A 230,686-nucleotide genomic window follows, 5' to 3' on the forward strand; every position below is an offset into this window, starting at 1 on the left:
ACGCTCAAGTCCCACCAGCGGTGGTGGAACCCTGCGGCACCGTCGCGATACATGCTTGCCGACGTAGACGTGCTCATCCATGCCGAAGGCGAAGACCGCTTCGCAAGCCCGTCAACCATCGCCAAGACCAAACAGGATTCAAAGGCTTCCGAGAAAATTCAATCCCAGGCCAAAGCCCTGATCGATTGCACAAAGGTCCTTTCGCAGGCAGTTGCCGATTCCCCTCGTTGTCGTACCGTCATCGCATCCAGCGCCATCGCCGCCTACGGGCATGACCGGGAGGAGCTCCTGACGGAATCCGCTGCTGCTGGCGCCGGGCGCGCCGCCGCCATCGTGGCGGAATGGGAGAAGAGCTTTAGCACTGCCGAAGCAGCCGGCGCTCGCGTCGTCTTCCTGCGCACCGGCGAAGTACTCAACGGGGCGGGCGGAATTTTGCCCGTTGTTCGAACACTTGTCTCGGCGGGGTTGGGATCATCGATCGCCCAATCGGATTCGTGGCTGTCTTGGATTTCGCAGGACGATCTCACCGATGTCTTCGTCACCGCGGTTTTCCATCCCGCAATGAGCGGTCCCATTAATGCCGTCTCCCCGCACCATATTCGAACCGGGGAGCTTGCCAAGTCCCTGCGCACGCAGCTGCGGCGCGCAGTGCGATTGCCTTTGCCCAACCTGCGACCACGGGCGCTTCCTGGTACCCGCGGTCAGCAGCCGTTGGCGTTGGGCTCGCCTCGCGTGATGCCCGAGGTGCTCGATACCCTCGGGTTTAGCTTCCGCTACCCCGACCTCACCTCTGCGTTGTCCCACGAGTTGGGCACGGAGAAGCTCTTCGACGCATAGGGATGACTTGGCAGAGCCGCCTGGGCACGGGGCTTGAAAAAATCACGGCAAGAAAGGGCGGATACCGGAATCAAACGCAATGCCGAGCGTCAATCGTTCGTTTTTCAATGGTCGTGAAGCAAGCCCCGTGCCACGCCGCGAGAGGGAAACTCGACTAACGCACAGGCAGTGCTCTTAAGGAGAGCAAAACGCGAGGCTTCTATTACATCCAGTAGGCTTTGTACAAGCACAGAAGAATGCACGCGACCCCAAGGAGCCATTGATGACTAACTCCTCCCCCAATCCCGAGTTCGACCAAGACTTTGCAGTCGTCACCGCCGAAAGAATCGGAGAGATTCTTCACGGCGAAGGCCTGGAATTCCTCGTTGAGGAAAAGGAAGCCGATATCACCGTGGCTCGCACCGGGTTTATCAATCAGTCCATCGTCTTTGTTCCGGGCAGTGCAGGCACAACCGCACAGGCAACCTGGCGCGGGCGGTTGAGCGCCGAGGATGCCGCCCGGGGTCTGGCAATGGTCAACGAGTGGAACCTGCACCAAATCAACCCTGTTGCCTTCATGCTTGAATCCGAATCGGGGGAGATCGCCTTCGGCGCGCGCCGAAGCCTGCATTCAGTAGGCGAGGTGAGCACGAATCAACTGGGGGCCTTCGTCGTGTCCAGCATCGACTCATTCGTAGGCCTGTGGAACTATTTCGAATCCGCCCTGCCCGAATCCGTGACCTGGGAGTAAATGCAATGGCGCAACAATTGGCACCATTCTTGGGGCTTCGCTGCAGCCGCTAGAGCGCTTCACTTCTTTCGCGTGATCGAGCCCAAGGCAGCATGGCTTCTCGTCGTCTTGCCATTCTTGTGTCTGGTGCGCCTTCCCACACAATCTGTACATACACTTCCCCATCTATGTTGAGGAGTTCCACATCCCATGACTAGCCCCACCGATCATTCTTCAGAAAACGTCTCTCCCCGAAAGAATTCAGCCGAAGCCGCCTCTTCCGCGGAGCAGCCGCAGCAGTTTAATAAGGTCACATTGGACCGAGTGGTCAAAGCCATGAAAGACCTCGGCATTGAGTTGGATACCAGCAACTCCGATCAGCGCCCGGTGGGTTTTGCCAATATCAATGGCATCGCCATGCTCTTCGCCGCTATGCCCTCAGTTCTCCTCGTACGCGGAGATGTCGCTACTTCTTCGCCGTCACTGGACTTGGAACCTAGCTATTTCTTGGCCGCAAACCAACTCAATGCGCAGTCGGAGTTTGCAAAGGTATGCATCATGGACAAGACCCAAACGCTGACGATCCGCGCTGAGGCCGAGACCATGAGTGCAGCAGGGCTTAGTGATATCCAGCTCACCAACGTCCTCAAGCACAGCGTCGATACCGTGCTGGGGCTGCAAGAAGCCTTCGGCAAGATTCACGCGACGATCAAGGCCGACTGATAAGAGGAAACGGCCCAACCCCAAGGCATAAGGTGAACCTCTGGGAATATTCACACCATGGGACAGGGCCTTTCGACCATTTTTAACAAGGCTAGTCTAATTTCTTGGTATACAAACTCGGATGATATATCCGACCCGGGCTTCGATCTTTCTCTAGCTCGGGTTACCCCTCATCCATCGCTTTGAGCTTTGCTTTTTGTTCCTCCACGTCGAAGTCGGCGGAGGGCCAGCTCAGATTCATGTCCTCTAGGGCACCCAGCAAGAGGTACTTGACCACCATGCGCGCATAAGGCTTGTTCTCGCTGGGGATGCAATACCAAGGGGCATCGGCAGTGGAGGTTTCCCTCAGCGCGATATCGTAGGCGTTTTGATACAGATCCCACTTTGCGCGCGCATCAAGATCCTTGGGGTTGTACTTCCAGTGCTTCGTCGGATCGTCAAGGCGTTCAAGCAGATTCTGCTTTTGGAAGTCCTTCGAGATGTGCAGCATGACCTTGATGATCGTGGTTCCGGCTGCCACCAATTGCTGCTCAAACTCGCGAATGTCTTCCATTCTCTGGCTCAAGGTGGCCTCATCGGCCCAGCCTTCTACCCGGTGGATGAGCACGTCCTCGTAGTGGGATCGGTCAAACACCCCCACGATGCCTGGACCTGGCAATTGCTTGTGAATGCGCCACAGGAAATGGTGCGCTTTTTCCTCATCGGTGGGAGGTCCGAAGGAGGCAAGCTTGACACCCTGCGGATCCAAGACTGCCACGGTGTGTTTAATGATGCCGCCCTTGCCGGAGGTATCCATCCCCTGCAGCCCGAGCAGGATATTGCCAACCTCTTTTCCGGCACGCCGCTGAGCGTAGAGCATTTCCTGCAGCTCAAGAAGGCGGTCATCGATCTCGTTGAACTCCTCGACGAGCTTCTTCTTGCCACCTTTCAGCCCAGGGGTGGCCGTTGGGTCAACTTTGGAAAGCGAAAAACCTGGGCCGACAGCAAGCGCGCGAGCGTCGGCAACATCAAAATCAGCCATACCTTAAAAGCCTAGTGCAGCGGTGTGAGCGACGATGTCATAGACAGAAATTACCTATGACTCTCTTTCGCGAAGAGTGCGCAATATTCTAGAAAGCCTCTGAGACTTTCCCGGCTGCGCATCAATGCACGCGGACACCTATACATGAAAAAGGTAACCGACAAGCAAGCTTGAAGGTTACCTTTCCCAGTGAGTACCAAAATAGGCCCAGGTAGTTAGTGAGGTCTATTGAATGTCGTCATCCTCATCATCTGATTCAGCAGAATCATCGAGGTCGTCTGGGGTGATCAGATCCGATGGAGCGGTGGCCTCGTCATCAGCAGAAGCGTCGGAAGTGACATCATCCTCCAACGGTGTGACCACGGAATCCTCGCGCAAGGAATCGATGCCCTTGGCCATGGAATCGAGCACACCGTGAATGTAAGCAGGTGCAGCATCCCCTGAGTATTGCGACGCAATCTCGACAGCCTCGACCACTGCGGTGGCAACGGGAACCTCCTCGTTGTACAACAGCTCCCATACCGCCACTCGCAAGATTGCGCGATCGACGGCGGCAATGCGGTCGAGCTCCCAGTCCTCGCTGAGGTAAGCGGCGATGATGGAGTCGATGCGGTCGAGCTCTTGTGCCACGCCCTCAACAACGACCTTGGTGTAAGGATTGACGGGCGCCACCGCATTGGCGATATCGCGGGACAAGGTGATGCGATCGCTCAAGATCGCAACCGGGTCGATGTCTCTGATCTCAGCCTCGAAAAGGATGTCCGCCGCACGGCGCCGTGCCTTGTACCGGGTACCGTGACGCTTGAAATCGCGCGCAGAACTGCCCGACTTCTTACCTTCGCTCACGTTAGTTGTTCACTCGGGACAGGTAAGAACCGTCGCGGGTGTCGACCTTCACCACGTTGCCGGTCTCAATGAACAGTGGAACTTGGATCTCAGCGCCAGTCTCCAGGGTGGCCGGCTTGGTGCCACCAGTGGAACGGTCACCCTGCAGACCCGGATCGGTGTGCTCGACCTTGAGGTCGAGGGAGATCGGAAGCTCGGCAAACAAAGGCTCGCCCTCATAGAAGGAAACCTGGACAGTGGTGTTCTCCAGCAGGAAACGTGCGGCATCACCGATGATCTGCGGGGCCAGCTCGATCTGCTCGAAAGTCTTCTCATCCATGACGACGTAAGAAGTTCCGTCGTTGTACAAGTAGGTCATGTCGCGGCGATCGACGGTGGCGGTCTCCACCTTCACACCAGCGTTGAAGGTCTTATCAGTGACCTTTCCGCTGACAACGTCCTTGAGCTTGGTGCGCACGAAGGCCGGGCCCTTGCCTGGCTTAACGTGCTGGAATTCGATGATCTGCTGCAGCTTGTTGTCGATCTTGAGCACAAGACCGTTCTTGAAATCAGCGGTAGTTGCCACGCGCGAAACTTCCTTTTAGGTTGTCAAATTACTTCAATGCCAATCAAGGCCACTTGTGGCCAACACAGGACACGGGCTCCACTTGTACCTCGGCCTCATATGACCTGCGTAGTTTAGCCTACTCATGCTAGCAAACTCCCCTCCCTCATGCACGCAACCTACACGCAGATTGGCACCGAGGAGTCAAAGCTCACCCTCAAACACGTAGTGTACTCAACACCACGCCGTGTACAAAGGGCACAGGCAGCGCGTCCGACTTACAACGTTGTACGGGAGTCCCCGCACTGCACCGTGTCCATGCCCTCCAGGCTCAAGGACGAGCCTGAATCTGCTTTGTTGTATTTAATCTAGGATAAGGAGGTCTTTGTCCAGCTTGGTGAGGTTTTCTGGCGTACCCGACGTGATGATCAAAGAATCCTCGATGCGCACTCCGCCCTTGCCGGGCACGTAGATGCCAGGTTCGATGGTCAGCGTCATATTTTCGGCCAATTGGTTCGAACCGGTGACCGCTGCATAGGGCGCTTCGTGGACGTCAAGGCCTAGACCATGACCGGTGGAATGGACGAAGTATTCCCCGTATCCCGCCTTTTCAATGATGTCGCGGCAAGCACAGTCAACATCGACAAGGTTGGCGCCGGGCACGGCGGCCTCGCATCCCGCGAGTTGTGCTTCAAGGACAATGCCGTAAATTTCCTTGGCGAAATCGCTGGCTTGGCCGACAACAACGGTGCGCGTGGTATCCGAATTAAACCCGGCAAGGTGCGCACCGAAATCGATGGTGACTAAGTCGCCGTCTTCGATGACTCGATTGCCTGCACCATGGTGCGGCTTCGCGGAGTTTGGACCTGAGGCCACGATCGTGTCGAAGCTCGGACGCTCTGCACCTTTCATTCGCATGCGGTACTCCAAGTCGGCAGCCACCTCGAACTCCCTGCGTCCGGGGGCAATGCCACCGTCGGCAAGCAATTCGGCAAAGGAAGAATTGGCAAGGTCGGCGACTTCGCGCAGGCGCTGCAGCTCGAGAGGATCCTTGTATAAGCGAATGCCTTCAATCACACCACTGACCGGCACGAGGGTTACGTCTTCGCCGGCGGCTGCCTTCAGCTTCTCCAGTTGGCTGTGGGAGACGTAGTCCGCCTCAAAGCCCACCCGTCGTGGTCCCTGAACTTCCTTCAGAAGCGCCACGGCGGTATCTCGGGCCTCCACGCATTCAAGGTCGCGAACTTCCTCCGCAATTTGAGTTCGATAACGGCCATCAGTCGAAACCTTTGCAGTCAAGTCCTTGGACAGGATTACCGAGCCATTCGAACCGGAAAAGCCCGAAAGATAACGTACGTGGGTCAGGTGAGTCACCAACATTTGATCAACTCGTTGCCCTGCCAACTTCGATGCCAGTGCGCGACGTCGCTTTGCGAAACGAGTATCAGACAGTGCCATTAATCAAGCCCTTTCGTACGATCTTCTTGCACACCTCAACCATCCCCGCGCGATGAGCGTGAAAAACCTCGCAGAGATGCGAGGCAGCCTCATTCTTACTGGCCCGCACATGCGAGTCCATTCCTTATGCCAAGGTAGAAGGCAAAGGGTGCCTTTTGTTTCAACCTTACTCACTACACCTGCAAAAGTGGGTCACAATCTCATTCAGACCCTTCATGAGGCTGCCAGCCTAGCCTCCGCCGAGGCACTGACAGCCGCGATGTGCCCTGGCCGTTCGGTACCACGTGCGTCTGCTCGTCGCGACAGGTGTCCTGCCTGCTGCCCCTTATCGAGCGCGCCGGCTCGTCGTACACTTCCCTTGTGTATCGACGGCCAGGGCTGCAGGCAAGGACGGTTTCCCGTGTCTGGCTAGGATTCAACGAAGTAACGAAGCGCAAGCTCATAGCCTTTGACGCCGAGGCCGGCGATAACACCCTTCGCGATGGGTGACAGGTAGCTGTGATGGCGAAACGTCTCGCGTGCATGCACGTTGGAGATGTGTACTTCCACAAAGCCACGACCATCGGAAACTTCCGCCAGCGCATCGCGCAGGGCAACCGAGGTGTGTGTGAACCCTCCTGGGTTGATGATGACAGCCCAATCGTTATCAGCGGCCTCGTGGGCCCAGTCGATGAGATCCCCCTCATGGTTGGATTGGCGGAACTCAATGTCCACGCCGAGGTCGCGGGCTAGGTCACGCACGGAGGCTTCCACGTCGGCTAGAGTGGTGTGCCCGTACACCTCCGGCTGGCGCTTGCCCAAACGATTGAGGTTGGGGCCATTGAGAACTAGCACGGTAGAGGGTGCTGAGCGGGATGCAGAATCAGTCACTTTTTCAGTCCTTTCACTAGGGGTTTTCACCGGGAATGAAGCCGCTGTGCACGAGCTCGAAAATCCAGGGGATAAACACGAGTTCTCACTAGGCCTGCGCTAGTGCAACGAGGTGGAAGCGTCGTTGTCGCTCGTGATCTGCGCGTAGGTCGCACGGATTTCGGCATCCGTCACATCTTCGAGGCGCAAGGTAGAAGCAATTCCATCAAGTGCCACAAAGCGGATGTGCCCGCCCTTATTCTTCTTATCGCGACGCATACCGGCGATCAGTTCTTCGTCATGACCAGACTCATAGGAGGTAGGCAAACCCACGGCATCAAGGATCTGACGGTGACGCTCAAGCAGCGACTGATCGATTAGACCACGAGCATGGGCCAGGGTTGCGATAAACATCATGCCTACCGCTACCGCATGTCCGTGGCGCCAGGTGAAATTCTCCCGCAGCTCTACCGCGTGACCGAAGGTGTGACCGTAGTTGAGGATCTCTCGAAGGCTCGACTCCTTCAAGTCCTTGCTCACGACGCCAGCCTTGACGGCCACCGAGCGCGCAATAAGCTCGGGCAGGTGGCCGTCGGCACGCACGCATGCCTGCGGGTCGGACTCATAACGATCAATGATCACAGGATCGGCAATAAACCCGGTCTTAATTATCTCTGCGCTACCGGCAACGATCTCTTGCTGCGGGAGAGTGTCCAGGAAATCGAGGTCGATGAAAACCGCGGCTGGTTCGTGGAAGGCACCAACCAGGTTTTTCCCGGCGGCGGTATTAATGCCCGTCTTTCCGCCGACGGCTGCGTCGACCATCGCCAACAAGGTGGTCGGTGCCTGGATGACGGCGATGCCTCGCATCCAGCCTGCTGCGACGAAACCCGCTAGATCCGTTGCCGCTCCTCCGCCGAGGCCAATGACCGCATCGCCGCGGCTGAAATTTGCCTCCCCCAACGCATCCCACAACTGCCCGCACACCGAAAGCGTCTTACCGGACTCCGCATCGGGGATGACGTGGACCAATGGGCGAATCCCGGCGGCGCTCAGCGCTTGGGCGAGCGCATCGGCGTATTCGCGCACCGTCGGTTGGGTGATAATCGCAACATTGCGAAAGCCTCGCTCACGGGCGAAATCGACGATTCCTTGCTGCAACGAATGGTCGATCGTTACCTCATAGGGCGAGGCGCCGGTAACCGCAACGACTCGGGCAGTGCCACGCTCCTCGATAGGATGAGCAAGAACTACATTCGGTGCAGTAGCTGAATTGGTCATGGCGTCTCCTTATTCAATCATCGATTTCTTCAAGCTGCTTACCGGCAACCCTCATATTGGCTTGCGGGCGCCCGAATGGCCGAGCGTTAGTCCGAGCTTTCCAAAAAACCCAAGATATCTGCAACGACCTTCTGCGGGCTTCGCCTATCGGTGCGGGCACGGAAGCGAGACACCTCCCGATACAACGGCCGGCGTGTCTCAATCAGGCGGCGGTAATGCTCGGCTGGGTCGTCAGCAGCGAGCACCGGTCGCGTCGACTCGTTGGCCGTGCGACGCGCACCTTCTTCAGGTGAGACATCAATCCAGACCACATTGTGATGCTTGAGCAGATCCCTCGTGGATCCGGTCAACACGGCCCCTCCACCAAGGCTTACCACCCCGGAGGTCTGCAGTGCCTGGGCAACATACTCGGCCTCGACCTCACGGAAGCGAGGCTCCCCGAGTTCTGTAAACACCTCGCCGCAGGACTTCCCCATTGCCTCCTCGATGAGGACATCGGAGTCGGTGACCTCGGTATGCAACGCGCGAGCAAGCCTGCGTCCGATGGTGGACTTTCCCGCACCCGGCGGGCCAACGAGCACCACAACGGGGGTCGCGGCGGCCGTAACCTGGCCGAGCTCTGGGTCATGATCGAGGTATTCGCTGGCTACCTGCTGTGTGATCCCGCTGGATTCTGGCATGTCATTAGGGGTTGCGGATTGCTCCGGAATCGTCATGATCCCCTAGCTCTCCTCTCCGAAAGCAAGCCGTTCATCCACGTAGGCCTTGTAGCTTGCAATGTTGCGCTTGGTCTCTTCTAGGCTATCTCCACCGAATTTCGCCAGCACTGCGCGCGCAAGCACGAGCGCAACCATTGCCTCGGCCACAACGCCAGCGGCGGGTACGGCGCAGACATCAGAGCGTTGATGAATTCCGGTAGCAGGCTTTCCGCTGGACATATCGATGGTCTTCAACGCACGCGGAACCGTAGAGATTGGCTTCATCGCAGCACGAACCCGCAGTTCTTCGCCATTGGTCATGCCGCCTTCGAGGCCACCTGCGCGATTCGAGCGACGAATGATGACGCCATCCACACGCTCGATCTCATCATGCGCTTCGGAGCCGCGGCGGCGCGCCTCCTCGAAACCATCGCCGATCTCGACGCCCTTGATCGCCTGTATTCCCATCAAAGCTGCGGCCAACTGTGCATCCAGGCGGTCATCACCTGATACATGGGAGCCCAAACCAATGGGCAGCCCCTTGACGCTAACCTCAACGATCCCCCCTAGGGTATCGCCTTGCTTTTTCGCAGCCTCGATTTCGGCGATCATGGACTCCTCAGCCGACTTCGAGAATGCGCGCACCGGTGAAGCATCGATTGCCTCGAGGTCGGCAAACTCCGGAGCCGGTCCCTCATAGACCTCGGAACGACCGATGGAGATTACGTGCGAGACAACCTCCACGCCCACAGTCTCCCGGAGGAAGTTGCGGGCAACGGTCGCCGCCGCGACGCGTGCCGCGGTCTCACGTGCGGAGGAACGTTCGAGAACCGGCCGGGCCTCATCGAAATCGTACTTCAGCATTCCGGAGAAGTCCGCGTGCCCTGGGCGCGGACGCGTCAGCTTTGCGCCACGACCCGAGCTCATAGCCGACTCCACCTCAGGATCAGTGAGATCGATGGGGTCAGCCGACATAATGGTGGTCCACTTCGGCCACTCAGTGTTGCCGATCATGATGGCAATGGGGCTGCCCAAAGTGCGACCATGGCGCACGCCTGCGAGCAAGGTGACCTCATCAGCTTCAAACTTCATTCGAGCCCCTCGGCCATACCCGAGGCGACGCCGTGCCAATTGATAGGAGATCTCCTCACGGGTGATTGGAACACCAGCTGGCATGTGCTCAATCATGCTCACCAGTGCTTGTCCGTGCGATTCTCCAGCAGTAGTCCAACGAAGCATAACGGTCATTATGTCATGGCCTCGCCCTTCATTAGGCTTTGCCCCGACCAAGCGCGTGCCCCCTCATACACCCCATGCCCCACACCTGCTCATTGTCTGCTCTCTCGTTCCCCCAAGACGACTAGAGCCCGCCGCCAAGGCAAAGAAACATTCCTACAACTGTGGCAATTATCATGTGGGGACCGTGGGCGAAAGCAACCCTCGGTGAATCCGCCTGCGACCACGACTCTTGCTTGGCATATGCACGATCTACATCATCCGCTCTCGCATCGGCCCGACTCGTGGTTGCATTCAGGGCCACCTCCAGCCTTGGGGGTACTCCCGTGTGTCTCCCAGTTCCCCAACCTTTGTTGCGCAGGCGAACAAATGCCACTGCTGCCCGGAATGCAAACTCTGCAAGTACTAGGCAATTAGCCCCCACGACGGCAATGAGCACCGCTGGAAAACCTGCCATCCCTGCCAAGGTTCCCAACCCTGCCGCCAGCTTGATGTCCCCGCCGCCAATCCCGCCGCACCAGATACCGACGCCGAGGTAAAGCAAGGCCCACCCAGCCCCGAAAACCAGCGAAATGGGACTGCCGGCAAGCAGGCAAAGCCCCAACGATTGCAGGAACAAAAAGACGGTCAGCTTGTTGGGCAGCCGCCGTGAGGTGACATCACAATAGATCAATGCCACCAGGGTAGAAACCAAGCACCCGATCAGGCACACTGTCAGGACAGCTGCAATAGATATGCCACCGCGAAGCACGTGTTCAGTCATGCCACGAGGCTACTGGCGCCACGCAACAGGGGCTGTCAAGCAAAATTGACAGCTCACAGCTTTGCGTATGGCCGTGCCCACAGGAGTATTGCATGTGTCGAAGAAACAGACTTTGCTAAGTGACAGGTCGCGTGGACCTAGGCATCAATCGCGATGTGGGAATAGAGTGCCTTACGCATTGCCTTTTCCGGAGCGTGCTGGCCAGTGAACTGTTCAAATTGCGAAAGTGCCTGATGCAGCAACATAGCGTGCCCTCCGATTGCCGCATACCCCTTCGCCTGCGCCGCGGCTACCAACGGGGTTGGCCAAGGGTCATAGATCACGTCAAGGAGCGGAGTCTGGGCGAGCCCGTCTTCCAGGCCGGCAATCGCAGCAGACGGCACCGTCGAAATCACCACCGCCGCGTTTTCGGCGGCACGAACCCCCGCTGCGTCCAAGGTCCGGTATTCGAAGCGAGCCTCGTTGCGTGTCGCCAGAGGGCGAAGGTCTGCTGTCTTGTCGGTGCGGTTGATCAAGACAATATGACCCGCGCCGAGCTCGCCAAGCGCCCACAACGCTGGCCGTGCCGTGCCCCCGCCGCCAACGACCACGGCTGTATCCCCGTTTTTCAATGTATCGATGCCGAGCTCATGCAAGGCCCCCACAACACCGAGGCTGTCCGTGTTGTCCGCACGCCACCCGTCGGAGGTGCGAACCAATGTGTTCGCCGAGCCAATCAGACGGGCTCTATCACTGACCTCATCCGCGAATTCCAAAGCGGCGAATTTGGCGGGCATGGTCACAGAAAATCCGTGGTAACTATCGTCTGCGCTACCGACGATGCCGGCGAGGTCATCCGCCTGACAGTCGATGCGACCGTATTCCCAATCGTCCAACCCGAGGGCTGCATAGCCGGCATTATGGATAAGCGGTGACAGGGAGTGCTCAATCGGATGGCCGAGCACCGCCGCGCGATGGGAAACCTGCATGTTGTACTCCTGAGTGGGGGAAACAGTCATGAATGCAACCGCCCCATTCCACGTTGCCAGGCTCGAATAATTGGCGCTGAGCTAAACACATGGATGCCGATGCACGAGACGATCGGGGCGTACTGCACCTGCTTCTAAAGATAGGTGCTGGGCTTCGCGCCCAGCGTCAAAGGGTGCCGTTGGGTCGCACCAGCCCGCAGGGTGTGCGTTTTATGCGAAAACCCAGACCATGTCGATCTGGGTTTTAACTTCCTCGCGCCCTCAACTGCGACGTTAAGCCTGCACAACAGAATTTATTGAACAGGTGCAGCTTCTCCGGCCGGCGCTGCTTCGTCGACAGGGGCTACAGGCGCCACGGTTTCACGGTTTGAATCGAGCACGCCGTTGTCAATGGACAGCTGGGTGGCTGCCTGATGCTCATCGAAGGTGTTACTAAACACGGTGGTGCCCTGCTGATCAATGGTGACAAAGTACAGCCACTCACCCACGGCGGGATTCTCGATGGCATCGATTGCTTCCAAGGATGCGCTAGCAATTGGAGTTTGCGGCAGCCCCTCCATCGCATACGTGTTCCAGGCCGTCACCCGCGCGCGGTCTTCGTCGGTGGTGGCCACTTCCTGTTCGGAAAGGTCATAATTCACTGTGGAGTCAAACTCCAGGCGCTGCGGAACCGCTAGTCGGTTCAAAATAACGCGAGCAACCTTATCAAAGTCCCCGGCTGGTGCCTCGCGCTCGACAAGGGAGGCTGCGGTCACGAGCTGATAAGGCGTGAGGTTTTGGGCTTGGGCCTTGGCTTCGATGCCCGTTTCTTCAAACTTCGTTGCCGAACGGGTCAGCAGATCCTTGAGAATAGCCTTGGCGTCAGCGTTGGGGTCAACCACATAGCTACCCGGGACGATGAGTCCCTCCAGGCGACGCGGGTCCGCGCCACGCGCCGCTACCGCCTCCTGCGCCCATTCCGGGACGCCGAGCTCCGCGGGGTTGGTGTTTGCAGCGACCTCCTGAAGTTGCTCTGGAGTAACACAGTTGTCATTGGATTCTTGGCAACTGACTGCTGAGATTTGAGAGTAAATTCCGTCCCGGGTACTGCCGCCGACGACACTGACGTCCATGAGCGTTGAACCGCCTTGAATGTCGAGCAGATCGACCAAGTTATTTGGGTCGAGCAAGGCCGCGACCGCAGCGTCTGCGCTCATGCGCTCCTGAAGGCGGTAGAAGCCGGGCTTTACCGCGGCGGCATTTTCGTTGGCAAAGGCTGCCGTTTGGAAGGCGTTATTCGATGCGACGATGCCTCGCTCCGCGAGCTCAGGTCCTAGCTCTGAAAGGCTGGAACCTTCGGGAATTTCAACGAGTTGAACCACGCCGTTACCGGAACCTTTGTAGTCCTCATTGCCCTTGTTGACGACGGAGACGCCAATGTAGACAATCGCGCCGACAAGCAAGATGAGCGTTGCGACTAACACCGCAAGCGCGCGCTGGCGACGCTTGACATACTTCGGTTCCATTCTCATCGAGGGTTTGCCTTTCCGTTTTCGCCGTCTCTTACACCGGCGCCTACTATGCACACGATCGCGCTGCTGGCAGCCATGTGGACACAGCTCACACGGCTTATTCCACGAGCGTACCTTAAGCGCTACCTTTTACTTGCTTTTACGAACCATGTCTAAAGGAGAAGGTGAGGTTTTTCTCATTGCCTTCCGCGCCGGTTCGGCTGCTTCCGCGTGCATATCATCCGACGTCTTGTTCAAAGCCTCAGCAGGCTCATGGAATTCCATGCGATTGTCGCCTGGGGTACTAGTCCTATTCAACTCAGCACGCCGCGAATCCTCGCCTGCTACCACCGTTTCTTCCACAGCCTCCGCGCCGCCCATCAGTGCAGTTGTCTTGTTTTCCGCATCGCAGGAGGTCTCCGCATCATTAGGGTTATCAGTGGCATTGCTTCCTTGTTCCCCCACCGTGGACTCGTCACTAGGTGATATTGCTTGCCGACGTTTAAGGTACGAGGTTCGCCCATCGAGCCAAGACTGCAGAATCTCCACGGCAGCCACCTGGTCGACGATTGAGCGGGAATGCTTCTCTTTTCTTCCTGACATATGCAACGCCTGGTGGGCGATGACTGTGCTCAGACGCTCATCCGCCATCCTCACGGGGATGGGCCGCCCTAGCTTGCTCAGCCGACGGTTGATGCGAAATGCGATGTCCTTGGCATGCTTGACACTTGAGGACCCACTGCCGTCCAGGTTACGTGGCAAGCCGACGACCACCTCCACGACATCGTAGGTATCGATAATCTCTAGGAGCCGATCGATATCTTGGCTGTCGCGGTCTTTGAGACCCGTCGTACGCTTAACCGTTTCCACGGGGCTGGCCAGCATCGCATCACGATCACTGACTGCGACACCGATTCGCACAGTACCGACATCGACGCCAAGGCGCCGACCTGCGCCGGGATCATCGACTCCTGGGGAGTCTGGAGTTATGCGAGCCACACATCGATCCTTTCAACGTCTTTGGGCAAGTCACCAAGGGCTTTCCACCGCATGAATAGCGGGTCAGGATGCCGCTTCTCAAATTATCAATTTATATGCCGCCTGCGCCACAAATGGCAAGGGTCAAGACTTGAATTTGCTTGCCACTAGCTTGAGACCTTTGACCCGAAGGCCCCACTTGTGGCACGGCTCGTCGGTGGTTCTTGGCTTCGCTTTCTCATCAGTGGTAGCTTGTGACGCCGGCAAGCACAAAACCCGGGTACCGTGGGCAAGCACCCAATCGAAGGGTTCTTGTCCACGGCACCCGGGCTACGTGATGAAATTCAGCAATCTAAACTAGGCCAGCTTGCCGAGCTCATCGCGAACGGCTGCGAAACCGGCCTGCAGGCCAGCGGCATTGGCACCAGAGCCCTGCGCCATATCGGGCTTGCCGCCACCGCGGCCGTCGATATATCCACCGAGGGTCTTAACCAAATCACCAGCCTTGACCCCGCGTGCGACAGCAGCCTTGGTTGCAGCGGCAACGAACGGAACCTTTCCGGAAGCATCCTCGGCGGCCAAAACCACGACACCAGCCTTATCGCCGAAAGCGTTTTTGACATCTTGAGCGATGGTACGCAAATCGCCGGCCTCGGTGCCCTTGGAAAGGCCTAAGGTAATTACCTCAAAACCGTTGAGCTGCTCGGCCTTGTTGGCCAGTCCTGCGGACTCCGCCAGCAGCTGTGCCTTGCGCATATCCTCAATGACCTTCTCTGCTTCCTTTAGCTTGTGTGCCAAGGCAGCGATGCGATCCGGAACGTCGGCCGAAGGCGCCTTCAATGAGGAGGCAACACCTTCCATGAGCGCGCGCTCTTTGGACAGGTAGCGGAAAGAGTCCAAGCCGGAGTAAGCCTCGATGCGGCGGACACCAGAACCAACAGAAGACTCACCCAGGATGGCTACGGGGCCGATCTGGCTGGAGTGGGCAACGTGAGTACCACCGCACAGCTCCATGGAGAAGGGGCCGCCGATCTCCACGACGCGGACAACATTGCCATAGTTTTCTCCGAAAAGGGCCATCGCGCCCATTGCCTTGGCCTCATCGAGGGAGGTCTCGATCGTATTGACCGCCCAGTCGGTGTCCACGGCCTCGTTGGTGATGGCCTCGATCTGTGCGAGCTGGCCGGGGGTCAAAGACTCGGTGTAGTTGAAGTCGAAGCGTAGGTAGCCGGGCTTGTTCATCGAACCGGCCTGCACTGCCGTCGGGCCGAGCACCTGGCGCAGGGCTGCGTGAATGAGGTGGGTCGCAGAATGAGCCTGGCGTGCGGCATGGCGCCATGCATCATCGACGGTGGCACGCACCTCGTCACCGATGGCGAGCCCACCCTTGGCAACGGTAGCCTTGTGTACCCACAACTTCTTGCCAATCTTCTGAACGTCGTCGACCTTGAGCAGGGTATCGCCCACGGTGATGACACCGCGATCGCCGAGCTGGCCGCCGGCCTCTGCGTATAGCGGAGTGACGTCGAGGACGACCTCGACCTGCTGGCCTTCCGAGACCTCCTCGACCTTGGCACCGTCGGCAAGCAAACCGATGACCTTCGAGGTGGTCTCCAGCTCCTCATAACCCGCGAACTCGGTCGGGTTATTATCCACCCACTCACGGTAGATCGACAGGTCCGCATGGCCGTGCTTCTTGGCACGGTTGTCGGCCTTGGCGCGGGCACGCTGCTCCGCCATGAGGGTGTCGAAGCCCTCGGTGTCCACCTCGAGTCCGGCCTCGGCAGCCATTTCGAGCGTGAGGTCGATGGGGAAACCGTAGGTGTCGTGGAGGGCGAAAGCATCGGCGCCCTCGATGGTGGTCTTGCCGGACGCCTTGACGGCCTGGGCAGCCTCCTCAAACAGGGTCGTGCCCGACTCCAACGTCTTCAGGAAGGCATTTTCCTCGGTGACTGCCACGCGCAGGATGCGCTCGCGGTTGTCCTCAATCTCCGGGTAGGACGGGGTCATGGTGTCCATGATGGTGTTCATGAACTGCTCCATGGTGTGGCCGGTCGCGCCCAAAAGACGTGCGGAGCGAATGATCCGACGAAGCAGGCGGCGCAGGATGTAGCCACGGCCCTCATTGCCCGGGGTGACACCGTCGAGGATGAGCATCATGCCGGTGCGGGAGTGGTCGGCGATGACACGGAAGCGAATGTCGTCCTCGTGCTTGGTGCCATAGGTCGTGCCGGTCAACTGCTGCGCAACGTCGATGACGGGGCGCAAAAGGTCGGTCTCATAGACGTTGTCTACACCCTGGAGGATGCAGGCCACGCGCTCGACGCCGAGGCCGGTGTCGATGTTCTTCTTCGGCAGGGGGCCGAGGATCTCGAAATTATCCTTGCCAATTCCCTCGCCACGCTCGTTTTGCATGAAGACTAGGTTCCAGATCTCCATGTAACGATTATCGTCGGCGATCGGGCCGCCCTCAGCACCGTATTCCGGGCCGCGGTCGTAATAAATCTCGGAGCAGGGACCGCATGGTCCAGGGATGCCCATGGACCAGTAGTTATCCGCCATGCCCAGGCGTTGGATACGCTCGGTGGGGATCCCGATCTCCTTGTGCCAGATGTCGGCGGCCTCATCATCGTCGAGGTAGACGGTCACCCACAAGCGCTCGGGATCGAGACCATAGCCACCTTCTTCGAGCGACCCCGTCAGCAAAGACCAGGCATGCTTAATCGCGCCTTCCTTGAAGTACTGGCCGAAAGAGAAGTTGCCGGCCATCTGGAAGAAGGTGTTGTGGCGGGTGGTAATACCCACCTCCTCGATGTCGAGGGTGCGCACACACTTCTGAATGGAGGTGGCGGTGCCGTTCGGGAAAGGAGGATTCTGCTGACCCAAGAAGTACGGCTTGAAGGGAACCATGCCCGCGTTGACGAACAGGAGGTTCGGGTCATCCAGGATGAGTGATGCGCTTGGGACCGGTGTGTGGCCAGCCTTGACGAAATGGTTGGTGAAGCGCTCCCGGATCTCATGGGTCTGCACGGCGGTATGTCCTCGTTTCTCGACGATCATAGGTCTAACGAGCGTTAACCTTACCTCATACGGTCCATTCCAAGCGCAACACTTCCACCTATCAGGAGCAACAACCCAATTAGACCACCTCAACAACTCGGTCGGAGAAAGATAATCGCAGGTCATTGCCGTTGCGTCTCATTGGCCGCGGACGATGCGCCTTAAGCGTCCGATGAATTCGCTAATTCGCTTCTCCCCGCCATGCTCGGAAGGTTGATAATATACAGCCTGCTCGAGCCCTTCGGGAATGTACCGCTGCGTTACTACCCCTCGTAGGTCATCATGCGGATAGACATACCCCACGGCGTTGCCTAAGTCCTTTGCGCCCTGGTAGTGGCCGTCGCGAAGATGCGGTGGCACCGGCGGGGTTTTCCCCTGGCGCACATCCTGCAGCGCGGCATCAATGGCCATGATCACCGAATTGGATTTCGGTGCAAGTGCAAGATAGATCGCCGCCTCAGCCAACGGGATACGCGCCTCGGGCATCCCGATGAGCTGGGCCGACTCGGCCGCAGCAACCGCAACCTGAAGTGCCTGTGGGTCAGCGAGGCCAATGTCCTCGGCTGCATGAACGATCAGTCTGCGGGCAATGAACCGCGGGTCCTCCCCCGCGTCGATCATGCGGGCAAGGTAGTGCAAGGTGGCATCAACGTCTGAGCCGCGAATGGATTTAATAAAAGCAGAGGTAACGTCGTAGTGCTGATCACCGTCCCTGTCGTAGCGCACCACAGCCCGATCAATGCTGTGGGCGACAGTCTCTAACGTGATCTCGCTGCCCGGTTCAAGCCCCTCGGCTACTGCCTCAAGATAAGTCAACGAGCGCCGCGCGTCGCCACCGGCTAGTTGCACAAGTTGTTCCAGAGCCTCCGGTGCGATGCGCAGGGATCCTGCGAAACCGCGTTCATCGGCAAGCGCTCTTAGTATGACTGTCTTGATGTCCTCCGGGCCAAGTGATTCCAATTGGAGGATGAGCGAACGCGAAAGCAGGGGAGCAACCACAGAAAATGAGGGATTCTCGGTGGTAGCTGCGACAAGGAGCACTGTCCGGTTTTCCACCGCCGCCAAAAGCGCGTCTTGTTGGGTCTTGGAAAAACGGTGGACCTCGTCGATAAATAAGACCGTGCGCTCGCCGTCGATAAGATCTTGCCGGGCTGCTTCAATCACAGCTCGTACTTCTTTGACCCCAGAATCTAGTGCCGACAAACCCACGAAACGATGCCCCGTTGCCGAGCTAATGAGCGAAGCGATGGTTGTCTTGCCCGTACCCGGCGGCCCATACAAGATGACAGATGCCTCGCCCGAGCCTTCGATCAACCGGCGCAGCGGTTTTCCAGGGCCTAGCAGATGCTCTTGCCCCACGATCTCATCGAGGTTGCGCGGGCGCATGCGAGCCGCCAATGGGGCATGAGCACCGGCTTCAAAAACTGACGAACGGCTCGCGCTGGCCTGTCGTACCTGGCTCGGGACTGCGAATAGTCCCGCATCGGGATCGCTGGTCATCCTCGTTCCTTCCAGTAACAAGCCTTCTTTATATTGATGTCGCCTACTGCGCCTAATGCAGTGCCCTCTGCCCTGCTTAACGCTACATCTTTCACCACAGCATCGACTGTCACCAAAGAGTTCTTCTCCCTGTTTTCATGCGCGCAGGGCACCCTAGCTTATCAATCGCAGGCTTGAGCCACCGGGCATCCCGACGACTGCGCCCGGACAACGAAATGGGTCGCCGAGGAGTCAGGTTATCTCAAGGGCTTATCGACTTCTCATACCTGCCCCGATGCCCTACTAGGTGAGAAAGAGGCAGTTGTATTGGGAGCCTCCAGCAATTCCACTACCGAACGAGCGAATGCTGCCACCTCGGGGAATCGGGGGTCACGGCCACGTTCGGCGTAGCGGTACATAGCCTCGAATGTCTCGCGGAGATCTTGGCGAATCATCTGAGCTTCATCGGTGAGGTTCGCTGGGTTCTTCGCAAGCACCTGATCGGCGATCGGCGCCATGCGGTCAACCACCATCGCAAGGTCGAGGTCATTGAGATCAAAATCTCCGTGGAAAAACTCAGCGCTCATCTCCGCTTCGGCACTCAGCAGCATCATCATCAAGCTGGTCAACGCCCAGCCAACCATCGCGGTGACGATGCGCGCAGAAAGCCGGGTGGAATTATTGACGTTGGGCCAAATCTTGCCAACTTCATGCACCCACGATTCGATGAATACGTCGGCCTCATCATCGGTAACGGGGCGGGCGAACAAGAATTGTGGGAAACCGGCTATGACACAAGCTACGTCGAAGGTGGCATCGCGAAACCCCGCCCATTCGTAGTCAAGGAAATGCGTGCGCTCAGAAACGATGATGTTGTCGGGAGAAAGGTCAAAAGGAGTAAAAGCGCGATGTTGGCCGCTCATGAGTCGGCGACCTGCGTCGTTGGCAAAGTCTTTGACTACATCGGAGATTTCGATACCCGCGCGAACCAGCAACTCCTGCCCCACGGCAAGCGAAGCCCACAGCAGACGTTCGCGGTATCCGAACATCGCCTGCACATCCGGGTATTTGGCGAACATTCGCTTTTGCAAGATGAGGAAGTCTTGCTCTTTGTTGGCGGTGTCGGCGTGCATCTTGCCAATGGCTTCACCCAGATTGCGAAGAATGGACACCCTTAGCTGCTCATCATTGGTGTCAAGCAATTCCGCGAAGGTATCGCCATCACCTGAGTCACTTAACACAATAAGGCGCTCGTCCACGTCGTAGGCAAGCAAAACGGGACCAGGTCGCACCTCTTCACTGAGCGAGGTGGTGAACTGATAGGCCACGATCTCCCGGAGCAGGGTCGTCTTATCGTAGAGCAGATCAGTGGCAGGCATGTACTTCAACACGACGGAGCGCTGTTGCAGAAATGGCGACGGAGCCACTCGGGCGCGCAGGACTACTGCAATTCCGGAGCCACCGAGATCTTTAATGTCGCTGAGCTTCTGGGTGCCGCCATATCGCTGGCTCAGCAGTTTTTCTGCTGTTTCCACGACAGAATTAACCAGTTTGGGGTCTGTTTCGCCGTATTCCTTGAGATCGTCGAAGGACAAGCCGACCTGCGGAAGCTGGTCGAACTCCGCAACTTTATCTTCTGGGTGAAGGCTCACTCAATTACTCCTTGTGGACGTAACACGTCCTGAAACGGGCAGGCTCGCCCGGGGTTGCCTGAAGTGGATTTCTTTGCAGTTGCAACAGAATTCACGTATCGGCTACCTATTCAACATGTCGAGGTTCATTCTAGGTGCGAATTGGAGGTATGGGGGAAGTCTTTGCCAATTCCTATAACTCATTGAGGTTTTACTTCGACAGATACCTCAGGACACACGCGCGAGGCGGAGTTTCCACCCCGCAAGAAAGGGGTGCCACGACGATGTGACACCCCTTTTTGTCTCATTACTGTGAGGATACAAGTCCATCATGAGATGGCTTCATCCCCTGGGCTAAGCAACTCCCAAAAATACAGGGCGCATTGTCCCCGTCTTAGGCCTTGTCCGTTGCCTTTGCATTTTCCTTCTTAGGCTTGAAGTCCACGCCAGTCTCCTTGCGCTGGGAATCCGGGATCGGCGCCGGAGCATCGGTCAGCGGGTCAACGCCGCCACCGGACTTCGGGAAGGCGATGACGTCGCGGATGGAGTCAAAACCACCCAACAGGGAGACAATGCGGTCCCAACCGAAGGCGATGCCGCCGTGTGGAGGTGCGCCGAAAGCAAAGGCGTCGAGCAAGAAGCCGAACTTCTCGCGCGCTTCTTCCTCGGTGATGCCCATGACCTTGAAGACACGCTCCTGGACGTCACGACGGTGGATACGAATGGATCCGCCGCCGATCTCGTTGCCGTTGCAGACGATGTCATAGGCGTATGCGGTTGCCTCGCCCGGGTTCTCGTCGAAAGAGTCGATCCACTCCGGCTTCGGGGAGGTAAAGGCATGGTGCACAGCTGTCCACTTGGAGTGTCCCAGGGCCACGTCGCCGGATGCGGTTGCGTCGGCAGACGGCTCGAACAGCGGTGCATCGACGACCCAGGTAAAGGCCCAATCACCTTCCTTGATCAAATCGAGCTTGTTTGCGATCTCGCCACGGGCTGCACCCAGCAGCGCGCGCGAGCTCTTGGTATCGCCCGCGGCGAAGAAGATGCAGTCGCCCGGCTTCGCGCCGACGTGGGCGGCAATACCGGCGCGCTCGGCCTCGGTGATGTTCTTGGCCACCGGACCAGACAACTCGCCGTCCTCACCCACGAGGATGTAGGCCAGGCCCTTCGCGCCGCGCTGCTTCGCCCATTCCTGCCACGCATCAAGCTGGCGGCGCGGCTGGGAGGCGCCACCGTCCATAACCACGGCACCGACGTACTCATTCTGGAATACGCGGAAGGTGGTGTCCTTGAAGAACTCGGTGCATTCGACGATCTTGATGTCGAAGCGCAGGTCCGGCTTGTCGGAGCCGTAGTACTTCATGGCATGGGCATAGGTCATGCGCGGGATCGGAGTGGCGATCTCATAGCCGATCAGCTTCCACAACTCGACCAAAATCTCCTCGGCCAAAGCGATGATGTCGTCCTGATCAACGAAGCTCATCTCGACGTCGAGCTGCGTGAACTCCGGCTGGCGGTCGGCGCGGAAGTCCTCGTCACGGTAGCAGCGTGCAATCTGGTAGTAACGCTCCATACCGGCCACCATGAGCAGCTGCTTGAAAAGCTGCGGCGACTGCGGCAGCGCATACCAGCTTCCTGGCTTCAGACGTGCCGGCACGAGGAAGTCGCGGGCACCTTCTGGGGTCGAACGAGTCAACGTTGGAGTTTCGATCTCCACGAAGTCATGGCGATCGAGCACCCGGCGGGCTGCCTGGTTCGCTTTGGAGCGCAGGCGCAAGGCACCACCTTGGGTTGGGCGACGCAGATCCAGGTAGCGGTATTTCAGGCGGGCTTCCTCGCCTACCTCGCCGGACTGGGAGGCGTCGTCGATTTGGAAAGGAAGCGGTGCAGCCTCGTTGAGCACCTCGAGCGCGGCGACGTTGACTTCAATCTCACCGGAGGCCAAGTTAGGGTTCTCGGAGCCTTCCGGGCGGGGCTCCACGATACCGGTGACCTTGATGCAGAACTCACTGCGGAGGTGGTGTGCTTGTTCGGCGACTTCGTTTTCGCGGAAAACAACCTGCGCAAGACCAGAGGAATCACGCATGTCGATGAAAATAACGCCACCGTGATCACGACGACGAGCAACCCAACCGGTCAGGGTCACCTCTTGTCCCGCGAGGTCCTTGCGAAGCTCGCCAGCTAGATGAGTGCGCAGCACGTGCACCAATTCCTTTCGCTGTGCTTTAACGTTAATGGCCGCCCTTCAAGGCGCGGCCAAGATTATCCTCAACTGCCCCATACTACCCCGACAACGCAAGAGCGCGAGTCTTAGCCCTCTCAAAGTCGCCTCATGTCAATCGCCCTTGCCCAAGGAACGATTATTTCGCTTCAGTACGTCGACCGCTTCTTCCCCCACCCCGCCGCTTCATTCTGAGCTGCCACGACAGACGTCCGAAGCAGCACCTAGTCCCTTTGCATAAACGGTAGGCACCGGCCACGTTTCATCAGTTTGAGGGGTAGTAAGTGTTGTCGGCTCCATGATTGCCAGTTTTCGTCGTGTTCCTTTTCACGTGTCCACATGGTGGGAGGTTTGTGCTTTAATTCCCTTCGTGTCAGCCCTAAGCTGCGCTGGGTCGGTTATGTGTTTCATGCGTGCTGAATGCGTGTAGGCTCCGCTTCTGCTCGAGACGAACAATTTCCTCCCGCTAGGCACCATCCGATACGGGCTTTTCACTCCCCTTGCGCTTTGCATGGAATGGTTTCTTGCTTTCCGACGCCAAGGTGCGCGCGCCCTACGTTTTGTTCATCGGCCACGAGAAACATCTTTGGTGACTTTCATTAAGCCCTATCGGTGGACGCTTGGCAGTGACGTTTGGCTCGTTGTTGGCCTGCCCAAGCCTTCGACGAACTTCCCATTACGCATTGCCGAGGCGAACTTGGGTTATGAGCCATGACTGAATATCTTCCCTAGCAGCCTTTTATCCGCACCGAGGGCGGTTTTTATGGCATTATCAGCTCATGACATTTCGTGGCGACATTCAAAAGACCTCCAATCGCGCCCGAACCGGCGGCGGTGGGCGCCGGGTGGCAGCCGGCGGTGGCATCGGCACGCTAGTACTGGTCGGACTGTTCCTGCTTATGGGAGGCAACCCCGCTGATATCGGCCAGTTCCTTGGCAGCGACCAGGTCACGCAAGGCGATTCCGCAAATGGCACCGATTCCGGCGGACTCGACCACTGCAAGACCGGCGAGGACGCCAATACATATGACGATTGCCGAGTTGAGTTCACGGCCATGAGCGTGGATCAGATGTGGGAAGAACAGCTCAAGGCACAGGCTGGCATTGACTACATCCAGCCGGGCTTAGTCGTATTCACCGACACCACTTCTTCAGGTTGCGGCATGGCAACATCGGCCACCGGCCCCTTCTACTGCCCCGGCGATGAGTCAGCATATTTTGATATCTCCTTCTTCGACCAGCTGCCGCGATACGGCGGCGCCAATACGCCGTTCGCTGTCGAATACATCGTCGCCCACGAGTTCGGTCACCACATTCAACAACTCGAGGGCACGCTGAGCTTGTCCAATTACAACGATCCCGGCGCCGATTCCAACGCGGTGAAGATTGAGCTGCAAGCCGACTGCTACGCAGGAATGTGGGCCCATTACGCCGATAAAGGCGCCAACGCTTACCTTGAGCCCATTACTGAGGAACAGGTCAACGACGCGATCACCGCCGCCCGCGCAGTCGGCGATGACAACATCCAAGCCCGTTCTGGCGGCGAGGTTCGCCCGGATCTGTTTACCCACGGAACCTCGGAGCAACGCCAGGAGGCGTTTCTGGCTGGATACTACAGCGGCAAGATGAGCGCCTGCGACACCTTAGGCCGCGGCGTATATTCCAGCTAAAAACCGTGCCGGTCATGGGAATGAAGCCTTTGATGAGAACCCTGGAGAGCTTTCATACCGCAGTGATGTAGTAGATGTAGTGCTCGCATGTGGCGTTGAATGTTTCCATTCCTGAACCTTTTGCCCTGGTCACACTGGGTCTGGCACCCTTTTTCGTGGCCAGGGCTTTGTGCATTTTATTTCGCTACACGCCGTGACGATGCTCTCGTGTTCGCCGGGCATGCCTTGCCCGCAAGGGCTGCTGTCTATTACTCCGCCTCCTGCACCTGTGTCTTAGTCCTGTTTCTCCGTTAGGTGTGCCGTGAGGTGTTCGGCAGTCTGGTCAAGCGGTGCCGGGGTTTGTTGCTGTGCCTGGCTAGGGCGTGCATCTGGATCTTCGTCCAGTACGACATCGCCGCCGCCTTCGGGCTGGGTATCGTCGGCAAGCCCCAAGCGGGCACGTTCGGCCGCGATGATTTCGCGAGCCAAAGCGGTCTCGGAAACGTCGACGGCATCGGCCACATCGGCGGCATCGGATTCTCTTGCGAACGCATCGAAGGCCTTGCGTTTGTGGGCAAGTATTTCCAACAAGCGCTCGTCGACTGTTTCATCGCCGACGATTCGGTGAACGTGGACTACCTGGGTCTGCCCCATTCGATGCGCGCGGGCAATCGCCTGGTCTTCAATCGTAGGCTTGACCTGAACTTCGGCGATAATAACCACCGACGCCTTTTGGATATTAAGCCCCACGCCACCGGCACCGATCTGCGCCAGTAACACGGGACCGTCCGTTCCAAGGGCATCCACCAACTGCTGGCGACGAACCGGCGGAACGTCGCCGCTGATAATACCGACGCACTGAGGGCCGAATTCTTGTGCGAGGCGGTCCAACACCCGCCGGAAATAGGAAAAGATCAGCACGTTTCGGCCATCTGCGATCGCTTCGGCCACCAGCTCGCGCATACGTTCAACCTTCGCCGAACCTGTACCCGGCGCGAGATTGAGCGCTTGGCGTAGCTGCATCCAATTACCCGAGGCCACGGCCTCTTGGTAGAGCTGTTGGTCCTGGGCACTGGGTTCAACCCATTCGATGGTTTCTACTTTCTCCGGCAATTCGTCAAGTACGTCGACCTGGTTGCGCCGTAGATAGTACGGCGCAACGGTGGTGCGAAAGCTGGCTGCGGTGCCGGGGTTAGCCGGATCCACGAATCCTGGGTGGAGGTAGTTGATGAGGTTGGCAAATTCCGACACCCTGTTTTCCATCGGCGTGCCCGACATCAAGATGGCGCCTTTTGACTCCTGAATAATTTTCATGGCCGCTTGGGATCGCAGTGCGGCTGGGTTTTTGATCATGTGTGCTTCGTCGATAACCACCAGGTTTACAGGAGCAAGTGGCTGTTGCCGGATGCCTTCATAGGTCATAATGAGCACGCCACCACTGGAAGTCCAAGCGTCGATGCTGGCTTGGCGGATGTCACCATGACCTATGAAAATCTCAAGATCGCTCAACGTTGTAAGCTCGCGTCGCCAATTGACAATGAGGCTTGCGGGGACGACGACGAGGATGCGGGCTCGTTTCGGCACCACCGCCAGGCGCTGTAGCTCATCTGCATTGTCATGATGATGAGCTTCGTTATCGTGACTATCCGGGACTTCTCGATTTGGCTGGTTTGCTTCCGTGCCCGCCGCTTGTCGAGGCTTGGCGGGGTCCTCCAGGCGGGAGGTCTCTTGCTTTGACTGATTGGTATTCCCAGCTTGTTGCTTGCGCAGTTGTTCGAGGTGCTCGGCGAAGGCTTCTGGGTCATAGTTCGCTGCGGTATGCGCGGCCACCGCGATAGCTTGAACCGTTTTGCCAAGACCCATCTCGTCGCCAAGGATGACCTTTTGTTGCACGACCGCGAACTTCGCACCGAAGGATTGATAACCACGAAGGTAGAGGTCTTTCAAGTGGCTGTCGTCAAGATGGAGGGAGCGGATCGCCTCGATGGTGTGTTCGCTTAATCCCTCCAGTGTCGTACCTACTTCATTACCCGAGTCAAGCAAGACGTTGAGCAGCGTTTGATAATGCGCGGGCCGCGACAAATAGTCCTGCCACGCATCAGGCGTGGAAGTTGGCATGGGACCGGGCAGGAAGGATTGTGGGGAGGCTTGCGCCCAGGAAATATCCTCGATGAACTGATCGAACATCGCCGAACCTTCCTTGACCAAGACAAAGGGCTGGCCGATGGTAGCGAGAGTAGGCGGGAATCCGGTGAAGTACTCAAGCAGCCGATCCCGGCGCGCGGCTTGTTCCTCGCTGAGCGTATTTGTCTTTTCAAAAGTCTGGAGGACCTCGGTCGCCGCCTGAGCGGCCGGTAATTTTTCTTGGCCAAGGTTGCGATCGGGCTGCGCTTGGGCCTCGGTGAGTAGCGTCTGGGCGGCGGCTTTCATGCGACGAGCCGTTTGTTCGCCGATACCGGGAATGCGCATCAATGTGGCCTCGGGGCGGTCCAGGATGTCCGCGACTGTGCGGATGCCGTGTTCGTCGAGCCCTTTGAATCGGAGGCGCTCGTTAGTGACGTCTTTGAGCGCTTCGAGGTCCATTCCTTCTAGGAGCCTGCGCGCGCGTACCGCAGCCAGCTGGGATAGATAGGAGCGCAGTTGTCTTTGGAGGTTGTGAGGCGAGTGGGGGTCGGCGTCGATGATGCGGGCAGTTTCACGCGTGGGCAGAATGTAGGCGCGGTCAAGCGTCTCAAGCTGCGCCCCCGGCATATCCAGCGTTGCGGTGAGCTCGTTGCGGGCGGCGTTGATGTAAGCATCGGGCAAACCGTGGATTCCTGGGGTAAGGAAAACCCCACGGGATTGGGCAGTATTGGCTTTAGTTGCGCGTTCTATGATGCCGCGGGTGGTCGTGGTTAGGTGATCGAAGTCTGCTCCGGTGATAATCCCGAGCATTTCCTCAGCTGCTTTTTCGCCTAGGCGTACGCTGCTGTTGCCCGATAGTGACCATCCAAAGCGCGTGAGCAAGCCTACATCGGCCTTTTTGGCGAGTGCTAAGAGATCCGGAATAGGTTGCGTGGATTGGATGAACTTGTCTAATACATCGCAGGTATCTCGTACCGTGTCCGCAAATTCGGCACGAACATAAAGACCGCTTGGCCAGGAAACCAGCGCAGGATCGGTGAGCACGAATCGATCGCCTGGCTTGCCGAATTGCACGGTAGGGCCCGTCCTTACCGCTTGTGGCTCCGCGGTAAGAAGGGTCTTGAGGTCGAATGCCTGACCGCGCATCTCCACCATACGGGTGCCCGTCGCGCACGCTTCGCGCAGCAACACTTTGTCCATAGCCTCCATTATGAAGCGGATGAGAAAAAGGGCGCTATCTGCCCCACCGTGCAGGCGAAGGTTCTTGTAAACCGCGAATGCTTGGGGTGGTCTGTCCCCATGTTGTCTTTTTGTTTTCGTTCGTGGCAATGCACGCAGTTGGTCAGTTCGTTGCTTTTCGACGTCCACGGTGGGCAAACAGAATTTCGTTGGTCCAGCATCATCGACCAACTGAGCCTGCCGCAGGTCGACTTTCAGGCGTTTGGTAGTTTTCCCGGTCGGCTTGATGAGTGAAGAAAGAACTGGCTCCCTCATCGACTCCAGTCGGGGTTTTGTAGTCGGTGTTTTCTTTCTTTTCCCATCATGATTTCCGACACAAAGTATCGGGATGTGAGCACAGCGCCAAGCCTTCAAGTTAGAAGCCACGCAGCAATTATCCTTGCCGCCTTATCCCTAAACTTGGAATTAATGCCTACACAAAACTCCATATAAACTTCTAAGATTAATGGCCTTATTTATTCCTTTTAATGAAACTACGTGAGATGATGGGCACCGTAGCCTTGTACATTTCTCAGGAAATGCATTGCCCTCTCCAGTTCCCTAGCTTTCGGTGCCAGTGATCTTCTCTCATCGGCAATCCACCGGCTTTACTAGGTGCAAAGTTGAAAGCACGAAGAGTCAAGAAAAGAAGGTTCCCCGTTGCGATCCGATGCCGTTAGAAGGCGACAACTTATTATTGACGCTGGCTGCGAGCTGCTCATCCGTTGTGGCCAGCACATGACCCTTGAGGCCGTCGCAGAGCGCGCTGGAGTGGGCATTGCGACACTGTATCGCAATTTCTCCACTCGCAATGACCTCATCTATCACTGCATTATTCAGATCACCCGGCGCCAAATGGAGATCTTTGCAGAAACGAAGTATTCGTTTAGCGCGCCGGGGATTGACCGCGAAGCTCTCTTGCGCGAAGTCATCCCCAAGACGATTCCTTCGGGTGTCAATGTCCTCGTGCCAGCCCTACTGACTGCCCCCACGGAAACTATGGATTCCACTCTTTTGGAGGTTCGTCAGCAATTCTTGGATGGCGTACAAGAAATGGTCACGGCTCTTCGCGAAGCAAAGCTGCTTCACCCTGAGGTCAGCGGACTTGAATTCCTCCAGGGACTCATAGCCTTGTATACCACGCCACAGTTCGACGTGGGGTTGGATTATGACTATCCATACGACGTCCGTCGCGCTGTGGACTTGTTCCTTACAGGCTGCAAATATGGCCCCTACATCCCCGGTCGGCCACCCCAGGTTCCCGAGCCCTCTGAGTAATGACAACGCAGCGACATATGGGGCGAACTTTTGTCACCTACCTTCGCGACGCATAAATCATTGAAGACGGTTCGCCGTCCTCATCCACCTGACATCCTCCCGTCCCGGCCACCAACGCATTTATTGTTGGTGGTTTTTGTTTCTCCCACATACAGACGGATCTCCAAGTTTTTGAGCTTTCCCGGTAGCTCCAACCCCAAGAATGGAGGGATTTCTCTACCCCCTTCGGGTGTTAGGCTAAAAATTCTATACCGCAATAGGTATCAATGGTTCTCGGAGACTCTATGATGGTGACTCATACACAGTTCCCGTGTTTCACAGGAGTACCTCCCTTGACGATTAGCACCCTTGATCTGTTCAGTATCGGTGTGGGCCCATCCTCATCCCACACGGTAGGTCCCATGCGCGCCGCTTACGATTTCGCCGAGACGCATCATGTGGAAAGCGGCAATCACGTCCATATCCTGCTTCGAGGCTCGCTGGCAGCCACGGGTATCGGTCACGGCACCGACCGTGCGGCAATTCTCGGATTGGCTGGCTTTGAACCGGAAAGCACAACAGCCAATGACGGGATAGCCTTCGGCCACACCGTGCCGGTACGAGGCACCATTAAGGGACCGCGCCGAAGTATTAGCTATTCGATCGAGTTTGATACGGATCCGCATCCCTTTCATCCAAACAGCTTGAGCTTCCAGTGCTTCCAATCCGAGCTATGGTTCGATTTCGGTGCACCGCGCAAATCATTGGCTGCCGGGCAATCACAATCCGACCCTGCAGAGTCCGATCCGAGCAGTCAAACGTCGGAAAGCATGCTTGGGCAACCCAATCCACACGCAACGGTGAAGGAAACGGTGCCAACGACGATTCCGGGTCCGCAATCCTTAGCAGTGCCTATTCCACAGCAATCGGAGCTTTCCGACGCTGCCAAAGCCGACTCCCACACCGACCCTTCGCCCGCCCAGCATCGCGCCGGAAAAGGTTTCGTTGACAAAGAGAATGGAAATGGCGCGGTCACTGACGTCTGCACGTATTTCTCCGTCGGCGGAGGATTCGTCTTAAGCGAAGACGAGCTTCTCACCCGTGCGGCCGATGGCAAGCAATTGGGCTCCGGCGCCTCCACCCGAGGGCGTGAAGGCGAGCTGCCCTACCCTTTTAGCACCGCCGACGAGCTGTTAGCCCAATGCACCCAGCATTCGCTGAGTATTGCCGAAATCATGGCAGCCAACGAGCTGAGCCTACACGGCGATATGGACAAGGTTAATAATCATCTCGACCGAGTGTGGGAAGTCATGCAGGCCTGCATCGACCGCGGTCTGCGCACCCCCGGAGTACTACCCGGTGGTCTGGAGGTTCACCGCCGCGCGCCGCAGCTGTACGCACACCTTAAAGACACAGTCGGCGCACAACGGTCAGATCCCCTTTCAGCGATGGAGTGGATCAACCTCTACGCACTGGCGGTCAACGAGGAAAACGCTGCTGGCGGACAGGTTGTAACCGCACCGACCAACGGCGCCGCCGGTATCGTTCCCGCCGTCCTCGCCTACGCGCATTCCTTCCTTTACGGTCTAGGCCCGCACGCCCACCGGGAATTCCTCCTCACAGCTGGAGCTGTAGGCATCATTATTAAGGAAAATGCCTCGATTTCCGGTGCCGAAGTTGGCTGTCAGGGAGAGGTGGGATCCGCTTCAGCCATGGCCGCTGCCGGTTTGTGCCACCTACTTGGCGGGCTTCCCACTCAAGTCGAGCATGCTGCCGAAGTTGCGCTGGAACACAATTTGGGCCTCACCTGCGACCCCGTCGGTGGGCTAGTGCAAATTCCCTGCATCGAACGCAACGCTATCGGCGCGGTCAAGTCCATTAACGCCGCCCGCCTGGCACTGCTGAGCACCGGAAACCATCGCGTGACTCTCGATGATGCGGTCAAGACGATGGCATCGACAGGACGAGATATGCTCTCCAAATACAAGGAAACCGCAACCGGAGGACTCGCGGTGCAGCTTGGCACCCCACGCGTTGGGCTCCCGGTAAACATCACCGAATGCTAAAAGTCGCACGCCGAAGGCGTGAGGCTTCCGTGGTAACGAAGAGCTTCTTCGGCAAGGCGCTTCATAACCATGATGTTCGCCGGTTCAACCCACGATGGAACTCGTAGTTATTTTGGAGGCAAATGTAATAAAGCAAGGTTGGAAGCGAATACAATTACGGAAACTCAATCTATAAGGTTTCAACCTTGAATACCGAACCCGTGGAGCACCTTGATTCCAACCTCACCCACCATGAATAAGCGTGCCATCATCGCAGCGGTTGCCTTGCTGATAGCTGCATCATCAACGACCGCTACGGCACACGCCACTTCCCACGCCGGCACTCACGCAGCAGTAGCCGAAATCATAAGCGAAAACGCACCCGTTGAGGAGGTCGAAGGACCGGTTCATATTCTGGCTGGCCCTGCAACCAAATTAGACACGCTGGGAACAGCCATCATCAACGGCTCCGCCGCCCATGCGCAAGGCCCACTGGACGTCATCACCACGGTTTTTAGTTTGCCCATGTGGATAATCCTTACCCTCGCCTTTACCATCCAGTCCTTTTTCACCCAAGGGTGCAACTGGATTGATTCTCGAGGCTGCGCGCCAAGCTGGGAGTGGAAGCAGTAGCTACGACCGTATTGTGGTATCCCTTTCATAGACGAATCCCCCTTTCCCACGTCCTTGATGACGTGGGAAAGGGGGATAAAATGCCAAAACCCACTCTCACCTTGAGGCAGGATTCTCAGGGCTTTTGTCTTATAGTCGTCCTGCAAGGTAGGTAACAACCTCGTTGAGGGCGATCTCAGTTTGCTCGTGAGCTCCAAGATCCTTCACCGCTACGGTGCCGTCTTCAAGCTCTCGATCGCCAAGCACGAGGGCGAAGCGCGCGCCAGCCTTGTCGGCGCCCTTCATCGCGCCTTTGAGGCCACGGTCTCCGAAGGCCATGTCTGCCTTGATACCGGCGGCACGCAAGGAGTCAACGATCTTGACCATTTCACGCTTGGCATCGCCGCCAATCGGAACGCCGTAGACGTGGACGCGGGCACCGTCGGTAACCGCCTTCTTCTCCGCCTCCAGCGCCAAGAGGCAGCGATCCACGCCTAGGGCGTAGCCGATGCCAGAAAGGTCTTGTCCACCCAATTGTGCCATCAGCCCGTCGTAGCGCCCGCCACCACCGATGCCGGACTGAGCGCCGAGCCCGTCGTGGACGAACTCAAATGTGGTCTTGGTGTAGTAGTCCAAGCCACGCACCATACGCGGATTTACCTCGTAGGCCACGCCCAAATCATCCAAAAGGCCGAGGACCGTGTCAAAGTGTTCGCGTGAGGCATCATTGAGGTGATCCATCATCAATGGCGCATCAGCGGTCATTTCTTTGACCTCTGGCCGTTTGTCATCAAGCACACGCAAGGGATTAATCTCGGCGCGGTGACGAGTTTCCTCATCCAGGGGAAGCTTGAACAAAAACTCCTGCAGCTTTTCGCGGTAGGCCGGGCGGCACTCATTGTCGCCCAGACTGGTCAGCTCCAATCGGTAACCAGTCAAGCCGATGGCCTTGAGGCTGCGATCTGCAAGTGCAATGACCTCGGCGTCTAGCGCAGGATCATCAACGCCGATGGCTTCCACGCCAACTTGCTGAAGCTGGCGATAGCGGCCTGCCTGAGGGCGTTCGTATCGGAAGAATGGTCCATAGTAATTGAGCTTGACCGGAAGTTGGCCGCGGTCGAGGTTGTGCTCGATCACTGCACGCATCACGCCCGCTGTTCCCTCTGGACGAAGAGTCACCGAACGGCCACCGCGGTCGGCAAAGGTGTACATCTCCTTGGTCACCACGTCGGTGGACTCACCGACGCCACGGGCGAATAAGCTGGTGTCCTCGAAAATCGGAAGCTCAATGTGCTCGTACCCAGCAAGGTGAGCCTGGTGGGCAAACATGTCGCGTACAGCGAGGAATTCTGGCGATGCTGGTGGCAGGTACTCCGGCACGCCCTTGGGTGCCGTAATCGTTGAAAGCTTCTTCTTCTCAGTCACGGTCATATAGCTTAGCTCTTTAAGTTGAGCAGAAACGGATTAGTCATGCGTTCAGCACGAATCGTGGTGATTTCTCCGTGTCCGGGCAGAACCTGAAGGCTGTCATCGAGCTGAAGGATTACCTCACGCAAGGATCGCACCATATCCGATGGATTAGATTGGGGCAGGTCCGTGCGCCCAATGGACCCTTTGAAGAGTACGTCGCCGCTGAAGCAGATTCCCTCGCCGTAGAAGACGACCGAACCTGGCGAATGCCCTGGCGTGTGTCGAACCAGGAATTCACTGCCGGCGATAGCGATGCTTTCCCCATCGTTGAGATAGCGCACATCCTTGATCGGGGTCATATGGGCTGCGTCGAAAAGACGCTTCGCTTCCTCTGAGACCCCATCGCCGTTGTCCAACATGAATTCGTCCGCAGTGTGGATGTAGACCGGTACACGGAAACGCGCGGCAAGCGTTCCTGCATCACGGGTGTGGTCGATGTGACCATGGGTGAGAATGATCTGTTCAAGCACCTGGCCATGTTCTTCCAGATACGCCACCAATTTATCGGCCGTATGCATTCCTGGGTCGATGACTGTGACCTGCGTAGCCTCCACAGCATCGTAGGCGATATAGCAATTTGTTTGATAAGGGCCGCTAGCGAAGCCACGTACTTCCATATTTAGTCTTTCTTCCAGACATTTCTGCTAGGTCAATTCACGTGCACGAAATAAGGCGGGCGCCACGTCGTGTTCGGAGTCGCACCTTTGCGGGCAAGCAATGAAAGCGCCGGACTCCACGACGAACGCTACCCCGTTATCACCTGTCATCATGAACGGAACTTGGAGACAATGGTGCGCTGTAGACGTCGGCAAGCGCAAAGAAGGCACAGTTGTGAATTTTTTTGGGATCTACGATCTGGCACGAAGCGTGACATTGACGGCTCCCGTCACGACCGACCCCAGATCCACCCGACATCAAACTCAACACCCGAGCGGCACATGAGCATACTCTGCCATCCACCAAGCTGTGGTCATTCCGAGCTACAAGCAGCGGCATTTACACCCGCCCCACCGACAGCCGGCAATGTTGTACAAGCGGGCAATCGGCCATCTCATGCGCCAAGTATATGGAATGACTTTTTTAAAGCGCAGCTAATGCGGATGCGTAATCAGGTTCAGTGGTAATTTCGTCGACCAGCTGGACGTGGGTAATAACGCCATTTTCATCAGCAACGATCACTGCTCGGGCCAACAGCCCCTTCAACGGAGAACCTTCCAAAGTCAGTCCACAATCCGCCCCGAAGGAGGAACGGAAGGCCGAAGCGGTGACCACGTTCTCTAGCCCCTCAGCACCGCAGAATCGCGCCTGCGCGAAGGGAAGATCGTTGGACACGCACAAAACTGTGGTGTTCTCGAGACCGGCGGCATCCTCATTGAAATGGCGCACCGAGGCAGCACAAACGCCAGTGTCGATGGACGGGAAAATATTGATCACCAGCTTCTTGCCCGCGAAAGAGGCATTGTTTAACACGCCAAGATCTGCACCGACGAGATCGAACTCCGGCAGCCTATCGCCGACTGCGGGCAACGTGCCAGAAGTAGAAACGGATTCACCTTTGAAATGAGTTGTAGCCATGCCTCACAGCATAAAGACATTGACGTCTCCGCGCTAGGATTTTTCCGCTCAGTGCTCTAATCGTAAATTTCCTCGCCCCATTGCAAGACCTCATATTGATGCTCGAACCGTCGAAAATTTCCGTTGCGGAAGCACCTCACACCAGCCCTCAGCGGTCAGAAAAGTATCCTCTGTTGCCTTGGCCGAGAGAAACAAGCCCACACATTTGCCAACGTCCACAGCGGTACCGCTTTTCCCTTACCCTAACCCCACTCGATTCATCAAATTCCTACAAAGCTGAGGTGCGCGGGTAAACTCTTGGAACGAGTCTGCCAAGGAAGCAGAATTCGACTTCTGGGTATCGAACGCAAACTACGAGCTATGAGGAATAAATCAAGGTGAGCACCAACAAGGAACGGCGTCAACAGTCCATGCGCGCGCTGGAAAAGGAAATCAAGGCCCGCGACCGTGCGGAAAAGACGAAGCCGCTCGGCGTCGCCGCCTCCGCTGCACTGGTCATAGCATTGATCGTCGGTGGCATCTTCTACCTCAATAAGCAAGATGACTCGGCAGTAGAGAACACCGCCTCCTCCTCCACTACAGCTGCAGCGGACTACCAACCGCTGAGCAAGACCCGAGCCACGGCGCTGGCAGACACCGTGACCTGTGAATACACTGCAACCGGCGAGGCCTCCAAGCAGGTCGATACACCGCCGACTGAAAATATCTCCACCAAGGGCACCGTGAAGGTCACTCTTGAGACCAACAAGGGTGACATCGCCATGGACCTTGACCGCTCCGTAGCGCCTTGCACGGTTAACGCAATCGAATCGATGGCCAAGGCTGGCTACTACGACGACACTGTATGCCATCGCCTGACCACCCAGGGTATTTACGTCCTTCAGTGTGGCGATCCTTCCGGAACCGGTTCTGGTGGCCCTGGCTTCCAATTCGCAAACGAATACCCAACCGATGAGGCAACTGATACCTCCACCCCTGTGATCTATGAGCGCGGCACGATTGCCATGGCAAATGCCGGCGCCGACACCAACGGTTCTCAGTTCTTCCTCAACTACGAAGACTCGCCACTGCCCCCTTCCTACACCTACTTCGGCACCATTGAAGACTCCGGTCTGGAAGTTCTCGACGCAATTGCAGCCACCGGCGTCGAGGGCGGCGCAAGCGATGGCACACCGGCGGAAGAGGTACGCATCACCAAGGCGGTCGTTGCCTAGGTCAAGTTAGCCACATCGACGGCTGGGTCTCCACGGAAACTCACGTGGGGACCCAGTTTTTATTCGCAACGGTATTCCTATCGCATTTCTTGATCTGCGTGTCAAACTCCAAGAAAAGCATTGAGCACGACGACATCCACCTGGCCCCCGCGACCACAATGCTGTTCCGTTCTCCGTGGCTAGAGAGTCGATGAACTGCACGAAGCGAGCACCGCTTGGCAATCACGGCCACGATACCTCATAACAGGTCCCCGGATTGGGGCGAAGGTCAACCACTTGCATCACTCTAGTAAACATCCGTTCCTAAGAATTGGCTTTATTTTTAATATGCTTGCCCGAGTGTGGACGGTAGGTTAGTATGACGGAAGACCTCACATCCTTTTATTTCCGAAGGGCTAATTTCATGAAGATGTTTTCTCGTAAGTCTCTCGTCGCTGTCGCTACCGCTGTGGCCGTAGCCACCGGCTCCATGGCTGCTCCGGCGATGGCAGAAGACACCGCCTCGGCTATCACCACCCATGATGACACCGACCAGAATGACACCGACCAGAATTCGGGCTCCGAGGATCCCGCAAAGTCCAACTCTATCGTCTCCAAGATTTTTTCCGGTTCCTCCGATGAAAATGGCAAGCTCGACACCGAGCAAATCACCGCTTGGATCGGAGTGATCACCACCGTTGTAACCACCCTGTCTGCACTTATTACTCTGGTGACCAAGTTCCAGAACCTCGCCAAGTAAGTAATTTTTCAATAAGTCAATCATCAGGCCCGCGAGCGTTGACGCTTGCGGGCCTGATGATTTTTGGGAGTGAGGATTCAGGAGTCAAGGTGGCGGTCTCAGCAGACCCCGTGGAAAGGCCGCATCCACTACTAAGCTGTGCCGGCTATTGACACTACGTAGGCCCCTTTCGCCTGCGATGCACATAGGCAACCAGCTAGAAACTGGTCTCCAACCCACCCGGTGGGCTCGAGACGCAGCCATTTCTTAACCGCCAGCCGTTACTCGGTAGACATCGAACACGCCCTCGGTGTTTCGAAGCTGGGTCATCAACGAACCAAGCTGCTTTGTATCGGAGACGCTAAAGGTAAATCGGACGATGGCCACATGATCCTCAGCCGCATGGGAGCTCATCGATACAACGGAAACCTTTTGCTCATTGATCACACGGGTAAGCTCCATGAGCAAACCATTGCGATCAAGGGCCTCAAGCTGCAAGGTGGCAGCGAATACCGAGCCACCCTCGGCGGCCCACGAGACCTGGATCAATCGCTCCGGTTCGTCGCGTAGTTTTTCGGCGTTGGTGCAGTCAGTGCGGTGCACCGAAACGCCACCGCCACGGGTGACAAAGCCAAAGATCTCATCCCCGGGCACTGGCATGCAGCATTTGGCCAGCTTCGCCATGACATCGGGGCTACCTTCGACGAGGATGCCATTTTCGTCAGACACCGCCTGCTTGGAGCTGACCAGCTCGGAAAATGGCGTGCGAGAGACTAGGGTATCTTCGGCTTCGTCGGCATCACCGAAGCGGGCCATGAGCCTGTTGGCCACGTGCGCGGCAGAGACGTTGCCCGATCCGATGGCCGTGTACAGCGCGTCCACGTCAGGGTAATGCAGCTCGGTCGCTACCTGTTTCATGGACTGTGCGGTAAACAGCCGGTGCATGGGAAGGCCACCGCGTTGAACTTCAGCGGCCAAAGCGTCACGCCCAGCTTCAAGGTATTCTTCGCGACGCTCTTTCGCGAACCACTGGCGAATCTTCGCCTTGGCGCGAGGAGAGACTACGAACTCTTGCCAGTCTCTACTGGGACCTGAGTTCGGGTCCTTGCTGGTGAAAATCTCAACGCGATCACCGGACTTCAGCTTGGATTCCAACGCGACCAATTTGCCGTTGATTTTCGCACCGATGCATCGGTGACCGACTTCCGTGTGCACCGCGTAGGCAAAATCGACAGGGGTCGAATCTACCGGCAGGTTGACCACGTCGCCCTTGGGAGTGAAGACGAAGATTTGCTTGCTGGTGAGGTCATATCGCAGGCTGTCGAGGAATTCGTTGGGGTCGGCTGCTTCCTTTTGCCAGTCGAGCAATTGCCGCATCCACGCCATCTGGTCAATCTCGGCCTGCTCACCGGAATGACTACCCTTGGACTCCTTGTAGCGCCAGTGTGCAGCGATACCAAACTCGGCGTTGTAATGCATCTCGTGGGTGCGGACCTGCACTTCCAGCGGTTTTCCACCGTCGGCCATGACGGTGGTGTGTAGGGATTGGTACACACCAAACTTTGGACTAGAAATATAGTCTTTAAATCGGCCAGGCATGGCGGCGAACAAAGAGTGTACGACACCGATTGCCGCGTAGCAATTGTTCACCGAGTCGACGAGAACGCGGATGCCCACGAGATCAAAGATCTCTTCGAAGTCTTTGCCCCGCACGATCATCTTCTGATAGATCGACCAATAGTGCTTCGGCCGCCCCATGACTTCTGCCTCGATATGGTTTTCCTTCAGCGCGGCCTGAAGCTGACCGATGATCTCTTTAAGGTAGCGGTCGCGGGATGGGGCTCGATCGGCGACCAGGCGAACGACCTCCTGGTACTTTTTGGGATAAAGAATGGCAAATGAGAGGTCCTCCAGCTCCCATTTGATGCTCGCCATTCCAAGGCGGTGAGCCAATGGCGCAATGACTTCCAAAGTTTGGCGCGCCTTCTTCGCTTGCTTTTCCGGGGGAAGGAATCGCATGGTGCGCATGTTGTGCAGGCGGTCGGCCACCTTGATAACTAGCACGCGGGGATCCTGGCTCATCGCCACGATCATCTTGCGGATGGTTTCGGCTTCCGCTGCGGCACCCAAGGCAACCTTGTCCAGCTTGGTCACGCCGTCGACGAGCCTGGCAACCTCCTCGCCGAAATCACGGCTGAGGTCTTCTAGGGAGTAGTCGGTGTCTTCGACGGTGTCATGAAGGAGAGCCGCTACGAGAGTGGTGGTATCCATACCAATCTCAGCGGCAATCGTGGCCACGGCGAGCGGATGGGTGATGTAAGGGTCGCCGGACTTGCGATAGACCCCTTCGTGGAGTCGTTCGGCCGTACTATAAGCACGTTCCAAAAGTGCCGCGTCGGCCTTCGGGTGGAATTCTTTGTGGATACTCAGCAGCGGCTCAAGGACGGGGTTGACCTTGACTCGATTTCCCGTCAGACTGCGAGCGAGGCGGGCGGACATACTGCGCATTGAGCTTTGTTGCTTGACGGGTTTGTTTGTCGTCATCATGTGCTCCCTCGGTGGCAGAAGTTGCCTGCGTAATTAAAGCAATTGTGGTGGCTTTGCTCCCCCAGCTTTCACCTCCGCGGCTGGGAAAGTCACGGCACGGGCTTAGGCTAAACGGGTCGGTTGCAGCGCCACCACACATTGGTTGAAATCTGTATTCTCATTTTAGCCATGGCACCACGTTCATTTGCGTATTCGGCCTAAAGGTCTGTGGGTAGCACTCTACTTGCGCTTTTGTGCTAGCCGACGTCCACGGTCGCCACAGCGCTCACGCTATGTGCTTATCCAGAATCCATTTCTTGGACGTTGGAGGGAAATGACTACTGGTCGTTGACAACAAATACCGGCTTGTCCGAAAGGGCTTGGCGTCCACCCAGCCCGTCGACCTCTAAAACCACACCGAATCCGGCAATCTCCCCACCGCAGTGTTCGATGAGTTTGCGGGCGGCCACGAGGGTGCCACCGGTGGCGAGAACGTCATCAATAAGCGCGACCCGCTGCCCCGCTAAGTCGAGGGAATCGGCCGGAAGCTCGAGAGCTGCAGTGCCGTATTCCAGCGAGTACTCCTGAGAAACGACCGGTGGGGGCAGCTTCCCTTTCTTCCGGATAGCGAGGATTCCGGTGCCCGTTGAGTAGGCGACGGCTGACCCCAACAAGAATCCTCGTGCATCGAGTCCACCGATGAGCGTAGCATCGATGCTGCGTGCCCAATCGGCTAATTCGTCGACGATCAAAGCAAAAGCTTTCGGATTAGCCAGCACAGGTGTCAGGTCCTCGAATAGCACACCCTCAACAGGGAAATCTTTAACGAACCGGGTCTTAGCCGCGAGTGCTTCGCGGGCGGTGGAAAATCCCGTTTCGGCGAAATGGACGATGGCGTTTTCAGCATCTGCTGTTTTGTTCACTGGTGTTAGGCTCATAGGAACTAGTCCTCAAGTTATTCGGTGGGATTGTCTGTCTTTAAAGTTTAATGGTCGTTCGGCAGGCGATCGCATTGACCCTCACGCTGAATTAGCTCCGCAGTGAACTGCTCGGTGATTCTCTGTGGTTGTGGATTTCACTGTAAATCCTTGAGGAGAAAACGCCGGGTTCGGCGTTTATGGAGGAGTCGCGAACTCCGACGTGGAGCCTCCCAAACCTTCACGGATTGTATTACTGCTTTCTAGCCGAACAACGAGTTTAGGAATCTTGATCCGTAGTGGGTGGAGTGAATTTCCACTTGTTCATATTCCAACCAATTCCTGAAGCGTCGGTGTTGGACACCTCGTTTTCAACTCCACGGTGAGTAATGAATACTCTTGGCTGCGAAGCCAGCGGGATGGTGGATACCTCATCCCAAGAGGCAGCTTCGGCCGCGCGTATCGCCTGAAGATCTGTGCTTGTCTGGGCAATTGAAGCGAACTCCGACATCGGATCAACTGCTTGGATAAATGCGTCGGCGGTACCCGCCGTGTAGATCACTTCGCCCCACTGTCCGTAGCTGAGCTTCGAAAGATTGCCCAAGGAACCGGCTTCGGACGAGACGTCCACGACGGTAATTCCCGCAGGTTGACATGACTCATTCATCGCCTGAACCATTGCGGCCAAGCGATCATTGGGACCTGCATAGCCAACCCGGATAGTAGAGCCAGTAATCAATTGAGCAGCCTCGATGTTCACAGCCAAATGAGGGTCGGTGATGTCACGCATTTGGCTGGCTGCCGGGTCACTTGCCCGAACTGTCCGCGAAGCTACGGGATCGACCGGAACGCCCGAGTACTCCGAGGAAACCGATGCGATCTTGGCTTGGTCGACGCATGCTGCGAAGGCCGCACGGGCGGATTTATCGGCGAATACGTCAGCGTTGCTGAGGAACAACTGCTCTGTTAACACACCCGCCTGTGAACTAATTTCGAACTGATTGTCGGTGGCGTTGCGGTCAAACCAGTCATTTCCATTCACGCTCGTGGCTTCCACCACTTGGATCGAGTTCCCGGCCGCCAAGGCAGCAAGATCCGCACCTTTCGGCCATACGACGATCTTTTCCAGCTCAGCGGGTTCACCAACATAATTCTCATTTCGGGCCAGCACTACTTCGCCGGAATCGCCCACCTTTTCAATCTTGTAGGGCCCAGTCGACACTTGTAGCAGAGGGTCAAAATTGTCGAGGCTAAAGCCGTTCTTCCACAGGTCTGCAATGGGGGCGATCGCCTCAGCGTCGCGCGATTGGAGCGCCGCGTTGAAGTCTTCCAGTGTCATTCCTAGCTTGTCGGCGATTGCATGCGCCGGCATTAAGACACCAGGGCCGAAAAGCTGACGCCAGCGCGCACCGAAACCTTCCTTGAAGACGACGGTTGCCTGCTTGGAGCCCGGGGAGCACTCGACACGATCCACTTGCTCCATCAAAGGAAGATGCGAATCGAAGAGATCCGGCATCGCTCCGGCTGTAAACGCTAGCAGGTAAGAATCACAAGTTACTTGTTTTCCATCTGAGTATTTCGCATCGTTGGAAATGTTATAAATGACGCGCTGACTCGTGCCCGGGAGCACTTGGGTGTTCACGAAGTCCGAGTTGGGAATGAGCTGGCCCTTTGGTCCAGGCACGTGCGCCGATGGATACAAACGTCCAGCGAGCGCCTGGGCATTCACGCTCACGCCCAGGTTTGTACCCGCGTTCGTCGTCAGCAGGGGTTCATCAAGTGCATAACCGAAATAGATTTCCTTTACTTCTTCGGTGTTGCTATCCGCACCGCAGGCACTGAGCCCCAGCGCGATAGCACAAATGGTAGCCACTACACTTCTTCGTGACGCGGTAGCAAGGGAAGAGAACATTTTCACCGATACTTTTCTAGGCACTTGAGAAACACGCACGCTCCTCAACGGGTACACTGCGCTCCTTGGAACATGCATGGGTTGCTCTCAGTTTTTGTGCTTTAGGGCCTCATTCGCGATACTCACAGCCGCCATTCCACTTGAACGTGACCAAGCGCTACCCAGGCAGAATGAAATCTCCTAAGTTTTACTTTAGGATTGCGGCAGCACTGAAGGCTGTGAGCATCCTAGTTAAAGTTAGCCGAAACTGCCGGTAGAAACTAATAGTTCCACCCATCGGCCGAAATGGCTGATGCAATCGGCAGCCTCAAACACGCTTTCAACCTGAATAATTATGACCGGAGCGAAGTAAAATAGGTGACTTGAATGGGCTACCTTATGCAAGAGTCTTCAACACGAACGAGCATGCCTTTCGGCGTCGGAAAGCGAAATAACGCCTAACAAGGTTGCAGACCTACGCGACGTATTTGGCAGTTGCAAACTTCTTTGCACATGTTTGCCAAAGACCTAGCGTGTTTTCGCTTGATGCCCCAAGACACGTTCACCCCGCAAGGTGTACACACCGTATCTCTTCGAAAAAAGTAGAAATACAGGTGCGATCACTTGCGGGGTGAAGGCGAAATTGTCTTCGTAGCTAGTCCACTACAAAGGAATGCAACCCAAGGATGGGTGCTAGGCGTAAGCGCAAACCTTTTGCCTGCATCAGCGGTTGGGACGCCACGAGGCGCCTGTCGACTTCAGTGCGGTGGTATCAACCTTGCGAGTACGTTCGTCAGAGATCTCTTCGAGTGCTTCTTCGAGATCCTCCTCGGCCTCGACCTTCGCCTCACCGGCGCGGCGACGTTCGACCGCAGCATTATGCGCCTTGGTTTCTTTCGTTCGGTTTTTCAGGCTTACCAGGAATGGGGTGGCCAGGAATACCGAGGAGAATGTGCCCTCGATAACGCCAATGAGCTGGACGAGCGCGAGGTCTTTCAGCGTACCGACGCCCATCAGCCAAACGGCAACAACCATCAGTGACACAATCGGCAACGCGGAGATCACGGTGGTGGAAATCGAACGCATGACCGTCTGATTGATAGCTAGGTTGGCATGTTCGCCGTACGTCCGCGATGTGCTTCCCAAGTAACCGGCGGTATTTTCACGAACCTTATCAAACACGATGACGGTGTCATACAAGGAGAAGGCAAGCACAGTCAGCAGACCAATGACGGTGGCCGGGGTGACTTCAAAGCCAACCAAGGCGTAAAAGCCGGCGATGACAATGAGGTCAACGAGCAACGCCGCGATCGCAGCGATGGCCATTTCGCGCTGGAAGCGGATGGTGATGTAAACGAAAACGGCACCGAGGAATACTAGCATGGAGATCAACATGCGGGAGGTGATGGTCGACCCCCAGGATTCAGACACCGTTGAATCGCCGATCGCGTCCGGGGTTTCTTGGCCAGCGCCATCTTTCGGCTTGTACTCCGCGTATAAAGCCGAGCGTGCGCTGTCAATTTGCTCCTGGCTAAGGCGCTCAGAATTGATCTCCAGCACACGAGAGTCTCCCGAGCCGACAATTTGCACTGTCTCAGGGGTGACACCGGTTGCTTCGGTGAAGGTTTGTTCCACCTGCGAAGTCTCAAGATTCGCAGCTGGCATATTCATTTTGGTGCCACCGACAAAGTCAATGCCCAAGCTAAAGCCGCGAATCACGATAGCCAGAAGACAAACAACGATGATCCCGCCGGCAATCATGTACCACTTGCGGCGATGATTGACGAAGTCGAGGCCACCTTCACCTGTGTAGAGCTTGTTTAGCACTCCATTTGAGCTCATGGTGTTTTAAGCCCCCTTCCCTTTTTCGTCAGCGTTACCGGTAGGTGCGCCGATACTCTGTGAGCTTTCTTCGGGGCTAATCGTAGCCACGGCGGCGTCAGCTTCGCTTTGGTGAGATTGTGCCTTGTGCTCCTTGCCGATCTCCATCATCTTGCCAAGTCCGTTGAAGGCAGGCTTCGACGTGAACGGCTTTCGCGAGGCGAGAACAACGAGCGGTGCGGTTACCAAGAAGGTCACGACAATATCGAAAATCGTCGTGAGGCCTAGGGTAAAGGCGAAGCCCTTCACCTCACCCACGGCGAGGATGTAGATGACCACTGCAGCTATCAAGGTCACGGCATTACCCGTGACAATGGTTTGCTTGGCACGATCCCAACCACGTGGCACCGCCGATCGGAAGGTACGACCGTCGCGAACCTCGTCCTTGATGCGCTCATACAAGACCACGAAAGAGTCCGCCGTGGTGCCGATGCCGATGATCAGACCCGCGACACCGGCTAGGTCGAGAGAGTACCCGATCCAACGACCCAGCAATACAAGCGACCCATACACCAGGGTGAAGGAAGCCACCAATGAGAACATCGAGATGATTCCGAAGAATCGGTAGAAGTACAAGGAGAACAATGTAACTGCGGCAAGCCCGACAAGGCCAGCAATCAGGCCAGCCTTCAACGAAGCGATACCCAAGGAAGCTGGCACAGTGATCGCCGTACCGCCGGACTCGCCATTCTCGCCAGCGAAGCTCAGGGGCAATGCACCATACTTCAGGTTATTGGCCAGTTCTTGGGCTTCGGCCTGGGTGAAGTCACCGGTAATCGAGGTAGCCGACCCCACCGGGGTAGCGGACTGAATCACCGGTGCGGAAATGATCTGGGAGTCCAGTGTGATCGCCACCTGCTGCTGCAAGTAATCAGTGGTCAGCTTTGCCCACGTAGCTGAGCCTTGATCACCGTTGGCAGACTTGAAGGAGAAGGAGATCTCCATCTGCCCGGTTTGAGTATTCAAACCACCTGTGATGGGCGCGCTGGTGTCGATTTCATTGCCTGTCAGGCGCTTGCCGTTTTCTTCATCAGTTTCACCAACGAGCAATGGAGCCGGCGCAAGGATGTACGGGGTAGACGTCGATGGATCACATGTCACCAACGGCAGCTTCGGGTCATCGGTACCCTGGAGCGGATCTTGACGATCCGGGGAGCACTGAAGCAAGGCGGCCGCGGCGATCTGCGTGTTTGCATCGGTGGACTGACGATCGGCCTTTAGAACCTCCAGTTCTTTCGTACGCGCCTGCTCCGCTTCAATGGAGTTCTTCGGCTCCTCGGGTGCATTCGTCTCAACCGTCGGAGCAGTGATATCTGTAGCATTCGGATCAGTTTGCTTATTGGAAGCATTCACCGAGTCGGTAAAAGAGGAAATGGCCGCATTGGCATCGTCCACGCTAATTGCACCGACTTCGACCCAGCGATCGGCGACGGTCTTTACCGAATCGACCATCGTCGTCATGTCAGGATTTGAAGGGGTGGTCACCGGGCGGAAAAGAAGTTGGGAAGTCTGCCCGAGAGCGCGTGCCTGAGAACTATCCTCGCCGGGCACGGTGATAACGAGCGTATTGCCGTCAACCACGACGCTGGCGCCGGAAACGCCCATACCGTTGACGCGGTTTTCCAAAATCGTGCGTGCCTGGTTGAGCTGGTCCTGCGTTGGCTGTTCGCCTTGTGGGACCAGCGTGACGCGGGTACCACCCTGGAGATCTATTCCCAACTTCGGTGTCGAAGACTTATCCCCTGTGAAGAAGATCAAAGCGTAGATGCCGATGATGACCAAGCAGAAAAGCGCCAATGCTTTCTTCGGCCAGGTCTGCCACCGGGAAGTCGCTCTTCGTGGTTGCGAAGACAATTCGAATAACTCCTTGTTAATTACAAGACAAAACGGCACGCCCAATCTCCGACTGCCAGTGGCTGCAGAGATTGTGTGCACCGTTCAAAAGTGCCCCTACTCTGAGGGAACCATAAGTGCTTTAGGCTCGAAAGCTCAGCGGAATCTGTAGCTATTTCGTTCGGTAGTGGATTCTACGCCATCAAAATGGGTAAACGTAGACCAGCTACACTTTTGACAATTGTTTGCCCTTCGCCTGCTGTCCTTTTCGGGGCCACGCCAACGGCTAAAAACAAAAATGATAGATAAGCGGTTGATCGACATGTCACCCGATTGCACATCAATTACCTCGAGGAATACCGACCACAACGCGGTTCGGGTCTGCCTTGGCGCAAAGACTTAGTGTTCAGAATCTGGATGCGATTCGTCTACGTCTGTCCCGTCGCGATCGTCGGTTTCTGAGAGCTTTTTGAGAATGGCAGATTTCTCATATGTGATTTCCACACTTGGCGCAACGAGAAGTACCACTGTGGTGTCACCTATGGCCACTACCTCGCCATGCATGCCAGCCGTAGTTACTACTTTGTCACCAACGACAAGGCTTCCTTGCATGGCATGAATTTTGTCCAAGTGTTGCTTTTGCTTGCGCTGCATGGACAACATCGGAACGACCATCACCAAAAGAATGAGGATTAGCAAAATGACGTTACTCATAACCTTGAAGTTTGCCAGATTATTAAGCCACGGTGTCCCTCTAACCCTAACCTTCTGGGGAAATGCCACCCCCATTATTGCCACCTGGAGGACGGTGAGCCTGAAAAAACTCGCGCAACCATGCGAGCTGCCGGATGCCTAGCCCCTACCGATCCGTCTTTCTCACCGTCGAGAATCGATGCATGCGCATACTCGACGCAGGTGCGCCGCGTATGCAGTCGATGACCTTAGTACAGTGTTCCCATCGTTCCCTCGGGAGGCTCCAGTCCGAGATGATGCCATGCAGCCGCGGTTGCTACGCGCCCCCGGCCAGTGCGAGTGATCATGCCCGCGCGGACGAGGTAAGGTTCACAGACTTCCTCCACAGTGGAAGGCTCCTCCCCGACCGCCACTGCCAGCGTGTTGAGCCCCACTGGGCCTCCGCCGTGGCCCTTGATAAGGGCTTCTAAAACCGCACGGTCAAGGCGATCAAGCCCCATCTCGTCGACGTCGAACACTAAGAGAGCCGCCCTAGCACTCGCGAGGTCAACGTGCCCGTTCGAATGAACCTCAGCGAAATCTCGCACACGCCGCAGCAAGCGGTTGGCAATGCGTGGTGTCCCCCGGGAGCGAGAGGCAATCTCCTTCGCCGCATCAGGATCGATGGGAACCCCCAGGATTTTTGCCGCACGTGTGACCACCTTCGTCAAATCTTCGACCCCATAAAACTCCATTTGTGCAGTAAAGCCGAAGCGGTCACGCAAAGGACCTGTCAGCATACCAGAACGGGTCGTTGCCCCGACCAGAGTAAAAGGTGCCAGCTCAAGTGGGATTGAGGTGGCGCCGGGTCCTTTGCCCACGATTACATCGATGCGGAAGTCTTCCATCGCCATGTAGAGCATTTCTTCCGCCGGGCGCGCCATGCGGTGAATTTCGTCGATGAAGAGAACATCACCCTCCATCAGATTAGACAACATCGCAGCAAGATCACCGGCGCGTTCCAACGCTGGGCCGGACGTCATGCGTAGGCTCGTTCCTAGTTCATAAGCGATAATCATCGCCATCGTCGTTTTGCCCAAGCCAGGGGGACCCGAAAGCAACACATGATCCGGGGTCACGCCGCGGTTTTTTGCACCCGTAAGCACGAGATCGAGCTGGTCGCGAACCTTGGGCTGGCCGATGAACTCGCTGAGGGAACGCGGGCGCAGCGAAACCTCGGAATCGGCCTCGTCTACTTGCAAGTTCGCGTCCACATCTGACGAGCGAGGACGTTGCTGTTGATTCGACTGAGTCGACTGCGCAGCGGGATATCCCGCTGGCAAGCGAAACTCCGTCTTCTCGACGTTGCTCATGTGCGCTCCTTTAATTCAGACATTCACCATCGTATCTTTATCGAGTGCGTTAGCCTCGTCTATACAGACTCTTAACGCGATCCCATTAAGTTCAATGCCTTGCGCAATACCGCACCTGTGGAAAGCGACGGATCCTCTGCGACAACCGCAGCCACCGTGGCCGCGGCTTCTTTTTCCCGGAAGCCCAGGCCGACGAGCGCTTCGATGACTTGTGCTTCATTGGCAGAAGTTGCCACCGGCGTTACTCCCCGCGCCGGCGTTGCTGTTTCTGGGACCGCGTCGACTTTATCTTTGAGATCCACAATGAGGCGTTCGGCCATTCGCTTGCCCACACCCGGAATCTTTTGAAGTGCCTGTGCATCACCATTATGGATAAATGTCGATAAGTCTTGTGAGGAATACACCGCCTGCGCGGCCATGGCCAAGCGGGGACCGAGCCCAGAGACTGTCTGCAACAACATGAACATAGCCCGCGCCTCAACTGAATCAAACCCGTATAACGTGTTCGAATCTTCGCGAATGACCTGTTGCGTCAGCATGAACGCTTCTTCACCGCGATGCAGCTGGGCAAGCGTTGCCGGGGTTGCAAGAACCTCATAGCCGACGCCATTGCATTCGATGACAGCGCTTCCAAGTCCAATTTCAATGACGACTCCGCGAAGAGAAACGATCATGGGCATTCCTTATGAATTCTAGTGATGGAAATCTACACATCGAGTGTTCTCGAATTGTGCGAAAACAAATGTAGGGCGGTGACAATAGCATTAGTGAAATTATCGATCACTACTAGGGTGTGAACTTTCCTTGCCATTCTGCCGAAGTATGCAATGCACTGGACGGCTGCCCCACGCGCCGCTGCTGTTCCGCACGGATGGACTGGGCTTTTGCCTGACCAAGCAAACCTTGCTGACGTCTTCGGGCGGTCTCAGTCTCTTTCTCAATCGCCCCTTGGCGTTCGATGAGGGGTGCCCGCCAGCAATGGCATACCGCAAGCGCCAGTGCGTCGGCCGCATCGGCAGGCTTGGGAGGTTCAGCCAAGCCAAGGATACGGGTAATCATCGACGTCATTTGTTTCTTGTCTGCGCGCCCATTGCCGGAGATAGCCTTTTTTACCTCACTCGGTGTGTACATAAACACCTCAAGTTCACGCTGCGCGGCCGCGAGCATGAGTACGCCCACGCCATGCGCGGTTTGCATCACTGTGGAGACATTTCCGCGCTCAAAAACTCTTTCGATGGCAACGACATCGGGTTGATATTGATCCATCCACTCATTGACAGCGTCCGACAGTTCAAGTAAACGTCGGGGAAGATCCGCGTTGACAGGCGTGCGCACCACTCCCACAGCTATGGGCAGGACCTGCCGACCTCGACCAGCTTGAACCACGGAAAGGCCACATCGGGTCAATCCTGGATCAATTCCCATGACCCGCAAGCCTGCGATCGACATCAGCCGGATCTCCTTTCCTTAAGAGGTTTATCTCAAGCAACATCAGCAATTCCGAAAAACCCCGGTGAGATTCTCCCAAAAAAACAATCTGGACTTCATTAAACGCTGAGCCAGGTCAATCGACTGGCATCGTTTGCGCCGTTAACCACTGCGCATTCAGGGTTTTACTCGCACATTGCCGCCAACACCGCAAATTTAGCACATTTTTTCGAAATGGCTAGAAAAGCAAAAGGCACACCATCCGATGTGATCGGTGTGTGCCTTGCTGCATTGGTGGCAGCATTGGTGCAGCCCGCGGCGAGTTTTTTACTCAGCCTCGAGTTCAGCAAGTACCTCGTCGCTGAGATCCATGTTGGTGTAAACGTTTTGAACGTCATCCGATTCCTCGAGTGCATCGACCAGACGGAGGATGCGCTTGGCCTCGGCAGCACCGAGCGGAACCTCGACGGATGCGCGGAAGTCGGTCTCAGAGTCATCCACCTCGATGCCTGCTTCCTCCAGCGCGTCACGTACGGCCGGAGTATCTCCCGGCGCGCAGACGATCTCAAAACGATCGCCTAGGTCATTGACTTCCTCAGCGCCTGCATCCAGCACTGCCATCAAGACGTCATCTTCGGTCAATTCGCCCTTGGCAACAAACACGAGACCCGTGCGGGAGAACAGGTAGGACACGGCACCAGACTCTGCCATGTTACCGCCGTTCTTGGACATAGCAGTACGTACTTCGGAAGCCGCGCGGTTACGGTTGTCAGTCAAACACTCAATGAGCACTGCCACACCGTTTGGGCCATATCCCTCATACATAATGGTCTGCCAGTCAGCGCCACCCGCCTCTTCACCGGAACCGCGCTTGCGAGCGCGCTCGATGTTGTCGTTAGGTACGGAGGCCTTTTTGGCCTTCTTGATCATGTCATCGAGGGTAGGGTTCGCCGCCGGATCGCCACCACCGGTGCGCGCCGCAACTTCGATGTTCTTAATCAGCTTTGCAAATTCCTTGCCACGCTTGGCATCATTTGCAGCCTTCTTGTGCTTGGTTGTTGCCCATTTAGAGTGCCCGGACATCCTAAACCTTTCTATCAAACTTCGTGAAAACCCAACGTGGCTGGCTAAAGCCTTGCTGTGCAAAAGCACGTGCCTTTCGCCACGTGTCCTCGTTGCGCGAGCAGAAGTGGCGTGCCCACATCACGTTGCCTTAACGCCTCTGTGATCCATGCCCGACCTAGTGAGGTTTTCTTTTCTCACGATCGACGTAGGCTGCATCCGCGTGTTGCCTACCGGTTCATATTCGCCTACAGACTCATGCCCCTCATGCACGCATCAAGGTCCAAAATCGGTAGCGGTTTGCGGCGGCAACTGCCCATTTCTACCAATCGTTACATCGACAGAAATGCGACGCTGCAGTACAACGTGGCCATTATACTGCATTGTTCCCGGAAACCTCCGAACGACCACCGCTGCTCTACTCGCGGATTTCATTCCTACCGATTCCTTCCGAGCCACCAGCGTCCACCGCACTAACTGCGCCTTGAATGCCTACCCGGCAAAGTGCGCAGGTGGCGGGGACAGCTAAAGCGATGCTGTGGCGAGGATAGCAACTGAAGCTTCCCTGCTTCCGTCACACAGAAGCTGCGGACGCTGCCAGCGTCGCCAAGCATGCGAAATAAACGGAAATTTCTTTGACAACGCGGAGACTGTGATTGCGACAAACGGCTTTCCTACCGATGTTCGCCACCCCATGTTCGCCAGCCCAGGTGGCTTTTGACATCGTCGCCTTCTTAGCCCCTACAAGGTGGGTGGTACCCCAGCGCGTTGAGCGTGCCGACGGGCGAAGCTCGTCGTTGTTCCGGTCACAGAGCCAGTGAGGACAGATCACGCACGAGGCGTAGCATGGATCACCACCATTTCGGACGGGATGCCGAAAAATCGCTGATGGTGCTCCACATTCCTAGTGCTTCGGATTCTCGATCGGAATGGATTTGACTCCTTTTCGAAGGGTTCGCGTCAAACCTTCCTGCGTGACCACGGCAACCAAGTCGCCCTGCTGGTTGAAGATGCGGCCTTGAGTTAGTGCGCGCCCGGCATGCGCAGATGGCGAGATTTGATCATAAAGCAGCCATTCATCAGCACGGAATGGACGCAGGAACCACATGGCGTGATCGAGCGAAGCCATCTGCACCTTATGGTTAGGATGCGGCACGAGGGAAGAATGCAGCAGCGTCATGTCGGACATGTAGGCCAGGGTGCAGATGTGGAAAGTCTCATCGTCGGGCAGCTGCCGCTTGGATTTGATCCACACCACCTGCTGGCTTGCGGTGTACTTATTGTGTTCAAAATCCTCCGAGGGTACGACTCTGATGTCCCAGTCACCCCATTCCTCCAACAGGGCCCGTCGGCTGGCATCGAGCGGGGTGTTGAGCTCAATTTCATCGGGCATGGGAACGGCCCTCATCGCATCGGAGTGCTCGGGTCCCTCATCGTCGCGTCGATGAAAGCTTGCCTGCATGATAAAAAGCGGGTGCCCATCTTGGACCGCCGTGACCTGCCTGGAGACGAAGCTGCGACCGTCGCGAATGCGGTCGACAAGGAAGGCGGTTGGCTTGTGCGAATTGCCAGGACCGACGAAATAACCGTGGAGGGAGTGAACCCGGAATATAGGATCGACCGTCTTCGTCGCCGCGACGAGGGTTTGCGCGGCGACCTGGCCGCCGAAGGTGCGGCTGAGCATCGACTCAATAGCAGCACCGCGGTAGATGTCGGTGTCGATATATTCAAGATTGAGGATATCTTCGATAACTGGCACTTGTCATTCACTCCGCGCTGATTGGAAAGTCCCCTTTTGCTTACGTCACCGCAGTGCTGCCTCGATCCCCTTGTTTTGAGCATAAGACTCTCACGAGGACACGAGACTCTTGCATGTCAGCGCTGGGGCCGCGACCGCGTGGCCCAACGAAGACAGGGGGCAAAAGAGACACTCTGAAACTAATTCATTAACCGTGCTTCTCAACCTTACCGCCGGTTATAGGTTTTCGCTGCAACCTGCCCATAAAATCTTCGGCCTACGTAAATAATGCCCGCATCCCCAGCTTCACCGGCACGCATTCAAGTGGCAGGTAGCATCGCTTTTCTTGCTTTCCGACGACCATAGGACCCGACTCTTCCAGCCGATGCAACAACGACTGGCACGAAAAAGATATTGCACAGACACCGTTGCATTGCAGTGCTTGACCCAATTGAAAAACCAACGTGAAACCCCACTAAAGCGAACACTTCGGTGTGACTATGCCAAGCACCAGCCGCCGGGGAATGCCGAGAGCAGCAGATAGCGAATTAATAGGGGTCACGGATCACCTTCGGACTCATTGCCGCACACCCTTGGCCTGTCGTGATAGCGTCTTTTTAAACCCGCCCCCTCAGTGGGTAAAAAAAGAATTTCGACGAAAAAGATCCCTGCATTGAATACTCCCCCGCCCCAAGGCTCTTCCAGCAATGCCGCCGCCGCTCCTTCGGATTTCGACGAACCGGATGTGGCGATCCACGCATTGACTTCACAACCATCGGCATCAGTTTCGAGTAGGACGATCACGCACAAGGACTGGTGGATCTGGGCATTCTGGGCACTCACACACTGCGTGGCGCTGAAAATCATGCAGCTCAACACCATCCCCGAGGGTGATGTTCAATACTATTTCAAGGCAGCATCCGGTATCGACCCGCAGGCGATGCAGGAATACCCAGCTGTCGGAGTGTGGCCAGTTAAGGCTCTCCACTGGCTCATCGGGCACGGCATGTGGGAATTCGTAATCGCGTTCGTATTCCTGACCTTCCTTGTGGACGCCGCATTCCTGGGCGTGATCATGGCTTCGAAGACCCCCCTTAGAATTCCCGCCGCTTATGTCTGGTCTTTGTTTGCAGTATTGGCCCCACACACGCAATTCTTACGCTTAGATATTTTCACCGGCGTCCTCGTCGGCATCGCCGGTTTCGCTCTGTTTACCCGCACCACTGTTGCAGCACAGCTTCTTGCGTGGGCAACTGCCATGAAGCTTTGGCCGGGGGTATTGGCGGTTGTATTGGTCAACCGCAAGCGCATGCAGGCCGTGTGGGTTTTTATAGGTACGCTCATCGGATTGTGTGTGCTAGTCGCCCTTTTTTCTGGTTTTGACAGGCTCATCTCTCCCCTGACCTACCAAGGCGAGCGTGGACTTCAAATCGAGTCGGTTGCTGCCACCCCGTTCATGTGGCTGGCTTTCACAAAGCCGGAAGACTACCACGTCTCCTATGCCGCGTCGAAAAGTTTCGAAGTAACCGGACCCGGCGTTGCTACCGCAGCGCAGGTTTCCTCCATCGCGCTGTTGGCGGCGGTGGCCCTGTGCGCGGCGTGGGGCATTGTTTACTTGGTCTCTCACCGCCGGTGGTCACCAAAGTCCTCCTTGGCTGCAAGCATCCTGATCGTGTGCCTGATGCTCGTAACCAACAAGGTGTTTTCCCCGCAGTATGTCCTGTGGTTGGCACCGTTATGCATCGTTGCTGTGGCATATTACGGCCGCGAACGTATAGTTCAAGCAATTATGGCTCTGACAGCCGCGATGTCGTTGGTGACCTCGCAGCTTTATCCTTTCCATTACGATCCCATCATCGCCCAGCCGATTAGCGACCCGACCGGAATCTACCTGCTGATAATCCGCAACACCTTGCTGCTCATCATCACGGGGCTTTCCCTAGCCTGGCTGGTTGGCATCTGGAAACAAGAAACCGCACGTGGAAACTAACCTGTGGACGTCGGAAAGCAATGAATACCAACGCGGTCCCAGGCAATCAAGTGTCAGAAATTGGCACCGGTGCCGGCAAAAATTCCACGGTCGAGCAACCACCATGTTTGCCAACACTGCGAAACTAGTGCATGAATCTCGCTAGCAAAAACGAACCGCCCTAGAAATCGTTAAATTCGAAATACTCCGGAAGTTTGGCCGTGCCGCCGAGGCGGCATACGCGCACTCCGGTTCGGGTGCGCAATGCTCGGGTGTCAGATACGGCGTCGTTATAAAAGCGGTGCGCCAGCTGCAGGCGCGCCTGCGCATCGACAATTCGAGCCGGAGTGTTTTCTCCCATGTCAGCGATGACCCGAGACACTTCTCGCTCAGCATTCGCTCGGGCTTCAAAGGTGTCATAAGCTAGCTTTATCGACTCCGCAGCCTCAGCGATTGGCTGCGACGACGGCTCCAGAGCCGCCACCAAGGCGGCACGCTTGTCCAGTGCGGCCTGAAGAGCTTGAAGCGCGGAATCGGTACGAATATGCAACCGATTAAGCCTTTGAGCCGTGGAGAATGCCCAATAAACAATTACCGTGAGGATGACGGCAAGCAGGACAAACCACAAGGTAGACACGTCTAGCATTCCACCTTCGTCCCATCGGCTACCGTCTCATACACCCGCATGATATCGGAAACCACCACGTCCCAATCATAGATCTGCGCGCGCTGCACTCCTCTCTGAGCAAGCTCGACGCGGGCTCCGGGGTTATCAATCAGCGTGCGCAGCTTCGATGCTAAATCCGAGACGTCGCCGTTGCGGAACAACAGCCCGGCCGGATGCGGCGAGTCGGCCGCACACACAGCGGAAAAGGCCTCCAAATCGGAAGCAACCACGGCACATCCAGCGGCCATCGCTTCAACGAGAACGATGCCGAAACTTTCCCCACCGGTGTTCGGGGCGACATAAATGTCCGAAGAGCCAAGGATCTCCGCCTTTTCTTCATCGCTGACGCGGCCCGCGAAGGTAACGCCTGCCACCTCGCGAGGCTTTCCGCCACCCATCACCACAAACTCGGCAGGACGATCTAGCTGTTCCTTTGCCCGTAGCAAGATATCCAGCCCCTTGCGCGGTTCATCCAACCGTCCCAAAAAAGCGATGCGAACCGTGTCCGGATCCGACCTAATCTGCTGAAACTTCGATAGCGCTGCGACCTCCACACCGTTGGGGATAAGCACTGGATCGCCACCAAGTTGCTCGACCTGCCAGCGACGTGCCATCTCACTGACCGCGATGCCCCCGCGGATCTTCTCCAAAGAACCGCGCAGGATGGGAAGCGCCAGCTTAAGCAGTAGCGAACCAGAGCTGGAGGCGTGGTACGTGGCAACAATCGGTCCATGAGCCAGCCGAAGGCTGGCGAATGAGAAGCTAGGCGAATTCGGCTCGTGAATGTGCAAAACGTCGAACTGCCCTTCGCGGATAAATTCGCGGGCCACAGCAAAGGTGTGCGGGCTAAAGGACAAATTGGCAACCGAACCGTTGTAGGGAATTGGGATGCTTCCCCCGCCGTGTACCACAAATTCAGGAAGGTCCGTGGAGTCTGCCGCCGGGCCGAGAACTTTGACCTCGTGTCCCAAAGCTATAAGTTTCGTTGCCAGATCAAGGATGTGAGATTGTACTCCACCTGGTTGGTCGAAGGAATACGGGCACACGATTCCAATTTTCACCCTTCACATCCTCCACTTTCTACAGTTTCCCTTTCGACACGCTCGCAGCTGACCGCAGCCATGTGTGCGCAAACGCCCTTGCCGTCTGATTACCGGCATAGCCGACACATTGGCTAAGGATTATACCGAAGCCATCCCGCATGCCGTTTTTTTACAAGTACCACCTCCGGCAAGATTCGGAGCTTGACCAACTCGCGCTGAGCTGGGAGTGCCTGATTCAAACCGATAATTTTGTTAGGAAATGCCTTTTTCATAGCGTTTTTGATCGAGATCCGCCAGCCACAGTGGCTGCAGCATGTGCCAGTCCACCGGGTGCTGGCGAATGTTTTCTTCGAAATGACCCGCCATCTCCTGGATGAGACCACTTAAGGTTGTCGACTCTAAAGGCTTCGAAATAGAAGTGCCCCAGCCATCGCCTTCAAACCACGTGTGGACCACGTGCAGCGGAGCTCCTGTATCGAGGGCTAGGCGTGCCGCACCAGCGGGCATGCGGGTGGTTTCGCCAAAAAACTCCACCTCCACGCCGGATTTCTTCAGATCCCGCTCCCCTAGCAAGCATACGATGCCGCCTGCTGAGACGTCCATGCGAAGTTCCTCATAAGGACCCGTGGCACCTTCATGTGCAAGCACCTTAAAGCCCAGAGACTGCCGGTATTCCACGAATGCATCAAATAAACGCTCCGGCTTCAGGCGTTCAGCAACCGTAGTAAATTTCGAGTATCGCGAGGTCAGGAACATCCCCGCCATATCCCAGTTCCCGGTATGAGGAAGTACAAGCACCACGCCTTTACCAGAATTGATGGAGGCTTCGAGTTGATCCTTTCCGATAATGGCATCACCAAACCGTTGCACGGTCGTTGGATCGCCCGCCAGGCTGGGCAAGCGGAAAGCCTCCAGCCAATAGCGGGTATAGGAACGCATGGAGTCTCGGATCAATGCGTCGGTGACGTTGTTCTCACCTACCACGCGAGCCAAATTCTTACGCAGCTGGGGCATACCCTTGCCCTTTTTGGAGGCAATATCTGCTCCCACTCTAAATAGGGGCGCGGTGATGCCCAATGGCAAATGCGCTATCAGTTTCCACCCGGCGATGTATCCGTTAGCCGCAAGTTCTTCGCCCCAGCGCTCGGGATGTGCCAGCACCGATGCACGAAGGCCCCGGGTAACCGATGTGAAAAGGCGGGATGCCGTCTCTTGAAGTTTTTTTGCGGCGTTCATTTATTCACTAAAGTCCTTCGCCCCGGCCGGCGCCGCAATCTTTTGTTGCCCCTCAGGGGCCTGGGAGGCCATGTAGAGTCGCTGCCCCACGGTAAACACGCTGCCCACCGCGAGGACCCAGAGGCATACCTCGAGCGCATAGGGGACTCCGACGCCAGCAAGTCCGATGCCGCCAAGACCTAAGATGAGCCGCTCCGGGCGCTCGATAAGGCCACCGACCATCTTGAATCCGCTGGCCTCACCGCGAGCCTTGACATAAGAAATGATCTGCGAGGACACGATCACACTCAAGGAGGCAGCGACGAGCGCCTGGCTTGCGTTCATGGAGTAGACCAACCACCAGGTAATCGCGGCAAAGAGTGCGCCGTCTGTGATTCGGTCGCAGGTGGCATCAAGGGTGGCACCGAATTTTGTTCCGCCCCCGCGCATGCGCGCCATCGTTCCATCGACCATGTCGAAAGCCGCGAAAACACCCGACAACACCGCGGCAGCAAACAGATGACCGGTGGGAATCAAGACAACAGCCACCGCGATGGTGGCAACGGTTCCGATCAGGGTAACCGCATTCGGGCTAAACCCCACCTTTATCAATCCACGTGCAACGGGCTCAACAACCACAGCTGCGGGCTTTCTTCCGTGAACACTAAGCATGGCATTCTCCTGGGGCGTCCGGCATGTTCATCCACGTTTCCGCGAGCAGACGGCGCGTGTCGCGCAGCAGCTGCGGCAAGACCTTGGTGCCGTCGACGATTGTCATGAAGTTGGAGTCACCATTCCACCGTGGCACGATGTGCATGTGTAAATGGTCACTGACCGACCCGCCGGAGGACTTACCTAGGTTAAATCCAGCGTTAACCGCGTCAGGGTTGGAGGCAGACTTTAAAACCTTGATGGCCGTTTGCGCATAGAGCATCAATTCACTTGACTCCTCAAGGGTCAGGTCCTCAAGGTTGGCGACTTGACGGTAGGGAACAACCATCATGTGCCCGGAGTTATAGGGGAAGAGATTCAGCAGCACGTATACCAATTCACCACGTGCGACGACGAGACCCTCCTCATCGCTTAACTTCGGGATCGCGGTAAAGGGATTTTCCTTCTTTTTTGGCTTCGAGGCGTCACCGTCCTGACTCCCAACCCTGTTGGTGATGTAGCTCATTCGATATGGCGCCCACAAGCGTTCAAGGCGATCCGGAATTCCTACTCCGGTATCGATGTATTGATCACTCAACTGCTTTACCCCTTGCTGAAGAATAAGAAATTTTACGGTCAACCCCAGGTTCAATTCGCCTCGTGCGGCGAAGAATCGGAATACCCGAATACTCACTTCTTCTGGTCATCGCTTACTTCTTCGCATCTGGATCCTTTCCACGCAGCAATGCTTCCAATCTCGGGCCAGCAGCAACTCGACAACTGCGAACTCGCACGCCACGCCGTGGAACTCTTGCTCGTGCATGAGGAATCAATGTGCCACATGAAAAAGGGCGGGAAGAAACGTGGGTCCTTGCTTCTTCCCGCCCTCATAGCTTCAAGCAGCCTTTAAAGTCCTAGTCCAGCTTAGCGGAAACGTTGGCTTCTGTCGGCTGATCATTGACTCGGTTGCTAATCCAATCAGCGATTATTTCGACCGCCTTATCAACGTCAACTCCATTGATCTGCGTTCCGTCAAGGAAACGGAAACTCACCGCGTTGGCCTCCACATCGCGTGCACCGGCAAGCAGCATGAAGGGCACCTTTGCGGTGGTGTGGTTGCGGATCTTCTTCTGCATACGATCATCGGAGGTATCCACATCGGCACGAATGCCACGAGTCCGTAGCTTCGCGGCCACCTGCTCTAGGTGCTCGGAGAAGGTCTCCGCAACCGGGATGCCGATGACCTGGTGCGGTGCCAACCACGCGGGGAAGGCGCCGGCATAGTGTTCTAGAAGCACGCCAAAGAAACGCTCGATGGATCCGAACAATGCGCGGTGAATCATGATAGGACGCTTCTTTGTTCCATCAGAAGCGGTGTACTCCAACTCGAAGAGCTCAGGCAGGTTGAAGTCCAACTGGACAGTAGACATCTGCCACGTACGACCAATCGCATCGCGGGCCTGGACGGAAATCTTCGGACCATAGAATGCAGCACCTGCCGGGTCTGGAACCAGTTCCAGACCGGACTTCTCGGCCACAGACTCCAAGATGCCAGTCGCCTTCTCCCAGATCTCATCTGATCCGACGTATTTGTTCGGATCCTTGGTGGAAAGCTCAAGGTAGAAATCATCAAGACCATAATCTTTCAGCAAGGAGATGATGAATTCCAGAACCGAGGTCAACTCAGCTTCAAGCTGATCCTCCGTGCAATAGATGTGGGAATCGTCCTGTGTGAAGCCGCGAGCTCGGGTCAGGCCATGCACCACGCCGGATTTCTCGTAGCGATACACGGTGCCAAACTCAAACAAGCGAAGTGGCAGTTCGCGGTAGGAGCGACCGCGGGAGGCGAAGATGAGGTTGTGCATCGGGCAGTTCATCGGCTTGGCATAGTAATCCTGAGGCTGCTTGATGCAGTGGCCATCCTCGTCGTACTCGCCGTCGAGCTGCATGGCCGGGAACATTCCATCCTTGTACCAGTCCAGGTGACCGGATTTCTTGAACAAATCACCTTTTGTGATATGTGGGGTGTTCACGAAGGAATAGCCAGCCTCCAAGTGGCGGCGACGGGAGTGCTGCTCCATCTCCATGCGCACGATTCCGCCGTTGGGGTGGAACACGGGGAAGCCGGATCCAATCTCGTCGGGGAAGCTGAAAAGGTCGAGTTCGTTGCCGAGACGACGGTGGTCACGCTTCTCGGCCTCCTCCAGCATGTGCTGGTATTCCTCGAGCGCTTCCTTGGACTCCCATGCAGTGCCGTAGATGCGCTGCAGCCCTGCTTTGGACTGATCCCCTCGCCAATACGCAGCGGATGAACGCATGAGTGCAAAGGCTGGGATGTACTTGGTGGTCGGTACATGCGGTCCGCGACACAAGTCATACCACTCGACTTCACCGGTGCGCGGGTTGACGTTGTAGTAGCCGGTCAGCTCGCCAGCGCCAACTTCGGTCGCCTCATCGGAGTCTGGATCGACCGAACCCTTGTCCTGGATGAGCTCCAACTTGTATGGCTCATTCGCCAGCGCCTCGGCAGCCTCTTCCTGGCTGGCGTAGACGCGTCGCTCGAACTTCTGTCCCGACTTGATGATCTTCTTCATTCGCTTCTCCAGCGTCTGAAGATCCTCAGGCGTAAAAGGCTGTGCCGCGTCGAAGTCGTAATAGAAGCCGTTCTCAATGGCTGGACCGATACCGAGCTTTGTGCCTGGGAATTCCGCCTGCACAGCTTGCGCAAGCACATGTGTACAGGAGTGACGAATGACGCTGCGGCCTTCCTCGGTGTTGGCCGGGACAGGCTGGAACGAAGCCTCGGTGTCCGGGACGAAGGACAGATCCTTGAGCTCACCGTTCGTGTCCTTAACACAAACAATGGCCTCCGGGCCCTTGTTGGGAAGTTCCAAATCCCGCATCGCCTCGCCGACCGCAGTTCCGGCAGGAACCGAGAAGAAGGCGTGCGGGTTGGCCTGCGCCTGAGCAACATGTGCCATGAATTCGTGCTCCTTTATGCACTTTGTGCCCGCGTCATACCTGGACGCAAGGCAGCTCAACGTAAATGAGGGCTGTTTGGCCTTAAGTGATGCGACCGACATTCGAAACCTGAGCACGCATATCCGCGCACTCAAGCCTTGGGCAAGCCCCGCGACGGCTTTGTTCGAGGCCGGCGTATTGTACGAAAGACGTAAACGCTGACCAGTCTACAGGCTCTTACTCAGCCTTCAGTAGTGAGCCACCCCAATATCCTTCGGATGAATGAGTGCCTGGCATGATGGCGTAGATCGCAGAACCGATGTGCGTGATCCATTCGTTGAGGCGGTCGGAGGCATCCAGCCGCTGTTGGATAGGGATGAACTGCTTGCGCGGATCTTTTTGATAGCAACAAAATACCAATCCCGCGTTGCTAAGCTGCTCGCTTCCCGGCTCCGGGGGCAGGTTGTAGTTATAGGAACGCCGTAGAATTCGATCTTCCTTATTCTCATCGTGAGCCGTGGCCAGAGCCATGTGGGAATTGACATCAATGACGGGAATACCGTAACTATCAAGCGCGTCGTAGTCCGGATCATCAAACTCATCACTGCCAGTCAAGGGGGCACCATTGTCTAGCTTGCGGCCCATGACGTTTTCGCGTGAGGTTCGATCGAGCATTTCCCAGGTATCGAGGTTCATGTTTATACGGCGTACGACGAGACAAGAGCCTCCCCGCAACCATTCTGGAGAGTCATCCTTGTCATCAATCCACACCTGGGCAGAAAACTGCTCATCGTTTCGAGGGTTGACGGTGCCATCGATTTGGCCGAAGAGGTTACGCGGAGTTGCCCCTTCCTCACGCACGCCAGGCGCATTAAGGAAACCTTGCTGGAACCATTTCGTAGACACATACGTCGCGGCCGACCGTGTCATATGCCGAGCAACGAACGCATTTTGCAAGGGGTCGTCGCTGCATATCTGCAGGACTATATCGCTTTGCCCCCATTGTTCCTCTAGCTTGTCCTTGCTAAAAACCGGGAGTGGTTCCAGCCAGCTTGGTCTTTGATCTTGCTTTCCGACGATGTCGAAAAAGCGCGGCCCTACTCCGAGTGTGACGGTGAGGTTAGCTGGAAGTACGCTCAGCTCTGGCTCTAGGGAACCTGGTGGATTCTTCCCCTGGGTGAGACTGCGTGCATCTTCCGTCCACAACCTCATGAGACGCTCGACCGCCGCGAGATCAGCACCCGCCCGCAGATCGAACCCGATCAATGTAAGAAAACCCGGAGCCGGGGTAGCAATACCAGCCTGGTGCTCCCCATCAAATTCGACCGTCTTCAACCCTGCCGCCACAGCAGTATCTGTTGCTGCGCCGCTTGCTTCGGTTGCAGCATCATCTTCTGAGGCACACGCGCCAAGCGCGCCAGCGCCGAGGAAGGCTGCCCCGCCGAGCACAAAGTTGCGCCGAGAAAGCTTCCATTTGTTGCCAAGGCCATTCACCGAACTCGGCTTCAATTCGCCTGGATCTGCCGGTGGTTGAAACTGATCACCCGTCACGAAAATCATCTCCATCCTTGCCCTTTATTCGGGCCTTTTATCACCATGTGACAGCACCGTTGTGTCAATGTTGCTGCCATTGACGTCTAACCGAGAAGTTCGGACCACACCCGCATCAAGAGGACAACCTTGGCGTCGGAAAGCACGACGCTAAACAACTATGAATACAGTGACCACCATGACCACCATGACCACAGGCAGCCACTGTAAGTCTTTGTTACCTACGGCATCAATGTGTTAGATCATAGGAAAAAGGAAGCGAGGCAATCTTAAACTTTTTAATACTTCTCGAAGCACCTTGTATGTCTAGGCTCTACATAAGGATGAGGCTCGGCCACAGTGTATGAACAACCGAAAGAATAACGTTCTTCGGCTATGTCTACCTCACACCATCGCAAGACACCCTCGCCTGCCGTCCCTAGAGCCCAGACTATCGCTTTTACCCGGCAGGTTTGAACCAAACACCTGCCGGGCTGGCATCGCAGCGGCATATTCTGCTGGATACCCCACCAAGTGGGCTCTTAGTGAGCCATCTCCGACATTTCAGCCATGCCGGACTCGGTGGTAGACATGTCCATACCACCGCCATAGTTTTCCTCACCGGCTGCGAGGTCTCTCACTGGAAGGTCAGCTACCTCAATCGTTTCACCATTCGACAGGGTCACAGTGATGTCCACGGTGTCGCCGGCCAAAATCGGGGTGGGAACATCGAGAAGCATCATGTGCTCGTGACCCGGCTGCAAAACCATCGACTGCCCTGGCGGGATGTCAAAGCCGCCTTCTTTCATCTGCATGACACCGTCAACGACCTCATGCAGCTCATATGCACCGGCATCAACAGAAGCCGTGAAAGAAGCGACGTTGACGTTTTCATCCGTATTATTAGTGAACACACCGAAAATACCCGTCATGGTCTTGCCTTCCGGCATTGCCTTGACGTAGCCGTCCGTGAAGGTCACACCTTCCTCAGCATTCGAAGCAGATGCAGTAGTGGTTGCAGGAGCCTTCGTGGTCACTGCGGCGGAAGTTGCGGTTTCCACCTTGGCGTCTGAGTCATTCTGAGAGTTGGAACAACCAGCCAGAAGCAAGGAAGCGACAGCGATGGTGCCTAGAGCGTACTTAGTGCGACGGGACGTGAACAAAACAAACTCCTTGATATGAAATACGATTGAATACGTTGGGAAGAAAATGAAATGCGACTTCCATGGAAGTGGCGTAGCTTTTCAGCATCCGCTTCGGTTTTAGCTCATACTGCTGTGCGAATCAGCCATTCCGAGAAAAGGTGCGCATACAACGGGGCAAAGTCTCGACCTGGTGGGCATTCCCAAAGCCACGCAGCATGTAAGCGTAACGCCAGCTGAAGGCCTGGGCAGAAACATGTGAATTCACTGGAATCAGCCCTGCTTCTTACGGCTGACAGCCACCACGATGGCACCGATGACTACCACCGCTGCAATCACTCCACCCCACAAGCCGATCTTTGAGCTCGACTCCTCTGCATCCGCTTGCACAACAGATGCGGCAGATTCCGTGCTCGATTGTTCCGCAGACACCGAGGACGATCCTTCCGAGGCAGTGCCTGACGTGGCACCACCACTTCCTTCGACGGTAAACGAAATCTTGCCGCGCGTGGCGTGACCGTCGGACGAAGTGATTTGGAAACCAACGTTGTATTGGCCATCCCCAGCATGAACACCACTGGGCACCGCCAACGACAGCTGCGTACCGCTGAGGGTTGGTTCCCCAGAGAACAGCACCTCACCATCTTGGTTAGTCACCGCCATGGTGTTGAAACCCTCCTTGGGATAAGAGGAAAAGTCGAGGGTGATCGTCTCTGGAAAAACAGCCAGCACCTCACCGTCGGTGGGCGAGCCGCCAACAACAGCGTCGTGAGCGAATGCCTGCGGCTCGGCGCCAAGCCCCACACATCCAAGACCGAGCGTGCCCGCTGCCACAGTGGCTGCGGCTAGGACGCGTGCTGGGCGCAGGTTGTGTGGGCGCATCTGGTGATCCATCGTTCTCCTCGTGTTCTTTGAAACCATACTTTACAGCGAGATGTTATAACCAACTTTCGTTGACCATGACATCGCACCAAAAGTTGCTTCGCCAAACAACATGGGCAGCGGTTGCCGCTCTCCCGGTTTGCATTTCTTCCCCATCACGCGGGGACCGACAGTTGAATATAACCCCTGTGAAAGGGTCAAGGATTAGTCGCAGCGGCAACGGAGAAAGTTCCCTCCATTTCGTTTGCACTACCCCCGCCACCGTGCCTGCTCACTCGTCCCGAAGCCACAATCTGAAGTCATTGGTGTCGAATGTTGCCAAAACAGCTAAATGGAAATTTAACGCAACAACCACCCGAAAGCTTTCATCACATCCAGCCACCACACCACCGAGCGCCGACATTCGTACCGCTTTGCTTGAGCAAAAACCCAGCCAATAAATGAACAAGTTCCAATACCCCCGAAGGCAGGGAAATACCCGGTACCGGTGACACTTTTTAGGCAATGCTACCCACAATCGGCACAAGGATTCATGCACGAAATTTGTCGAGATTCTCGTCCCATTTGGCTTCTTATTCACCGCGCCGTACCGGGCACCCAGTGCGAGGTCACCAGCTTCCCCCACTTCTTATGGCGGGGTTGTCGAAGCCAGCTCTCACTTCAATGACAACCACCGTCTCAGCCCGCGAGAAACCCGATCCTTCTACCCAAGGACCTCATGCCCCATCATTGCTTCCCGACGTTTCCTCGCACGTACCCGGCTCCCGTTTTTGCCACCGTACTTTGGTGACGTCAACGTGGGACGTTTCCCTACATACCCGGCTCCCATCCTTGGAAGCCCCACCCCACAACAAGCCCTGTCGACACAAAAAGGCGCCGGTTTCCCGGCGCCTTTTTACCTTGAGCGGATGACGAGACTCGAACTCGCGACCCTCACCTTGGCAAGGTGATGCGCTACCAACTGCGCTACATCCGCATAATCCATTTTTCGAAGAGTCCGGATTAGAAGACTCTGTGCGCGATACTGGGATTGAACCAGTGACCTCTTCCGTGTCAGGGAAGCGCTCTCCCGCTGAGCTAAACGCGCTTGCTGCGAGGTGGAAACGGGAATCGAACCCGTGTGCACGGTTTTGCAGACCGTTGCCTCACCACTCGGCCATTCCACCGCGGCGTTACCGCCTCCAGTATGAAAACATACCTGAGCGGATGACGAGACTCGAACTCGCGACCCTCACCTTGGCAAGGTGATGCGCTACCAACTGCGCTACATCCGCATAATCCATTTTTCGAAGAGTCCGGATTAGAAGACTCTGTGCGCGATACTGGGATTGAACCAGTGACCTCTTCCGTGTCAGGGAAGCGCTCTCCCGCTGAGCTAAACGCGCAAAACGCTTTCGCGTTGAGCGGATGACGAGACTCGAACTCGCGACCCTCACCTTGGCAAGGTGATGCGCTACCAACTGCGCTACATCCGCACGCACACTAACTGGTGCGAGACAAAACATTAGCCGGTTGCCACCATGTTGCACAAATCCCCAGTTCACACATGTATTAAACAGAGATAATCACATTGCTGTCATTGCCAGGTTTGCTGATGCCCTGCCGCAGCACCCAACTCAAGGGTTTGCAATATTCCAACCCTGACATACGCAGCCAGTGAAGGTTTCGGAGCCCAGCTCCTTTCGTTTCCGCTATTTCCAAAGAAATGGGCAGCCCTTAGAGTTAGTCCTACATCAAAATGGCATGCAGACTGAGGTTTGGTTTGCAGCCAATCCCGTTGGATCTGATCACCCTCGTTTCTTTTCGGGACGTGGCGTAGTCGACTCACCTCTGCGCCCCTTCGACGGCTTCGTGCACGAAAAATTGCACCAGAGGGCTCCATTTCGCCTCCACCGCCCCACCCGGAACGGCCTTCGCTCAGCTTGTTGAAAAGTAATGGATTCCATCACGAAAAGGCACTTCCTACTCCCCCCGCTTCTTGCAGCTGCGTCGATCTTCCATCCCAGCATTCGCTGAACCCTGTTCCTTAATCCCTTCAAAATGCGCTCCAAGCTGCGGATTGCTAGTTTTACACAGATTCGTGCTAGATTCATTCGTGCTGAGAGGATGACTGATTCTTTCCTTTGGTTCTATGGCTCAGTGGAAGAGCGTTCCGTTCACACCGGAAAGGTCGCTGGTTCGATCCCAGCTAGAACCACAACCAGGCCCCGCCACCACCCCCGGTGAGCGGGGTTTTCGCATGTCAAAGCCCAGATTGCCTAAACTTGCGGCTTAAGTAGCAAAATGTGTGTCCGGTCGGCGTGTCGTCGGCCGGACACTTTTGCGTTTATCTGATGGTGCCCTTTTGTATGCCGATGTTGTGTTGGTAGTCGGTTGGGATAGCGTTGTCGTAGAGAGCTGGTCGGCCTGTTTCCTGGTTTGCTTGGTTCTCGTTTGGTTGGGTCAAGACTGTGACTTTGGCGAGTGCGTCTTGGCCGAAGCGTTGCTGCCTGGCGATTTCTAGTGGATCGTCGGTGACGTCTGTTAGCGTGGTGTATCTGTAACTGCCGGTGACGACCCCCATGAACACATGAGGCGACCACCGCAGTACCTTTCGACTCAACTCCTACATATCCTCGAAAGGACAACCCACGATGGCCGCTGGACCCTATTCTATCGACCCGACAACCTACCTTGACGAATTGCTCGCCCAAGCATCCCCGGATCTGATGCGCGAGATGCTTCAAGGCTTCATCAACCAGATCCTGTCCACCCAGGCTGACCAGGTGTGCGGCGCCGACTACGCCACCGTGTCTCAGGACCGGGTTAACACCCGCAACGGATACCGCCACCGCGACTTCGACACACGCGTGGGCACCATCGACGTTGCCGTGCCCAAACTCAGAACCGGGTCGTTTTTCCCCGACTGGCTGTTGGAACGTCGCACCCGGGCCGAAGGAGCCTTGACCACCGTGATCGCCACCTGCTACCTCAAAGGCGTGTCGACCCGCAGGATGAACGACCTGGTTGCCACCTTAGGGATCAACAATCTCTCAAAGTCCCAGGTATCAGAGATGGCCAAGGATCTTGATGTCATGGTCGAAGACTTCCGCACCAGACCCCTTGATACCGGCCCCTACCTCTACGTTTCCTGTGATGCACTCACGATGAAGGTCCGCGAAGGCGGGCGAGTGGTCAAGACTTCTGTCCTGTTGGCCACCGGTGTCAACGCCGAAGGCTACCGGGAATTACTCGGCATGCAGGTCGCCACGAGTGAGTCTGTGGCGTCGTGGACGGGTTTCTTCCGGGATTTGAAGGCCCGAGGGCTCAACGAGGTCTATTTGGTGACCAGTGATGCTCACTTAGGCATCCAGCACGCGATTGGTGAGGTGTTGCCGAATGCCTCCTGGCAACGGTGTCGCACGCACTTTTCCAACAACCTGTACGGGATGGTGTCGAAAACGCAATGGCCAACATCGTCGGCGATGTTCCACACGATTTTCCAGCAGCCGGATGCGGAATCTGTGTGGGCTCAGGCCAAGGATGTGGTGGAGTTCTGTCAACAGAAGTTCCCGGATGTGGCTGATTACCTGGAAGAAGCCCTGGATAAGCTGCTGGCGTTCACGCAGTGCCCGAAGGCGGTGTGGACCAAGGTCTGGTCGAATAACCCGACCGAGAGGCTCAATCGTGAGATCCGCCGGCGCACTGATGTTGTTGGGATCTTCCCGAACCGGGATGCGGTGATCCGTCTGGTCGGGGCTGTCCTGGCGGAGCAGCATGATGATTGGATCCAGCAGAAGCGGTACATGTCGTTGACGAGCTTGGAGCAGACCAGGGTGATGATGACTGCGAACATCATCGATTCGGACGATATTAATTCTGAGATCATCCGGAAAGATGTGGCATGAGCCAGAGTCAGTATTTAGCTCGTGATAGTCCGTGAGGGCGTTACGCTACTTGTTTTATCGAAAGAGCAGATACACCACTCCCGCGGACTTGACCCAAAACAAGGGTCTGACTCCGATGTTAAATCAGAGTCAGACCCTTGAGTTGTCTTTACCTAGAAGCTACCAAAGTAGCTTGCAGGTTTAGATTGGCTTTGGGATGTCAATTCCACCAGCTGGATCGCTACTGCCGAAAGTTGCGCTTCCGACTGGACCCAGTGCTTCGTAAAGCCAGATAGCGAGGTCTACCCCCCAGTCGACGACCGAAGAGCCGACGTACTGGATGTCTTCGATGTTAATTCCGATTGGAATCATACTTAACATAGTTTCCCTCCTTTCCTACTTAATAGTTGTTTCTTAATTGTTGGGGCCTGGTTTAGGCTTCTTTGTTTCCGCGACCGCGAAGTGCCAACCATGCACCACCGACTAGCAGCAGCAGACCTGCGCCTGCAACGCCGAGTACGGATGCACCGGTGTTAGCCAAGCCGCCGCCCTTTGAACCGGAAGGTCCGTCAGATGGCTGGCTTGGGCCAGAACCTGGAGACTTCGGAGTGTCACCTGGCTCACCTGGCTTGGAAGGCTCACCTGGAGTTGGCGTATCTGGGGTTGGAGGTGTTGGGGTGTGGTCACCTGGGAAGATAGGAATTGGGATGATGATCAGACCGTTAGCGCTGGTCTTGTTTTCCAAGGACAGCTTAACTGGGTCGTTTGCTTCACCGGTCAATTCAACAACTACGCCGGTCTCAGAGCCTTCCAGCTCAGAGATGTTGGCGGAGCCGCCCACAACCGTCCAGAGAACCTCTGCCCACTTGACGTTGGAAACGTCGGTGGTTGCACCGGTTTCTTCGAAGGTGATCTCCGTGTTCAGTGGGAACGAAGGCTTACCGTCGATAATAGATGCATCGCAGTTTGCTGGTTCTGGGTGTACTTCTGCCTGCTGGCCAGGAACTACATTCAGGATGCAGTGGCGGTCATTGCCGTCTACATCGGTCCACGAAGCAGTGACCTGAAACAGTGCGTTCTCATCCTTGGTTACAGCGTTGCCCTTTGTACCGGTGACAATCTTGTCAACGTCAACGGTCGTGGTTGGGATAACGCGGTTGTGGATTTCAACCTCGGTGACTTCATTAGCTTCGATGTCAGCTGCTGGTGCGTCGGCGGATTCACCATTGACGATGTAGTCAATCTGGGTGCTCCAGTCGATACCTGGCAGTGGCTTCGGGGTCAATTCGCTGAAGGTGACCGTGGTGCCCTTAGGCAGAACCTTGTCAGATTCCCACTTGAAACCGTTAGCAGCGTTTAAGGTGATGATGTCACCAACAGCGATGCCTGCATCTGCTGAAAGTTCCTTGCCGGCTGGCAGTTCGATGTTCTTGATGGAGACCTCAAACTCAGCGCCTTCTGGCAGGTTAGCTTCTGCAGCTGGGATACCGGCACCAGATTCATCAGTGATGATGTACTTCTCGTAAGAGATAGCACCTGGTGCCCACAGGGCTTCGTTGCTTACTGTAACGAGGCGACCCTCTTCTGGGTTATCGGAAATGATTCCGGTGTAGCTTCCATCCGGGTTCGCCTTCAACCAGGACTCACCAGTTGGGTCAGTGCCCCAGGTGATGTTGCCCCACTCGACGCCTTCAACTTCTGGCAGTTCGAGTTCGGTAAAGGTGATTTCAGTGCCTACTGGCAGCTTCTCCGAGAGCGCGGTTGCCTCGTTCTGATTAATAGTCAGGGTCTCTGACTTGTACTCAGTACCAGACTTCCAGGTTGCCTTGACGGTGAACTCAACGTCTTCTGGCACAGCTTCAGCAGCTTCGCCTTCGACAGACTTGATAACACGCATGGTGCCATCGTTCTTATCGACGTAGTTCTTCAGCTTAACGTTCTTCACGTCCTTGCCGATGGTTACTTCGCCAAGGTTGTTTTCGCCGACAGTGACGTCACCAGACCAAGCTGGAACGCCCCATGCCAGACCGTTACCGTTTTCCGGAAGGATTTCTTCCAAGGTTACAACGGTGCCGTTCTTCAGGTCTTCGCCGAAGTCGACGGAGCCGTTCTTTGGAACCTGAAGTTCCTTGCTCTGGGACGCACCGTTTTCATCAGTCCACGTTGCGCGGACAAGGAAGGTGTCAGGAACATTGCTGTTGTACTGCTCAGGCCCCTCTAGCTTCTTCTCAATCTTGAAGGTGCCGTAGGTGTCGTTAGCCTTGTTCATCAGCTGAACCGTAACATTCGGGCTTTCCTGGGTGATAGTGATTTCATCACCTGGTACAAACTCTGGGTCGCCCCAGGTTACCTGGTCGTTGTCAGCAGGACGAGCCTCGCTGAACTTAACGATGGTTCCGACCTTGAGGTTAGGGATGGTAGCTTTTTCGCTATTTCCAAGCACAAGAGTCTGCTGAGTCTTGGTGCCGTCTGGGTTGGTGATGCGAGCTAGAACCTCGAAGGATTGGTTACCAACTGCATCAGCTGCCTTGCCTACTACTTCCTTAGAGATGGTTGCGCTGCCCAGGTTAGCCCGGTTGCGCAGTTCCACCTCAATGTTTTCACGTGGCTTAATAGCGATGATAGCTTCAGAGCCATCTTCACTAACGGTCACGCCGTCCTTCTTGGAGTCAACGAAACGGCCTGGTTCGAAAATGAAGCCAGAGTCCTCTGGGAATCCAACCTCGGTCAGACGGATCTGCCAGTTGTTACCACGAGCGTAGTGTCCGGAGACTGGAGTGCCGTCTGCCTTCACCTTGATTTCGTAGCGCTGAACCGGAGTTACCGATGCATCGGTCAGATCAGCTGGAACCAGCTTGCCGTCTTCATCACGGACAGGTGCGAATTCCTCAACGAGAACGGTGAATTCAGCGTCTTCACCGAAGTCTGCGGAGCCACCTGCTTGAGCCTTGAGCAAGCTGAAGGAACCGCGGGATACGCCGTTTCCATCAGCGCCGCCGTTCCAGTCTTGCTTAACGCTATGGCTCAGGGTCTCACTAGTTGCGCGTGCAGAGTTAGAGTACTCAGTGCCCTGCGCATCCAGCCCTCCACTGGAAGTACACAGCGTGTAGCTGATGTAGTAGGAGAAGTCGCGGCTGAAGTGTGCTTCGCCGAACGCGTCTGCATCCAAGGTAAAGGTCAGCTGGTTGCCATCAAGTTCAACGGCAGTTGCACCAGTGAGGTCTTGCGTAGCGATGCCACCGCCGCTGACGAAGTCACGTGCTTCCAGCTTGAAGTTCAGACGCTCTTTCAGGTCCTTGCCGTCTGCTTCGCAGACCGCCTGGGTATCGGAGAACTCGTCGGTGACTTCGAGGGTTTTTGCATCCTCAAACTTCTGTCCATCAACGCGGATGGTCCAATCAATGGTGGTACCAGCTGGCTGGGTCTCTCCGCCTACTTCCTTAGCTTCCTTGTTCAAGTGACCAGACTTGTTTTCGGTCACTCCTGGGGACTTGGTAGTAGCGGACAGGTCTGCACCATTAAATTTTGCCGAGTTACTAAACTCTGTATCTGGATCTGGGATGCCACCAGTGGTCAGGCAGTTGGAGTAGGTGAAACGGTAGTTCTTTTCCGGATTGAATTCGAAGCCGTTCCACGTAATCGTGGTATCGAATCCTTCCGCACCTACAGCAGCAACGTCCTTAACACCGGTAAAGTTGCTCGTGATCTGAGACCAGCCCTGCTCAAAGCGATTTTCATCTTCGTTCCATACTGGACGCTGACTCTGCTCCCACACAGTGATGTTCAGGCCGCCTTCGCAGACTTCCTGGTTAGCGCCAAAAACATCCTTCAAGGTGATTTTATCAATGTTTTGCAGCTTCGCACCGTGCTGGAAGATATTCCAGGTTGCCTTCTGGAAACGCTCAGTTCCGCCAAGGAGGCTTCCCTGCTTGCGCAGTTCAATAGGCTTCCAGTCGGTGTACCCACCGATGATGCCGTTGTAGTGCTGGCCGTCAATAATGATGGAGTTAGAGAAATCGCCGCCTTCAAGGCCGTCTTTGGTGATCAAGAGATCATTAACGGTACAGGTGACGTACTCCAAGGTGTATAGGTAATCCGAACGGAATTCCTCACCCGGGTTAAGCGTCACGGTCAGCGCGTTGCCACTTATGGTCAGCTTACCGATTTCGCTCTGGCTTCCTGGACGACCGCCAAGAAGCTTGTTCTGGCCAGGACGGCAGAATTCCAGGTACTCCGAAAGTTCATCATTCAAAACTACGGTTCCGGTTTCGTCCTCATCGAGGGCGACCAGCAGTGGACCTGCGATATCAACAGACCACTTAATCGAGGTGCGGTCTTCAAGAACCGAGCCGGACTTCCCGGTCTCCAGCGGTCCAGAGCCGTCATCGATGCCGCCGCCATCACCAGGAAGTTGGACCTTTACGGTATCTCCGGGGATCGAAAATTCTAAGGACTCAGCATCGGTGTATGTAGTAGCAGTTGCTTCAATCCACCAGGTACCGCCAACGTTTTCCTTACCGGCAACAGAATCATCGAGAGTACACGTAAAGGTGTTGTCATTATTGACTACGCAATTACCGATAACTTCGCCCTCTTCGACATCACCAGAGCCATCGGCTACAACGTCAAAGGAAAAACCCGCTGGGATCGAAAGCTCTTGTGGGAAACCAACGCTAAAGGTTTCCCCACCCGCAAGAGTCGAGGTAGCTTTCCACGAACCCTCGACGCGAGCTTTCTGGCCGACCTGCAACTGCGTTTCTGGATCAGTGATCGGGCTATTGGTAATTCGGTCTACGAAAACCTCAATTGGGCTATCCGCAGCAGCCTGAAGGTTCATACGCATAGCCTTCGGTGCCGACTTTGCAGGAGTCAAAGCTTCTGGCACGTCTACAGCAACGTCTGCGTCTCCGTCCTCGGAGGTACGGAAATTAACAGTCTTGGTGTTAATTTCTTCAGCCAGTTCAGCTTCTACTTCCCACTCGCCGGTCGGCTGATCCGTGGTGTCGTAGGAGAAACCATTGACATCGCCATCAAGTGCTTCAAAGTCAGGCTCCAGAGAACTTTCGTCCAGCTGCAATGCCTGTGGCAAGGTTACCCAAAAAGAGGCGCCCTCAGATGCATCGCTTGTCGATGCATTCCAAGTACCACTAATGGTCACCTTCTCGCCGACCTCAACTTTTTTAGCATCCCCAGAAGCTTGAATCTCTTCGATCTCAACTACAATATCGGAGTTGTAACCCTTGTTGACTTCTAAGGGTTCTGGAGCTGCTGAAGTACCGTCACCAGTGTTTCCTGTGTCCGCAGCCGGAGCTTCAGGCTGCTCTACATCAATTTTCTCGACGGAGGTATCTGCGGTCTCCGAAGCGCCAGGTGCGTCCTCCTCCTGCGCTGTCGCCTGTGAAGGAGTGAACGTCAGCATGCTGAGGACCAGGGCAATAATGCCAAGGATCGTCGCCAATGCAACCCACGGAGCCACCTCCTCTCTTCGTCGGAATTGATTAATCCTACTCAACACTCCCGCCCTCTCTCGACGTAAATTGACTAAACAACCAGATGCCAGTGTTGATAACTGTCATCAATCTAAGACAGATTCGACAACCAGGTGTTTGAAAATAAGAACCCTTGCCAAATCCTGCAATTACTATAACAGCTCCATAGGAATATGGACACAAATTAATGAATCATGAAGCGTCCTGGGTTTAGTTCCTACCTCAGCTAAGGAAGGATTGAACTATGCCTAGAAAGTATTCCGTCGAGTTCAAGGAGAAGGCGGTCCATCAGATCATCGAAATGGTCCGCCTGGAGTCTTGCTCACTGCAACGCGCCTATACGGAGGTCGGTGAGCTGCTTGGAGTATCTCACCACACGTTGCGGGTTTGGTACCGTGACAGCGCTTCAGTACGCGATAATTCTGACGCTTCAGGCGGCGAAACAATGGAAGAAGAACTCAGGCGTCTGCGTCGAGAAAACCGCGAACTGAAACGAGCAAACGGGATTCTTAAGACAGCTTCGGCTTTTTCGCAGCGGAACTCGACCGACCCACGACCAAATGATCTCCTACATCGACGCGTACAAAGATCAATTTGGATTCGAGGCCATCTGCAGAGTTCTAAAACAGGCAGATCGTGGATTCATCACCTCTCGTGGCTACCGCAAGGCGACCACTCGTGTTCCCAGCGCAAGGGCCTTAAGCGATAGCCTGCTCATCCCAGAGATACAGCGTGTGCATGCACAGAATTTCTCGGTCTACGGTATCCGCAAAATGTGGCACGCGATGAACCGTGAAGGCTTTCATATTGGTCGCGACAAGACCGCACGTCTGATGAAACTCGCAGGCGTTTCTGGCCGCAGACGTGGGCGAACCCCAGTGACAACGGTAAGCCAGAAGACACCGGATCATCGCCGAGACCTTGTACAGCGAGACTTTCGTGCGCAGGCACCAGGCAGGCTTTGGGTTGCCGACATTACCTACGTTCGCACCCTGTCAGGATTCACCTATACCGCGTTTGTCGTGGATGTATTCAGCCGAAAAATTGTTGGTGTTGCTACACGCTCGACGATGCGTACCGATGCGCTGCCGATGGAGGCTTTGGAGCATGCGTTAACGACTGCAGGGCGAATCCATGGAAGCCAGCTAGAACCACCAATTCACCCGCAGGTTTTCCTGCGGGTTTTTGCATTCACCCCTGTCATTGAGTCTTGGGGGGTTAACTAGCACTACGTGTGTCTGCGCCGGTTAGGCGAGCGACGTGCGAAGGTCGCAGGACCACCGCGGCTATCGATATCGGGCACGAGCGCTTTCGGCCATGAGTAAAGTAGCTCCTAAAAGCATTCCTTCCAGTATTGCTGCAGCAATGAACGTTTCACGATTGTCTCGATCATGCTTGGAGGAGTCACCACCTTTCCGACTCCGAGTCTCGGTGGTTGTCGGCTACATGCCTGAAGGCAGGAATAGAATATGGTTCGGCCAATGAATAGTCCACTAGCCACAGAAGCACCGTTTTCACTTCTATCCTCGGAGATACAGGCGATCCTCGGCGACCCCGGCGCATCACGCACGCTTGTTCGGCTCATTTTCGCCTCAACAATCAACGCATCGTCCAGCATTGACGGAGTATCTGGGCCACTGGGTAATGAGCTGGATTACCAAGTATTACTGGCCGCTCGTGCGCTTGCCGACGTCGTTCTGGTCGGCGCAAACACCGTCCGTGAAGAGAATTACGGTGGCGTGGTGCTCAGTAACGACCTGCAACAGGCCAGAGCATCCGTTGGGCAGGCAGCCATCCCGCCGATCGCTATCCTCTCGCGCAAAGGAAACTTCTCACCGGAGTCCACAGTGGTCGCGGCCAGCGCCGTGCCACCTATTCTGATTCGCTCACACGCTGACGCGCAGAAATATCCTTCGCCAGCGGTAGAGGCCGGGGTGTGCCGTGAATTATTGCTGCCGGATATCAGCGGCGCCGCCGTCATCCACGCGCTCCAAGCGGAGGGATTCTTACACATCGTATGCGAGGGTGGCCCCAGCCTTTACGCGCGTCTTCTCAAGGATGATTGCGCCGACGTGTTGAATTGGACGATAGATCCCAGCATCGTCTTTGCCTCCGGCTCCCCTATCTTGGGACTGCCGCCTGATACGGCGGCCACCGGCGAGGGCTCACGGGTTGTTTCGCGCCTCCCTTTTGACCTTCGTTCCCACGTTGCCTGCCCCAACGGGGTGTTGTTTCTGCGGTATGAGCGCCGACGCTCCTCGGCCGAGGCGGCAAGCGAAAGCCACCAGTAAGGGGGCACGGGGCGCGCAATGCCCGTCAACACTGGCGACGTCGATTAGCATTAGCTTTCGTGACCGCGCCTTTGCCTACGCCAATGAAGACCCGACTCGACCAGATCTGGACCACCGGCATTCCCGCCCCAGATGACTCCTCACCGAGCACAACCGGTGACGGAAACTCTCTGAATCGTCGTGATCCCGGCGTGAGCCAACTCTTTTCTCATCGTGCAGACACCAACAGGATTGGAAATGCGTTGCTGTGGCCGTTGGCTGCGATGATCATCTTCCACTGCGTATTTTTCCTCGCTGTCAACGGCTCACCCACCGATGACTTCGGCACGGTGTACAACGCCTTGCGGCGGTTCCTCGACGGCAGCGCCGTATACGTTGAGAACTATTCTTTCGTTGATCCGCACTACCTTTACAACCCTGGCGCCACGGTTGTGCTGTCACCACTGGCCTTAAGCTCGCATTTTGCCGCTTCACGCTTTGGTTTCATCCTGCTGAACGCGGCCGCAATCATCGCGGCTTTGGCGATACTCACCCGCATGTTTGACTATCGGCTCAGCTCCTTTGTATACCCACTTTCCCTGTGCATCGCTTTTTCCACCGAAGCCGTAAGAAATACGCTCATCTTCGCCAATATCAACGGTGTCATGCTGCTAATCTTTGCAGGCTTCTTGTGGGCGCTGCTGCGCAATCGGTCGCTGCTAGCTGGCGTACTCATTGGCTTTGCCATTCTTATCAAGCCACTGTTTGCGCCGCTGCTTTTGCTGCCATTGGTGCGCGCGCAGTGGTCGATCATCGCCGGAGGCATTGTGATTCCGGTGGTGGCTAATCTCGCGGCAAGCTTTGTTGTCGCGGACTTCAGTTCCTATTGGTCGACGACGGCACCATATCTAAGGCTTGCCCGCGATTATGCTAATTCGAGCCTTCCCGGCGCGGCTGCGTACTTCGGCTTGCCGCCAGCCGAAGAAACTGCCCTTTTCGTTGTCTTTGCCCTCGTGGTTGCTGTGGGCGTGATCTTCGTTCTTCGCGTGCGAGTGCAAGATCCACCCTTATTCTTGGCTTTGTGCTCAGGGCTGTTGCTCAGCGGGGTGTTCTTCCTTTCCGCACTGGGTCAGATGTATTACTCCATGCTTTTATTCCCGCTTGCGTTCGCGTTTGTGCGGGAGGTTTCGCTAGGAGCGAACCCTCTTGCATGGTTGGGTTTGGTGTTTTCGCTCTTCCCCGGCGACTGGGCTTCCGAACGCTTTTATAGCTTCGGTTCCTACATTGGCACCTTTGGCGCCACCGTGGGATGGTGCCTGCTAATAGTGGTCATATCCACCACTGCGGTTGCGTGGTACTTTAGTAAACCACGCACACATGCTTCCTTGCTTTCCGACGCCTAACGGCCGCATGTCCGTCACGTCGGTTCGTGTCGAGGAAGTACTGCTGCGTGCCGCTCGCGCAACCCCGCGAGCTCACCGATCGAGGAGAATACTCATGACGGACTTCACGCTGATCAGCGACGCCGAATGGCGCAAGCGCCTCAACCCCGAGGAATACCGAGTCTTGCGACAAGCAGGTACGGAGGCGCCACACATCGGCGAGTACACCAATACCACCACCGAGGGAGTGTATTCCTGCCGTGCCTGCGGAACCGAACTATTTCGCTCGACCGAAAAATTCGAGTCCCACTGCGGTTGGCCTTCCTTCTTCTCGCCTCTAGCCGGGGATCGGATCATCGAACGTGACGACTTTTCCCTTGGCATGCACCGTGTTGAGGTCCTGTGCGCCAATTGTCACTCACACCTCGGGCATGTCTTTGCCGGCGAGGGCTATGACACCCCCACCGACCTGCGCTACTGCATCAACTCCATCAGCCTCACGCTTGAGGAAAAGCCGGTCAACGAATAGTTGACGCGCACGCTTAAAAGTCGCTCGCGTCTTCCGGTGACTAGAGCGAATAAAATCGAGGGCACCTGCGGATTCCCGCAGGTGCCCTCTTTCGGTGAGCCCTTCCTCCCGAAAGATGCGCAAATCCTACTCGTCCGCCAAGACTGCGTAACTCCAAGTTAGGCCATCTGCAAACAGGCTCTCAAAAGGTTTTTAGGGAAGTACGTCGATGAGAGTAGAAATCGCATCAACCCGCTTGCCCGAAAAGAACGGAACTTCTTGGCGCACATGCAGCCGAGCCTCGGTGTAACGCATGACATGCATAAGGTCCACAATACGATGCAGCTCCGGAGCCTCGAAGGCCAGGATCCATTCGTAATCACCAAGTGCGAAGGCCGGAACGGTGTTAGCGCGTACATCCGGGAATTCACGCGCGGCCTGACCGTGCTCAGACAAGATCTTGCGACGCTTGGCTGGATCCATGACATACCAGTCGTAGGAGCGAACAAACGGGTACACCGTTACCCACGCTCCAGCATCCTCGCTCATGATGAAGCTGGGCAGGTGGGACTTGTTGAACTCGCTAGGACGGTGCAACGCATTTCCGATCCACGTGACCTCGGTAAGCTGGCCCAAGGTGGTCTCACGGCGAAATGCTGCAATTGCCTTCTGGATATCTTCAAATTCCTCGGCGTGCCACCAGATCATGAAGTCCGCGTCCGCGCGGTAGCCAGCCAAATCATAAATGCCACGCACCACCACGGTACCAGCATTGGCAAGCTCGGCGAAGAACTCCTCAGCCTGGGCCTTAATCTGATCACGCTCGGTGCCCAGCGCCCCTGGAATTGCGCGAAATACTGCCCACTGGGAATAACGCTGCATGCTGTTGAGCTCTTCGAAGTTGAGCTTTTCTGCCATGTGTATGTCCTTTCAACAGACCTTGTCACGGACGCCAGCCGCCCGAACCTATCCACCGGCCAATCCTAAGAGCCTGCGGGGCGCCTATTGTAAGTCCCCGAGGACACAAAAAGCACAGATTGGCATTGTGACGAGAAGCTGATGCCCGTTTACTTCTTGTTGATCCCACAAACGCCCGTAGACCACACGGAGCGGCCTCCAGCCAACCATCTAGGCGAGGTTAGGCATGGTCCATAAGTTGGATAGCAACGCAGCCAATCTTAGCAAAGGCAACACACATCTTGGGCGGTTGTTCAACTGTTCTCTCGTAGCTCCCCCCCCCCCCCGCCGTTGATCACTCGAGCACCTGCTTCACGTGTGCGTCGCCTTCGATCTATCTCCGCCAAGAGTCCTTTTAGAATGACCAAAACCAAATACACCCGGATCCGCGATTCTTATCCCATTTACCAACGTGGACAACAGAAAGCGACAGTTTCAACAGCTGCTTCTACTGTTTCACTTTCACCAAATTTCCCTCGAGTTTCAAGCCAATTCTGCCTAGTCAACGCCGTTTTCTGAACGCCAGTGAGGGCAACCGTTTTTCGGCGCGCCTAACTGGCTTTGCCACGACGCACCGTTAGCTTGGTCATTGTGACCAATTCTCAGAAGACGCCTCCAGACCTTCCGCTGGCTGAACCGGCTCGGGCGGCAGGCACCCAGGATTTAGGCGCTGAGGCATTACCAGCCGCGTTCTCCCAGGCAGTGGAGTCTATGCATAAAGCAGTGCTCAGGCCCGAGATTTCTCTGGGAACGATTCGTCCCCCTCAGCGACTTGCACCTTATAGCCACGCCATCGGTCTCGAAGTCATCCCTGAAGACCCTGAAGAAAACGAGCACCCCCTCACCGATGCCAGTGGTGATGCATTCGGACGCCTTATCCTGCTTCATGACCCAGGTGCGGATGAAAGCTGGGATGGTTCCATGCGGCTTGTGGCCTATATTCAGGCGGACATGGAAGATGCCGTAGCCAACGATCCCTTGCTTCCTGAGGTCGCATGGCAGTGGCTCACCGAGGGTCTCGACGTGGCCGGCGCGCTTCACACCAACCTGGGCGGCACGGTCACTGCCACCGCATCGGTTCGCTTTGGCGAAATTGGCGGTCCGCCACGGGCCTATCAAGTGGAGATGCGTGCCAGTTGGACCGCGGAAGGAAACGACTTGGCACCGCATGTCGAAGCCTTTTCCCATGTCCTAGCCAACGTGGCGGGGCTTCCGCCGGAAGGTGTGGCCACCTTACATAAGCGAGGCTAGGGTCTGTCATTGATGAGTGAGGTCATTACTCAACCTGCCGGTGGCACCCCCGGTGTGCTCGACAACCCTGGTTCCATCTTTTCTGCCGCGCAAACTTTGGCTGCTGGCGCAGGCCCCATTGCGCTCGACGTTGAACGTGCCGGCTCGTTTCGCTACATGGACAGCGCGTGTCTGATACAGGTTCGTCGAAATCACATTGATAGTAGGGCAAAAGCAGGCGGCGGCCTGCAAGCTGGCGAGTCCGCGGAGACCTTCTTATTTGATCCTCAGTCAGCACCTGAGGCGGTTTCTGAGGCCCTGGCAGGCGTATTCAATCACTCAACTTGGATCTTGCATTCAGCCACTTCCGACTTGCCGAGTCTGTTTGAGCTAGGGCTGCGACCTGTCAGGCTTTTTGACACAGAACTTGCCGGACGTTTCCTCGGCATTGAACGTGTTAACTTGGCTGCGTTAGTCGAGCGGGAATTCAATGTCACTCTTCTCAAGGGGCATGGACACCAAAATTGGTCTAAGCGTCCGTTGCCCTCGAGCTGGCTGGATTATGCGGCCTTAGATGTTGAGTTTCTCATTCCTTTGGCTATCACCTTGCAAGATCAGCTCGATCAGGCAGGACGCCTCGCGTGGTTTGAAGAAGAGTGTGAGCACATAAGGATTACTTTTGCCGATGGCGGTCCGATCAAAATCAAGGACTGGACCTCTTTAAAAGGCATATCGAAGCTGAAAAACCCGCGGCAATTACATGCTGCACGGCGATTGTGGCAACAGCGCGAGGAGTATGCAAGAACCAAGAATCTTGCGGTTAGTAAGGTATTAAAAGACTCGACCTTGATCGAATTGGCTGGTCATAGCTATCGCAGGTATCGCGACATCGAAAATCTGCTGCGAAAAACGAGCAATCCAGCAAGGCTTACCCCTTTGTGGCATCGTACGCTGCGCAACGCTTTAGCCGATGATCCAGCATGCTTTCCCACTGTAAAGGAAATGAAGGCCTCGCGAGAAACCAAGCACCGCCGTGAGGCATGGTGGATGAAGGATCACTACCCCGAAGTGTGGGACTCCATCACCTTGGCGCGCGACCTCATGGAACGCAAAAGCAATGACTTGAATGTTCCTGCTGAGCTCCTCTTGAAACCCACAATTCTCAGATCGACTTTGGTTGAGGCACGTCTTCACGGGCGAGACATCGAAGAGACACTTGCCTCCCTAGGAGCTAGATCCTGGCAGCGAGAAATAGCCACGCCTTTGCTGCAAGAGGCTCTCCGCCCCTGAGCCGGGCCGCCTAGCACGAGACATCAAACCTCGCGTGACCTTTGAATTTAGGAAACCGACCCCGGCATTGACGCTTGGGTCGGTTCAATCGTGGGTTGATCGACCTTAAGCTTGCTCTTCCTCAAACAGTTCCTTGGCCCACGTCTCAATTGCCAGTCGAATGCTTTCCGCATCTAAGCCGACTTCAGCCAAGAGCTCGGTACGGGTAGCATGCAGTGGGAAAATCTCTGGGAACGCCAAGTTGCGTAGCGGAGTGTCTACCCCGGCAGCATTCAATGCTTCGCCCAGCATCGACCCAACCCCGCCGTGCACCACTCCGTCCTCGACAGTAACGACGAGGTCATGGTCGTCGGCAAGCGCAACGAGACTAGGTGCAATCGGCATGACCCACCGCGGGTCCACCACGGTGATGTTGAGGCCTGCTTGGCGCAAATCCTCGGAGACTTCCATCACGGGCTGCACCATCGGGCCACATGCGACCACGAGAACCGATGGAGATTCCGATACTGCCTCATCATCAGGCTCCCCTACCTCAGAGGTGTCTGCGTAGAAGATAATGTCCACACCATCGCTGAGGCGCTCCTGCGCCGATACTTCCTCAGGCAAATTCCCCTTCGGGAACCGCACCACTGTCGGCGAATGATGCTCTACTGCCTCGCGGAACAGCTCCACCAGTTGTGCACCGTCACGCGGAGCAGCAACCTTAACCCCCGGGATTATGCCAGTAATTGCCATATCCCAGACACCATTGTGGCTTGCGCCGTCCGACCCGGTTACACCCGCTCTGTCGAGGACGAGAGTTACCGGCAGATTAAGGAGTGCAACGTCCATGAGGAGTTGGTCGAAGGCACGATTCAAGAACGTCGAATAGAGTGCGACAACCGGATGCATTCCTCCCAGCGCCAAACCAGCAGCCGAGGTAAGCGCGTGTTGTTCTGCGATGCCGACATCAAAGAAACGCTCAGGGTAGGCGTCCCCGAATGCTTTCAAGCCGGTAGGCCCAGCCATTGCAGCCGTAATCGCGACGATGTCATCTCGTTCGCCACCAAGCCGCACCAACTCCTTGCTAAAAAGCGAGGTCCAACCGGGGCTCTTTGCGCCCACGGGCTCGCCGGTCTTGGGGTCTATGATGCCGGTGGAGTGCATGAGTTCCGCTACATCATTTTCCGCCGGGGCATAGCCGCGCCCCTTCTCTGTTACGGCGTGGACGATGATCGGTCCGTGGTAGTCGCGTGCGTAGCGCAAGGCTGCCTCCAACGCCTTGAGATTGTGCCCATTGACTGGGCCAACATACTTCATCCCCAGCTCTGGAAACATCTCCGTTGGGATCACTGTGGATTTGACCCCCTCTTTGAACGCGTGGAGTGCCTCAAAGGTGCGCTCCCCAACCCACCCAAGGGACTTTAAGGTGGTCTTGCCGTGCTCCATCACACGGTCGTAGAAAGGCTGCATGCGCAGCTCAGCCAAATTGTCAGCGAAGCCACCAATGGTTGGAGAATAGCTACGACCATTGTCATTGACAATGATGACTACATTGCGATCCTTACCCGCAGCGATATTGTTAAGGGCTTCCCAACACATGCCGCCTGTCAAGGCTCCATCGCCGACTACTACCACCGCTTGGCGATCGATTTCTCCCTTAATTTGAAAGGCCTTGGCTAGGCCGTCAGCATAGCTAAGCGCAGCCGAGGCGTGAGAAGACTCCGTCCAGTCGTGCACGCTCTCGGTTCGAGAGGTGTAGCCTGACAAGCCATCCTTTTGGCGCAGATTGTCGAAGCCAGCTGCCCGCCCAGTGAGAATTTTGTGTACGTAGGACTGGTGGGAGGTGTCGAAGATGATGGGATCCTGTGGTGAATCGAACACCGTGTGGATCGCCAAAGTAAGCTCGACGACGCCAAGGTTCGGACCTAAGTGACCACCCGTGGCAGACACCTTTTCGACAAGGAACTCGCGGATCTCACCTGCGAGCTGTTCCTGTTCTTCCAAGGACAGGGCCTTCACATCTGCTGGGGACTGGATGCGATTCAAAATACTCATGCCGAACGCTCGAGCATCCTTTCTTGGTAGAAACGTGGTCTCTCCCGCGCTGTGGCGCCACAGGTCACATTTTCCGTGACCGCTTCTGGCTATGGTCATGCCCTAGGGCGGAAAGCCCAGCCACGGGGGCCGGACCTGAAGAAGCGAGCGTGGCACAGTCACACAAGTGTGGAAATGAATCCAACTTCCTGCCAGCTTGCTTCGGCGTTGTTGTTCCATATTACTAGCCTGGTGGACCGAATTAGGTAGCGCACGCACAATTGCTTGGCCAAGACCAAGCCACGGCCTAAGCTTGAACCGCTTAGAACAACTCTTCTTGCAGGCTAAGACAGGGTTTTACTTTTCTCCGTCCGCTAACGACTTCGCTTTCCGCGTAGCTAATGGCCACCATATGCGACCCACTGGTCGTTTTCTCGCAATTCTTGTATCCGGTAAGTGCCTTGCTACCGCTTCCTGGCCGTTGGAGTTTGCCTTCCGAATGGGGCATGAACGGATCTTAGGCTGGTTCAAACAATCCAACTGCTTCCATATGATGAGTGCCAGGGAAGGCGTTAAACAGCACCACCTCGGCAAGACGGTAACCACTTCGCGTCCACGTTGCGGTGTCCCGGGCAAATGTAGCCGGATCGCATCCGATGTGAATGACTTTCGCAGGCGCAGCTGCAGCAACTGCTTCTACCACGGTAGCTCCTGCGCCAATCCGCGGCGGGTCGAGGACCACAACATCTGGTTCGGGTAGCTGATCTAATGCCCGTTCCACACTCGTTGGGTGGAAAACCACAGCATGCGCATCGTCGTCGGAAAGCACCTCTTTGAAAGCAGCCCGTCCAGCATTGGCTGCCTGGTGTGATGCTTCGACTGAGTGAACAACCGCAGGCACGCCAATACCTTCCATGATTGCGGGCACAAAGGCACCAACACCACCATAGAGATCCCACCCAACTACCTTGACTCCAGATCGAGGCGTAATCGGCGCCAAGGACAACCACCGACGTATTACCTCTGAATACGCCTCAGGTGCAGCAAGATGCGCCTGCCAGAAAGCCACCGCAGGAAGCTGAAATTTCACTCCGCCGACTTCTTGAGTGGCAAGGCCGCTGCCCTCGATGACATTCGTGACCTTCTCGTTTCTACGTCCGCGTGGGGCGCGGCGCACCTCGACGACGTGGCGGTTGCCTTCGTCGTCACGCACGGCAACGACCTCTGCACCGGGAGTAAAGGCTGGTGCCTGTGGACCGACTACCCCATCCAGCAAACCCTCAACTGCCTGAACGCACACTTCGCCCGAGATCACCTCATTAGACTGCGCGCGGCGAAATCCTGCACGACCTGTTGAATCTACCCCTAGGCGCACACGGGTTCGCCACCTCGCGTTGGGCTGTAAATCAACCACCTGAATCGGCGGTGTGTTCTCGACCTTGCCCAGGCGTCGGAGTTGGTCAATAAGGATGTCCTTTTTCAAGGAAATCTCGGCTGCCGGATCCAGCTCGCCGAAGTCGCAGCACCCTGCGCCAGCTGCCGCGGCTGGACACCGCTGCGCGACTCTCATCGGCGATGCATGAACCACCTCATGAACCACTGCACGAGCAAAACTCTTCTTTGATTCAAGGATATCGACTTGAACCTCGTCGCCGGGAAAAGCGCCTTTGACAAAGACAACTTTGCCTTGATGCAAGGCAATCCCTTCGCCACCATGAGCAATACGCTCGATCTTGAGCGTGAGGCGATCGCTCTTGTGCAAGCTGTCCACTGGTTATCCTTTACTTTGTTCGCGCCATTTTTCACGCGCTTTGGTTCTACGAGCCTGTTTGTCCCCACCAGGCGCCAACAACAGAGCCTGAGCAAATACTGATCCAGGGCCGGAATGGGTATTTCTATCTGGCCGACCAAGGTGCAATTCTCAACAGACTATTTCATGGTGCAGCATAGTTTTACTCGGCAGAGTAATCCGAATCCGCCACGACTGAACCAGCCTAAGGCGACTCAGATTGAGTACTAGCCTTGTCCACAGGCTCAGAAACTGCAACGTTGGTATCGATGGCACCTTGGGCAGCTTCGGACAGGCCCATACCCGCCTCTTGCAAAGCTGAGGTGGCCTGTTTGACCATCACCACGGTAAACAACGTAACCAGCCCTGTCAGCGGCCATCCCATGAGCATTCGGGCAATCCACAACGCCGTGGTGTCATCGACGTTGTACAACCAATTCTGTATAACAAATCGAGCAGCAAACACCAGCGTCCATCCAGCCGTTGCCCACGCATAGGCACGACGCGCGCCAGAAACCGTTCGCCAGGCCATGCCGTCGCCGTTGATCCCCTTCCAGATGACACCGACAAGTGGCCACCGAAGTGGAATTGAAATGAGAAACACCACCGCATAGAGAAGCGACATCCAGATGCCATAAAGGAAGTAACCCTTTGCATCACCCGTCCACCATGCGATCACCACGCAAATGGCCACACCCAATAGGCCGGAAATGGCTGGTTGAATGTTTTCTTTACGCGCCAATCGCCACAAGAAGATGGCGAAGGCCAACCCAAGTGAGGCAACGATCGCACCCGTGAGCCCCCATACTCTGTTAGCGGGAACAAACGCGAGAATGGGCAGCGTACTCGAGACGAGGCCCGACAGCCCTCCCATTTGTTCGAGCAACGAGGGATTTTCCTCACTGCCAGAAGGTTCGGCGGGACTAGCTATGTCATTGTTTTTCGCGTCGATGGTGGACTCCTCAATTACTGAGCGAAAACTGTAGATACTGATGCTTGGAGGGCCAAAGGCACAGGTGTCATCTAGGCTCGACCGCGCCGCGAGCCCCGAGACGAGCACGCATAAGCGCACGAGCCTGCAGCTTCTCACAGGGGCCGAAAACGCCTTAGGACAACCACGCTACCCCTAAGCCTTGCGACCTCAAAAGCTCCCACACTCGCAGCTTTGCCCTTGAGGTCCCTTGTTTCCTCAGGTAGGGGTTCATTGGTCGCTAAGACAACAGTCCAAGCGGTGTTTCACCATGAGTGTGCTCCCATAGACGAAGTAGCGAAGACGAGCTGTGTTTTTATTGCTCCTGTTTCGGCTCGGTGGCATGCTGAGGCTGCCCCTGAGCACTTTCTTGAGCTGCCTTTTGGCGTCGAATCATTTCTTGCTGGACTTGCTTTGCCAAGGGCTCAGGAAGCGCGACTGGAAGGGAATTTCCAGCTAAGATCGGGGAATCATCGCGGTAGACGAAGGTACGGGCGGTCAGCTCTCGTGCCAGCCTAGTCATCTCCTCCGCCTTTTCCTTGGGGCTTGCCACCGTCATGCGGAGCATCCATCGTGGACCATCGACACCAATGATGCGCACGATTCCGCCACCGCTGGCCATCGATCCCACGATCTCGCGCCCCCAGGGTCCGTATTGAATTTCGACATCGAGCCCATCATTACGCATCGACTGCGCGATGTCCTTGGTTGCCTCGCGCCACTGCCCCTTTGAGGCGGGCGCCGCGAAGGCCACCGGAGTTACTCTCCCATATTCGGTGAGAACATGCAGCATCTTTGGCCCGTTCGGCCCCATTTCCACCTGCACCTCGGAATGGTGCGGCAGCGGCAAAACGATGGATCCGAGGTTGAGAACTCCGGTTCCGAAATCGGAGAAGTCGAAGTCCTCAAACTTGACCGAGCGACCGTCATAAGGACCCATGCTTCCGCCAATGGCATCATGTTCGGGATCAGCCGGGAGCCCCTGGCCATTGAAAGCATCCTCTACATCTGCGGCCAATTCCACCTCCGGCGCCGATGCCACATCTTGTGCATCAATCTTGCCGATTTCTGGGGTGTTTGTCGCTTCCCCGCCCTTAGTGGGATCGTTCTTATTTTTTCCAAAAGGCCACAAAGCCATTGGTGTCTCCTTGCAGATATATGTGTCGCACCACGTTTATGCCGCCGCTTATTGAAAAACACGAGGCTGTGCTTGATGCAGTGCGCATCAGTGGCGTCCGCCTCCGATTCTAATGAGATTGAAAGACGATAGTTGTCAGATCACTCGGAGGGTGCCTCGATGCCGGTGGAGCCATAGCCGTGGGCACCACGCTCGGTGTCATCCAGTTCCGCTACTTCGTTGAAGTCAAATAGCTCGACCCTTTGCACTAGCAACTGGGCGATGCGTTCGCCTTTTTCGATAACGATGGGGACTGTTGGGTCGAGATTGATGAGGCACACCTTTATCTCACCACGGTAATCAGCATCGATGGTGCCTGGCGCATTGACGATGCTGAGACCTTCTTTCCATGCACGACCGGATCGAGGATGGACAAGTCCCACGGTGCCCAACGGCAAGGCAATGGCGATTCCAGTCCCGACGAGGGCACGGTGACCAGGTTCAATTTCAACCGACTCCATGGCGCACAGATCGACACCGGCGTCGCCGCGATGCGCACGCACGGGAATCACCGCGTCGTCGTAAAGCTTCTTGATGCGAATAGGGGCGATGGTGTTCAAGGTGCCATCACTGCCGTTCTGGCCATTCAATGAAGTGTTGGAATTATCCGTTGTGGACATAAAAGCCTATCTTTCTTAAGTTCCTAAATCATCCGATTATATCCCCCAGTCCGCACACGCGCCCCTGCCAGTCCAGCCACGCATCGTTCCTTGCCCAAAGAGGTGGACAAATCCCGTCATCAATGGCTCTGCCACTGCGGAATGCGTTGGGAAGCCAACTAAAAGCATGATCCCTTCGATATCAAATGGGCCGAGTGCATTGCGCCTCGCGCGTGCGCTTACCGACGTCTAAAGATTGCTTGTGTCGCAGCCTACCCAACTCACAGGGGTCGCTTCGAAAAGTGCAGTAAGATTGATTGGCGTGACTTCCGCCAATGATGATCAGATCAAGATCTTATACAGCGAACGCCAGTGGATTGCTTGGTACTGGTGGGTAGTGGCCTTCATCGTCGTGGCCATTTTGACCGCTCAGTTTGCCATGAACCGATCAGTCTTTTGGTTATACATCCCAGCGGCAGTGTTAAGTCTCATCGCGATTTGGGGGCTTGTTTCCCTGTCTAAGACAACAATACGCGTCGAAGAAGATGCCGACGGGATGCGATGGCTCGTTTGCGGGCAGGCAAATCTGCCCAACACGGTCGTTGACAGGGTTTTGGTCGTCCCCGCCTCCGCCAAACAGAGTGCGATGGGCCGCCAGCTCGACCCTGCAGCCTATCTGGTTTCTCATTCTTGGGTGAAAGAAATGGTCATGATCGTGCTTAATGATCCCAACGACCCGACTCCGTATTGGCTTATGTCTTCAAAAAACCCCGAAGCCCTCCTGAAGGCTTTCACACCCGATCTCATTGCAAAAACGGCTTCCGCCGACTGAGGGGATCAAGTGCTTAGTGAAAGCAAGGCTTCCTAACCCACAGAAAATCCGCCCGTCGACGATTTTGGCTTATTTGTCGCGGGCGGATTTTTCACACGTGGGCGGCAGGACTGCAATCAATTTGCAACGAAACGAATGCCCCCTCCGCAAGGTTGGAACCGTAGATCCCACCAACGGCTGCGGGTATGAAACGAGGAAGGGTGCGCGCGCCACTCTCGTGAACACACCGGCTGCGAGGATGGCAGGGCTTGGCGGCAGATGAGGTTAGTCCTAAATCTTCCCCGGCAATCCCCAATTTGTGGCGCGCATTGGAGGATGCTCATGCACAATCCAGGCAGACCATCGAGCCATCAGGTTCGACATGCGACATGCGGTTGCGACGCTGCACCAGGAAGCACACCGAACACGTGAACTCATCGGAGCGGCGTGGTACGACCGTCACATCGAGCTCTTCACCGGAAAGATCCATGGTGGGAAGATCAAACGGTTCGACGATTTCCCCGTCATCGTCGATATCATTCTTGGAGGACTCTGCAGCCTTCAGGCCCTCAAGCGAATCAGTTTCAAGCTCGTCGTCAACGCGACGGCGGGGTGCATCGTAATCGGTTGCCATGATGCTGCTCCTTTGGGGAATTGTCGAAGCACGGTGGGGCGAAGTAGCTGACACAGTAGCAATGACAGCTCAAGCCCACAACGCGAAGCGTGATATTTTCTCGACGCGCATATTAAGGCAGAAATCCACAATTGTCACTCTCAGGACACTCTTGGATTGACCGGGGGTAAACTCTAACCCTCCTCCACGCTTAAAGCCGCAAGCGGAAGCTCCTGCGGTATATCGCCCATGACCTGCCGAAATGACTCTTTCAATCCAGGTGCACATCCCCATAAAAGGTGAGCGTCATCACCGCTTTGAGACAGGGCGGGGGCAACCACGAAAGCCCCTGCTTCGCGAGCAATGAGCACGCCGGCAGCGTAATCCCACGCATTAAGAGCGTGCTCGTAATAGGCATCCACCATTCCCTCGGCAAGCGCACACAAATCGAGGGCGGCAGATCCCATCCGTCGAATGTCCCGCACAACGGGCAATACCTTCAAAAGGATTTCCGCCTGCGCCTTGCGCCTTAATGAGGCATAGCTAAAACCCGTCGCCACCAATGTCGTGGCGAGGTCTACCTCTTGGCTTGCTACAAGTCGAGAATGCGTGCCGACGGGACTCAAAGCAAATGCACCACAGCCTTTGGCCGCCACATACATCTTTGCGGTGGCCACATTCACGACACACCCGGCAATAACCTCCCCATCGACTGCCGCCGCGATGGAGACCGCATAATTGGGATGCCCGTAGATAAAGTTCACGGTGCCATCGATGGGGTCTACGATCCAAGTCACACCGCTGACTGAGCTAAATGAGCTGCCTTCCTCGCCAATCAACCCGTCGCGAGGCCTCAGTGAGCGCAAGCCTTCTGTAATGAATTCCTCGGCCATAGAATCGACGATGGTCACGGGGTCTTCGGCTGAAGATTTCGATTGGGAATACGCACGAACGTCGCCAAGTTCACCCCGCTTGGTGCGGATGAGTTCAGCGGCTGCCTCCGCAAGATCCATTGCCACTTTGAGCAACGTCGTAGGCGCGTTATCGGTAGCTGGGTTGTAAACCCGCGATTGATGTCCAGAATCGACGCCGTCTCCGGCACCGTCGCGTTCACAATCGAGTTCAGGGCGAATCCCGCCAGGCAAGAGATAGGTGGTATCCATAGTCACTATTATTGCGACTTCGGAGTCCCAAGGCTTCCCCGTTGACCAATTCAGATGAATCACACAGCCGCGTCACATGGGCCATGCACATTCCCGGTTGGCTGCGTCGACGATACTCGGTCACTTTCTTGACATTCCATCTCGATTCCACCATGCGGACATTCACCCCCGAAGGGGTGTAGATCAATATTTGGCTTTTATGTGGCGTTGACAACTCTTGCGCGGGAGGTGCGCGACGAGAACACTTGCAATCAGGCCACGTCGGTTTCCCTCAGATCTTTGCGCACAGTCCATAGTGACTGCCTAAGCTGGAGATGTATCGAATGATTTTTGTCAGCGATGGCACAGTCGGAAACGTTTGCAAGCTAATTGGTCCTCACATCGGCCTGAGAAGTTGATCCAATACACGCCTCCTTTACTCACCTCAACATCTGCAAAACGACTCTGACAATGGCGACCAACAAGGCAACAAGGGCAACCGATTGCTCGAGGTTTGCGTTGATTCGGACAAAATAAGAACAAAATTCCGATTATGCTTAGTTTTCATGACACGCATTGGATTTGGAATCGATGTCGGCGGCTCAGGCATCAAGGGCGCTCGAGTAGACCTCAACACTGGTGAGTTCATTGGCGACCGCATCAAAATCGCCACCCCACAGCCAGCAACCCCTGAGGCCGTTGCTGACACTATTGCCGAAATCTTGCGCATCGCCGAGTGGGATGGACCAGTCGGCATCACTCTCCCCTCCGTGATCAAGGATCAGGTGGCACTCTCAGCCGCCAACATTGATCCGACCTGGGTCAACACCGATGTACAAAAACTCTTCACCGAGCACATCGGTCAGCGGGAGTACTCCGTTCTCAATGATGCCGACGCGGCAGGACTTGCCGAGGTGGCCTACGGGGATGAACGCGCAAAGCAAGGCGTTGCGATCCTTTTGACCTTCGGCACCGGGATCGGCTCCGCCTTCCTGGTAAATGGAACCCTATTCCCCAACACTGAACTTGGTCACTTGATCATTGGTGGAAAGGAAGCCGAAAGCTTCGCATCTTCTGCAGCGAAGGAACGCGAAGACATTAGCTTCGAAAAGTGGGCCAAACGGGTATCCAAGGTCCTCAAGGAGTACGAGCGTCTCTTCTGGCCAACTTTGTTTATTGTTGGCGGAGGAATTTCTCGCAAGTCCGAAAAGTGGGTTCCGTTCTTGTCTAACAAGACCCCAGTGGTACCCGCGCAGCTTCGCAACCGTGCAGGAATCGTCGGTGCTGCAATGGCCGCCGAGCAAGGCGTCAAGCCCTGATCTGCGCCATTGTTCATCTTCCCTTCATGAGACGCATTTCGCCTAGCCAGGGTCGTTAGGGTGGGCGCGCTCATTGGACATCATTGCCCACTCAAACCGCTCATCCGGCCTCTTCATTTCGGCCACGGTCTCTGCGCCGAATGCACGATATATGCAAGTAAATGGCCTTACCTGTTGCAGGCACGTAAGGTCAACGCAATTTCGTAGTGTTGTCGCAAAGATGGCCGCATTCACATCGGCTCTCGACGCATGCTCCCTATATTAGCCCTTGCAAAATTTGGGGAATAACTGCTAGTTGTCAAGGGTTTGAATAAAGGTAAATTCTCTCGACAATGCGGGAGGTGAAAACCCCTCGCGCGCGCATATGTTTTATAATGGCACTTTGATTGCACACTGAATGAGCTCGCGGCTTTCAATCCATCCTCCTTGTGGTGCAGTTTTGCCCTCGAGGTCAACGGACATTCATGAAGGCCGCGGCTCGATCAGCGTTGGCTTAAGACGATTTGGACGCACCTGTCCAAGTACGTCGCTGCTACCCTTCTTTTGGGGGTAGGTGGCACATTTTTTGATCTATTTCAAGGCGAAAGGGCATTCGTGGCAGCCACTGAAAATTCAGATTCCCAGGCAACCGCTCCTGCACGCAAGGCTGTAAAAAAGACCGCTAAGAAAGTGGCCCGAAAGGCTGCCCCGCGTGCAGCGATGCCGACCATTGCGCCTGCTGACACTACCCCTGAGGCGCCGGTGGCGGAATCCACCACAATCGCAGCCGTCAATCTCGCTGCCGCCGAGGAATCTACAACTGAGGCACCGATTAAGAAGGCCGCAAAAAAGGTTGCTAAGAAAACCGCCAAGAAGGCAGCAAAAAAGGTAGCCAAGAAAGCGGCAAAGAAGACTGCAAAGAAGGCATCTCGTGCGCGCGCTCCTAAGGAAGATGATCTTAACTCGGAGGTAGCTGCTGAACTCAATGAAGATGACGAGGTCGACACCGCAGATTCCAGTGATGAAATCGATCTCGATTCCGATTTGGGCGGGGAATTCGACTCCGATCTCGATGATGACCTCGGTGGTGACATGGATGACGATCTTGACGGCGGACTCGATGACGACCTCGACGGCCTAGACGATGACGAATCTGAAGATGACGAGGATTCAGAGGACGAGGAAGACGACGGCTCCAGTGTCTGGGACGAGGACGAGTCCGCAGCATTGCGTCAGGCTCGGAAGGATGCCGAGCTCACCGCCTCAGCAGACTCCGTGCGCGCTTACCTCAAGCAGATCGGTAAGGTGGCTTTGCTTAACGCCGAGCAGGAAGTCTCTCTTGCAAAGCGCATTGAGGCCGGCTTGTATGCCCAGTACCGCATGGAACAAATGGAGGAGGCCTACAACAACGGCGATAAGGATGCGAAACTCACGCCTGCTGTAAAGCGAGACCTCCGCGCCATTGCACGCGATGGCCGGAAGGCTAAGAATCACCTTCTTGAGGCAAACCTTCGTCTCGTAGTCTCCCTAGCCAAGCGCTACACTGGTCGCGGCATGGCCTTTTTGGATCTCATTCAGGAAGGCAACCTCGGTCTGATCCGAGCCGTGGAGAAGTTCGATTACACCAAGGGATACAAGTTCTCCACGTATGCCACTTGGTGGATTCGTCAGGCAATCACTCGCGCGATGGCCGATCAGGCTCGAACCATCCGCATTCCTGTCCACATGGTTGAGGTTATCAACAAGCTTGGTCGGATCCAGCGCGAACTCTTGCAGGATCTGGGGCGCGAACCCACCCCGCAAGAGCTGGCCAAGGAAATGGACATCACCGAGGAAAAGGTGCTGGAGATCCAGCAGTACGCACGAGAGCCGATTTCCCTGGATCAGACCATCGGCGATGAGGGCGACTCCCAGCTCGGCGACTTCATTGAGGACTCTGAGGCCGTTATCGCCGTGGATGCCGTCTCCTTCACCCTGCTGCAGGATCAGCTGCAGGACGTGCTCCATACTTTGTCTGAGCGCGAGGCCGGCGTAGTCAAGCTCCGCTTCGGTCTTACCGACGGTATGCCGCGCACTTTAGACGAAATCGGTCAGGTCTACGGTGTCACCCGTGAGCGCATCCGTCAGATCGAATCAAAGACGATGTCGAAACTGCGCCACCCTTCGCGTTCGCAGGTGCTGCGCGACTATCTCGACTAGTTGTACACCAAGCGCCCCGCACCCTCAGGAAAATGTTGAGGTGCAGCGGGGCGCTTCCGCGTACAATTAGCCGGTCACATATTCGCCAAGGCGAGCAAGCCCTTTCTCGAAATCGGCGCCAATCTTTTCCTCCATTTTCGCGAGTCTGTAAATGAACTTGAAGATGCGGTTTAGATGACCGGTCATCTGCCAAATGACGGTTGTCGAGCCTTCATCTTTTGGCGCGAGGTAGAAGTGGCTGCGGTTCGTCGCCTTGAACGGTTTGAGGAACTCGATGTCAACTTCGACGATGCTGGGTTCATCGGTGACGATGGTCATCTTGCCTTCGCCTGCGGCGCTGTTCCCGACCCAGTACACGCTGGCCCCGATGCCTGCTTCTGGACCAGAATAAAATTGCTCCATGTTGGGATCAAGGTCTTGCCATGGCGACCATTGCTCCCACTTGTGAAGGTCAGCGATGGCATCGTGAACCGCCTGAATGGGAGCATTCACTGTCGCGGTGCGTGACAATTCAAATTCGCTCATCACCAAACAATAGTATTAAGAAAACCTTAACTGCCATTGAGAAATAAGTGGCAGTAGCGCTTGTTGTCAAGAATTTGTGACCTGCTCACTTTGCGTGGACAGTTCGTCTCATATCGAACCTACAGCTGACAGCAGTGGGCAAAAACAAGCAGGGCACCGATAATTTCGATTTTCGCGAATCGGCTCTCCTACCCTGCTTCTCTATCTTCCACGCCCAGCTACCAGCGACGCAAATACTCTATCCGCGCCTTAAGTTGTTCGGCCGAGCACATCGCGGTTGGTGGACCGCCGCATTTTTGTCGCACTTCGGTGTGGATAGCGCCGTGTGGGCGCCCAGTCCGCGCGGCGGTGATGGCGACGAGAGCGTTGAGCTCCTTGCGCAAATGCGGAATCTCTTGGCTCGCCACGCGCTCCTGTGCATGCTTGGTGCCTTGCGCCGCGCGTGCCTCTGCTTCCTTGCGGCGGCGTTCCTTCTCCGCAGCCTCGCGAGCGTCAAGTTGTTCGGCCTGGCGCCGGCGCAGCAGGGTTCTCATCTGATCCGCATCCAACAAGCCGGGTAGCCCGAGGTAGTCGGCTTCTTCGGCCGAACCTGCCATGGTGGTAGTGCCAAATTGTGAGCCATCGAAAATCAACGAATCCAGCTCCGCCTCCGCGCCGAGGGACTCATAGCTTTTGAGCTCGTCTTTTTCGGTCTCCGTTTTGTTTGCTTGGGCGATGAGTTCATCGTCCCACCCCTCTTTTGGCCGGTCTGGTTTGCCCAGCACGTGGTCGCGAGAGGTTTCTAGCTTGGCAGCAAGGTCGAGCAAGACCGGAACGGAAGGCAGGAACACCGAGGCGGTTTCACCACGTCGCCGTGAACGCACGAAGCGCCCGATCGCCTGGGCAAAGAACAGCGGTGTAGAGGAACTGGTGGCGTATACACCCACAGCAAGTCTGGGTACGTCAACGCCCTCGGAGACCATGCGCACCGCAACCATCCACTCGTCGGCGCTTTCGGAAAACTTCTCGATGTTTTCCGAAGAACCCGGTTCATCGGACAAAATCACAGATACCGGGGTGGATGACAGTTTTGACAAAATCTTCGCGTAGGCTCGGGCTGTCGTCGTATCCGTCGCGATCACCAGACCACCGGCATCGGGGATGTGTTTCCGCGTTTGCAACAATCGGGTGTGCGCCGCGCGAAGCACCGCGGGAATCCAATCCCCCTTGGGGTCGAGCGCTGTCTTCCATGCCCGAGCGGTTTGTTCCGCATTAAGCGGCTCTCCGAGGCGTGCGGCATACTCCTCGCCTGCGCTGGTGCGCCAACGAGCCTCGCCGGAATAGGCAAGAAAGACCACAGGCCGCACGACTCCGTCGGCAAGCGCGTCGGAATAGCCATAGGTGTGATCCGAACGGGACACGAGGTGCCCCTCACCGTCCTCAACATAGCGCACAAAAGGAATCGGCGAGTCGTCGGAGCGGAACGGCGTGCCTGTCAACGCGAGGCGACGCTCGGCATCGGAGTATGCCTCCCGTATACCATCGCCCCAACTCTTGGCATCACCGCCGTGGTGGATTTCGTCGAGGATAACGAGAGTGCGTTTTGCTGTGGCCACTGCGCGATGCTTATAGGGGTGCATGGCAACCTGCGCATACGTGACCACGACGCCGTGATATTGCGGGTTTACAGCGTCGCTGTTGGTGAAATAAGGGTCAAGCGATAGGCCAACCCGCGCCGCGGAGGCGGCCCACTGAACCTTGAGGTGTTCGGTGGGCACCACCACGACGATGCGATCGACGGTACGATTGCCAACGAGCTCGGTGGCTACCCGCAAAGCGAAGGTGGTCTTACCTGCACCGGGGGTAGCCACAGCCAGGAAGTCCTTCGGGTTGGTCATTAAGTATTTCGTGAGCGCCTTGCGCTGCCAGGCGCGAAGGTCAGAACTCACTTCTTACGCAGTCCCTTATAGATGCGCTCACAGTCAGGGCATACCGGAGAGCCGGGTTTTGCCTGCTTGGTTACGGGAAATGTCTCGCCACACAGAGCCACGACCATGCGACCTGAGACCGCGGATTCCACGATCTGATCCTTTTTTACGTAGTGGAAGAACTTCGGTGTGTCATCACCTGTGCGGGTATCTTCCCGTACATCTGGGCGTTCAATAGTCTTCGTCGTCGTACTCACCCAACCTATAATGCACCACTTCCTACCCGAAAGCACGTAAAGGGTCTAACCTAAACAATCATGAGCTTTCACGACGAGGAAACTGAGGCCGGTAAGGACGCCTATATTGTCGACCACGACCAAGTTGTGGATGTCGATGGCGCTTTCGAGGCTTCCGACACAGTCTCTCGCACTCGTTTTCGCTGGTTTAAGCGCGGCAAGGTCGCGTTGATTACGGACGCTCATAGATCACCGGTTGAGAATCTGCATCATCGCGAGACCCTGTATAAATGGCTCCAGGGTTCCCGAGTACCTTTCCTTCTGGCATCTGGAGTCACTTACATTTGGATGCACAACATCTTCTTGTCAGTCGTCCTCTTTTGCATATCTATCCCACTGCCGTGGATTGCTGTGGTCGTCGCCAATGGAGTCGGCGAGCCGAAGGATCCGCGCACACCTAGTGTCTACAAGCCAGCTCTGGCCCGTATGAATTTAGAAACGGGACCCCAACTTAGGTCTGCGCAATCGCTTTCTATTGAAGCTGGCGCGCCCTTGGCGTCGGAGGCAGCAACGGGCGCCACAGGAACGCCCCCGCGTGGTAGCGATGTCACGGTGACCACGGGGGACGATTCTTTGCTTACCGACGCCCACGGTCAGCATGCCTCGAAAGACGGCAGTGGCCTTCAATACTCACCACCTTCTGGCACCATCGAAAACGAAATCATCGACCACAAAGCCGGCACATCCGGCAACGCTGAGACCCCATAGACGATACCGACCGAGTTTTGCCATCAACCACTCTCCCACCGCTCCACCCGTGTTTGGTCCGCTCGTGCGAGGATTGGTAGCCCTGTCGCCGGCGCGATCCATGATGAGAAGAAAAAGAGCTTTCAGCATCGCCGCATCCTTGAAGGTGCCACGCACAACCAGGGTTCCCGCGGTACGGATAAAATGCCAGTATCTTTAGGCGGATTACACCTTGGTAGGATAAGCCTTTATGCGTACCCCCCTTGGACAGGTATCCCCCCAGCTCATCGCCCATCTCCGCCATGCCGACTTCACCGCTTCTCGTATCAGCGAGTTCTTAGGTACCAGCGCAAACGCGGCGCTGTATCGGGGCGAACCCGGCGCGGTTCTGCGCATCCTTCGTACCCAAGTGGAGGCAGCGTTGCGAACCTGCGAGGAGTCGACAATTGAGAATGTTCACCACTTCGCCGGTCTGATCGAGTTCTTCCTGCTGCACCGTCCGCTAAGCTCACAAGGACTAGAGGCTTTGCTTGGTCAAGAACTAGCACAGTCGCTCATTAACGTTGGCATGGTCGGGTCAGTTGGCTGCCAGGCTGGTGAGGTTGGTCAACCGGTTCCCGATCCACACGAAGGAGCGCACACATGGATTCCGCTCTACGACATCCGGCCACATGTAATTCGCGGAGAAGACTATTGGGTGATCTCCGATCGCGATGCGTCCATGGTCGAAGGTCACGTGCCCGCCGCCAATCACGTCTTAGGCGTGGGTGCTGCAAGCCTGTCGTTGCTGTCGGTGACTCCTCAGTCACCAGTGGAATCGGTGCTTGATCTAGGCACAGGTTCCGGCGTCCAGGTACTCGGGCAGCTCAAGGTTGCCGAGCGCATAATTGCCACAGATTTCTACCCGCGTGCCTTGGATCTTGCCGAGGCCACCCTCGTACCGGCCATAGCCGGCCTAGATGCAGACACCACAGCGGCAGTGTCCCTGGTGGAAGGTTCCTGGTTTTCCCCAGTACAGGGAATGCGCTTCGATCGAATCGTGTCCAACCCGCCATTTGTCGTCAGCACCGGACACATTCACCACGGTTACCGCGACTCCGGTCTGGATTTGGACGGCGCCACCGAATTGGTGGTGCGGGAGGCCATTGACCATCTCACAGCGGGCGGGCACGCGCATATCCTCGGGGCATGGGTTCACCGCAACGGCGAGGATTGGCGGCAGCGTTTGAGCTCATGGCTGCCAGATGAGGGCGTGGCTGCTTGGATTTTGCAACGCGATGTCGCCGATCCGGAATTATACGTTGGCACCTGGCTGCGCGATGAGAGTATCGATCCTCGCAGCCAGCAGGCCATTACTCGCACCCAGCAATGGCTGAGTCACTTCGCCGACAATGAAGTCACTGGCATTGGCTTCGGCTACATCCACTTAGAACGCATTGAAGATGGTGAACCCTCCGACGTACTGATCGAGGAATTGAGCCATCAGGTCGACGACTATCTCGGCGACGAGGTTGAGGAGTATTTCACCCGCGCTCGGTGGCTTAGGGATCAAACTCCCGAGTCCATCATGGCGAGTAATTTCGTATTGCGCCCGGGGATTGCTCTCGAAGATGTCTCGGTCGCGGATGAGGAATCTGGCATGGGCTTCACGCAGGCGGTACTGCGACTAACGCGTACGGAGGGGCCTCGGTTTAGCCACGAAATCGACTCCCATCTGCGCGCCATCGTGGCGGGTCTCCATCCACAAGGGTTGAGCCTAGGCGAGGTGGCACAGCTATATGCCTTCAGCCACAATCTGGACGAGGATGCGCTGGCAAACGCCCTCGTGTCCCCTATCGTCGATTTAGTACGCCACGGTTTGCTGCTGCCTGCTTCGCTTATCGACGAAGGACGCGGCGACGTCCTCTAGCTTGTTTATCACGATGACACAAGATAGGCGGAGGCGATAAACTTCCCGCGCCTGAAGCCGTGATGATTGAGCGCGCGTCGATAAGACAATCAAGAGCCCACAACCACCACTTACTACGAATTGGAGCCTAGAAGTATTATGAAAGCCGTGCTGACCCGCGTGAGCCAAGCCAGCGTGACCGTCGACGGGGAGATTACTGGGGCAATTTCCTGCGAGGAAACCGGAGGGATCCTCGCCCTGATCGGCGTGGGGGAAGCCGATGAGCCACAAGCATGGGAGAAGATGGCGGACAAGATCGCCCATCTTCGCATTCTCGAAGGGGAAAAATCGGCACTCGACGTGACAGCGCCGGTCCTGGTGGTGAGCCAGTTTACGCTCATGGGCGCGACAGCGAAGGGCAGGCGCCCGTCATGGTCGGCTGCAGCCAAGGGCGAGGTAGCCGAACCAATCATCACCAAAATTGTTGCGAGGCTGCGCGAATACGGCTTGTCAGTGGAAGAAGGACGTTTCGGCGCGATGATGAAGGTATCTAGTATCAACGAAGGGCCTTTTACGGTGCTTGTTGAAACCTAAGGGACCTGTCCTTCCTCACTCCTCCCTGAGGCTGTTTTCTCCATGGCATTTGAATCGACCTACGTGCAGCAACGTGTTGAGATATTGGGGTGCTTTCAAGGGGTGGAGACACGGCCCCCTAAACATCGTTCAACACGTGAGTCGGCCACCACCTATACAACAAGGTGACACAATTACTACGTTCACGACCGAAAAAATAACTAAGAAAACTGCAGTTCACATGGGCTAACAAAACAATTTCGGATTTGATGGAACTTTCGGATGAACTCCCTCGTTGGAAGAAATTGAAGCGCCACACAAAGGAGGTCCTTTATGACAAGCCCTGCAGCACACGACTCTGCAGAATTTGACCTTGAGGCAGAGGAGACAGCCACCGGCACTCGTCGTGGACATACCAATGACAATCCTTCTGCCGACCTGGTCAGGGTATACCTCAACGGCATCGGCAAAACCGCGCTGTTGACCGCCGAAGATGAGGTTGAACTGGCAAAGACCATTGAGGTCGGACTGTATGCGGAATACCTCCTAGAGAACTCACCGGAACCACTCACCCGCGCCATGAAGCGCGACCTCAAAGTGCTCGTCAAGGAAGGACGCAAGGCAAGGTCGCACCTACTGGAGGCCAACTTGCGCCTCGTCGTTTCCTTAGCAAAGCGCTACACCGGTCGTGGCATGCCCCTGCTGGACCTCATTCAAGAGGGTAATCTCGGCTTGATCCGCGCGATGGAAAAGTTCGATTACACCAAGGGATTTAAGTTCTCCACGTACGCGACGTGGTGGATTCGTCAGGCAATTACCAGAGGCATGGCGGATCAATCGCGCACCATTCGCCTTCCTGTTCACCTCGTCGAGCAGGTCAATAAATTGGCTCGCATCAAGCGTGAAATGTATCAAAACCTCGGCCGTGAAGCCACAAATGAGGAACTCGCCGCAGAGTCTGGGATTGATGAATCAAAAATTGAAATCCTGCTGCGACAGTCCCGCGACCCAGTAAGTCTAGACATGCCGGTCGGCGCGGATGAAGAGGCCCCCTTGGGTGACTTTATCGAGGACTCCGAGGCCGCCGATGCCGAATCGGCAGTAGTAGCTTCCCTTCGCCACAGCGATATCCGCGAAGTGATCGGCACCCTGGAACCTCGCGAACAAGACGTGATCCGAATGCGCTACGGTCTAGACGATGGAGTTCCGCGCACCTTGGATCAGATTGGACGAACATACGGTCTTTCACGCGAACGTGTCCGTCAAATCGAGCGCGAGGTCATGGCAAAACTCCGCGACGGCTACCGCGCTGCCCGTCTCCGCGAATACGCTTTCTAAGTTCGAGCCATTCACCACCTGCCCCAGGGTGCACCTGGCCGGAACCTGTTTCAGCATGTGCTGGGTTTCGGCCTTTTCGTGCGCAAGGATCAACGATTATCCAGTTTGCGACCACAGTTACTGAAGGCTCCTTCTAGGATCCGAGCATGACACACGAGGTACCGGTGCGCTCAATGCACAAAACCGATAGATAGCATTCGCCTATACATAGCACCGTTTCCGGTATTTGCTATTATTATTTACGGTTAAGGCACAAACAATATTGCCTCAATGCCTGCCACCTCGATGTATGTGGGGTCTAGAATGTGAGAAGTTGTTTTGATACTTATGAAAGCAATCAAAGCAATACCCGCGAAAGCACACTCACTGTCACCTCACGCCAGACGGGCGGCCGGCGAATACTGCATGGCTCAATAATTGGACGCGAACCGTTAAAATCGGATTTATCGCACCATCGGATGATTAAGGGAGAATGATAGCCTCATGAAGGACTTGGTCGATACCACAGAAATGTATCTTCGCACCATTTATGAGCTGGAAGAAGAGGGCATTACTCCCCTCCGCGCCCGCATCGCTGAGCGCCTCGAGCAGTCTGGCCCCACGGTGAGCCAGACTGTGGCCCGCATGGAGCGAGATGGGCTCGTCGTAGTAGCCAACGACCGTAGCCTGCAAATGACGCCAGAAGGGCGTCGCTTAGCCACCGCAGTCATGCGCAAACACCGCTTGGCTGAGCGGTTGCTGACCGATGTCATTGGGTTAGATATTCAAAAGGTTCACGATGAGGCGTGCCGCTGGGAACATGTCATGAGCGAGGAAGTGGAGCGTCGTCTCGTGGACGTTTTGGATGATGTTGACCGCTCCCCATTCGGTAATCCTATCCCGGGATTGAAGGATTTGGGCGTGAGCAAGCAGGACAAACTTGAGCCTGGCCTGCGAGCAATCGATGTGAAGTCGGATGGCCCAGTTCAAGTTAAAGTGATTCAGATCAATGAGATCCTTCAAGTTGATGTAGATCAGTTTGCAGCCCTCATGGATGCGGGCATTACCGTTGGCGCGGTGTGCTCCCTCGATAATCGAAACGGGCGCGTCTACCTAAGCTCTGGTGATAACTCGGTCGAGCTTCTTGATGATCTAGCGCACGCAGTGCGCGTTGAGCTAATCTAGTAAGGTCGTTTTCGCTTTTCCACCTCACTCATTTTGCGTAGGGTTTGGCCGGGTCTTATCCCGGCCTTTTTGCTGCTATAGCTGACTTTTCCGCTTGATTTCTTACTAGTGCTCTCAAAGCAGTAACGTCATTTTCGTACGACCGATTTTTCAACCCCATGAAGGCGAGTGAAAACATGAAGCTTTTGGTCACAGGCGGCGCAGGCTATGTCGGCAGTGTATGCGCCACGGTGCTACTCGAGGAAGGCCACGAGGTTGTCATCGTGGATAACTTCACCACCGGCAATCGTGAAGCGGTGCCCGCGGGCGCTACCCTTGTCGAAGGTGATGTCGCCGAGGTAGCCGGTGACGTGCTGTCCGCTGGTGATTTCGATGCCGTAGTTCACTTCGCCGCACGCTCACTGGTTGGCGAATCAGTGGACAAGCCCGATGAGTATTGGCACCACAATTTCGTGACCACGTTGGCGCTGCTTGATGCCATGCGTGCCAATAATGTCAACAACCTTGTTTTCTCCTCTACCGCTGCGACCTACGGCGAGCCTAAGGTCGTACCCATCACCGAGGACGCGGAAACCAAGCCCACCAACCCCTACGGCGCCACCAAATTGGCCATCGACTACGCCATTAGCTCCTATGCAAAGGCATTCGGCTTGGCGGCGACGAGCCTGCGCTACTTCAATGTTGCTGGCGCATATGGAAACGTTGGGGAAAATCGCGAGGTAGAAACCCACCTCATCCCGCTTATTCTGCAAGTCGCCCTAGGGCACCGCGATAAGATTATGATGTTCGGCGATGACTGGCCAACCCCAGACGGCACTCCCATCCGCGATTACATCCACATCCGCGACCTCGCCCAAGCACACGTTCTGGCACTGCAGTCCAACGAAAAAGGCATCCACCGCATCTTCAACTTAGGATCCGGTGACGGCTACTCCGTCAAGGAAGTCATTCAGGCGTGCCGTGAGGTCACCGGTCACCCAATCCCAGCCGAGGTAGCCCCGCGTCGTGCGGGTGACCCGGCAGTTCTCATCGCCTCGTCCGAGAAGGCAATGCAGCAACTGGGGTGGCGGCCCCAATTCACCGACATTCACAAGATCGTTGAGGATGCTTGGGCATTTACCTCACAGCTTGGCGACAAGGCACACTCCGCTCGCCGCTAAGTAGTCAAGCATTTTTCTCCTTTTAAGTGGGGGTCTTTGCCTACCTTTCCTAGGCAAGGACCCCCACGCACTCCATCATGTCCGGCTGTGGCGTAGCTGCAAGCTCAGTAGATTCTGACCAAAAGCATCCAAGTACTCACACGCCGGCAACCATATTAGGCAACTTCGGGGTCCTTGTCGGCCGAGTTTTCTGTAGTTCCTCCCGCAATCCTTCTCAGGGTCTGGACCGAAACCCCGTTTTCCACCAAGGTCGTTTCTGCCCCAAGAGCCATCGTGTCAACGACCTCTTTGGCAAAACCTCGTTGATAACCCAAACGGATAAGGTTTGCTAGCCGATGATCCGGCATTTCCTCGAGTACGGCTTGGAGCGCGACGGGAACCCTAAAGGAGGAGGGCTCCCCCAAAGTGAGCGCAGCATACAAACTCAATGCGTTCGCCCTCGTGATACCGGTATATGAAATTGCCACCTCATGCAGGAGGTTTCGCGCGGAAGTCTTGTGCCGTACGAGAAGTGCTAGCGCGCAATCACGTAACCAGGTTCTCGACATCCACGTCGCAAGCCAAACTACTGTCGCGTGTCCTGGGGATGGAATCTCATCGAGTTGATACCTGCCCGCGGACTGACCCTCTTGACCGTCCTTTAGACCACCATAGATTTCCACTACGAATGAATTCCCCACGTCTCCTGTTGCCGAAGCGCTATCTTCCACACACCCCTCGGGCAAGCGATGCGGGAGCTGTCGGTGACGATCAAGGATAGTTTGTAATACTTCGAGTTCCTTTTCCAACAATCGGGCATTGCCATGAATCTGAGCCTCAAGCCACACAGCGTTGGCGACCAAAGTGCCTGGATCCTTGAGCAAAGTGTCGTATCGAGGGCGGAAGTAGTCAATTGCGCTGGTCCTATTGATCTCTGGAAGCTCTCCCGCTGCGATGAGATCCTTCATTGCCGGGGATGCAGCGATTAGGGGGATTACTCCTTCGATCCACTCCTGGCCAATGCCATCAGCATCAGGAAAGTGCGACTGAGCGGCGAATATCAGCCTGTACTTTGCCTTCGAGACGATTTCTTCAGTGTGCCAGGCACCCAAGATGTCAACTTCTTCACAGCTTGCCACGTTCAAAAGCACCTCAAAGATCCCGTAGTCTTGACACAGTTGCTCTCTCCCAACGACAAGGGCGAAGATGAAGTCAGCTCCGACCTCACGGATCGCATAGGCGGCGTCGGAAAGCAAACGGACATCTTTGATATCAAGGCGCAAGACAGGCCCTAGGCTGAAGTACTCCCCCGTCTGAGTATCGTCTGACGAACCCTTATCACTGTCATTGAGGCCAACCTCTCCCAGCACTTTGGTTTCCGGATGCCCCGGGGCTGTTGAGTTTTCAGGAGCACCCGTGGCTGAGTTTGCCGGATGAACATTCGATCGCTGAAAGCCAGCGAGCAGTACTGAGTCATGCGGGAAGTACCCAAGGACCGCCGGTAGCACCGCAAATACTTCGCCTGGGCTGTGCAAGGGATTTATCCTTTTATCTTTGAAATCTGAATGTGCTGTCATGCACCTCACGATCGCAGATGAAGATTTTTCTTCAAGAACGGTTGCGTACGTTGTCGAAGATCTGTGGATAGCGTGACTAGAGTGGCTAATGTGACTAAGAAAGTGCTGAAATTCCACAGGGTGGCGCTTGGTACACGGTGTCTTTCGATTTGGAGCCCCAGCTTTCTGGCTGCGAAATCGCGATCCGAATTCCTTCGACCTACGCAGGAAGAACCTATAAGGGAACAAATTTTCCAAACTTTGCGTTATGCATGACGTATGAAGGCAATGGCCTTCGCACCGAGGGATTTTTCTGCCATCGCTCCTTCACTAGGGCGGAAACAAAGAAATGATCTCTGCGTCTGAGAATCTCGATGGAGACCAAGAATTTCAAGCTTTCATCGAAACTCGGCCACCCATCCGATCGCTTCGTAATCGGAGATGGTGCGAAGGTCCTAAGCCACACCGCCAGTACCTTTTGCGAAGGAGATTGATCATGCCAAATGAGAACGAAAGCATGTACGAGCTGCAGTTCCCTGCGCCTTTCGTCGCAAACCCTGGTGCCGAAGGCCCCACTCTCGTCGTTGCCTTGAACGGATATGCAGATGCAGGGCACGCGGTAGACAGTAGTGCAGATCACCTCTTGGCTGCCCTTGATCACCGCTTGCTGGCCAGCTTCAACAGCGATGAGCTCATCGATTACCGCTCCCGCCGCCCAGCGGTCACCATCGATCACAACACGGTCGTCGACGCGAACGACGTCCAGCTGGAAATTAACGTGCTCCGAGATTCGAAGGGCACGTCATTCCTCTTGCTAAGCGGGCCAGAACCAGATTTGCGATGGGATGGTTTTACCCGAGCAGTGGCAGAGATTGTGGACAAATTTAAGGTGTCCCAGACGCTGTGCTTGTACGCAGCGCCAATGACCGTGCCTCACACCCGTCCCCTCGTGGTCACCGCCCATGGTAATGCCGCCCACCTTATTGATAGTCAATTCACGCTGGATTCAAAGATCACGGTTCCGGGTTCTGCTTCTTTGCATCTCGAAAGGCTGCTGAACAAGGAAGGCCACGACGTCGCCGGTTACACCGCACACGTTCCCCACTATCTGTCAAGCTCAAATTACCCGCAGGCAACCTTGAGCCTGTTGCAGGCGGTGTCTGATGTGACTGGTTTGGAGCTGCCACTGCGCAGCCTCGAGGCCGATGCGCAGCGTTCCGCCCAGCAAATCGAGGAGCAGGTCGCTGCCTCGCTGGAGGTCGAGCAGCTCGTTCGAATGCTTGAGCAGCAATATGACGAAGAGCTCGAGCGCTACCAGGAGCGTCACCCTAATGCGCTCATGCCTCATGAGAATGAAGTTAATGCGGAAACACTCGGTGAGGAATTTGAACGATTCCTCGCGGAGCTCGATGCAGAGTCGGGTAATCCACAGTACAAGGATGAATCCAGCTCCGATCCATCTCTCGGATTGCCCAAGGCATCCGGCGAAACCGATGATTTGGACGACAGCGGCGACAAGCCCACGAACGAGTAATGCTTCACTAGTTCGGATGGGGTGCCACCACAAGGTGGCACCCCTTCCTTTTTGCCTTGTAAGGTTGGACATTGTGAATCTCACTCAGATGCTGCCAGACCTCAAAGAAGTACCCGAGTCCTTGGTCGATGAATCCATCTTCGACTCATTTCTTGCTTGGACTCGTGAGCGCGGCATAACCCTCTACCCAGCGCAAGAAGAGGCCGCATTGGGCATCTTGGCTGAAGACAATGTCATTTTGGCAACCCCCACAGGATCGGGTAAATCGATGGTCGCCATTGCCGCCCACTTTATTGCCATGGCACGTGGGCAGCGAAGTTTCTACACTGCTCCCATTAAAGCTCTGGTGAGCGAGAAGTTCTTTTCGCTGTGTGAAATCTTTGGCCCAGAGTCCGTCGGAATGATGACCGGCGACGCCACGGTCAACGGAAACGCCCCTATCATTTGCGCGACTGCCGAGATCGTCGCCAACATCGCGCTGCGTGAAGGCGCAGATTCTAGAATCGATCAAGTGGTGATGGATGAATTCCATTACTACTCCGAGCCCGACCGTGGGTGGGCATGGCAGGTACCGCTGCTGGAACTTCCCAAGGCGCAGTTCTTGCTTATGTCCGCCACGTTAGGCGACACCAGTTTTATCACCGAAGACCTCAGCAAGCGCACTGGGCGTGCAACGAACGTGGTGGGAAGCGATGCCGAACGTCCGGTGCCGCTAGAGTTTGAATTTGTTTATACCCCAGTCCACGAAACCATTGACAACATCCTCAAAGAGGATAAGGCTCCCGTCTACGTTGTTCACTTCACTCAACGTGAGGCCGTGGAGCGTGCACAGTCTCTCACCAGCATGGATATCCTTTCCAAGGTGGAAAAGGATCGCATCCGAGAAGAGATCGGCGCTTTCAAATTCACCACCACCTTCGGCCGCACCCTATCAAAGCTGTTGCGACGGGGCATCGGAGTCCACCATGCGGGTATGCTCCCAAAGTATCGACGGCTTGTCGAAAAGCTCTCTCAGACCGGATTACTCAAGGTGATCTGCGGAACAGACACCCTCGGGGTGGGTATCAACGTTCCGATCCGCACGGTGCTATTCACGGGGCTAGCCAAGTTTGACGGTAGCAAGCAGCGGATTCTCGCCTCGCGGGAGTTTCACCAGATCGCCGGACGCGCGGGGCGAGCCGGCTTTGACACCGTTGGCTATGTGATCATTGAGGCAACCGAGCATGAGATTGAAAACTGGCGCGCACGCCAACGCGCGGGACAGGATCCGAAAAAGCTCAAAAAGCTGCGGTTGAAGTCGGCCCGCGAGGGAGAGGTGACGTGGACGCACAAGACCTATGAGCGATTGATCCAGGCACAGGCGGAGCCATTGACAAGCCAGTTCAGGGTTTCGAACCCCATGCTGCTTAACGTCATCGCACGTGGTGGAGACGTCTATGGGAATCTCAAAGCACTCCTGCGCGGCAATCACAATTCGCGGGAGCGCCAGAACAAAGACATCCTCACCGCCCTTGAGCTGTTTCGCGGCCTGGTGCAGGCAGGCATCGTCGTCGGGAAGCACGATGGCGATACCAAGACTTATGAACTTACCGAAGACCTGCAGCGCGATTTCGCCCTCAACCAACCCTTAGCACCATTCGCGCTGGCAGCGCTCGAACTGCTTGACCCCGAGTCTGACAGCTACAGTCTCGATGTCATTAGCGTGTTTGAGTCGGTTCTTGACGATCCACGTCCGCTGCTGATCGCGCAGCAAAAGGCTGCCCGCGGCGAGGAAATTGCACAACTGAAGTCTGAGGGGGTGGACTACACCGAGCGAATGAAGCTTGTCGAGGACATCACCTGGCCCAAGCCGTTGGATGACCTGCTAGAGGACGCTTTCGATACCTACTGCGGCGGACATCCGTGGGCACGCGAGTTCGAGCTTTCACCCAAGTCCGTGGTCCGCGACATGCTCGAAAACGGCATGACGTTTTCAGATTTGATCGCAACTTACGCAATTGCGCGCGCCGAGGGCGTCGTCTTGCGTTACCTCACCGATGCGTGGCGCACCCTTCAGCACTCCATTCCGGCGGACAAACTCAATGATGAGCTAGAAGACATCATCGTGTGGCTCGGAGAATTGATCTTGCAGGTGGATTCTTCGCTCGTCGACGAATGGGCGCAGTTAGCAGATCCCGATGCGCCCATCAGCAAGGAGGCTTTAGCACAAGAGCTCGCCTTCGGGGTGGAAGATCCCACTGCTTTGACTGCCAACCAACGTGCCTTTAGCATCATGGTCCGCAACCTGTTTTTCCGAACCGTCCAACTCTTTGCCCTCGAGCGCGAGGATCAATTGGCTGAGATGTTTAGCTACCTAGACGATACCCCTGACTTCCCGGCGGCGATGGATGATTATTTCGATGAGTATTCAGATGTGGATACCGGCGCCGAAGCCCGCGGTCCCGCCTACCACCTAGTAGAAAAGGACGGAAGGTTGTGGAAAGTCCGGCAGATTATCAAGGATCCGAACAACGATCGATCTTTCGCCTTTGTCGGATTAGTCGACCTCGATGCCTCCGATGAAGCTGGCGAAGTACGTCTGCGCAGCCTGTCCATAGAACAGAACTAATGGTGCTCTCCTACCCAGATACGTGTGGGTAGGAACGGAAGGTTTCGGTCAAGTACGAAGCGGGTTCAGACTGCGAAACGTCCCGTTTGCCTTTCAGACTTTTTCCGCATGGCTAGATTCGCTTGGCGCTTATGCGCCCCACACCATAGAAAATCCGGTACTCATCCAATCAAGGACAAGCACCGGATTCTCCCAAAGCCTACTGCCAAAGCTTCAGCCCACCGGCCCGACGTCAAACAAACCGGCAGACACGACGCTTTGAGTTAGGCGTAATTAGCGTGCAGCTTCGATCTGAATAGCCTGTGCGACAGCCTGAACGATTGCGGCAACGCGAATTGCCTCCCAGACCTGCTCCTTGGTCAGGCTTTCCTCGCGAACGGTGTGTTCATGCGAAACGAGGCACTGCTCACAGCCGTTGATGGAAGAAACAGCCAGGGACCACAGCTCGAAGTCGGCCTTCTCAACGCCTGGCTTGGAGATGATGTTCATGCGCAGGCCGAACTTGACCTGTGCATAGTCATCACCGAGCCAGTGCTTTGCGCGGTAGGCCACATTGTTCATTGCCATGACCGTGGCAGCGCCGTAGGCAGCCTCGATGGCCTCGGGCGACAGGTGGGACGCAGCCTCCTCCGCAATCTCAGAAATCACGGTGTCGTTGCGGGTAGCTGCCGCGCAGGCAAGCAGGGTACCCCACAGCTGCTGCTCATTGAGCTCGGTGGAGCGAGAGATGGTACCCAGGTTCAGCTTCTGATCCTTGGCGTACTCCGGGAGAGATGACTTGAGGTTATCGATAGACATAGGCGGTTAATTCAGGCCTTCCTGGAGCTCAGCGAACTTGTCGATGTTCTTGGTTGGGTCGTTCTTCTGCCAGTTGCAAGCGCAGACCTCTTCGGACTGCAATGCGTCGAGCACGCGCAGAACCTCGTCAACATTGCGACCAACAGCATCCGGGGTAACGGAGACGAACTGGATGATGCCGTCTGGGTCGATGATGAAAGTGGCACGGTCAGCAACGCCGTCAGCGTTCTCAACGCCGAGGGCCTTGATGAGGTCGTGCTTGATGTCGGAAAACATCGGGAACGGGATCTCCTTCAGCTCTGGGTGGGTTGCACGCCAGTTGAAGTGGGAGAACTCGTTATCCACGGAGCCACCGAGAACCTGGGTGTCACGGTCCTGGAATTCCTCATCCAGCTTGCCGAAGGCAGCGATCTCGGTTGGGCACACGAAGGTGAAGTCCTTCGGGTAGAAGAAGACGACCTTCCACTTGCCCGGGTAGCTTTCGGAAGTGACGGTCTCGAAGTAGTCCTCCGGCTGCGTGGCGTTCACATCGTGCAGATCGCCACCCTTGAGGGCGGTGAGGGTAAACTCAGGGAACTTCTCGCCTACGGTCAAAATAGCCATCTCATGTCCTCCAATTAGGCTAGGTTTGAAAATTAGTGCCAACTATTGGTGCTGGTCGACCCTTCCCACCGTGTTGGCCTGCCGGTCGCCACACCCAAATGTGCAGCTCCGAAAAGTCGCTTTTCGCAAAAGAAAATCCCAGTTCAACAGGCACCATTTCAAAGGCACCTCACCAAACCGACTAAAGGTAAGAGTTTTCTTTATTGAATCCAACCACCAAATAAAGTTTAGGCTCCGCCATCCAGTAGCGCTAGCGACTAACCCCTTTATGGCCAAGGCCTTCAAGTGTATAGCGCCAGTGATTAGCCAAAAGGCCCGCATTTGGTTCACCTAACTAATCAAGAGCCTCCAATATACTAAACCTATCTAATTGGCGCTGTCAATATGAAATCCCTCTGAACTTGTATATAGTTTATAGGTATGGCCAATAAGGAATACCGCCCTACGCTTGCGCAGTTACGTACCTTCGTGACTATTGCCGAGAACAAGCACTTCGGCACGGCTGCAGCAAAGCTCAACATCTCACAGCCCTCGCTTTCCCAGGCGCTGGTGGCCCTTGAGGCCGGTCTGGGAGTTCAACTCATTGAGCGTTCCACCCGGAGGGTGATCGTCACTCCTGCCGGCGAAGGTCTACTCCCCTATGCCAAGGCAACACTGGATGCGGCCGATACTTTCATCGCGTTCGCCCATGGTGCTTCGGGGACGTTATCTGGACCTTTGTCCTTAGGTATCATCCCCACCATCGCGCCGTATATCCTTCCGGGACTGCTCGAGAGCACTCAACGCGACTTTCCAGATCTTGAACTGCGCATCGTCGAGGATCAAACTCAGCATCTTTATCATCAGCTCAAGGACGGTCACATCGACTGCGCAGTGTTGGCTCTTCCCACGGAACAGCATGGGCTTACAGAGGTTCCGCTCTATGAAGAAGACTTCATCATGGTGGTGCCAGCCAATCACCCCTTTGCCGGGCGCGATGACCTTCAGCTCAAACACCTCAAGGATGTTGATCTCCTCCTGCTCGAAGACGGCCACTGTCTCCACGATCAGGTTGTCAACCTTTGTCGACAGGTGGAGGTCAATCCGGAGACCTCCCCCTTGGCTGAAACTCGCGCCGCATCATTGACCACCGTGCTTCAGCTCGTCGGCGCAGGAATTGGCGCGACCCTCGTCCCCGAATCCGCGGTCCCCATCGAGTGCCAACGCCCCACCATCCGTACCGCACATTTTGGCCCCAACGTCACTGCGTCTCGCAACGTGGGTCTGGTTTTTCGTTCCTCTTCTACACGCGTCGAGGAATTCCAGCAACTTGGAAAACTCGTTGCTGACGCTTATCGGGCAGTCATCGCTTAAACCCACCTTCTGTCGAAAGCGCGGTCTGATTCCGCAGTGCTTCCATGGCACATGTGCTTTACGTGCTAATCGGTTGTGCTCACAGCTTTCGCGTTCGTTGCCTTAACGACGTTGCAAGGCGCGCAGAATCTAGCGTTGACTCCGCGAACTACGTGCGTGCCCGCCACGGCGACTGCAGCTAGGGCACCACTTTGTGTGGGCCAGTTAGTATTTCGACTCGTTTTCATCCTTATGGCTAGGCAGGCTGGAGGTACCTCACTTCCGGCCTGTTTTTTTTGTTCTCAAGCAATACGTTGCGCGAGGTGGTTCGCGCAAGCTCGATACACACGAAAACCACAGGAGTCGGCTAGTTTATGAATGCTACTTTGCTTTCCGACGTTTCCTAGGCGTCCTGCGAATGCACGCGCCTAAGCCCTACCACGCCCCGCAGAACAAGCCGTGCCCGCAGTCCACCACGAGGCCGTACTGTGCCGACCATGGTCGTCGGAAAGCGATAATGCACAAGACATAGCAAGGCAAAAGCAGCCGCGCCAACAACCTCGCACGGGCAGGACCTACAGGTGTCAGTCGCGAAGAACGCCGCGAAGATCACTGTGGCGACTAAGACTCAACCTTGCGTATGAGTCGCTCCAGGCAAGTGTCATCCCTCTCGACGCCACCTTTGCTTGCCTTCCGTGCGCACGCCATGCGGTATTTGGCGTGCAATTCACTAGAATGTTGCTTGATTATGAACAGTGAACATCGCAATCACGCAGCACAAACCGCTTCTTCCGCATACTCTGGTACCTCAACCGCCAAACACACCCCTGCTGGCGGGAACGATGCGTCCGCGGGTCAACAGCCAGACCGCAACGTACAACGGGAACGAGGACGCGACTACGGACAGGCGAATTCCGGTGACAAACGCAACAAAAAGCACCGGAAGCGGTCTCGGCGAAAAGCACGTGCCCGACACGCTCAGGATGATTACTCCCGTGCGGTTAGCCCAGAGGTGGCAGCACGCCGAGCAGACCTCGAAAAGTCGCTTGACAATGTGAGCATTACCAACGCCCAGGGCTTTCACCGCAGGCTTCGCAAGGCGGCATCGTTGCGAGCACTCGATGCGATTGCCTTAGATGTTGACAAGGCGGCGCGCGCGGTGGAGGAAAGAAAAGCGCATATTCCGGAGATCACGTTCCCCGACAACCTGCCCGTTTCCGAGCGGGTCGATGATATCGCCCGCGCCATCATGGACAACCAGGTTGTCATTATCGCCGGCGAGACCGGCTCCGGAAAGACCACCCAGATTCCGAAGATCTGCCTGTCCATCGGACGAGGCATTCGCGGCCGAATTGGACATACCCAACCCCGCCGTCTGGCTGCCCGCACCGTCGCAGAACGCATCGCTTTTGAGACGGAAACGCAGATCGGTGATCTCGTTGGCTACGCCATTCGATTCGATGACGTCGTCTCCGAACGCACCGCCGTCAAGATCATGACCGACGGCATCCTGCTGGCCGAAATGCAGCGCGATCACTATCTCAATGCCTACGACACCATCATCATCGACGAGGCCCACGAGCGCAGCCTCAACATCGATTTCCTTCTGGGCTACCTCAAACAACTACTGCCGCACCGACCGGATCTGAAGGTGATCATCACCTCGGCAACCATCGACCCAGAGCGCTTTGCCAAACATTTCGCCGACGCCGAAGGAAACCCGGCCCCAGTCATCGAAGTCTCGGGGCGCACCTATCCGGTGGAAATCTTGTACCGCCCACTGGAGGCACACGTTGGCGAAAAAACCGTCGATATCGACCCCGTTGACGGACTCATCGGCGCGCTAGAAGAACTCATGGAGTACGGGCCGGGCGATATCCTTTGCTTCTTTGCAGGCGAGGCTGACATCCGGGAGGCTCGCGAAGCTATCGATGGGCAGAAGTGGCGCGGCGTTGAGGTCGTGCCCTTATATGGACGACTATCAAACGAAGAACAGCACAAGGTCTTTCGCCCTCACGCTGGCCGACGCATCGTGCTGGCCACCAATATCGCGGAAACCTCCCTTACGGTTCCAGGCATCCATTTCGTCATCGACACCGGAACGGCACGTATTTCTCGGTATTCGCTAAAAAACAAGGTCCAACGCCTGCCCATCGAGCCAATTTCCAAGGCCAGTGCCAACCAGCGCTCAGGACGATGTGGGCGCGTCGCCGACGGAATCGCCATCCGTTTGTATTCTGAGGACGATTTTTTAGCCCGGCCCGACTTCACCGATCCTGAGATCTTGCGTACCAACCTAGCGAGTGTCATCCTCCAGATGGCAAGCCTTCGGCTAGGTGATATCGATGAGTTTCCTTTCATCGAAAAACCCGACACCCGTTCTATCCGCGACGGCCTGCTCTTGCTGCACGAGCTCGGCGCCTTAGCCAATGCCACCTCAGAAGGGGGCACCCCTAAACTGACCTCTGTAGGCAAAACCTTGGCCCGCATTCCAGTCGATCCGCGGATGGCACGCATGCTCATTGAAGGGCACAAACTTGGTTGCTTGGATGCCGTCAACGTGATCGTTGCCGCCTTGTCGATTCAAGACGTCCGCGAGCGCCCGACCGAGAAACAAGCACAGGCAGACTCTGCCCACGCTCGATTCCGGGACAAGAATTCAGACTTCCTCACCTACCTCAACCTCTGGAACTATCTTGCCGAGGAACGCGCCGCGCTGACAGGCAACGCTTTCAAGAAGAAGATCCAATCGGAATTCCTCCACTACATGCGCATTCGCGAATGGTGGGATCTCGTGCGCCAGTTGCGCAATATAGAGGACCAGATCGGCTGGGACGCTCCCAGAGACGATGTAACCCACCCCGATGACGACCTCGTCCATCAGGCCTTGTTGGCAGGCCTGCTCTCACACATCGGGATCCGCATCAGCGACTCCCGCGAGTTTCAAGGAGCACGCAACACAAAGTTCGCCATCTTCCCCGGCTCAGCCCTTGCCAAGAAACCACCGCAGTACCTGATGGCCTCCGAACTCGTGGAAACCTCTCGGCTGTGGGCTCGCGACGTGGCCTCCATCCAACCACGTTGGGTGGAGAACCTAGCCGGTGACCTCCTAAAATACCAGTATACGGAGCCACACTGGTCCTCCAAACACACCAATGCTATGTGCTACCAGCGCGCAACGCTCTACGGTGTCCCGGTGATCGCGGATCGCCTCGTCCCCTTCGCGCGCCTGCATCCAGATCAGGCACGCGAGATGTTTATTCGCCATGCCCTCGTCGAAGGCGAATGGACGACGCACCATGAATTCTTCCACGCCAATTCCGCCAAGCTAGAAGACGCCCAAGCAGTCGAGGCCAAGGCGCGCCGCCGCGATCTCATCGTCGATGACGAGGCGCTTTTTGGCTTCTACTCACGTCGCATCCCCAAAGACGTGGTGTCAGGTGCGACCTTTGATAAGTGGTGGAAAAAGACCCGAAAGTCGCAACCGGATCTGCTCGACTTCGATCCGGAGAAACTGTTGCAGGATGCGGCAGAGGAGATTACCGAAGAGCAATTCCCAGACACCTGGCGCCAGGGAAGCGTCGAGTTGAACCTGAGCTATGTGTTTGAACCAAGTGCTGTCGACGACGGTGTCACAATGGAAGTGCCCATTCCCCTCTTGGGCGGTCTTTCATCTGAAGGGTGCGAATGGCTCGTGCCAGGAATGCGGGTTGAATTAGTTACCGAGCTGATCCGCAGCCTGCCCAAGCATATTCGACGCCTGGTGGTCCCGGCACCCAATTTCGCCGAAAAGATCACTCCGGATCTGCATCCTGAGCGCGGTGAACTCTACGTCCAACTTGCGGCAAGACTTCAAGAGATTACTCGGGTCAGCGTTGACCACACCGATTTCGATCTGGAAAAGATCCCAGCTCATCTCAAGATGCGCTACGCAGCGGTGGACAGGAAGGGCAAAATTGTCGATGCCGATCGCGACCTCGAGTCACTCAAACGTCGCCGCGCCAACCAGATCAAGTCCTCCGTTTCCCGAGTCAACCGGCGTATCGAGCAGGAAGAGTCTTCCACCTGGACACGCGACACCTTGGGCGAAATCAAGGAGGACATCAACACCACCGTCGATGGTCACAAGGTCAAGGCGTATCCCGCGCTCGTGGCCACCGCCAACGGTTTTGCGGTCAAGGCAATGCCCACTAAGCAGGAAGCCGATGCCGCCATTCTCGCTGCCAACCTCACGATGTTGCTGCGAGAAATCCAGGTCAATACGCAAAAGTCCCTCAATGGACTGCCGCTGAAACAACGGGTAGCGGTGGAGAATTATCCACACGGTGGTCCCAATGGTCTCATCAACGACATTCGCACGGCAGCAATTCGTGACCTCATGATGGAACACGGTGGCCCCGTTCGTTCCCCGGAAGCCTTCCAGACACTACTGGCCACGATTCGTCCCATGGTCCCCGGTCGGGTACGTCAGATCGTGGTTGGTCTCGCCCCAGGGCTCGTGTCCTACTTCGATGTGCAAAGCAAGCTTCAAGGCTGGACTGGTGACGCCATCGAGGATCTTCGGCGTCAGTTGGATTTCTTGCTTCCCGAACATGCTGTAGCCAAGTACGGACTTCCCCGACTCAAGCACTTGCCCCGCTACCTTCAAGCGATGAGCATCCGGCTCGAGGAAATGGACCGGAATCCAAGCAAGGACCAACAGCGGCAAGATATTGTCAACAACCTTGAGGCTCAGCTTGCCCAGGCAATGAAGGCTAAGCCCCACAACTCCGTTCGGGTCAGCGACATCCGCGACATCCAGTGGATGATCCAAGAGCTTCGGGTAAGCCTTTTCGCCCAGCGTCTCGGCACGGCCCAAAGCGTGTCCGAGCGAAAGATTGCCAAGGCGATCCAAGCGCTATAGAAAACTCACGAGGGCGTAGGTAAACACTACCTACGCCCTCGTTGTGAATATCGTCTAACGTCTAGGATTCCTTTTGCCGATCGCGTCTGCGCATGAGTCGAATCTCTGATTCAAAGTCATCTGCGCTCTCGAAAGACTTATACACGGAAGCAAAACGCAAATAGGCGACCTCATCCAGCTCGCGCAGTGGATCCAAGATTGCCAAACCAATTTCGTTGGCATACACCTGCGACGACCCCTTATTACGTACTGACTCCTCTACTTCCTGGGCCAGCATCTTTAACGCGTCCTCGGAGACGTTGCGCCCTTGACAGGCGCGACGAACTCCGATGATGACCTTTTCCCTACTGAAAGGTTCTGTGATTCCGTTTCGCTTAATAACCAGCAGTTGCGCCTTTTCTACTGTGGTGAAGCGCCCACCGCATTCGGAGCATTCACGCCGCCTGCGGATTGCTGAGCCACCATCGATAACTCTGGAATCGATGACCTTGGAATGTTCGTTGTGACAGAAAGGGCAATGCACGAGTTCATCTTACCCATCCCGCGAATCCAATTTATTCAGCAGCGTGACAATTCACTGTGGTGTGGTCTGGAAGGCGGTGCTTTGCGTCAGCGAGTGTTGAGCCGGCGACTGGTTGATCTCGTCGTCCTTCGGTGCTGACGCCAGGATTCCGGCAAACAGAGTCAGCCCTAACACCACTCCCACGATGGCGCTAACGAATGAGTTTTGTGAGTTCGAACTTCGGTCCTGGTGCACCAATGAAGGTTGATTTTCCTGACCTAGCGTTCGAACACCTTGTGCATAACGTGCGAAGTCTAAGGTCTCCCCATCCCACGTAGATGCGGCAGGAACGACCTGCGCCGGCAACGGCTTCCGGCTATTGGATGAGTTAATACCTGAGAGTACAAGGGACATCATCATTCCTTTCCACGAAAGATAGAATTGGGGCTCCTCATGTGGCACGTTTGCTTCAAGCGGAGAGCATAGCCAGCACTCACCCCATCAAAAACATGAGGAAGTTGTTTTTTCGCTTACTTGTTCGAAGTATGGATCACGGCAGAGATTCTGTCAACTATTCTGGCCATTTTTCGAACACCTGTACCGCGATTGGAGCCCATCGACTAAACTTGCCTATGAACAATCAAATACGTATTCGAAGTGCCAGTAACACTGCACTTTCCAGTCTCATTCAGTCCCCTACAAGTGGGTTCGCTCCACGGTAAGCTGGGCCATTCACAGCCCAGCTTCCCAGTTTCAACAGCACCCAGATTCCACAGGAGGGATTGACTCGATGGTGCCTGGTTTTCTACGGGCGCCATCGCATTGAGACTCGGAAGATTTTGGACTTCAAGTCCAACGCTTTTTACGCGGTTCAATTCCAATCCCCAAAGATCGAGTTAAAACCCGCACCAAAAGTCCACATTTTGCCGAATAAATTCAAAAAAGATCCACACGGAAGGATAGATCTAAAGACCATGAGCCCCGCGAAGAAGTCTTCAGAATCCAAAGGACGAGGTCTTACCGATCGCCAGCGCCGAATCCTTGAGGTCATCAATGACGCCGTTGTCTTGCGCGGCTACCCACCGAGCATCCGCGAGATTGGCGATGCGGCCGGTCTTCAGTCCACCTCCTCCGTGGCCTATCAGCTCAAGGAACTGGAGAAGAAGGGGTATCTTCGACGTGACCCCAACAAGCCTCGCGCTGTGGATGTTCGAGTCCTGCCCGAGGTAGCCAAGAAGCCCGGAAAGAAGACCACCAAAGAGGTCCCAACCAGCCCCATCCCCGAGGAGCTTGCGAGCCAATCATCAGGAATCTCCATGGTTCCAGTGGTCGGCTCTATCGCAGCCGGAGCCCCCATTCTCGCCGAAGAAAATGTTTCTACGTACTTCCCTCTCCCCACCGACATCGTCGGCGAAGGCGACCTATTTACACTCGAGGTTGTGGGGGACTCGATGATCGATGCCGGCATCCTCAACGGTGACTGGGTGGTTGTTCGCTCGCAACCTGCAGTTGAGCAGGGCGAATTTGCCGCCGCACTCATTGACGGTGAAGCAACAGTCAAAGAGTTTTTCCGCGATGATTCGGGCATCTACCTCCTGCCACATAATCCCGCCTACGATCCCATCGACGGTACCCATGCGATCATCATGGGCAAGGTCGTCTCTGTGATGCGCAAACTTTAAGCAACCGCGTCCTCCTTCTTGGCTCTAGCCGATTGACCCCGTGTCAGATTCATTCTGGCTCGGGGTTTCGCTATATCTCTGTCTGTGAAAATTCGGCCAAATATGCCCGATTCACCCCCGTAATAGGCTGGAAACTTAACAGTTTGACCATTGTCACATGTTTAGTTGCTTGGCATTACCACGCAAGTAAAAGGGCTATTTCACAGGATTATTCGTGGAATTCCGTGAATTGATGCCCGTTTACCCCTAAAACAGACATGTTGTGCCCTATCGGAACGTTCCAGACGTGCGACAATAGGTCATAGCTGAAGAAATGGAACCAACCACAACATTCGGACATCACGATTGCCCAATTTGTGGTGAAAAATGAAGAAAGCGTGAACTAGCAATGTATTCGGAGGAACGTCGTCGCCAGATCGCGTCGCTCACTGCCGTCGAAGGAAGGGTCAACGTCACCGAATTGGCCTCTCGCTTTGACGTCACTGCAGAGACCATTCGGCGTGACCTAGCCGTTTTGGACCGCGAAGGCGTAGTCCATCGCGTCCATGGTGGCGCCGTCGCCAACCAGACTTTCCAAACCACGGAATTCAGCCTCGACACTCGGGCGCGTTCGGCGTCGGGCGCCAAGAATTCCATCGCCCACGCTGCACTGGCTTTCCTTCCGGAGCCCAACGGTGGCATGTTCTTGGATGCAGGTACAACAACCGCCGCTTTGGCGGACCTATTGGCCGTCCAGCCGCAGGCGAAGCAGTGGTCGATCGTTACCAACAGCCTTTCCATTGCCCTATCATTGGCAAATTCCGGCCTCGATGAGATCCAACTTCTCGGTGGCGCTGTCCGCGCGATCACCCAGGCCGTCGTCGGCGACACTGCACTGCGCACCTTGGCGCTCATGCGCGCTGACGTTGCCTTTATCGGCACCAACGCCTTGACCTTGGATCACGGGCTGTCCACCGCCGACTCCCAGGAGGCAGCGATCAAGTCCGCGATGATTACTAATGCTCACAAGGTCGTTGTCCTGTGTGACTCCACGAAAATGGGCACCGACTATCTCGTCAGCTTTGGTTCCATCTCGGAGATTGATGTGATCGTGACCGATTCGAACGCACCCGAGACATTCGTTCAAGCCCTACGGGACAAGGGCGTGGAAGTAGTCATCGCACCGTAGGCGTCGGAAAGCACAACCTGCAACCGGCGCACATCCGTTTTCACCAAGCACCGGCGCTCTTGATAGATCTCTTCACGAAAAGTTGCCAACTGCCAGATAGCCTCAAATAGGAGGTTTCTCGAAGGAACGCCTTGAGGAATGTGCACCACATTATGCCTTCTTCACGAGCAGATTGAGACGCCGCCGAAACCTTGCATAGCAGGATGCACCGAACCGTGACAGAAGCACAGCCGGCCGGGACCTCCTTTATAGGAAAGGTCCCGGCCGGCTCTTTTTAGCTTGTCAGGCTCTTAGCTTGGCTGAATGATGGCACGAACGGCGGCGCGAGCCTCCGTTGCCCCTTCGGCATCAAGGGCTGCTGCAGCGGCCTTCTGGCAGGTTTCCAGATCCACTGCGGCCAGCTGAGCTCCGACGCCTGCAATCGCGGTGGAGGCAGCGGACAAGGAGTTGACGCCAAGACCGGTCAGGACACACGCCAACAGCGGATCAGCTGCGGCCTCGCCACACACACCGACGGCGGTATTGAAGCGCTTGCCTTCCTTACAGGTGTGATCGATCAGGCGCAGGACAGCCGGCTGCCAGGGGTCGGTTAGGTAAGCCAACTGCGGGGACATGCGGTCGGCAGCCATCGTGTACTGCGTCAGGTCGTTGGTGCCGATCGACACGAAGTCCAGATATGGCATGAGCTTATCTGCCATAAGCGAAGCGGCCGGAACCTCGATCATCGCGCCGGCGGTAAGGTTGCGCTCGGCACACAGACCAGCAAACCACTTTGCCTCACGGGCGGTAGCAACCATCGGTGCCATGACCCACGTCGGAGCATCCTCACCGCGGCCCAATTCCTTGGCAGCAAGAGCGATGGCATCGAGCTGTCGCGTAAGCAGATCCTCGTTCGCACGGGCCACACGCAAACCTCGAACACCAAGTGCCGGGTTCATTTCGTCAGCCATGGAAGCGAACGCAACGGGCTTGTCCGATCCGGCGTCCAAGGAGCGCACGACAACCTTGGAAGTTGGGAACTGCTCGAGCACCTTCTTGTAGACGGCAGCCTGATCCTCCACGGAAGGCTCCTCAGTCGCAGTGAGGAAGCACATCTCGGTACGGAACAAGCCGATACCCTCGGCCTGCGACTGAGTGGCTGCAATGCGCGCTGCCTTGCCGTCCTGGACATTGGCCAGCAGCTGAACGCGGTGACCGTCCTTGGTCTGCGCGGGGCCGCGCCACTGGGCGATACGCTCGGCCAACAGCTTGGACTCCTGCTCGGCCTGGATGGCAACCTCGGCATCGGCGCCGACGGTCACCGTGCCGAGAGCTCCGTCAACGAGCACGGGCTCGCCAGCGACGATGTTCTTCACCTTTTCACCTACTGCAACGATGCAAGGCACATTGAGCTGACGCGCGATGATCGCGGTGTGGCTGGTAGGTCCGCCCAGTTCAGTGACAAGTCCCACAAACAGGTCCGTGTTGAGAGCCGCAGTATCAGCCGGCGAAAGATCGTCAGCAAACAAGACTACTGGGCCATCGACGTCTGGCAGGCCCGGCTCAGGCTCACCGCGCAACTCGGCGATCACGCGGTCACGGATGTCACGAAGGTCCGTGGTGCGTTCTGCCATAACGCCACCGGCGGCTTCAAACATGGTGACAAACTTGGTGGTAGCCGCAACAACTGCGTACTCGGCCGGGTGTCCACCCGTGACACCCTTTTTGACTGCCTTGCGCCAGCCACGGTCATTGACCATGCCAGCGGTGGCCTTGAGAACCTCGGCAGCAGCGCCCTTTGCCTTGCCAGATCGCTCGAGCAGGCGAGCGGCGACGGCATCAGCTGCAGCAGCAAAGCGCTCGAGCTCAGCCTCGCGCAGAGACTCATCAACGACTTCGCCAGCCTGTGGCAGTTCTGGACGTGGGCTGATCCAGACAGCCTTTGCGTAGCGCACGCCTGGGACAACGGCCGTACCCTTGATGACAGTGTCCTTGGTCACGTTTTCCAAGGTATTTCCCCAATCTTCACAGAGATTTGATTTCCTCCCTCTACATCACCACAAAATCCACATTCTCGCAACAAATCAAAAAACAAAATGTTGACATTCAAAAAGAAATGGGCATAAATTAAGGAGTGGAACCAACATTTTCCATGTCTGGAACCTCAAAACCAACAGAAATCGGTCACGCCGACTCTAGTGTGTCCGAACACACGAAGACAATTTCCAATAAACGCCCAATAACCCACAGGAGGTGAGGATGGCCACAGTAGCTGAAGTCCAGCATCGGCAATCAACCATTGTTGCCCTCACCAGGGAAACGGGTCGTTGCACGGTTTCGGAACTCGCTTCCCAATTTGAGGTCACACCGGAGACAATCCGCCGTGACCTCAAGGTATTGGAAAACCAGGGACTCTTGCGAAGGGTGCACGGCGGCGCGGTCTTGCGCCCTGCTCACAATCCCGCCGATTTACTTGCGGTCGATGACGACGATGAGCTCCCAGTTCATCAGTCGCAACGGCGGAAGCAGTCCATTGGCCAGAAAGCCCTCAGCCTCATTCCTGGACCAAACGCCTCAATGCTGATCGACGCAGGTTCGACCACCGAGGCATTCGCCAACGTTTTGGCACGAAATTACTTGGGCCAGAACTGGTCTGTGGTTACCACCTCTCCTAATATCGCGAAATCTCTCGCTTCAGCGGGTGTGCCCAACGTCAGCATGATTGGCGGTACCGTCAAGCCGCGCACTCAGGCTGTTGTGGGCCCGCGGGCCCAGCAAGAGCTGCGTGTTCTGCGCGCAGACATCGCATTCGTAGGAACCAGTGGTTTCAGCATGAATAGGGGTTTTACCACCTCTGACTACCGCGAGGCTGAGATCAAAAAACTCATGATCGCGCAGGCCAACTATTCAGTCATTCTCTGCGACTCCGCAAAGATCGCCAAGGATTCTACTATGACCTTCGCCACTCCGGACGAGGTCGAGGTAGTCATCAGCGATCGCAATGCACCGGATTCTCTGGAAAGTGACCTCCACTCAACTCACACAAAACTGGTGATCCCGTGATTCTTACTCTCACCCCCAACCCCAGCGTCGACGCGACCTTAAGCCTCGACCACGCACTCGAGCGTGGTCAGGTACAAAGGCTGACAGGTTCTGAGTCAGTCGCTGGCGGCAAGGGCGTCAACGTTTCCCAGGCTGTCGTTTTGGCAGGCATGGACTCCATCGCTGTCTTCCCCACTGGAAAGGCTGACCGATACCTCGATCTCGTCGGCGCACTGGGAATCCCTTTTGAGTCCGTCGAGGTGGACGGAGCAGTCCGTGTGAACACAGCCATCACCGAGCCTGATGGAACCACCACCAAGCTCAACGGTCAGGGCGCCTTCTTGGATGAAGACGCACTGGCACGCATCGAGGATGTGGTCGTCGAAAAGGCTGCCGATGCTTCCTGGGCAGTCTTGGCGGGCTCGCTCCCGCCGGGAGCACCCACCGATTGGTATGCCCATTTGGTTGCTAAGCTGCGCTCTGTCTACCCGCAACTGCGGATCGCAGTAGATACCTCTGACGCTCCGCTGATCGAGCTGGGAGCACATTTCTCCCAGGCGGCGCCGAGCCTTATCAAGCCCAACGGTCTCGAGCTTGGGCAGCTTGCCGGTGTCGACGGCCAAGCCCTCGAAGACGAAGCTGAACAGGGCAACTTCGGCCCCGTAATCGAGGTAGCGCGCAAAGTCATCACGATGGGAGTCGAGCAAATCCTTGTCACTCTCGGTGCAGCCGGCGCCGTACTGGTGACAGCCGATCAGGCATTCAAGGCGACACCTCCTCCAACCAAGGCTGTCTCCACCGTCGGCGCTGGTGATTCCAGCCTCGCGGGATTCATCATGGCACAGGAATTGGGTCAGTCCGTGGCCGACAGCTTGCGGCAGGCCGTGGCATACGGTTCGGCTGCAGCTTCCCTGCCTGGCACCACCATCCCCTCACCGGCACAAATCAACGTGGCACAGACCAACGTCGTCGAAGTGAACTAGAGACTTCATAACTTCATAATTTCATCTTTCCCTTAGGCCACAAGCTGGTAGTGGATGCTTTTGGCCACCTACAATCGAAGGATTCAGGTAACCCATGTCCGAATCTCTTATTAACACCTCATTGGTGCGCCTCGACGCCGACCTCGGCGCCGACACCACTGAGGTCATCACCAACCTGGCCCAGGTCGTCGCAGATGCCGGCCGTGCCACGCCAGCGCAGACCTTGGCAGCCGATGCCTTGGCTCGTGAGGCTAAGTCGCACACCGGTGTCCCGGGCGGCATCGCCATTCCGCACTGCCGTTCCGAGGCTGTAACGGTTCCTACTTTGGCGTTTGCTCGTCTGTCCCGCCCCGTTGATTTCGGTGGTCCGGACGGCGACGCCAACATTGTCTTCCTCATCGCGGCCCCTGCTGGTGGCGGCAAGGAACACCTCAAGATCCTCTCCAAGCTTGCTCGTGCACTGGTTCGTGAGGACTTCACCAACGCACTTCGTGCTGCTACTTCGGAAGATGAAATCGTCAAACTGGTCACCGACGTGGTCAACGCAGAGCCCAAGAAGAAGGCCGCGGCTCCCGCCGCCAGCGCCGCTTCCGAGACCACTCCAAAGAGTAACGTCACCCGCATCGTGGCCATCACCGCCTGCCCGACCGGCATTGCTCACACCTACATGGCAGCTGATTCCTTGACTCAGACCGCCGAGAAGCGTGACGATGTTGAGCTCGTCGTCGAGACTCAGGGTTCGTCCAGCGTTACCCCGCTCGATCCGGCGGTAATCGCTGCCGCTGATGCGGTGATCTTTGCCACCGATGTCGGAGTGCGCGACCGTGAGCGTTTTGCTGGCAAGCCGGTCATTGAATCCGGCGTCAAGCGCGCCATCAATGAGCCAGTCAAGATGATTGACGAGGCAATCGCTGCGGCCAAGAATCCGAACGCCCGTCGCGTCAGTGGTGCTGCTGCGCAGTCTTCCGATTCCGCTGAGTCCGAGGGTGAGGGCCTTGGCGTCGGCAAGCGAATCCAGCAGGCGATCATGACCGGTGTGTCCTACATGGTGCCTTTCGTCGCGGCCGGCGGTCTGCTGCTGGCGCTGGGATTCTTGTTCGGTGGCTACGACATGGCAAACGGCTGGTCGGCAATCGCCACCGGCTATAGCCTCACCGATCTTCCGGGGAATACCGTGATGGTCGACGGTGTTGAGATGACCTTCGAACGATCCGGATTCATGCTCTACTTTGGTGCCGTGCTATTCGCTACCGGTCAGGCGGCCATGGGATTCATCGTCGCGGCGCTGTCCGGATACATCGCCTACGCTATGGCTGGCCGTCCCGGTATTACCCCTGGCTTCGTCGGCGGCGCCATCTCCGTCACCCTGGGCGCCGGCTTCATCGGTGGCTTGATCACCGGCCTGCTGGCAGGCTTCATCGCCAAGTGGATCGGCTCGTGGAAGGTCAACCGCATGGTTGCCTCTCTCATGCCGGTTGTGATCATCCCACTGCTGACTTCGCTTATCGTCGGCCTGCTGATGTTCTTCCTGCTCGGACGCCCGCTCGAGTCCATCATGACCGGCCTGCAGGATTGGCTATCCGGTATGTCCGGCTCCTCCGCTGTCGTGCTGGGCATCATCTTGGGACTCATGATGTGCTTCGACCTCGGTGGACCAGTGAACAAGGCAGCCTACCTGTTCGGTACCGCCGGCCTGTCCACCGGCGACCAGGCTTCCATGGAAATCATGGCCGCTATCATGGCAGCCGGCATGGTTCCCCCGATCGCAATGTCTATCGCTACTTTCCTGCGCAAGAACCTCTTCACCCCTGCTGAGCAGGAAAATGGCAAGTCCGCATGGTTGCTGGGTCTGTCCTTCGTCTCCGAAGGTGCTATTCCTTTCGCCGCCGCTGACCCTTTCCGTGTGATCCCGGCCATGATGCTTGGCGGTGCCACCACCGGCGCACTGTCTATGGCTCTGAATGTTGGCGCGCGCGCACCACACGGTGGTATTTTCGTCTTCTTCGCCATCGACCCGCTGTGGGGCTGGATCGTCGCGCTGCTGGCAGGCATCGCAGTGTCCACGATCACAGTCATCCTCCTCAAGCAGTTCTGGCCGAATGAGGCCATCCAGAAGGAGGCCGCAAAGGCCGAATATCACAAGGTTGCTGCCTAAGCACTCTTGAGCGCCGACCCGGTTACTTGACGCGCAGTAACTTACACGTGGTTATTGCAAGCGATCATGATCCCTAAACGGGCTGACGCAACGTGGGGCATGTGGGAAACCGCATGCCCCTTTTCCATTGTCACGCCAGAGGCCAGTATGTCGAAACGGTTCCTTTCATGATGCGGCATTGCGACGCTTGGGCAATTTCACGTTTCACTCGGGCAGGGCGTCCTCGGGGTGCCCCCTTTTGCCTTTGCACCCTAAGCCGTACCTCCTTGCGCCCCAATGGCACCTCCCTTTGGCCTCCAGCTTCCCTGTCTACAGCCTGATACGGTCTTCATGGGTGTGGGATTTTTGTTTTCCGACGACCACCACTTCAATGCGAGAATGTGACTTCGGAGTCAATGGGATATAAGAAAAAGCTCACTGACATGGAAAAACGAAGACTCACAGGCCGCCAAGTTTGACGACTATACGCCGCGTTGCTGCACAACCCAAATCAAAACCAAAAACAAGCGCTATAAATCACACATATTCCCACAGAATTTCCCTCATTTTTTGTGGCACGGTGAGCAATTCTTGCCTACAATCGGGCATAGGTTGTTAGCACAAAGTGCCCGATCAATAGACCGTTATTTTCGCTGAGCGTCTTCCATCCCTTGTGGATAATGCTCGGACCAAAGGAAAGGACCATTCCATGGCATCCAAGACCGTCGTCGTCGGCTCCGCAGTCGGCCTGCACGCACGCCCTGCTTCCATCATCGCTGAGGCCGCTGGTAATTACGATGAGGACATCTTCCTCGCCCTTGAAGGTGAAGAGGACGATGAAACCGATGCTGCTTCTTCGCTGATGATCATGGCACTGGGTGCTGAGCACGGCGACAAGGTGACCGTTACCTCCGACAACGCTGAGGCTGTTGAGGCAATCGCAGCTTTGATCGAAAAGGATCTCGACGCCGAGTAATTCGACTAGAACCTTCATGCATCCAAGCGCCCGGTTTTCCAGGCGCTTGTTGGCGTTTGAGGAGCCGATTGCTATCCGACTTCACATCCTTCATGGCGGCAAGCTTTTCTCCCCTGCCTATCCGGGCTTGGTTCCCGCGAAGTGCTGCAGGAATCGATCCTTATCCGGAAGGCATTCGCCCCAAGCCCAATAAAAGCGGTAAAGCCACCCAGATTGGTAGTGGCTTTACTGCTTTATAGCTCTTTGGTCACCGATGGCTCCGGAGGGGTCAATCTCGAATTCCGCCTTCGCCACCCCGCGATCCCCGCCCCTAAAAGAAGCAATAATTAGAATTTGACGTTCTTCCCCTCGCCCACAGTGACATACAGCCACTTCAGAACGGGGTAGAAAACGATGATCCCAACAGAACCCCAGGCAATGCCCTCAAGCTCAACCGAGCCAATGCTCAAAGTGAGGTTGCCGATGCCAGCCACCAACGCCACCGCGGCGGCGGTGAGATTGACGGGGTTATTGAAATTGACCTTGTTGTCCTGCCAGATGCGTACACCCAACATGCCGATGAGACCGTAGAGCACCAATGCCGCCCCACCGAGGACGCCAGTGGGGATGGTGAAAATCAGGGCACCAAACTTAGGGATGAAGGCCAACAAGACGGCGGTGGCCGCGGCAACCCAATAGGCGGCGGTGGAATACACGCGGGTTGCCGCCATCACACCAATGTTTTCGGCGTACGTGGTGGTGCCGGAGCCGCCAAAGCCACCAGCCAAGGTGGTACCGATGCCGTCGGCGATAAGTGCGGTACCCGCGAGGTCATCAAGATCCTCCCCCGTCATTTCGCTGACCGCCTTCACGTGGCCGACGTTTTCCGCAATGAGCACAATCACAACGGGCAGGGTGACAAGAATTGCTGAGGCCGTGAATTCGGGAGTGTGGAACTGCGGTAACCCAATCCACTTTGCCTGAGCAATGGTCTCGGCTGCACCCTCGCTAAGGTTGCCGGTGACGGCAGCGAAAACCCAGCCGATGATGACACCAATGAGAATTCCCAAGCGGGCGAGCATGCCACGACCGGCCACAGTAAATACCAATATTGAGAATAGGGTGACGGCAGCGACGAGCGGCTGTGATTGAAAGTTAGTAACCGCACTGGGAGCCAGGTTGAGGCCAATCAACGCCACGATCGCACCGGTGACGGCCGGAGGCATCACCATGTCGAGAACCCTCTTGCCTGCGGCCTTGACTACGAAGCCGACGGCAATGAGCGTGAGACCGGCAGCAAAGACGCCACCCAACTGCACCCCAATGCCTTCGCCTTGGGAAGCCATGAGCGGGGCGATGAAGCCGAATGAGCTACCCAAATAGGAGGGCAAACGGTTGCGGGTAAGCAGCAGGAAGATCATGGTGCCTAGGCCGGAAAACAGCAAGGTCGTGTTGACCGGGAAGCCCGTGATCGTTGGAACCAGCAAGGTCGCGCCGAACATGGCGATAACGTGCTGCATGCCGATTCCGATCGTGCGCGACCAGCTCAGTCGCTCTCTTGGGGCGACCACCGCGCCCGGTGAAATGGTCTTTCCATCGCCGTGTAGGGTCCAGCCCCAGGTTGAATTGCTCACGAAACTGCATTATCGCAGCTCACAACGATCATGCACAACTTGAAGGTGAGGATCTAGCACGTTCTGCCCAGTTTTGCTGGCGTTTTCGGAAATTCACGTGAAAACTACAACAAGTCTGGACCCCATTGAGAGCCTATAGATCGACCGTTTTTCGACAGGTCTCCACGCCGAAACGAGCGGGCGCAACGTCGAGGCAGCAATGGCAACTCTTTTCGCCATCGCGGCCGATCGACAAACGTAGGGGACGGCCAATCCTGCCGTCCCCTTTGGTCTAGGCCTCGTCCGAATCTTGCGCCGAGACGACAAATTCTTGCAATTCGGCCGCAAGTGAAGCCGGCAGGCGTACATCGATAAGCGTGCCCGATTCGGTGTAGGACTCATTGAGCACCGTGCCGTATTGATGCAAGCGGGAGACAATATCGCCTCGGGTAAACGGAATCAATAGGCTCACGTGCGCATCGAGGGTATTGAGGAATAGCTCGACCCGGGCCTCAAGTTCGGGGATACCTTCACCGGTGTGCGCGGACACAAAAACCACGTCATCGAGGACGTGACGCAGCTCCGCCAAAACCAAGGGATCGGCGGCATCAATCTTATTGACAACCACGATTTCCGGCGGGGCGGGCACATCTAGCTCACGCACAATGTCACCGATGACGCCGTTCACGGCCTCAATCTGCTTGAGTGGGAAAGGATCCGATCCGTCAACCACGTGCAGTACTAAATCCGCTTCGACAACCTCCTCCAGCGTCGAGCGGAAGGCCTCGACCAGCTGCGTGGGCAGGTGACGCACGAAGCCAACGGTGTCGGTGAAGACTACAGCACGCCCGTCGGCAAGCTCGGCGCGCCTCGTGGTGGGATCCAACGTCGCAAACAACGCGTCTTCGACAAGCACACCTGCGCCCGTCATCGCGTTAATGAGAGAGGACTTGCCAGCGTTCGTGTATCCGGCTATGGCGATCTGGGGGATGGTCGATTCCCGTCGCTGAGCGCGCTTGACGTCACGCGCGGTCTTCATACCTGCGATCTCACGGCGCAACTTCGCCATGTCCGAACGCAGCCGACGGCGATCCGCTTCGATCTTGGTTTCACCTGGGCCACGCAGACCCACACCACCGTTCGACCCGGCGCGACCGCCCGCCTGACGCGACAAGGCCCCACCCCAGCCACGAACGCGGGTGATGAGGTATTCCATCTGGGCCAGCGAGACCTGGGCCTTGCCTTCCTTCGACTTCGCGTGCTGGGCAAAGATATCGAGGATGAGCATGGTGCGGTCGATCACCTTGACGTCCAAGGCCTTTTCCAGCGCAATCATCTGGCCGGGTGAGAGTTCACCATCGCAGACCACGGTGTCCACTCCGGTGGACAAGACGATGTCTTTGAGTTCAGAGACCTTGCCGGAGCCGATGTAAGTTCCCGGATCTGGCTTGTCGCGCTTTTGATAAAGCATCTCTACCACCTCGGAGCCTGCCGTTTCAGCCAGGGCGGCAAGCTCTTGCATGTTGGCTTCGATCTCCGCGGTAGTACCGTGAGTCCACACCCCTACCAAGATCACTCGCTCGAGGCGGAGCTTGCGGTACTCGACGTCGAATCCGTCATCCTGGTCGGTTGCGTGGATTTCGCTGCCTCGCGTGAGCCTGCGCAGGCTCGATCGCGCCTCCAGGTCGAGCTCGCCGGTTGTTGGGGTGTGGGCGCTGGCGGATTCTAGCCCGCCAAGGTCCGTCCCTGTTGGAGCAGGAACGGTGTCAATGTGATCCTTAAATGCTTCGGCGAGGAGATCATCGGTATGTGTTGAGGTGAAGGTGTGATCCACGTGTGTTTTGATCTTTTCTTTCTTTTCTTCGCTCGCGGCCAATGGGTGTCACTATCACGTCCACTGGACGCCTCGGGGGTTAGTCGGCGACGAGGCGCCGAGGTTACGGTTTCTCATTCATTCTTGCATGAATTTTCGGGCGGCGTTTCCTCGAGCGTTGGGACATCCCAGGGTTGGCCAACGGCCAGACACAGGAGCGATGGTTCGTTGGCTCCCGTGCTGCGACAGTGCTGATAATAGCTAGCCTGGTGCGGCTGGGTGTCGGTGACTACTCGTTCGTTTCTAGTTCAACGTTTCCGGGCGCATTTGATTCCACAGTGTCATTTGCCAATCGCCCGATTCACGCTTTCATGTGCCTTTTTGCTTTCCGACGACCACAGTGGGCAGCCTGAAGGGCTTGGACCTTGGAGATATTTGTCGCGTATTCTTCCCTCCCCTTGCAGCCACCTCTACGTGAGAGACCGACTTGTTAAGCCAGCTTGTATCGCGAGCTGTTGGCTGTGCGTACCTCCTTTTGAGGGCACGGCCAAGGAAGCAACCTAGGACATAACTGTGAACCAAGCACCACTTGCGATTGCACTATCAAGGAATACCCTACTGGGGTAGGTTTCAATGCGGTTTTTTCGAAGATGTGCGCGTAGTATCAACGCACATGAGTAACGATCTCCACAGCCTTGGCATGAAATTCGACAAGTGGCAAGACGCAGTCGAAGCGGCGATTTCGACCAATAAGCTCTCCGTCATCGGCGAAGTCCGTGGCGGCCAGCTCATCCAGTACGCCGATTCTTCCGGCGCGCAGATTAACATCCTCGCGGTCGAACCATTTGCCACCTTCGCAGGCTTTGATTCTGTTGCACAGTCTTTCGCCCACGTGCAAATGCTCAACGATGTGGTGGCGATTTGCGAGATCGTCGATTACAACGGCAATCCGATCACCACTGTTACCTGCAACCTCGCCCAGGGACCGCTCTTGGTCGACGAGCCGGAGCAGCGGTGGCAGCAGATTGGCCTGACGGTTTTGGCTAACTCCGTGCAGCACTTCCCAAGCGAGGAAGAGTACCTCTCAGCCAATGGTGCAGACTCCCTAGGTGTTGCCACTTCGGCGGGTGCACAGTCCCTCGGCGATGGCTCTAAGGCACCCACTGCAGCAATTGACGTTGCCGCACGCGTTCTGGAAGCCGAGTATCGCACCAACGGTCTGACCGGCGATCGCTACATCCACGCCACTGTTGACGGAGACTTCGCCTTTGATGTCTGCCTACCTGACAGCATTGCTCTTCCGGAAAAGGGCTCTGTGTTGAAGGTCGATGGAGTCATGGCAGGCTCCCTCATTGCCCCCACCGGCTGCGGCGGTGCCGGTGGCTGCGGTTGTGGATCCGGCGGTTGCGGCGGGCATTAATTCTTCGCGCAACTAATAGTTTTGGGGTCTGAGCTAGGTTTTCTCTTAGCTCGGACCCTTTTTTATTTCAATAAACATACCTTTGACATTTACGCAAATTGAGATTTCTCATTGTCAATTTTCATAAACATCATTGTTCCAACCCTTGACATGGGACCCCTTTCCATTAAGTATGGAACGTGGTAGTGATCTCCGACACAATCGGTGGACTGCCTTGTGTGACTCCCCCTTTCCACCCTGCTCATCGGCGCACCTTTTTCGAAAGCGACCTTTGCCGAACGCCCGATATGCCACCGCATCATGGGCCGGGTGCGCCTTGGCAGCAGCGGTTCCATAGAGCAAAAAGAGTGAACCGGAAAGGGCGGGCTGCGTTCCCCTTATTTCATATGCACGAAGGAAAGGCGAAAGAGGTGTATTCGTCTCTGATCTCGAATGACCATGGCGTCATTCACGTCCGCAATCACCACCACCTCGCAAATATCTCTCAGACGTTCCTTGACGCCTGTGCTGACGGCACTCTCATCAAGCTTTCCAGAGGTGGCTATACCTGGCGCGTGGATTATGAACAAAGTTCAGCCTGGGACCGGCATCGTTTCCGAATAGCGGCCACCGCTGCGGACTATAGTTCAGCCGTGGTGGTCGGCAATTCTGCAGGTATATGGCACCAGCTGTGGATCCATGATCCTTGTCCACAAGTCGTCGAAATTCACCGATTCAGCGCTCGTATTCGCACGCTGACGACCCTCAGGCTGGCCGATTCTCTGAGGAATCTCCACACCCCTGTCGGCGACCACGAAAAGACCATCGTCGACGGGGTCGCGGTGACGACAGTCGAGCGAACAATCCTCGATATCTGCCGAATTCACGGCCTAGCCCCAGCTTTCATCAGCCTATGCCACGCCCTGCGCCGAAAGATCACCACCAAGGAAAAGATGCGCGAGGCCTTCCACGCATGCACTTGGAACGACCATATCCCGCGCTTTTCCCAACTCATTGACCACGCCACCGGCCTCCATCGATTTCCCACCAGTGCCTACCTACACGCGCTTATCGTCGCTGAAGGATGCCTCACCGTCACCGGAATCGGCGAAGACGTCCTCCAAGTCAAGGAGCTGCGGCACCCCATCGCGCTTCGGGGCTCCGAATGCCGCGCCTACCAGGTATTCCTTGAATCACGAAGTTCCCGTTTAGAACTCCTAGACGCCACCCATCTCGATCCCGAGCATGGACTTATGGAATGGGACGAAAAAGAAAAATCCTCTCCAGCCGAGCAGGACTGCCGTGGCGATGGGCAATGCTTGGATTCCATCAATACCTCGCCACTTGACCGAATGCTCGCACAAAAATCAAAACTTGCCATCTCCATGGAGTTGGGAATCTCCCGCTCTCGCGTGGAAAGCGGAGACTTCGGCCTTCATGCACCACGGTGTCCCTTTGAATGCTGCGCCGATGACCTGATAGCGAATGCGCCTACTCCACCTGATACCACGGCGACGGATTGCAAGGAAACCTCATCTGCACAGGCCGCAACCCCCGAGTTCATCGAACTCGAGGATCTGGGCAATCGTTTCGAAGAATTGGACGAGTCCCTGTTTATCCACTGCTCTGCAGAAGACGTGTACAACAGGACAGCGCATCGACTCCTGTGTGCCCTGGCGGGGGTGGCGGAAAACCCAGAGCCAGTACACCTCACCACCAATGAATTTGGGCAGGTACTCGCCGAGCGTATTCAGCGATTCTAGATGGTTACTGTGCCTTCGGCCACAATCACCGAGGGTCCCGTCAACGTGGACTGGTCTCCATCGATGGTGACCTCCACGGTGCCCCCGGGGATGTGCACGGTCACCGTACCGTCGACCTGTCCGGCGTCGGCAAGCGCTGCCCGTGCTGCGGCGACGGTGCCGGTACCACAACTACGGGTTTCGCCTACTCCACGTTCGTAGACACGCATAGTGACCACGCCGTCGCTGAGTTCGGTGACAATTTCTACATTCACCCCTTCGGGGAAGAAATCTTTGTCAAAGACCGGTGCGACGAGGTTTAGCTCAGCCACGTCATTGGCGCCCCAGCCCGGCACCACACAGGCAAGGTGTGGATTTCCCATATCAACGCCCAAACCGGCGAACTTTGCCTCGCCAATGAAACAGGAAGAAACACCCGTGACCTTCGCCTCTCCCATTTCCACGGACACAGTGGCGCGGGTTGCAGAAGAATCCGTCACCTTGACCTTCTTGGCTCCGGCGCGGGTACCTACCAGGAACTCGTTTCTGTCAACCAGCCCACGCGAGTACACCCAGTGGGCGAACACCCGCGTACCATTGCCGCACATCTCCGCTACAGAACCGTCGGCGTTGTAATAGTCCATGAACCAATCATCACGCGAAAGCGCTGGGTCTGGGTCGGTGATGAGCCCAGCATCCACCAACGCGCCGACGGTTGAAACACGCAGCAATCCGTCGCCACCGATGCCTGCATGGCGATCGCACAGCGCAGCAATAAGCGCGAGATCTAAAGCGATGACGGCACTCTCATCGGGAATGATAACGAAGTCATTTTCCGTGCCGTGCCCTTTGGCAAAAGAAAGTCTCCGTACTTGCTTTTCGTCATGAGCATTGTGCTGTTGGTTCGTCATTCCACACAGTCTAGTGAGTTCGACGTCGTGGGCAAGTAGCCGACCAATGAAAGCCTCATTGCAGACGAGGCAGAATTGAGCAACACTAAGAAGCCTCCACACATTTCAAAGCCGCCGACAGTGTATCCCCGCCCGCGTTAAGCCACACCGTTCGGGGATCGCGCTTGAACCAGCTTCGTTGCCTGCGCACATATCGCCGGGTGCCTGTAATAGTGCGGTCGACGACCTCATCCCACGGCAAGTGTCCCTCTTGAGCCGCGAGAACCTGCGCGTAGCCGATGGCACGGCCAGCGGTCGAATGGGCAACGAGGCCATCTTCCTCCCGCAAACGCTCAACCTCGGCAACAAATCCCTGGTCAAACATCTTGTTCGTGCGGGTCTCAATCCGCGGATTCAACCACTCGGGAGTGGTTGCGAGGCCAAGGATGAGGGTATTCCAGCGAGGTGGCTGATCAATCGGCGGTTGACTGGCTTGGTATGGTTTCCCTGTGAGCTCGATTACTTCCAGAGCTCGCACGGTGCGACGCGGATCTTGATCCTCAATGATCCGAGCCGCCTCAGGATCTTTCTGGGCCAAAAGGTCATGAAGCGCGCCGACCCCGATTTCTTCGAGCTTTGCCTCCCACCGTGCGCGGACCGATGGATCGGTGGGCGGAAACTGCCAATCATCAACGAGCGCTTGAACATAGAGCATCGAACCGCCCACGAGTATGGGTCTTTTGCCACGCGCGATGATCTGTTCAACATCGGCGATTGCATCCTGTTGATAGCGGGCAACCGATGCAGTCTCGGTTACTTCCCACACGTCCAACTGGTAATGCGGGATGCCTTCGCGTTCCTCCTCGGTGAGTTTTGCCGTGCCAATATCCATGCCTTTGTAGAGCTGCATCGAATCGACGTTGACGATCTCTCCTCCCAATTGGTGTGCCAGCCCAACCCCAAGCCCGGATTTCCCGGAAGCCGTAGGCCCCACCACGGCAATCGGCCGCAGGTGGCTTGGGATTGGTCGACTTGCTGAAATTTCAGAAGCGTCGGCGCTTGACCATGTTGTCATCACCTGCTCCACCACCTTTCATTGGTTTCTCATCCCTTCATCGCTATTGTGCCGTCACAGACCCCATAAGCGCCCCCTGGGCTGCTTGAACCTCGCGCCTGCTCATTCAATACCAAGGCCCGTGTGGATTGTGACTTCCTGATCTGGCTCATTGACACCGCATGGTGTCCGGCCTCGGCCGGGTATTCACCACCGATTGCCAAATCACGCCCGTCCTGACCTGTTCGCAACCAATTCCGTCACTATCTTGCACCGCAAGCAGAAAGTTGTGATTCTTCCACATTGCCTATCCGTGCAATGCACACCTAGGACTCCCCTTTCACCACGGCGCAGCTTTCGATACTTCTTATCGTTGTGACCTCAATGACCGCTGCCTACGCTACGTGATGTGAGTCAAAGCGCGGAAGTTCCCACACGGCAACAAACCTTCCCACCCCGTGCGCAATGTGCTCATTTAAGAGCCGACAGCGCAGAGTGCTTTCCGACGCAGCACCGGCGCCCGCGTCCCCGATATTGCCAGTGTGTTGCGACAGCAGGCATGCAGCCTCCACCCACAAGCGTGGATCGATGATTCCTCCTTCGCGCAAGTGCCCTTCGAGATTCGACATACGCGCGGAGAATTCACCTCCGCCGGCTTGGGTGATCTCATCCCATGGATGACTCAGTTTGCCGGCCAACAGCTCGCCGCAGGCGCGGTGGATGGCTGGCGCGGTTTCCACTAGCGATAAAGGAGCCCTGGGATCAAGACCGGCTGAACCATCGAGAACTACCACGGTGAGCCGCCCCGGAGCCGGCTGGCCGATGCGCGAGCGCGAATCGGCCACCTTGCCGGACCAAGCGGGTCCCAGCAGGTAGGCGGCGATGAGTTCCGGAAGGTAGTTGCCGAAACCAACGGTGACATCCACGCCCCACGCCCGAAATGAGCCGGTGTGGGCAGTATACAGACTCTGGTCGCGGGCACCTACAACGTCGATGGCACCTGGTTGCCACTGGTCGAGGACCTTGTGCACGCAGGTACGGACCGTCGCCGCGGCAGTATCCGTGGGCGAGAGTTCAGGCACAAGAGCGGGGGAACCGGGTACAAAAAGCAAAGTCATAATTGTTCCTGATTATAGCGCCAACGCACGCACGCAGACCGGCCTCCACCACAATCGCAACTTCTGTCGCTACGCATATTCTAGGCACACTATCGGCCGCAAACAGGCGCGGGACCTACCGAAAACGGTCGATGCAACGTCGGCAAGCGAAGACTCACCGAGGCACCTCCCTCGTCGCGGGAAAACTCTCCGGCCAAATTATTCGCCACTTGATTACTGCAAAAGACAATCAATGCGACCTCATTGGCGGTGAAATCTTATTAATAAGCACTGGTCAACTGCAACTATCTTCAGTGCCGACCATCATTATCAACGCCAAGCGGCCAGCACGCTCGGAGCCAGCACCCTTATCCTGCCTTTATGCTGACAATACCTGAGGATTCGCGGTATCTTTTTATGTAGGTGTTTTTGGCCGTGCCCGAATTTATTGCCGTGGGTGCGGCTTCACCCTTTGATAATACTTTGGCAGTCACGTCGCGTGACACCTTCGAGATAAGGAAACTGAACATGAGCACTCCTTCCGCACCGAAGCCAGGCCCACGCCCAGGAGCAAAGCCCGGTCCTCGCCCAGGAGCCGCCGCTGCCGCGCGCCCCAGCGCCGTCGCCCAGCCGTCTAAGGCAACGAACCCATCTGCCTTCGGCCGCATCGCGGAAGACGGATCGGTCTTCCTCATCACCAAAGATGGTGAGCGAATGATCGGTTCTTGGCAGGCCGGAACCCCGGAGGAAGGACTTGCCCACTACGCGGCCCGCTTCGATGATCTCGTCACCGAGGTTGAACTTCTCGAAGCACGCGTGGAAAGCCACCCCGGCGACGCAGAGCACATCAAGTCAAAGGCTCAGGAACTGCTGGAGACCCTTCCCACCGCTACCGTCATCGGGGACATCGCCGCCGTTGAAAAGCGCCTCAGCGCCATCATCAGTGGCGCTGACGAAGCCGGCGAGCGGGCGAAGGAAGAAAAGCAGGCTCGCCGTGCTGAGGCGATTGCCAAGAAGGAGCAGCTCGCCGCGGAAGCGGAGGAGATCGCCGAAAAATCCACGGATTGGAAGGAAGCCGGCGACCGGATCCGCGAAATCCTCGACGAATGGAAGAAGATCCGCGGCATCGATCGCAAGACCGATGACGCCCTGTGGAAGCGCTACTCGCGTGCCCGTGACTCCTTCAATCGCCGTCGTGGCTCCCACTTTGCGGAGTTGGATCGCAGTCGCGCCGCGGCCCGAAGAGTAAAAGAAGAGATCGTCGCACGAGCCGAGGAACTCAAAGTTTCTACCGATTGGAACGAAACCGCTCGCGCTTTCCGCGACCTGATGAAGGAATGGAAGCAGGCCGGGCGCGCACCGCGTGACATTGATGACAAGTTGTGGGCCGCATTCAAGGGCGCTCAAGACTACTTCTTCAACGCACGTAATGAACTCAACGATCAGCGTGAGCGCGAATTCGAGGCCAACGCGGAGGCCAAGGACGCCCTCATCGCCGAATACGATTCTCAAATCGACCCGGCCCACGGGCTCGATGCCGCCCGCGCAAAGCTGCGTGAGCTCCAGGAAAAGTGGGAAGAGATCGGCTATGTTCCGCGTGAGCGTGTCCGCGAATTTGAGGAGAAGATCCACTCCATCGAGGCTCGGGTCGAAAACGCTGCCAATGCCCAGTGGCGCCGCACCGACCCGGAGGTCCAGGCTCGTGTTGCCCAATTCGTAGCCAAGGTCAAGGAGTTCGAAGCTCAGGCGGAGGCCATGGCGAAGAAGGGAAACACCAAGAAGGCTGAAGAGCTGCGTGCACAGGCAGCTCAGTGGCAAGAGTGGGCAGACGCCGCCGAGAAGGCAGCAGACAACCTCTGATTCCACTAGGCGACAAAAACGCTCCGTCCTTTCAGGCGGAGCGTTTTTGTATAGTTTTAGGCGCGTGTGAAACTACTGTTGAGGCTTATGCGCATCCTGACCAGCGGTGCGCTTGCGCTTGCCTGCGGCTTGCTGGCGCCGGTTATCGATGAGCAGCGGATTGGTCTCATTCGTATTCGCTCCCCTGCTGGTAAGCCTTTCACGCTGCACGAGGGCGACCTCGTCCAGGTTGACGTGTGCAGCGCGCTGCGCTGCCCATTCCCTTTGCTCATCGGATCGAGCAAACACAGTGCAGCTCAATGCGTAAACTTGGACAATCACAGCTGCTACCTCGATGTAGAACCCATAGGAAACGCCCGCGGCTCCGTCTACTTCCGCGCTCTGCATGCGCATCCAAAGCCCCAGAAGACTCGTCAGCAATGCCATGCCTGTGAGTGCAAATCCAAAGTTGGCAAACACAGTCCGCTTTGTCAGAAGCAGAAGTCCGTTGAGCAACACCACAGATATGCTGCCTAGAAAAACGAAGACATACTCGGCAATTTTGATTCCGGCTTCGTGACTGGCTGGGGTAAAGAAAAGCACATCGTAGCCCTTGATGCTTCCTGCATGCGGCAAGAACAAGGAAAGGACAAAGACAACAAAAGTGCCCATCAGGTAAAAGCGATAATGCCCAAGTTCAATGCGAGCCGCGGCCGTCTTTTCCTTCTTTGCTAGCTCATCGGGACTATTCATCGATTGAGTATCGGCTGCGTCGGCCACGCCACGCCCCTTTTTTTCACTGGCTTCAGCCACGTTCGAAAACCACTTTCGCTTTGGAGTCTCCCACCGCTTAGCGAAGCGTGTCGCGCCCGCGGTGTCTTTCTTCAACCCTAACAACCGCAGGCGTCGTTGGCAGGCTTGGCCGTCGGTGCACCGATTCTTGGAAGTCCGAGCCCAACCCCAACCGGGGCGGTCGTAGGAACCTTTCCGATCTCGGAGTTATCCCCCGCCTTGGTGCGTCGGTGGGAAAGCACTCCCTCGTCGGCAAGCAAGAAATGCGGAGCTGCACCCGTAATCGTCACGGTCACCACATCGCCGGGGCGAATCGAATCATCGATCAAGCCTTCCGGCGCGAAGTGGACGAGGCGACCATCGCGCGCGCGACCGGTCATGCGATGGGTCTCGCCGTTCTTGCGCCCACCGTCAGCCTGAACCAAAAGCTCTGCTTGAGTACCGATGAGCTTTTGATTTTCCTCGAGGCTGATTCGCTCCTGCAGCGCCAAGAGACGCTCATAACGCTCTTGCACCACTTCCTTCGGGATCTGGTTCTCATATTCTGCCGCCGGGGTACCGGGCCGCGGGCTGTATTGGAAGGTGTAAGCGCTCGTAAAGCGAGCCTTTTCCACCACATCGAGTGTGGCCTGAAAATCTTCCTCTGTTTCTCCGGGGAAACCGACGATGATGTCTGTGGTGATCGATGCGTGCGGAATCTTCTGGCGCACCTCGTCGAGAATTCCAAGGAATTTAGCCGAGCGGTAGGAGCGACGCATCTCCTTGAGCACCTTGTCCGAGCCGGACTGCAGGGGCATGTGCAGCTGCGGGCACACGTTAGGGGTTTGAGCCATAGCGTCAATAACGTCCGAGGTGAACTCGGCCGGGTGTGGGCTGGTAAAACGCAGGCGCTCCAACCCCTCGATCTCACCGCAAGCCCGGAGGAGTTTGGAGAACGCGCTGCGGTCGCGCTCTAGTTCGGGGTCAACGAAATTCACCCCGTAGGCATTCACGTTCTGCCCGAGCAGGGTGATTTCGGAAACCCCCTGGTCGACAAGGGCCTGTACCTCCGCAAGGATATCGCCCGGGCGGCGGTCTTGTTCCTTACCTCGAAGGCTAGGCACGATGCAGAACGTGCAGGTGTTGTTGCACCCCACAGAAACAGAGACCCACCCCGCGTAGGCGGATTCGCGCTTGGCGGGAAGCACCGAGGGGAACTGTTCGAGGGAGTCCACGATCTCCACCTCGGCCTTGTGGTTGTGGGAGGCACGATCGAGCAAGGCTGGTAGAGAACCAATGTTGTGGGTGCCGAAAACCACATCCACCCACGGGGCTTTCTTGACTACGACGTCCTTGTCTTTTTGAGCCAAGCATCCGCCTACAGCAATCTGCATGCCCTGGTGTTCCTTTTTCACCTGGCGCAGTTGTCCTAAGGTGCCATAAAGACGCATGTCAGCGTTCTCGCGCACAGCACAAGTGTTGAATACCACGAGGTCTGCTTGCTCACCCTTGGCGGCTGGCTCATAGCCAGCTTCTTCGAGGAGGCCGGATAGACGCTCCGAATCGTGAACATTCATCTGGCAGCCAAATGTGCGCACCTCGTAGGTGCGGGGGTTGGCCTGGTCTTGCTGGGGCTGGGTAGTGTCCGCGGATGTTTGCACGTCGGACAATTCTAGCCCTCTTCATTAAGGAATGCCTAAACCCGCGTCAGGCTAGTCAGTTACCCGGGGCGGGTATCGGTATGTTAGGCGCTGATGGCCTCCAGGCGGGCGTCGATCGCCTCCTTGGAGACTCGGATGCTTAGTCCTGAGCCGAAGCCGCGACGGGCAAGCATTCCCACGACACGACGCAGAATCTTGTCGTATTCTGCACCATTTGCCGGCACAGCCTTAATGCTTCGTGCTTTTTTCTCGGCTAACTGCCGTGCCATCTCGAATTCGTCATCATCGCTGATCTGTTTCAGCGCCTCAGCGCGTTGGGCGACCCCAACCCCTTTTTCCTTAAGTTCAAGGGAAAGCGCCTTACGCGACTTCCCTCGTCGAGCATGACGTTGACGTACCCACTCAGTGGCAAAGGCTTGGTCGTCGAGGAGACCACAATCGCGGAGATCATCTAGAACCTCATCGATGGTTATGGGGTCAAACTCCAGTGCCGCCAGCCTTTTACGCAGCTCTTCGCGGGATCGTCCGCGCTGATCGAGCAACAGAAGCGCGCGGTTGCGAACTTTTGCTTTGTCCTCTTCCTTGTGGGAGTCGAAAAAATCAGACTCCCCCGGCGTGAAGTTTTCCAGCGCTTCTCGAAGCCTTTCAATCTTTGCTGCGTGAGTTGCAGGCTCCGAAGGATAGTTTTGTTCTCTACTCTTCATCTTCGTCGTCGTCGTCGAAGTCGACGTTTGGAATCATATCCACCGGCTCATCCGTCAGCGCATCATCGGCGTTGGCAAACTCACCGATCCCGAGCTTTTTAAAGATCTTCTCCTCAATCTCGTCGGCCAACTCCGGAGTCTCCTTGAGATAGAGGCGTACCTTTTCCTTGCCTTGTCCAAGTTGATCGCCTTCGTAGGTAAACCACGAACCGGACTTCTTGATAATGCCGTGGTCAACACCGAGATCGATGATGGAAGACTCCCGAGAAATGCCCTCGCCGTACATGATGTCGAACTCGGCAACCTTAAATGGTGGCGAAACCTTGTTCTTGACCACTTTCAGCTTGGTCCTGTTGCCGATAGCATCCTGTCCATCCTTCAGAGTTTGAATACGGCGCACATCGCAGCGAACGGAAGCGTAGAACTTCAATGCCTTGCCACCAGTGGTGGTTTCAGGTGAACCGAACATCACGCCAATCTTTTCACGAAGCTGGTTGATAAAGATTGCGGTGGTACCCGAGTTGTACAAAGCGCCGGTCATCTTTCGCAACGCCTGGCTCATGAGGCGGGCCTGAAGACCAACGTGGCTATCGCCCATTTCTCCTTCGATTTCAGCCTTCGGGGTCAGCGCCGCAACGGAGTCGATCACGATGATATCGATAGCACCAGATCGTACGAGCATATCGGCGATCTCCAGCGCCTGCTCACCGGTATCCGGCTGGGAAACGAGCAATGCATCCGTGTCAACGCCCAACTTGCGTGCATAGTCTGGATCCAGGGCGTGCTCGGCGTCGATGAAGGCTGCGATACCGCCCCCCTTTTGCGCCTGAGCAATGGCATGCAGCGCCACGGTGGTCTTACCAGAGGATTCAGGCCCATAGATCTCCACGATTCGACCACGCGGGAAGCCACCAATTCCTAGGGCGACGTCGATCGCAGTATTACCAGAGGAAATTGCCTGGATCGGCGGGCGGTTCTCATCACCCAGGCGCATGACGGCGCCCTTGCCGAAATCCTTTTCAATCATTGTTAATGCGGCATCGAGCGCCTTCTTGCGGTCATCAGACGAAGATGGGATTGCTGATTTGCTGTTCTTCTTGGCAGCCATGAAGTCTCCTTGTTTGTCTTTCGTTTATTTCTAACTTCTTCTCAATGAATAAATTGTCCGTGCTCTCTGGGAAACGCAGAGCACATTCGGGCGTTTGCGCAGCGTCATTGAAACTGCACGAGGTCACCTCAATTTATGAAAGTCCAACCCGCTGCCCTCTTTAGACGAGGAAACACTGCATTTGGCTCCCTCGAGGCGACGATTTTTATTGCCACATTCCTCTCGTATGGTGTCTTCACAAAGCCTGTTTACACCACAAACATCCTCAGCAACAGACTGGTGACTGCACCACCGAAATCTTGCGTGCACCTTCGGTTTTCACGCCTCCAAGCGGAGAACGTTTCCTGCAGCGTGTTGTTTTCGAGGTTTATCCTAGCTAGACATTTCCCACACCCATAAGATACACGCACATTTGTTCGATTTTCAAAAATTCGAACATTCTTTTTCGAAAGCTCGTTGCCCATTTAACTTCGATAAACACCGAGCGATCCCACGGCTCCAAATACTTCCAGATGTCCATCCTCGAAAACGAGAACCTCCATCAAAAATAAGACCTCAATCATCCCTTCCGAGTTGACGATCTTCGGGGATATGGAAGTCTCGACATAGGCCCCACCATACTTCACGCAGGTCCGCCCCCGATTCGATGAGCTCGTTGGCGGTTTTTCCGGTACCACTAATGACGTGCGAGTCAAGAATCCACGCCCCTCTGGACGTTCCAAATTCGTCTTCCACCAACTGTTCAAAATTCGACAGGCGCATGCAGCCATCTTAACGAGTTCACATCTCTTCACGCGATTACCCATAAGCGATGCGCCATGCGAGCGTGATTGTATGACTTAAAAGACTGTGCTTGAACAACGTTTAGTTTTCGGTGCGGGCACGTGTAAAATTCCTCGAGTGTCTACCTCAACTACCACAAACGCAAACGCACGCTCAAGGATGCGGCTTACTGATTTGGCCTACATCGCGGTCTTTGCCGCATTGATTATCGTCTTGGCTTTCGTCTCCATCCCCGTCGGCACCGCCGGCGTCCCGATCGTCATGCAAAATGCCGCCATCATCTTGGCGGGTCTGCTTCTCGGCGGTCGCCGCGGTTTCCTCACTGCGGCTTTGTTCCTCCTTCTCGGACTGCTTGGCTTGCCCGTGCTGGCTGGAGGCAAGTCCGTGATCGCAGCCCTGCCGGGGCCAACTGTCGGGTACCTCGTCGGCTATCTCATTTCACCTTTCGTGGCAGGTGTCATCGCCTACGCCGCACCCAAGAAAAAGAAGGGAATGCTCATCGGCTACCTCGTCTTAGGCGGTGTTGTCGCATTGGCCGTCCAGTACACCTGCGGTGCTATTGGTCTTGCGCTGCGCATGGGTATGGAATGGGGCGCAGCCTTTGCCGCACAGCTCGCATTCATCCCGATGGACAGCCTCAAGCTCGTCGTCGCCGTCATCATTGCTATCGGCGTCCACTCGGCATTCCCCGACTTGCGCAACAAGGCATAGGGCTTGTCCTAATCTCCTCAGCATGAAGCTAGGTTCAACGCGCGTGTTAGGCTGTGCCGCACGCGCCTTTTTGCCCGCTTGACGACGTCTTCCGCGCCACAACAGGCATTGTTTCCTTATCCCCTTACCGTCGCTTCCGCGGACTGCACCCTTGCTTATCTCCCCTGCTTCACTAGTGCCATGGGGCGAGGAACCGAGTCACGCGGGCGGTGTTGCTAGATAAAGTAAAGGCAGTAAAGACAAAACCGATGAGTACGGTCACTTTCACCGGCGTCAACGTCGCATTCGATGAACTCCAGGTTCTCAGCAACATCAACTTGACCCTGACAGAGCGTCGAATTGGGATCATCGGCGCCAATGGCGGCGGAAAATCCACTCTGGTTCGACTCATTAATGGCTTGGCCGACCCAACCTCCGGATCGGTTTCCGTCGATGGTTTGGATGTCGCTGCAAAGGGCAAGGAGGTGCGCCGCAAGGTCGGCTTTGTCTTTTCTGACGCTGAAAATCAAATCGTCATGCCAACCGTTGCCGATGACATCGCCTTCTCACTTCGACGAATGAAACTGCCGAAGGAAGAAAAGAAACAACGAGTGGCACACATGCTCAAGCGCTTCGGACTAGAAAACCACGCCGATCATTCCCCGCATCAGCTCTCGGGCGGGCAAAAGCAGCTGCTTGCGCTAGCGAGCGTATTGATCCTAGAACCCGACCTCATCATCGCGGACGAACCGACGACGTTGCTGGATATGATCAACCGACGCAAAATCAGCCGCGTCTTTGCCGAATTGGATCAGCAACTTATCGTGGTCACCCATGACCTGGACTTCCTCACCGGGTTTGACCGTGTGCTGTGCATCGACGACCACCACGTCGTTGCCGACGGCGCGCCGGATGAAGTCATTGGCTATTACGAAAAGCTCATGGAGTCGAGGGCCTAAGAAATGAAGAATATCCCGCTCGGAGTATACGTTCCAGGATCTTCCTTCATTCACCGGATGCCGCCGCTGTGGAAATTTGGGCTCTTGCTCGCCTTCATCATCAGCACCTCGCTATTGGTGAAGAATCCGCTTATCGCGCTTGGCCTGGTGGTCTTTGCGGCGATTGTATACCTGTGCGCGCGCATCCCAATGAAGGTGGCGTGGGGTCAGTTATGGCCGCCGCTGCCGCTTCTGGCGTTCCTCGCTGCCTTCCAGTGGTGGCAAAAAGGTCTCATGTTTGCCGCTAATGTGACGCTTGTGGTTTACGCAGCCCTCATGATGGCGATGCTGCTTACACTGACCACTCAGCTCTCCGAGATGATGACCGCCTTCGAGAAGGCTTTGGCTCCCTTCGAGAAGTTCGGGTTGCCTGTAGAGACCATCGTCCTAGCGCTGTCGCTTACGCTTCGCCTGATCCCATTGATGTTGGGAACCGTCAACGAAGTTCTTGATGCCAGAAAGGCCCGCGGGGCCGGCTTTTCCATCGCCGCCTTTGGCACGCCGGTCATCATTCGTTCTATTCGGCGCGCCCGTGCTATTGCGGATGCCCTCATGGCACGAGGGGCAGGCGACTAGCCAATTCAGCAAAACCCTGCTTGTACCGCCACCGAAGACACTATCGAACTTTGGGGGCAACAATCTCGGTAAAAGAAAAAGCGGTGCTGCGTTGCCGACAATTGCTTGCCGACGCCAAGGTTGCTCGATGGCTCGGAGGCGCTTGAGTCACCATCTTTGTTCCAGGCGTCCATATTTGCATGAACAATCGGTGTGTGGGCATACAAAAGCCGCTGTGTCCAGCGCTTTGAATAAAAGAGTTGGCCACAGCGGGAATCAGCTTCACACCCAGCTGAAGTGCGGTTTGTCAGGCTTCACCACGCAACTCGCGAAGCTTTTGTGCCACGGCGTCATCCGCCGCGCTGGGAGCTGGGGCCTGCTCAGACGCGCCCGTAATTGCTTGCTGTGTGGAGGAAGTACCTGCGTTGAGCTGACCGGACATTTCGGCGCGAATCTGCTCCAGGCGGGAGTGTCCGGCTAGCTGTACGCCGGCCTGCTCGATCTCGGCCATGCGCCCCTGGACGGAATTTTGAGCCAACTCGGCGGAACCGAGGGCGTTTGCGTAGCGGCGCTCAATCTTCTCGCGAACCTGGTCGAGATTAGGAGTGTCACGGTTGGTAATGGAGCTCATCGACTGGATGGACTCGGCGACCTTCTCCTGCATCTTGGCCTGCTCTAGCTGGCTGAGCAGCTTCGTGCGCTCTGCAACCTTCTGCTGCAACGCCATGGAGTTACGCTCGACAGCCTTCTTGGCTGCGTCGGCCTGCTGCAGGGCCTGGTCGTGCAGCTTCTTGGTATCCTCAACGCCTTGTTCTGCGGTGACGAGCTGAGCAGCGAAAGCCTCTGCGGCGTTCTCGTATTCCGTGGCCTTGGCAAGGTCACCTTCACCACGTGCCTTATCGGAAAGCTGAAGTGCCTGACGAACATTGCCCTGGAGCTTCTCGATTTCAGCCAGACGGCGGTTTAGCTGCATTTCAAGCTGACGCTGGTTACCGATCACGGCAGCTGCTTGCTGGGACAGCTCCTGGTGCTGGCGCTGTGCATCCTCGATTGCCTGCTGAATTTGAACCTTCGGGTCCGCATTTTCGTCAATCTTGGAATCGAACAAAGCCATTAAGTATTTCCAAGCTTTAGAAAATGGATTCGCCATTATTGTGGCACCTTTCGCCGTCGTCGTAGTGATCTCTCCTCAGCATAGTGGAGAAACTGCCAGATCGTCTCCCATGAGACGCTGGCGGAAGCAAAATTGGCCTTGATTTGCTCAAGGTATGAAGATGATGACCACCACACCTTGTGTAGCGGATTTGAGTACTAGGATGAACTGCCTGACAACTACAGGAATTCCCGTGTCACGACTTGTTTCACAGCCAAGCTCGTTCCCACCGGTGTGTTTAGGGACCAGAACCTGAGCAGACTCGGGGATACGCATGTCCGAGGCCTTTCCCTAGGTTGCAGAGCGGATCTGGGGTGTTTGGATGCGCCTCGTCGTCCGCTAATCGCGGTACGTGGCTAAACGCGAACCGCGCTTGCGAGATCTGCCTCCGCGGAACGCACGGCCATTGATCCTGCGGCCTCGATGAGGACATCGGAAACGCTGGCCCCGAGCGCGTGGCAAACGGAAGCGAGAATTTCCGAAGACACTTCTTTGCGCCCGCGCTCTAGTTCGGAGAGATAGCCTGGGGACACTCGTGAGGCCTCTGCGAGCTCACGAAGCGTTATCCCCTTGTCAGCACGGAATGCACGTAAAGCTGCGCCGAGTGCCTCCCGCAACAACGGCTCCGGGGTAGAAACCTTGTGTGCGGTGACCGGCTTGTCGAGTACTGCGGTATATTTCATCATCACTTAGCCCAACGGCCCTTAACTTAAAATTGTTCCCCGGCCATTTCGCAAACTTTTCGAACGCCTTTGTGCGCACCTTTTCTCGATGCCGCAATCTGCCCGCCGCGGTGTATTGCCCTTCCGACTTTTGAAAGTGGCCGCGCATGTCGCCAAGCTGTCACAGCAGTGAAAGTACGAAATCGATGGCCAGTCCAACAGAGTCTTGGCGAATCTTTGCCCGTTCCCCACTCAGAAACTCCGGCGCGCCCAAACGTACGGCAACCGCCTGCTCAGAGCTATGACCTGCAAAGGCCACGCCGCACCATACCTCGCCAACCGGGTGACCGTCTTGCGGATCCGGACCGGCAACACCGGTAAGGGAAACCCCAATGTCGCTACCGCAGGCTACTAGCGCGCCAAGTGCCATCTCTTTTGCACATTGTTCCGACACAGGCCCCACTGAGTCCAAGGTCGCCTGGTCGACGTCGGCAAGCACATGCTTGAGCCGAGTCGCATAGGTAATCAAGCCACCCTGCAGCACTGCGCTAGCCCCTGGAACATTGGCGATAGTGGCCGACAGCAGCCCCGCGGTCAACGACTCGCAGGTCGCGATTGTCAACCCCTTTTGCGCAAGAGTAGGAACGAGGAGGAATTCAGTTCCTTGGCATGTCATGACCGACCCCTAAAAGTTTTTCCTAGCTCGTTTGCTGAAGCTTGCGGGAATCAACGAGGTACTGAATGCCGGTGACCACGGTGACAATGGTCGCAGCGATGAGGACGAGCAGACGTGGAATCTCCATCCAGTCCGGCAGCGGGCATAGGTACAGGCCCATGGCCAAGGACTGTAGTGCGGTCTTGAGTTTGCCACCTTTAGACGCGGGGACGACATTTCCGCGCCGCAGTTCCACCATGCGCCACAAGGTGATACCAAGCTCGCGCACGACGATAATGATGGTAAACCAATAGGAGAAGGCACCGACGATGTTTAGACACACCAGGGCTGTGGTCATCAGCGCCTTGTCAGCGATCGGATCGGCGATTTTGCCGAAGTCGGTGACTAGACCTCGCGCGCGTGCGATATCTCCGTCGAGCTTGTCCGTAATCATCAAGACGACGAAACAAATGAAAGCAGCCCACATCCATCCGGTATGGATGTTATCCGCACGCAGGACAAGCCAGGCGAACAGTGGGATCGCGATAATGCGCACGCTGGTTAAGACGTTGGGGAGGTTCCAATTCGATGGCTTGGGCTCTTCATGATTCGTCTTGGACGTGTTCGGACTGTTGTGGCTCACGTTCTACAACCCTACCTTGCCTGCCCGCACTTGGGGTACGCCTAACCCAAAGGCGCAGCGTTTAATTAACGATGCTGCACCGTTCATTTCCCAGCACCTGGTTGTGGCGTCGTACGCGGACACATGCACCGCATCCAAAACCGGCACCAGGGCTTTCCACATGGATAGACTAGAGGGCGTGACTACTTACGCAGTGATTTATGACTACGACGCTGACAGCGAAGACATCGTCAACATCCGCCCGCGCCACCGCGAGTTTTTGGGACAGCTCAAGGAAGAAGGCAAGCTCATCGGCTCCGGCCCCTTCACCGACGGAGAGGGCGATGCGCTCATCGTTATCCGCTTGGCTGACGACTCCACCCTCGACGATGCCTACGCGCTGATGGATCAGGATCCTTTCTGGGTGGAAAATGCGCTCAACGGACGCACAATCCACACGTGGAATCCTGTCATCAACATCTGGGACTGAGCCCTACCTCGGCGATACCCCCACACACCGGTATCCCTCGACATGCCAGTTATGATTCGCGGCCGGTCGGACTGTGGGCGACCACTTGAAAAGTGATCAGCAAACGGTTGAATAAAAGATTGCTTGAATTCATCAATTGCCCGGTTGAACATGGCCAATAAAAAAGCCCCGCGGAAACCTTTTCTCAAGGTGCCCGCGGGGCTTGGGCGTTTCTTGGGCGAACGCTATGACTTATCTGGATTCGCGCGGTTATCAACAACCTTCTTCAAGGAAGCCAGACGCTTGGGATCCTCGGCGATGTCATCATCGTCGTATTCTTTGTTCCACTTCGGGGAAACGGCGCCTTGTACTTCGTCACGCTTTGTCTTGATCAGCGAGGCGACCACCGCGATAACTAAGACGCCGACGATAACCACCAACGAACCCACCGTAGAGATCTCCGGCGCGTGTACCGGCTCGCCACCGTTTATAAATGGAAGCTCGTTCTCATGCAGCGCGTGGAGGACGAGCTTAACGCCGATGAATCCCAGAATGGCCCCCAAACCGTAAGGCAGGTAGACCAGCCTGTCGAGCAAACCATCGAGGAGGAAGTACATCTGGCGCAGACCCAGCAACGAGAAGGCGTTGGTGGTGAACACGATGTAGGCCTCGTCGGTGATGCCATAAATAGCAGGGATTGAGTCAAGCGCGAACATCACGTCCATCAAACCAATGGCAACCAATGCCACGAACAGCGGGGTCAGGGCAAACTGACCCTTCTTGTGGACGTAGAGGTGATCCTTCTCGTAAGTCGCCGTCACCGGAATCACCTTGCGCAGGAACTTGATGATCGCCATGTCATTGGGATCTGTCTCAGGGGTGCCGCGCACCTCATCGACGATGAGCTTGATCGCGGTGTAGAGCAAGAAGATGCCGAAGAGGTAGAACACCCAGCTCCATGCCTCGAGGGCTGCCGCACCCGCCAGGATGAACAGCAGGCGGAAAATCAAGGCCAATGCGATGCCGATGAGCAAGACCTTCTGTTGGTACTTGCGCGGGATCTTAAAAGAACCCATGATCAGCGCAAACACGAAAAGGTTATCGACGCTAAGCGCCTTTTCCGTGACGTAGCCGGTAAGGAATTCAAGCCCATGCTGGTGAGGATTGCCAGGCTCTGCCCAGTAGACCCACAAGAAGGCACCGAAGGCGAGGGCGAAGACGACGTAGAACAGCGTCCAGCCCGCCGATTCCTTCAGGCTGGGCTCGTGCGGGGTACGCACGTGGGAATAGAAGTCGAACACGAAGAAGCCGAGAATGACAGCTCCCGTGATCAACCATGTTGCAAGGTTGACTTCCATGAAAAAAGACCTCCGGTCTCATTCGGGTTGCGGATGAACCGGAGGTCTCCCCCGCCCTCTTGCAGATCGGGCCGGCGTGACCGGGGCTTGCTTCCTTGAAGACGAGGCGGTTCCAATGCCGAATCTCAAAGGCCAAGACCGTGCTGACGATCGACGCCGTAACGTGGGGTACTCCCCTCCTATTACGTTCGACGATTTTATACCAACAAGGTCTCAAACGCTAACGGCAATCGGTGCGGGCGACCGGGATGTGGACGGCGTTAATCGTCGGAAAGCACTGGCACGACTTCGTCCCTAAAACACCCCACCTGTGGGGTTAGCGTCGACGATCGTGGTATTCGGTTCGGCGCCACCGTCGTCACCGGCATCGATCTCCTTTGGGGCTTCAGCGGGGTCCGCGCCCTTGATCATCCACAGGATGGTCTCGAGCTCCTCTGGTTTGACCAGCACCTCGCGAGCCTTCGAGCCCTCGGACGGGCCGACAACCCCGCGGGTTTCCATGAGATCCATCAAGCGACCTGCCTTGGCAAAGCCGATGCGCAGTTTACGCTGAAGCATCGAGGTGGAGCCAAGCTGCGCGGTGACCACCAGCTCGACAGCCTGGAGGAGATCCTCCAGGTCATTTCCGATATCGGCATCGATGTCCTTCTTAGCCTCAGCGGCCTTGTCATCGGTCACGCCCTCTGTGTAGTTGGGCTCCCCCTGCGACTTTGCGGCATCGACCACGGCCTGGACCTCCTCATCCGTGACGAAGGCGCCCTGGATGCGGATGGCACGCCCACCCTGCGGAATGAACAAGCCATCGCCCATGCCAATGAGCTTTTCCGCGCCACCCTGGTCGAGGATGACGCGGGAGTCAGTGGCCGAGGAAGTAGCAAACGCCAGTCGGGAAGGCACATTTGTCTTGATCAAACCGGTCACCACATCCACCGACGGACGCTGGGTGGCCAGCACCAGGTGGATACCGGCCGCACGCGCCTTCTGGGTAATACGCACGATCGAATCCTCGATCTCCTTCGGCGCAGTCATCATCAGGTCGGCGAGCTCGTCGACCACGCAAACGATGAATGGGTATGGGTGATACTCGCGTTGGGATCCGGCTGGGGTTTGGATTTCTCCGCTGCGAATCTTGCGGTTGAAGTCCTTGATGTGGCGAACACGCGCGGACTTCATGTCCATGTAGCGCTGTTCCATCTCCTCAACCAGCCACTGCAGGGCAGCTGCGGCCTTCTTCGGCTGCGTGATGATGGGAGTGATTAGGTGAGGGATGCCCTCATAAGGTGTAAGCTCCACCATCTTCGGATCCACCAGGATCAACCGCACCTCTTCCGGCGTGGCTCGGGTCAGGAGCGACACGAGGAGGGAGTTCACGAAGGCCGACTTACCCGAGCCGGTAGAACCGGCAACCAGCAAGTGCGGCATCTTCTGCACAGAGTGCACAACAAAGTCGCCCTCGATGTCCTTGCCCAAGCCGACAAGCATGGGGTCATGATCGGCGATGGTGGCTGGCGCATTGAGTACGTCGGCGAGGCGCACCATCTCGCGGTCGGCATTGGGCACCTCAATGCCCACCGCGGATTTGCCTGGGATCGGGGTCAACAGGCGCACATTGTCCGTTGCGACGGCATACGCCAGGTTGGACTGGAGATTGGTAATCTTCGATACCTTCACACCAGGTCCCAGCTCCACCTCGTAGCGAGTCACCGTCGGTCCACGGCTAAAACCGGTGACGTGAGCATCGACCTTAAACTCCTCGAAGACCTCGGTTATCGCCTCAATCATGCGATCGTTGGCCGCAGAGTGCGTTTTCGGCTGCTGCCCGGGGATGAGCAGATCCGTGCTGGGGAGCACGTAGTCGTTGTCTTGAGAAGGCAGGATCTTCGCCTGTTGCTGGGTATCCGGCAGGGAGTTTGCCGCGCGGGCGGCGGTGGCGCCAGCCGAGTGGGCCGCTGCCACACCACCGGCACCGAGGGCTACTGCCCCGGAAGGTACCGCGCCAGCGGCTGCGCCTTGCACTCCTGCACGCGTGCGCGCGGCCATTTCTCCGGCCACGCCTGCTGCACTGACGGCGCCTTCCATGAGGTTCGCAGCCGATTTTGGTGTAGAACGTTCTGCCACTGGCATCACTTGATGATCGGTCGCTGGTGCCGCCGACCGCGCTGGAGGTTGCTGTTGACGTGCGCGGGCGGCGTCGCGTTGCTTCGCAGCCTCAGCCACCATCGCTTGGCGCGTTTCTACCGCATCGGTGCGGTCATAATCGGCAGCGTTGGAAGCCGGCGCAGTGCTTTCCGACGTCGAGCGCGCCGGAGCACGGCGGTTGTCATCCTCGGGTTTGCCTACTACCGCAATCTCATCGGTATCGCCGATGTCGCGGGGCTTTCGCACCGGTTCACTAGCTGGAGGTTGCTCAGGACGCCTAAAGCTCATGGTCGGTTGCTCATATGGCGACTCCTCGGAGTGAGAGGTGGCAAATTCATCAACCGGGTATGCCTCCATCGGGTTCCGGCGCTGCGACGACGCGGTAGCACGCGAACCCGACGCTTGACGAGGATCGACCCCATAGCCATTGACGTGGTCGTCTCTGCGCCTGGAGGCGCGGCGAGCGCGTGGGGAATCCGTGCCGGAGCTCGGCATGTCGGGCAACGGAAGTTGTCGTGGCTCACGCCCGCCGCGGCTGGCGGCAATCTCGTCGATCTGCGAGTCGGCGTCGCCGTAGACATCATCCTCATCGATGTCATCGTATTCCGACTCGACATCGCCATCGACAAAGCGACGACCACCGCGCGCAGAGCCCACCATGTCCTTGATGGCGTCGGCAAGCTCGCGGGCGGAAATGCCGGTGATCTTCTGCGCGCCAAAAACGATCAGAATAACGAGTAAGGGAATGGCGATAAAGGAGCTAAAGCCCGCAGCCAACGGCCCCGCCAGGTAGGCGCCGATCGCACCACCGGCCTCACGTCGTCCAGCCCAATCTGTGGGATTTCCGGCGAACAGGTGCACCAATCCCAGCATCGACACCGTGATGATTCCGGTACCCACTGCTACCCGAGGACGGTCGGCGGGCTTGGGTGTCAGTCCGAGCATCAACATCAACGCCACGACCACGAGGACGACCGGCAGGATGAGGGCACCTGCCCCGATCGCTGTGTGCGTCATCTCAGCGATAAAGGCGCCCACTGGCCCTGCGATGTGGAACCACACAGAGGAACCCAGCACCACTGCCAAGGCGATGAGGCCTAGCGCCAAACCGTCGTAAGTTCCTGGTGTTTCCGCCTGGCCCGGGTCGAGGTCATTACCGCGCTGTCTTGGCTTGCGCGGTGTAGCTTCCCGCTCGCGGGCTTGCTCGGCTGATTCATAAAGATCTGTTGCTGGTTGACGCTTACCGCGTCGAGAAGACGCCTTCGCCTGCTCGTCTCGCGCAAGGTCCTTCGACTTGTCGTCGTCCGTGGCTTCATCCTCGACCAAGGAGTGCTCGTCAAAGTCATCATAGGCATCATCGGAGGCGCGACGGGCACGAGCCTTTGCCCCCACTTCGCCAATCTTGCGAGTCAAGGTGCCTACTCCCCGAGCGCTGGCGCCGAATGCCTGGGTAATTCCACTACCGACAGCACGAAAGGCGCTGCCGGTTCTCTCGTTGGAGGTGTCGGCAGCGCGATGGGCGGAGGTAGCAGGATAGCTCAAGCTCGTTTGTGAGCGGCGTCCCTTGGGGCCTGAGTTTTGTTGCTTCTTGGCCCGACGCTGAGAGTTCTTCCCTGACCGCGATGGAGTCGGTGATGCGCTTCTGACAGTCATGGTCTCAAGCTTAGACGTTCTAATCACATTCACAACATCCGGAACACTGTTTTGCTTAAATTTCACCTTTCAAGCGAGTCCAGTATGCATAGTTGACAAACCTCAACCACAGCTTGAGAAAGCGGCTTCGTCGAAGCGCCGTAACGCTAGTGACGTTGTGGTCAAGCATAGGACCGATACAGCTAGTAAGGGGTCTACTACCCGACCCAATCCATCACCACCGAATCCCTTCCAGCAGCTGCCCCCAGCAATAAACCTATACGGGAGACAACCTGAGCAGACCGTAGGGATCTTCAACGACAACGCCGGCTCCGTCGCCGTAGCTTGCCGCGCGACCAAAAAGCCATAGCACCATATTTTCTGCCGACCCCCGAACCACGGCAACCCTATCACCCTGGACTGCCACGCCGAGGCGATCGTGCACGACCACACGCTTGCCGCCCACCGGTTCGAAGACCACCGGCCCCGCCGAACCTCGCAACAACATCGCTGCCATAGATCGTGCGTGAGCCATAAGCTCCAGGCGATCATTGTCATGAAGACGCAGGACTGCTGTCTCCGCAAACTTGTCAGGGTTGGCCGCGACAACGTCGACATAATGTACGAAGTACTCGAGGGTGTTCATCTTTTGCTGAACAACCTTTGGAAGCTTGGACACTTTGCCCTTCCGCCAAGCATCGACCACAAAAGCCAAGTCTTGCCCCTTGACTTTAGCCATTTCCATTTCAAGTCGGTTGGCCAGTTGAGGAATAAGAATCCCGACAGCTTTGGTAGGGCGATTTTCGCGCACGTACAAATGCGCGGCTAGGTCCGCCGCGGTCCAGCCCTCACACAAGGTCGGTGCATCAGGACCAACTGTAAGCAAGGCCTGCGCCAGTGCGTCTTTCAACCGTTCAACCAGAATCATGGCATCAACTCTAGCGCCTTCATCGCCAATTCCTCCCTGCCCCCCTCTCCCCCACCGGCGCGGTACGCATGGACGCCTTGTGCTTGCCGACGACCCCAAATTTCACTCCACCGTATGTGTCAGCTGAAAGCTTCCTTTGTTCGCTCATCCACGCGTTGCTCGGCATTCGCCCGGCGCCTTCCGCATCCCCGCCACCGGGCCCAACTTGACAAGCCACGGTAATACAAAAGTCCCCTGTCTTCGTCCGCCGCACCGCACGAGCAGTCCGGGGAGAACGACAGGGGTTAGCTTTAAGAGCTTGCCTTTCTAGCTTGCGTTAGAGGCTTTCGCGGGTTGCGCGGATCTCATCGTCGTCGGCGGTGACCTGCGCAGTGGTGGTCGGGATGACCGTCGGCATAATCATCGGCTGACGACGCCAAGTCTGCTCAACATAGCGAGAAACCTTGCGACGAAGGTGCTGGACCATGCGATAAGGATCGTTTTCGCCCTCCGCAGCCAGATCATTCATGGTGGACTCCACCAGGTCGGTGACTTCCGGCATCATGGCGACAGCATCCTCGGAGAAGCCCTTTGCTTGGACGGTTGGGCGCTCCAGCAGGCGGCCGGTGCGGTTGTCGATGACCGCGGTGATGGCGATGAGACCACCCTCGCCCAGCGACGTTCGCTCCTCGAGTACCTCGGCGTCGATGTCGCCCATGGTGACACCGTCGACGTAGAGGTTACCGACTGGGATTTGGCCTACAACGCGGGCGCGACCATCGACGAGGTCGACGACAACGCCGTTTTGAGCCAGCACCACACGGTCGCGTTCCACGCCGGTGGAAATCGCCAGTTCCTTATTCGCGCGCAGGTGGCGCCATTCGCCGTGCACCGGCATCGCGTTGACCGGGCGTGCGGCGTTATAGAGGAACAACAGCTCGCCGGAGTAGCCGTGGCCGGAAGTGTGGACCTTGGCATCGCGGCCAGTGACCACGGTGGCACCGATTTGGGCCAGCATATTGATCACACCGAACACCGCTTCCTCGTTTCCGGGAACCAGCGAGGAGGACAAGATGATGAGGTCACCATCACGGACAGTGATCTGACGGTGCTCGCGACGCGCCATGCGCGAAAGCGCTGCCATCGGCTCGCCCTGGGTACCGGTGGTGATCAGCATGACCTTGTGGGGGGCCATCTTGGCAGCGTCATCCATCGTGACAATTGTGCCGCGTGGCGCCTTGAGGTAACCGAGCTTCTCGGCGATCTCCATGTTTCGGATCATCGAACGACCATTGAAGGCAACCTTGCGGCCAGCGGCCACGGCAGCATCCACAGCAGCCTGCACGCGGTACACGTTAGAGGCGAAGGAAGCAAGGATCACGCGCTGCTTGGCATCTGCGACCAAACGCTTCAAGGTGGGAGCAATTTCCGCCTCGGAGCCGGAAACGCCAGGGGTGGTTGCGTTCGTGGAATCGCACAAAAGGAGATCCACACCCTCGTCGCCGAAGCGAGAAAGCGCTGGCAAGTCGGTCGGACGCCCATCCGGCGGGGTCTGATCCAGCTTGATATCGCCGGTGTGAACGACCAGACCCGCTCCCGTCTTGATGGCAACGCCCAAGCAATCCGGAATTGAGTGGTTGACAGCCCAGAAGCGAATGTTGAAAGGACCGCGGTTTTCCACGGACTGCTCATTGACCTCGATGAGCTTTGGCCGCTGGCGGTGCTCCCGACACTTAGCAGCAATCAGTGCCAAGGTGAACTTGGAGGCGATGATCGGAATGTCAGGGCGCAGCTTCAATAGCCAAGGGATAGCGCCGATGTGGTCCTCGTGACCGTGCGTGACAACGAGAGCCTCGACGCGATCGAGTTGGTTTTCAATCGGTCCGAAATCGGGCAGGATCAAGTCCACGCCAGGCTCGCCGGAGGAGGGAAACAGCACGCCACAGTCAACGATGAGCAGGCGGTTATTGTACTCAAAGACCGTCATGTTACGGCCGATTTCGGAAATGCCACCAAGCGCGTAGATGCGAAGGCCGTTCTTCGGGGCCTTGGGTGGCTGCGGAAGACGCTCGGTGAGATCGGCGCCCTGCATGGACTTGACCACATTGCGGCGCTCGCGACCGCGACCGCCACGCTCGTTGCGATTGCCGTTTGAATCGGTGCGCGAAGCATCATTGCCGCCGCGACGAGACCTGTTGCTCGAACGCTTATTGGTGTTACGTCCTCGGCCGCCGCCCTTGTTGGCATTTCCCTCGGGCTTGTGCTCTGCAGCACCCGCGTCAGTTACTTCCGGTGCCTGGAATACAGGCGCTTCGTTAGCCTCCGGCGGCCCAGCCTTACGGGTCACCTTTCGAGAGCGGCTACGGGGTTCAGTCATATTTATAGGACTCCAGCTTTTTCTAGATCGTGGCGGAGCTCTTCCACTTCCTGCTCGTTGGGAGCAATGATCGGCAGACGCGGATCGCCTACTTCAATGCCCTGCAAACGCAGTCCTGCCTTGGCGAAGGTCACGCCGCCAAGGCGGCCCTGTGCCGAGACGAGTGGGGACAGCCGCGCATTGATTTCGCGCGCCTTGTCGAGTTCGCCGTTAATAAATAGGGTTCGCATTTCGCGCAAGAGCTGAGGTGCTAGATGTCCGATGACGGAGATAAAGCCAGTTGCTCCAACCGACAGCCACGGGAGATTAAGCGGATCATCGCCGGAGTACCAGGCAAGCCCAGTCTCTTGAATCAGCGGGGTTGCCGCTGCGATGTCTCCCTTGGCGTCTTTGACGCCCTTGACGGTTGGCAACTGTGCGATCCGGCGCAGGGTTTCCGGCTGGATCGGCACCACAGAACGAGGCGGAATATCGTAGGCGCAGATAGGAAGAGGTGTCGCCTCAGCGATGGCGCGGAAGTGCTGATAAATACCTTCCTGGCTGGGCTTGGAGTAATAAGGCGTCACAACCAGCAACGCGTCTGCGCCAGCCTCGGCCGAAGCCTTGGCCATCGCAAGGGATGCTGCGGTGTTGTTCGTGCCGGCGCCCGCAATGATCTTTGCGGAATCACCAACCTCTTCTTTCACGGCCTTGAGCAGGCTGATCTTTTCATCCAGCGAGGTTGTCGGTGACTCACCGGTGGTTCCGGCGAGAACGAGAGAGTCAACCCCATTGGCTACCAGGTGCGCGGCCAAACGACGCCCGGCGGCGAGGTCAAGCTGGCCTTCGGAATCAAAGGGGGTGACGATGGCAACAGAAACAGTACCGAAGTACTCGCTGCCGTTATTCGCTGTCGAACCTGTGCTCATGAATGGTAAGGTTACCTGCTTTCTCCCGCTGTGCCCATCACCACCCCAACTTTTTGCCCCACATATCCCCATACTGCTTCGTCGTTTTCCTCTCTCCCCCGCACTCGCCAAGCTTGTGGGCGCCTTCCCCACCAGTGCCCATCGCTTAATCCCGTTCCTGCATCCCAAGGCCAATCCCAGCGACCCCTGCTAAGCCTTGCGCTATGCAATAGTGACATCACCGTCGGTAGGTTCCCCAAACAGCCTGCAAGCCAGCACGCCTTCCTTCCTTTCAAGGGAGAGAAAACGAACCGGCTTGTCTGATTGGCAATTTCTTTGCCCAGTATTCCCATGGCGTCTGCTTCAGCTTGCCGTCCACACACCATGAAGCATGCCGCCTGTGAACGTCGGAAAGCAATCACGACAGGCCAAACCGCCACGGTCGATGCCTGGGCCACGGCGAAGATAAACCCTCATGCACCTGTGGCCAAGCACGACCTCATCACTCTCCTACGGAAAAACCTAGGGCCTCAAGCTATGGACGTTGGGGACGAGCGTTTGCTTAACAGCAGCGCGAGGCCGGGTTGTTATCCTGATTGGCGTATCTTTCGCGCCAATAGTCGCGCTTGGACAAGACCTCGCACCCTGGGTGAGCCTGGCGGCGGTGGGCGACGTAGTTGTCGTAGTCATGATCGCCGACCACGGCACCGAGGTACCACCACACGGACTTGGCTATTTTCACAACAGCGTGCATTTAATGCCCCACATGCTTTCCAGGATTGCGGGCTTCCCACGCCTTGACCAAGACACGCTCGGCGTCGGTGGGAACCATCGACTCGGGTGCGAAAAGCGCGGAGGCAACATAAGGCTCCTCCGAGGTCGCTGGGGTGTGCCCCTGGGCATGCTGGCGCGCTGCCTTTACCGTCGCCACCAGGCATGTGGCCACAACGATGGCGACTAACACGAGATACAACGCCGACAAGGTGCCCTGAACCGCAGTATTGCGGATGACGGCATCGATGGCTTCCGGCGTCTTTGCCGTGCCAAAGGTAGTAAGGTCTTGTTCTTTCGCGTCCTTGAACGCGCTGTGCTGCGCCCAGTATCCGATGGACGGCGTGTCGCTGAAGATCTTCTGTAGCGAGGCGTAGAAAGTCACGGTAACGTCCCACGCCAATGGGATGGCTGGCACCCACGCGTACTTCAAACCGGTTTTTTTCACCACCACGACGAGGATCAGGCTCAAGGCGATGGCGGCCAGGAGTTGATTCGCAATACCAAACAGCGGGAAGAGCATGTTGATTCCGCCCAGCGGGTAGTCACACCCATGAGCAAGATTGAACCCCATCCGGCGCAGATGACAGCCGTTGCGATCCACGCACCCGGCTTCCAGTGCGGATCCTTGAACTTGCCCAGACCGGGGATGGCACCGAAGGTGTCAGAGAGCAGGAAGCGAGCCACGCGGGTTCCCGCATCGATCGTGGTCAGGATGAAAAGGGCCTCAAACATGATGGCGAAGTGATACCAGAAGGCCTGGAGGGAATCATTGCCGAAGATGTCGGTGAGGATGTGAGACATGCCAAACGCGAAGGTGGGCGCACCGCCGGTACGGGACACGATCGCACAGGGAAAGACCCCCTGCGCTCACCTTTTTCGGAAATTGACTCCCCCGATGCGCAATGAGCAAATCTCGTTCAATGCTTGTCGCTTTCCGACGTCGCCAGCGCCCGCAACACACCTTGCATTCTTGCCGCATACCACCCCCTTTGCCCTGCTACGCCCGCACACAGTGTTCGCCACGCCAAGAACAACCAGTACCCCTTTTTAGAGTCAATCTTTTCAGCTTACCCCACGGCCCGACCACACGACGTATTGGTTTTACTCCCCCTTGTGCGCCACAGTTGGTGAGACCACGCGGGCTTGACGAAAAGACAGAAGGCGGCGCACAGGATGAATGAACATCACTGTGCGCCGCCAACGCTTTCCCCCTCAAACCTGCCACCCCGCACACCTTGAGTGCGCGTCCTATCGCAAAGATTGAAGCCGCCGAAAGTCACAGATCAAGCCGATCAATCGTCCGCGATTGCCTCTGAATTCTTAGAAGTCGGTGACGTATGGACTCGTTGCCATCTTCGAGCCATCCATCAAGGTAGTGACCTCGAAATCACCGAAGGCCACGGGGGCCTGGTTTTGCAGAAGCTCTAAACACTCAACTGCTAAGGTTCGGATCTCAACGTCAGCATGCTCGGAGGCACGCATTCCGATGAAGTGACGCCACGTCCGGAAGTTTCCGGTCACCACGATGCGCGACTCCATCGCATTCGGCAAGATCGCGCGGGCGGCCTGCCGCGCCTGCTTCTTTCGCAGCAGGGCGTTAGGCTCGTCGGCAAGCTTTTCCTCTAGCGCTTCCAGCAGTTCGTTGTAGGCCAAGCGGCTAACATCGACAGTGTTGAGAAAGATCTCGCGTAGCTGCTCATCCTCATCGATGAGCGGTGGAACGATGACCTCTGTCTGATCTTGGTGAACAAATCGTTGCGATAGCTGCGAGAAACTAAAATGACGGTGCCGGGTGAGCTCATGTGTTGCCGAACGCGACAACCCACGAATGTACAGCGTTGCCGTGGGGTGCTCCAGCAACGCCGTGTGCCCCACCTCCATGATGTGGCGCAGATAGGCCTCATTAGTAGCCGTGCGGGGATTGGGCTTATCAAAGGACTCATAACACGCCCGCCCCGCAAACTCTATGAGGGCTTCCGAGTCGGTGGCATCCGTCTCCCAGTCAATGTCAGAAGGTGGCATGAAGTGCGAGCAGGCCACGATCTGGACGTTGAGCAGTTTTTGCCGGGCCATCGGTCTAGAGTCCGAGGAAGTGCTCAAGTCCCACGGTCAGGCCCTCGTGATGTGCGACTTCACGCACGCCAACGAGCACACCCGGCACAAAGGAGTTGCGATCATAGGAATCCTGACGGATGGTCAGGGACTGCCCCTGGGCGCCAAAGATGACCTCCTCGTGCGCAACCATGCCAGTCATGCGGACTGCATGTACGCGCACGCCATCAACATCAGCCCCACGGGCACCATCAAGGGATTGGTCGGTGGCATCCGGCATCACACCCAATCCTGCCTCGCGGCGCGCAGCGGCGATACCCTCGGCGGTGTGAATGGCGGTGCCGGAAGGTGCGTCCAGCTTGTTCGGATGGTGGTACTCAACAACCTCAGCAGAATCAAAGAAGCGCGCTGCCTGCTTGGCAAACTGCATGGTCAAAACCGCAGAGATGGCAAAGTTTGGGGCGATCAGCACGTTGGCTCCGCCCTGCTTCGCCCACTGCTCGACCTGCGCAAGACGCTCCTGAGTAAAGCCGGTTGTACCCACCACGGCGTTGATGCCGTGGGTGAGGACAAACTCAAGGGTATCCATCACCACTGCCGGTGCGGTGAAGTCCACGATGACCTCAGCTCCCGTGCTAAGCAGAGTTTCGAGAGAATCTCCCTTATCGATCTGAGCCACCAGCTCGAGATCGTCTGCGGCGTTCACACCCTCACACACGGCCTGCCCAACGCGCCCCTTGGCACCGATAACGCCTACCTTGATTGCCACGTGTCTTACTCCTTGCTGTTAGAAGTAGCTTCTGAAAAAGAAATAAAAAATCACATCTGCTTTGGGGAATTCGCGGAGAATTTCTCCGCGTATCTCCAAGCTCTTTGAACAAGTCTAGGACACTGGCTGAGCAACTGGTGATAGCGACCTCCACGAGGCGAACCCCTTGTCGTCGGGAAGCTTCCGTATTCAACTGCACTACAGCCAATGCCCAAGGAACATCCCGTTTATGCCACAGGGCGCCGCCGGTCCGACCTTTCCTTCCCACCCCTTATGGGATGAAAAGAAATTGTGGTGCCTAGCGACGCCCCATCATGTCTCAGGCGGGAACTCTCCTGCTGAGTGTGGCAGGCTAGTCCTCGTTGCTGACCAGTCCGAGGGAGATCTTGCCTCGGTTGTCGATGTCGAGGATTTCGACCTCAATCTTGTCGCCGACGTTGACAACGTCTTCGACCTTCTCCACTCGCTTGCCGTTGCCCAGCTTGGAGATGTGGACCAATCCATCGCGGCCGGGAACCAGCGACACGAACGCGCCGAAGGCGGTGGTCTTGACAACAGTGCCGAGGAATCGCTCACCGACCTTCGGCAGCTGAGGATTGGCAATCGAATTGATCTTCTCGATTGCGGCCTGGGCTGCCTCGCCGCTGGTGGCAGAGACGTAGACGGTGCCATCCTCCTCGATGGAGATGTCCGCACCGGTCTCCTCGGTGATTTGGTTGATGGTCTTGCCCTTCGGGCCGATGACCTCACCGATCTTGGAAACCGGGACGGTGACCGTGGTGATACGAGGAGCCAACGGGCTCATCTCGTCCGGGGTGTCGATGACCTCGGCCATCGTGTCCAAGATGGTGATGCGGGCATCACGAGCTTGTGCCAGTGCGGCGGCGAGCACCTCGGAAGGAATACCGTCGAGCTTCGTGTCCAGCTGCAGTGCGGTCACAAACTCAGACGTACCGGCCACCTTGAAGTCCATGTCGCCGAAGGCATCCTCGGCGCCGAGGATGTCGGTCAGCGCAACATAGCGGGTCTCGCCGTCGACCTCATCGGAGACCAAGCCCATGGCGATGCCGGCCACCGGGGCCTTCAGCGGCACGCCGGCGTTGTACAGCGAGAGGGTCGAGGCACACACCGAGCCCATAGACGTCGAGCCGTTTGAGCCCAAAGCCTCAGAGACCTGGCGGATGGTGTACGGGAACTCCTCGCGGGAAGGAATCACCGGCACGAGCGCGCGCTCGGCGAGCGCGCCGTGCCCGATCTCGCGGCGCTTCGGGGAACCCACACGGCCGGTCTCGCCGGTGGAATACGGCGGGAAGTTGTAATGGTGGATGTAGCGCTTGGAGGTGGTCGGGGTCAGCGAGTCAATCTGCTGCTCCATCTTGAGCATGTTCAAGGTGGTCACGCCGAGGATTTGGGTCTCACCGCGCTCGAAGAGGGAGGAACCGTGCGCACGAGGGATGAGGTCAACCTCGACGGAAAGGTCGCGGATGTCGGTAACACCGCGGCCGTCGATGCGGAACTGCTCGGTGAGGATCTTCTGGCGCACGATCTTCTTCATCACCGCGTTGTAGGCGGCGCGGATTTCCTTGGAGGCGTTCTCATTGTCCTCGAAGGAATCGATGAGCTCGTCCTCGACCTGCACCATGTACTCGTTGGTGGCCTCGTCGCGCTCCTGCTTGGCCTTGATCGTCAAGAGCTTGGTGAGCTTGGCCGAAGCCTTCTTCTCCACCGCAGCGTAGACCTCGTCAGTGTAGGCCGGGAACAGCGGGAACTCCTGGGTCTCCTTCGCTGCACGCTCAGCCAGACCAGCCTGAGCGCGGCACAGCAGCTCGATGAAGGGCTTTGCTGCCTCTAGGCCTGCGGCGACCACGGTCTCCGTCGGCGCAGGGGCTCCGCCAGCGATGCGCTCGACCACATGCTCGGTGGCACCGGCCTCGACCATCATGATGGCAACGTCTTCGATGGTCTTGTTGCCCTTCTTCTTGGCAACGATGCGTCCTGCGACCACGAGCTCGAACAAGGCGGCCTGGTGCTGCTCCTCGGTAGGGAAGGCAACCCACTGCCCTTCTGGGTGCGCCTCATCAGAAATCAGAGCGATGCGTACGCCGCCGACGGCGCCGGAGGTGGGCAGGCCGGACAGCTGAGTGGCGGCGGAGGCGCCATTGATGGCGACGACGTCGTAGCGGTCGGTGGGGTTCATGGAAAGAACCGTCACCACGACCTGCACCTCGTTGCGCAGGCCCTTGACGAAGGTGGGGCGCAGCGGGCGGTCGATCAGACGACACGCCAGAATGGCCTCGGTGGAGGGACGGCCCTCACGGCGGAAGAAGGAGCCGGGAATTTGGCCTGCGGCGTACATCCGCTCCTCGACGTCCACGGTTAGCGGGAAGAAGTCGAAGCCTTCACGGGGCTGCTTTGAGGCCGTGGTGGTGGCGAGCAGCATGGTGTCATCATCCAGGTAGGTGGTGACGGAACCGTCCGCTTGGCGGGCCAATTGCCCAGTCTCAAAACGGATGGTGCGAGTTCCGAAATCGCCATTATCGATGGTTACGATGGCCTCGGTTACTCCATAATCAGGATCTTCAGAGAACTGAATCTGTCCCTTGGTGTTGCTCAAAACTGACGTCTCCTTGTCAATCAGACGTTGTGTCGGTGGTCATCGGTGCCACCTTTTACCAATTCTTAATAGTTTTCGAATTTGCAACTTTGGGAAGTTTAGCACGAAAAAACCCGCAAATCAGCACTACAAAGTGTGATTCGCGGGTTGTGAGGTACTCGCACCCTAATAGGCGAGTGCGCGGTATTGCTCAAGCACTGCATTGGGCAGTCCCTTAAGCATCCTCAAATAAGGCCACAAGCCTTGATTGCTTAGCGACGCAGACCCAGGCGGGAGATGAGGTCACGGTAGCGATCAACGTTGTTAGCAGCCAAGTACTTCAGCAGGCCACGACGGCGACCAACAAGAAGCAGCAGACCACGACGGGAGTGGTGATCGTGCTTGTGGAACTTCAGGTGCTCGGTCAGGTTGTTGATACGGGTGGTCAGCAGCGCAACCTGAGCCTCCGGGGAACCGGTGTCGGTCTCGTGCAGGCCGTACTCGGCGAGGATGGACTTCTTCTGCTCAGCGGACAATGCCATGAGTAGTACTCCTATAAATATTTCAGTCCACATGAAAAAATTCGCAAGTTTTCAACCTGCGGCTTCGAACTGCTGTGGACCGCAGTAGAAAAGCTCAGAGAATACTAACACAACCTCGCTCATTATTCCACTAGGAAACGGTCGGCTCGATGAAGCGGCGGACGCTATAGCGAAGATCATCGGCCATGTTGATTGCCTGCGCCGTGTGTTCGTGATCGGCTGCGGTATCGAGGAGGGTCTTGGCATTAAAGAGCTGGGTTTGCATCTTTCTGATGGCCACCATGTCATCTTGCAGGTCCGTCCCGATACCTCGGGTGACAACGAGCAGGTCCCACTGGGAAATCAAGGTAGCCAGGTCGGCGCTGGCCTCGGCCTTGAGCTGCTCGAATTCCTCAAGTGCTGCCTGCTGCTCTTTGACCTGGACCTTCGATTCCTTCGCCAACATTATCGCTCGATAGACGCTGACGAAGGCTAGGACGACTAGCACACCACCGAGCAAGTAGAGGGCGAGGGTAAGCGCCCACATCAACAATGACAGAGCCACTGCGATGAGAATGAGCATGGCGCAACCGGAATTTCCGCGGCTTCTCATGATGACAGGCTCCTTTGCAGCTCAGCTGCACCTTCAAAACACAGCACTCCGAGGAGGACTAAGCCGACAAAGGCGACCACCGCCAGAATGTAATAGGTGTACCACGCAGCCGGCGCCTTCATCTGATCAAGGGCAAGCCCCACTTTCTTGATGCCGTGCGCCACCTGGACACGTTCGCCTTCATTGAGGATGAGCTTGCGCTTTTGCCGGAGCCACGCGACCGAAGACGCCGTAAGGGCCTCCTCAGCCGCAGCTTTCGGGAGGTTCTCGTTACTGCTTTCTGATAAGGGGATGGGAATGACCATGACTTACATATCTAGCACCACCCCACGACACCCGCAGCACGAATGCGAACAAGGATTCGCCAAGGTGCCATCACACCCCGCGCTCCCCCACCACACATAGTGTCTAAGGCCAAGCTCTTGGCGCGATTGTCGAAAATATCATCGCTATCGTCCCCCATTCCCCACAGGTGGTGTGCAGGGGCGTTTTGTGCTTGCGACGCCTAACGGTGGCGTCACCAAGCGAATCGATAGCCTATTGGCTTAACCAACTACTGGCCCGAGGCAACGCGCCCAATGCGGGTCATGAACTCCTCGAGGAAGCGGGAAACATCCACGCCGACTGCCACCTTGGCATTCTTGTGCGGATCGTTGAGCCGGGTCTCATCGCCAATGGTCCGGCCCCTGGTTGCGCCTTCGGTATCCACCTTCAAGTTGATCGGCAGCAAGGTGACCAGGCTGGGGTCGACCGCAACGCCGACTGCCAGCGGATCGTGCAGGCCACAGCCGCCCAGGTGCGGCGCGGTGGTGTCGTAGGCCTTGATGTAATAATCGGTGGCATCGGCAAGGAAGGTACCCGCCGGGGTTCCCAGCGCACGCCACTGCTTGGTCTCCTTGTAGGTGAGCAGGGTTTGCAGGGTCACGTCCAAGCCAATCATGGTGATGTCGGCGGTCTTACGCACCATGATGTCGGCAGCCTCGGGATCCTGGTTAATATTGGCTTCCGCCCATGGCGCCACGTTTCCCGGCACAGTCAGCGCGCCACCCATGAACACGATGTGCGCGTTGTCGGCGAAGCTGGGGTCTTTCTCGATCGCGGTTGCGATGTTGGTCATGGCACCCGTGGGGATGATGATGAGCTCATCGCCGTAGGTATGGACGGACTCAATCAGGAAGTCCACCGCGGATTTTTCCTGTACCTTTGCCGCAGCGTCGGCTACAGCCACTTCCCCGATGCCATTGTGCCCGTGGATGAAGGCAGAAATTTCCAGTACCTCAAATGAGTCCTTGGCCAGCGCGTGAGGCTCACCGACGAATACCGGAATGTCCGGGCGTCCGAACAACTCGAGGAGGGCTAGGTCGTTGCGGGCACCGTCTTCAACGAGCACGTTACCGTAGGTAGCGGTGATGCCGATGAGCTCAAGCTCAGGCGAACCAAGCGCATAAGCCAAGGCAAGCGCGTCATCGATGCCGGTGTCGAGGTCGAGGATTACTTTCTTTGCCATCGTGGGGTCTTTTTCCTTGTGTGGAGTTTCGAAATAGCTGACGGAATTGAATTGTCGCGCAGGGCGAAAGGCGGTCTTTCCCCCTGGAAGCCTTTAGGCGTCGGCAAGCGCCTTGCGCACTTGTGCCACATCGTTGTTGATCGCCTCGAGGAGCTCTTCAACGCTGGAGAACTTCTCCATTCCGCGCACGAAGTCCACAAACTCAACGACCACGGTGTGCCCGTAGAGGTCGGCGGAGCGATCCAACACGAAAGATTCCACGCTGCGGCGTTCATCGCCGAAGGTGGGGTTATGTCCCACGGAAATCGCCGCCATGTAGCGCACATCATGTTCCATGTCGCCGTCGATAGGCGCCGGGGAGACGACGCGAAGCCAGCCGGCGTAGACGCCGTCGGCAGGCAGTGCAACCGAGTCCGGGAAATAGAGGTTCGCCGTGGGGAAGCCCAGCTCCTTGCCACCGCGGCCCGCGCCACGCACGACTTGCCCCTTCACGGAGTAGGCGCGCCCCAGCGCCCAGTTGGCGCGCTTGACATCGGAGGCGGCGAGGCAGTTTCGGATCAGCGTGGAACACAACACGGTACCGTCTTCTGCCAACAGCGGAAGCACCTCGATTTCCACGCCGTATTTTTCACCCAGCTGCTTGAGGGTATCGGTCGTGCCCGCCGCCTTGTAACCAAAGGTGAAGTTCTCCCCCACCACCACGACCCGTGCATGCAAGGTGTCCATGAGGACCTGAGTGAAAAACTCCTCCGGTTCCAGGCGGGCCATGTCGGCATTGAAGCTCAAGGCCAACATGTGCTCCACCCCGAGCTCGTCGGCGAGGTCGGCACGCTCTCGCACCGAGCCCAGCATCGGGGGCATGCGATCCGGGCGCAAAATGGCCAAGGGGTGCGGGTTGAAGGTCAACAAGATGCTGGGCACACCGAGTTCGGTTGCCCTGGTTGTTGCCTTGGCGATAAGCGTCCGGTGTCCGCGGTGAATCCCGTCGAATACGCCGATGGTGACCACTGATGCATCAAGGGATGCGGGTACTTCTTCTAGTCCGTGCCAGATATCCACGCCCAATAGCCTACGACATAGACTGGTGTTCATGAATGATCCCCTTGCAACTTCGGGTCTCGTAGTGGTGGATAAACCCGCCGGAATGACCTCTCACGATGTGGTTTCTCGCCTCCGTCGCTATTTCCACACCAAGAAAGTCGGCCACTCCGGCACCCTCGATCCCATGGCAACGGGGGTGCTCGTGTTGGGAATTGAACGCGGCACGAAGTACTTGGCGCATATGGTCACTGACACCAAATCCTATGCGGCAACGATCCGCCTCGGTGCGGCAACCACCACCGATGACCGCGAGGGCGAGGTTGTTTTTGAAAAAAGCGCAGCCGACCTCAACGACGAGCGCATCAAGGAAGAAATCGACTCACTCACCGGCACCATCATGCAAAAACCGGCTGCAGTCAGCGCCATCAAGATCGATGGTAAGCGCGCGCACCAACTCGTCCGCGAAGGCGTAGCGGTTGATATTCCCGCACGCCCCGTGACGATTTTCCGCTTTGATGTGTTAGAAACTCGGCGTGAAGGGGCGTTTGTCGACCTCGACGTCGAGGTCGATTGCAGTTCTGGGACGTATATCCGCTCCCTCGCCCGCGATCTGGGACTCGCGCTGGGCACCGGCGGGCATCTCACCGCACTGCGTCGCACGGCGGTCGGCCCGTTTACGCTTGCCGACGCCTATCGGCTCGAAGAACTCGAGGACAATCCGCGCCTGTCGCTGAGCCTTGACGAGGCGCTCACGCGCACCTATCCCGTGTTCTCGGCCACCGCGCAGGAGGCGGAAGCACTCGCTATGGGCAAATGGCTCGAACCCCGCGGCCTTGACGGCATTCACGCTGCGGTGGGACCCGATGGCAAGGCGATCGCACTCATCAAGGAAAAGGGAAAGCGCCTATCGACCATCTTTGTCGCACGCCCATCCACGCTTTCCTAGCCCGGCTTAAGGACCGTTTCTCCTCCCACGGCCACATTAAGAATCCCCTCCCCTTCCACCCGCGCAGGTGGTCACCCCCGGCTCGCCCTAGGGCTGCGCGAAAGTGGAAAATCAACGCAACGTAGAGGTGATCTGCGCTGACGCAGACTACCCGCAGCGGCGAATTCCGCACCCCGTCAGGCAAAGATTCGCAAGCATGAGAATCGCAGGATCCCTCGTCAAGGCGACGAGCCGGTGCAGGAGGCAAGCACGTCGCCTCCCTCAATCAGGCCCGATACGCCCGCCCGACAATCGCCGTTACTAGACCACCGCGGTAGTGGCCACGATGTAGCCGTCTTGAATCATCCACTTGCCTTCGATAAACGGCACCGGTGTCGGGCGAACAAGGAGGTAAGAAACAAAGGTGCCGTCATCGCGGATATCGATCTCTGCCTGTTCAAAACCCAGCCACCGACGAGTCAGAGGAAACCACGCCTTGTAGGTGGCTTCCTTCGCACAAAACAACAAGCGATCAGCGCATTCGACGCCCTTGTCTTTGAGGTAATCCAACTGGGCGAGCTCACTGACGCGCGAGATCGATCCCAAAACCCCCTCGGGAAGTGGCTCAGCTATTTCCGCGTCAAGGCCCATGGAGCGGACCAACAACCGCGGGGCAACAACGGCGGCGCGCAGGCCGTCGGTATGCGTAAGCGAGCCCGACACCGATGCCGGCCACAGCGGCATTCCCCGTTCCCCACGCAGGATCGGCTCCCCGGTGTCGCGATCGAGTTTCTTCAGCGCCTGATGCGCACACCACCGCGCATCGCCAAATTCCGCCTTGCGGACGTCGACCGCATGGGCGACTAGCGCCCGCTCCAAGGGGTGCAAACCGTGGAAATTGCTCAGATCGGGGTGGTCCTTGTCGACCTTTTTCACAACGAACTGTGCGCTGGAGGGAAAAAGCTTGGCATCAAGCATCACTTCACCTCCATGACTGGAATCGGCCACTGTCGATCCTCGGGCAATCGTCCCCACTCACGCGGATAACCCAAAGAGACCTCCTCGTGGACGATGCCATCGACGTTCACAGTCCCCGGCATGTGCAGGTGCCCATAGACCACGCGCTGGGCGTTGTAACGCTGCGCCCAGGTGCGGGTGTGACGGGTCCCGCACCACAGCCCGATTTCTTTCAAACGCAATTGATTGACCGGCTCCACCACCAGTGGCCAGTGGTTAATGAGGATCGTCGGTCCTTGCACACGCGATAGCCTGCGCACTGAATAGGCCAGGCGATCCCAACACCACGCACGCACGTCGACGAAGGGCGCGATGGCAAATTCGTCGGTAAGCATAACCTGCTTGTCGCGGGCAGCCTGCACCGCCTGCTCCACAGTCAGTTCCTGCGGCTTGAAGGAATAGTCGTACAAGGTAAACAAGGGCACGAGGGTGACGCCGCCAAAAACCGGATACGGATCCTCAGGTGTTAACACATCGATGCGACGGCAGCCTTCCACAAGCTCGTCGTATTTCGCTCGCCCCTGATGGCGGTCAGTGGAACGAGAAAACAGCTCATGATTGCCGGGCACCCAGATCACCCGCGCGAAACGCTTCCGCAACGTATTGAGCACCTGCAACACCAGCTCAGTACGCTCGGCAACGTCACCAGCCACGATGAGCCAATCGCCCGGATCCTTCGGCTGGATAGCGTCGATCCACGGGGCGTTAGCCTTCACCGCCGCGTGCAAATCCGCGACGGCCCACAGTGTCTGCGTCACCGCAACCGCACCTTTCAATTGGACTCAAATACTTCCACATCATCTCATCACGCCATTTGACAACGAACGAACGACGTGCGATTTACCCCAACTTCGACCGTCACAATGAGGATCGACAGCTGGGAAGCTCCGCCATGGTTCCGGCACCAAGGCACTCGATAGCCGACTCCGCACGCCCACAAGCGCACCCGGATCTGGAACGAATCCAATTCGCCTGGGATTTAACTCGCAATGCCTGCGGGTGCGGCGTGCAACGATGCCCACTCCAGCTAAGGTTGCCCAACGACGCTTGACGGTGCGCACGCCTTGCGGGGCCACGCCCGTCATTGTCCCGTTTTCGCCCATCGCATGGACTGAAACCGCCATGCTACACCTATAAGACGAATGGCAACGAAGGTAACGAGACCAACCCACACTCCAATCAAACCAAAGTCGAAGTACAGTGACGCCCACACAAATGGCAAGAAGCCGAGCAGGGCAGCCGAAATCGTAAGATTGCGCAAGAACGCGGAGTCACCCGCCCCCAGCAAAACCCCATCAAAGGCGAACACCACCCCACCCAGCACGATCAAAACGATAAGCAACCACCAGGGACCGGCGATTGCCTCCAACACGGCCGCATCGCTACTAAATTGCCGCGGAATCGCTTGCCACCCAAGGGCGAAGACTCCTGCCAGGACAATGGCGAACACCGTCGAATAGGTCACCACTTTCACCCCCACAGCGCGCGCCCTGCGCACCGCACCTGCACCCAATGCAGCCCCCGTGAGCGTCTGGGCTGCGATGGCAAGCGAATCCAAGACCAGTGAAAGAAAATTCCACAGCTGCAACAACACCTGATGCGCTGCAAGTGAGGCCGAGCCAAAACGGCTTGCCACCGCTGCCGCGCTGATAAAGCAAACCTGAAAACTCAACGATCGAACGATCAAGTGCGAACCCATCCGAAGCTGCTGCCTGATGATCGACACATCCGGGCGCCACGAACCCCGTTTTCCTTGGTCCCCCGTGCGCCGGAAGGTGTACCACAAACACCCCAAAAACAACGAAGCTGTAATCGCGGTACCCATGAAATTGGCGACAGCGGACCCCACGATGCCCCAGCGCGCCACGAAGAAGGGAATCGCGATCGCGCCGGGAATCACGCCGGCCAACGTAAAGGCAAGTGGTAAGCGAGTATTTTGGATCCCGCGCAGCCAACCATTGCCCGCCATAACGCACAACACCAGCGGAATGCCAAAAGCTGTCACGCGCAACCACCTCGCTGACAGCTCCGCGACGCCGGCATCGGAGCTCAACCACAGCGCCAGCGTGGGGGCACCTCCCCACACCAGGATGCAAAGAACTATTCCCACGGCGAGGGCGACCCAGGTGGCTTGAACGCCTTCCATGATTGCCTGGTCTCTTTTCCCCGCCCCAAAGGCGCGAGATGCCCTGGCCGTGGTGCCATAGGACAAAAAGGTGAGCTGGGTGGTCACCTGCGAATAGATCGTCGTACCGGCACCGAGTGCGGCGAGGTTGAGCGCTGACGTATGACCGACCACGGATGTATCGAGCAACAAGAACAATGGAGTCGCCGACAGCACGCCCAGCGCCGGCAGCGCGAGCGCCAACACCGTTGACATGCTGACCCTTGCGTGATCGCCTCCCGCACCCGGCTCGCTGCTGGCCCCGGCGCCACGAGGCTTCTCATGCGCGGAAGTTTGGTGGGTGTCCTTATTGCGTCTGTGGGAGTTCACCTCACATAGTGTAGTGACGAATCCCCTTGCCTTTAGTGGGCACCATGTTCTTGCTTCAGGCCACCGGTTCTTCTACCGCCAGGCGGCCGAGCTCAGGCTGCAGCGGCTGGAAGTTCTTCAGGCAAAAGGGCGAGGCGAACTCGAGAATGACAGAGACTCACGCAGCCACCAATGCTCAAGCATTATCTGCATCTGATGCACTCTGAGGCAATGGAATCGATGATCTGCGCGATGACGTGTTCAGTGGTGCCAAACGTGGTAAATCCAGCTGAGCTCACGTGCCCGCCACCGCCGAGGTCGCGAGCCACATGGGAGACGTCATACTTCATCGAGCGCAGTGATACCGCCCAGTCCCCGGCCGAGTATTCCTTGAGGACAACGACGACATCCCCGTCGGAGACACCTCGAATCATATCCGCGATTCCCTCGACCGAAGACTGCGAATGCCCGCGGATGCGATCCCGCGAGGCAATGGCAAAGACCACGGAAAGCGCTCCCACCTCGACCTTGCGCAGGTCTTCGAGGACCTTTCCAATCATGACGAGGTCGGCAACGGTCCCGCCGTCGAAAAGCTCATTGCCGATGGTTCGAATGTCCAAACCATTATCGACGAGCTCTTTGGCCAGCTGATGCATGCTGGGCCTGCCCCAACGAAAACCGCCGGTGTCCGTAATCAATCCTGCATAAAGGCAGTGTGCGATGTCGCGATCCAGGGTGATGTCGAGATAACGGAACCACTCCCGCAATACCGTCGTGGTGGACTCGGCTTGCTTGTCGATGAGATTGACCCCGCCGAAACCGAGGTTGGTGGCGTGGTGATCCACCAAGATCACGCGGTTGGGATTCTCGAGGACCTCGGGTTGCAAGGATCCGGTGCGAGACGACGCCCCGCAATCGACCACCACGACAACGTCTGCTTCGGGCATGTGATCGACGACCCGGATGTCGTCCCAGCCCGGGATTGAGCTTGTCTCAGGGTCTAATGGGCGTCGTTGCCCAATCAGTCCAAACGATTGCTTGCCAAGCTGCCGAAAAGCGGCCACACATGCACACATGCTGCCAATTGCGTCAGCGTCGGGATTGACGTGGCCGATCACCGCAATCGTTTCGGCAGCCATGATCTTTTGCGTGGCTAAGGTAAATGCCTCAGGCAAAGAGAGCGGGTCAGCGGTGGCAAACAAGGCGAAAAATTCCCTCCTGCTCATTACGAGCTCACAAACGAGTACGTAGCTGGTGCTCCGGGCATTCCCCGCCAGGCAAATACACCCCTAGTCTAATCAGTTGTCACTGCAACCGTGGGGTTGTTAGTCCTCTTCAGGAGACTTCTTATAAGGATCTGCGTCACCCGCTGGCACCGCGTTTGCCTTCAACCTGGCCAATTCTTCGTCGCGGGCGCGGGCGCGCGCCAGCAGCTCCTCCATGTGTGCAGTTGCCTCAGGAACGGAGTCAAACTCGAACTTCAAGGTTGGGGTAAACCGGACCGAAAGCTGCTCGCCGACAATCTTGCGAAGCTGCCCTTTGGCGCGGTGCAGCGCCTCGGCCGCAGCCTTAACGTCTGGTTCCTGGTCGATGGTGCGGCCGCGGACCGTGTAGAAAATCGTTGCGTCATGGAGGTCGCCTGTGACCCGGGTGTCGGTGATGGTGACATATTCCAAGCGATTGTCTTTGATTTCGCGTTCGATCGCCGTGGCGACGATCGTCTGAATCCTTTTTGCCAGCCGTGCCGCGCGTGCGTGGTCAGCCATGTCGGTTCTCCTCATAGTGGATCGAAGTGAAATCGTGCATTGCCACACAAGCACATCCGCACGCGCGACATAGCGCACATGGCCATAATAATGGCGCACTGGTTGTCCCTGCAGGCACCGCCTGGATGTGGCTGGGTTTGCTGCTTCACCAGCGGTCACCGTTGCATTTTTGCTTTCCGACGACCACAGGCGTGCCTCAGCCCATGGAGACCATGGACACCGCGCCACATTCTGACGTATGCAATCTTAACCGCCCCTGCGTCTGCACGAGCAGGACTTCACCCGCTGTGATCGCACCGTCGTGTCTTATCTCTTCCCGAAGCACGAATCATCCCAACAGCGCAGCGAAAACCCTGCCTCACAAAGCGCATGAGCTTGTGCAAAAGCGGGCTCGCCCTCATCGTGAAGGCGAGCCCGCCATTGGAGGTCACACCCCATGGTGCACGGGAATGACCAGCAGTACTAGGCGCAGCAGCCGCTGCCCCTCGCGTCCAGCCAAGGGCAGCAACTAGCGACAGTACTTAGGTGCGAGGAACTTCTACCTGCTCGAAGACCTCGATGATGTCACCTACCTGAATATCCGGGTAGGACAGGACCATACCGCACTCATAACCTGCGGAGACCTCAGTGACATCGTCCTTTTCGCGACGCAGCGACTCGATGGTTGCGTTGTCGGCGATGACGTTGCCGTCGCGGATGAGGCGAATAGAGGCGTTGCGACGAACCTTGCCGGTTTCGACCATACAACCTGCAATCAGGCCGACAGCAGAAGCCTTGAAGATTGCGCGGATCTCCGCCCGACCAACCTCGCGCTCCTCGTAGATTGGCTTGAGCATGCCCTTGAGAGCCTGCTCCACCTCTTCGATGGCGCGGTAGATAACCGTGTAGTAACGGATATCTACGCCCTCGGCGTTGGCTTCCTCAGTAGCCTTGCCCTCAGCGCGCACGTTGAAGGCGATGATGACAGCGTCAGAGGCAGCAGCCAAGGAGACGTTGGTCTGGGTGACGGCACCAACACCACGGTCGATGATGTTGAGCTGAACCTCGTCGTCCACCTCGATCTTGAGCAAGGCCTCCTCGAGGGCTTCCACGGAGCCCGCGTTGTCACCCTTGAGGATGAGGTTGAGGGTCGAGGTCTCCTTGAGCACTGCATCCAGATCCTCGAGGGAGACACGCTTGCGAGACTTCGCAGCCAGCGCGTTACGCTTGCGGGCGTTGCGCTGGTTGGCGATCTGACGTGCGACACGGTCATCCTCAACCACGAGCAAGTTGTCGCCGGCTCCTGGCACGCCATTGAGACCTTGCATCTGGACAGGGCGGGACGGACCTGCTTCTTCGACGTCGTTGCCGAACTCGTCAACCATGCGACGCACGCGACCATAGGCGTCGCCAGCGACGACGGAATCACCAACACGGAGGGTACCGCGCTGGACGATAACGGTGGCAACTGGACCACGGCCACGGTCGAGGTGAGCCTCAATAGCCACACCCTGAGCAGGCATATCCGGGTTCGCGCGCAGATCCAGCGAGGCATCGGCGGTCAGCAAGACTGCCTCGAGCAACCCATCAATGTTGATGTTCTGCTTTGCGGAGATGTCCACGAACATCGTGTCGCCACCGTACTCTTCCGGCACGAGGCCGTATTCGGTCAGCTGGCCACGGATCTTCTCCGGGGAAGCCCCCGGCTTATCGATCTTGTTCACGGCAACCACGATGGGCACATCTGCGGCCTTGGCGTGATTGATAGCCTCAACGGTCTGCGGCATGACACCGTCGTCAGCAGCAACGACGAGCACGGCGATATCGGTGGACTTCGCACCACGGGCACGCATGGCGGTAAACGCCTCGTGCCCTGGGGTATCCAGGAAGGTAATTTTGCGTGGATTGCCATCGACATTCACGGTCACCTGGTAGGCGCCGATGCCCTGGGTGATGCCACCGGCCTCGTCGGAACCGACGTTGGTCTTACGGATGGTATCCAACAGTCGGGTCTTACCGTGGTCGACGTGACCCATGACGGTCACCACTGGAGGACGAACCTCGAGGTCTTCCTCGGTACCTTCGTCCTCACCGAACTGGAGGTCGAAGGACTCAAGCAGCTCGCGGTCCTCGTCTTCAGGGGAGACAACCTGAACCACATAGTTCATCTCATCGCCCAGCAGCATCAACGTCTCTTCGCTGACGGAGGCGGTAGCAGTAACCATCTCACCGAGGTTGAACAGCGCCTGCACCAGTGCTGCTGGCTCCGCACCGATCTTCTCCGCGAAGTCAGACAGTGACGCGCCGCGGGCAAGGCGCACGGTAGCGCCGCCACCGTCAGGCAGGCGAACGCCACCAATGACGTTCGGTGCCTGCATTGCCTCGTACTCGTTGCGCTTCTGCCGCTTCGACTTACGCCCCTTGCGAGGTGCGCCACCCGGACGGCCGAAAGCTCCAGCGGTGCCGCCGCGGCGACCACCGCGCCCAGCTCCGCCACCGCGGCCTCCGAAGCCACCCTGGCCCGGACCGTTTTGACCGCCCTGGCCACCCTGACCGCCGCGCCCACCACGACCGCCTGAAGCAGCGCGGGTAGGCATCTGGCCTGGGTTCGGATGCGTCGGCATCATGGCAGGCGAAGGACGACGTCCACCACCCTGACGCTCCTGACCGCCTGAGGACTGGCCCTGTGCCGGACGGGAATCACGACGCTGTTGGCCCTGACCGCCTTGGCGTTCACGGTTGCCGCCTGGGCGGGGGCCACGCTCGCCGTTGGCGTTCGGCCGATTTCTACCTGGGCGTGGGCCGCCACCTGGACGAGGAGCCGGGCGCTCTCCGCCACCGGTAGAAAATGGGTTATTTGCCACTCGAGGCGCGCGGGCACCTGGCTTCGGACCCGGACGAGCAGCGGTGGCACCTGGGCGCGCCTGCGGACGAGGCATCGCACCAGGGGTGGCTTGCGGCTTAGCTGCAGACTCAAATTTCGGCGCCGCTGGCTTCGGTGCGGCAGGCTTTGGCGCTGCCGACTTTGCCTGTGCTCCGGGGGTTGGGGCGGCCGGCTTTACTGCCGAGCCTGGGGTCGATGCTGCTGAGGTCTTAGCTGCCGGGGTTGCCGGGGATACCGGGGATGCAGCCTTCTGCGCCGGACGCGCAGGCTTAGGCGCTGCCGGCTTCGGCGTGGCAGGCTTAGAAGGTGCAGGGGCCGCGGCCTGTGCTGCGGCTGGCGCCGACTTCTTTTCGGCGGTTGCGCCGTAGTGCTCCTTCATCTTCTTGACCACCGGAGGTTCGATGGTCGAAGACGCAGTCTTGACGAACTCGCCCTGTTCTTTCAGGGTTGCGAGCAGTTCCTTGCTTGTTACACCGAGCTGCTTTGCAAGCTCATGTACACGTAGCTTTCCGGGCACTTCTCTCCTTGTGTTACGGAAGGAAGTTCTTCGATAGTGCCCGGCGTGCGGGTTCTATCGTGAGCTTCCAACCTTGTTGATCGTGACGTTCATCGCTGATGCTTCATCGTGTGCTCATCAGTGTTCGGTCTTCCTTTTACTCTCGGGTCTGTGTGGCGCGGTTCGTAACTAGGTACGCGCGCACGCGACCTGTGTCTACGTTGGTAGACACCCGCAACGCCCTCGCGAATGCGCGACGTTTTTCAGCCAGCTCCAAAGCATCGATGGTGGGAGTAATCCACGCCCCGCGCCCACCCGCACGTTTGCGGGGATCAGCCATGAGCCTGGTGGGATCCCGAGGATCCAGCACGACTCGAAGGAGCTGGGACTGGGGTTTGCGTGTCGCAGTTGCAATACAGGTACGGATTGGTTCGGAAGATGTAGGAAGGTGCTGTGCGCTCCCTTTCCCCATGGCCTCTCGATTCATCCAACTCCTTGCTGATTACTGCTACTTATATTTTCAACCACGTTCGCCCCACACGTATGAGAGCGCGTTTACAGCATTCTCATTTATCAGCGCGCACCCCTGCCTGCCTGTCAAGACAAAAGGACGCACGCTACGTCGCGGAACATGTTTTGGGCCGAAGGACAGTGTACGCCATTGCCCCCAACTGGGGCAATTATCAAATGAGTTTGACCACCTATATGTTTCGCAGGTGCTACCCAGATACAACGAAAACATAACTCATCCTCACCCAGCCCTGGAGGCGTAGTTTTCTCATTAGGACACACCCGCACCAAGGTTTTCAGGCAGTTGCCTAACCATGCCCTTTTACTACCTCATCATCGAGCACTGAGCTTGCCATCGATCCGCCGACTGTGACTTTCTTACCAAAGCAGCCCCGCGTGTTAGCTTTCCCATGTGAGCCCAGTCTCCAGGCATCACGCACCGGCGCTGTTCACAGGCCTAGGATCCTCGTCACCACGAGCAGCCCTGCAAGCAAATCCGCTCACCAGGCAAACGCCGCTAGGTCGAACCATGAATGTTGGCGTGTACCATCGCCGAGAGGTCGCACACCGTGGCGTCGGAAAGCAAAAACCCTAAGGAATGATGTCCTTAGGGTCATATGCTGCTCGGCTATGGGCCAACGGCGGTACTTCTTAGCTCGCGTCGGAACGGATATCGATCTTCCAGCCGGTCAAACGTGCGGCCAAGCGGGCATTTTGGCCTTCTTTTCCGATAGCCAGCGAGAGCTGGTAGTCCGGCACGGTCACGCGGGCAGACTGGGCTGCAAGATCGATGACTTCGACGTGAACTACCTTCGACGGCGCCAAGGAGTTGCCCACGTAGACTGCCGGATCCTCGGAATAGTCGATGATGTCAATCTTTTCGCCACCCAGCTCACGCATGATGTTGTTCACGCGCTGACCGCGCGGGCCGATGCAAGCACCCTTGGCGTTGAGCCCCTTCTTGGTGGCACGAACGGCAACCTTGGAGCGGTGCCCTGCCTCGCGTGCGATGGAGACAATCTCGACCGAACCGTCAGCGACCTCGGGGACCTCCAGCTCGAAAAGCTTGCGAACCAGCTCAGGGTGGGTACGAGACAGGTTAATTTGGAGGCTACGCGGGTTATTGCGCCCGACGCCGACGACATAAGTCTTTACGCGATCGCCGTGGGTGAGCTTTTCGCCGGGAATCTGCTCGGCGGGAAGGATCTGGCCGTCCTTGCCTTCTAGCTCGGTGCCGAGGTGAACCACGACGATTCCGCGTTCATTGGCGAATGCGTCGGCCTGCACGATGCCGGAGACCACGGTCCCCTCGTACTTAGAGTAGGCATCGTAGGCTTGCGAGGTCTCAGCCTCGCGGAGCCGCTTAAGGATGGCGTCACGAACGGCAGGTCCACCGATGCGGGAGAAATTAACTGGGGTGTCGTCGAATTCGGAGACAAGCTCACCGTCTTCATCAAACTCCGAGACGATGACGGAGGCAATTCCAGTGTCTGCATCGATATCCACGCGCGCCTTCGAGGTTGGGCTTGGCTTCGTGTCCTTGAACTCCCGGTACGCAAACAGCAGAGCGTTCGCGATGGTTTCAAGCAAGTCATCAACCTTGATCCCCGCTTGGGATTCAATGTTTTTCAGCGCCTGAATATCGATATTCACTTGTTGTCCTCTCGCCTTTCCAAGGCTTCGTCGAATGAAAGCGCGACCAATTCCATCTCGTCGGCCACGGGTTGTGCAAACTCAATTTCTACCATTGAATCCGCATGCGATGCCAACTCCAGGTCTCTTAACTGCATAACCTTGCCCACCCGCGCAATGACAATGACCCGATCTTGCGCCTCATTAAGGGCCCCGATGCGCCACAAGGATTTCTTGCCATCGTCGATGATGGTGACCAGCCGACCCCGATTGCGGGCCCAGTGGCGAGGCAGACGCAGCGGCATATCGGTACCGGGCGTTCCAACTTCAAGGGTGTATCCCGGACCGAAGTTCAACTCGCCTGCCTCCTCGAGCTTGTCAAACTGCGCAGACAGCTCGTTGGAGACCACCTCCAAAACGTCCGAGTTCACGCGCTCATCGGAGTCCAATGCGATAGCCACCAGGGACTTCTTCCCCGCGCGCGAAATCTTAATCCCCTCGAGGTCGAGGCCGTAGTGCGTGGCAACTGGGACGATCGCCTGGGCGAGTTGTTCTTCTGTTGGAAAAGCCATGCACCTGATCTTGCCACACATTCGATTCGGGACGGTCCCCAACCTTTGCGGGGACATCAGGCGTGTTGCGCGCGTGACATCACAGTCTCATCTCCAGGCACAAACCAGACACCTTCCCCTCAGAAGCGATCGAAGTCCTTTTCATCCCGCCCTGGGTGGCACCGCCACCTGCAGCCGATAACCTATTATGCTTTTCTGCGTGATCCTGCAGCGCAAGAAGAATAAACCAAACCCACCGGCCACATTTGTCACCACGCAGGCGGCGGGCAGTGCGAACAGCGGGACGTCGTTAAGCATAAGGCGCATATTTGGCATGCCTGCCCGCATGGCCGCAGTGGCTGCCGTCGCTAGTGTTACGCTGACCGGATGCAGCCTCATCCCCACCCCTAGCCCGGATCCCACGCTGCTGAGCCTCTACCAACGAGCAGCACTGGACGCAAAAGATGCTTCCGATCCGAATGTAGCCGCCCTGCGTGCAGACAACGCGGCAGCGCTAAAGTCCGAGATTGAGCGACTGTGTGGGCATTATGACGATGGGCAAGTTCCGGAAAGCTGCCAGGTCACCGAGGATCCCACCGGCGTAGATACCGCCACCCCGGCCACAACTCACATCCTCGACCAACTCGCCACCGTGCCCCAGGAATCCCTGCCTGTGGTGCTGATGGAATTCCTCCAACTCGCAGCCCAATTAGGCCCACTGCCGCCACTGCATCACGCAGACGTGAGCATCCAGACCAATACCAACGTACCCAAGTCAGTTGTCAACGCCGACGAGGAAACTCTCCTGCTGCGCACTGAGCAGGAGTTCGGCTTCACCTACGGCCTTCAGATGGCCATGGCCTACGCCGATGCCGACCTGCTGCCCTTGCTCGAGGAATCGCTCAACTCCCACTACGAGATCCTCAACAAGCTTGAAGAAACCACCGGATCGCAGTACATGGCGATCCCAGTCCTCCAACCCACCTACGACCTCAGTACCTACCCCACGGTCTCGGATGCCGCCAGCGCCCGGGAATTCTATTCCGCGCTGTTAAGCGACCTACTCAAGGGATGGATGCAGGCCGCCGCACAAGCCGGCGCCGATTCATGGCGCTACCAATCATTCATCATCGCAGGCCTGCTGACTCAGGAGGCAGTTCGCGCCGGGATCCCGGTGGATTTCAGTTTGAGCACCGAAGCCGCCGAGACATCTGGGACCTTAAACACGACGGAGCCTTCGTCCAACACTGAGGCCTCCGGAACTCCACCGCAGACCGTTTCAAGAAGCACCGGCAGCACCCCCGAGGAAAGTGCGCCGGAGACGGCCGCGAATTCCTCGGCGTCCGGCGACGTGGCGTCTGTCGATCCGGCCGCAACTGATGAATCCGGCGCAGACACAGAAGGTGCTAGCGACGCCAGCGATGTGGTTTCCCCGGAGGCAATTGCACCCGCCGCCTCCTAGTGCGCGCCGTCTCGTGCGTACCAGCAAGAGACGACGAACACGGTGCACGAGTTGAAAAGTCTCGCACTTAATGGCACCGACGGCGCCGCGCTGAGTTCTTCCACGCCAAAGGCCTAGGTAAGCAAGCTTTCTTCGTTGCTTACTTACCTAGGCCCGAGTAAGTCGTGGTGGACCCTAGAGGACCCCAAGTGGATCCTCTTAAGCCTCTTAAGCCTCAGTGCACCCTCGTCATGACTATCGGTGGTGCTCGCCTGGCTTTTAGGCGCTGAGAATCTGCTTGACTGCCTCGACAACGCCGTCGGCAGGCACCTCAAGGGTCTGCCCACCGCGCACACGGATCTCCACCTTGCCCTCCTTGAACGCGCGTCCAAGCACGACCACGATGGGCATACCGAGCAGCTCGGAATCCTTGAACTTCACGCCTGGGCTCACCTTCGGGCGGTCGTCGAAGAGTACCTCCACGCCCGCTGCGTCGAGCTCGGCGACAAGCTTGTCGCCTGCGTCAAGTGCTGCTTGGTCCTTGTTGGCCACCACCAGATGGACCTGGTACGGGGCAACCTCGAGCGGCCAATTCAGGCCCTGCTCGTCATGGCGCTGCTCGGCGAGTACGGCCATGAGGCGGGAGACACCGATGCCGTAGGAACCCATCGTTGGGATGGCGCGCTTGCCGTTTTCATCCAGGATCTGCACGTCGAAGGCGTTGGTGTACTTGCGGCCGAGCTGGAAGATGTGTCCGATCTCGATGCCGCGGGCCAAGGTGAGCACGCCCTGGCCAAGCGGTGCCGGATCGCCCTCTTTGACCTCGGCGGCCTCGATGAAGCCGTCGACCTCAAAATCGCGGCCCGCGACGAGACCGACGACGTGGCGTTGCGGGGCATCCGCGCCGGTAATCCAGGCGGTACCTTCGGCGACGCGCGGATCGGCCAGCACCTTCACACCGTTGGCGCGCAGGGCACGCGGCCCCACGTACCCCTTGACAAGGAAGGGATTCTTCTTGAAGTCTTCCTCCACCGCCAGCTCCACCTCGGCAGGCTCCAAGGAAGCCTCGAGGCGCTTCATGTCCACCTCGCGGTCGCCGGGCAGGAGAATGCCGGTGAGCTCTGCCTCCTCAGAGCCGGGCTGGGTGACCTTGACGATGAGGCACTTGAGCGTATCGGAGGCCTCAACCTCGCGGCCATCGACGGTGATGCCGGCAGAACGTGCCCAATCAACCAGCGCTTCGATGGTCTCCGAAGCCGGGGTATCGTGCTCCACAGCCTCTCGTTGGCCTTCGATCGGGCGCGGGGTGCCAGGCTGGGTTACCACGGCCTCGACGTTGGCGGCGTAGTCGCCCTCGGTAGCGCGCACGAAGGTGTCCTCGCCGTTGTCGGACACTGCCAGAAATTCCTCGGAGGCGGAGCCGCCCATTGCCCCGGAGGTTGCGGCACAAATCACGTATTCAACCCCGAGGCGATCGAAAATGCGCTGATAGGCCCCGCGGTGACGCTGATAGGACTGTGCCAATCCCTCATCGGTCATGTCGAAGGAATAGGAGTCCTTCATGACGAACTCGCGTCCGCGCAGAATGCCCGCGCGCGGGCGCTCCTCGTCGCGGTACTTCGTCTGAATCTGGTACAAGGTGACCGGGAAATCCTTGTAGGAGGAGTACATTTCCTTGACCGCGGAGGCAAACATCTCCTCATGCGTGGGGCCGAGCAGATAATCGGCGTCCTTGCGATCTTTCAACCTAAACAGCGAGTCTCCATACTCCGTCCAGCGATGGGTCTGCTCGTAGGGCTCGCGAGGAAGCAACGCCGGGAACAGCAGCTCCTGGGCGCCGATTCCGTCCATCTCCTCGCGCACGACATTTTCGATCTTGCGCAGGGTGCGCAGTCCCAGGGGCAGCCAGGTGTACACGCCGGGTGCGACTCGGCGTATGTAACCTGCTCGCACGAGCAGCTTGTGGCTGGGTACTTCTGCGTCTGCCGGATCCTCGCGCAGCGTGCGAAGAAACAGGGTTGAAAGGCGTGTAATCATGTTTGCACATGTTACCCGGTTACCCTAGAGGGATGCTTATTGTGTTGCCTCCAAGCGAGACTAAGTCTGTCGGCGGGGATTACCCGCCACTTGATTTCGACGCCCTTCGCTTCCCTTCCCTCAACCCGGCGCGCCGCGACATAGCTGAGGATCTCGTGGCCTTGCCGGTCGAGGATGCGTTGGACGTGCTTGGTATTTCGGAAAAGCTGCGCGGCGAGGCCGAAATGAACCAGGCATTGTTTTCCTCCCCCACCGATTGCGCTTTCCGACGCTACGCGGGCGTGCTCTACGATGCGCTCGACCCTTCCTCTTTGCCGAAGGAGGCCCTAGAAAAGGTGGCTATCGGTTCGGCCTTATTCGGCCTGGTCGGGGCCCTCGATGCCATTCCCCACTACCGGTTGTCCGGCGGTTCCAAGCTTCCCCGTCGCGGGGGCGGGCCGGTGCCGACGATGAAGGCCAGGTGGTCGAGTTTGATTCGCGATGAATTACGCGCCGTTGCCGAAACGGAGTTGCTGATCGACTTGCGTTCGGGAACCTATCAGCAACTCGGAAAGGCCAAGCAGGCGCTGACGGTGCGCGTGGAATCGCAGTATCCGGATGGCACGCGCAAAGTAGTAAGCCACTTCAACAAGCATTACAAGGGCTTACTTGCCCGCACCCTGCTGTTGGCGCACTCCCCAGCGCGCTCGATTGAAGATGTCGCTCAGGCAGCTACCGAGGCTGGCTTCAAGGCAGAACTTCCCACCCAGGCCGGTTCCAATGAGCTTACGGTGATTGTAAAAACCGAGGGCTAGGGACACTAGGTTCAGCCTTGGCCGCGTGCGGGTCAGCACAGTCGCCTCAGCAGCCGTGTTCACCCTGGTGCATGTCTGAAAGCTAAAGGTGCCTGGCCGTTGGCTTAAGCTTCGAGAGCCGCGACCTCGCCGATGACATACACCGCCGGTGGCGCGACTTCGTTGGCAGCCATGGTGTCGGCCAGCGTACCCAGAGTGCAACGGAAGACGCGCTGCGTTTCGGTGCTGCCTTCTTGGATGATGGCGGCGGCGGTGTCTGCGGGCTTGCCGGCGTCGATAAGCGCTTGGGCGATGAGTGGCGCGTTTTTCACGCCCATGATCACAGCCAACGTGCCACCCGTGTGGGCCAGCGCTGCGTAATCGTTGAGGCACGTGGGATGCTGCGGCGGCACGTGTCCGGAAATCACCGTGAAGCTATGGACCACGCCGCGCTGAGTGATGGGAATCCCGGCCAAGGCCGGTGCCGAGATGGCGCTGGTAACTCCGGGGACTACCTCCGTTGCGAACCCGTGCGCCGCGAGTGCTTGTAGTTCTTCAAACCCCCGGCCGAAGACATAAGGGTCACCGCCTTTCAGGCGTACGACCTTCTTTCCCGCCTGGGCGTATGCGACCAGCATCTCGTTGATCTTTTCCTGAGCCACCTGTTTGCCGTAGGGCAGTTTGGACACGTCGATGACTTCCTTGGTGGAGATATCGCACAGCTTGTCCAGTTCCGGTGCGGGCCCAAGGTGATCGGCCAGGATGACCTCCGCGTCCTGAAGGCGGTGCATGCCACGGACCGTGATGAGGTCCCAGGCGCCTGGGCCGCCGCCAACGAGGGAGACCAACGGGGTACTGCTATTGCTCATGGTGCATTAGTTTAGCGGTCGGTAGCATGGGTGAATGACTCTCACCCACCGCTTCGCCGAGCGCCTGCCTCAGATGTGCCTTCCGCAAAAACCGGAAGCCTTCCCTGACCTCGAGGTTGTCATCTTCAACGATGACCTAGGCGCCAGGTTAGGTCTCGATGGGCAGGCGCTTGTCGATATGATTCGCGAAGCAACGCACGCGAAGGAGCCCATCAGCCACGCCCAGGCGTATGCCGGGCATCAGTTTGGACAGTTTGTGCCCCTTCTTGGGGATGGAAGAGCCCTGCTGCTAGGCGAGGTGGAGTCACACGGTGACGATGGTGGTTCCCGCGTCGACATTCACCTCAAAGGTTCCGGCCGCACCCCATTTTCGCGTGGCGGCGACGGTCAGGCCGCGCTGGGGCCTATGCTGCGGGAATATCTCGTCTCCGAGGCCATGCACGGGTTAGGGGTTCCCACCACCCGCAGCCTGGCTGTGCTTCGCACCGGAAAACGTATCCAACGAGAAAGGGTTGTTGAGGGGGCGCTGCTGGTGCGCGTGGCCAAGACGCACCTTCGTGTGGGCTCGCTGCACTATGCTGCGCTGCGCGGGAAGGAAACGCTGTCTTCGGTGATGGACTTCGCGGCAACGGAACTGAGTGCTTCGTTAGGCCCATCGTCGGCAAGCAATGCTACGGCGAGACACGACAACCGGTACGGCGACTTCTACGCGCGACTGGTCCACGCGCATGCCCGCCTGGTGGCGAAGTGGATGCGCCGCGGATTCGTCCACGGCGTGCTCAATACGGACAATACTTCCCTGGCGGGTGAGACGATTGACTACGGGCCGTGTGCCTTCATGGACGTCTTCGACGCGAACGCGTGTTTTTCCTCGATCGACCGTCAAGGCCGCTACGCCTATCGCAACCAGCCGTCGATTATTGGGTGGAATCTGGCCCGGGCGGCGGAGGCGATGATCCCGCTGCTTAGCCTCGAGGATGCTCAATCCATCCTCGGTACATACTCCGCGCAATTCAGGCAGGCATGGCTTGAGGAAATGGCCGAGGCCACCGGCCTAGAACTTAGCCCTGCGGTCGAGGAGCTGTTGGATGATCTGGTGGCGATATTAGAGGCTATCCGCCCTGAGCGCGCAGGCATCACGGTGCCCACGGTGCAACCGGACGCTAAGGAATCGGTTGCAGATTCTGTCGGCGAACAACCTGTCGGCAATGACACGCCAGAAAGCGGCGTTGTCGGCGCCGATGGTGCGGTTGATTATCATCGTTTCCTTCGCGCGCTTTCCGACGAGCACCCTTTAAAGCCCGACTACCCTGCCGAACTTCAAGACTGGGTGCGTCGCTGGCTCGATTGTCACCCCGATACAGCAAGTCTGCGCGGGCGCAACCCCATTGTGATCCCGCGCAATCATCTCATCGAGCAGGCGTTGGAAAGCGCCGACGATGGCGATCTGTCCAAAGTAAGGCTCTTGGCTCGCGCGCTCGCGGATCCTTTTTCCTTCTCGGACTCGCTTCACGCATCGGAACGGGCATGGTTGGATTCGCCGCCTCCCGTCCGGGAACAACCTTTTGTTACCTATTGCGGTACTTAAGAACTCAACATGGCTTCCCGAGTCAGCAGGCTGGACTTGATCTGTGCACCGTAGCGAAATTGCCCCACCGACCCGTCGTTGCGGGTTATTCGATGGCAAGGAACGAATAAAGCCGCAGCATTGGTAGCACAGGCGCTGGCCGCGGCACGAACGGCCCTTGCGTTGCCGCACCTTTCGGCATATTCGGTATAGCTCAGCACTTGCCCCGGCGCCACCGCCCGCAAGGTTTCCCAGGCAGCCATGCGAAAGGGGCCGGAATGTTGTTCTACAGGGATCCGGCTCGGGGCGTACACGTCGCCACCGTAATAGGCGGTGACGGCTCGCGCCGCAGAGGCGAGGACGCCCGACGCGTCGAGCTCACCTTCCTGCATGAGTGCGATTGTGTGCGGGCGAATAGAGGGGTGTATCAGGCTGCGAAGCTGTTCGAGCTCGGCGGTCCATCCCGACGCCAGCACCGCAATATCCGAGGCGATGATGCTAAAGACACCGTCGGGTGTCTCCACGCTCACGGCGCGCGTCACAGCCGGGGTGTGGAATGTCATGCTTGCCATGCGCTTACACCTTTCTGCTTCCCGCCATTGAAGGCGAATGATGGTCAATCTGGCAATGCACGGTAGCCAGCGGCTCTACTGTTTTGCGCAGGCGTCCATGAAGCGCACGATGGCCTCGGGTACCGCAGCCGGGTGCACATGAAGATAGCTGGCGTGGATATTGCCGGCGCCACCTGGACCAATGAAACCTTCTGCTTTGGGTGTTCCATCCCACCCCTTCCAGCCCCACGCCGGCGTGAAGTCCGGTGCGGTCTGGCTTGCAAGCGCGGTGTGGTGGAATTCGTGGCCTACTACCCTTTGCCCGGCTCGGTACAACACCGAATCGTGGAGGCTTACCGCCTCCCGGTAGCCAAGCGTCAAACGTTGGGACATCGCACCCGTGGTTTCGATTACTCCCAGCATCGCGTGATCGTCGAGGCTGCCTAGCAGCCACAGGAGCCCAGCGCATTCTGCATGAACGGGCATCCCGTCCGCAATCCTTGTACGGATGTGGGCTGTGAGATCCTTTCGCCCCGACAGGGCCTCAACATGTTCTTCCGGGAATCCTCCTGGGATAATGAGCCCATCGCACTCAGGAAGATCATCCACCAGCGGGTCGAAGGTGACAACAGTGGCGCCGGCGGCGGCCAGCAATTCGGTGTGCTCGGCGTAGGTGAAAGAAAACGCCGGTCCGGCGGTCATCGCAATCACCGGGCTCGGGTGCAGGAGCGCGCCCGGTCCTCCAGCCGTCTGGGGTGCAGGTTGGGTGTCTGGTGCCGCCTCCGATTCTCGTGCCCGCGCCTGGGCGATGGCTTCCTGGGGATCCCAGGGCCGGCCGCGCCAACGGCAGTAGGCAAGCCGCAGGATCGCCTCCACGTCGACGTGTTCTTCCACGATGTCACCCATGCGTGCCACGGCGGCCTCGGCCTCGCCCAGCTCCCCTGCAGTCACCAGACCTAGATGCCTGGAGGGGACCTCGATGTGATCGACGCGCGGAATCGCTCCGAGGACAGGCACGCCGAGGGCCTCGACCGCCGCGGTGCACACGGCGGCATGGCGCGGTGTGCCTACCTTGTTGAGAATCACCCCGGCGATGTGAACGGCAGTATCCTGAGTGAGGAATCCACGAACGAGCGCGCCGACGGACTGGCTCATCCCACGCACGTCCACCACGAGGATGACCGGCATGCCCAACTCCGCGGCTACTGCCGCCGTGGAACCGACGGCAAGCCCCACCTCGGCTTCGGATGACTGGCCGGCTGACGCGGTGATGCGGCCGTCGAAAAGCCCCATGACGCCTTCGACGACACCGATATCTGCGCCGGCCGAGCCGTGCGCGTACAGGCTTCCGATGAGCCCTTGACACATGACGGCGTCCAGATTGCGCCCCACGGTGCCCGTGGCCAGCCCGTGATATCCGGGGTCGATATAATCCGGGCCTACTTTAAATGGCGCGACGGTGGCCCTGGTGGATAACGCGCGCAGCAGCCCGGTTGCGATAGTGGTTTTGCCCGAGCCGGAGCTTGTCGCGGCGATGACCACTCCTGGAGTGGCAGTTGAAGATGTTGAGGTGCTCACCTTGTTCAAGATACTAAACGCCACCCCCGCGCAGTCCTGAGGTGGCGTTGGAGGAGCGACGCTATCGCCTATTCCTGTGATGCGAGAGGCGTTTCACCACGTTGCTTGACGACGCCGCCAGCCGCTACCACTCAATGCCTTTTTGACCCTTGCGGCCGACATCCATGGGGTGCTTAATCTTGGCCATCTCGGTCACTAGGTCCGCTACCTCCACCAGCTTGGGGTCCGCATCGCGCCCGGTCATCACGACATGCTGCTTTCCCGGACGATTAGCCAGGGTTTCTACGACATCATCAATGTCGATCCACCCCCATTTAATGGGATAGGTGAACTCGTCGAGCACGTAGAAATCATGTTCCTGGTTAGCAAGGCGCCGCTTGATTTCCTGCCACCCCTCGGCGGCGTCCCGGGCGTGGTCCTCGTCGCTGCCCTGCTTCTTCGACCATGACCAGCCTTCGCCCATCTTGTGCCACTCAACGGCGCCACCCTCACCGGTTTCTTCATGCAGGCGTCCAAGGCGCTTAAAGACGGACTCCTCACCCACTTTCCACTTCGCGGACTTGACGAACTGGAACACCCCGATGTTCATCCCTTGGTTCCACGCGCGCAACGCCATGCCGAAAGCAGCGGTGGACTTGCCTTTGCCTTCGCCGGTATGTACCGCGGTAATCGGCAGCATCCGGCGCTGGCGGGTAGTCAGCCCATCATTGGGGATGGTGGCCGGGTCGACTTTTCCTTGAGGCATGGGCACTCCTTTGTTGATAGTGAGGTGTTTTAAGCCAGGATGCATTATCTTCACAACCGGCAAGCTCGTTGTGCGAGCATTCGATGACACAATCCGGCCGTGACTTGGTGCTGCCACCACCTTAGCGGCAATTGTTCACAGACAAGGCATGCGCCCACATAAGCTACGAAGCTTCGCGGACTGTCGGCCGTTTAGATCGCCTCGATAATGCCGGTTACTGCATTCGCGTCGAGCTGATCGACCTCGACGCAGGCTGCACCCAGGCCACGGGCGAGCTCCTTGGCAAGGCCTAGCCTGATGCGCCCGCCACGCTCACAGTCAATCACGATGCTCGCACACAAATCCTTACGGGCTATGTCTTCGCTGGCCGACCGCAGCTTGTCCAGTCCACCGGCGCCCGTTGCCCGACCATCGGAAAGCACCATGAGAATGGCCCTACGCCCGGGTTCCTTAAGCCCCTCGCGACGAATGAGGTCGGCGGCCATGGCAAGGCCTTCCGGCAAGGGAGTCTTTCCGCCGGTGGGCAGGTCCTGCAATCGCTTGTGGGCAACATCGATGGAGGAGGTCGGCGGCAAGACCAGTTCCGGGCGCGCACCGCGCACGCTAATGACTGCCACGCGATCGCGGCGCTGGTAGGCATCGGAAAGCATGGAATGCACTGCTCCCGTCACAGCGGATAGCCGATCCCGCGCTGCCATCGAGCCTGATGCATCCACGACGAAGACGATGAGGTTCGACTCCCTACCTTTGCGCAGGCTTCCTCGGAAGTCTTCCGGTAGGAAGCTGATACGACCGCCTTCGATGCGGGCGCCACGGTCGCCGGCTGCCTTAATGGTTCCCATGATGTCAAAGCCGTGGCCATGCTTAATGGGGCGCACGTGCCCGCCCTGGGCGGTATAAGCCGGTGACCGACGCCCCGGAGTCGACTCCTGCCGGGAGCCCAAAGGGGCTTTGCGTTGGAGTTTACGCAGGGCGAAAGGTCGCGCCTTGATCGGCGCTACCTCCCTGCGGCGCGTGGCCTTCCTTCTGATTGTTGTCTTCGTCGTGCGGCTCGGGCTGAGAATTAGCCTCTACATCGTCGTCTTGAGCTGTGCTGTTTTCACGGTCATCGCTGTCAATGCCGCCATTGCCGTCATCAGGGAACTCTTCGCGCGCTTGCTCTAGCGCGTCGTCGAGTTGCTGTTCGTCAAGACCAGGTTCGTCAAAGGGGTTGCGACGCTTGCGATGTGGCAAGGCCAGCTCGGCGGCGACACGAATATCCTCATCGGTGACGAACTCCCGTCCCTCCCAAGCCGCATGCGCACACGCCGTTCTCGCGATCACAAGGTCACCGCGCATCCCGTCAACATCGAAGGACGCGCAGATGGCCGCAATCCGGGCAACATTGGTGTCTGAGAGCTCGACGGAGCCCACCAACGAAGCAGCCGCTGCTAGGCGCTGAGAGATCGCCGCGTCTTCTTCCTCCCACTGTGCAATGAAGGCCTCGGGATCGTCTTCGAAGGCCAGTCGGCGCTTCATGATTTCCGCGCGAACCTGAATATCACGCGACGCCACGACGTCGAGGGATAGTCCGAATCGGTCCAACAGCTGCGGGCGCAGCTCACCTTCCTCGGGGTTCATGGTACCGACCAGCACGAAGTTGGCTGCGGCCGTATGCGAGATCGAGTCGCGCTCAATGGTGACCACGCCGGTTGCAGCGGCGTCCAGGAGGGCATCCACGAGGTGATCGGCAAGCAGGTTGACTTCATCGACGTATAGGACCCCGCCGTCGGCCTCCGCGAGCAGACCCGGGCGATAGGTGGCCTTGCCCGTTGTCAGGACGGTCTCCAAATCCAAAGCGCCCACGACGCGGTCCTCTGTTGCCCCGATGGGAAGATTAACCAAGGGCGCGTCACCTAAAAGAGATGCGAAGGCGCGCACCGTCGTCGTTTTAGCGGTGCCTTTTTCACCACGAACGACCACCCCACCGATCTTTGGGGAAATGGCGCACAAGATCAGCGCGAGACGTAACTTCTCTTGGCCGACGACTGCGGAAAAAGGATACTGGTAGCGCTGTGGCTTAGACACGGTAAATGAGACACCCATCAGTTGTTCGAAAGCTTTGTTTAAAGGCGGGCACGGTGCCCTTGCCTCCATCCACTATTACCACGCACCCCATGCACACAACGCGGCGTGCCCCCTTCCGCACTATGCGGGGAGGGGGCACGCCGAAAAAGTCCGATGCAAGTGATCTTTTGTGTAGCCTAACTACTGCTCGAGCTTCAGGGTCTTTTGGGTGTAGGACCAGATTTCCTCGAACAGCTTCTTGTCGGTGGCAAGCTGAACGCCGTAGGAAGGAACCATTTCCTTGATCTTGTCGCCCCACTCGATCATCTTCTGGCCGAAGCAACGCTCGAGAAGCTCGATCATTGCGGCAGGTGCGATCGAAGCACCCGGGGAGGCACCGAGGATACCGGCGATAGAGCCATCACCGGAGTTAATCAGGGAGGTACCGAACGCCAAGGTGGAGAAGCGCGGGCCGACTACCGGCTGGATTGCCTGGACACGCTGACCTGCGGTGACCAGCTCCCAGTCCTCATCGCGTGCGTTTGGCATGTACTCACGCAACGACTCCATGCGAGCCTTCTGATCCTTGAGCAGCTCAGTGATCAGGTACTTGGTCAGACCCATCTCCTGAACGCCAACGCCGATGTAAGACATGAGGTTGGTCGGGCGGATGGACTTAAACAGGTCGAACCAGGTTCCCTGCTTGAGGAACTTCGGGGTCCAGCCTGCGTAAGGGCCAAACAGTAGACCCTTCTCGCCGTCAATGACACGGGTGTCCAAGTGTGGAACGGACATCGGCGGTGCACCGATGGAGGCCTTGCCATAGACCTTTGCGGCGTGCTGTTCGATGATGTCCGGGTTGGTGCAGCGCAGCCACTGGCCGGACACAGGGAAGCCACCCCAACCGCGGATCTCCGGAATACCGGACTTCTGAAGCAGCGGCAAAGCCATACCGCCGGCGCCGACGAAGACGAAGTTAGCTCGAATGGTAGAAACATCGCCGGTGTGGCGGTTCTTAACGGTCAACTTCCACTTCTGACCATCACGGGTGAGGTTGGTGACCTCGTGCCCGTAGAGGATCTCAGTGCCCTTGTCCTTTGCATCATTGAGGAATTGCTTTGCCAGAGCACCGTAGTTGATGTCGGTGCCCGCCTCGGTCCACGAAATGGCAACCTTGTCGGAGGCGCTGCGGCCGTCAGCCATCAGCGGGAGCATTTCGTCGAACTTTGCGCGGTCGTCGGTGAACTGCATGTTCGGGAACAGCGGGTGCCCAACAAGAGCATCGTAGCGCTTGCGCAGGTACTCCACCTGGTCTGCACCGCGGCCAAAGGAAACGTGCGGAACCGGGTTAATCCACTCGCGCGGGTCTGCCAGCACTCCGCGATCGACCTGGTGTGCCCAGAACTGACGCGAAGCCTGGAACTTCTCGTTGACGCCGATGGCTTTGGTGATCTCGATCTTGCCCTTGACCTCTGGGGTGTAATTGAGCTCACACAGTGCAGAGTGGCCGGTACCAGCGTTGTTCCAAGGAGAAGAAGACTCCTCAGCCGGTGCGTCGAGGCGCTCGAAGAGAATCTGGGACCATCCCGGTTCCAGCTCTCGGAGCATTGCGCCAAGGGTGGCGCTCATGATGCCAGCGCCCACCAGTGCCACGTCCACCTCGTGGCTGATGGCTGCGTTGTTCTTGGAATCTGACATTTCAAACTTCCTTGCGTTCTACGCTTTTCGTTTCCCGTTTCGTTGTGAACCCGTGAAAAATAATGCGCGCGGGCGTGACTAGTTTCCGTGAGATTTCATTCGGAATCTAGCGCCCCGAAAGTGCGCCTTTCAAGGATTCATCGTCCCAATGAACAGCAGTTTTTGACGGCTTAACGCGGCAACCATGAGGCGACAAACCGTGTATCAAAAACGGCAATTCATCCTCGTTTGAGTCTACGCTTAGATGTATGGGGGGTGGTAAAAACGGTCTCCTTTCCCCCAAAGTCAAGGATAAAGCTCGCCATCACCACCCCCATTTGGGATTGTCAGGCCACCTTCCCTGCATTCTTTCCTCCCCCGCTTCCTCCCACCCTTGAATCGACGCCCGATTCCTTACTCCGCACCTACCCCGCCTGCGCTAGTTGCTTTCCGACGTCCGAAAGGCTCCACCACTTACCGCAGCCCTTGACTATAGGGAGTTTTTGCGGCGCGCATATACACACACATATATATAAGGAAAAACGACGAAGCTAGAACAGTGCTCTCAGCGCCATATCACGATGCCCTCCCTACCTAGGCCCCCTTTATATAAGGTGCGGTCATCCGTTTTTTTCGTTTCATGACCGCACCTAGAGTGCCGCTTCTTTGACTTATGGCGTGTTGAACGTCGTGAAGCAAACACGCCTTGAACTGGGAGGCGACGCTTGGGGCTAGCAATGGTGCGCGTTGCAGCAATTCTCAATTCAATTATCGGCGTCCCCGATAGACGGGCGCGCTAGATAGGATCGTTCTATCCTTGGAGCCATGAGTGATTCCTTGAGGTTATCTGGGAACGAGAACCCCCCGAGCCCGCAGTGGGAGACAGATTTCTTAGGCCCCGACTATGTCGTACGCTACCTTCCACTTGGTACAGATCCCGATGGCGAAGGCTCACTTCGTGCCGCCCTCGTGCATCACCAGCCCGCCACTGACAGCACCGCTGCCGCCACTAAAGGCACCGCGATCCTGCACGTCCACGGAGTAACGGACTATTTCTTCCACACTCACGTGGCGGAACATTTTCGCGCACTTGGCATCGACTTTTTCGCGATCGACCTACACAAGTGCGGGCGCGCTCACCTGGATGGCCAAACTTGGCACTACGAATCCGACTTACGCCACTACTATGACGAACTTGCACAGGCGGCGACGATCGCTTTGGAGCACAATGAACGCCTCGTACTTCTCGCCCACTCCACGGGCGGATTGATTGTGGCCAATTGGCTCGACCATCTTCGGTCCAGAAATGACCCTTTGGCGGCAAAGATTGCTGGCGCGATCTTCAATAGCCCCTGGTTGGATATGATTGTTCCAATCCCTCTCGCGCGCACCGTTGCTCCCATTATCAAATTCATGGGCAAGAAATGGCCGCGCCGGTCTCTTCCGTCAAAGTCCAATTCGGCCTACGGCGATGCCCTGCATTCAAGCCGCTTTGGAAGTTGGGATTATGACTTAAGTTTCAAGCCTCTGGCTGGACACACCAAGTACATGGGCTGGCTGCGCAGCGTGGTCAAATCCCAGGAGCGTCTTCATGCCGGCAAGATCAACTGTGGCGTGCCAGTCCTCACCCTGTGTTCGGCCGAGTCTTCCACCGGAAAGCCCTTTAGCGAAAGATCGCAATCTACCGACGCGGTGCTGAACGTGACCCAAATTAGGCGATGGGCGCCATTCCTCGCCGATTCCAGCACGGTGGAGGCCATCCCCGGCGCTGTTCACGACGTATTTCTTTCCGCCCCCACTCCCCGAAGCCAGGCATTTCGCACGACCGACCTATGGCTTGCCGCAATATTGCCCCCAGGAGCCATGAACTTCCCCGCCCGGTCCTAACGCCAGCGACATCATCCTAGGCTGGGATGAGTGGAAGTCCAACCATTACTGGAGAAAAATCTGGGCGAAACGCAGGCACATTGACGCCCCTGATTCTATTGCACAGCAACGTCCTGGGCTCACTGTGAAAAAGTACAGTAGCACAATGCCTTAGAATCGAGATTCCCTGCTGCTTCGAGATGACCGTGAGCGGTAGATGGAATTCTGCGCGTCTCTTGTACGTTTCAGATAGCTGACGCCGAATTCACAATCAAGCTCAACTAACCTAGTCAGTTCCATTGCGCTTCTCGTCGAACAAGGACTCACCTGTTCACCACCTTCGTTCGAGGGCATTGCTTTTCTATCGTGTAAACAATGAATACGAGCCCCGCACCGAAACCGCTGCGGCTCGAACAAGCGCTACGCTCAGCGAGCTTTACCTAATTTTCAATTCAAAATAACTAGCCATCTTTATAGATCAAGGAAAAGGAAGCAGAAGACAGCATGGCCAACTCCAAGCACTATGACCTTGTAATCGTGGGAACCGGCTCAGGAAATTCCATTCCGGGGCCAGAATTCGACAACAAGTCCATCGCTATCGTTGAAAAAGGAACTTTTGGTGGCACCTGCCTCAATGTCGGTTGCATTCCCACCAAAATGTTCGTTCACGCTGCAGACCTCGCACACGACATTGCCGATGCCAAGCGTTTCGGCGTGCAGGCAAGCCTTAACGGCGTAGACTGGCCCAGCATTGTCTCCCGCGTGTTCGACAACCGAATCGACCCCATTGCCCGCGGTGGCGAAGAGTACCGCCGCGGTCCACGCACACCCAACATCGACGTCTACGACCAGCACGCCACCTTTATTGCCCCCAAGACTCTCAAAACTGGTATCGGCGAGGAAAAATGGATCGTTACCGGCGATCAGATTGTCATCGCCACCGGCGCTCGTCCGGCGATCCCCGACTTTATTTCCGACTCCAACCTCACGCCAGGTGTGGACTATTTCACGAACGAGAATGTCATGCGCATGCCGGAGCTTCCTCAATCGATGATTGTTCTCGGGGGCGGGTTCATCGCCATGGAATTCTCGCACATCTTTAGCTCCTTGGGCGTTGAGGTCAAACTCATCAACCGTTCCGACAAAGTTCTACGGGTCATGGATGAAGACATTTCGGCCCGCATGACCGAGATTGTCTCCGATCGCTATGAAACGCATCTGGGTCGACTCGTGAGCAAGGTGGAAAAGGTGGACGGCCTGATTGTTGCCACGCTTGACGACGGATCCCAGGTCAAAGCAGAAACCCTGCTCGTCGCGCTCGGTCGCATCCCCAATGGCGACCAGATGAACCTTGAGGCGGCAGGCATCGAACTCGATGGCGCTGTCATCAAAGTCGACGAGTATGGTCGCACCAGCGCGCAGGGAGTGTGGGCTCTAGGTGATGTTAGTTCCCCTTACCAGCTCAAACACGTTGCCAATGCCGAGATGCGAGCAGTTCGCCACAATCTCTTGCACCCAGACAATCTCAAGAAGTTGCCTCACGATGCCGTTCCGGCTGCAGTGTTTAGCAATCCGCAGATCGCAACGGTTGGCCTGACGGAGCAGCAAGCCAAAGAGGCCGGATACGACATCACAGTGAAGATCCAAAACTACAGCGACATCGCCTACGGATGGGCGTTAGAAGACTCCACCGGGTTTGCGAAGGTCATCGCCGATCAAAAGACCGGCAAGCTGCTTGGCGCACACATCATCGGATATCAGGCATCAAGCCTCATCCAGTCCTTCGTTACCATGCTCGCCTTCGATATGGATGTACGCTCTTTTGCCACCGAACAGTACTGGATCCACCCGGCGCTGACCGAGCTGGTGGAAAATGCACTCCTTGGCCTCGATGTCGATAACGCGCAATAGAGCAATCCATCACCGCGAGAGCCCTTTCACAAAAGCCACACCATTCACTTAATCATCAGCCCCCACGGGGGCTTTGAGACCGACGAGAACGCTCCTGCATGGGCACAGATCTGGCGCGACGTCACCTACGTCGGTGTCGCTGGCACCGTCATCGGCGCTATCATCGCCGGCATCAACTGGCTGAAGTTCCAGGGCATCCTGCCTTACTGATTGCCATGCGCAAGGGGTAACCTAGTCCCCAAGGCGCAGCTTGAATAGCTTGGAGCGGGCGGGGTCATCCATTTGAGGATGGCCCCGCCCGCTTTGCGTCTTTGTACTGCGGCCCAGACAACATGGGGGCAAAAGGCAGTATGCTATCTAATCTTGGTATTTCTGGGACGGTTTCAGGCCGACAGCGACGGCCAAAGCATCAAGGTCCCAATGCGCCTCGATAACGTCGGCAAGCATGTCCAGCTGCGCTTCACGGGCGGCAGCGAAGCTGGTGTCATTGGCCAAAACGAATCCATAACGTCCGGAGAGCTCAGCAACCTCGCGCAGGAATTGTCTTCTGGACTCATCATGTTCCAGATGACCGTGCCGGTGGGTGCCGAAGCACGCACCGCTGCGCGATCCTTCCGCACCAATCCATGCGGGATCACCCGAATATTCCACCCGACCGTGGTGCACCTCGTAGGCACCGTTGGGGTGGCGGATGAGGGTCTTTTCCGGGTGAAAAACGATGCGTGCGTCGAAGATGCCAAGCCCGTCAACGGGGTCGGGGCTCCCAGCCTCGACTGGATCGACGATGGTGGTACACATCATCTGGTAGCCGCCGCAGACCCCGAGAACCGGCTGCCCATTGCGCGCGCGATGCACGATTGCCTGTGCAATCCCCGTGTCTCTTATCCACTTGAGGTCGCTGAGCGTGGACTTGGAGCCGGGCACTACCGCAAGATCGGCATCGAGCACGTCGCGTGGGTCGTCGGTCCACACCACCGTGATTCCTGGCTCGCACGCCAACGCCTCGACATCGGTCGCGTTGGAGATCCGCGGCAGGCGCACGGCGGCGACCTTGAGCCTTTCCGTCCCCACGGGTGCCAACTTCGGGCCGACGGAGGTGCCTATGGCTGATTGCAGGGAATCTTCGGCATCTATCCACAGCCCATTGACGAAGGGCAAGACTGCCACCGTAGGCACGCCGGTCATCGACTCCAGCTCTTCGAGCCCCGGTTTAAGGATCGACTCATCGCCACGGAATTTATTGACCACGAATCCCTTGATCCTTGCCCGATCCGATGCGGAAACTATCTGGTGGGTGCCGTAGAAATGCGCCAGCACTCCCCCGCGGTCAATGTCACCAACAAGAAACACCGGGAGATCGGCGAGCTCCGCGAGCCCAAAATTGGCGACGTCGGTTTCCCTCAGATTGATCTCCGCCGGCGAACCGGCGCCCTCACAGATCACCAGATCATAGGCATCCTCCAGCTCTTCGAGGCAGGCCGCGGCCACCTCCCGAAGCTGGGTGCGGTGCTCGATGTAGTTTTTTGCCGAGACGTTGCCTCGGGCTTTCCCCTTGACTACTAATTGGCTGGTTCGATCGGAACCAGGCTTGAGCAGAATTGGGTTGAAGCTTGTCGACGGCACCAGGCCGCAGGCTGCAGCCTGCAGCGCCTGCGCGCGGCCGATTTCCCCGCCGTCTGGAGTAACCGCCGAGTTATTCGACATGTTCTGGGCTTTGAAGGGAGCAACCCTTAGCCCTCGTCTCGCAAAGGCCCTACATAATCCGGCAACGACGACCGACTTGCCCGCATCCGAGGTACATCCCGCCACCAAAAAAGCTGTCATAGGAAACTATCTTACAAACGGCAGCCTCAAGAACTGCCTCATCTCAAGGCCAACGCTGGCCTCGAGCACAGGTGGTTGCTCAACAGACCAGCGAGAAGCCGCCTTCGACTGGAAGCACCATGGTTGCCAACCACAGTGGGGAAGGCGACGGGTGAACGTCGGAAAGCACGATGCAACGCCAGCCAAGACCAGCCGTGTCCGTCTTGCGCTGCATCATGGTGGGACTTATTCGGTGGGCAGGGTGAGGATCTCGTTGCCATCCTCCGTGATGACGATGGTGTGCTCGAACTGAGCTGTGAACTTGTGGTCATCGTTTTGCACGGTCCAACCGTTGTCCCAAATCGTGTAATCGAGCGAGCCGAGATTGATCATCGGTTCAATGGTCAATGTCATGCCCGGTTCGAGAACATTACGGTAAGCCTGGGAATCATAATGCAAGACCACCAATCCATTGTGGAAGGTGGGGCCGACCCCGTGACCAGTGAAGTCGCGCACCACGTTGTAGCCAAATCGCTTGGCATAGGCCTCGATCACCCTGCCGATGACGTTAATCTCGCGGCCTGGCTTTGCGGCGCGGATACCACGCATCATGGCTTCCTCGGTGCGCTCGACCAGCAGGCGGTGTTCCTCGGAGACATCGCCAGCCAGGAAGGTTGCGTTAGTATCGCCATGCACGCCGTTCTTGAAGGCGGTGACATCGATATTGACGATATCGCCGTCCTCAATCACCGTGGTATCCGGGATGCCATGACAGATAATCTCATTCAAAGAAACGCAACAAGACTTGGGAAAATCGAGGTAACCAAGCGTTGAAGGATAGGCGCCATGATCGCACATGTACTCATGGGCGATGCGGTCAATCTCATCAGTGCTTACCCCGGGAGCCACAGCCGCACCGGCGACCTTCAGTGCATTCGCAGCAATAGCAGATGCCTCCCGCATAGCCTCGATGACCTCCGGGGTTTGCACGAAGGGCTCACCTTGGTTTTCTTTGACCGTTGGCTTCCACACGTATTCTGGGCGCGGAATGCTGGCCGGAACCTCGCGGATCGGTGTTGGTTTGCCTGGACGAAGCGGTGCACGATTGGCAGCCATGAAATTTCCTTACAACTGTCTTTTAAGTAAATGGGAACAATAATCCACCGGCGAGCGCACACGCCGCCGACTAGATGAGAGGCCAAATTCCTCTCACAACCCCTCGATTGTACTCGCCTACGCAAGCACTCACTCTAAAGCAGTGGCCTTCGGGCATCGCACCACTACTTCGATGCCGTTAGTGACAAACGGATGACGGTGGCCAGAAAGGGCGTTCCAACCCGGAAAGCTGCTGGCGCGGACGCTGACGATTACTCCTCGGCTAAGTCCCCGCTATTGACCAGCGACCATGGGGTCTGACTGAACCACTGCGGCTTCGGATTCCGCACCTTCAGGGCCCATCCCAACGACTGTTCCTGCACCACCGGCATTGAGCTCGTCCAAGCGGGTTAAGAACTTGTCCGTAATCGCCACCGAGGTCTCCGAACCGCCTCCGAGAACGACAAGAGTTGCGAAGGCAATATCATCGCGATACCCGGTAAACCAAGCGTGCGAGCCTTCGTTGATTTCTGCCTCACCAGTTTTGCCATAGATCTCGCCGCCTGCTTGCATACCAGCAGCGGTACCACTGGTAACCACCGATCGCATGAGCGTGCGCAGTTGATTCAAGGTCTCGGGCTCCGGTGCAGCAACGTCGATGCTTGCGGTGGTCTCATGCCCTGAAATCAAGGTCGGCAGCGGGGTGTGGCCAGCCGCTGCCGTGGCAGAGACCAAGGCCATGCCGAAAGGCGAGGCCAAGTCCGCGCCCTGGCCATAGCCGGCCTCAGTTCGCTCGAGTTCGGTCTCCCCCTCCGGTATGGAGCCAGTGATGGTGGTCAGTCCCGGGATGTCATAGTCAACACCCAAACCAAAAGACAAACCCATAGCCTTGAGCTGTCCCTGGCCAAGTTGCTCAGAGATGTTTGCAAACGTGGTGTTGCAGGACTTTGCAAAAGCATTCGTTAGCGCAGTATCTCCCAGGGAAAACTGATTGTAGTTGTTAACGATTCGACCATAGATATTCATCGATCCCGGGCATGGGACGATCGAATCGGAATTAAGCCCTTGATCCTGGATACCGGCCGAAGCCGTGATGATCTTAAACGTCGAGCCGGGTGGGTACTGTCCATTCAGCGCAATGTCACCATCCTCGTCGGCCTTGTCAGACTGCGCCACGGCAAGGATCTCCCCAGTTGATGGGCGTATGGCAACCAGCATCGTCTTCATATCGGCGCGCATATTCACTGCTTCCTCCGCCGCTCGCTGCACGTTGTGGTCCAAGCTGATGCGTACCGACGGAGCCACTGTCGGCGCGTGATAGTCCAACTGGCCAATGACCGCACCATCGTGGTTTACCGCATCGATCTCCCAGCCGTTGGCGCCCTCGAGGTCGCTTTCCACAAGTTCTGCCACGCGGGATACGATGTCTGGTGCGAAGTTAGGATCAGTTGCTACCATCGCAGGCTCTTCGTTGAAAAAGACCTCTGGGCTGCGCTCCAATGTCGTCTTCAGCGCCTGCCCTTGCGCCTGGCTAACCACTGCAACTGAGTATGTGCCGTTGGCGCCTTTGAGGTTATTTTCCAATTCGTCGGCATCAATCGTGCCGGCTGACTCATCATCGGCGCGGGCTGCATTGATGGCATTGGCAACCGTCATTGCAGTGGAGCGAGCATTGCTTACCGCGTCGGTGTCCACGAGTACCCGGAACACGGTGCCCGGGCGCAAGACTTCCGCGCCGTCGGAGGAGATGACGCTGGCACGCTCGGCATTGACGGCACGTAACTCCAGATGCTGGTTGGCTCCCAGCTGCGGATGGATCAGTGAGGGCGCCCACCGAATGCGCCATTGGTCGTTGATGCGATTCAACGTCATATTCGCTTCGTAAGTAAGCTCGCGGTCGCGTGGAAGATCCCAGGTGACGTTGTACCTCGCAGTAGCAACCGTGCCGTCGAGTTTGACATCCGTCAGCTCAGTCTCGACTCCCTCCGCCTGCAGACCATCCCAGCTCGCCGACAAGGTGGACGCGGCCTGGCTGGCGTTGTCACTTGCCTGGCCTGCAGCCTCGAAGTTCTGGGCCTGCCAATCGTCAAGGAACTGTTCAACGACAGGATTTGCCGAAGCCGGCTTGGGTGTGCAGCCAACGAGCTGGCCGGCAGCCACTCCCGCCACCAGCAGAACTGAGAGAAATCTCCGCATGAGCTTCAACGTATCACTCGCTGGCCCGCGCCACAGTTTGCCACTCCCACCGCCTCACCGTAGGGGCACCGATGCAGCGGTGGGAGTATCAACGCCCCATTCACCAAGAGCCGCCACCAACGTACGTGGTGACGGCTCTCTTGAGCTTAGCTGCACATGGCGCGCGACAGATTACTTGGTGATGGACACCTTCGAGGGGCCGCCTTCCTTAATCTCCAAACCCTGCTCCTCAGCCAGGCGCATGGCCTCTTCGATGAGAGTTTGGACGATCTGGGATTCCGGAACCGTCTTGATAACCTCGCCCTTGACAAAGATCTGACCCTTGCCGTTGCCGGAGGCAACACCCAAATCGGCATCGCGTGCCTCGCCCGGGCCATTGACCACACACCCCATGACGGCAACACGCAGCGGAATGTTCATGCCGTCCAGTGCGGCGGTGACTTCTTCGGCGAGGGTGTACACATCCACCTGTGCACGGCCGCACGAAGGGCACGAGACAATTTCGAGTCCGCGCTCGCGCAAGTTCAGCGACTGCAGAATCTGGTCGCCGACCTTAATCTCCTCCACGGGATCAGCAGACAAGGAAACGCGAATAGTGTCACCAATGCCCTGGCTAAGCAAAGCGCCGAAAGCCACTGCGGACTTAATCGTGCCTTGGAAAGCCGGGCCAGCTTCCGTAACGCCAAGGTGCAGCGGATAGTCGGTCTTGGCGGCCAACTGGCGATAAGCCTCCACCATGATGACAGGGTCGTTGTGCTTGACGGAGATGGCGATATCACCAAAGCCGTGCTCTTCGAAGAGGCTCGCCTCCCAAATGGCAGACTCGACAAGAGCCTCTGGGGTGGCCTTGCCGTACTTTTCCAGCAAACGCCTATCCAAGGATCCCGCGTTGACACCGATGCGAATCGGGATACCCGCATCTCCGGCAGCCTTTGCGACTTCCTTCACACGGCCATCAAATTCCTTGATGTTGCCGGGATTGACGCGGACGGCTGCACAGCCGGCATCGATAGCTGCAAAGATGTACTTCGGCTGGAAGTGAATGTCGGCCACGACTGGGATCGGCGACTTCTTCGCGATGATCGGCAGGGCCTCAGCGTCCACGGTCTTAGGGCACGCGACGCGGATAATGTCGCAGCCAGATGCGGTCAGCTGTGCGATTTGCTGCAGGGTTGCGTTGACATCGTGGGTCTTGGTGGTGGTCATCGACTGAACTGACACCGGGTAATCAGAGCCGATGCCTACGTTTCCAACCATGATCTGGCGCGTTTTGCGACGTGGCGCCAAGGTTGGAAGAGGTGCTTCTGGAAGACCAAGGCCGATGGGGGTAGACACGTGTATTGCTCTCCTTGAGGAACCCGTAGGCTTCTGCGAAACCTAGACGGAACCTAATTGAAGTTTTAAATAGGTACTAGCCAATCTAGTTAGATAGGTACTTCTTTGGATTCTACACTTCCCCACTAACTCGGCCTGTTGGCAACAAACGTTCTTTAGCCGAAGGCGCGAATTGGATTGACCACATCGGCCAGAATGACGATGACGCCCACTCCCACGAGCAGCGCGGCCACAGCCATCGTCAGTGGCATGAGCTTTTGATAGTCCGCCGGACCAGCCACTGGCAGCCCGCGAAGGCGACGGATAAAGTCCCTGACTTTTTCATAGAGCACCACCGCAATGTGGCCACCATCGAGTGGTGGAAGCGGGATGAGATTAAACACAGCCAAAAACAGGTTGAGGTTGGCAAGCAGAAGGAAGAAACTCGACCACATCGAGCGCTCAGCCAGTTCACCTCCAACGCGGGAAGCACCGACAACGCTCACCGGGCTATCGGCCTCACGCTCCCCACCGAAAATGGACGCCGCAACTCCTGGAATCTTGCCCGGAAATGCAGCAACCCCCTTCACAGTCTCCCCCATGAGGAATCCCATGTAGTGGTTGGCCACCACGAAAGACTCCGTGGCACTCGATGGTTCAATGACAACGGGCGCATTGGATACCCCAATCGCACCAACGGCGACTTCGTTACCGCTCGAGTCCAGCCGGGATGCGGTAGCAACAGGTACAGCGATCTCTAGGTTGTCGCTGCCGCGGACAACCGAGAGGGTGATTGTTTCTCCCGGGCGTGCCATCACGTAGTCACGGAGAGCCACGAAGCTTTCCAGCTTTTCACCATCCACCGCGGTAATTTTGTCTCCCGGGAGAAGGCCTGCCTCACCGGCTGGCCCTGTTCCACTACATTCAGCGAGAGTTTGTGCATCTAGCTGGCGCGGTGCCACGCAGGTTACCTCACCGACGGTCGGAGTGTAGTCTGCCTTGGGATCGGCAAGTCCAGAGGTCAACGCCACCAAGTAGAAGATCACGAAGGCGATGATGAAATTGACAAAGACTCCGCCGAGCAGCACGATGATGCGCTTCCATGCAGGTTTATCCCGCATGGCGTACGGTTCTTCCTCCTTGGTGACCTCATCTTGATTCGTCATTCCGGCGATATCGCAGAACCCGCCCAAAGGAATCAGCTTGAATCCGTACTCGGTGTGCCCTCGGGTAAAGGAAAAAACCTTGGGGCCAAAGCCAATGAAAAACCTGCGCACCCGCATGCCCGTTGCGCGTGCCGCCGTATAGTGGCCGGCCTCATGTACACCAATTGTTACGGCAATGCCGAGGGCAAACAGAAGGACACCAATGAGGTAGGAAATCACAAAGAACCAATCATGTCAGGGACAATTCGCGCCGGCACCAGACTCGGCCCAGGCGGCATGACAACAATTCAGTCGAGCACTCGACTCTACCGGCAAGGGTTGAGCAAACAAGGCGTGTCTTACCCTTCGGGGCACATCCACTGTCTTCGCTCACCCACCTACTTATGCGAGCAAACGCGCCACCAGTTCATCGGCACGCCGTCGAGCCTCGGTTTCAACCGCGATGATGTCATCGAATGATGAGGGTACACCAGCAAACTGGGAAGCCTCCCCGACGATCTGTTCAACAACGTCGACGATCTGCGGGAATTTGATCCCACCGCGCAAAAACGACGCTGCCGCCTGCTCATTGGCTGCGTTGTAAACAGCCGGATGAGTCCCGCCAAGGCTTGCAACATGACGCGCCACCTCCACAGCGGGAAACGCTTCATTGTCCACCGGGAAGAATTCCCACGTGGATGCCGTTGCAAAGTCAAGGCTCGGCTGAGCCTTTGCGACCCGTCGTGGCCAATTCATCGCCAAGGAAATGGGAAGCTTCATCGAGGGCGGAGAGGCTTGTGCAATCGTTGCGCCATCGATGAACGTGATCATGGAGTGGACGATGGATTGCGGATGGACCGTTACTTCAATCCTCTCGGCCGGAATGCCAAACAACAAAGTCGCCTCAATGAGCTCAAGACCTTTATTGACAAGGGTTGCTGAATTGAGCGTGTTCATCTGACCCATCGACCAAGTCGGATGTGCGGCCGCTTGCTGTGGGGTAACATCCCACATGTGCTCGCGAGTCCAACCCCTAAAAGGTCCGCCGGAGGCGGTAAGCACAAAACGATCAACCTCGTATTCGCTACCGGAGCGCAATGCCTGCGCCATGGCGGAATGCTCGCTGTCAACCGGAATAATCTGGCCCGGACGCGCCTGATTCACGACCCACGAGCCACCAGCGACCAAAGATTCCTTATTGGCAAGCGCGAGATATGCGCCCGACTCAATAACCGCAAGTGTGGCCGCCAGCCCTAGCGACCCGACGAGGCCGTTAAGAACCAAGTCCACGGGTTGTTCTTTTACTAGGGTGGTCGCGGAATCTGGGCCATCCAATACAGTGCCACCCAGCGCTTCACTAACGACTGCAGCGGCTTTCAAGTCCGCAACAGCTACTTGGTTTCCGGAAAGTCCAAGTGCACGAGCCTGCTCGATAATTAAACTCGGGTTACGGCCACCAGCGGCTATACCTTTCACAATGAACTTATCCGGATTATCGGCGATTACCTCTAAGGCCTGGGTTCCAATCGAGCCTGTACTACCAAGGATAAGCACTGTGCGCGCGCCGTCATTGACTTCGGTGCGTGGCATGGTCGCGCCCGTAGTCGCTGAGATGATTGGATAAGCCCCGTTGGGATTGCTAGTGGTGAAAGAATCGTTGGTCACCACTTCATTATGAACCATGCCAGCGACAACGGTGGCTTCGCATCTGCCGGCATTGACGACTTGCCCGACCATCGTGTGTGTTGCTGTGCCAGCGACTCCTGAAGCATTCCGGAAATGAAAGAAATGACGAAACTTTCTATGGCTACGCATAACGAGCCGTGCGTTTTAATTCCGAAGCACACCCGCCCCGCATTGCTTACCGACGCTTCAGTGCAGGTCCCAATGAAGCTGGTGCAGGTTCGCAGACAATGAGTTCGTCTATACAGGTGATCACGAACGCTCGATTCCCGGTCACGGAAAATGCTACCCAGTTCCCACTTCCTTGATTACCCACGCTAGTCACCCCCTATTGTGTACGTACTTTAGGTTGATGCCTCTACGCGTCCTCGCACTTTATCGGGTTGCTCCGATTTTTCGCCTCCACTTGTCCCCAAGAATGTCGCTTTAAGCTGCCGGATATGCGAAAATAGCCGTTGAATCAATAGAGGACGTTGCACGTAGGCACGGCTTGCAGAAAATCGCCTTGCACGTACGTCGCAAGTGAGAATGAGGAGAAGAACGTGGCTGGTTCCCACCACATCACCCCAGAGGTACACAACGGTGTATCCACTCTGGATGAGCCTTCAGCAGCCTGGGGTTGGCACAGCATCGGGCGCAATGCGATTCAGATTTCCGGTTGGATTTCCGTCCTGTTCCTGTTGGCATACAACTTCGGCAACCACACAGGCCATGTTGAGACCATCTTCCTGTTCGTCTTCGCAGCAGTGATCGCTCTCGGCCTCATCCTCCAGCTTTTTGAGCCGAAAGGTTCCCAGGTCCGCACCCTGACCGCGCACAACAAGCCGATGGGTCACAAGGAGCCTGATTGGAATTACCTGCAGGCAACCTGCACCGGGCCCTACGCTGAACTGACCGATTCCCAGCTGCGTGCGCTCAACATCGAGCCATCCCGCGTCGCTCACCTTCGCTCCCTCCCCAAGGACTAACCACGAACCGCTTTTTCGGGTAGGACCTTTCCAACCTCGAGGTTTCTAGAACGCTGTTTGTTTCTGCAGACAGCGTTTTTTCATGCCCCCAATTCAAACTTGGGACACACCGCGCATCCCCCTGCGGAGGATGATCCATTCAAGCTGGGGCAACCGAGGTTCCTAGCTCTACCTGAAAGACGATAGTTAGGTTGTGGCATTGAAGCGTCGGTAAGCAAGGACAACCGCCTGTACCACCGTGTGGTGGCAGGCGGTTGTGCGTATGGAAATAAGGTTAGCGTTCTTCGGCGGCGAGCTGGCCGCAGGCGGCGGCGATCTCTTGCCCCTTGGTGTCACGCACGGTACACGGAACCCCCTGTGCGATCACGCGGCGCACGAACTCATCCTGACGCTCCTTGGGCGAAGCATCCCACTTCGAGCCCGGCGTTGGATTAAGCGGAATGAGGTTAACGTGTACCTTCGAACCGAGCGCCTTGTGCAGCTTCTTGCCCAAAAGATCCGCGCGCCAGCCTTGATCATTGATGTCACGGATGAGCGCATACTCGATGGATACACGCCGGCCGGACTTGTCCGCGTAATAGCGCGCGGCGTCGAGGACCTCGGCGACGGGATAGCGATTATTGACAGGCACGAGCGTATCGCGAAGCTCGTCGTCTGGCGTGTGCAAGGAAACCGCGAGGGTTACGGACAGGTCTTCGTCGGCAAGCTTGCGAATCAGCGGAGCTAGGCCCACCGTGGAAACGGTGACGTTACGCTGTGAGATCCCAAAACCTTCCGGCACCGGCCGGGTGATCTGACGCACCGCGGACACCACTCGCTTGTAGTTGATAAGCGGCTCGCCCATGCCCATGAACACGATATTGGACAAGCGACCGCCCTCGGCAGCCATCGTGGCGGCGGCGGCACGGACCTGATCGACGATCTCGCCGGTAGAAAGGTTGCGATCAAGACCGCCCTGACCGGTCGCACAGAATGGGCATGCCATACCACAGCCAGCCTGGGAGGAAATACACAACGTCGCTCGGTCAGGGTAGCGCATCAGCACAGACTCCAGCAGCGTGCCATCATGCAACCGCCACAGCGTCTTTTGGGTCTCGCCGTCGTCGGCTTCCACCACGCGAACGGGAGTCATCAGAGGTGGGAAAAGCCTGTCCGCAACGGCCTCACGCGCAGATTCCGGAAGATCAGTCATGGTACGCGGGTCCGCTTCCATGCGGCCGTAGTAATGTTTCGCCAGCTGGTTGGCGCGGAACTTGGGCAGGCCAATCTCTTGGAGTGCTTCCACCCGCTCATCCTGGGTAAGGTCAGCGAAATGCTTGGGAGGCATTTTGGCGCGCCCTGCGCCAAAATCGAGTGCTACTGGTTTTGCCATAATGAAGCCATTGTCGCACGCCGGACTGCCCGTTGGCGAGTCCGCCCATGCACTGTGGCTACGGAGCACGCCATTGCTGGTCGGTGCTGATATGCCGATTTGCTTTCCGACGCCCACAGGTCGGTCAGCACGAACCCCGCCCTTTTTTAGTTTCGGACTGCCAAAGGCAGCGGTGATAAAAAGACTCACCAGCCACATTGGGGTTACTTCCGCCGCCGAATCTTCCATGTTTTGGTAGGCTTCTCAACCAGCAGATGAGCACACCACACCGTTGACCTTATCTTTTTCTTATGTTTGATTTTCACTTGTACGCTCCCGCTATCATTTGCACAGCCCACAGCGGTCGGTGATCCTTAGCGCCGACTGGCAACCATCGCGATTTTCAAGTTGAATGGACGTCATGCGTAAGACTGATTCCCAAGGTTTCCCAGAGTTCAACGGCACCGGTGAGGCCAACGCCGAACCCCAATCCCCTGCCACCAATTCCTTCGAAGCCGCGTCGGAGTCCGCCCTTGCTCCCGAAACCAGCAACGCGAACCTGCCGGCCGTGGTCGAGCCCCCGGCCGGTGAGACAACCGAGGATGCCACTGTTTCCGAGAACCAGAATGGCAATCAGTCCCCGACTTCTGTTCCGACCAAGGTGGAATCGACTTTTGCCGGTGGCACCTGGATCGCACTAATCGTCGGCGCCTTGCTGCTTATCGTGCTGTTGGTATTTATCCTTCAAAACCAGCAGGCGGTAGCCATCTCCTTCTTCAATCTCCATGTAAGCCTGCCTTCCGGTGTGGGCTTCCTGTTTGCCGCTATCTTGGGTGCACTTATCATGGCTCTCGTCGGCGGCATGCGTATGTTCCAGCTTCGTCGCCAGATAAAGAAGCTTCGCAAACTGCATCATCAAAAGTAGATGCTTAACACAACACCCCGCCGGGTCGTGACCCGGCGGGGTGTTGTCGTTGTGATTACAGGGTCTTCCTAGACCACGGAGATAAGGCTTAACAGCAGCCACGTCACCATCGCTGAAGGAAGCATGCCGTCGAGGCGATCCATGATGCCACCGTGTCCCGGCAGCATCGCCGACATGTCCTTGATGCCGAGCTCACGTTTGAACTGCGACTCGACGAGATCCCCCAGCGTCGCACAAATGACAAGAAGGAAGCCCAACACCGCGCCCCACCACCAGTGGAACTGCAGGAGCAACGTCACGGTCAAACCACCGACGAGCATGCCACCGATGACCGACCCAGCAAAGCCCTCCCAGGACTTCTTCGGGCTCACGGCCGGCGCCATCGGGTGGGAGCCGAACATCACTCCGGCGATGTAACCACCCGTATCAGAGGCAATCACGCACAGCATGAACGTCACAATGAAGTAGGCACCCGGCACGGAGTCGGTCTCGAACAAAGACAGCATGGCCGCGAAGCTTCCGAACAGCGGGATCCAGGTCAGGACAAAGATCGCGATCGACATGTCGCGCAAGTAATTCTTCGGCGCGGAGTTTCGCCCGTGATGGAAAAGCCTTCCGAACATGATAAGCAAGACGGAAGCGACATAGGCACTCACGAGGCCTTTGGTACCGAACGGCCAGCTCATCCACACCATCAGCTGTCCGCCGAGCAAGAGTAGGGTGCGGTTAACCAGATAGCCGTGCTCACTCAGGCGCGCGGATACCTCCCAGGTAGCAAGTCCCACTGCAAATGCCACCAAGGGGTACCACCCGAAGGGAATGACGAAAATGCATAAAAGCACCAAGGCGCCTAGGCCGACGCCCACTGACACCGCAGCTTTCAGATCACGGCCGGCGGAGTTTTTCGGTTTGGGAAGATGCTCAAACCCATGCGTGGTCTGATTCATTGCTCACATGCCTCCTTGTGCACATGTGAATGGGCGAAAAGAAGGCATGTTCCTCCTTCTTTCCGCCCATATGCTTCGCTGTGGTCGATGAAGGCCTTAGACCTCCATCAACTCGCCTTCTTTCTTGGACACCAGTTCGTCGATTTGTGCGACGTACTTCGAGGTGACCTTGTCGAGCTCCTTTTCAGCAGCCTGAACCTCGTCCTCACCGGCGTCGCCGTCCTTTTGGATCTTCTTGAGCTGATCCATTCCCTTGCGGCGCACGTTTCGAATGGCGATCTTGCCATCCTCGCCCTTGGAGCGGGCGAGCTTTGCCATGTCCTTACGACGCTCCTCCGTCAGCTGCGGAATGGTCACACGCAGCACCTGGCCGTCGTTGGTGGGGTTAACGCCGAGGTCGGAGTTGCGGATGGCGTTTTCGATCTCATTCATCATGGACATCTCGTATGGCTTGATGAGCAGCATTCTCGCCTCGGGCACCGAAATGGTTGCCATTTGGGTGATCGGGGTGGGCACGCCGTAGTAATCAGCGATCACGCCGTTGAACATCGCCGGGTTAGCGCGACCGGTGCGGATGTTGGTCAGCTCGTCACGGGTGCGCTCCACCGAGGTGGTCATGTGCTCTTCTGCTTCGAACAGAATTTCATCAATCATGGGAGTCGAGATTCCTTACAGTATTGTTGTCACGATCGGTCATCGTGGCACCAGGTGCGGGCACCACATATACATCCTTCACGCCTTCTTGCCACAGGCATCACAGACCTCAACCAAGGTGAAATAGTTGTCGAGCTGTAGTAGAAAGCGGGTGCTCTATCTAAAATATCAGGACTTCACCAAAGTACCGATAGCTTCGCCCGCAACAGCGCGAGCAATATTGCCCTCCTGGAGGAGATTGAACACGAGGATCGGCATATTGTTGTCCATGCACAGGCTAAACGCGGTGGCATCCGCCACCTTCAGGCCCTTCTCGATGACCTCGCGGGGGGTAATCTCGCTGAACAGCTCCGCATCCGGGTTGGTGCGAGGATCGTCAGAATAGACGCCATCGACAGCCTTTGCCATCAGCAGCACTTCGCAATCAATTTCCAAAGCACGCTGTGCCGCCGTGGTATCCGTGGAGAAATAAGGCATACCCATGCCAGCGCCGAAGATGACCACGCGTCCCTTTTCAAGGTGGCGCTTCGCCCGCAGCGGCAGGTATGGTTCGGCCACCTGAGCCATATTGATGGCCGTTTGCACCCGGCAGTCGATTCCCTCTTGCTCGAGGAAGTCCTGCAATGCCAAGCAGTTCATCACGGTTCCCAGCATGCCCATGTAGTCCGAACGATTGCGATCGAGACCGCGCTGCTGCAGCTGTGCGCCGCGGAAGAAGTTGCCACCGCCGATGACGACTGCGATCTCATAGCCTTCACGGGCAACGCTGGCAATCTGGCGGGCGACCCCAGATACGACGTCGGGATCGATGCCGACGGCCCCGCCACCGAACATCTCACCTCCAAGCTTTAGCATGACGCGCTTGTATCCAGGACGTTGAGCAGCCTGCTCCATGGGTTGATACCTTTCTTCCCTGTTGTAGGTTCGATCGCTTCGGAAATGGAAGTGCGGACCAGGGCCACTTCTGCCCCTGGAAAATGAAAGCCGCTGGGTTGCAACGACCCATGTACTTCCACAGTGAAGATCCTCACGCGCCATCGCGCGCTTGCTACGAAGCCACGAGTGGCTTCAAGCCGCAAGTTGGGCGATTGCGTTCATGAAGGGCGAGCACCGGCGGTTTCGTGGTGTTCGATCCGGCGACATCAACAAATCAGTCTACCTTTTCCGCCTTCAATTGCGCGAGTTTGCCACATATGACAAAACCCGGTGCAAGGTCCCCGATTTTCTAGGAGGGATCGCGCACCGGGAGAGCAGACCACTACTCAAGCGGATGTAGCCTCAGCTGGTCATCGTGCCAGAATTAGTGTTGGCCAACCTCGAAGCGAGAGAAAGCGGTGATGGTGACACCAGCGTCTTCCATGAGCTTCTGAACGGTCTTCTTGTTGTCAGCAACGGAAGGCTGCTCGAGCAGGACAACGTCCTTGTAAAAGCCGTTGAGGCGACCCTCGACGATCTTCGGGATAGCCTTCTCCGGCTTGCCCTCTTCGCGGGTGATCTGCTCAGCGATGGAACGCTCCTTCTCAACGACCTCAGCCGGAACGTCCTCACGGGTCAGGTAGGAAGCCTTCAAAGCGGCAACCTGCATGGCGGCTGCGTGTGCAGCCTCCTTGGCAGCGTCACCCTCGCCCTCGTAGGCAACCAGGACGCCGACTGCCGGCGGCAGGTCAGCGGAGCGGTGGTGCAGGTAAACGGAGAGGTTTGCGCCCTCGAGGGTGACGGCGCGACGCAGCTCAAGCTTCTCACCGATCTTTGCGGACAGCTCCTGGATGGCCTCTGCGGCAGTCTTGCCGTCGACGTCAGCGGCAGCGAGCTCCTCAGCAGAGTTAGCCTTGACTGCTGCAGCAGCGTCGGCAACCTTCTGAGCGAACTCCTTGAACTCAGCGTTCTTTGCAACGAAGTCGGTCTCGGAGTTGATCTCAACCATGGTGTTGCCGGAAACGGCAATCAGGCCCTCGGTTGCGTTGCGCTCTGCGCGCTTTCCGACGTCCTTAGCGCCCTTGATGCGCAGGACCTCGACAGCCTTGTCGAAGTCTCCACCGGTCTCCTCCAGAGCCTTCTTACAGTCCAGCATACCGGAACCGGTGATCTCGCGGAGCTTCTTAACGTCAGCAGCGGTGTAGTTCGCCATTGTGGGGGCGATCCTCCTCTAGTTAGGGGTGTTTCTTAAAAGTTTCTCATTCAGGGTAGCGGGCATTACGCCAGCGCGCACGACTTAGACGGTGAAATCCGTCATTTTCTTCTAAAAGAATCCGAGCTACTCCCACAATCATCTCCACAGATCCTTCCTCAGTCACCGTGGTGCGAAAGGTGTGGGGACTATAGACGTCGGCAAGCAAGCACAACGCAAGGCCTGCGGCGAAGGAGAAAACGAGAAACCTGTATAAGGGCAAACATGCCCTTCAGCCTCGGTGAAACAACGTGTGCGTTTACCGAACCGAAGGGCATGACTTTCTTCGCAAGCGAAAAGCTTAATGCGGCGAAGGGGTTTTACTCAGCCTCGGCCGGAGCCTCAACCTTTGCGGCAACCTCTTCGGTAGCCTCAACCTTGGCAGCAGCCTCGATCTTCTCGGAATCGCCAGCAGCTTCCTTAGCGGCGGCCAGGGCGCGCTCTTCGCGAGCCTTCTTGCCCTCGATGACGGCGTGGGAGATCACGCGGGTCAGGATCTCGATGGAGCGGATGGAGTCATCGTTGCCCGGAACCGGGAAGTTGACAACGTCCGGATCGCAGTTGGTGTCGAGGATGGCCACAACCGGGATGGAAAGCTTGTGAGCCTCGTTGACTGCGATGTGCTCCTTGTTGGTGTCGATGACCCACAGAGCCGAAGGAGCCTTCTGCATGTCAGCGATGCCGCCGAGAACGCGCTCAAGCTTGATGCGCTCGCGGTTGAGCATGAGGATTTCCTTCTTGGTACGACCCTCGTAGCCGTTCTCGGCCGCATCCATTGCCTGCAGTTCCTTCATGCGGTGCAGACGCTTGGAAACGGTCTGGAAGTTGGTGAGCATGCCACCCAACCAACGGTGGTTGACATAAGGCATGCCAACGCGCTCAGCCTCGGTAGCAACAGCTTCCTGAGCCTGCTTCTTGGTGCCGACGTAGAGGATGGTGCCGCCGTGAGCAACGGTCTCCTTGACGAACTCGTAAGCCTCGTTGATGTAGGTCAGAGTCTGCTGGAGATCGATGATGTAGATTCCGTTGCGGTCGGTCAAGATGAAACGACGCATCTTCGGGTTCCAACGGCGGGTCTGGTGTCCGAAGTGGACACCGGAGTCAAGGAGCTCTCGCATGGTTACAACTGCCATGGTGCTTCCTTTCTAAAGTTCATATAGATTCGGTTACTTACATATTGCGCAGGTTCTCCCTACGCCCTAGCCGACATCACCGCGCCCGCACCCTGCCTTTCGGCGAGGGACCAACGCGCACGCGGTATCGCGATGCCTGCGCGAATTAAGCAGCGCCTTGTGCTTTTGCTTTCCGACGATCACCGCCGCAGCCAAATGCAAAGGCCACCTCCCCGGTACGAGCCCAGGGCGGCAGCCAAAAAGTCTTTTCCGACACTGCTAACCGGCAAGTTTAGCCCAACCACCCCCAAATACCAAAAATCGCAACACTGTGCCAGAAATACATTTCGGCTCGCCGGTGGTGCTTTGATTTTTCCCAGGGCTATCCACAATGAGACAGGTCCGAGATGCAAGCACCCTTGTGTTTCGCCCACGTCTATGTTTGAGGTGCACCGAATTGGGAATTTCCCCAGCTAGCTTGCCCCTTAGTTGCATCCAATACGGCGTGCATCGGCCAGGCCGGAAGTGCTAGTTTTATTCACGATAGGCTTGGGTGGGGACACTTATCCACAAGCAGCCCCCAGGCGCGCGGGCAGTGACGAAAACATGCCGGTAGCAAGGAAACTATGGACGCCGTGCGCATCATCATGACCTTACTTATTCTCACCATTTTCCCGCCGCCGCACCACCTGGTGACTACCTCTGGGCAACGCGCCTTTTACCTTGCTGCAGACACTACCAATCCCTCCTTGGCAAACGCGGAAAGCTACGTTCACCCGATAACGGGGAGCAGAAATGCCACAGGCATCGCTCGCGGATTCGATAAACCGGAGCACAACTGGCTTCCCGGCCATCGCGGCGTGGATCTTTTCGCCCCGGTCGGTACAACGGTACTCGCCGCAGGCGATGGCGTCATCGCCTTCGCGGGCACGGTCGCCGGCACCCCCATCGTTTCCATCGATCACCCCGATGGCCTGCGCAGCACGTACCAGCCGGTTAGCGCCAGCGTCACCGCAGGCCAAGAGGTAACCCGAGGCATGCCCATTGGCACCCTCCAAGCAACTGCCGACGGCTCGGCCGGGCTACACTGGGGCATCCTTGACGGCAAGGATTCCTACCTCAATCCCCTCGATCTGCTCACTCCGCCCCGGATCCGACTCAAGCCAGCGAATTAACCATCCCCATCCCCCTTGACGAAAACCACCCACACTTGTTTTCACACACGCCCCAACGCGAGGAACCAGGAGCTCTCCCCACGAACGCCTATCCGCCGCCCCATTAATGGGGCGGCTTTTTCATCTACCCAACGAAGCCTTTTTGACCCTGCACAGGACATCACCGGTGCCACTAGCAGTCCTAGGCGCGGGGATGGGCTTGTGTAAAAGCGTCTTTCAGACGTTGAGTACTGACATGGGTATAGATCTGCGTCGTCTGCAAGGAGGAATGGCCCAGCAACTCCTGCACCATGCGCAAATCCGCCCCGCCGTCGAGGACGTGGGTGGCCGCGGTATGCCTTAGATCGTGTGGCCCCAGCCCTTCAACGTCGACCTCTCGCCCTGCCTGCTCGACGATGCGACGAACTTGGCGGGGATCAATCCGCGCCCCTCGAACGCCGACGAACAAGGCCTGCTCCCCCGACTTCGCCATGCGCGGGCGGACCTCCGACTGCCACTTATCGAGCGCCTTACGGGCCTTGGCACCAAATGGTACAACCCGCTGTTTGTTGCCTTTGCCTGTTACTTTGAGGGTTCGCGCTCGCAAGTCGACGTCTCCCACATTTGCCCCCGTAAGCTCAGAAACTCGAATGCCGGTGGCGTACAGCAACTCCAAGATCGCGTGGTTGCGCACCCGTTGATCGCGCGCCTTCTGCTCATCACCGCTTAACCCATGGCACACCCGCTCGGGTTCGACATCGCCTGCGTCACCATCGACATCCATCAAGGACTTCGCCTGTGCGACAGAAAGAACGGTCGGAAGGTGCCTGTTGGCAGCGGGCACGACCAGGCGGGCGGCAACGTCGTTCGGAATATATCCGCCGCGCACCAACCAGGTGCTAAACCCGCGTGCGGCGGCCGCCCTCCTGGCGAGCGTCGAGCGGGCTTTACCCTCGGCGACGGCATCAGCGAGCCATGACCGGAGGTTCGCGAGGGTGAATTCGTCCACCGATGTGTACAGCGTGGCGAATGAACACAAGTCAGATACGTAGCCTTTGACCGTGGCCTCTGATCGGCCTTGGACTAGAAGCAGGTGTTCGCCATAGTCTGCGACAAGTTCACCCATCTGTGAAATGGAGTCGTGCTGCTGCCCAGCGCGGGGCGTTGGATCGAGATTGTCTGGAGTGTTGCTTCCCACATACGGCAATGAGGGCGAAGCGCCGCGGGAATCATATTTCTTCCCGGCGTGCTTCGCCCTCGATTGTGACTCACCCATAGTGCATAACCTTAATGCGCTACCGACTAGCCGTCGCACCCGCCACCCGGTATTTGACCGGGACTCGTGTGCGCCGGCGCAACTCAACGCGGCGCGGACGCTTCCGGGGACCAGCCCGAACCCCGACGGCATTTCTTAGTCTTGCCTCACCTACAGTACCTCGGTGGGTAAGTTATGCAACCCTAAGTGAAATATTTTTTCTTTGCCATTGGTTCTTTTCTCTTTCGACTAGTCCTTTCTTCTCGAGCTCGACGAGCAGATGCACCGCTAGGGCCACCGTTACTCCCGCTTCCTTGGCAACGGTGGAGGCTGTGTGTAGCTCCTGGCTCAAGGCGTCGTAAATGCGCAGCTCGTTCCTGCTCAGCGATTGCACCGGCGACTTGGCAAAGTCCAGCTCATACTGCGCGTCGGCGTCGACTTCGCCCATGCGGGATAACAGCGCGCGAATGTCGTCGGCACTGGTGATAAGCTCCGCCTCGTGGTTGCGGATGCGGTGGTGACAGCCGAGGGAATTGACCGTGGTGATCGGTCCTGGCACCGCCATCGCCACCCTGCCCAAGCCGCTCGCCCAGCTCAAAGTATTCAGCGCTCCCGAGCGCCAGGCCGCCTCCACCACGACGGTGCCCAACGTCAACGCCGCCACCAACCGGTTGCGGGTCAGGAATCTATGACGCTGCGGGGTCACCTCCGGTGGATACTCCGTGACCAGCGCCCCTCGTTGAGCGATCGCAGAAAAAAGCTGTTCATTTCGCGAAGGATAGGAACGATCGAGCCCACACGCCGTGACACACACAGTGGGAACGGCCTGGTTCAACGCCTCCGAATGCGCCACGGTGTCCACCCCCAGTGCCCCTCCGGAGACGATGGTCCACTGATGCATAGCTAGTCCTTGCACCAGAGTTTGCGTTGCCTCGCGCCCGTAACTACTTACCGCGCGAGTTCCAACGAAGGCCACCGACTGCGAAAGGATCTGATCAAGCCTGAGCGCACCGCGCACCCACAGTGCGTGTGGGGCCACCGCGTCGTCTTGATAGGAGCGAATGTGCGGGCTCATCCCCGAGCGCGCGAAACCGAATGCCTGATCAAGCTGCTCTCTGGGCCATTCCTCGTCTTGCGGGGTCACTAGCCGCCCGCCGAGATCGCCAATGATTGTGAGGTCTTGTTTGGCACGATCCCACTCAAAACGCGACTGGGTTGCTGAAAGCAGACCCGGCCCCAGCCACGAAGAGCGGTTTTTGATTGCATGCGCGATCTCACTGGCACTTTTACCACTTGCAAGGTGGTCGTTGAGGTATGCGCTGGGGCCTTCGACGACCCGCGAGAGATAGGCCCAGGGCTCGTAGTCAATGGTGTCGGATCCGGGCGCGGAAACAGTGGTAACGCTCATGCCGCAACCACCAAATCCGCGCTGTCGTGCAGCTCCACCGCGCGCGCCACGTGGTCGAGCGTTGGCTTATCGACGCCGTCGAGGTCGCACAACGTCCACGCCAACCGCAGCGTACGGTCGCAGCCGCGCTGGCTTAACTGCCCCTGCGCCAAATGAGCTGCCAGCAAGGCTGTGCCTTCCTCATCGGCGGGGAAATGCCGCCGCAGACGAGGTGCTTCCACCGCGGCATTTGTCGGCGCAGCAACTCCTGTCCGCTCCCACCGCTGGCTGGCTTTTTCCCGTGCCGCAGCCACTCGCTCGGCGATAGCTTCGCTCGGCTCAGTCTCGTGTGCACTCAGCACCGCGCCGCGAGCACGCGTTCGCACAAACATATCGATCCGATCCCGCAAAGGACCCGACAGATTATTCAAATAGGAAGCCCGTTGGGCAGAGCTGCACCGACACAGCGCCGGGTCTTCTGCAGCACACCGACAGGGGTTGGCGGCAAGCACGAGCTGGAAACGTGCCGGAAAAGTGACATCCTGGCGTGCCCGCGCCAACCGCACCGCGCCCTCCTCGATCGGCGTACGCAAACAGTCTAGGATCTGGGCTGGAATTTCACTGACTTCGTCGAGGAATAACACGCCGCGATGTGCCTGCGTCACCGCACCCGGCACGGGTGTCCCCGCACCTCCACCCAACAGCGCCGCGCGCGTGACCGAGTGGTGCGGCGCCACAAACGGCGGCTGGTAGAAAGTCCCCGGTGGCCCTACATCACTGATGGAACGAATCGCCGCAACCTCCAATTGCTGCGCCGGGGAAAGCGGCGGCATGATCGTCGGCAAGCGTTCGGCAATCATGGATTTGCCGGAGCCAGGTGGCCCGATAAGCATGAAATTGTGCCCGCCGGCGGCAGCAACTTCGGCGGCAAACTTGGCCTCCGGCTCGCCCGCCACATCCGCCATGTCCAGCGCCCGCTGCGCCGTGTGGGGCGTGCTGTGCGCCATGCTTGCCGACGTCGACCGCGCGCTGTCGAGGCCTACCTGCCCGTGCAGCCAAGCGACGATGTCTGAGAGGCTTTCCGCGATCAAGATCTCCACGCCGTCGACCAAGCACCCCTCCTGTGCATTCCCCGGGGACAGGATGGCCGTAGCAACGCCGTGTTCTTGTGCCGCCAGCAGCGCCGGAAGCACCCCCTTGACCGGACGCAAGCGCCCATCGAGCCCCAACTCAGCCAGCACCAGGGTCTCTGACAGGCGAACGCGCATGTCATAGTCGTCACGCGCGGCGGCGAGGATCGCCAGACACATCGCCGCATCCAGCTGCGCGCCCGACTTTTTCAGCGAAGCCGGTGTCAGGGAAACAATTACTTTCGTCTTTGGCCAGGCGAGGAAGCTATTTTGTGCCGCTGTCTTCATTCGATCGCGCGACTCGGCGATGGCCGTGTCCCCCAGCCCCACGATGAACGTGCCGGGCAGGCCAGGACCCACATTGGCCTCGATCTCCACTAAGCGAGCCCCCACCCCGACGATAACGGCGGACAATGACTTAGCAAGAGCCACGATCGACCCCCTTGACGTGACGGATGTGCGGTGCCATCCCTTCCGCGATTACCACGCCAATCACATCGAATCGAACCTGCAGCCACGGCTTGGGCTCGAGCCAGCGTGCGGCAGCCAAACGAAGTCGACGCAGCTTGCGCGTGCTGACCGATTCCTCGACGCCAAAAGCTTTGCCGCGACGGGTTTTTACCTCCACAAAGCAGATCTCGCCGTCACCGGACTGGGCGATGATGTCGATCTCTCCCTCTTTGAACGCAACATTGCGCTCCAATATCCGGTAGCCATTTGATTTCAGGTAGGCCGCGGCATGGTCTTCGCCTAGGCCTCCTAGCTGTTGGCGCCCCGTCGGGGCGCACTTGCTGCCTCGCCCCCGCGGTGACGGCGAGGATGTTTGTTGCCTACACGTGCCGGTTGTGTGGTGTGTGCTCATCTCACAAGGATCCTTATCTCCCCCTCGTGGGCTCATGCCGACGCAAAGGGGGTGCAAAGTGGTTGCGTACTGATACGTGAAGAAGTGCATCCAAAGCCAGTGCCTGGCCACTCAAGAAATTCTTCTTCGACCACTTTTCTAAAAGGTGGCCCCTACCTGCGCAATCCCCCCATTCGAAAAAGCCCCAAATGCTGTGGATAACTCCGATCCGAGAAAAGTTATCCACAGCTATTCTCCTTATTTTCAGGTATCGTTTGACAAATAGGCGAATTTTGCTATAATTCTTCGCTTTTTCGGGCAGCAACCATGGTCGTCGGAAAGCAAAAAAGCCCTGCGAAAAGCAGGGCACGTGCTAAGTGGGCTACTCCGGAATGATCAGCTCCGGCTTATCCAGCTCCTCAATGTTGACATCCTTGTAGGTGATCACGCGAACGTAGCGCACGAAACGCGCCGAGCGGTACATGTCCCACACCCACGCATCCGACATGCGCACCTCGTAATAAACATCGTTACCTTGGGTGTGCGGAATGAGCTGGACGGCATTGGCCAGATAAAACCTCCGCTCCGTCTCCACGACGTAGGAGAACTGGCTAACCACATCGCGGTACTCGCGATACAGGGACAGCTCGACTTCGGCCTCATAATTGTCGAGTTCTTCTGCGCTCATTGCACTTGCCTCATTTACGTTTAGGAAACATTCACAGTGGGATCCTTTAGCTGACCTATCCGGTGCTCATCTCCCCAGCCTCGGTGCCGAGGCAGCTAGCAAGCCACTGCCGGTGTGCAGCACCCACATTCGCATAACTATAACGATGCTCAGGGCACCCACCGTGGAGGCTCACCGCAGTCATGTGCGCCTTCGTTCCGTAGCCCTTGTGACCAGCCAAGCCGTAGCCGGGATACTTCTCATCGAGTGCGAGCATGATCTGATCGCGATGATGCTTGGCCAGCACGCTGGCCGCGGCGATGCAACGCGCCGCGGCGTCCCCGCCGATGATCGGCAGCATGGAGGTGGCCATGCCGGGTACTTTCATAGCGTCGGTAAGCACATAACCCGGGCGCACCTCAAGCCTGGCCACTGCCCTGCGCATCCCGGAGATATTGGCATGCTGGATACCGAAGCGGTCGATCTGTGGGGCAGAAATGTCGACGATCGCCCACGCTAGCGCCTTGGCTTGAATGACGGGGAAAAGCTCGGCGCGGACCTTCTCGGAAAGCTTCTTGGAATCGGTCAGCCTCTCGAGCTCCTTAATGGGCCGATCGGGCAAGATACATGCCGCGATGGTGATCGGCCCGCAACACGCCCCACGCCCGGCCTCGTCGACCCCCGCGACCGGGCCCAGCCCCGCCTTCGACAGCGCAACCTCATAGGTTCGCAACTGTTTGAGTGTGCGCATCGTTAGCTCCTCATACCGCCCAAGAAGGTTACAAAGCTAACAATATTCGCCAGCCCGCGGGTGCTGGCGTTGCACCACAGGCTATGGGCGGGGTTTTTAAGCCTGCACGGTGTGCGGGCATGCAAAAGGCCACCGTCGAAAAACGTTGCACGACAGTTTCCGACGATGGCCCGCAACAAGCCCACCTTCCCTATGTGGAAGGCGCGAAAAAAGGCCTACTCCTGAATGTCTATGGAATCGACTCCGCCAATCCGATTGAAGGGGAACAGGATAAACTGCACCTTTCCGCGGATGTTTTCGCGGGGGATCGTTCCCTGGAACTCATCACCGAGGTGATAGCGGGAGTCAGCAGAGTTGGTACGGTTGTCCCCCATGACGAAATATTTGCCTTCGGGAACCGTGATTGGTCCGAAATAGAAACCGCCGCAGGCCTCCGAGCCCGTTGCAGGATCCACCGGATAGGTTGGCGGGTCAAGGATGTAGGAGCTGTCGATGACCTTCCCGTCCACCGTCACACCCGCGTCGCCTTCGAGGCATTGTACGGTTTGACCGCCCGTAGCGACGATGCGCTTGACAAGATCATTCTCATCAGGCGCCACGAGACCGACGACCGAACCTAAGTTCTGCAGGCCGCGAATGACGGAATTCTCGCTGCGCTGGGAGACATAACCCGCATTCCACGAATCAGTGCCCTTAAACACCACCACATCGCCCGCCTTCGGCTCACCCAGGGCGTAGCTGATCTTGTCAACGAAGATGCGATCACCCGTGCAGCCGGAGCAACCATGCAAGGTTGGTTCCATGGACGCCGACGGGATCATGTACACACGTCCGACGAAAGTCTGGAGCACCATGATGATCACCAAGGTCATCACGACAACGATGGGGATTTCCACGTACCAAGGGGCCGACTTGCCCTCTTGTTCCGTCTCGCCATTTTCCGTGTCGTCGTTGCGCTGATCCGGATCCTCCTGTGGCGTCAGGTCCTGCCCTTGGTGGGGATCGTGCGCATGAGCTCCAAATTGCGGTGTTGCATTCACGCCGTCTAACTCTAGCAAAGCCACCACCAGCGATGCGTCGAGCGATCCCGACCCGACAAAGAAACGCACCTGCCCCAGATATGTAGGGGCAGGAAGTGGGCAGGATGCGGGCAGAGTGCAAGACAGGATCCTGGGCACGGGAAGGTCGCTGACCGTAGGCGTCGGAAAGCATGCAAAAAGCCTGCTCAAACGGCACGTCCAAGCAGGCTTTTAAAAAGGCTATCCGAAAAAGGGTGAAGCTTAGCGCTTTTCCTTGATCTTCGCTGCCTTACCACGCAGGTCGCGCAGGTAGTACAGCTTCGCACGGCGAACGTCACCGCGGGTGACAACCTCGATCTTTTCGATGTTCGGGGTGTGCACCGGGAAGGTACGCTCAACACCGATACCGAAGGAAACCTTGCGGACGGTGAAGGTCTCGCGAATGCCGTCGCCCTGACGGCGGATGACAACACCCTTGAACAGCTGGGTACGGGTCTTGTTACCCTCGATAACCTTGACGTAAACGTTCAGGGTATCGCCCGGGCGGAAATCTGGGATGTCGTTGCGCAGGGAAGCTGCATCAACCTTGTCGAGAATGTTCATTCAACAAACCTTTACATTTTTAGGAAAGAGGACCCTAGCGGCACTTCCCACGACTGGGCGCTCGGCCGGTTCATATCCACAACAAATTCATCGCGACCACTCGGAAAAACAACGCACCGAGTAGACAACCTGAGCATTATCGCACAATCGCCCGCAAGGTTTCAAGTTTTTCTTTTGCTTTCCGACGCCTACGGCATGCGCCTTGGGGCACCGCCCCTGCGAGGGGTTACCCCTGATAATTAGTGTTTTTAGGGGGAAAGTTGTGATTTTTGGGTTCAGGGGTGATAAGAATGCAAGTGTCAATCCCCACGGGCACCCATGGCATGGGCTGAGATCGCGCTGACGCCGCGCGAGCACCGTATGAACCTGTCTGGTTAGCACCAGCGAAGGAAGAGAGGATGCGCATGACGCACACCCCTGCCACCCATCTGTCGGTAAGCGAAATCCTTGCTCAAGAAGCGCGCGAGATCCATCCCAAGCACAAATTCGACCCGCTCGTCGTCGGCGATCTCAGCGTGCCGCGCACCCGCATCAATCTCGATGACTCTCCCACCGGCCCCAATGAACCCTTCCACATCTACCGCACCCGCGGACCGGTTAGCGACCCGGCCAAAGGTCTGCCCGGACTGCGATCCACATGGATTGCCGAGCGCGGCGACGTCGAGGAATACACGGGCCGCGAGCGCAACCTGCTCGACGACGGAAAACGCGCGCTGCGCCGCGGCCAAGCAAGCCAGGAATGGCAGGGCCCCCGGCGACCCGTCCTGCGCGCAGCCTCCGGGAAGACGGTCACGCAAATGCACTACGCGCGCCAGGGTTTTATCACCAAGGAGATGGAGTTCGTCGCGCTGCGCGAAAACGTCGAACCCGAGTTTGTGCGCTCCGAGATCGCCCGCGGCCGCGCCATCATCCCCAACAACATCAACCACCCCGAGTCCGAGCCGATGATCATTGGTCGGAAGTTCCTGACCAAAATCAACGCCAACATCGGCAACTCCGCTCTCACCTCCTCGATCCAGGAGGAGGTCTCCAAGCTGCGCTGGGCCACCCGCTGGGGTGCCGACACCGTCATGGACCTGTCCACCGGCAATGACATCCACACCACCCGCGAATGGATCATCCGCAACTCGCCGGTGCCGATCGGCACGGTGCCGATCTACCAGGCACTCGAAAAGGTCGACGGCATTGCGGAAGCGCTGACCTGGGAAATCTTCCGCGACACCGTCATCGAGCAGTGCGAGCAGGGAGTGGACTACATGACCATTCACGCCGGAGTGCGCCTGCCGTTTATCCCGCTGACCACCAAGCGCGTGACCGGCATCGTCTCTCGTGGCGGCTCCATCATGGCCGGCTGGTGTCTTGCCCACCACAAGGAATCCTTCCTCTACGACAACTTCGACGAGCTGTGCTCCATCTTCGCCGCCTACGACGTCGCCTTCTCCCTCGGCGATGGCCTGCGCCCCGGCTCGCTTGCCGACGCTAACGACGCCGCCCAATTCGCCGAACTAAAAACTATCGGCGAACTAACCCGCCGCGCCTGGGAGCACGACGTCCAGGTCATGGTGGAAGGACCTGGACACGTTCCACTGAACATGGTCCAACACAACAACGAGCTCGAACAGGACTGGTGCGGCGACGCCCCCTTCTACACGCTCGGCCCCCTCGTCACCGACATCGCGCCAGGCTACGACCACATCACCTCCGCTATCGGCGCCGCCCACATTGCCATGGGAGGAACTGCGATGCTGTGCTACGTCACGCCAAAGGAACACCTGGGTCTGCCCAACCGCGACGACGTCAAGACCGGCGTCATCACCTACAAACTCGCCGCCCACGCCGCAGATGTGGCCAAGGGACACCCCGGCGCGCGCGAATGGGACGACGCCATGAGCAAGGCCCGCTTCGAATTCCGCTGGCACGACCAGTTCGCATTATCGCTTGACCCGGAAACAGCCGAGGCCTACCACGACGAGACGCTGCCGGCCGAACCTGCAAAGACCGCGCACTTTTGCTCCATGTGCGGACCAAAGTTCTGCTCCATGCGCATCAGTCAGGACATCCGCGACACCTTCGCAGGCGAGATCGAAGGTCAGCTAGGCATGCCGACGTTCCCGGCCCCAAGTGCGGGTATCGGCGACGACGGTGCTAGCGCGGTCGCTGCCGCCCACCACGCAGCCGAACAGGGTATGGCCGCCAAGGCCGAGGAGTTTCGCGCTCAAGGAAGCACGCTGTACCACACTGTCCGAGCCACTGATGTCTAAGCCGATGGGCGGTATTGACTACCGCTGCTACTTCGTCACGGGAACTCCGCTGCCACATTCGCCGCATTCGGTGGTCGACACTGCAGTGGCCGCCGCACGTGGCGGTGCCGGGGTGATCCAGGTTCGGTCCAAACCGATCACCGCCCGCGACCTTTACGCGCTTTCGGAAGAGGTTGCCAACGCCGTTGCGGCAGTCAATCCCAACACGCGGGTGCTTATCGACGACCGCGTGGACGTCGCACTCGCATTACGTGCACACGGTGTTGGCATTCATGGGGTTCATGTCGGTCAGGACGACCTAGACGTCAGTGATGTGCGCAGCCTCCTCGGCCCCGACGCCATCGTGGGGCTGACGACCGGGACCTTGGAGCTTGTTCAGGCCGCCAACCGGCAGGCCCACTACCTCGATTACTTAGGCTGCGGACCGTTTCGGCTTACCCCGACGAAAGACTCAGGCCGACCAGCGCTTGGTGTTTCAGGCTATGTGCCCATCGTCGCGGCCTCCGTACTGCCTGTCGTTGCCATCGGCGACGTTACTGTCGAGGATGCCACGCAGCTTGCCGGCACAGGCGTTGCTGGGTGCGCCATCGTGCGTGGCATCATGAACGCCTCAGATCCCGCAGACTATTGCGCGCGAGTTCTTCGCGCCTTCGACGCGGGCCGGACAGTGCGACCGTAGGCGTCGGAAAGCAAGAAAACACATTTCTAGCGAAAGGAATCCCTCGTGGCACACAATGCCACTGCGTGCGAACGCGTGTACGTCATCGGGGCCGGGATGGTTGGGCTAGCCACCGCCGTCGATCTCGCCGCCCACGGACACGCCGTGACCCTTATCGACCCGCACCCCGCCAGTGGTGCCACTTATCACGCGGGCGGCATGCTTGCGCCTGCCGCGGAGGTCGTTTACCGGCAGGATCCGCTGTTTCCGCTCATGCAGGCAGCAGCTCGGTGCCACGATGAGCTTTTCGACGTCGTCAGCACCCATTCGGCACGACCGCTGGGGCGTCGTACGGAAGGCACGCTGGTCGTCGCCGCCGACAAGGCCGACGCCGTACACCTTGCAGAATTAGCCGACTATCAATCCGCCCACGGCATGGGCGTTGAACCGGTGACGGTGCGGCAAGCACGCAAGATGGAAGCAGCGCTTTCCCCCCACATCGCAGGGGCGGTCAGCCTGCCCGGAGACACTCAAGTATTCCCCCGGATGTATGCTGAAGCGCTCATCGATGCCTCCTGCAACCTTGGGACCCAATTTGTCGCCGAAGCCGTCTCCCGAGTGACCGACAACGTCATTGAGCTTGCCGACGGCTCCACCATCGCAGTTGGCGAGCACGATCACGTGGTGCTGTCCAACGGCCTCGGCGCATCGACAGTCACCGGTTGGTTTGGAAACGGCCCGCACCCGCTCAAGCTGCGCCCAGTGTACGGGGACATCGTGCGGGTCAAAGTGCCGAGATCACTCGACCCGATCATCACGCGAGTGGTGCGAGGATTTGTCGAGGACAGACCCGTCTACGTCATCCCGCGCGTCGACGGCACCATCGCCATCGGCGCGACGAGTCGCGAAGACGAGCAGCCCGAAGCCAGCGTCGGCGGGGTATATCAGCTGCTTCGCGACGCCATCCGCCTGATTCCAGCACTTGAAGAATGCGCTCTGATCGAGGCCACCTGTGGCGCGCGCTCCGGCACCCCCGACGATCTGCCCTACCTTGGCTACGTAAGCGAAAAGATCATTGTCTCCACTGGCTATTTCCGGCATGGAATTCTGCTATCAGCACTAGGCGCCCAGGTAACGCGCCAGCTCATTGGCAATCTACCCCCCACGATTGATATCACCGCCTGCCACCCGCTGCGGCACGCCACGGACTGCCGCCTGTAGACGTCGGGAAGCACAAGATAAGGACAACCTCATGCAACTGATTGTTAACGGACAACAACGAGAAACTACCGCCACAACGGTAGCCGACCTCGTTGGTGACATCACCGGCTCGACCACGGGAGCAGGCATCGCCGTCGCCATCGGCGACACAGTCCTTCCCCGTTCCGAATGGACACGCCCGCTCAACGACGGCGACACCGTAGAAATCCTCACCGCCGTCCAAGGAGGTTAAATATGCTCACCATTGCCGACAGAACCTTCCACTCGCACCTCATCATGGGCACAGGTGGGGCGACAAGCCAAGAAATGCTCGAGCGCGCCCTTGTCGCCTCCGGAACCGAGCTGACAACCGTGTCCATGCGCAGACACGCAGCACACACCCCAGCCAGTGGTGAGACCGTTTTTGAGACGCTGAACCGCCTAGGCATTGCAGCACTACCCAACACTGCGGGCTGTCGAACCGCACGCGATGCCATCATCACTGCCCGCCTCGCCCGAGAAGCACTCGACACCACATGGGTGAAAGTTGAAGTCATCGCCGACGAACACACCCTCCTACCTGACACCCTTGAACTACTCGACGCCTGTGAGCGTCTTGTCGCCGAAGGATTTACCGTGCTCGCCTACACCTGTGACGATCCAGTTGTAGCCCGACACTTAGAAAACACAGGAGTTGCCGCCGTCATGCCACTGGGATCCCCCATCGGCACCGGACTAGGGATATTAAATCCCCACAACATCGAGCTGATCTGCTCGAAAGCTCAGGTACCCGTGATTCTTGACGCAGGAATCGGTACCGCATCCGATGCCGCGCTAGCTATGGAACTAGGCTGCGACGGCGTGCTCCTAGCCAGCGCGGTCAATCGCTGCAAGAACCCCGAAACAATGGCCAAAGCTATGGCACAAGCAGTAGAGGCCGGGCGACTAGCAGCCAACTCCGGGCGCATTCCACGCCGGGAGCACGCACTCGCTTCCTCTCCCACGGAAGGAACCGTTAGTTGGTCGGAGAAAGTTCTATGAACAACACAAACGAAACCGTTGCCGAGGACGTATTTGAGCTCGAACGTGTTTCTCGACAGCTTCGGCTTCCTGGTCTCGATCAACAGCGCTTGGCGTCAGCGCGCGTTGTGGTCATCGGTGCCGGTGGACTTGGCTGCCCGGTGCTGCAGGCGCTAGCCGCGGCCGGTGTGCGACACCTCACTGTCATCGACGATGACGTGGTCTCAATTAGCAATCTCCAGCGTCAATTCCTTTATGGAGCAAGCGATGTCGGCAAGTCCAAAGTCGCCGTCGCTGCAGAAAAGCTCAGCAACATGCAGCCAGGTATCAAGGTCGACTGCCACCGTGTGCGCCTTGACGCCACCAACGCGCTACAGCTTCTCGACGGTCATGATGTCATCGTCGATTGCACCGACCTGTTTACCTCGAAGTATCTCATTGCTGACGCAGCAGAAATCCTCAGGATCCCACTGGTTTGGGGAACGGTGCTGGCTTACGAAGGCTCTGTTGCCGTCTTCGACACTGAGGTGGTAGGTCTGCGTGACCTTTATCCCACTGCTCCCGATCACTTGCCCACATGCGCGGAAGCAGGTGTATTGGGCGCGACGACTGCGGTCGTCGGCTCGCTTATGGCCTCCGAGGCGATCAAAATTTGCGCCGGGCTGCCGTCAGCCATCGGACGGTTGATAACTTACGACGCCCTTGCTGCACGATTTCGCAATTTTGCTTTACGACGGGAACCAGGCCGCAAACGTGCCACCGATCTTTCCCATCACTGGGTCCCCGATTTGCTTCTCGATGTCCGAGAAGCAAACGAGCGCGAAGCCGACATTCGTTTTGCCAACTCACAGCACTTGCCCGTCGGAAAGCAAACGGAAGAAAATATCACCACGGTGTGCCAGCGCTACCAGAACAAAACGATTGGGGTGTACTGCGCATCCGGTGCAAGAGCGGCACAATTCGTCGCCACGTGGAGCACATTCGCAGCACGTTTCGGGGTCAGCCTCGTAGCCATTTAATGTCCCCCTTGGTTACCCCCAAGGTTTTTTATTCAATGCTTCAACTGCCTTATGCTGTGCTCCACATCACTCGTTTAAGTATCAAGGAACACCAATAATGTCATCGCCTGCCCCCGGTTATCTCACACCTGCGCCCAAAAAGATTCGTATCAGCGATCTCCAAAAACTTAAAGGACACCGTCCCTGGGCCATGCTGACTGCTTATGATTACGCCAGCGCCAAAGCATTCGACGACGCGGGTATCGAATGTTTGCTCGTTGGCGACTCTGCTGCCAACGTCGTACTCGGTTACGAAACCACCACCAGCATCACCGTAGAGGAAATGGCTATGCTCGGCGCCGCTGTCGTACGCGGAGCTGAACATGCTCTCGTTATTATCGACATGCCCTTCGGCACCTACGAAGCATCGGATGAGCAAGCAGTTACAACCGCCACGACTTTGCTTCGCAAGACTGGCGCCCACATGGTCAAGCTCGAGGGAGGGGCACGCATCGCGTCTCGTATCTCCGCGCTGAAGGATGCTGGCCTGGCTGTGTGTGCGCACGTGGGATTCACGCCTCAATCCGTCAATAATCTCGGTGGATTTAGGGTTCAAGGACGCGATGACTCCGCTCAGGTACTTCGCGATGACGTCGCTGCCGTGGTCGCTTCTGGCGCAGACA

179 protein-coding genes, 7 tRNA genes and 6 pseudogenes (2 of these 192 running past the window's edge) are annotated in these 230,686 nt (G+C 57.2%); 61 read left to right on the forward strand and 131 right to left on the reverse strand.

Annotation, left to right across the window (positions count from 1 at the left end):
* The 3 genes from PAB09_RS07495 to PAB09_RS07505 form a co-directional block, all read left to right on the forward strand.
* Positions 1 to 837 carry the 3' portion of a DUF1731 domain-containing protein gene (locus PAB09_RS07495; RefSeq protein ID WP_271033086.1) on the forward strand. Its footprint begins 726 nt before the window's first position, so 837 of the gene's 1,563 nt are visible here — the last part of the coding sequence; its start codon lies beyond the left edge, outside the window; its stop codon occupies positions 835 to 837.
* 262 nt (positions 838 to 1,099) lie between these two features.
* Positions 1,100 to 1,567, forward strand: a complete 468-nt coding sequence (locus PAB09_RS07500; protein WP_271033087.1) for a YbjN domain-containing protein — start codon at positions 1,100 to 1,102, stop codon at positions 1,565 to 1,567.
* Between the two features lie 189 nt (positions 1,568 to 1,756).
* Entirely contained in the window at positions 1,757 to 2,269 is a 513-nt protein-coding gene (locus tag PAB09_RS07505) for a hypothetical protein (RefSeq protein ID WP_271033088.1), read from the forward strand.
* Positions 2,270 to 2,432: 163 nt separating this feature from the next.
* Here PAB09_RS07505 and PAB09_RS07510 read toward each other — a convergent pair whose 3' ends face one another.
* The 16 genes and pseudogenes from PAB09_RS07510 to aspS form a co-directional block, all read right to left on the reverse strand.
* Positions 2,433 to 3,290 (reverse strand): PPK2 family polyphosphate kinase, encoded by an 858-nt coding sequence (locus PAB09_RS07510; protein WP_271033089.1) that lies wholly within the window; start codon positions 3,288 to 3,290, stop codon positions 2,433 to 2,435.
* A 225-nt stretch (positions 3,291 to 3,515) separates the two neighbouring features.
* Positions 3,516 to 4,136, reverse strand: coding sequence for a transcription antitermination factor NusB (gene nusB, locus PAB09_RS07515; RefSeq protein ID WP_271033090.1), 621 nt, complete (start codon positions 4,134 to 4,136; stop codon positions 3,516 to 3,518).
* Between the two features lies 1 nt (position 4,137).
* The gene (efp, locus tag PAB09_RS07520; RefSeq protein ID WP_271033091.1) at positions 4,138 to 4,701 is read right to left on the reverse strand and encodes an elongation factor P; all 564 of its coding nucleotides are present in this window, start codon (positions 4,699 to 4,701) and stop codon (positions 4,138 to 4,140) included.
* A 342-nt stretch (positions 4,702 to 5,043) separates the two neighbouring features.
* The gene (locus tag PAB09_RS07525) at positions 5,044 to 6,138 is read right to left on the reverse strand and encodes an aminopeptidase P family protein (protein WP_271033092.1); all 1,095 of its coding nucleotides are present in this window, start codon (positions 6,136 to 6,138) and stop codon (positions 5,044 to 5,046) included.
* Between the two features lie 408 nt (positions 6,139 to 6,546).
* Entirely contained in the window at positions 6,547 to 6,972 is a 426-nt protein-coding gene (gene aroQ, locus PAB09_RS07530) for a type II 3-dehydroquinate dehydratase (RefSeq protein WP_271035328.1), read from the reverse strand.
* A 135-nt stretch (positions 6,973 to 7,107) separates the two neighbouring features.
* Complete coding sequence (gene aroB, locus PAB09_RS07535) at positions 7,108 to 8,268, reverse strand: 3-dehydroquinate synthase (protein ID WP_271033093.1); 1,161 nt, start codon at positions 8,266 to 8,268, stop codon at positions 7,108 to 7,110.
* Positions 8,269 to 8,354: 86 nt separating this feature from the next.
* The gene (locus PAB09_RS07540) at positions 8,355 to 8,948 is read right to left on the reverse strand and encodes a shikimate kinase (protein ID WP_442873747.1); all 594 of its coding nucleotides are present in this window, start codon (positions 8,946 to 8,948) and stop codon (positions 8,355 to 8,357) included.
* A 42-nt stretch (positions 8,949 to 8,990) separates the two neighbouring features.
* On the reverse strand, positions 8,991 to 10,205 hold the full coding sequence (aroC, locus tag PAB09_RS07545; RefSeq protein ID WP_271033095.1) for a chorismate synthase: 1,215 nt from the start codon (positions 10,203 to 10,205) through the stop codon (positions 8,991 to 8,993).
* A 121-nt stretch (positions 10,206 to 10,326) separates the two neighbouring features.
* On the reverse strand, positions 10,327 to 10,965 hold the full coding sequence (locus PAB09_RS07550; protein WP_271033096.1) for an A24 family peptidase: 639 nt from the start codon (positions 10,963 to 10,965) through the stop codon (positions 10,327 to 10,329).
* Positions 10,966 to 11,102: 137 nt separating this feature from the next.
* Positions 11,103 to 11,963: a shikimate dehydrogenase gene (locus PAB09_RS07555; protein ID WP_271033097.1), complete on the reverse strand. Its 861-nt coding sequence runs from the start codon at positions 11,961 to 11,963 to the stop codon at positions 11,103 to 11,105.
* A 263-nt stretch (positions 11,964 to 12,226) separates the two neighbouring features.
* Positions 12,227 to 13,444, reverse strand: a complete 1,218-nt coding sequence (gene mltG, locus PAB09_RS07560) for an endolytic transglycosylase MltG (protein WP_442873653.1) — start codon at positions 13,442 to 13,444, stop codon at positions 12,227 to 12,229.
* Between the two features lie 450 nt (positions 13,445 to 13,894).
* Positions 13,895 to 14,422 (reverse strand): annotated as a pseudogene (gene ruvX / locus PAB09_RS07565) (Holliday junction resolvase RuvX); the annotation flags it as partial.
* Between the two features lie 336 nt (positions 14,423 to 14,758).
* Positions 14,759 to 17,431, reverse strand: a complete 2,673-nt coding sequence (gene alaS / locus PAB09_RS07570) for an alanine--tRNA ligase (RefSeq protein WP_271035329.1) — start codon at positions 17,429 to 17,431, stop codon at positions 14,759 to 14,761.
* Positions 17,432 to 17,599: 168 nt separating this feature from the next.
* Positions 17,600 to 18,961: a replication-associated recombination protein A gene (locus tag PAB09_RS07575; protein WP_271033098.1), complete on the reverse strand. Its 1,362-nt coding sequence runs from the start codon at positions 18,959 to 18,961 to the stop codon at positions 17,600 to 17,602.
* A 260-nt stretch (positions 18,962 to 19,221) separates the two neighbouring features.
* Positions 19,222 to 20,535, reverse strand: a complete 1,314-nt coding sequence (locus PAB09_RS07580; protein ID WP_271035330.1) for a phosphotransferase — start codon at positions 20,533 to 20,535, stop codon at positions 19,222 to 19,224.
* A 430-nt stretch (positions 20,536 to 20,965) separates the two neighbouring features.
* Positions 20,966 to 22,771 (reverse strand): aspartate--tRNA ligase, encoded by a 1,806-nt coding sequence (gene aspS / locus PAB09_RS07585; RefSeq protein WP_271033099.1) that lies wholly within the window; start codon positions 22,769 to 22,771, stop codon positions 20,966 to 20,968.
* An 800-nt stretch (positions 22,772 to 23,571) separates the two neighbouring features.
* Here aspS and ypfJ point away from each other — a divergent pair.
* Positions 23,572 to 24,462 (forward strand): KPN_02809 family neutral zinc metallopeptidase, encoded by an 891-nt coding sequence (gene ypfJ, locus PAB09_RS07590; protein ID WP_271033100.1) that lies wholly within the window; start codon positions 23,572 to 23,574, stop codon positions 24,460 to 24,462.
* 273 nt (positions 24,463 to 24,735) lie between these two features.
* On the opposite strand, the gene PAB09_RS07595 is transcribed toward ypfJ, so the two are convergent.
* Positions 24,736 to 27,765, reverse strand: a complete 3,030-nt coding sequence (locus tag PAB09_RS07595; RefSeq protein WP_271033101.1) for a DEAD/DEAH box helicase — start codon at positions 27,763 to 27,765, stop codon at positions 24,736 to 24,738.
* 678 nt (positions 27,766 to 28,443) lie between these two features.
* Between PAB09_RS07595 and PAB09_RS07600 the strand changes: the two genes are divergently transcribed.
* The 3 genes from PAB09_RS07600 to PAB09_RS07610 all read left to right on the forward strand — a co-directional run bounded on the left by PAB09_RS07600 (position 28,444) and on the right by PAB09_RS07610 (position 31,718).
* Positions 28,444 to 29,061 carry a TetR/AcrR family transcriptional regulator gene (locus tag PAB09_RS07600; protein ID WP_271033102.1) on the forward strand — a complete coding sequence of 206 codons (618 nt, stop codon included), beginning with the start codon at positions 28,444 to 28,446 and terminating at the stop codon, positions 29,059 to 29,061.
* A gap of 401 nt (positions 29,062 to 29,462) precedes the next feature.
* Entirely contained in the window at positions 29,463 to 31,106 is a 1,644-nt protein-coding gene (locus tag PAB09_RS07605; protein WP_442873654.1) for an L-serine ammonia-lyase, read from the forward strand.
* A 231-nt stretch (positions 31,107 to 31,337) separates the two neighbouring features.
* Positions 31,338 to 31,718, forward strand: a complete 381-nt coding sequence (locus PAB09_RS07610) for a hypothetical protein (protein WP_271033104.1) — start codon at positions 31,338 to 31,340, stop codon at positions 31,716 to 31,718.
* A gap of 129 nt (positions 31,719 to 31,847) precedes the next feature.
* Here PAB09_RS07610 and hisS read toward each other — a convergent pair whose 3' ends face one another.
* The 3 genes from hisS to tpx all read right to left on the reverse strand — a co-directional run bounded on the left by hisS (position 31,848) and on the right by tpx (position 34,742).
* Positions 31,848 to 33,128: a histidine--tRNA ligase gene (gene hisS, locus PAB09_RS07615; protein ID WP_271033105.1), complete on the reverse strand. Its 1,281-nt coding sequence runs from the start codon at positions 33,126 to 33,128 to the stop codon at positions 31,848 to 31,850.
* Between the two features lie 5 nt (positions 33,129 to 33,133).
* Positions 33,134 to 33,784 (reverse strand): MBL fold metallo-hydrolase, encoded by a 651-nt coding sequence (locus tag PAB09_RS07620; RefSeq protein WP_271033106.1) that lies wholly within the window; start codon positions 33,782 to 33,784, stop codon positions 33,134 to 33,136.
* A 463-nt stretch (positions 33,785 to 34,247) separates the two neighbouring features.
* Positions 34,248 to 34,742 carry a thiol peroxidase gene (tpx, locus tag PAB09_RS07625; RefSeq protein ID WP_271033107.1) on the reverse strand — a complete coding sequence of 165 codons (495 nt, stop codon included), beginning with the start codon at positions 34,740 to 34,742 and terminating at the stop codon, positions 34,248 to 34,250.
* Between the two features lie 377 nt (positions 34,743 to 35,119).
* Here tpx and PAB09_RS07630 point away from each other — a divergent pair, with 377 nt between their 5' ends.
* Positions 35,120 to 35,956: a peptidylprolyl isomerase gene (locus PAB09_RS07630; RefSeq protein WP_271033108.1), complete on the forward strand. Its 837-nt coding sequence runs from the start codon at positions 35,120 to 35,122 to the stop codon at positions 35,954 to 35,956.
* 403 nt (positions 35,957 to 36,359) lie between these two features.
* On the forward strand, positions 36,360 to 36,695 hold the full coding sequence (locus PAB09_RS07635; RefSeq protein ID WP_271033109.1) for a hypothetical protein: 336 nt from the start codon (positions 36,360 to 36,362) through the stop codon (positions 36,693 to 36,695).
* 246 nt (positions 36,696 to 36,941) lie between these two features.
* Here the strand turns inward: PAB09_RS07635 and PAB09_RS07640 are convergent, their stop codons facing one another.
* The 12 genes from PAB09_RS07640 to PAB09_RS07695 form a co-directional block, all read right to left on the reverse strand.
* Positions 36,942 to 39,221: a RelA/SpoT family protein gene (locus tag PAB09_RS07640; RefSeq protein WP_442873655.1), complete on the reverse strand. Its 2,280-nt coding sequence runs from the start codon at positions 39,219 to 39,221 to the stop codon at positions 36,942 to 36,944.
* 317 nt (positions 39,222 to 39,538) lie between these two features.
* A complete protein-coding gene (locus PAB09_RS07645) occupies positions 39,539 to 40,123 on the reverse strand; it encodes an adenine phosphoribosyltransferase (protein WP_271033110.1) in 585 nt (194 codons plus the stop codon).
* A 274-nt stretch (positions 40,124 to 40,397) separates the two neighbouring features.
* Positions 40,398 to 41,990, reverse strand: a complete 1,593-nt coding sequence (locus PAB09_RS07650; protein ID WP_333780169.1) for an ABC transporter substrate-binding protein — start codon at positions 41,988 to 41,990, stop codon at positions 40,398 to 40,400.
* Between the two features lie 741 nt (positions 41,991 to 42,731).
* Positions 42,732 to 43,850 carry a protein translocase subunit SecF gene (gene secF, locus PAB09_RS07655; protein ID WP_271033111.1) on the reverse strand — a complete coding sequence of 373 codons (1,119 nt, stop codon included), beginning with the start codon at positions 43,848 to 43,850 and terminating at the stop codon, positions 42,732 to 42,734.
* 6 nt (positions 43,851 to 43,856) lie between these two features.
* Entirely contained in the window at positions 43,857 to 45,743 is a 1,887-nt protein-coding gene (gene secD, locus PAB09_RS07660) for a protein translocase subunit SecD (RefSeq protein WP_271033112.1), read from the reverse strand.
* 378 nt (positions 45,744 to 46,121) lie between these two features.
* Positions 46,122 to 46,436 (reverse strand): preprotein translocase subunit YajC, encoded by a 315-nt coding sequence (gene yajC, locus PAB09_RS07665; RefSeq protein WP_271033113.1) that lies wholly within the window; start codon positions 46,434 to 46,436, stop codon positions 46,122 to 46,124.
* Between the two features lie 227 nt (positions 46,437 to 46,663).
* Positions 46,664 to 47,767, reverse strand: a complete 1,104-nt coding sequence (gene ruvB / locus PAB09_RS07670; protein WP_271033114.1) for a Holliday junction branch migration DNA helicase RuvB — start codon at positions 47,765 to 47,767, stop codon at positions 46,664 to 46,666.
* Between the two features lie 71 nt (positions 47,768 to 47,838).
* A complete protein-coding gene (gene ruvA, locus PAB09_RS07675; RefSeq protein ID WP_271033115.1) occupies positions 47,839 to 48,441 on the reverse strand; it encodes a Holliday junction branch migration protein RuvA in 603 nt (200 codons plus the stop codon).
* A gap of 112 nt (positions 48,442 to 48,553) precedes the next feature.
* Positions 48,554 to 49,216 carry a crossover junction endodeoxyribonuclease RuvC gene (ruvC, locus tag PAB09_RS07680; RefSeq protein ID WP_271033116.1) on the reverse strand — a complete coding sequence of 221 codons (663 nt, stop codon included), beginning with the start codon at positions 49,214 to 49,216 and terminating at the stop codon, positions 48,554 to 48,556.
* A 306-nt stretch (positions 49,217 to 49,522) separates the two neighbouring features.
* Positions 49,523 to 50,278, reverse strand: a complete 756-nt coding sequence (locus tag PAB09_RS07685; protein WP_271033117.1) for a YebC/PmpR family DNA-binding transcriptional regulator — start codon at positions 50,276 to 50,278, stop codon at positions 49,523 to 49,525.
* Between the two features lie 883 nt (positions 50,279 to 51,161).
* Complete coding sequence (locus tag PAB09_RS07690) at positions 51,162 to 52,016, reverse strand: acyl-CoA thioesterase (RefSeq protein ID WP_271033118.1); 855 nt, start codon at positions 52,014 to 52,016, stop codon at positions 51,162 to 51,164.
* Between the two features lie 537 nt (positions 52,017 to 52,553).
* Positions 52,554 to 52,862, reverse strand: coding sequence for a hypothetical protein (locus tag PAB09_RS07695; protein ID WP_271033119.1), 309 nt, complete (start codon positions 52,860 to 52,862; stop codon positions 52,554 to 52,556).
* Between PAB09_RS07695 and PAB09_RS07700 the strand changes: the two genes are divergently transcribed.
* The gene (locus tag PAB09_RS07700) at positions 52,846 to 53,985 is read left to right on the forward strand and encodes a hypothetical protein (protein WP_271033120.1); all 1,140 of its coding nucleotides are present in this window, start codon (positions 52,846 to 52,848) and stop codon (positions 53,983 to 53,985) included. The genes PAB09_RS07695 and PAB09_RS07700 overlap by 17 nt on opposite strands.
* Before the next feature lie 160 nt (positions 53,986 to 54,145).
* On the opposite strand, the gene PAB09_RS07705 is transcribed toward PAB09_RS07700, so the two are convergent.
* The 15 genes from PAB09_RS07705 to PAB09_RS07775 all read right to left on the reverse strand — a co-directional run bounded on the left by PAB09_RS07705 (position 54,146) and on the right by PAB09_RS07775 (position 65,530).
* A complete protein-coding gene (locus PAB09_RS07705) occupies positions 54,146 to 54,610 on the reverse strand; it encodes a hypothetical protein (protein ID WP_442873656.1) in 465 nt (154 codons plus the stop codon).
* Positions 54,604 to 55,692: a glycosyltransferase family 4 protein gene (locus tag PAB09_RS07710; RefSeq protein WP_271033122.1), complete on the reverse strand. Its 1,089-nt coding sequence runs from the start codon at positions 55,690 to 55,692 to the stop codon at positions 54,604 to 54,606. Before PAB09_RS07710 ends, PAB09_RS07705 begins: the two co-directional genes overlap by 7 nt.
* 234 nt (positions 55,693 to 55,926) lie before the next feature.
* Entirely contained in the window at positions 55,927 to 56,910 is a 984-nt protein-coding gene (locus PAB09_RS07715; RefSeq protein WP_271033123.1) for a phosphatidylinositol mannoside acyltransferase, read from the reverse strand.
* Complete coding sequence (gene pgsA, locus PAB09_RS07720) at positions 56,911 to 57,561, reverse strand: phosphatidylinositol phosphate synthase (protein ID WP_271033124.1); 651 nt, start codon at positions 57,559 to 57,561, stop codon at positions 56,911 to 56,913.
* Positions 57,554 to 58,138, reverse strand: a complete 585-nt coding sequence (locus PAB09_RS07725; protein WP_271033125.1) for an HIT family protein — start codon at positions 58,136 to 58,138, stop codon at positions 57,554 to 57,556. The genes pgsA (PAB09_RS07720) and PAB09_RS07725 overlap by 8 nt, the downstream gene beginning before the upstream one ends.
* Positions 58,139 to 58,454: 316 nt before the next feature.
* Positions 58,455 to 60,521 (reverse strand): threonine--tRNA ligase, encoded by a 2,067-nt coding sequence (gene thrS / locus PAB09_RS07730; RefSeq protein ID WP_271033126.1) that lies wholly within the window; start codon positions 60,519 to 60,521, stop codon positions 58,455 to 58,457.
* A gap of 217 nt (positions 60,522 to 60,738) precedes the next feature.
* A complete protein-coding gene (locus tag PAB09_RS07735) occupies positions 60,739 to 62,061 on the reverse strand; it encodes a Dyp-type peroxidase (protein WP_271033127.1) in 1,323 nt (440 codons plus the stop codon).
* A gap of 512 nt (positions 62,062 to 62,573) precedes the next feature.
* Complete coding sequence (locus PAB09_RS07740) at positions 62,574 to 63,194, reverse strand: copper chaperone PCu(A)C (RefSeq protein WP_271033128.1); 621 nt, start codon at positions 63,192 to 63,194, stop codon at positions 62,574 to 62,576.
* 252 nt (positions 63,195 to 63,446) lie between these two features.
* Positions 63,447 to 64,094 carry a copper resistance CopC family protein gene (locus tag PAB09_RS07745; RefSeq protein WP_271033129.1) on the reverse strand — a complete coding sequence of 216 codons (648 nt, stop codon included), beginning with the start codon at positions 64,092 to 64,094 and terminating at the stop codon, positions 63,447 to 63,449.
* Between the two features lie 864 nt (positions 64,095 to 64,958).
* A tRNA-Gly gene (locus PAB09_RS07750) sits at positions 64,959 to 65,031 on the reverse strand.
* Between the two features lie 39 nt (positions 65,032 to 65,070).
* Positions 65,071 to 65,142: transfer RNA gene (locus PAB09_RS07755), tRNA-Val, on the reverse strand.
* 8 nt (positions 65,143 to 65,150) lie between these two features.
* Positions 65,151 to 65,221: transfer RNA gene (locus PAB09_RS07760), tRNA-Cys, on the reverse strand.
* 35 nt (positions 65,222 to 65,256) lie between these two features.
* Positions 65,257 to 65,329, reverse strand: a tRNA-Gly gene (locus tag PAB09_RS07765).
* Between the two features lie 39 nt (positions 65,330 to 65,368).
* Positions 65,369 to 65,440 (reverse strand) — tRNA-Val (locus PAB09_RS07770).
* A 17-nt stretch (positions 65,441 to 65,457) separates the two neighbouring features.
* Positions 65,458 to 65,530, reverse strand: a tRNA-Gly gene (locus PAB09_RS07775).
* Positions 65,531 to 66,180: 650 nt separating this feature from the next.
* Here PAB09_RS07775 and PAB09_RS07780 point away from each other — a divergent pair.
* Positions 66,181 to 66,252 (forward strand) — tRNA-Val (locus PAB09_RS07780).
* Positions 66,253 to 66,381: 129 nt separating this feature from the next.
* On the opposite strand, the pseudogene PAB09_RS07785 reads toward PAB09_RS07780, so the two are convergent.
* Positions 66,382 to 66,579, reverse strand: a pseudogene (locus PAB09_RS07785) (IS256 family transposase); the annotation flags it as partial.
* Between the two features lie 109 nt (positions 66,580 to 66,688).
* On the opposite strand from PAB09_RS07785, the gene PAB09_RS07790 reads away from it, so the two are divergent.
* Positions 66,689 to 67,942, forward strand: a complete 1,254-nt coding sequence (locus PAB09_RS07790; RefSeq protein WP_271033130.1) for an IS256 family transposase — start codon at positions 66,689 to 66,691, stop codon at positions 67,940 to 67,942.
* Between the two features lie 412 nt (positions 67,943 to 68,354).
* Here PAB09_RS07790 and PAB09_RS07795 read toward each other — a convergent pair whose 3' ends face one another.
* Complete coding sequence (locus PAB09_RS07795) at positions 68,355 to 73,397, reverse strand: DUF5979 domain-containing protein (RefSeq protein WP_271033131.1); 5,043 nt, start codon at positions 73,395 to 73,397, stop codon at positions 68,355 to 68,357.
* A 257-nt stretch (positions 73,398 to 73,654) separates the two neighbouring features.
* On the opposite strand from PAB09_RS07795, the pseudogene PAB09_RS07800 reads away from it, so the two are divergent.
* From PAB09_RS07800 to msrB, 4 genes and pseudogenes are all read left to right on the forward strand, one after another.
* Positions 73,655 to 74,558: pseudogene (locus PAB09_RS07800) on the forward strand (IS3 family transposase); the annotation flags it as partial.
* Positions 74,559 to 74,891: 333 nt separating this feature from the next.
* Positions 74,892 to 75,701 (forward strand): dihydrofolate reductase family protein, encoded by an 810-nt coding sequence (locus tag PAB09_RS07805; protein ID WP_271033132.1) that lies wholly within the window; start codon positions 74,892 to 74,894, stop codon positions 75,699 to 75,701.
* Positions 75,702 to 75,760: 59 nt separating this feature from the next.
* Complete coding sequence (locus PAB09_RS07810; RefSeq protein ID WP_271033133.1) at positions 75,761 to 77,083, forward strand: glycosyltransferase family 87 protein; 1,323 nt, start codon at positions 75,761 to 75,763, stop codon at positions 77,081 to 77,083.
* Between the two features lie 94 nt (positions 77,084 to 77,177).
* Positions 77,178 to 77,591, forward strand: a complete 414-nt coding sequence (gene msrB / locus PAB09_RS07815; protein ID WP_271033134.1) for a peptide-methionine (R)-S-oxide reductase MsrB — start codon at positions 77,178 to 77,180, stop codon at positions 77,589 to 77,591.
* Positions 77,592 to 77,783: 192 nt separating this feature from the next.
* Here the strand turns inward: msrB and hemQ are convergent, their stop codons facing one another.
* Complete coding sequence (gene hemQ, locus PAB09_RS07820) at positions 77,784 to 78,488, reverse strand: hydrogen peroxide-dependent heme synthase (protein WP_271033135.1); 705 nt, start codon at positions 78,486 to 78,488, stop codon at positions 77,784 to 77,786.
* A gap of 666 nt (positions 78,489 to 79,154) precedes the next feature.
* Between hemQ and PAB09_RS07825 the strand changes: the two genes are divergently transcribed.
* Entirely contained in the window at positions 79,155 to 79,778 is a 624-nt protein-coding gene (locus tag PAB09_RS07825; RefSeq protein WP_271035333.1) for a DUF3000 domain-containing protein, read from the forward strand.
* A 12-nt stretch (positions 79,779 to 79,790) separates the two neighbouring features.
* Positions 79,791 to 81,047: a ribonuclease D gene (locus PAB09_RS07830; protein WP_271033136.1), complete on the forward strand. Its 1,257-nt coding sequence runs from the start codon at positions 79,791 to 79,793 to the stop codon at positions 81,045 to 81,047.
* A gap of 105 nt (positions 81,048 to 81,152) precedes the next feature.
* Here the strand turns inward: PAB09_RS07830 and dxs are convergent, their stop codons facing one another.
* Positions 81,153 to 83,084 (reverse strand): 1-deoxy-D-xylulose-5-phosphate synthase, encoded by a 1,932-nt coding sequence (gene dxs / locus PAB09_RS07835; protein WP_271033137.1) that lies wholly within the window; start codon positions 83,082 to 83,084, stop codon positions 81,153 to 81,155.
* A gap of 496 nt (positions 83,085 to 83,580) precedes the next feature.
* Positions 83,581 to 84,795 (reverse strand): class I SAM-dependent RNA methyltransferase, encoded by a 1,215-nt coding sequence (locus tag PAB09_RS07840; protein WP_271035334.1) that lies wholly within the window; start codon positions 84,793 to 84,795, stop codon positions 83,581 to 83,583.
* On the opposite strand from PAB09_RS07840, the gene PAB09_RS07845 reads away from it, so the two are divergent.
* Positions 84,703 to 84,936, forward strand: coding sequence for a hypothetical protein (locus PAB09_RS07845; protein ID WP_271035411.1), 234 nt, complete (start codon positions 84,703 to 84,705; stop codon positions 84,934 to 84,936). The two genes, PAB09_RS07840 and PAB09_RS07845, sit on opposite strands and share 93 nt — an antisense overlap.
* 121 nt (positions 84,937 to 85,057) lie before the next feature.
* Here the strand turns inward: PAB09_RS07845 and PAB09_RS07850 are convergent, their stop codons facing one another.
* The 3 genes from PAB09_RS07850 to dut form a co-directional block, all read right to left on the reverse strand.
* Complete coding sequence (locus PAB09_RS07850) at positions 85,058 to 85,726, reverse strand: DUF3159 domain-containing protein (RefSeq protein ID WP_271035335.1); 669 nt, start codon at positions 85,724 to 85,726, stop codon at positions 85,058 to 85,060.
* 412 nt (positions 85,727 to 86,138) lie between these two features.
* A complete protein-coding gene (locus PAB09_RS07855) occupies positions 86,139 to 86,960 on the reverse strand; it encodes a DUF3710 domain-containing protein (RefSeq protein ID WP_271033138.1) in 822 nt (273 codons plus the stop codon).
* A gap of 140 nt (positions 86,961 to 87,100) precedes the next feature.
* On the reverse strand, positions 87,101 to 87,619 hold the full coding sequence (gene dut / locus PAB09_RS07860; protein ID WP_442873657.1) for a dUTP diphosphatase: 519 nt from the start codon (positions 87,617 to 87,619) through the stop codon (positions 87,101 to 87,103).
* Positions 87,620 to 87,920: 301 nt separating this feature from the next.
* On the opposite strand from dut, the gene PAB09_RS07865 reads away from it, so the two are divergent.
* Entirely contained in the window at positions 87,921 to 88,430 is a 510-nt protein-coding gene (locus PAB09_RS07865) for a DUF3093 domain-containing protein (RefSeq protein ID WP_271033139.1), read from the forward strand.
* 319 nt (positions 88,431 to 88,749) lie between these two features.
* Here PAB09_RS07865 and PAB09_RS07870 read toward each other — a convergent pair whose 3' ends face one another.
* Positions 88,750 to 89,043 carry a DUF4193 domain-containing protein gene (locus tag PAB09_RS07870; protein WP_271033140.1) on the reverse strand — a complete coding sequence of 98 codons (294 nt, stop codon included), beginning with the start codon at positions 89,041 to 89,043 and terminating at the stop codon, positions 88,750 to 88,752.
* Positions 89,044 to 89,216: 173 nt separating this feature from the next.
* Entirely contained in the window at positions 89,217 to 90,035 is an 819-nt protein-coding gene (locus PAB09_RS07875) for an inositol monophosphatase family protein (protein ID WP_271035337.1), read from the reverse strand.
* A 695-nt stretch (positions 90,036 to 90,730) separates the two neighbouring features.
* Here PAB09_RS07875 and ppgK point away from each other — a divergent pair.
* Both ppgK and PAB09_RS07885 read left to right on the forward strand, forming a co-directional pair.
* Complete coding sequence (ppgK, locus tag PAB09_RS07880; RefSeq protein ID WP_271033141.1) at positions 90,731 to 91,483, forward strand: polyphosphate--glucose phosphotransferase; 753 nt, start codon at positions 90,731 to 90,733, stop codon at positions 91,481 to 91,483.
* Between the two features lie 594 nt (positions 91,484 to 92,077).
* Positions 92,078 to 93,661 carry an RNA polymerase sigma factor gene (locus PAB09_RS07885; protein WP_271033142.1) on the forward strand — a complete coding sequence of 528 codons (1,584 nt, stop codon included), beginning with the start codon at positions 92,078 to 92,080 and terminating at the stop codon, positions 93,659 to 93,661.
* A gap of 66 nt (positions 93,662 to 93,727) precedes the next feature.
* On the opposite strand, the gene PAB09_RS07890 is transcribed toward PAB09_RS07885, so the two are convergent.
* From PAB09_RS07890 to PAB09_RS07900, 3 genes are all read right to left on the reverse strand, one after another.
* A complete protein-coding gene (locus PAB09_RS07890) occupies positions 93,728 to 94,186 on the reverse strand; it encodes an SRPBCC family protein (RefSeq protein ID WP_271033143.1) in 459 nt (152 codons plus the stop codon).
* 218 nt (positions 94,187 to 94,404) lie between these two features.
* On the reverse strand, positions 94,405 to 96,114 hold the full coding sequence (locus tag PAB09_RS07895; protein ID WP_271033144.1) for a DEAD/DEAH box helicase: 1,710 nt from the start codon (positions 96,112 to 96,114) through the stop codon (positions 94,405 to 94,407).
* Positions 96,111 to 96,350: a DUF3039 domain-containing protein gene (locus tag PAB09_RS07900; RefSeq protein WP_271033145.1), complete on the reverse strand. Its 240-nt coding sequence runs from the start codon at positions 96,348 to 96,350 to the stop codon at positions 96,111 to 96,113. The genes PAB09_RS07895 and PAB09_RS07900 overlap by 4 nt, the downstream gene beginning before the upstream one ends.
* Positions 96,351 to 96,410: 60 nt before the next feature.
* Between PAB09_RS07900 and PAB09_RS13355 the strand changes: the two genes are divergently transcribed.
* From PAB09_RS13355 to galE, 6 genes are all read left to right on the forward strand, one after another.
* On the forward strand, positions 96,411 to 97,097 hold the full coding sequence (locus PAB09_RS13355; protein ID WP_271033146.1) for a DUF3099 domain-containing protein: 687 nt from the start codon (positions 96,411 to 96,413) through the stop codon (positions 97,095 to 97,097).
* A 229-nt stretch (positions 97,098 to 97,326) separates the two neighbouring features.
* The gene (locus PAB09_RS07910; protein ID WP_271033147.1) at positions 97,327 to 98,985 is read left to right on the forward strand and encodes a DUF7782 domain-containing protein; all 1,659 of its coding nucleotides are present in this window, start codon (positions 97,327 to 97,329) and stop codon (positions 98,983 to 98,985) included.
* 138 nt (positions 98,986 to 99,123) lie between these two features.
* Entirely contained in the window at positions 99,124 to 99,558 is a 435-nt protein-coding gene (gene dtd, locus PAB09_RS07915; RefSeq protein ID WP_271033148.1) for a D-aminoacyl-tRNA deacylase, read from the forward strand.
* A 312-nt stretch (positions 99,559 to 99,870) separates the two neighbouring features.
* Positions 99,871 to 100,875, forward strand: coding sequence for a sigma-70 family RNA polymerase sigma factor (locus tag PAB09_RS07920; protein WP_271033149.1), 1,005 nt, complete (start codon positions 99,871 to 99,873; stop codon positions 100,873 to 100,875).
* Positions 100,876 to 101,358: 483 nt separating this feature from the next.
* Complete coding sequence (locus PAB09_RS07925) at positions 101,359 to 102,039, forward strand: metal-dependent transcriptional regulator (RefSeq protein ID WP_271033150.1); 681 nt, start codon at positions 101,359 to 101,361, stop codon at positions 102,037 to 102,039.
* Between the two features lie 176 nt (positions 102,040 to 102,215).
* Entirely contained in the window at positions 102,216 to 103,199 is a 984-nt protein-coding gene (gene galE, locus PAB09_RS07930) for a UDP-glucose 4-epimerase GalE (RefSeq protein WP_271033151.1), read from the forward strand.
* 155 nt (positions 103,200 to 103,354) lie between these two features.
* Here galE and PAB09_RS07935 read toward each other — a convergent pair whose 3' ends face one another.
* On the reverse strand, positions 103,355 to 104,755 hold the full coding sequence (locus PAB09_RS07935) for a DUF4192 domain-containing protein (protein ID WP_271033152.1): 1,401 nt from the start codon (positions 104,753 to 104,755) through the stop codon (positions 103,355 to 103,357).
* A 475-nt stretch (positions 104,756 to 105,230) separates the two neighbouring features.
* On the opposite strand from PAB09_RS07935, the gene PAB09_RS07940 reads away from it, so the two are divergent.
* Positions 105,231 to 106,268, forward strand: coding sequence for a PAC2 family protein (locus PAB09_RS07940; RefSeq protein WP_271033153.1), 1,038 nt, complete (start codon positions 105,231 to 105,233; stop codon positions 106,266 to 106,268).
* Between the two features lie 73 nt (positions 106,269 to 106,341).
* Positions 106,342 to 108,876: a DEAD/DEAH box helicase gene (locus PAB09_RS07945; protein WP_271033154.1), complete on the forward strand. Its 2,535-nt coding sequence runs from the start codon at positions 106,342 to 106,344 to the stop codon at positions 108,874 to 108,876.
* 273 nt (positions 108,877 to 109,149) lie between these two features.
* Here PAB09_RS07945 and PAB09_RS07950 read toward each other — a convergent pair whose 3' ends face one another.
* Both PAB09_RS07950 and PAB09_RS07955 read right to left on the reverse strand, forming a co-directional pair.
* A complete protein-coding gene (locus tag PAB09_RS07950; RefSeq protein ID WP_271033155.1) occupies positions 109,150 to 109,674 on the reverse strand; it encodes a carboxymuconolactone decarboxylase family protein in 525 nt (174 codons plus the stop codon).
* A 6-nt stretch (positions 109,675 to 109,680) separates the two neighbouring features.
* Entirely contained in the window at positions 109,681 to 110,277 is a 597-nt protein-coding gene (locus PAB09_RS07955) for a peroxiredoxin (protein WP_271033156.1), read from the reverse strand.
* A gap of 420 nt (positions 110,278 to 110,697) precedes the next feature.
* Here PAB09_RS07955 and PAB09_RS07960 point away from each other — a divergent pair, with 420 nt between their 5' ends.
* Both PAB09_RS07960 and hrpA read left to right on the forward strand, forming a co-directional pair.
* Complete coding sequence (locus PAB09_RS07960; protein ID WP_271033157.1) at positions 110,698 to 111,630, forward strand: LysR substrate-binding domain-containing protein; 933 nt, start codon at positions 110,698 to 110,700, stop codon at positions 111,628 to 111,630.
* A gap of 727 nt (positions 111,631 to 112,357) precedes the next feature.
* Positions 112,358 to 116,512, forward strand: coding sequence for an ATP-dependent RNA helicase HrpA (gene hrpA / locus PAB09_RS07965; RefSeq protein WP_442873658.1), 4,155 nt, complete (start codon positions 112,358 to 112,360; stop codon positions 116,510 to 116,512).
* 61 nt (positions 116,513 to 116,573) lie between these two features.
* Here hrpA and nrdR read toward each other — a convergent pair whose 3' ends face one another.
* Positions 116,574 to 117,035 carry a transcriptional regulator NrdR gene (nrdR, locus tag PAB09_RS07970; protein WP_271033159.1) on the reverse strand — a complete coding sequence of 154 codons (462 nt, stop codon included), beginning with the start codon at positions 117,033 to 117,035 and terminating at the stop codon, positions 116,574 to 116,576.
* A gap of 953 nt (positions 117,036 to 117,988) precedes the next feature.
* On the opposite strand from nrdR, the gene lexA reads away from it, so the two are divergent.
* Both lexA and PAB09_RS07980 read left to right on the forward strand, forming a co-directional pair.
* A complete protein-coding gene (lexA, locus tag PAB09_RS07975; RefSeq protein WP_271033160.1) occupies positions 117,989 to 118,696 on the forward strand; it encodes a transcriptional repressor LexA in 708 nt (235 codons plus the stop codon).
* Between the two features lie 388 nt (positions 118,697 to 119,084).
* Positions 119,085 to 119,864 (forward strand): DeoR/GlpR family DNA-binding transcription regulator, encoded by a 780-nt coding sequence (locus PAB09_RS07980; protein ID WP_271033161.1) that lies wholly within the window; start codon positions 119,085 to 119,087, stop codon positions 119,862 to 119,864.
* A 290-nt stretch (positions 119,865 to 120,154) separates the two neighbouring features.
* On the opposite strand, the gene ptsP is transcribed toward PAB09_RS07980, so the two are convergent.
* Positions 120,155 to 121,852, reverse strand: coding sequence for a phosphoenolpyruvate--protein phosphotransferase (gene ptsP, locus PAB09_RS07985; RefSeq protein WP_271033162.1), 1,698 nt, complete (start codon positions 121,850 to 121,852; stop codon positions 120,155 to 120,157).
* Between the two features lie 250 nt (positions 121,853 to 122,102).
* Here ptsP and PAB09_RS07990 point away from each other — a divergent pair, with 250 nt between their 5' ends.
* The 4 genes from PAB09_RS07990 to PAB09_RS08005 all read left to right on the forward strand — a co-directional run bounded on the left by PAB09_RS07990 (position 122,103) and on the right by PAB09_RS08005 (position 126,978).
* Positions 122,103 to 122,906, forward strand: a complete 804-nt coding sequence (locus PAB09_RS07990; RefSeq protein WP_271033163.1) for a DeoR/GlpR family DNA-binding transcription regulator — start codon at positions 122,103 to 122,105, stop codon at positions 122,904 to 122,906.
* Entirely contained in the window at positions 122,903 to 123,868 is a 966-nt protein-coding gene (locus PAB09_RS07995; protein ID WP_271033164.1) for a 1-phosphofructokinase family hexose kinase, read from the forward strand. The genes PAB09_RS07990 and PAB09_RS07995 overlap by 4 nt, the downstream gene beginning before the upstream one ends.
* 94 nt (positions 123,869 to 123,962) lie before the next feature.
* Positions 123,963 to 126,023: a PTS fructose transporter subunit IIABC gene (locus PAB09_RS08000; RefSeq protein ID WP_271033165.1), complete on the forward strand. Its 2,061-nt coding sequence runs from the start codon at positions 123,963 to 123,965 to the stop codon at positions 126,021 to 126,023.
* 688 nt (positions 126,024 to 126,711) lie between these two features.
* Positions 126,712 to 126,978: an HPr family phosphocarrier protein gene (locus PAB09_RS08005; RefSeq protein ID WP_271033166.1), complete on the forward strand. Its 267-nt coding sequence runs from the start codon at positions 126,712 to 126,714 to the stop codon at positions 126,976 to 126,978.
* Between the two features lie 326 nt (positions 126,979 to 127,304).
* Here the strand turns inward: PAB09_RS08005 and PAB09_RS08010 are convergent, their stop codons facing one another.
* The gene (locus tag PAB09_RS08010) at positions 127,305 to 128,591 is read right to left on the reverse strand and encodes a uracil-xanthine permease family protein (RefSeq protein WP_271033167.1); all 1,287 of its coding nucleotides are present in this window, start codon (positions 128,589 to 128,591) and stop codon (positions 127,305 to 127,307) included.
* Between the two features lie 271 nt (positions 128,592 to 128,862).
* Positions 128,863 to 130,341 (reverse strand): GTPase HflX, encoded by a 1,479-nt coding sequence (hflX, locus tag PAB09_RS08015; RefSeq protein ID WP_271035338.1) that lies wholly within the window; start codon positions 130,339 to 130,341, stop codon positions 128,863 to 128,865.
* Positions 130,342 to 131,056: 715 nt separating this feature from the next.
* Between hflX and PAB09_RS08020 the strand changes: the two genes are divergently transcribed.
* Positions 131,057 to 131,803, forward strand: coding sequence for a hypothetical protein (locus tag PAB09_RS08020; RefSeq protein ID WP_271033168.1), 747 nt, complete (start codon positions 131,057 to 131,059; stop codon positions 131,801 to 131,803).
* 386 nt (positions 131,804 to 132,189) lie between these two features.
* Positions 132,190 to 133,545, forward strand: coding sequence for a hypothetical protein (locus PAB09_RS08025; protein ID WP_271033169.1), 1,356 nt, complete (start codon positions 132,190 to 132,192; stop codon positions 133,543 to 133,545).
* On the opposite strand, the gene dapF is transcribed toward PAB09_RS08025, so the two are convergent.
* The 3 genes from dapF to PAB09_RS08040 form a co-directional block, all read right to left on the reverse strand.
* The gene (gene dapF / locus PAB09_RS08030; protein ID WP_271033170.1) at positions 133,542 to 134,435 is read right to left on the reverse strand and encodes a diaminopimelate epimerase; all 894 of its coding nucleotides are present in this window, start codon (positions 134,433 to 134,435) and stop codon (positions 133,542 to 133,544) included. The two genes, PAB09_RS08025 and dapF, sit on opposite strands and share 4 nt — an antisense overlap.
* A gap of 85 nt (positions 134,436 to 134,520) precedes the next feature.
* Positions 134,521 to 135,426, reverse strand: coding sequence for a tRNA (adenosine(37)-N6)-dimethylallyltransferase MiaA (miaA, locus tag PAB09_RS08035; RefSeq protein WP_271035339.1), 906 nt, complete (start codon positions 135,424 to 135,426; stop codon positions 134,521 to 134,523).
* 437 nt (positions 135,427 to 135,863) lie between these two features.
* A complete protein-coding gene (locus PAB09_RS08040) occupies positions 135,864 to 136,586 on the reverse strand; it encodes a hypothetical protein (RefSeq protein ID WP_271033171.1) in 723 nt (240 codons plus the stop codon).
* Between the two features lie 507 nt (positions 136,587 to 137,093).
* On the opposite strand from PAB09_RS08040, the gene PAB09_RS08045 reads away from it, so the two are divergent.
* On the forward strand, positions 137,094 to 138,425 hold the full coding sequence (locus PAB09_RS08045; protein ID WP_271033172.1) for a DUF349 domain-containing protein: 1,332 nt from the start codon (positions 137,094 to 137,096) through the stop codon (positions 138,423 to 138,425).
* A gap of 72 nt (positions 138,426 to 138,497) precedes the next feature.
* Here the strand turns inward: PAB09_RS08045 and PAB09_RS08050 are convergent, their stop codons facing one another.
* The 5 genes from PAB09_RS08050 to PAB09_RS08070 all read right to left on the reverse strand — a co-directional run bounded on the left by PAB09_RS08050 (position 138,498) and on the right by PAB09_RS08070 (position 143,410).
* Positions 138,498 to 139,217, reverse strand: a complete 720-nt coding sequence (locus PAB09_RS08050) for an Rv2732c family membrane protein (RefSeq protein ID WP_271033173.1) — start codon at positions 139,215 to 139,217, stop codon at positions 138,498 to 138,500.
* Between the two features lie 77 nt (positions 139,218 to 139,294).
* Positions 139,295 to 140,752, reverse strand: coding sequence for a tRNA (N6-isopentenyl adenosine(37)-C2)-methylthiotransferase MiaB (miaB, locus tag PAB09_RS08055; RefSeq protein ID WP_271035340.1), 1,458 nt, complete (start codon positions 140,750 to 140,752; stop codon positions 139,295 to 139,297).
* A 167-nt stretch (positions 140,753 to 140,919) separates the two neighbouring features.
* Positions 140,920 to 141,540 carry a recombination regulator RecX gene (gene recX / locus PAB09_RS08060; protein ID WP_271033174.1) on the reverse strand — a complete coding sequence of 207 codons (621 nt, stop codon included), beginning with the start codon at positions 141,538 to 141,540 and terminating at the stop codon, positions 140,920 to 140,922.
* Positions 141,530 to 142,648: a recombinase RecA gene (gene recA, locus PAB09_RS08065; protein ID WP_271033175.1), complete on the reverse strand. Its 1,119-nt coding sequence runs from the start codon at positions 142,646 to 142,648 to the stop codon at positions 141,530 to 141,532. Before recA ends, recX begins: the two co-directional genes overlap by 11 nt.
* A 555-nt stretch (positions 142,649 to 143,203) precedes the next feature.
* Positions 143,204 to 143,410, reverse strand: a complete 207-nt coding sequence (locus PAB09_RS08070) for a DUF3046 domain-containing protein (protein ID WP_271033176.1) — start codon at positions 143,408 to 143,410, stop codon at positions 143,204 to 143,206.
* A gap of 180 nt (positions 143,411 to 143,590) precedes the next feature.
* Between PAB09_RS08070 and PAB09_RS08075 the strand changes: the two genes are divergently transcribed.
* From PAB09_RS08075 to PAB09_RS08085, 3 genes are all read left to right on the forward strand, one after another.
* Complete coding sequence (locus PAB09_RS08075) at positions 143,591 to 144,142, forward strand: biotin transporter BioY (protein WP_271035341.1); 552 nt, start codon at positions 143,591 to 143,593, stop codon at positions 144,140 to 144,142.
* Between the two features lie 248 nt (positions 144,143 to 144,390).
* Positions 144,391 to 145,080, forward strand: a complete 690-nt coding sequence (locus PAB09_RS08080; RefSeq protein ID WP_271033177.1) for an energy-coupling factor ABC transporter ATP-binding protein — start codon at positions 144,391 to 144,393, stop codon at positions 145,078 to 145,080.
* A gap of 3 nt (positions 145,081 to 145,083) precedes the next feature.
* Positions 145,084 to 145,695 (forward strand): energy-coupling factor transporter transmembrane component T family protein, encoded by a 612-nt coding sequence (locus PAB09_RS08085; RefSeq protein ID WP_271033178.1) that lies wholly within the window; start codon positions 145,084 to 145,086, stop codon positions 145,693 to 145,695.
* Between the two features lie 286 nt (positions 145,696 to 145,981).
* Here the strand turns inward: PAB09_RS08085 and PAB09_RS08090 are convergent, their stop codons facing one another.
* The 4 genes from PAB09_RS08090 to pgsA (PAB09_RS08105) form a co-directional block, all read right to left on the reverse strand.
* Positions 145,982 to 146,824, reverse strand: a complete 843-nt coding sequence (locus PAB09_RS08090) for a PspA/IM30 family protein (RefSeq protein ID WP_271033179.1) — start codon at positions 146,822 to 146,824, stop codon at positions 145,982 to 145,984.
* A 359-nt stretch (positions 146,825 to 147,183) separates the two neighbouring features.
* The gene (locus PAB09_RS08095; protein WP_271035342.1) at positions 147,184 to 147,513 is read right to left on the reverse strand and encodes a helix-turn-helix domain-containing protein; all 330 of its coding nucleotides are present in this window, start codon (positions 147,511 to 147,513) and stop codon (positions 147,184 to 147,186) included.
* 157 nt (positions 147,514 to 147,670) lie between these two features.
* Positions 147,671 to 148,165: a CinA family protein gene (locus tag PAB09_RS08100; RefSeq protein ID WP_271033180.1), complete on the reverse strand. Its 495-nt coding sequence runs from the start codon at positions 148,163 to 148,165 to the stop codon at positions 147,671 to 147,673.
* A gap of 22 nt (positions 148,166 to 148,187) precedes the next feature.
* The gene (pgsA, locus tag PAB09_RS08105; protein WP_271033181.1) at positions 148,188 to 148,787 is read right to left on the reverse strand and encodes a CDP-diacylglycerol--glycerol-3-phosphate 3-phosphatidyltransferase; all 600 of its coding nucleotides are present in this window, start codon (positions 148,785 to 148,787) and stop codon (positions 148,188 to 148,190) included.
* Between the two features lie 178 nt (positions 148,788 to 148,965).
* Between pgsA (PAB09_RS08105) and PAB09_RS08110 the strand changes: the two genes are divergently transcribed.
* Entirely contained in the window at positions 148,966 to 149,256 is a 291-nt protein-coding gene (locus PAB09_RS08110) for a YciI family protein (RefSeq protein ID WP_271033182.1), read from the forward strand.
* Between the two features lie 224 nt (positions 149,257 to 149,480).
* Here PAB09_RS08110 and PAB09_RS08115 read toward each other — a convergent pair whose 3' ends face one another.
* From PAB09_RS08115 to PAB09_RS08185, 15 genes and pseudogenes are all read right to left on the reverse strand, one after another.
* Positions 149,481 to 150,593 carry a TerC family protein gene (locus tag PAB09_RS08115; RefSeq protein ID WP_271033183.1) on the reverse strand — a complete coding sequence of 371 codons (1,113 nt, stop codon included), beginning with the start codon at positions 150,591 to 150,593 and terminating at the stop codon, positions 149,481 to 149,483.
* Positions 150,594 to 150,887: 294 nt separating this feature from the next.
* On the reverse strand, positions 150,888 to 154,274 hold the full coding sequence (locus PAB09_RS08120; protein WP_271033184.1) for an FtsK/SpoIIIE family DNA translocase: 3,387 nt from the start codon (positions 154,272 to 154,274) through the stop codon (positions 150,888 to 150,890).
* Between the two features lie 367 nt (positions 154,275 to 154,641).
* Positions 154,642 to 155,292: a TIGR03085 family metal-binding protein gene (locus PAB09_RS08125; RefSeq protein ID WP_271033185.1), complete on the reverse strand. Its 651-nt coding sequence runs from the start codon at positions 155,290 to 155,292 to the stop codon at positions 154,642 to 154,644.
* Between the two features lie 316 nt (positions 155,293 to 155,608).
* Entirely contained in the window at positions 155,609 to 157,648 is a 2,040-nt protein-coding gene (locus PAB09_RS08130) for a ribonuclease J (RefSeq protein WP_271033186.1), read from the reverse strand.
* Positions 157,649 to 157,650: 2 nt separating this feature from the next.
* Positions 157,651 to 158,556: a 4-hydroxy-tetrahydrodipicolinate synthase gene (dapA, locus tag PAB09_RS08135; protein ID WP_271033187.1), complete on the reverse strand. Its 906-nt coding sequence runs from the start codon at positions 158,554 to 158,556 to the stop codon at positions 157,651 to 157,653.
* Positions 158,557 to 159,097: 541 nt separating this feature from the next.
* Positions 159,098 to 159,289 (reverse strand): YbdD/YjiX family protein, encoded by a 192-nt coding sequence (locus tag PAB09_RS08140; RefSeq protein WP_271033188.1) that lies wholly within the window; start codon positions 159,287 to 159,289, stop codon positions 159,098 to 159,100.
* Positions 159,290 to 160,176, reverse strand: a pseudogene (locus tag PAB09_RS08145) (carbon starvation CstA family protein); the annotation flags it as partial. It abuts the gene before it with no gap.
* Positions 160,177 to 160,629: 453 nt separating this feature from the next.
* A complete protein-coding gene (thyX, locus tag PAB09_RS08150) occupies positions 160,630 to 161,382 on the reverse strand; it encodes an FAD-dependent thymidylate synthase (RefSeq protein ID WP_271033189.1) in 753 nt (250 codons plus the stop codon).
* Positions 161,383 to 161,386: 4 nt separating this feature from the next.
* A complete protein-coding gene (gene dapB / locus PAB09_RS08155; protein ID WP_271033190.1) occupies positions 161,387 to 162,130 on the reverse strand; it encodes a 4-hydroxy-tetrahydrodipicolinate reductase in 744 nt (247 codons plus the stop codon).
* 352 nt (positions 162,131 to 162,482) lie between these two features.
* Positions 162,483 to 164,744, reverse strand: coding sequence for a polyribonucleotide nucleotidyltransferase (locus PAB09_RS08160; RefSeq protein ID WP_271033191.1), 2,262 nt, complete (start codon positions 164,742 to 164,744; stop codon positions 162,483 to 162,485).
* Between the two features lie 251 nt (positions 164,745 to 164,995).
* Positions 164,996 to 165,265, reverse strand: a complete 270-nt coding sequence (gene rpsO / locus PAB09_RS08165) for a 30S ribosomal protein S15 (protein ID WP_271033192.1) — start codon at positions 165,263 to 165,265, stop codon at positions 164,996 to 164,998.
* A 130-nt stretch (positions 165,266 to 165,395) separates the two neighbouring features.
* Positions 165,396 to 165,857: a hypothetical protein gene (locus tag PAB09_RS08170; RefSeq protein WP_271033193.1), complete on the reverse strand. Its 462-nt coding sequence runs from the start codon at positions 165,855 to 165,857 to the stop codon at positions 165,396 to 165,398.
* Positions 165,854 to 166,162, reverse strand: a complete 309-nt coding sequence (locus tag PAB09_RS08175) for a hypothetical protein (protein ID WP_271033194.1) — start codon at positions 166,160 to 166,162, stop codon at positions 165,854 to 165,856. Before PAB09_RS08175 ends, PAB09_RS08170 begins: the two co-directional genes overlap by 4 nt.
* Before the next feature lie 248 nt (positions 166,163 to 166,410).
* Positions 166,411 to 167,364 (reverse strand): nucleoside hydrolase, encoded by a 954-nt coding sequence (locus PAB09_RS08180; protein WP_271033195.1) that lies wholly within the window; start codon positions 167,362 to 167,364, stop codon positions 166,411 to 166,413.
* A gap of 93 nt (positions 167,365 to 167,457) precedes the next feature.
* On the reverse strand, positions 167,458 to 168,456 hold the full coding sequence (locus PAB09_RS08185) for a bifunctional riboflavin kinase/FAD synthetase (RefSeq protein ID WP_271033196.1): 999 nt from the start codon (positions 168,454 to 168,456) through the stop codon (positions 167,458 to 167,460).
* Between PAB09_RS08185 and truB the strand changes: the two genes are divergently transcribed.
* Complete coding sequence (gene truB / locus PAB09_RS08190; RefSeq protein WP_271033197.1) at positions 168,455 to 169,351, forward strand: tRNA pseudouridine(55) synthase TruB; 897 nt, start codon at positions 168,455 to 168,457, stop codon at positions 169,349 to 169,351. The two genes, PAB09_RS08185 and truB, sit on opposite strands and share 2 nt — an antisense overlap.
* A gap of 300 nt (positions 169,352 to 169,651) precedes the next feature.
* Here the strand turns inward: truB and PAB09_RS08195 are convergent, their stop codons facing one another.
* The 9 genes and pseudogenes from PAB09_RS08195 to rimP form a co-directional block, all read right to left on the reverse strand.
* On the reverse strand, positions 169,652 to 170,308 hold the full coding sequence (locus tag PAB09_RS08195) for a 4'-phosphopantetheinyl transferase family protein (RefSeq protein ID WP_271033198.1): 657 nt from the start codon (positions 170,306 to 170,308) through the stop codon (positions 169,652 to 169,654).
* The gene (locus PAB09_RS08200) at positions 170,308 to 171,105 is read right to left on the reverse strand and encodes a metallophosphoesterase family protein (RefSeq protein WP_271033199.1); all 798 of its coding nucleotides are present in this window, start codon (positions 171,103 to 171,105) and stop codon (positions 170,308 to 170,310) included. The genes PAB09_RS08195 and PAB09_RS08200 overlap by 1 nt, the downstream gene beginning before the upstream one ends.
* Before the next feature lie 323 nt (positions 171,106 to 171,428).
* Positions 171,429 to 172,727: an MATE family efflux transporter gene (locus PAB09_RS08205; RefSeq protein ID WP_271035343.1), complete on the reverse strand. Its 1,299-nt coding sequence runs from the start codon at positions 172,725 to 172,727 to the stop codon at positions 171,429 to 171,431.
* Between the two features lie 296 nt (positions 172,728 to 173,023).
* Positions 173,024 to 174,046, reverse strand: a complete 1,023-nt coding sequence (locus PAB09_RS08210) for a DHH family phosphoesterase (protein ID WP_271033200.1) — start codon at positions 174,044 to 174,046, stop codon at positions 173,024 to 173,026.
* Positions 174,047 to 174,145: 99 nt separating this feature from the next.
* Positions 174,146 to 174,586, reverse strand: a complete 441-nt coding sequence (gene rbfA, locus PAB09_RS08215) for a 30S ribosome-binding factor RbfA (RefSeq protein WP_271033201.1) — start codon at positions 174,584 to 174,586, stop codon at positions 174,146 to 174,148.
* 521 nt (positions 174,587 to 175,107) lie between these two features.
* Complete coding sequence (infB, locus tag PAB09_RS08220) at positions 175,108 to 177,966, reverse strand: translation initiation factor IF-2 (RefSeq protein WP_271033202.1); 2,859 nt, start codon at positions 177,964 to 177,966, stop codon at positions 175,108 to 175,110.
* A gap of 117 nt (positions 177,967 to 178,083) precedes the next feature.
* Positions 178,084 to 178,432, reverse strand: a pseudogene (locus tag PAB09_RS08225) (YlxR family protein).
* Positions 178,433 to 179,106: 674 nt separating this feature from the next.
* Entirely contained in the window at positions 179,107 to 180,108 is a 1,002-nt protein-coding gene (gene nusA, locus PAB09_RS08230) for a transcription termination factor NusA (RefSeq protein WP_271033204.1), read from the reverse strand.
* Complete coding sequence (rimP, locus tag PAB09_RS08235; RefSeq protein ID WP_271033205.1) at positions 180,105 to 180,659, reverse strand: ribosome maturation factor RimP; 555 nt, start codon at positions 180,657 to 180,659, stop codon at positions 180,105 to 180,107. The genes nusA and rimP overlap by 4 nt, the downstream gene beginning before the upstream one ends.
* Before the next feature lie 313 nt (positions 180,660 to 180,972).
* Here rimP and PAB09_RS08240 point away from each other — a divergent pair, with 313 nt between their 5' ends.
* Positions 180,973 to 182,100: a hypothetical protein gene (locus PAB09_RS08240; protein ID WP_271033206.1), complete on the forward strand. Its 1,128-nt coding sequence runs from the start codon at positions 180,973 to 180,975 to the stop codon at positions 182,098 to 182,100.
* A gap of 258 nt (positions 182,101 to 182,358) precedes the next feature.
* On the opposite strand, the gene PAB09_RS08245 is transcribed toward PAB09_RS08240, so the two are convergent.
* Positions 182,359 to 184,116, reverse strand: coding sequence for a proline--tRNA ligase (locus PAB09_RS08245; RefSeq protein ID WP_271033207.1), 1,758 nt, complete (start codon positions 184,114 to 184,116; stop codon positions 182,359 to 182,361).
* Positions 184,117 to 184,148: 32 nt separating this feature from the next.
* Here PAB09_RS08245 and yaaA point away from each other — a divergent pair, with 32 nt between their 5' ends.
* A complete protein-coding gene (gene yaaA / locus PAB09_RS08250) occupies positions 184,149 to 184,910 on the forward strand; it encodes a peroxide stress protein YaaA (RefSeq protein ID WP_271033208.1) in 762 nt (253 codons plus the stop codon).
* 104 nt (positions 184,911 to 185,014) lie between these two features.
* Here yaaA and cobA read toward each other — a convergent pair whose 3' ends face one another.
* On the reverse strand, positions 185,015 to 185,758 hold the full coding sequence (gene cobA / locus PAB09_RS08255; RefSeq protein WP_271033209.1) for a uroporphyrinogen-III C-methyltransferase: 744 nt from the start codon (positions 185,756 to 185,758) through the stop codon (positions 185,015 to 185,017).
* Between the two features lie 34 nt (positions 185,759 to 185,792).
* Here cobA and PAB09_RS08260 point away from each other — a divergent pair, with 34 nt between their 5' ends.
* Entirely contained in the window at positions 185,793 to 187,346 is a 1,554-nt protein-coding gene (locus PAB09_RS08260) for a protein adenylyltransferase SelO family protein (RefSeq protein ID WP_271033210.1), read from the forward strand.
* On the opposite strand, the gene PAB09_RS08265 is transcribed toward PAB09_RS08260, so the two are convergent.
* From PAB09_RS08265 to mqo, 6 genes and pseudogenes are all read right to left on the reverse strand, one after another.
* Complete coding sequence (locus PAB09_RS08265; protein WP_271033211.1) at positions 187,343 to 187,897, reverse strand: methylated-DNA--[protein]-cysteine S-methyltransferase; 555 nt, start codon at positions 187,895 to 187,897, stop codon at positions 187,343 to 187,345. The genes PAB09_RS08260 and PAB09_RS08265 overlap by 4 nt on opposite strands.
* Before the next feature lie 75 nt (positions 187,898 to 187,972).
* Positions 187,973 to 189,454: a cobyrinate a,c-diamide synthase gene (locus PAB09_RS08270; protein ID WP_271033212.1), complete on the reverse strand. Its 1,482-nt coding sequence runs from the start codon at positions 189,452 to 189,454 to the stop codon at positions 187,973 to 187,975.
* Positions 189,455 to 189,578: 124 nt separating this feature from the next.
* Positions 189,579 to 190,199: a cob(I)yrinic acid a,c-diamide adenosyltransferase gene (gene cobO, locus PAB09_RS08275; RefSeq protein WP_271033213.1), complete on the reverse strand. Its 621-nt coding sequence runs from the start codon at positions 190,197 to 190,199 to the stop codon at positions 189,579 to 189,581.
* Positions 190,200 to 190,390: 191 nt separating this feature from the next.
* Positions 190,391 to 191,077, reverse strand: a complete 687-nt coding sequence (locus PAB09_RS08280; protein WP_271033214.1) for a vWA domain-containing protein — start codon at positions 191,075 to 191,077, stop codon at positions 190,391 to 190,393.
* Between the two features lie 288 nt (positions 191,078 to 191,365).
* Positions 191,366 to 192,284, reverse strand: a pseudogene (locus tag PAB09_RS08285) (ATP-binding protein); the annotation flags it as partial.
* A gap of 162 nt (positions 192,285 to 192,446) precedes the next feature.
* Positions 192,447 to 193,943, reverse strand: a complete 1,497-nt coding sequence (gene mqo, locus PAB09_RS08290; protein WP_271033216.1) for a malate dehydrogenase (quinone) — start codon at positions 193,941 to 193,943, stop codon at positions 192,447 to 192,449.
* Between the two features lie 804 nt (positions 193,944 to 194,747).
* On the opposite strand from mqo, the gene PAB09_RS08295 reads away from it, so the two are divergent.
* Positions 194,748 to 195,809: an alpha/beta hydrolase gene (locus PAB09_RS08295; RefSeq protein WP_271033217.1), complete on the forward strand. Its 1,062-nt coding sequence runs from the start codon at positions 194,748 to 194,750 to the stop codon at positions 195,807 to 195,809.
* Between the two features lie 483 nt (positions 195,810 to 196,292).
* Complete coding sequence (gene mtr / locus PAB09_RS08300) at positions 196,293 to 197,699, forward strand: mycothione reductase (protein WP_271033218.1); 1,407 nt, start codon at positions 196,293 to 196,295, stop codon at positions 197,697 to 197,699.
* Positions 197,700 to 198,056: 357 nt separating this feature from the next.
* Here the strand turns inward: mtr and PAB09_RS08305 are convergent, their stop codons facing one another.
* The 6 genes from PAB09_RS08305 to dxr all read right to left on the reverse strand — a co-directional run bounded on the left by PAB09_RS08305 (position 198,057) and on the right by dxr (position 206,842).
* Entirely contained in the window at positions 198,057 to 199,523 is a 1,467-nt protein-coding gene (locus PAB09_RS08305; RefSeq protein ID WP_271033219.1) for a cobyric acid synthase, read from the reverse strand.
* Between the two features lie 225 nt (positions 199,524 to 199,748).
* Complete coding sequence (gene map, locus PAB09_RS08310) at positions 199,749 to 200,618, reverse strand: type I methionyl aminopeptidase (protein WP_271033220.1); 870 nt, start codon at positions 200,616 to 200,618, stop codon at positions 199,749 to 199,751.
* 273 nt (positions 200,619 to 200,891) lie between these two features.
* Complete coding sequence (locus PAB09_RS08315) at positions 200,892 to 202,793, reverse strand: penicillin-binding transpeptidase domain-containing protein (RefSeq protein WP_271033221.1); 1,902 nt, start codon at positions 202,791 to 202,793, stop codon at positions 200,892 to 200,894.
* A 171-nt stretch (positions 202,794 to 202,964) separates the two neighbouring features.
* The gene (gene ispG / locus PAB09_RS08320) at positions 202,965 to 204,128 is read right to left on the reverse strand and encodes a flavodoxin-dependent (E)-4-hydroxy-3-methylbut-2-enyl-diphosphate synthase (RefSeq protein ID WP_442873659.1); all 1,164 of its coding nucleotides are present in this window, start codon (positions 204,126 to 204,128) and stop codon (positions 202,965 to 202,967) included.
* A 155-nt stretch (positions 204,129 to 204,283) separates the two neighbouring features.
* Positions 204,284 to 205,492 (reverse strand): M50 family metallopeptidase, encoded by a 1,209-nt coding sequence (locus PAB09_RS08325; RefSeq protein ID WP_271033222.1) that lies wholly within the window; start codon positions 205,490 to 205,492, stop codon positions 204,284 to 204,286.
* A gap of 162 nt (positions 205,493 to 205,654) precedes the next feature.
* Entirely contained in the window at positions 205,655 to 206,842 is a 1,188-nt protein-coding gene (dxr, locus tag PAB09_RS08330) for a 1-deoxy-D-xylulose-5-phosphate reductoisomerase (RefSeq protein WP_271035345.1), read from the reverse strand.
* 635 nt (positions 206,843 to 207,477) lie between these two features.
* Here dxr and PAB09_RS08335 point away from each other — a divergent pair.
* Complete coding sequence (locus tag PAB09_RS08335) at positions 207,478 to 207,903, forward strand: DUF2631 domain-containing protein (protein ID WP_271033223.1); 426 nt, start codon at positions 207,478 to 207,480, stop codon at positions 207,901 to 207,903.
* 274 nt (positions 207,904 to 208,177) lie between these two features.
* On the opposite strand, the gene rlmN is transcribed toward PAB09_RS08335, so the two are convergent.
* Entirely contained in the window at positions 208,178 to 209,275 is a 1,098-nt protein-coding gene (rlmN, locus tag PAB09_RS08340; protein WP_271033224.1) for a 23S rRNA (adenine(2503)-C(2))-methyltransferase RlmN, read from the reverse strand.
* Between the two features lie 400 nt (positions 209,276 to 209,675).
* Between rlmN and PAB09_RS08345 the strand changes: the two genes are divergently transcribed.
* Positions 209,676 to 210,179 (forward strand): LapA family protein, encoded by a 504-nt coding sequence (locus PAB09_RS08345; RefSeq protein WP_271033225.1) that lies wholly within the window; start codon positions 209,676 to 209,678, stop codon positions 210,177 to 210,179.
* Positions 210,180 to 210,247: 68 nt separating this feature from the next.
* On the opposite strand, the gene PAB09_RS08350 is transcribed toward PAB09_RS08345, so the two are convergent.
* From PAB09_RS08350 to rpsB, 5 genes are all read right to left on the reverse strand, one after another.
* Entirely contained in the window at positions 210,248 to 211,126 is an 879-nt protein-coding gene (locus tag PAB09_RS08350; protein WP_271033226.1) for a phosphatidate cytidylyltransferase, read from the reverse strand.
* Positions 211,127 to 211,222: 96 nt separating this feature from the next.
* Complete coding sequence (frr, locus tag PAB09_RS08355; protein ID WP_271033227.1) at positions 211,223 to 211,780, reverse strand: ribosome recycling factor; 558 nt, start codon at positions 211,778 to 211,780, stop codon at positions 211,223 to 211,225.
* Between the two features lie 168 nt (positions 211,781 to 211,948).
* On the reverse strand, positions 211,949 to 212,674 hold the full coding sequence (pyrH, locus tag PAB09_RS08360; RefSeq protein ID WP_271033228.1) for a UMP kinase: 726 nt from the start codon (positions 212,672 to 212,674) through the stop codon (positions 211,949 to 211,951).
* A gap of 406 nt (positions 212,675 to 213,080) precedes the next feature.
* The gene (tsf, locus tag PAB09_RS08365; RefSeq protein ID WP_271033229.1) at positions 213,081 to 213,908 is read right to left on the reverse strand and encodes a translation elongation factor Ts; all 828 of its coding nucleotides are present in this window, start codon (positions 213,906 to 213,908) and stop codon (positions 213,081 to 213,083) included.
* Positions 213,909 to 214,267: 359 nt separating this feature from the next.
* On the reverse strand, positions 214,268 to 215,080 hold the full coding sequence (gene rpsB / locus PAB09_RS08370; protein ID WP_271033230.1) for a 30S ribosomal protein S2: 813 nt from the start codon (positions 215,078 to 215,080) through the stop codon (positions 214,268 to 214,270).
* A 605-nt stretch (positions 215,081 to 215,685) separates the two neighbouring features.
* Between rpsB and PAB09_RS08375 the strand changes: the two genes are divergently transcribed.
* On the forward strand, positions 215,686 to 216,234 hold the full coding sequence (locus PAB09_RS08375; protein ID WP_271033231.1) for a M23 family metallopeptidase: 549 nt from the start codon (positions 215,686 to 215,688) through the stop codon (positions 216,232 to 216,234).
* Between the two features lie 181 nt (positions 216,235 to 216,415).
* Here the strand turns inward: PAB09_RS08375 and PAB09_RS08380 are convergent, their stop codons facing one another.
* The 8 genes from PAB09_RS08380 to rplS all read right to left on the reverse strand — a co-directional run bounded on the left by PAB09_RS08380 (position 216,416) and on the right by rplS (position 223,866).
* The gene (locus PAB09_RS08380; protein ID WP_271035346.1) at positions 216,416 to 217,348 is read right to left on the reverse strand and encodes a tyrosine recombinase XerC; all 933 of its coding nucleotides are present in this window, start codon (positions 217,346 to 217,348) and stop codon (positions 216,416 to 216,418) included.
* Positions 217,349 to 217,661: 313 nt separating this feature from the next.
* Positions 217,662 to 218,876: a DNA-processing protein DprA gene (gene dprA, locus PAB09_RS08385; protein WP_271033232.1), complete on the reverse strand. Its 1,215-nt coding sequence runs from the start codon at positions 218,874 to 218,876 to the stop codon at positions 217,662 to 217,664.
* On the reverse strand, positions 218,873 to 220,417 hold the full coding sequence (locus PAB09_RS08390) for a YifB family Mg chelatase-like AAA ATPase (protein WP_271033233.1): 1,545 nt from the start codon (positions 220,415 to 220,417) through the stop codon (positions 218,873 to 218,875). The genes dprA and PAB09_RS08390 overlap by 4 nt, the downstream gene beginning before the upstream one ends.
* Positions 220,404 to 220,847 carry a YraN family protein gene (locus PAB09_RS08395; RefSeq protein ID WP_271033234.1) on the reverse strand — a complete coding sequence of 148 codons (444 nt, stop codon included), beginning with the start codon at positions 220,845 to 220,847 and terminating at the stop codon, positions 220,404 to 220,406. The genes PAB09_RS08390 and PAB09_RS08395 overlap by 14 nt, the downstream gene beginning before the upstream one ends.
* 361 nt (positions 220,848 to 221,208) lie before the next feature.
* A complete protein-coding gene (locus PAB09_RS08400) occupies positions 221,209 to 221,514 on the reverse strand; it encodes a DUF2469 domain-containing protein (protein WP_271033235.1) in 306 nt (101 codons plus the stop codon).
* A 55-nt stretch (positions 221,515 to 221,569) separates the two neighbouring features.
* Positions 221,570 to 222,244 (reverse strand): ribonuclease HII, encoded by a 675-nt coding sequence (locus tag PAB09_RS08405; RefSeq protein WP_271033236.1) that lies wholly within the window; start codon positions 222,242 to 222,244, stop codon positions 221,570 to 221,572.
* A gap of 215 nt (positions 222,245 to 222,459) precedes the next feature.
* Positions 222,460 to 223,284, reverse strand: coding sequence for a signal peptidase I (lepB, locus tag PAB09_RS08410; protein WP_271033237.1), 825 nt, complete (start codon positions 223,282 to 223,284; stop codon positions 222,460 to 222,462).
* A 240-nt stretch (positions 223,285 to 223,524) separates the two neighbouring features.
* On the reverse strand, positions 223,525 to 223,866 hold the full coding sequence (gene rplS, locus PAB09_RS08415; RefSeq protein ID WP_271033238.1) for a 50S ribosomal protein L19: 342 nt from the start codon (positions 223,864 to 223,866) through the stop codon (positions 223,525 to 223,527).
* Positions 223,867 to 224,270: 404 nt separating this feature from the next.
* Here rplS and thiC point away from each other — a divergent pair, with 404 nt between their 5' ends.
* From thiC to panB, 7 genes are all read left to right on the forward strand, one after another.
* Entirely contained in the window at positions 224,271 to 226,127 is a 1,857-nt protein-coding gene (gene thiC, locus PAB09_RS08420) for a phosphomethylpyrimidine synthase ThiC (protein ID WP_271033239.1), read from the forward strand.
* Complete coding sequence (locus tag PAB09_RS08425) at positions 226,120 to 226,806, forward strand: thiamine phosphate synthase (protein WP_271033240.1); 687 nt, start codon at positions 226,120 to 226,122, stop codon at positions 226,804 to 226,806. Before thiC ends, PAB09_RS08425 begins: the two co-directional genes overlap by 8 nt.
* 96 nt (positions 226,807 to 226,902) lie before the next feature.
* Positions 226,903 to 228,006, forward strand: a complete 1,104-nt coding sequence (gene thiO, locus PAB09_RS08430; RefSeq protein ID WP_271035347.1) for a glycine oxidase ThiO — start codon at positions 226,903 to 226,905, stop codon at positions 228,004 to 228,006.
* Between the two features lie 31 nt (positions 228,007 to 228,037).
* A complete protein-coding gene (thiS, locus tag PAB09_RS08435; protein ID WP_271033241.1) occupies positions 228,038 to 228,238 on the forward strand; it encodes a sulfur carrier protein ThiS in 201 nt (66 codons plus the stop codon).
* 2 nt (positions 228,239 to 228,240) lie between these two features.
* A complete protein-coding gene (locus PAB09_RS08440; protein ID WP_271033242.1) occupies positions 228,241 to 229,026 on the forward strand; it encodes a thiazole synthase in 786 nt (261 codons plus the stop codon).
* Positions 229,023 to 230,024, forward strand: coding sequence for a ThiF family adenylyltransferase (locus tag PAB09_RS08445; protein WP_271033243.1), 1,002 nt, complete (start codon positions 229,023 to 229,025; stop codon positions 230,022 to 230,024). The genes PAB09_RS08440 and PAB09_RS08445 overlap by 4 nt, the downstream gene beginning before the upstream one ends.
* A 97-nt stretch (positions 230,025 to 230,121) precedes the next feature.
* Positions 230,122 to 230,686, forward strand: the 5' portion of a protein-coding gene (gene panB, locus PAB09_RS08450) for a 3-methyl-2-oxobutanoate hydroxymethyltransferase (RefSeq protein WP_271033244.1). Its footprint extends 269 nt past the window's final position; only the first 565 of its 834 coding nucleotides appear in the window; its start codon is at positions 230,122 to 230,124; the stop codon falls past the right edge of the window.

The sequence above is a fragment of the Corynebacterium sp. SCR221107 genome (genome assembly GCF_027886475.1).
Taxonomy (GTDB): domain Bacteria; phylum Actinomycetota; class Actinomycetes; order Mycobacteriales; family Mycobacteriaceae; genus Corynebacterium.

Bases quoted from the DNA above. Each gene is read 5' to 3' on its own strand.
- PAB09_RS07555 (WP_271033097.1), bottom strand. From the start codon at position 11,963: ATGACTGTTTCCCCCACTCAGGAGTACAACATGCAGGTTTCCCATCGC.
- recA (WP_271033175.1), bottom strand. From the start codon at position 142,648: ATGGCTGCCAAGAAGAACAGCAAATCAGCAATCCCATCTTCGTCTGAT.
- PAB09_RS08405 (WP_271033236.1), bottom strand. From the start codon at position 222,244: ATGCGCACACTCAAACAGTTGCGAACCTATGAGGTTGCGCTGTCGAAG.
- PAB09_RS08090 (WP_271033179.1), bottom strand. From the start codon at position 146,824: ATGGCGAATCCATTTTCTAAAGCTTGGAAATACTTAATGGCTTTGTTC.
- frr (WP_271033227.1), bottom strand. From the start codon at position 211,780: ATGATTGATGAAATTCTGTTCGAAGCAGAAGAGCACATGACCACCTCG.
- cobO (WP_271033213.1), bottom strand. From the start codon at position 190,199: ATGCCTCAAGGAAAAGTCGACCCGGCCACCATCCCCAATGATGGGCTG.
- map (WP_271033220.1), bottom strand. From the start codon at position 200,618: ATGGCTGCCAATCGTGCACCGCTTCGTCCAGGCAAACCAACACCGATC.
- PAB09_RS08175 (WP_271033194.1), bottom strand. From the start codon at position 166,162: ATGGTCATTCCCATCCCCTTATCAGAAAGCAGTAACGAGAACCTCCCG.
- rimP (WP_271033205.1), bottom strand. From the start codon at position 180,659: ATGGCTTTTCCAACAGAAGAACAACTCGCCCAGGCGATCGTCCCAGTT.
- PAB09_RS07575 (WP_271033098.1), bottom strand. From the start codon at position 18,961: ATGACCAGCGATCCCGATGCGGGACTATTCGCAGTCCCGAGCCAGGTA.
- galE (WP_271033151.1), top strand. From the start codon at position 102,216: ATGAAGCTTTTGGTCACAGGCGGCGCAGGCTATGTCGGCAGTGTATGC.
- PAB09_RS07960 (WP_271033157.1), top strand. From the start codon at position 110,698: ATGGCCAATAAGGAATACCGCCCTACGCTTGCGCAGTTACGTACCTTC.
- PAB09_RS08170 (WP_271033193.1), bottom strand. From the start codon at position 165,857: ATGAGAAGCCGCGGAAATTCCGGTTGCGCCATGCTCATTCTCATCGCA.
- dut (WP_442873657.1), bottom strand. From the start codon at position 87,619: ATGTCCACAACGGATAATTCCAACACTTCATTGAATGGCCAGAACGGC.
- PAB09_RS08075 (WP_271035341.1), top strand. From the start codon at position 143,591: ATGCGGCTTACTGATTTGGCCTACATCGCGGTCTTTGCCGCATTGATT.
- PAB09_RS07890 (WP_271033143.1), bottom strand. From the start codon at position 94,186: ATGAGCGAATTTGAATTGTCACGCACCGCGACAGTGAATGCTCCCATT.
- dxr (WP_271035345.1), bottom strand. From the start codon at position 206,842: ATGCCACGCACCGAAGTCAATGACGGCGCGCGCACAGTGCTTATCCTT.
- PAB09_RS07935 (WP_271033152.1), bottom strand. From the start codon at position 104,755: ATGACAGCACATTCAGATTTCAAAGATAAAAGGATAAATCCCTTGCAC.
- PAB09_RS07830 (WP_271033136.1), top strand. From the start codon at position 79,791: ATGAGTGAGGTCATTACTCAACCTGCCGGTGGCACCCCCGGTGTGCTC.
- PAB09_RS07870 (WP_271033140.1), bottom strand. From the start codon at position 89,043: ATGGCAACCGATTACGATGCACCCCGCCGTCGCGTTGACGACGAGCTT.
- mtr (WP_271033218.1), top strand. From the start codon at position 196,293: ATGGCCAACTCCAAGCACTATGACCTTGTAATCGTGGGAACCGGCTCA.
- PAB09_RS08445 (WP_271033243.1), top strand. From the start codon at position 229,023: ATGAACAACACAAACGAAACCGTTGCCGAGGACGTATTTGAGCTCGAA.
- hrpA (WP_442873658.1), top strand. From the start codon at position 112,358: ATGAACAGTGAACATCGCAATCACGCAGCACAAACCGCTTCTTCCGCA.
- PAB09_RS07950 (WP_271033155.1), bottom strand. From the start codon at position 109,674: ATGTCTATCGATAACCTCAAGTCATCTCTCCCGGAGTACGCCAAGGAT.
- PAB09_RS08245 (WP_271033207.1), bottom strand. From the start codon at position 184,116: ATGATTACACGCCTTTCAACCCTGTTTCTTCGCACGCTGCGCGAGGAT.
- PAB09_RS08305 (WP_271033219.1), bottom strand. From the start codon at position 199,523: ATGACAGCTTTTTTGGTGGCGGGATGTACCTCGGATGCGGGCAAGTCG.
- pyrH (WP_271033228.1), bottom strand. From the start codon at position 212,674: ATGGAGCAGGCTGCTCAACGTCCTGGATACAAGCGCGTCATGCTAAAG.
- PAB09_RS07980 (WP_271033161.1), top strand. From the start codon at position 119,085: ATGTATTCGGAGGAACGTCGTCGCCAGATCGCGTCGCTCACTGCCGTC.
- PAB09_RS07695 (WP_271033119.1), bottom strand. From the start codon at position 52,862: ATGATTTTCAGCGCCACGCAGTGTGTGAGTGCCCAGAATGCCCAGATC.
- PAB09_RS08400 (WP_271033235.1), bottom strand. From the start codon at position 221,514: ATGAGCGCAGAAGAACTCGACAATTATGAGGCCGAAGTCGAGCTGTCC.
- PAB09_RS07550 (WP_271033096.1), bottom strand. From the start codon at position 10,965: ATGACTGAACACGTGCTTCGCGGTGGCATATCTATTGCAGCTGTCCTG.
- PAB09_RS08210 (WP_271033200.1), bottom strand. From the start codon at position 174,046: ATGAGCAGGAGGGAATTTTTCGCCTTGTTTGCCACCGCTGACCCGCTC.
- dapA (WP_271033187.1), bottom strand. From the start codon at position 158,556: ATGAGCACAGGTTCGACAGCGAATAACGGCAGCGAGTACTTCGGTACT.
- yajC (WP_271033113.1), bottom strand. From the start codon at position 46,436: ATGAGTAACGTCATTTTGCTAATCCTCATTCTTTTGGTGATGGTCGTT.
- PAB09_RS08070 (WP_271033176.1), bottom strand. From the start codon at position 143,410: ATGCGCCTGTCGAATTTTGAACAGTTGGTGGAAGACGAATTTGGAACG.
- hemQ (WP_271033135.1), bottom strand. From the start codon at position 78,488: ATGGCAGAAAAGCTCAACTTCGAAGAGCTCAACAGCATGCAGCGTTAT.
- PAB09_RS07640 (WP_442873655.1), bottom strand. From the start codon at position 39,221: ATGATGACGACAAACAAACCCGTCAAGCAACAAAGCTCAATGCGCAGT.
- aroC (WP_271033095.1), bottom strand. From the start codon at position 10,205: ATGCTTCGTTGGACTACTGCTGGAGAATCGCACGGACAAGCACTGGTG.
- PAB09_RS07510 (WP_271033089.1), bottom strand. From the start codon at position 3,290: ATGGCTGATTTTGATGTTGCCGACGCTCGCGCGCTTGCTGTCGGCCCA.
- PAB09_RS08350 (WP_271033226.1), bottom strand. From the start codon at position 211,126: ATGAATCAGACCACGCATGGGTTTGAGCATCTTCCCAAACCGAAAAAC.
- PAB09_RS07925 (WP_271033150.1), top strand. From the start codon at position 101,359: ATGAAGGACTTGGTCGATACCACAGAAATGTATCTTCGCACCATTTAT.
- PAB09_RS08025 (WP_271033169.1), top strand. From the start codon at position 132,190: ATGCACGAAGGAAAGGCGAAAGAGGTGTATTCGTCTCTGATCTCGAAT.
- PAB09_RS08115 (WP_271033183.1), bottom strand. From the start codon at position 150,593: ATGGAAGTCAACCTTGCAACATGGTTGATCACGGGAGCTGTCATTCTC.
- lexA (WP_271033160.1), top strand. From the start codon at position 117,989: ATGAGCCCCGCGAAGAAGTCTTCAGAATCCAAAGGACGAGGTCTTACC.
- PAB09_RS08375 (WP_271033231.1), top strand. From the start codon at position 215,686: ATGGACGCCGTGCGCATCATCATGACCTTACTTATTCTCACCATTTTC.
- PAB09_RS08185 (WP_271033196.1), bottom strand. From the start codon at position 168,456: ATGAACACCAGTCTATGTCGTAGGCTATTGGGCGTGGATATCTGGCAC.
- PAB09_RS08125 (WP_271033185.1), bottom strand. From the start codon at position 155,292: ATGATTCTGGTTGAACGGTTGAAAGACGCACTGGCGCAGGCCTTGCTT.
- yaaA (WP_271033208.1), top strand. From the start codon at position 184,149: ATGCTTATTGTGTTGCCTCCAAGCGAGACTAAGTCTGTCGGCGGGGAT.
- PAB09_RS08000 (WP_271033165.1), top strand. From the start codon at position 123,963: ATGTCCGAATCTCTTATTAACACCTCATTGGTGCGCCTCGACGCCGAC.
- PAB09_RS07525 (WP_271033092.1), bottom strand. From the start codon at position 6,138: ATGGCACTGTCTGATACTCGTTTCGCAAAGCGACGTCGCGCACTGGCA.
- PAB09_RS07955 (WP_271033156.1), bottom strand. From the start codon at position 110,277: ATGGCTATTTTGACCGTAGGCGAGAAGTTCCCTGAGTTTACCCTCACC.
- ypfJ (WP_271033100.1), top strand. From the start codon at position 23,572: ATGACATTTCGTGGCGACATTCAAAAGACCTCCAATCGCGCCCGAACC.
- dprA (WP_271033232.1), bottom strand. From the start codon at position 218,876: ATGAGCGTTACCACTGTTTCCGCGCCCGGATCCGACACCATTGACTAC.
- PAB09_RS07605 (WP_442873654.1), top strand. From the start codon at position 29,463: ATGCGCGCCGCTTACGATTTCGCCGAGACGCATCATGTGGAAAGCGGC.
- PAB09_RS07875 (WP_271035337.1), bottom strand. From the start codon at position 90,035: ATGGATCTTGCGGAGGCAGCCGCTGAACTCATCCGCACCAAGCGGGGT.
- PAB09_RS07540 (WP_442873747.1), bottom strand. From the start codon at position 8,948: ATGCCAGAATCCAGCGGGATCACACAGCAGGTAGCCAGCGAATACCTC.
- PAB09_RS08240 (WP_271033206.1), top strand. From the start codon at position 180,973: ATGCCTGCCCGCATGGCCGCAGTGGCTGCCGTCGCTAGTGTTACGCTG.
- PAB09_RS08040 (WP_271033171.1), bottom strand. From the start codon at position 136,586: ATGACTTTGCTTTTTGTACCCGGTTCCCCCGCTCTTGTGCCTGAACTC.
- PAB09_RS08395 (WP_271033234.1), bottom strand. From the start codon at position 220,847: ATGAGCACACACCACACAACCGGCACGTGTAGGCAACAAACATCCTCG.
- PAB09_RS07990 (WP_271033163.1), top strand. From the start codon at position 122,103: ATGGCCACAGTAGCTGAAGTCCAGCATCGGCAATCAACCATTGTTGCC.
- tpx (WP_271033107.1), bottom strand. From the start codon at position 34,742: ATGGCTACAACTCATTTCAAAGGTGAATCCGTTTCTACTTCTGGCACG.
- PAB09_RS08440 (WP_271033242.1), top strand. From the start codon at position 228,241: ATGCTCACCATTGCCGACAGAACCTTCCACTCGCACCTCATCATGGGC.
- ppgK (WP_271033141.1), top strand. From the start codon at position 90,731: ATGACACGCATTGGATTTGGAATCGATGTCGGCGGCTCAGGCATCAAG.
- PAB09_RS07910 (WP_271033147.1), top strand. From the start codon at position 97,327: ATGCGTACCCCCCTTGGACAGGTATCCCCCCAGCTCATCGCCCATCTC.
- PAB09_RS08260 (WP_271033210.1), top strand. From the start codon at position 185,793: ATGACTCTCACCCACCGCTTCGCCGAGCGCCTGCCTCAGATGTGCCTT.
- PAB09_RS08100 (WP_271033180.1), bottom strand. From the start codon at position 148,165: ATGACATGCCAAGGAACTGAATTCCTCCTCGTTCCTACTCTTGCGCAA.
- PAB09_RS07715 (WP_271033123.1), bottom strand. From the start codon at position 56,910: ATGAACGCCGCAAAAAAACTTCAAGAGACGGCATCCCGCCTTTTCACA.
- secF (WP_271033111.1), bottom strand. From the start codon at position 43,850: ATGAGCTCAAATGGAGTGCTAAACAAGCTCTACACAGGTGAAGGTGGC.
- thrS (WP_271033126.1), bottom strand. From the start codon at position 60,521: ATGGCACATGTTGCTCAGGCGCAGGCCAACCCGCACGCCTTCTTCTCG.
- mltG (WP_442873653.1), bottom strand. From the start codon at position 13,444: ATGAGAATGGAACCGAAGTATGTCAAGCGTCGCCAGCGCGCGCTTGCG.
- PAB09_RS07500 (WP_271033087.1), top strand. From the start codon at position 1,100: ATGACTAACTCCTCCCCCAATCCCGAGTTCGACCAAGACTTTGCAGTC.
- rpsO (WP_271033192.1), bottom strand. From the start codon at position 165,265: ATGGCATTGTCCGCTGAGCAGAAGAAGTCCATCCTCGCCGAGTACGGC.
- rpsB (WP_271033230.1), bottom strand. From the start codon at position 215,080: ATGGCAGTTGTAACCATGCGAGAGCTCCTTGACTCCGGTGTCCACTTC.
- rbfA (WP_271033201.1), bottom strand. From the start codon at position 174,586: ATGGCTGACCACGCACGCGCGGCACGGCTGGCAAAAAGGATTCAGACG.
- PAB09_RS07790 (WP_271033130.1), top strand. From the start codon at position 66,689: ATGGCCGCTGGACCCTATTCTATCGACCCGACAACCTACCTTGACGAA.
- ruvA (WP_271033115.1), bottom strand. From the start codon at position 48,441: ATGATCGTTTCTCTTCGCGGAGTCGTCATTGAAATTGGACTTGGAAGC.
- PAB09_RS07505 (WP_271033088.1), top strand. From the start codon at position 1,757: ATGACTAGCCCCACCGATCATTCTTCAGAAAACGTCTCTCCCCGAAAG.
- PAB09_RS13355 (WP_271033146.1), top strand. From the start codon at position 96,411: ATGAGCTTTCACGACGAGGAAACTGAGGCCGGTAAGGACGCCTATATT.
- PAB09_RS07735 (WP_271033127.1), bottom strand. From the start codon at position 62,061: ATGATTTTCGTGACGGGTGATCAGTTTCAACCACCGGCAGATCCAGGC.
- dxs (WP_271033137.1), bottom strand. From the start codon at position 83,084: ATGAGTATTTTGAATCGCATCCAGTCCCCAGCAGATGTGAAGGCCCTG.
- dtd (WP_271033148.1), top strand. From the start codon at position 99,124: ATGAAAGCCGTGCTGACCCGCGTGAGCCAAGCCAGCGTGACCGTCGAC.
- PAB09_RS08130 (WP_271033186.1), bottom strand. From the start codon at position 157,648: ATGACTGAACCCCGTAGCCGCTCTCGAAAGGTGACCCGTAAGGCTGGG.
- msrB (WP_271033134.1), top strand. From the start codon at position 77,178: ATGACGGACTTCACGCTGATCAGCGACGCCGAATGGCGCAAGCGCCTC.
- PAB09_RS07595 (WP_271033101.1), bottom strand. From the start codon at position 27,765: ATGGACAAAGTGTTGCTGCGCGAAGCGTGCGCGACGGGCACCCGTATG.
- rplS (WP_271033238.1), bottom strand. From the start codon at position 223,866: ATGAACATTCTCGACAAGGTTGATGCAGCTTCCCTGCGCAACGACATC.
- PAB09_RS07855 (WP_271033138.1), bottom strand. From the start codon at position 86,960: ATGGCTTTGTGGCCTTTTGGAAAAAATAAGAACGATCCCACTAAGGGC.
- PAB09_RS07850 (WP_271035335.1), bottom strand. From the start codon at position 85,726: ATGGGAGGGCTGTCGGGCCTCGTCTCGAGTACGCTGCCCATTCTCGCG.
- PAB09_RS08180 (WP_271033195.1), bottom strand. From the start codon at position 167,364: ATGGCAAAGAAAGTAATCCTCGACCTCGACACCGGCATCGATGACGCG.
- PAB09_RS08295 (WP_271033217.1), top strand. From the start codon at position 194,748: ATGAGTGATTCCTTGAGGTTATCTGGGAACGAGAACCCCCCGAGCCCG.
- thiC (WP_271033239.1), top strand. From the start codon at position 224,271: ATGACGCACACCCCTGCCACCCATCTGTCGGTAAGCGAAATCCTTGCT.
- thiS (WP_271033241.1), top strand. From the start codon at position 228,038: ATGCAACTGATTGTTAACGGACAACAACGAGAAACTACCGCCACAACG.
- thiO (WP_271035347.1), top strand. From the start codon at position 226,903: ATGGTTGGGCTAGCCACCGCCGTCGATCTCGCCGCCCACGGACACGCC.
- PAB09_RS07705 (WP_442873656.1), bottom strand. From the start codon at position 54,610: ATGCTAGACGTGTCTACCTTGTGGTTTGTCCTGCTTGCCGTCATCCTC.
- PAB09_RS08345 (WP_271033225.1), top strand. From the start codon at position 209,676: ATGCGTAAGACTGATTCCCAAGGTTTCCCAGAGTTCAACGGCACCGGT.
- cobA (WP_271033209.1), bottom strand. From the start codon at position 185,758: ATGAGCAATAGCAGTACCCCGTTGGTCTCCCTCGTTGGCGGCGGCCCA.
- tsf (WP_271033229.1), bottom strand. From the start codon at position 213,908: ATGGCGAACTACACCGCTGCTGACGTTAAGAAGCTCCGCGAGATCACC.
- miaB (WP_271035340.1), bottom strand. From the start codon at position 140,752: ATGAATGTTCACGATTCGGAGCGTCTATCCGGCCTCCTCGAAGAAGCT.
- dapF (WP_271033170.1), bottom strand. From the start codon at position 134,435: ATGACGAACCAACAGCACAATGCTCATGACGAAAAGCAAGTACGGAGA.
- hisS (WP_271033105.1), bottom strand. From the start codon at position 33,128: ATGACCGTGACTGAGAAGAAGAAGCTTTCAACGATTACGGCACCCAAG.
- PAB09_RS07940 (WP_271033153.1), top strand. From the start codon at position 105,231: ATGCCAAATGAGAACGAAAGCATGTACGAGCTGCAGTTCCCTGCGCCT.
- PAB09_RS08425 (WP_271033240.1), top strand. From the start codon at position 226,120: ATGTCTAAGCCGATGGGCGGTATTGACTACCGCTGCTACTTCGTCACG.
- ruvB (WP_271033114.1), bottom strand. From the start codon at position 47,767: ATGAGCAACGTCGAGAAGACGGAGTTTCGCTTGCCAGCGGGATATCCC.
- PAB09_RS08140 (WP_271033188.1), bottom strand. From the start codon at position 159,289: ATGCACGCTGTTGTGAAAATAGCCAAGTCCGTGTGGTGGTACCTCGGT.
- PAB09_RS07610 (WP_271033104.1), top strand. From the start codon at position 31,338: ATGAATAAGCGTGCCATCATCGCAGCGGTTGCCTTGCTGATAGCTGCA.
- PAB09_RS08080 (WP_271033177.1), top strand. From the start codon at position 144,391: ATGAGTACGGTCACTTTCACCGGCGTCAACGTCGCATTCGATGAACTC.
- PAB09_RS08315 (WP_271033221.1), bottom strand. From the start codon at position 202,793: ATGCGGAGATTTCTCTCAGTTCTGCTGGTGGCGGGAGTGGCTGCCGGC.
- recX (WP_271033174.1), bottom strand. From the start codon at position 141,540: ATGAAGAGTAGAGAACAAAACTATCCTTCGGAGCCTGCAACTCACGCA.
- PAB09_RS07805 (WP_271033132.1), top strand. From the start codon at position 74,892: ATGAATAGTCCACTAGCCACAGAAGCACCGTTTTCACTTCTATCCTCG.
- PAB09_RS07620 (WP_271033106.1), bottom strand. From the start codon at position 33,784: ATGGAAGTACGTGGCTTCGCTAGCGGCCCTTATCAAACAAATTGCTAT.
- rlmN (WP_271033224.1), bottom strand. From the start codon at position 209,275: ATGGCAAAACCAGTAGCACTCGATTTTGGCGCAGGGCGCGCCAAAATG.
- PAB09_RS07685 (WP_271033117.1), bottom strand. From the start codon at position 50,278: ATGTCCGGGCACTCTAAATGGGCAACAACCAAGCACAAGAAGGCTGCA.
- PAB09_RS08265 (WP_271033211.1), bottom strand. From the start codon at position 187,897: ATGGCAAGCATGACATTCCACACCCCGGCTGTGACGCGCGCCGTGAGC.
- thyX (WP_271033189.1), bottom strand. From the start codon at position 161,382: ATGGCCCGGCAAAAACTGCTCAACGTCCAGATCGTGGCCTGCTCGCAC.
- PAB09_RS08095 (WP_271035342.1), bottom strand. From the start codon at position 147,513: ATGATGAAATATACCGCAGTACTCGACAAGCCGGTCACCGCACACAAG.
- aroB (WP_271033093.1), bottom strand. From the start codon at position 8,268: ATGACCAATTCAGCTACTGCACCGAATGTAGTTCTTGCTCATCCTATC.
- PAB09_RS08205 (WP_271035343.1), bottom strand. From the start codon at position 172,727: ATGTCAACGGTGTTGGCGCTCGCGCTGCCGGCGCTGGGCGTGCTGTCG.
- PAB09_RS07745 (WP_271033129.1), bottom strand. From the start codon at position 64,094: ATGGTTTCAAAGAACACGAGGAGAACGATGGATCACCAGATGCGCCCA.
- pgsA (WP_271033124.1), bottom strand. From the start codon at position 57,561: ATGCTTAGTGTTCACGGAAGAAAGCCCGCAGCTGTGGTTGTTGAGCCC.
- ruvC (WP_271033116.1), bottom strand. From the start codon at position 49,216: ATGTCGATCGCAGGCTTGCGGGTCATGGGAATTGATCCAGGATTGACC.
- mqo (WP_271033216.1), bottom strand. From the start codon at position 193,943: ATGTCAGATTCCAAGAACAACGCAGCCATCAGCCACGAGGTGGACGTG.
- PAB09_RS08195 (WP_271033198.1), bottom strand. From the start codon at position 170,308: ATGCTTGATGCCAAGCTTTTTCCCTCCAGCGCACAGTTCGTTGTGAAA.
- PAB09_RS07635 (WP_271033109.1), top strand. From the start codon at position 36,360: ATGAAGATGTTTTCTCGTAAGTCTCTCGTCGCTGTCGCTACCGCTGTG.
- PAB09_RS08045 (WP_271033172.1), top strand. From the start codon at position 137,094: ATGAGCACTCCTTCCGCACCGAAGCCAGGCCCACGCCCAGGAGCAAAG.
- PAB09_RS08005 (WP_271033166.1), top strand. From the start codon at position 126,712: ATGGCATCCAAGACCGTCGTCGTCGGCTCCGCAGTCGGCCTGCACGCA.
- PAB09_RS08020 (WP_271033168.1), top strand. From the start codon at position 131,057: ATGAGTAACGATCTCCACAGCCTTGGCATGAAATTCGACAAGTGGCAA.
- truB (WP_271033197.1), top strand. From the start codon at position 168,455: ATGAATGATCCCCTTGCAACTTCGGGTCTCGTAGTGGTGGATAAACCC.
- PAB09_RS07920 (WP_271033149.1), top strand. From the start codon at position 99,871: ATGACAAGCCCTGCAGCACACGACTCTGCAGAATTTGACCTTGAGGCA.
- PAB09_RS08085 (WP_271033178.1), top strand. From the start codon at position 145,084: ATGAAGAATATCCCGCTCGGAGTATACGTTCCAGGATCTTCCTTCATT.